Here is a 225,893-nt window from a genome sequence, read left to right as displayed (position 1 = left end):
TCAGGAGTAGAAAGGAGGTGCGCGGGAGGAATAAACAGCGAGATGAGCTTCGTATAAATGAGAGAAGCTGGTATGAATGCTCTGTTGGACCGGCTCAGGCGGTAGCGGAAGATGAATAGGCTCTGGTAGCGTAAATGTTCCTGAATGCGCTACCGTATCACAAACATTACAGCCATCGTTATGACCGCTGATACTATGCTCGACCAAATGGAAAATACCCAGAACCTGTGCAGCTAAAAACAGCAGCACAACAGCCAGTGTTTTAAGGCTGGTATGGCTTTGAGTCTGTTTTAGGAATGTATTCTGCATAGGAAGTCGTAATTTCCAGCACTATGGCACAACTGTCAAGCGGGTCTTGCAAGTAACCGTTAAGCCGAGAAAGCACAGCCCGGCCTATGAACCACATTCCTTAGTAATGGACGATGACATCCATCGCTCCCAGTATAGTATAATTCCTGTCAGGCACAACACCCCTTGTCGGGTTGCCGTTGAAGGCATCCCGATCCAAAGACATGTCATAGTCGATTTCAGGGCGGAATTCGATCTGTGGCGAAAGCCAGTGCTGCCAGCCTAGCCCGAAGTTTAGGTAACGCGTTTTTACGCCTGTACGCTGTCCTTCCATATCATCATAAAATTCCGGACGGAAGGAAATATTATCCAGCGGTGAGAATTGATAATTGAGATAGGCTACGGTTGCTACCACATTGGCTGTGCAGGTCAGGTCTGTGGAGCTGCTGCATTGTGCGGCATTAGGGGCGTTGAAAGGTATATATTGCGGTGAGAACGGCGTGCCGCCATTGGCGATATATCCTTGCACAGCCGGATTACTTATATTAGGCACGTTGCGCTGATAGAGATCGTACAGTTCATAGGATAAATGCCATTTGTCATTGAAATTATGATAGTAAGTAAAGCCGTACCATTGCAGGTTATTATATCCCCACTCGCCATTATTGATGCCATCGATGCAAGGATAAATATTATCATCGCCGTTATTCCAGGTGTAACGTGCGCAGGCAACCAGTGTCGGCTGAACACCGGGATCTTTTTTGAAAGTCGAACCCGGATAGAGTGGATTGGGATCAAGGTTCGGCAAAGTCTTACCGCTGTTCCATATGGCAGAATCCGTTCCGGCTACGATGCCGAGTTGCAGCAGCAGATTTTTCTTCACTGCAAGTGTCCCGACTATACCTTCATTTGTGTAATTGTCGAAACTGTAGGACATCGAGTGGGTATACATATAATTGTTGGGTGCAAGCTGTGCCTCGATATCAGGTATCGAGATGTAGCGCCCGGCCCGCAACAGTAATCCTTCTGCCACGTTTGGGATATACAACTCGCCATATATCATCGGGAAGTCATAGCCATTGATACGGTTCTTTTGCAGGAGCTGATAGCTCGCAATGCCGTAAGAAGTAGTGTAGCGGTAATTCTCGCCATATATGCCGGACAGACGGAAACCCCAGTCTATATGATCAGTCTGTACCGTATCGGGAACGCGTTCGATATAGAGCACGGCCTGATCCAGTTGCGCCGTATTGGGTGTATAGGCATAAGCCATCGGCGCATTGCCGCCGCGTTTCTCGGAGTTGGAGCTGAAATTAACTCCACCATTCAGCCAGCCATACATCTCGATATGATTATTCTGCATCCAATTTCCGGTGGAGGTGTTCGCAATGGCGGCCATGAATGGACTGTCTGCGGAGTTTGGCCGTGAAACACCGAGTGAAGTGGCGGCGCCGTAAGGCCATTCTGTAAAGGGCATCGGCGGTGTGGACTCAGGCGTTGCGGGCCAGCCTTCCCGGTGAGAGGGAGGTGCGTTAGGATCGGCTGGTGCGCTGGCATGTCCTGCTTCAAGATTATAATAATTAAAGAAGCGGCTGGCTACATTATCACCTAAATAGGAGTTCAGGCATGCGTAATTGTTATAAGGATCGCATCTTTTGCCTGTGGTGGTTTCGCTATCCGCGAGTGCTGTTTGTGAAAGAAGGGCGGTGGCTAAGAAACCCCCGATTGTTAATTGTTTTATATCCATTTTTTCTATCCCGGTCAGTCCTGAACAGCACATGACATATCAGCCGGGATGTAACGATAGTGTAAAAATACACTTAAGGAGTGTAAAAATATATTTTATCCGGAAGCTTCTTTATTATAAACTGAATTCCGTATTAAAAGCAGCCGCCTAAACGTGACTCCGCCCTCTCGCGCTCTTACTTGACAGTTCCTTTACTAATTCGCCCATAAATCAATCCTCATTTTCTAATCTTGATAAATGCCAAGAACACATCATGAAGAATATAACGTATGAAGTATATCTGATCACCTCTCCTGAAAATATAATCAATGTCATGTTTGTCACAAGCATCTACCAATATCTCTATGCAACAAAGAGGGCGTATTAGAAAAGCAACCATATTAATAATTAAATCACATATAAAATAAGTTTATATATTGTAACTACAGATAGATAGGCCAATAAAAATATGTGCAACACCAAGCGAAACCGGACTTTTTGGAAAATAAATGGGTTAAAAAAGTTCAGAACCTTGAATTTTTTATGACATGCTGTCGCTAACAGGCAGAATATAATACAAATAACGGCATATTATGCCATTAACCCAAAGTACATCAGGTCAGGCTCCCGCGACTTTGAATGCGGACGACGATTCGACGTCTCGTACGGCCACGCGCGCATCGCAATCTGGCGGCAAAATATGGAACTACGCAAAGTCGCGTTTCGATAAGGAAAACTGGTTTGGCAGTGCCATTCTTATTGAGAGCTGGATTGCCGGTTACAATAAGCTTCGAGGATCGCTTGTCCGTCAGGTGCATGGTCAGGATCAGCCCGATCGTATTCGGGCACTGGGTTACGGAATCCCACTACTTGGTTACACCTGGTCATTCTTCTCAAAGCGTGGAGCAAAATTTCCCGATGGCGACACAGTTCCTGAGCGGATGACAGATGCACTTCATCATCCGCAGGAGTCCTCAAACCAGTTTGAATTTCTTATTTTTCTTCCTGGTAACATAGTGTCTATCATAAATAATGTGCAGAAAGGTCTTAAGGCGTATGGTGTTGGATTAAAAGAAGGAGAAAAAGCTTATGCGCCTGAAAAAGCGAGATTATACATGGGCGTACTGGCGAGCGCCTGGCAAGCTTGCGTGGGATATGGCCATTTTCGCAAGCACAGTGAAGCGCCGCAGGAGGATAATAAGCCCGTAAGGCATGGATTTATAGGTACAATTCAAAAGGTCTGGTGTCATGACCGTGTGTTATTTATCGGCAGCGTAATTAATATGACCTTCCCTTTATATCGCTCGTGGAAGGCAAAGATAAAATCCGTACCAGCCGCAAAGAGGCGGGCTGCATATTAAGAGCTGCATTAATAGGTCTGGCCGGAACCGCAGCCTACAACTATTATATATTTCAGCGCATAGCACGAAGCAATTTCGGGGCTAAAGAAACGAGTGAGGAAATCGGTCCCACCGAGGAAAGTGCTGGAAATATAAATATACCCCCTGCCCACCCGGATGAACGCAATGATTTTAAATTTTCACATAAGATCTTAGAGCAAAAGCAGCAACCGCAGACGAGAACCGTCGCCTGAAGCGGGGCATTGTTAATCCTTGGGAGAGGATACAATCGCCTTGAAAAGCTCTTCTGACGCAGTCTTAAAGACTGGCAGCTTTGTGGGTTTTACATTTACTTCCTGTAGCCTCAGCAATGCCTCATATTCATGAGCAGAAATGAAATACCCCATTACATGACCATGGCTTGTAACGGCCACAGGAGCTCGTTGAGCTTCTTGGCTGATACGCCCGAAATTCTTGACAAATGCTGTAGCGGAAACAGAAAACATAGCCCCCTCATATACGTAAATTACGTAATTTACCCATAATGAGTATTATAAGTAAAATGCGCATTAAGTCAAGATACTGAAATAACTGAGTATAAAAATAAAGGGAATAAAACCAGACTATCTAGAGAAAATGCTTAATCAGAGGTAGAAGTCAGTCGCAACAGATCCGCAAATATTACCTTGAGATGAAAACAAATGACTAATGGCTATTCCTTATTGCAGTCCATATAGACGCCGGTTGCGCAATTATTAATCTTCCCGTTGCTGCTATCGCTGGTTTGGGTACTCCCGGAAGACTCTGTATTACCCAAGCCGGATGGTTGAGGCTGCACCGGTATGGTTTGCGAACTGAAGGATGATGGGATCGATAGTGGTAAAGAAAGCTGAGGTATTTGCGTATTGCTAATGGTCGGTTGCTGAGGCTGGGGCTGCTGCTGGGCCTGGTCCGTAATCACCCCCACAGCGCCCGATATGGTGTTGGACGCCAGTATATAATTGCCTGCGGCAGCACCGGAGATAGAAAGCCCTGCAACGCTGACAACCTTACCCGTGCCGACATCAGGCGTATCGTATGCACCATTGGCCGGGTTATTCAGGCTTACCGTATCGCCACCCACTACACCGCTTAAAGAGTAGTTTCCTGAAGCCAGGGTAGCTGTGGTGGTACCGTCATAGGTCTTGGTCACATTGCCTGTTAAGTAGGCAGTCAGGCTTTTAGCGGTAATTTGGCCTATTGTTCCGCTGATACTGCTTGAAGCCAGCGTATAATTACCTGCGGCGGCGCCCGAAAGGCTTAAGCCGGTAACACTGACGGTTTTACCGGTACCGACATCTTTGGTATCATACGTGCCGGAAGCCGGGTTATTAAGATTCACCGTATCACCGCCAATAATGCCCGTCAGTGAATAATTTCCACTTCCCAATGTTGCTGCGGTGGTACCGTCGTAAGTTTTAGTAACGCTGCCGGTTAAGCTTGCGCTCAGGCTCTTTGCATTGATCTGGCCGACTGCACCGCTGGTGCTGGTGGAAGAAAGCGTATAATTCCCAGCATCCGTACCGGAAATTGAAAGCCCCGTAACACTGACGGTTTTACCGGTTCCGGCGTTCTTTGTATCGTACGTTCCGCTGGTTGGATTATTTAGGTTTACCGTATCGCCCCCCACTACACCACTTAAAGAATAGTTTCCTGAAGCCAGGGTAGCCGCCGTGGTGCTATCGTAAGTCTTCGTAACACTGCCCGTTAAGCTGGCGGTTAAGCTCTTTGCGTTGATTTGTCCTACTGCGCCACTGGTGCTGGTAGAGGAAAGTGTATAATTACCTGCATCCGTGCCGGAAATAGAGAGACCCGTAACCGTAACCGTTTTCCCCGTACCCACATTCTTGGTATCGTAGGTTCCACTAGCCGGATTGTTCAGGTTCACCGTATCTCCGCCTATAATTCCGGCTAAGGAGTAATTCCCCGATGCCAGTGTTGCTGCTGTGGTACCGTCGTAAGTCTTGCTAACACTGCCGGTTAAGCTGGCAGTCAGGCTTTTGGCGTTGATCTGACCGACCGTACCGCTGGTACTGGTGGAAGAGAGCGTATAGTTACCTACGTCTGCACCGGAAATACTCAAGCCCGTAACACTGACAGTCTTGCCCGTCCCTGCATTCTTTGTATCGTAGGTCCCGCTGGCCGGGTTGTTCAGGTTCACGGTGTCGCCACCAACAATCCCAGTCAGGGAATAATTCCCCGATGCTAGTGTTGCTGCGGTGGTGCCATCATAAGTCTTCGTAACACTGCCGGTTAAGCTGGCGGTAAGACTTTTAGCATCGATCTGTCCCACTGCGCCACTGGTGCTGGTAGAAGAGAGTGTATAGTTGCCAGCATCCGTACCGGAAATTGAAAGCCCCGTAACACTGACAGTCTTACCGGTACCGACATTCTTGGTATCATAGGTTCCGGAAGCCGGGTTATTAAGATTGACCGTATCACCGCCTACTACACCGGCTAAAGAGTAGTTTCCTGATGCCAGCGTTGCTGTCGTAGTACCGTCGTAAGTTTTGGTAACGCTGCCTGTCAGGCTTGTGGTCAGGCTCTTTGCATTGATCTGGCCGACCGTACCACTGGTGCTGGTGGAAGAAAGCGTATAGTTGCCAGCATCCGTGCCGGAAATAGAAAGACCCGTAACTGTAATCGTTTTTCCCGTACCCACATTCTTGGTATCGTAGCTTCCAGAAGCCGGATTATTAAGATTTACTGTATCGCCGCCAATAATCCCGGCCAGCGAATAATTCCCTGATGCCAGTGTTGCTGCCGTGGTGCCGTCGTAAGTTTTGACAACGCTGCCGATCAGGCTTGCGGTTAGGCTTTTGGCATCGATTTGCCCCACTGCCCCACTGGCGCTGGTGGAGGAAAGCGTATAGTTGCCTGCATCCGTGCCGGAAATGCTCAACCCCGTAACGCTGACGGTCTTGCCGGTGCCAACGTCCTTTGTATCGTAGGTTCCGCTGGCGGGATTATTCAGGTTCACTGTATCGCCGCCTACAACCCCGGCCAGTGCATAATTTCCCGAAGCTAATGTTGCTGCGGTGGTGCGGTCATAGGTTTTGGTAACGCTGCCGGTTAGGCTCGCGGTCAGGCTTTTGGCGGTAATCTGCCCCACCGATCCGCTGACACTGGTGGAAGCTAGCGTATAGTTGCTTGCGGCAGCGCCCGAAAGGCTTAAGCCGGTAACACTGACGGTTTTACCGGTACCGACATCTTTTGTATCATACGTGCCGGAGGCGGGATTGTTGAGATTCACCACATCAGAACCGTAGATTCCTGTAAGCGAGTAATTACCGGAAGATAAGGTTGCAGTCGTATTGCCATTATACGTTTTGCTCACGCTACCCGTAAGCGAAGCGGTCAGCGTCTTGGCGAGCACGGAGAGTGCTGTGCTGCTATTGGCGTAGCTGAACGCATAACCAAGTGCAGAGGCTAAAGTGCCGCTGCTATAGTTGATATTGTAGGAGCCTACGTTATTGCCTGCCACATAACTGGTCGTGCCGGTCAGTGTTCCTGTGACGTTATCGCTGCTTGCATCCGACCCAAGGTAACCGCTGAGCGTATAACCATAACCGCTTAGGTTGGCGCCGCTGCCATAAGTGACGTTTAAAGTGCCGGGCGTAACGGTAAGCGTCGGCGTAATCGTATAAAGGAAGCCGTTACCGGTGGAGGCGAAACTTGGGCATGTGCCGCCGTAAGTACAGCTGAACCGGCGAAAATCGGAAGCAAGCGAGTTAAGCGTATCGTTAGCGGGATTCGTGCTGTAAACCAGCCAGCGGCCGTTTGTATCGCTGAGCGCGGAAGCATTTGAATTGTTGATAAAATTCCCGGAGGCGATCAGGGTAAGTCCTGTCCCGGTCGAGGTCGAAGTAAGGGCTGCACCGCTATTGAGCGTAATATCGCCGCTCAGCGCATCCAGCAGCAGATTATGGCTGCCGCCCGTAATACTTCCCGTAGTAATGCTGCCACCATAAACGGAAATTGGGAAGTTATAACTTGAGATATTCCAGCCGCTTCCGATATTCACAGCGCCGGAACCGCTGCTGCTGTTGCCGATGATAACATTGCTGGGCGAAACCGTGCTGGTGTCGATAAAGCTGAGGAAACCGCTATCCACATCACCCAGTGCGCCGCTGCCGCCATTGATACCAATGCTGGTGGAAGCCGTATAGGGCTTCAGAAGAATATGGCCAGCTGTGATTATGCTCAGATTATGGAAATTGATGCTGTCGCCAATAAGGGTAAGATCTCCGGTCATGGCGTTACCGCCCAATATATTACTACCATTGCTTGACCACAGGGCATAATTATTGGTTCCTCCGCCAGCAATAGCAGTCAGGCTAATATTTCCTGTATTGAGGATGCTGCTTGATCCGTATAGTAAGAGACCGTAATCGCTGTCCGTACCGGCTCCGCCTTGTCCTGTGACGATAACATCACCCCCGGCGCCTACAATACTGCCGGATTCCAGAATAGTGCCGTAATTATGCCCTCCTGCACCAACACCGCCGCCTATACCATTCACAGTAATACTGCCGGTGCCGGATGTGGCAATATTAGAGGTATCGCCACCTGTTCCGATAACGACACCGTCGTTATATTGGCCCCAGCTGCTAACGGCGCCCTGCCCCGTTACCGATATATCCCCATTTACCGCATGAATAAACGCATTAGAACTCAGAATGACGCCGTATCCGTTATCATTACCGCCCCCTGTACCGGAAACAGTGACGGAAGCGTTGCCGGTCGCATCGATCCCACTGTAATTAAAGAGCTTAATACCCATAGAAAAATTGGCGGTGCCACCGCCGGTGCCCGTAAGGCTGATATGCCCGCCGGACGATGCAATTGAACTGCTATCTTCAAGATCAATCCCTATATTGTCACCGGTGCCCGCGCCACCAGTACCAATTAAGCTAATATTACCTGAGCTTGTGGAAAGTGACGAACCGGTTAGTAATCGGATACCTTTCAATCCGCTGTAACTGGATGAGCCGGCACTGCTCCATCCCGTACCTCTTAAGAGGATATTACCCGCTCCCGCATTGATGCTGGTGGCTTCCAGGGCAATGCCATAGTTATAGGTAAAATTACCGTAACTTGCAGTGGTAAAGGGGTTCGACCCGCCGCCAAGCGTTACATTGCCGCCGTTGGAATTAATCGTTGTATAACCTAGATAAGTGATTCCGCCGGAGGCGCTTAGAAGTGAATCCGCATCAAAAATAACATTGAGCTTACCGCTAGTGCTGGTGATGCTGTCCTGGTTACCGGATATGCCGTTGAAAAAGATGGAGCCGGCACTTGCCAGTGTCAGCGTAATATCGCCACCGGTGGACTTGGAAATTACGGCGCCTGCCGCTTCGGATATGTCACTGACCAATGCATCCAGCAGCAAATCGTGGCCTCCAAGGGTAATGCCCTGTGAAGCAATCGAACCGCCATAGACGGAAATCGGGAAGGTATAACCTGAAATATTCCAGTTATTACCGATAGTAACCGCGCCGCTGCCTGCCGAAGAGTTGCCGATTACCACACTACTCGGGGAAACCGTGCTGGTATCGATAAGCGCAAGGAAGTTGCTATCCAGATCCGAAAGGGTGCCGCTGCCGCCATGAATGCCGATCGAGGTGGAGGCGGTGTAAGGCTTCATCGTGATGATGCCGCCTGAACGGATGGCTAAAGTGCTGAAATCCATGCTGTCGGTGGAAATCGTCAGATTCCCGGTCATGCTGTTGCCGCCCAGGGTATTGTAGCCTGTATTGTCCGTAATCCCGACGCCGCCACTGCCTGACCCATTAATGCCTTCGAGCAGGATATTTGCGCTTCCGGTGCTGGTAATGAGCGAATTGTTTTCAATGCCGATACCATAATCCGCAAAACTGGCAGTGCCACCCTGCCCTAAAATATGAATATTTCCGGTTTGACTGCTGACGCTGCTTCCATAAACTTCAACACCATAACCGTAATATCCACCGGTGCCGCCCGTGCCATTGAAATCGATGGTAGCATTGCCGGTGCTGTTAATGGTCGCTGACGAGAGGACCACGCCGCGGTTATAATCACCGCTTCCGCTTCCGCCCTGCCCGATAAGGCTCATATTGCCGTTAAGGCTGCTTACCGTACTGCCGTTAATATAAACACCATCATTTTCCGAGGCACCGTTACCGCCTGTTCCAGAGAGCGTAATGGTGGCCGTGCCTGTGCTGCTGATGGTGGAACCATTTTCAATGTCCACGCCCTTATTCTGGTCACCGGAACCATTTCCGCCCTGCCCGGTTAAAGTAATATTGCCGGTTGCACTGGTAATGTGGCCGTCATCCAGGCGCACACCGTAATTCTGGGATGTGCCGTCACCGCCGGTACCATTGAGGCTGATGGTTGCGGTGCCCGTGCTTTTGATAAGTGTGCCTGCATCAAGAAGGACGCCGTTATTATAGGTGCCTGTGCCGGCAGCGCCCGTTCCTGAAATGGAAATATTTCCGTTCTGACTGGTGATAGCAGTATCACTTATCCAGTCTCCTATAATACTACCGCCACTGCTGCCTGCACCTGCGGTACCTGAAATCGTAATACCGCCGGAAGTATTGGTAATGGCAGCACCGCTATAAGTGAGGAAACCGATGCTGCTGCCGGAAGTAACCGTGCCGCCCGTACCTGTCAGGGAGATAAGACCGGAATTGCTGGTAATGGATGTACCGGAGTCATGCATGACAATACCCCAGCTGGAGTCGCTGGAAGTCCCTGCGGTGCCGTTAAGTGTGATATTACCGCTTGTGGTATTAAGCGTAGTGCCGCTGGCTAAAAGTATGCCGAAATGGGAGCCAGTGCTCGCATCGTCATAACCATGTCCGTTCAATAGGATATTGCCGCTTCCGGCACTCAGACTGTCGCCGATCATGGAAATCCCGTCAGTATATCCGCTCATGCCAGGGGCAGGAGAAGTAAAGGGATTCGCACCGCCACCAAACGTGATATTACCGTTATTAGTATTGATATTAGTATAATTCATCCAGATTATACCGTTGCCGGTCTGATCGGTATCCGTATGCAGCACAAGATTCAGTTTACCGCTTGTGCTGCCTATGGAAATCGGGCTGCCGCTATTGCCGTCAAAGAAAATACCCTGATGGGAGGCCAGGGTTAATGTGGCATCACCGCCAGATGTTTTGCTAATCGTTGAGCCGGAATTGACAAGGATATAACCATCTTCGCTATTGGAGCCGTTCGTGCCAGTCTGAATGGTGATATCCGTGCCGCTGTTCAGGGCTGCATTGATGGTGCTTGTCGTAACGAACGCGTTATTGTCCGTGGTCGTACAGGTTCCACTGATACAGGAAATATTGTTATCGGATCCACTGTTAGCTATGGTGATGTTGTTCGGGTCCAGAAGCCAGTGACCGGCGCTGCCAAAAGACGCTCCGGCATCCACAAGCCCCGTTGCCTGCAGGATATTTTTACCCGAAGTTTCTACAAAACCGCCATTGCCCGAAAGCGCTCCGCCGCGTGCACTGATAAATCCGGCAAAATTCGTCCAGCCATCGGACCATACGGCAACATTACCGCCATTGCCGCTCGTGACGGCGTCCGCTTTGATAGTTGCATCGGAGGCCATCGTTGTTTGAAGTGCCGTGGGAGTGATTCCCTGCCCATGGAAATCGCCGCCGATGCGAACAGTACCGCCGCCAGTATCGCCGGAAACGTCAATATGCGAGCCGGAAAGGAGGCTGACATGGTCTCCGAGGATCTGAATGGTACCGCCGGTCTGCCCGCTGCCATAACCGGAAGCGTCAACTATACCGGAGTTTTCTACCGTGCTTGAGCCGGAAACCAGCCCCTTTTGGGTCGTATCATTACCCGCGACGGCATTGCTACCCTCCGCATAGAGCGTAATGACACCGTTTTTTTCTCCGACGCTGCGTGCTTCTAAGATACCGGTATTGCTGATTAAACTGTCGATACCACTGCGCGCTGCCGCTGCTGTGATCTGGATAAGGCCGCCATCGGCCTGAATAATCCCGGAATTTCCGGCAAATTGCTGTATCGGTGCAGAAAGAGCAATCTGCGTCAGGCCATCACCTGCGAGATCGAGCGTAAACTCGTCACCGGAAGCCAGGGTCACCCTGCCCAGCCTTGCATTAATGACACCGCTATTTTCCACATGCGGGGCAACAAGCCCCACTAACCCTGCATCATAGACCGTGATGCTACCCTGGTTGACAATCTGTGCTGCGGAAGAGCCGGGTTTATTGAACACCAGCTTGGAGTTCTGCATAAAACTGCCGTTGTCGATATCGGAGCTGGTCGCAATGAGGCTATTGGCATTTACTTGCGAATTCCTGCCGAAAATCACACCGTTAGGGTTGATAATCACAAGATTGCCATTGGCGGTCAGGGTGCCGTTAATCTGGCTGGGCGTCAAGGCGTTCACACGGTTAAGGGTAATGGAACTGCTTCCCGGCTGGCTGAACCGTGTGGTTTCGCCTGCGTTAATATCAAACCCGCGCCAGTCAATAATGGCTTTGTCGCTGCTCTGATTAATGGTCAGCGTGCTTCCGGAAGAAGAAATACTGGCCTGTCCCGCCGTTACCGAACCGCCTGTAGGATTGGCTATAACGGAAAAACCAAACAATGCGCTGACGGCAAATGCCAATAGCCCCGGCAATTTGCAGCCGGTACCGGACATGGAGGTCGATATTTTAAGACGCAACTTATCCACGAGTATAATCCTCTTATGTTTGATTTTAAGAGGAAAAGGTTAAAAAGATGTAAAAAAACCAGTAACTTCATGGATAAAAAACAGGGAAGTTTTCCCCTATTTGGGCCTTAAAAAACACTGGCACCAAAAATAAAGCAATATAATGTAAAAAATACAGAAGCTTATTCTTTGATGGTTATTGAAACAAAAGAGTCACAAAAATAAGCAAATCTGCCATTTATTTGCTCAGACAAAATATATTTTTCTAAAACTGTCCTGTAATGGAGAAAAACAATCTTGGATTGTGTCCCGTGCGTGGGCTATTAGCAGTAACATCACGCGTCAATGGCTGAGCGGCGGTAAAAGTTCCGGAAACATGATAATCCGTTGCAAAACGTAAGCCAACACCAGCGGAAGCGCCGGACATGCTGCCCCCGGCCGTATCGATATTCCATACCTTGCCTACGTCATAAAAAACAAAAGGTTGCGTTACAATGCCTATGGCAGCAGGAATACCGTTATAACGTAACTCCACTGAACCGGCGATACCGTCATCCCCGATAATTTCTGAAGGGTCGTAAGCCCTGCCGAAACTCTGCCCGCCATAGCCGAATTCTTCCGAGCTAAGCAAAGGATTATTTGTTACCTGACCATGGAATGCGATGTATCCCTGAAAGGAATGGGTAAGATCCTGCAGACGGTTCGCCGTAATATCCAGTTTGGTGAATTCAGTCTTCCCTTCCGCGCGCGATATATTGGGCGAGCCAGGATGGGAAGCACCAAGCAGATCAAGCCCTTGTACGATTTCCGTATCCAGCATGTTATTCCCATGCCAGCTGTCAGAACGGTTATAAACGGCTGAAGCCTTTAACTCCCTTATATTATCGTCATAAAATGGACTTCCGAGAATATTGCTACGGACGTTTTTAACCGCAAAGCCACCGCCGAATGTCAGATTTTCCTCGCGCTGACGGATGGGCTTCCAGAATAGCGAAGCACCTGCATCGGTAGAAACGTTATGAATATTAAAGGATTCCAGGCGATAAGCCGGATCAGCCGTGCCATGGCCGCCGGAAAGCGCAAGCGATAATCCTTCTGCTGCGAGTGGCATGATATACTGCCCTGAAATATAACGCAATTCCGAGAAAGGAAGACTGCCGATCCCGGCAATAGTCAGCAGGTCATAGGGCAGTAGCAGATTGCCTTTGCTGAGATTAACAGTGCCTTCCACAGGCCCTAAATAGCGGGAGCCGTAATTATCGATCGTCGCGGAATAACTCCCCGGCTTTTCTTCAAAAACCAGTCTTATGGCTACGGTTCCGGGAGCGGCATCCCCCGTGGAGACAGGTTCGAGCACCGCACGGACATTCACCCCGCCCAGATCGTTAAGTAGCAATACCTCACGTTCCAGCACGCGCGCATTCAGCGGATGCATGGACTGTATACGGCTAATTATGCCTTGCGTAACGTTAGTTGCACTGTAATGCCCTTGGGTATGAACTTCCCCGACACTGCCTTCCACAACCGTGATTGTGATAATACCATTTTTGATCTGCTGGGCGGGAATAATAGCACGTGACAGCACATAACCGTCATGACGGTAACGCTGGGTAATAGCGGCTGCGACCTGATAAATATCGCTCAGGCTTACTTTCTTACCTTCTAAATCTTTGTATAAAGGTTTAAATTCCTCAGACGGATAGGCAGTGATGCCATTGAGTTGAATACCTTCCAGCACAAAGCGGATATTTTCCGCTCCGGCGGGCATCTTCAGGTCAGGTGAGGCCGGAGTAGCAGGCACAGTTGTTGTTCCAAGCTCAGGCACCGGTAGACGATTCATGTTGAAGCGCTCCTGAACCCTTCCAGCATCTGCGGGGCCCGGAATCACCTGGGCTGCGGCTGAATAGCCTGTACACAGGCATAGCGCAAAGGAAGCCACCTGAAGAGGTCTGACCGCGGATATATATTTTCCAGCTATTTTCATAGTCTTATCCGTCAAGAAGTCCCAATACGCTTCAAACGTGCAGGAATGCAACCCGCACTCTCTTAGTATAAGAAAAAGCTTAATAAATGATGAAGATAGCAGTATTAATGCCTCTGAAGGCATATTAGTTGAGTACCCGTGGCAAAATAGCTACAGAAGAGCCTGCCGGATAAGCAGGCAGGCATCGCCATAAGAATAAAAGCGATATTTCCGATCGATTGCATGACGATAAGCAGCCTGCATCGTATCGAGGCCGCAGAAGGCGCTGACCAGCATGAATAAAGTAGAACAGGGAAGGTGGAAATTTGTCATCAGCACATCCACAGCCTTAAACCTGTATCCGGGGGTAATAAATATATCTGTTTCCCCGGCAAAAGCGCCTAGGGTTCCATCTGCCTTAGCGGCTGATTCCAGAACACGCAGGGAAGTGGTTCCCACGGCAATAATACGCCTGCCTTCTTGTCTGGCCTGATTGAGAAGCGAAGCTGTTTCTGCTGAAATCTCAGCATATTCGCTATGCATGATATGGCCTTGCGTGTCGTCACTTTTAACCGGAAGGAATGTGCCCCCGCCGACATGCAACGTCACATAAGCTTTCGCAACGCCCTTTTCTTCCAGTTTCTTGAAGAGCCTGTCCGTGAAATGCAAACCCGCCGTCGGTGCGGCAACGGCTCCCTCTTTCTGTGCATAAATAGTCTGGTAGTCCTGCTTATCGGATGCCTGCCCCGCCCGCTTCATATAAGGCGGGAGCGGCATCGTGCCGTAACGCTCTAGGCTGGTGTAGAGATTTTCGCTCTCAAACAGCATATCCACTTCGCCGCTTTCATATTTTTCCAGAACCCGGGCAGAAAAATCCTCTGCAAACAGGATATTATCCCCTACCCTCAGACGCTTTCCGGGTTTTGCAAACACACGCCAGCTATTACCGCCCATATGTTTATGGAGCGTCACCTCAATATTTGCCTCGCCACGCTTTCCATAAAGCCGTGCAGGAATCACTTTGGTGTTGTTGAAGACCATAATGTTGCCCGGCTGAAGAAAATCCGGCAACTCCAGAACACTGGAATCCTGAAAAGCCTGATGGTTCACCACCAGCATGCGCGCACTATCGCGCGGCGAAACCGGTTCGGTGGCAATACGTTCAGGTGGCAGTTCAAAATCGAATAAGGCAGTCTTCATGGCGGCGCATGGTAATGCCAAATCCCCCATAATCAAATGAAATCATATATTTCAAAATAAGACAAACTGTCATCATCCGGTCACAATAGAATGATATAATAACATGGTCTATTCCCTTGAAATCAGCTGCGCCTCACGGCCATGCCTCATTGGAATTGCGTCTGCCCACTCCTAATTCTGGAGAAAGACCGGACACTACTACCCTTTACAGCCAGGGCAACTGTACAAGTACGGGAAGGACCAAATTTCCCTATGGAGCACACCAACTGGTGGCGACAGCTCCTGGCGGTCTTCGCCAGCGCGCTGCTCGTTGTCGGCGCCATCTTCGGCGGCGTCATCCTCGACAGCAACCTGCACTCCGACAACGGCACCGTCATCGTGTTGCCCGACCCCGGCCCGCAGATCGTCACGGTCGACAACACCCCCTACACGTTCGTGCAGGGTGGCAACGCCTACTTCGACGCGAACGGCCCCGTGGTCGACGTCTACTTCACCACCTACGTGGGGAACGTGGCTTACAACGGCCGTATCTTCGCCAAGTTCGCGCCCAACAAGCACGGACGCGGCTCGCACCCGGAGATCATCGTCACCGGGAACACGTCGAATCTCGTCGAGACCTGGTCCGACAACAACGGCCTGCCCGTGCTGGACATCCACTACGTCCACCCGGGATCGCTGTACGACACGGGGTTCGTGGTCGAGTTCAACGCGCAGTACCGCTACGACTTGGGAGGGCTCTACGCCTACCCCGAGTTCGGAAGCTACGACTGGTCGTCGATGAGCGGCTGCGAGGTCGCCGGCAACACTCACCACTTCTTCGCGGATGGCGGTGACGGGCTGACCTGGTACGGCTTCAACGCGCTCACGCAGATGGCCACCGTCGACGCCTGGTACGGCGCATCCTCGCCGGAGGTTTCGGTGAACGGCGGCATCGTTCGTCTGGCCGACCTCGGCTTCCGCGCCGGTCAGCCGTTCGCGGAGGTCCGCTACGGCGACAGGAAGTGGTTCAACGCCGGGTTCAACAGCCGGGGACCTGTCATGGTGGGAGCTCCCCACAAGGACATCGCCACCTGCTGACCTGACCCGATCCTGACCGTCTGACGGCGGCCCGGCGGCGCTCCAAGCACAGTTCGCGAGAAATCGTGGACATGAGCTTCGGAGCGTCGCCGGCGTCGTGGAACCATCTTCCCCGTAAAATTTCAATCCCTCTGTAATCAAATCGTAATAACGCCGTGCTATAATAGCATGGTCTATTCCCTTGAAATCAGCTGGCCTCACGGTCATGCCTCATTGGAATTGTGTCTGCCCGCTCCTGACGTTGGAGAAAGACCGGACATGTTTTACTTCTTTGCGACTTAGGGCAAGTTGCACTGTGCAGTACGAGAAGGAGCCGTAAGTGTCTCAGCACCGTACTCGGATCGGATGGACCCCGCGACGCGCCGCCCTCACGGCGTTGGCGCTCATCGTGGCCGCCATCCCCACCGCGCTGTCCACCAGCAGCGCCCCCGCGGTCCACAGCGTCAGCGCCGGACTCCCCGCGGTCAGCGTCAACCAGCACGTCCTCACCGGCGGCGACACCATCCTCTCCCTGACCGGCACCACCGTGCAGAAGGAGGACGACACGCCGTCGACGTTCGTGACGTACGGCGACGCCTACTTCGGTAAGAACGGCCCCGAGCTGGTCATCCGCTTCACCACCCGCGTGGGGAAGCAGTTCAGCGACGGTGAGATCGACGCGAAGTTCAACGGTTCGCACCCCGTGATCGAGGTCAGCGGCGACACGAGCAACCTCGTCCTGAACCGGTCGTCCTACAAGGGCCTGCCCTACATGAACGTGAGCTACAAGTCCACGCAGGACTGGAACCTGGGCTTCTCGGTCGAGTTCGCGCCGGACTACGAGTACAAGGGGGGCAAGTACGCCTACCCCGTGTTCTACACGTACGACGGGAACTCGTTGGGCAAGAACTGCGAGATCGCCGGCCACACCACCCACTTCAAGGGGGCGTACGGCGACGTCGCCGACTGGTTCGGCTACAACGCCCTGCCCGAGGAGGCCGACATCAAGGCGTGGTACGGCAAGACCTCCCCGGAGGTCATGGTCGTCAGCGGTCCCACCCGTCTGTCGCAGATCGGTTTCATCGACGGGGAGCCCATGGCCTACGTCGACTTCGGCAAGGACGGCTGGATCGTGACGGGGTTCAACAACATCGACCAGACCCCGTTCATCCTGAACGCCCCGCAGAAGAGCAGCGCAAGTTCAAGCTGCTGAAGCACTGCCCGGTCTGATGCCCGGGTGACCTGAACGGCCCGGCGGCGCTCCAAGCAAACAGTTCGCGAGAAATCGCGGATATGAGCTTCGGAGCGTCGCCGGTGTCGTGGGAAATCTTCTTAGTTTTGAATTAGTAACCACCCCATCACAAAAATGTAATAAAACCATGTTATACTGGTATGGTCTATTCCTGTGCTTTTTGCCGGAATTGCGCCTGCCCGTTTCCTGTCATGATGGAGAAAAGGCCGGACATTTTTACCCCTCTGTGGCTTAGGGCAAGCCGCATTGTAAAGTACGAAGGAGTAGTGAACTGCTAATGTCACGACCCCGTGCTCGACACCGGAAGGAAACCTGGCTGAGCAGTCTGGGAAGGGGTACCGCAACCGCGAGTGCTGCCATCCTGCTGTTACTGCCTGCCATCCTCACCAGCAGTACCCCCGCGGTCTCCAGCGCTAGTTCCGGAGTTCCCGCGGTCGACGTCACCCCGCACACCACCAAACCCGTCCTCACCGGCGGCGACACGATCCTCGGCCTGCCGAACGCCGCGCAGAAGGAGACTCCCGCCACCACAACGTTCGTCGGTGGGGTCCATGTTGACTTCTTGCCCGGACCGATCAGCGACGAAAAGGCTGAGTTCGCCCCTGGCCCCGGGATGATGGTGAGTTTCCAGAACGTCACCGGCACCAAGGTCGACGGTGGCTACGTCTGGGCGCGATTCGTTCCGGGAAAGAACGGTACGGAACACCCCGCGGTCGACATTTTCGGCGACACCGCGAACATCGTTGCCACGCCGTTCAACGGAACCGACGGTCGTCTCCCGGGGCTCAGCGTTACGTACAAGCACGCTGACCCGGACGATTACGGCTTCGATGTCTACTTCGAGAAGCAGGGCCGCTACACCTACCCTGTCTTCACGAATCTGAACCTCTCGGCTCAGGGAAACTGCAAGGTCGCCGGCCACACCAGCACCTTCCGCCACTCGTGGGGCGGTGGAGTACAGTGGAACGGCTTCAACAGGCTCACTTCGGCCGGCAGCGCAACAGCCTGGTACTCAACCACTTCCCCCGAAGTGGAGGTGTATGTCGGGCCGGCGAGCCTGCAATACGCAGGATTCATGAGCGGAAAGCCGTTCGCGTGGTTCGGCGTTCCGCAGAGTAAGAACCCGATCTTCGTCGGGTTCTTCGGACAGCAGCCCGTCATCGTCGGAGCCCCCGAGGGCGGCGGCGCAACCTGCTGACCTGACGTTTGGGTGACCTGAACGGCCCGGCGGCGCTCCAAGCAACAGTTCGCGAGAAATCGCGGATATGAGCTTCGGAGCGTCGCCGGTGTCGTGGAGTACAAAATTCAAAAAATCAATATTAAGCAGAAACGGGAACTATCCGTTCAGCAATTTTTCCACATCTTCAGGAGAGAGATTTTGTTCTGGCGTGACAGGCGGTTCAGCCTGCGGTTCCGCAGCTGCTGTTTCAGGCGCAGCTTGTGTGGTTTGCTCTGTGGGGGCGGGTTTTGCTGCCGGGGAAGCAGCCTTGGCGGCAGGAGCTGCTGGAATAATCTCGTCGAATCCGTCATTATGCACTTCCGTGCCTTTGGAATCCTGCGATGCTTCGACCGGCTCATCGTTCACGGCAACATTGAAGCTGCGCATGATTTTATCCAGATCGTCAGCCGAGATAACCGAATTGCGGAGTTTCTTCATCTGTTCAAGTTCGTCCGCTTCCGCTTTCAGAATATCCGCCAGCGAGTCCGACTGATCCTCAACCTTCTGCTCCGGCTTGAACTTGGTCTGGTCGACGATGATGGAGCGGGCATTGGCAAGCCGCTCGATTTTGAGCGCATGTTTCAGTCCCGAAAGTTTAAAGGCTTCATAAGCCGTGGTGGCTTCCACATATTTATATTCACCGTCAGGCAAAAGGATACGGTATTGATTGTTGCTGACAGGCACCATCTCGCGCCTGCGCATCGGTAACGGCTCTAACTGTGGTTCAATATGAATCATCTGGCGCCTTATACCTTATCCAAAACGCCCCCTTATCAATAAGGGCGAAATTGGAATATAACATAAAACGGCAGGTGGCTTCTCGTCTTTTTTAAGGATTCAAGCCATTTTGCCATAATATGTTACCTGCAAGATACAGGGAACCGCATATAAGTATAGTAAATGGGCCATTTTCTCGCGCAATGATACCCTCTATTCCTTCTTTCGCGCCAGCTACCGAGAAGCTTTCAATCCCGTGACTCCGCCCTATTTCAGCCAATTCCTGCGGGGTAAAACTATCAGGCTTTCCTTCGATCGTCATTGCCGACAGCGACCGTATATATGGCACGCATGGCGCGAGGAACTGTTTTGCATCCTTGGTTTTCAGCATTCCCCAGATCACATGCACCGGCTTTTTCTGCTGTTTCAGCCAGTGCGCCACCGCTTCGCCCGCACTCGCATTATGGCCGCCATCCAGCCAGAGTTCAGCGTCCCGGGGTAGCATTGCAGCCAGCTTTCCCTGTGTAAGCCGTTGAAGTCGAGCCTGCCACAAGGCATGCGTAATGCCTTGTGCAATATGGGCATCCGTTATCGTAAAGCCGGAAAGACAGTCTATACAGGCAATAGCGGTGGCCGCATTGTTGATCTGGTGTTTGCCGGGAAGATTCGGCAGCGGAAAATCCGCGGTGCGACGCGTCGAAATATAACGAAACCCATCTTCGCGAGGCTCCACCCGCCACTCCTTGCCGTAACGATACAGAGCCGCTTCTCGTTTTTCTGCTGCCTTCTCCAGCACTTCCAGCGCCTCCGGCACTTGCGGTCCCACCACGCATAGCACGCTTTGCTTAATAATCCCTGCTTTTTCTCCTGCAATCTCGGCAATCGTATTGCCTAAAAACTCGCTATGATCGATCGAAATGGGAGTAATAGCCGTCAATGCAGGTTTCTTGACGACATTCGTAGCATCCAGTCTCCCGCCAAGCCCCGTTTCCAGAAGCACGATATCGGAAGGCGTCTGTGCGAATGCAAGAAACGCGAGCGCTGTGCTGGCTTCAAAGAACGTCACCGGGTAATCTGCAGTAACCGCAAGCAACTCTTCCAGTAGTGAAAGCAGATATTCGTCGCTAATGTCTTCGTTGCCGAGTGTGATCTGCTCATTGAATTTTACAAGGTAAGGCGAAGTCAAGCGATTCACCTTATAGCCCGCAGCCTCCAGTATGGCCTTCATGTAAGCAAGCAGCGATCCTTTGCCGTTCGTGCCCGCGACATGCACAACGGGCGGCAGCTTATCCTGCGGATTACCGAGTGCGGCAAGCAGCGCCTCAATGCGGTTCAGCGAAAGATCGATCTCGGCAAGTCTTGGAGCGGCAAGCACCGCAAGCAGTTTTTCAATACGCGCGTCCGGATGCTTCATAACGCCTCGTTGATTTTCAGCATGGCATAATGGCTTTTTACATCATGAACACGCAGATAGTCCACCCCCTGCCTGACAAGATACTGCGAAATAATCAGTGTTTCCGGATCGCGCTGCGCGGCAGGCTTATCGGTAAACAGCGACAGGAAGGATTTGCGTGAATGTCCCCCCATGATCTCCACACCCAACGCTTTTAAGTGGCCGATATTTTTAATGAGCGAAAGTGACTGCTCCGCGTTTTTGCCAAAGCCGATGCCGGGGTCGATGATAATGTTTTTGCCGCACTGTCGGATCATATCCTCAGCCCAGTCATACACCACCTGCAACGCATCAGCATCCTGTGGCAGTGTAACCGCCGGATCGGCAGGAACGGAAAGCGAATGCGTGAGGATCAGGCGGATATTATGCTTGAGCGCCGTCTCCACAAGCTTTGCATTCCGCCCGCCGCTGACATCGTTGATGGCCAGCGAAGAAGGAGCCGCATCGCCAAATACGCGGATGCAACGGAGCGCCGTTTCTGCCTGCCGTGTATCCACACTGAAAAACGCTTTACCCGCACGTTCGCATATCGCTTCCATGATGGGCGCAAGCCGGTGCCATTCCTGTTCAGGCGAAAGCAGCACTGCGCCGGGCCTCGTGGATTCCGCGCCAACATCCACTCCCGCCGCGCCACAGGCAATGAGTTCATCTATCCGCTGTATGGCATGTTCGGCAGTATCGTAACGCCCGCCATCCGAGAAAGAATCCGGCGTCACGTTCAATATGCCGACAAGTTTTGTCATATCGTGAAAGAGGTTTTTTTCATGCTGGAAATAAGATTGCCCGCAAGCTGCTTCGCACTCATGCCGTGAAGCTCTCCGCGAACAGGGTAACGCCACTCAGGTGCAATATCCGCCACCGGAATCAGGGCGAAGTCGCGCTCCAGCATATATTGATGCGGAACGACGAGGTGCGGTTCGTGAATCACAGCATCGTCATACGCCAGAATGTCGATATCGATCTCGCGCGGTCCCCAGTGACCGGAAGGTTTGCGCCCAAGTTCCTTCTCAATCTGCTTGGCCCTTTCCAGAAACTCGTGCGCTGTCAGCTTTGTCTCCCCGCACACGGCCATATTCAGAAAGTCGATATCCCATTCCTTCGGCGCTTCATCCGGCAGCAGCGCACGCGATTCATAGATGGGCGAGCAGACAAGATTATCCACGATGCCGCCGAGCACACGCACCGCATCGCGTAAGTGCGCAAGCCGGTCGCCTTTATTCGATCCGAGTCCGAGTATGATCATAACTATTCAGGCACCACCCAGGAAAATGGCGGCAGGTCGGTATGGGAGAAACTTGCGCCGCCCAGCACGAACCCGACCGGTAGGCCGCATTTGGTAACAGTTACGCGAATCTTGATATCCTGTGCAAGCTCGCCGCGCGCGGTGTTATAGATTTCCGTGCAGAGATATTCGATCAGGCGGAATTCCTTGCTTTCACAAAGCTGTTGAATCTTACGGCTGAGCTTATCGTAACAGCTGTAATCGCCGTCATCGCTGCGGCACGCTTCGGTGAGTCCGGGGTAATAAAGCTTGATATCCACATCAACCGATTGCGCCAGCGCTCGCTCTTCTTTCTCATAGCCGAGCCTTACGGAAAGCCGCATTTTATTGATGGAAAGGCAACTCGTGTAGGAATTTGTCATACCCGCCACATGATGTTAAAAATTCCGCCCATTACTGCCACAAAGCCAAGGAAATGCAAGCGAAACAAGTCAATATACTGAAATAGAGACTATTTTCGAACTCTCAGGCCCATATCGGAACTGTCTGCCAGCTCCAGAATGATATGATCCACCTCTCCGTCGCCCATATCGAAGGCGAAAGGTTTGCAAGGCTCCGACTCACCCGTATGGATAGCCTTGCCCGTCTCGATCATATCCGGGCTTTTAAAGACCTGCTTACCGGCAGCATTCATCAGGAACGCATTCAGCTCCGGCAGCGCGCGTTTCTGCTGCGAATTATTGAGCACGCTGCATTCCAGCCGCACGCGCACCGTTCTTTCATCCAGCCTCATCTTGGAGATTTTCACATCCGTGAGCGCGAGCCCATCGGTGTCATACACGCCGAAGAGCTGGAACAGCATGCCGATGACAGGATTACTACGGATGATTTCCTTTCGGTGTGCGAAAGGATAAAGCGCAAGATTCAGCACCAGCAGAAACATGCACAGAGCCTTCAACGCTTTGACGCCAGCGCCGTTTGAATTCGCCGCCTGCTTCGGCACGGATTGCAGCACAGGAGCAGCGGCCCTGGGTCTGGGCATCGGCGGAAGATCGGGTTCCGAAAGCAGCGAAGCAAACATCGGCTGCTCGCGCGGCGGAGGTGTGCGGCGCACAGGCTCAGCTTCAGGCTCGGGCCTGAGCAACTCTTCTATTTCAGCAGCAGATGGCGCAGCGATTTCAGCTTCATCAGCACCGGCAGCTACGGGCGCCTCCGCGTGTTCAGTTTCATGCTTGTCGGGATTCTCCTCGAACCAGCTGTATTTGCAGTTCGCGCAACGGAACATCCTTCCGTTTTCCCCGAATGCGGCATCTGGAACCATATAGCTGGTGTGGCATTCGGGACAGCTTAAGATCATAACATTACCTGTGGATTTTTTCCGCTGGCTACTATAACTATGGTTATAGATTTAAGCGAGAGATTATTGATGTCAATCACCAGTGAACAAATTGTCCGTCTCGAAAAAGTCTCCATGGGCTACCTGAGCGGTCAGGAAGTGCTTCGTGACATTAGCCTCTCCATCAATCGCGGCGGTTTTTATTTTCTTTCCGGCGCATCCGGTGTCGGCAAATCCTCGCTCCTGAATGTCATTTCGCTCTGCGTGCGCCCGAGCCGCGGCAGCGTTCGCCTCTTCGGCACCGAGACTACGCGCCTGATGCGTGAGCAATTGCCCATGTTCCGCCGCCGCATCGGCACCGTGTTTCAGGATTACCGCCTGATCGAGCATCTCAACATCGAAGAAAATGTTGGCCTGCCGCTCAAGATTGCGGGCGAGCCGAAAGAGCAGATTAAAGAAAAGGTAGGTGAGCTGCTGGAATGGGTAGGCCTCGGCGCTTATCACAAAGCAAAGCCGGAAATCCTCTCCGGCGGCCAGAAACAGCGCGCCGCCATCGCCCGTGCGGTTGTCACACGGCCGGATATCCTGCTCGCGGATGAGCCGAGCGGCAATCTGGATTCCGCACTGCGCATGAAGTTCATGTATCTCTTCGAAACCCTCAATAAGAATGGCACGACCATCGTCTTCGCCACGCATGACGATCATCTGATCTCTATGTTCAATTACCCTGTGATGCGGTTGAAGGATGGAAAATTGACGGGTAATCATGAGTAAATACCTCTCAGTAGGCGTGGAGGAGTTCTATACGACGACCCCGCGCAGCGAGGGGGAAGCGTAAGCGGTGGGGGAGCATCCCCCACAGACAAGGAAAATATGGTTTTTCTCGAAGAGAATGAACAAATTCTTTACACAGGGCGCGCCAGCGTTATCGCCTATATAATTTCGCTGCTGACCTGGGTGATCGGCGGGTTCAGTGCCCTTCCCGCCTCGGAAATCACCGTGACGAACAAACGCCTGTACGGCAAACGCGGCCTGCTCTTCCGCCGCCCGTTCGATTTGCCCTTCTCCCAGATCGTCCATGTCTGGTTCAAGCAGGGGATGCTCGGCATGCTCTTTAATTACGGCACATTGATCATTGCCACACAGGACGAGCGTAAAATCCGCCTCAAAGCTATCTCCGACCCGAGCTTCGTAAAGCACACGATCGAGGAAGTCATCGAAGCCAAAACCCTCGGCCACACCCTGTCGGAATATACCAGCGACCGATTTTAGCTTATTGTTAACTGGAAGATATTGATAAGTAATATTTTTAGCGCTTCTTTAAGCGTAACTCTCAAGGCTTTATAAGAAAATTAACCAATTATATGCTAATATGGCAAGGTTCCCTGGAAGTAGAAACAGTGCAGCAATGCATATGTCTGCATTTCCAGTCGAGTACGTTTCGGCGTACTTATACTTGCTAACACAGGAGTATCGCAGCGAACACAACGACGTGTCTGTTGCGGGGAACTGTTATGCCAGCCTAACAAGCTGGTCCGTCTACCCACTGGAGGTAGTGAGATGAGTACGACACGCAGGCGCCACCGCGTTGCCGACAACGCTGACGTGGTGGAGTTCCGGGGCGTCGTCTTCCAGATCGACGTTCACACCTACGCCCCGCCGACGGTCAGCCCGCTGCCCGGCCTCCACATCATGGTGACCGAGCCCATCAGCGGTGAGACCGTCTACGACGAGCGCATCAGGTTCAGCGCGCTGGACCGCGACGAGCTGTTCATCGCGCTCGACGAGGTCGCCGGCCTCTACACGACCGAGCACTCCTCCGTCGTGCGGGCGTACACGAGGTACATCGAACGGGTTCTCAGCAACATCGAGAGCAGCAACCGTGAGTACCTCGACGGCATCCCGGACGACTGGAGCAGCAACCAGGAGTGGCTGGCTGTGCACGACCGGCGGCGTCAGGACTGATCGGGTCGCACATCTCAACCGGCGGCGCCGCGTCACCCCAGATGGGGAGGCACGGCGCCACCGGCGTGCGTTATTACGTTGTTCCCTCAGATTCCACCGCCAGATCATGTGTAACGCCATGCCCCGCAACGGAATTCCTTATTTTCATGATATTGTCGAAATTTGTCTACGGAACCTGTAGACAAACAAAATAGTTTACCCTATAAGGCTCTGCGCGCTCGCGAAATGCCCAGATAGCTCAGTTGGTAGAGCAAGGGACTGAAAATCCCTGTGTCGCTGGTTCGATTCCGGCTCTGGGCACCATTTTAATGCTTCTATGAAATAGCATGTCCTCTCCCGAAGAATACCAAGACCATATTATCCTGTATATAGATTTACTCGGATTCAAAGATGCCATTCGTAGCAATAAAGAGATAATCGATATAATTGAGGAGTTGCTTACAATTATAGCGGGCATAAAAAGAGAGTATCAAATTGAGGAAATTCCGGGAAATATGATAGAAATGAACCCGGCAATTAGCACCTTTTCTGATCATTTGGTCGTCTCTTATCCTATCGCACCTTTAAAGAAGCATAAGGTTCTGGATTGGGTAATTGTGGAATTTAGAAAGATTGTTGGTTCACTAATCATTCGAACTTTGCGTGATGGTTTTCTTCTACGAGGAAGTTTAACTCTTGGAAATATATACCACCATAAAGGCATTATTTTTGGTGAAGGACTTAATAGGGCATACGAAATGGAATCCAAGGTCGCAATCTATCCCCGAATAGTAGTATCAGATGATGTATTACCAATAGCCGCTCCAGCCGAAGCGTATGTAGGGAAAATGATAAAGGAAGACTTTGATGGGATTTTACACTTGGATTATCTAGACGATACACTAATACGATGCCCCTCTTGGTGGCGAGACTGGGTCATTAAGTTAACAACCCACAATATTGATAAATATAAAAAATCTGACGAATTAATTAAGTTAGCCAAATGGGGATGGTTTTCTCGTTATTTTAAAGAATCTACAGCTAGCTTTGATGAGATTGTCGAGCGTTGCAGAAAGGGAGCGATGACTATGGAAGAGGCTTTGGCTCTATCCCCAAAAGATTAGTTTCTACGTTCGGGACGTAGCGCTCTACCCCTTCACCACCGTAAGCATATTCGCATCGCGGGCGAGCTTCCACTTCCCGTCTACGTCTTTCTTAAAGAGTGTCAATGTATGACCGTTGCGGTGGATGGGGTCGCCATTGGGCGGGGTGACGGTCATGTCGATAAAGCTGCGCGCATAGGCCCAGTCGCCCAGCACTTCCAGTTCCAGTATTTCGCTCTTGCCGTCCATCTTCATGGATTTCATGCCCTGCGAAGCAGCGGCAAACGCTTCCTTGCCGAAAGGCTTCGCGCCCGGCACCATGAATACCACATCGTCCGTCATGAGGCTGAGCACGGTCTGAACATCGCCGGATTTGCTGGCTTCCATCCAGGTGGCCACCAGTTGCCGGATTGCAATCTCGTCCTGTTCCATATGCCACACCTAATATTGAAAAGCGGGGAGACCAATAAATGGTCGGAGTGAGAGGATTCGAACCTCCGGCCCCTACGTCCCGAACGTAGTGCTCTACCAGGCTGAGCTACACTCCGATGCCCCGCTGAAAAACCAGCGAGCGGTCTTAATAAGACCTTTGCGTACAAAAAGCAACTGTTTCCAGCAATGCTTCTTTTTCTTCTGAATCCGCGAATCGGGAAATGAGCTTTCTCGCGGTTTCACAATAGTTTTCCGCCACCGCGACCGAGCGCGTAATGGCATCATAACGGGCGATAAGATCGGTCGCATGCTCCAGATCGCCGTCATGGATATCCTGCTCTTCCATCGTGCGCTTCCAGAAGGTCCGCTCCTCAGCACTGCCATCCGTATAGGCGAGAATCACAGGCAGCGTCACTTTGCCGTCGCGAAAATCATCGCCCACGGCTTTGCCGAGCGTCTTTTCGTTCGCAGCGTAATCGAGCGCGTCATCCATGATCTGGAACGCAATGCCAAGGCACAGGCCGATTTCATTGAGCACGCCTTCCATCTGCGTCTGGCCGGAGACGACCGCGCCAAGCTCGCAGGCAGCGGCAAACAAAGCGGCAGTCTTGGAAGTGATGACTTCCAGATACTGCGCCTGCGTGGTTTCCATGTTATTGGCGGTCGTCAGCTGCATAACTTCCCCGCGGGAAATGATCGCCGAAGCGTCGGAAAGAATCTTGAGCGCCTTGAGCGAGCCGTCCGCCACCATGAGCTGGAACGCGCGGCTAAGCAGGAAATCCCCCACCAGAACGCTCGCCTTATTGCCCCAGAGTTCATTGGCGGTGGCTTTGCCGCGGCGCATTTTGCTTTCATCCACCACATCGTCATGCAGCAGGGTGGCCGTGTGAATGAGTTCGATGCTGGCTGCCAGCTGGGAATGGCGTTCTCCGCTGCGATAGCCGCAGAGGCGGGCCGAAAGCAGCGTGAGCGACGGGCGCAGGCGCTTGCCGCCGGAAGCGATAATATGCTGGGCAACCGCCGGAATCAGCGGAACATCTTCCCCCAAATTACTCGTAATGATGGCATTGACGCGTGCAAGGTCTTCGCGCACGAGCGCGTGCAGGCGGTTCAGCGTGGGTTTATGCGTTAGGGCGGTATCCATTGAAAACGGTTTCTAGCAAGTTGCCATCCCGCTGTCTATCTATATTAACGATTCTTATACATATATTCGTCCGCCAGCCTTTTGCCCTCCGGATCGCCCACATTCAGCAGCGCCCCGTTATGGACCAGACCCCTGATGCGCGGCGGCACAGACTGCATTGCCTGATTATAAAGCAGGTTGATGGAAAACTTGCCTTCCGGGCAGCCCACGAACATGCGCGGATGCAGAAGCTGGATGCCGGTGTAAATATAAGGAGCCTCTCCCTCCGGCGTGCGGCGCGTGAGATTACCCTGCCCGTCCGCAAAGAAATCCCCTTTGCCCTCATAGCCGGGCGCGTCTTTCGTCGGATGCAGCAGCAGTAATGCATCCAGCGAATTATCCCACATCTCACTCATGCGCTGGATGGCGGAAGCGCCTTGGTCGATCCAGATCACATCGCTATTGACGGTAAAGAACGGCTTATCATCAAAGAAATGCAGCGCCTTGGCGATGCCTCCACCGGTTTCCAGCGGCGCGTCCTCATAGGAAAACAGCAGTTCCGCCGAGTATCTGCCTTTCAGATACTGCACGATCTTATCCGCCATGTACGAGACATTGACGACGATCTTCTCTATCCCCTCGCGCTCAAGTCCTTCAATCGCATAGTCAATCAAAGGCTTTCCGGCCACTTCCACCAAGGGTTTGGGCAAGCTATCGGTCAGCGGCCGCATACGCGTTCCGAGTCCCGCTGCGAGTATCATAGCCTGTTTTGGAGCAGAATTGGTCATTGCCTGTGCCGTTTTGTAATAATGCTATAAGGATATATGGATTCTGTATAAAAAAATCATTAAGAGATATTAACAAAACAATCGGAAATTGTGCCGAAAGCGCCGTATTGCGCTTGACTTTCTAAGATTTTGCAATATAGAAGTCAACTCTCAGTTACAACTTAGGGTCTATGCGTTTATGATGAAGAACACCATCAGGAAGAGTATTGTCACCTCCGTTGCCGCTTTGTTCGGCGTATCGTTATTTGCTGCCGGTACTGCTCAGGCCGCCGGTGAAGGGGATCTGATCGGCCGCATCCGTTATGTGGAAGTGCTGCCGTCGGACGAAGGGGTAGATGCAAGCAACGAACTTATGCCTATCCTCGAGCATAATGCCGGTGTGGATATCGACGCGGATTACTATCTCTCCCCGAATATTTCTTCGGAATTGTCACTGCTGGTTTCGTCGCATAACGTGAAGTCCAACCAGAACGGCTCCAATATGGGCAAAGTCTGGCTTGCTTCACCGTCTCTGACGCTGAAATACCATTTCTTTTCAGATAAAATCATTCGTCCCTATGTCGGCGCCGGTGTGAACTACACGCGCTTCTTCGGCACCGACAGTGCAAACGGCAACTCGCTGGGCTATAGCTCCAGCATCGCTCCTGTTATTCAGCTCGGTGCGGATTTGCAGTTTAACAAGGCCTGGTCGCTGAACCTGGACTTCAAACGTATCTATATGCGTTCGGAAGTCAGTAATAACAACGGTACGGATCATAAAGATACGATCGACCCTTATACGGTCGGTGTCGGTGTCGGCTATAAGTTCTGATCCGGGACAGCTGAGCCATAACCGCATAAAATTAAACTAAACAGTTGCATATCGTGCGATAATATTCCAGATTACCGCACGATATGGAGCATTGCCACGAGATGTTAATCGAAGCCGGGCCCTACGGGTTGGCCGCCACGTTGTTTATGGCAGCCCTGTTAGGAAGCATTAGCCACTGCGCCGGCATGTGCGGTCCCTTCGTCCTCGCGCAAGTGTCCGGTTTCGCAGTTCCCCCCACGACTACAGCACAGAAATATTACCGCCTTCTTCTGCTCCCCTACCATGCCGGGCGCATGACAACTTATACATTTCTGGGCGTTCTCGCATGCACGCTTACTGCACCGTTGCTGCATGCTCCGGCGCTGAAGATCCTTTCTGCGATACTGTTAGTAGCAGCGGGAATCCTATTTCTCGCTTCTGCATTTTCGCAACTATTCCCAACAAAATATTTTCAGTTCAAATTTAACTTGTGCGGTGCCCCGCATTGGATTATGCAACGAATTAACCTGATACTACCTTCGCATACTCTTGCGGCGGGATATGTATTGGGAGTGTTGCTGGGGTTCTTGCCATGCGGTCTGGTTTACGCCGCGGTACTGGCTGCAGCGGCCACAGGCAATGTAACGCAAGCGGCTGTCGGAATGATGGCATTTGCAGTCGGAACAGTGCCGATGCTTACGGTAATCGCATTAGGCGGAAAAATGTTGGTGAACAGGAATTATGCCTGGATAAAGCCGGTATCGGCGGTTCTGATGGCAGGTAACAGCGTAGCGCTTTTTGCAATGGCAGGAAAAGGATTTGTATGACGACTCAAGCCACTTCAACCCCCCTCCCCCGTTATAATGACGATATTGTAAGAATGTGTACGGTGGCCGCTTTGGCATGGGCCGTCGTGGGCATGGGCATGGGCGTATTTATCGCATTCCAGCTCGCATTCCCGCACCTGAACTTTGAACCGTTCTTCAACTTCGGCCGCCTCCGCCCGGTGCACACCACTGGCGTTATTTTTGCTTTTGGCGGTAACGTGCTGATTGGAACAAGTTTTTATGTTGTGCAGCGTACCTGCCGCGCGCGTCTGTGGGGCGGCGACAAGCTGGCCAAATTTGTCTTCTGGGGCTATCAGCTTTTCATTGTCCTGGCCATAACCGGTTATGTGTTCGGGATCAACCAGAGCAAGGAATATGCTGAGCCGGAATGGTATGCCGACCTTCTGCTTACGGTTGTCTGGGTAACCTATTTCCTTATCTTTATGATGACGCTGAAAAACCGTACGGAACCGCATATCTACGTGGCTAACTGGTTCTATCTCGGCTTCATCGTGACGATTGCCATGCTGCATATCGTCAATAACCTCGCGGTTCCGGTATCGCTTCACTCCACCAAGAGCTACTCTGTGGCTGCCGGTGTGCAGAGCGCGATGATCCAGTGGTGGTACGGCCATAACGCGGTGGGCTTCTTCCTGACGGCGGGCTTCCTTGGTATCATGTATTATTATGTACCCAAGCAGGCAAACCGCCCAATTTATTCCTACCGTCTCTCCATCATCCATTTCTGGTCACTGATCTTTCTTTATATCTGGGTAGGTTCGCACCATCTGCTCTATACGGCCCTGCCGGACTGGGTGCAGACGCTCGGTATGACTTTCTCCATCATGCTCTGGCTACCTTCCTGGGGCGGCATGATCAACGGTATGATGACCCTCAATAACGCATGGCATAAATTGCGTGAGGACCCGATCTTGCAGTTCCTGATCATCTCGCTTGCTTTCTATGGTATGTCGACCTTTGAAGGACCGGTTCTGGCGATTAAGGAAGTCAATGCGTTGGCGCATTACACGGACTGGATTGTCGGTCACGTACATTCCGGCACCCTTGGCTGGGTAGGCTTCATCAGCTTCGGCGCACTCTACCATATGGTGCCGGTGCTGTGGAAAAAGCAGCGCCTCTATTCCATTACTCTCGTGCGCATCCACCTTTGGGTCGGCACGATCGGTATTGTGCTGTACCTGGTGGCGATGTGGTCTGCAGGGATTATGCAGGGCCTCATGGATCGTGAGTATGATGCCAATGGGTTCCTCGTGCATTCCTTTGTGGAAATCGTGCAGGCAAGGTGGCCGTTCTACCTCATGCGTGCAGTCGGCGGCGTACTATATCTGACCGGCGTGGTGATCATGATCTATAACGTATGGAAAACCGTCAATGATAAGAGCGTACCGGCTGTTGCCGTTACCAAGGAGACCGTAGCATGATTAGCCATGGAAAAATCGAACGTAACTCGATGCTGCTGCTGATCCTGGCGATCATCGTAGTATCCATAGGTGGTATGGTCGAGATTCTTCCCTTGTTCAGGGTTGAAGCAACTATCGAACCGGTGAAGGGGATCCGCCCGCTCACACCGTTGGAGCTGGCAGGTGAGAATATCTATATCCGTGAGAATTGCGCAGTCTGCCATAGCCAGCAGATCCGCTCTCTGCGTAGCGACGTAGCGCGCTACGGGCATTATTCACTGGCTGCGGAAAGCATGTACGATCATCCGTTCCTGTGGGGCTCAAAGCGTATCGGTCCGGATATTGCCCGCCTTGGCGGAAAATATTCCGACGCGTGGCATGTGGCGCATCTGATGGATCCGCGTTCCGTTGTGCCGGAATCCATCATGCCGACCTATAGTTTCCTCATGCAGCGCGGTGTGGACCTGACAGATATATCAGATCATCTTAAAACCCTGCGCAGCCTCGGGGTTCCTTATACGCAGGAAATGATCGATAACGCATATAACGATGCTATCACGCAGGCGAATAACGATGCTGATTCCACCGGCCTTAAGAAGCGTTATGGAAATAACGTCAACGTCCGTGACTTTGATGACCAGCCTGCATTCGTATCTGAAATGGACGCGCTTGTAGCCTATCTTCAGCAGCTGGGCACACAGGTCGATTTCAAGGATTACAATCCTGAAATGGACCCGCGCGACAAAGGCGTGCCTGCTAAAGATTTGACAGGAAAACCATGATGATAATCGACTGGCTGACAGAAAACTCGCGCACGGTAATGACCGTAGGTGGCTTCACCGCATTCACGGCTATTTTCCTGCTGACTTACTGGCCGTCCAGAAAACAAGCTATTCAGGAACAAGCGATGATTCCGTTCAAGGAGCATAATGATGAGCAATAAACCGGAAAAAGACGAACTGAGCGGTGCGGAAACCACAGGCCATGAATGGGATGGCATTAAGGAATTGAATAAGCCCGCCCCGCGCTGGTGGCTGGTTTCTTTCATCGCAACCATCATCTGGGCGTTCGGCTACTGGTTCTTTTTCCCTGCCTGGCCGGTTCCGGGTGGAAGCACGCATGGCAGTCTCGGCTGGACGGAGCATCGCGAGCTCGCCAAAGAAGAAAAGGAAATGTCTGTTCTGCATGAAAAGTACATGGCGAAAATCCATGATGCTTCTCTGGAAGACATCCAGAACGATAAGAATATGTATGAGTTCGCCCGTGCAGCCGGTGCTGCGGCTTTTCGCCAGAACTGCACCGCATGCCATGGAGTGGATGCGCAGGGCAGCAAAGGTTTCCCCAATCTGGCGGATGATGACTGGTTGTGGGGCGGTAAATTGAAGGACATCTATACGACTATACGCGTAGGTGTACGTTCGCCCCATCCCGACACCCGCAGCACGCAGATGCCTGCTTTTGGTAAGGATGGCATCCTGACCGCACCGCAGATTGAAGACGTGGCCGAATTCGTGCAGAAACTGCACCAAGGGGAAAAGGCTGAAAAAACGCCTGCTTACGAACGCGGTAAGGCATTGTTTGCGACCAACTGCTCCATCTGCCACGGCGTAAATGGCCAGGGCAGCCAGAAAGTTGGAGCTCCGCGCCTGAGTGATGATATTTGGTTGTATGGGGGCGATAAAGCCACTATTATAGAAACGATTACATATGCCCGCCGCGGCGTGATGCCGACCTGGGAAGAGCGTCTGGGCGATGACACAATCAAAGAACTGGCAATATATGTCCACTCATTAGGTGGCGGCCAGTAATTCCGCTGGAAAAAAGCGTGGCAGGCGGAAGCCTGCCATAGACTGCGCGGTAGGATGCCGCGTTTAACAGGATGCTAAAGTAATGGGCGACATAACGTATTTTGAGAAACCGCCGACGATATACCCCAAGCGAGTCTGGGGACGTTACCGTAAACTCAAATGGATCGTGATGGCCGTACTGCTGGGCATATATTACCTGGCCCCCTTCCTGCGTTATCACCGCGGTCCCCTGGCTCCAAGTCAGGCAATTCTGATCGATCTGCCCAGTCGCCGGGCGTATTTTTTCGGTATCGAGATATGGCCGCATGAGGTCTACTATGTCGCAGGGCTATTGGTGCTTGCGGCAATCGTGCTATTCTTCGTCTCCTCCTTGCTCGGACGTGTCTGGTGCGGCTATGCCTGTCCACAGACTGTATGGACCGATCTTTTTATCTGGGTGGAACGTCTCGTCCAGGGGGATCGCAATGCCCGTATGAAGCTGGATAAATCCCCACTCTCGCTTGAGAAAATATGGAAAAAGGGGCTGACCCATTTTATCTGGATTGCCATCGGTGTGCTAACCGGCGGCGCTTGGGTGCTGTATTTCAATGACGCCCCCACACTTATTCGCGATGCAATGCACCTGCATGTTTCGACAAACGTCGCAATCTGGGTGCTAGGCCTGACGTTCTCCACATACACTATGGCCGGGTTCGCTCGGGAGCAGGTATGCTCGTATATGTGCCCGTACGCACGTTTCCAGTCGGCAATGTTCGACAAAGATACGCTGATCATCTCTTACGATAAGGAGCGCGGCGAGCCGCGTGGCAACTATAAGGCAGGCGCAAGCCGTGAGGGGCTGGGAGATTGTATCGATTGCGGCAATTGCGTAACCGTATGTCCGACCGGTATCGATATTCGTAACGGCCTGCAGATGGAATGTATTGCCTGCGGCATGTGTGTGGATGCCTGCAACAATGTCATGGACAAGGTTAACCTGCCGCGCGGCCTGATACGCTACGACACGGATAATAATCAGGCCAAGCGTTCGGAAGCGAAAGCCTGCGGAACAGGCTGCAAGGAAACGTTAAACATTGTACGTCCGCGCACGATCTATTATACCATCGTTTTATGCGCCGTCGGCGGATTGATGCTTTATAGCCTGCTCACGCGCCTGCCGCTCGATATTCTGGTTATCCATGACCGCAATCCGCTCTTCGTTAAACTGTCGGATGGCAGCGTTCGCAACGATTATGACATCAAGATTATGAACATGACCGATGATACCCATCATTATACACTGACGGTCTCCGGCATTAACGATCCGCATATCCATGTGGAAGGAGCAGGCACTCCAAAGCCCGAAGATCTGACCGCAGCCCCGGACAGTGTGGCCGAATACCGCGTCATGATTGCCGCGCATGATGTAGCCCAGAAGCGCACAGATATACAATTTATCCTCAAAGATAATACAACAGGCAAAACCGCCTCTCACCCCTCCCTTTTTATCAATGGTAAATAATATGGAACACACTGCCGCAAGACCTTCGGATCGTTTTATTCCCTATTATATCGCACTGTTCTTCGTCATGCTGATGGCCCTGATTTTCTGGTTCGTCTGGCTATGCATCCGCAATTATCCGGGCGAAGTCGTAAAACACGCCTATCAGGACGGGCTGTATTATAACCAGGCTATTGCGCATTCCGAAGCTCAGGCAAAGCTTGGCTGGCATACAGACTTAACGTTCAATACGCAGGGAAAGAATGTGCAGACCATTCTCACACTTGCGGATAAGAGCGGTAAACCGATTACGAATGCCGAAGTAAAAGCCTGGTTTATCAGGCCGACCCATGCGGGATTCGATCAGTCTGATCTCGCTATGAATAATGACGGCAATGGACATTACAGCCTGAAAAACACCCTGCCGTTATCCGGCGAATGGAATGTCCATCTCTCTGCGACCTGTCAGGGCCAGAATTACCAGCTGGTAAGGCACCTGGAGCTTAAATAATCCTAAAAGGAGGCAATATGCGCTCAGATTTATCGCTCCGCCGGTTCTTATGGACGGCGGTCGTGGCACTATTATCTGTTCCTGCGGTTGCAACCGCGCAAGAAGGCATATTGGCCGCTCCTCCAGCACATTATGATTATGACCGGGATACCTTCCATCCCGTATATGCTCAGCATGGCATGGTCGCAACCGAACAGGCACTCGCAAGCCAGGTTGGCGCGGATATCTTAAAGCAGGGCGGAAATGCTGTTGATGCGGCAGTTGGCGTAGGCTTTGCGCTGGCAGTAGTGCTGCCCAATGCGGGCAATATCGGCGGTGGCGGCTTTATGCTCGTGCACGACGAAAAGACGGGCAAGGACATCGCTCTGGACTTTCGCGAAGTGGCTCCCGGCAAGGCAACCGAAACCATGTTCCAGGATGAAAATGGCAATGTTATAAAAGATGCCTCCCTCTATACGCATAATGCGGTTGGTGTTCCGGGCACAGTTGCAGGCATGCAGTATGCGCTGGAGCATTGGGGCACTATGAAACTGGCAGATGTAATCGCGCCGTCGATTAGCCTGGCGGAAAAAGGCTTTCCCGTAAGTTACGGGCTTGCCCACATGCTGGAGTTGGAAAAAGCGCATCTTGCTCCATGGGAAAGCACCCGCAAGATTTTCTTCAGGGACGGCCATCCCTTACGCGAGGGGGATATGCTCGTGCAGAAAGACCTGGGCCATTCGCTTAGCCTCATTGCTACACAGGGACCGAAAGCATTTTATAATGGGGAGATTGCCGATCGGATAGTCGCTGAGATGAAACAGCATGGCGGCATCATGACCAGAAAGGATTTTGAAGATTATAAGGTCGCTGTGCGCGAACCGGTCAGCGGGGAATATCGCGGATTCAAAGTTGTCTCCATGCCACCGCCCAGTTCCGGCGGTGTTCATATCATCGAGATACTGAACATGCTGGAACATTATCCGCTGTCGCAATACGGATTCGGTAGCGCGAAGGCAATTCATTATATGGCTGAAGCCATGAAGCTTGCCTATGCGGACCGCTCCAAATATCTGGGCGATCCTGATTTCACTAAAGTTCCCGTTAAAGGGCTAACTTCCAAACATTACGCAGACGAACTCGTCCAAAGAATAGACCCGGTAAAGCCTTTGCCTGCGGAGGCATTCAAGCCCGGCAATCCTCTACCTTATGAAAGCAGCCAGACAACGCATTATTCTATCGTGGATGGCAAAGGCAATGCGGTGGCCGTCACTTACACGCTCAATTTCGATTTCGGCAGCGGCATTGTGGCGGAAGGTACTGGTATTATGCTCAACGATGAAATGGATGATTTTTCTTCCAAGCCAGGTGTGCCTAACGGCTATGGTGTTACTGGCGGCAAGGCAAACGCTATCGAACCGCGAAAACGCCCTCTATCTTCTATGTCACCGACTTTTGTGCTGAAGAACGGCAAGATATGGCTGGTCACCGGCAGCCCCGGCGGTTCCCGCATCATCACCACAACACTGCAAACCATCCTGAACATGATAGATTTCGGCATGAACCCGGCCGAAGCCGCCACCGCACCACGCGTGCATGACCAGTGGCTGCCCGATACATTGCGCATCGAAAAGGGGCTGAGTCCGGACACATTGAAAATCCTACAGGACGAAGGCTATCATGTCTCGCCGGAACCGACGATGGGACGCGTGCAGATCATACAGGTGAGGGATGACGGCGTATACGGCTATTCCGATTCGCGCAATCCGGACGGTGCGGCGATAGGGTATTAAGGTCTGCCTGGGACATCAGTCTGTGCCGGTCTGACAGCAGATGACGTGCCCGGTGCTCCCGGGCCTTCTGCTCCTTCAGCACGGAATGGTGTTTCCTGTGTTCTTGCGAGATTAGCAGCTTCTGCAGCACCAACTCCGCCTTGTGTAGCTCGAATCATCGCAGCCTCTACCGGGAAACGTTCCGACAGCGGACCTGTATGGCCTTCGCTGTCGAGCCTGGTAACGCTGTCAAGATTTACAGTCTGCGCCACTTTGTCGTATATCCCCATTGAATGCACAGGAATGTTGCGATCTCCCACTGCAGCCAGCGAAGTATTCATATCTGAAAGGACCGGGTCGCCCACTTGCGTACCGGCAAAAGAAAGTTCGGAAGACTTATTATAAAAATCTTTAAAATCCTGCGGATTGACTCCGGTTGTTGGCAATGCCTTACCACCCTGTGTTTGCTTCACAAGCATATCGTATTTGACCGGATCGTCTCCTGCTTCGATAGGAGGTTCAACATAATCGACGCCTAATTTACCAAAACCGAGCTTACCGTACACGGAAGCATGTTCAGTAAGCCCAACCCCTATGCCCTTGCTATCGTCTCCGCGGCCAATCGAATCACTAAGATATTCTTGCGGCGTTTTGCTAAGCGGGTTCTCGTGCGGCAGATAAGTAGTAACAACAGGTTCTGCGGCAGTGCCCGCCGTTTGCTTCACATGATCGGCTGTAGCCTGTGCAATCCTGTCAAAGACTTCGCCTTCGATACGTTGCATAGCGGCAGGATCAATACGTCCGTCCGCCGTATCGCGATACTCAGGTACCACGCTAAGTGGATATAATATATTGGCCGCCCCTTTGGCGTTATCGCCTTCCCCTGTCGCATGCATTGAAAAATTTGCAGTGCCAACTATATTGCCAGTGGCATTATCCCTTACAACAGCCCAGGCTTCTTTAGCTCCCGGAACATCTTCGTTAGCCAGATATTCCTTGAAAGCAGGTAAAGATTCATCCCCCAGGCGGCTCGGATTCCCAGCCTGATATGCAGCATGCATTGCTGGAGTCAGCTTTTCGGGGTCTGTAACAATCTCAATACTGTAATCAGAGGGCAACGGCATGGTAATATCCTCTATAAGAAATTCTTTTTGATTCTAATTCAGATGAAATCCAAATGCATCAATTGAAACATGAAGTTTTAATGACAATTATTCATCCAGACTGTAAATATCCACATCCTATAAATCTATTGCATTCCGCAGCGCACAAGTTTATCTGCTAGAAGAAGTATATTATGATTTCTCGGAAAGAGAATAGGCCTGAATAATAAAAAGGAACTATCATGTTAAAGCTGATTGCACCGTTCAGAGCGTATTTCAATCTGGACAGTTCGCAGGTAGCAACCGACCCGGATGGTTTTATGGACTATCTTGCACATTTGCGTACAGAGCTTTCCGCACCTGCCAGTTCCATCAGCAAGAAACTCTCTCCCGCACTGGAGATGGATGTCAATGTGCCGCCCCGATTGGAAAAAGATGAAGTGGAAGCGCGCTATGTAGATGCTAACAAGAATGGCAGCCTCTTTCTGTTTCAACGCATCTTTACCTTACGCTTTAAATCCGCTGCTTTCCCGGAACTGCAGAATATTCTCCGGGATGCCTGCACGGCGGCGGATGACAAGGTTATCAGATATTCCGATTCTTTCTTACCGGATGCGCAGTCACTGCGTATAGACTTTTACGATAATACCGTCGCTATCCTGACGCTGGATCTCCATCTGGATAAAGCCCATATAGGCCAGAGCGACAGCGCATGGGATAAGCTGGATAAATGGACAACGGCATTCACCTATAATCTGCTGGAAAGATTATACCAGAAACATATTTTTCCCTTGTTGCTGGGCTTGAGCAAAATGCCGGACAGGCACGGCCAATATTGGGTGGAAGATATAGAAGCATATAATATCTTCAGGGACCTGGCCAGTCACCGGCGAAACCCTTATTATAATCTCGACCTGTGCTTCAGGCTGATGTGGGTAAACAGAACGCTGTTCTATAGTAACGACTATCCAATGAATGCATGGATCAGACCGCTTCTGCATCCCCATAATAATGAAAGTATCAGGATTGACGGAGCGGAAATTCATCTCAACTCCGGTAATAATGTCATCATGATCTCTAAGGACTTAGAAGATAAGCAACTGGAAAATTTGTGGGATGTCATGCTCTCCGCCCAGTATTATTACGCGGCGATGGATATTGTGAATGTCAATCTGATTAAATATCTCGGCACCGTATTTAACCGCCAGAGCGATGCTTCTCTGCATATGCTGAGCGAGGATATGGAAAATATTATTAATCTCGTGACGATATTGCAGGTGCACTACAACGATATGATGGTTGATCTGCAGGGAGTCTCGCAGAAACTCTTTCACGCCATACAGAAGGAATGGAAATTTGAGAACCTGGTGCGCAACGTGGATCGCAAACTTGGCCTTTGCAAAGCCAACATCACCATGCTCAGCCAGCAGACCAACGAGCGCAATCAATGGCGCACGGAGATTGTGCTTAAAGCGCTGGCAGGCACGAACCTGATTTATCTTTTCCTTGCCGTAAGCGGCTATGCAAGCCAGTGGCCGCGTGACCATATGGACATGGTCGGCAAGTTTCCGGGGTTCCTGGATCTGGGATTTATTTTCTCAGGCAATGCATTGACCTGGGCGGGCATCATCATTACGGGACTTCTGATTCTCTACACGACGAACTGGCGTAATATGCGCCGGACCAGGCAGCGCAGACAGCAGCGGTGGAACTAATAGATCAGGCAGCCACTCTTAACTGACGCCATTCCCGCTTGATATGTGTATCCAGCCATTGTCGCACTTCCGCCATAAGCGGATGCGATACGTCTTTTTCAATAAGACGCCACACGCGCGGCATGAAAGTAAGGTAACGGGGCTTGTGGTCGCGCACATATAAACGCGCGAACGTACCCGCAATGCGGCAATTTCGCTGCGCTCCCATCATGTGATAGGCTGCCATGAATTCCTCTCGCGCGATTCCGGTTTTCTCCAGGTAATAATCCAGCGCATGCTGCACTGTATCTGACGTGATGTCACGGCGCACATCTTCCAGAATGGAAACCAGATCATAAGCGGGGGAGCCAAGCATAGCGTCCTGGAAATCCAGCAATCCTGCTTTTGCAACCCCTTCACGGCCGGGAAGCCATAGCAAGTTTTCTGCGTGGTAATCGTAAATGACCGTGACCTGCTGAAGTGCTGGCAATTTGGCAAGGGTGCGGCGCCAGATATCCAGATATTCCTGCTTGATTTCCTCAGGGCAGGAAGCTCCGGAAACAAACGGCATGAACCATTCCGGCAGCAAAGCAACCTGCTGCAGCATTTTTTCAATGCTGAACGGCTCAAAAGGGTTAACGCCGCCAGCTTTAGCATCCTTATAAAGCGTAACCAGCACCTCGGTTGCCGCAAGATAGAGTTCCCGCTCGGTTTCAGGATGCTTTTCCATGACTCTGGCAAACAGATCGTCTCCAAGGTCTTCCAGCAGCAGGAAACCATGTGCCTCATCAGAGGCAAGAATCTGCGGCGCGCTGAGTCCCGTCTGCGTCAGATATTCCGCAGCTTTCATGAAAGGACGTATATCTTCCTTATCAGGCGGAGCATCCATCAAAACGGCACTTTTTTCGCCAAGAAACACACGCTCATATTTACGGAACGAAGCATCGCCCGCCAGCATTGTGCGCCTGGCACCTCCCCATCCGCTGGCGGCCAGAAATTGATCGATCGCATCCGTCCTGTTCATAGCAAATCCTTTAACCGCTCGCTCCATATTGCATCGCCCGAAAGGGTGAGTTTTCGCGTATCACGTTTGTCCCCAAAATCAAAGGAAATATCAAGCCGCCGCGCCGGAATTCGGTGCTCGGCGATCTTCGGCCATTCGATCAGCGTAAGCAGGGGCCATAACTCCTCCAGCCCCAATTCTTCCAGCTCTTCTTCTGCTTTGAGTCTGTAGAGATCCAGATGCCATAACGTGGCCGTTGCTCCATCCGCGAGTCTTGCGTCATAGGACTGCATAAGCGTGAAAGTAGGGCTGGCAACTTCCATGTCCGGGCGAGTCAGACTTTGGATGAGCGCGCGAGCGAAACTGGTCTTCCCCGCCCCTACTTCTCCGCTCAGCGTCACTATGTCACCTAAATGCAACTTTCCGGCGATATTCTGCGCAAGCAGTTGCATTTCTTCAATAGACAAAGCGTTAAATGTATATAATATCATGCAAAAATACGTTCTTGGTCCTGCAGGCACGGTTAGACTTGCTATGGAGCGAGTATATGAATAAAATGGTGTGAAATGAAAGCATTAAGTAAAAAAACCTCATTGAAAAAAGCTTTCGGTAATTTAGCGCAGGTCGGTGTGCTGATTGCGGACGGTGATCGCCGTATAGCCGCCATCGTGCGGGAAGTAATGGAAAGCCTTGGATTCAGCGCAATCCACATCGTGCATGACGGCACCGAAGCCATCAAAGTTATGAAGACTGAAAAGATTGACATGCTGATCACGGACTGGCGCATGACGCCGATGGACGGGATCAGTCTTGTTAAATACCTGCGTCACGACAAAGACTCACCCAACCGCTTTCTTCCCATCATCATGCTGACAGGCTATGTCGGTAAAGAGCATGTTGAAATTGCGCGCGACGTAGGGGTAACGGAATTTGTCGTCAAACCGTTCAGCGCCAAGACGCTGTGCGACCGTATTATTCTGCTGATCGACAATCCACGCGGATTCGTCATGAATCAGAACTTCGTCGGCCCGGATAGAAGAAGACGCCATATTCTACCGCCCGACAAAACCGAAAAACGGCACAGATAACGGAATGCTGGCATTATGACTGAAAATGAAAACGAAGCAAAAGTGCAAACAGGTGCCACGGAAGACACTAAGTTTTTCCCTCCCGACTATAGCCTTAAGAAAGCTATTGGCGAAGATGTAGACCTGAAAAAGATATTCAGCGAAGAAAACATCACCAAAGCGCAGGCGACTATTGAAAAGCACAAGGAGAGTTTCCTTGAATGGGCGTTAACAGATACTGCCACCATGAACAAGCATTTTGAAGATGCCATGGCCAAAGCCCCGGAATGTGAAGAAGATGTCAGCCATCTGGAACAGATTGCAGCCCGCATCCAGTCTCAGGCCGGAACCTTCGGGTTCGATCTGGCCACGCTGGTTGCCAAGTCTTTAAGCAGCTTCTGCCTGCTGCATGGAAAACCGAATGCGGAGCAGCTCGTCGTGATACGCAAACATATCGACACGCTGTCGGTTATATTTGCAAAGAATATCATGGGAGATGGCGGCGTAGTAGGACAGGAACTGCTGGATAATCTGTTCAAAATGGTCGAAAAATATCAATAGTGAGACGGACATGCTGAAATCACTGAAGGAAAATCCCACCATCGCTTTTGGCATCGCGCTTCCCCTGCTGGTAGTGATCATTCTTTCGATTGCAGCAATGGTGCCGAACCTTCTGGAAGCTCCGCCGAAATACGCCGTGCTTTACGCTACGGATTACTATCCCGGCAAGGATCGCGGCGTAATCGTGAATGTTGAAAACCGGAAAGCCAAAGCGAGCTATATCCCAAGCTGTTATGGCGACCTCACCAAAATATATCTTTTTAATCCCGCTACAGGCAATGCGCACGAACTCAAAACCAATACTCCCCAGCCTCCGCGCGGAGTCCAGACGGCAGACTGCAACAAACCGCAGTCCCCTGTTGATATTTCGATTCCCGAATTAGAAAATCTTGATGTGGATGCATCGGACATCTCACCGGATGGCTATGCTTTTCAAAGCGGGCAATATGGATCAAGCGGCGGTGTAATGACGGAAATTTTCTTCACACGCAGCTACTACAGCGAACCGGTATTACGTAAGGGAAGCCGTACAGTGCGGCTGCCGCAGACCACCGGCAGCTACGGTGCCGTCAAATTAATCGGTTGGGTTATTCCCATAAGCAGTGCGGTATCACATGCAGAATAATGAAGCTCAGCTAAACCAGATTATCAATACCATGCGGGAGCACGGTATTACACTGGGCGATATTGAACGGAAACTCAGCGAAAGCGAAACGCGTCATAAAACCCCTTCCGATATTGCCATGCGTGTATTCACCTCGCTTGGAGCTATTTTTATCCTTTCGGGGCTTTTCGTTTATACCGAAATGTTCTGGAAGGACATGAGCTCCTTCATGCGCATTTTCGTATCATTGGGAACAGGCATCGGCCTCAGCATGCTAGCCGCCATTGCCATGAAGGAGAATAAATATCCAAGGCTCATCGGTCCGCTGATAATCATTGCTGCAGCAATTGAAACAACAGGATGGTTTGTAACAATCTATGAATTGTTTCCCCATACAGGTGAGATCACAAAAGCGGTCTTGGCTGTCTACGGAATCATGGGAGTGCAGCAGGCCCTGATGTTTGCCGCTTTTCGCAAAACCTCCCTGGCCTTTACCGCTCTTTTCTTCGCCTATGGATTTTCTGCAGAATGGCTGGACTGGCTGGGTCTCAAGGATCAGGATATCTTTCTCGCCCTCGGCATATGCATGATATACCAGTCTTATGTCATTGCGCGCACAATACATCGTCCTTTATCAAGCTACGGCTATTTTATCGGCGCATGTATGTTCTATGCGAGCCTGTTCGATCTGGTGTATCACACCAGTGTTGAGTTGCTCTATCCCGCCGTGGCGATTGCCATGCTGTATGTCTGCACGATCGTGGAAAGCCGGGCATTACTGGTGACGAGCGTGCTGGCGCTGATTGGATTTATCGGATATTATACGACAGAATATTTCGTCAATTCCATTGGCTGGCCGCTGGCGCTCGTGATTATGGGCGTCGCTTTCTTGGGAACAGGTGCGGCAGCGGTACAAATCAAGCGCAAATATCTCGTCCGGCGACGAGCATAAGGGTTTCTTTTTATGGTAGCAGATAATACGGTGGGCCCGGTTTCCCAAAGCACCGCGGTTTCCGCTATCACACCGCAGACACATAGCACGCCCGAAACATCGTCGACCATCTCAGGCACGATCGTCGGCAGGGATCCGAACGGTAATTTTCTCCTGAAAACCCAGGGCGGCAATCTGACCCTGCAAAGCAATTTGCCACTTACTTATAACAGCGATCTTATTATTAAGGTCGATCAGAATGCACAAGGAACAAACGCCCGCATTGTTTCTGTCAATGGTCAGCCATTTTCAGAATTCTCACAAAGCCTGCCACCGGAAGCCGACAGCGTCAGCACTGCATTGCTTGCCCAATCCTCCGGCTCTACCAGTGCTGCGCAAGACCCGCAATCGGCATCGCTTCCGGTAGTCGTCAGGGCGGACGTACTGGCTGCAACGCCTGATAACGCAGCCCCTCCGCAACCCCAGACCGCCAATCAGACGCCTCTGCCTGCCCCCGGAACCACGGTCACCATCCATCTGCCGGTCACTCCTGCGCAAGTGCAGGCTCCGATAGTAACAGTGCAACCCGATCAGGTGCCTTTGCAGGAGGAGGGTAATACGCCGCAGCCCCCTGCCCCAGCACCTCAACAGCAGAGTATTCAGCTTCCCGTTTCCGAGACCCCCGTAGCAGCGCCCCAGGCCAGCGCAGCTACAGCACAGTCGCAGGCAGCTGCCGTCACGACAAATGTCGCTGCGGCTGCAACCCCGTCATCTACGGTAGCAAATGCAACAAAGCTTTCCCCCAGTGTGCAGGAAACGACTCCCGCACCGGCCCAGCAGCAGGAAGCAGTTGCCGCGCCGCAACTACCCGAAGGCATTACAAATACACCGCAGACTTCTGCAAGCCCGTTCTATGCAGCCTATGCAAAACAAAATGTGAATGTCGTGAGTGCAGAGCTGCAAAACACTCCCAATGTCACAACTCAGGTGGCCGTTGCGACGCCTTCCATCAAAACTTCCAGCGTGCAGGGGCAGATCGTCTCTTCCGCCGAAGACGGCAGCATCACTGTGCAGACAGAAGCAGGCACGATAACCTTGCAGCCTCAGGCACTTCCTGCATCGGCCACGCTTGCTCCGGGCACTGCAATACTCTTGGATATACCGGAAAACACAACGCAGAACATTCTGACAAGTACTGTACAGAATACGCCTGCCCCACCGGCATCGCTGGGAGAGATTGCAGCCACATGGAATACAATAAAGGAGATCGTAAATGTTATTACGGGTACGACATCCGACATAGGTAATGCACCACAGGCAGGTACAACTCCGGCAGCACAAACGCCTGCAAATAACATTATTTCTAATCTGCCGGTGCTGGGCGAAAACTTTGCAGCCACAAGCCTTGCATTCATGACGGCACTTGCCAGCGGTAACATAGCCAAAATTCTGGGAGACGACACGGTTAACACGCTCAAACAGAATGGCCGGACGGATCTGATACAAAAATTCTCGGCCGAAATGACGAACCTGCTAAGTGTTTTCACCCCCAAACCTGAAAGCCAGCAGCAACCGGCCTGGCAGGCCTCCTTCATGCCTTTTATCTTTCAGGGTGAGGTGCAGCAGGCACGGATTTATGTGAAACGCGACGGGCAGAACAAAAAACAGTCTGACGATGCCAGAGCCGCAGGCAACACGCGCTTCATCGTGGAAGTGGACTTATCAGAATTCGGCGGTATTCAGATGGATGGGCTCGTGCGCATGAAACAGGCGGGAACGGTTTTCGATCTTATGATACGCAGCCGCCACCCGTTCACCGCTCAGGAACAGCAGGAGATGACGGAAATCTATAACAGCGCGGCCGTGCAAACCGGATTCAGCGGCATGCTGGCCTTCCAGACCACGAATGATTTCCCGGTCAAGCCGCTGGACGAAATTCTCGCCCACCATACCAACAATATTACGGCTTAAGCGCGTTCAGCATATCAGGAGCGGCTGCATCCCGTTCCGTCAATGGTTTCAAGCCGTATTTGTCTTCAATCAGCTTTAAAATGGAAATCGTGCTATAGACCGTATGATCGACAAACCCACGTTTGGCAAAGGGCGAAATAATAAGTGTCGGAACACGTTCGCCGGGCCCAAAACGGTCACCTGCAGGTGGCGGTTCGTGGTCGTAATAACCACCGGCATCATCAAAGGTCACAATAATGAGAGAGTTTTTCCATAGCTTGCTGCGCTGTATCCGGCCGATCAGGTCGAAGATATGTTTCTCTCCCGTCTGCAATTCCGCATATCCCGGATGCAGGTTGAATTCTCCTTCCGGCTTGTAAAATGCCACAGGCGGCAGTTTACCGGTATCGATAGCGCGAATAAAATCTGCCTCATCCTTTAAATGCAACCACCGTTCTTTGGTGCCATGTGCATAGTCTGCGAAATAAGTAAATGGCTGGTGGTGATACTCAAAGAGCTTGCTCGGATTCCCAGCCACCGCATCGTTCCAGCCACCGCTATACCATGCCCAATCGATATGCTTAGCGTTGAGCCTCTCGCCGATTGTCGGCATTTTCTGTAATGGGAGGCGTCTGCGCTCATCTTCTACCCTGCGGTCATAAGGCCAGGAAAAGGGCTGGATTGTGTTAATCGCATAACCATCCGGCGTCACCGCACCATCATGTATGAGCTTCCCTTTATCATCCAGTTTTACGCGAATGGAAGCGGGAGCTTTATCGTATTGCGGCACGCACGCGCATATGAGCATTACATGGTTCAGGAAAGAGCCGCCGAACCCTGCGGTAAAGAAATGATCAGCTAATGTGAATTCGCGCGCATATTTCCATAGAGGCGAGTGTTTGTTTTCATAATAACCCATAGCCAGTCCGCCTGCATTGCTGATATTGGCGAACCTGTCCATTCTGCCGCCATTAATCTGCGCTATTAATTGATAGAAGCGATGCACTAGATCGCCGGTTTTCTGATTCTCGGGCACATAGCGGCTGATCAGGAAAGGCTTGTTCTGCAGATCTTTGGGAAAACGTTTGTCAACTTCTTTGCCATTCATTACATGCGGCAGCACAACATACGGCTTGCCGTCCGCATCCGTCTGAAGGGCCTTATCTCCGGCCTGCTCAATCCCATCCGCTCCGGGAAACGTGCCAAAAAGATTGTCGAAACTGTGATTTTCAAGATAAATGACAATAATATGCTTTACCGGCTTCAACTGTTCCGGCTGGGCCAGGGCGTGAAACGGCAGCAATAACGAAATAACAAACGCTGTAAGATAGCGCATAGAGGATTCTTTCAATGAGGGCGGAAAGCGTCGCTCTGTGGCAACGCCGCATAACAGAATGATAGTAACCGCAAGATAACCTGCTTTGGCGCTTGCTTCAACAGGCTAAAACACTATCCTGAATATAGTTATTTTTCTTTCTTAAAGGCGGAATTATCGATTTTATTTACAAAACGTTAACGTAAGCCTGCTATAGTACGTATATTGTTAACCGGATGGAGACTTCAATGACCATTGCGAAAATAGCGGTTCTGGGTTCGGGCGTCATGGGCAGCGGCATCGCCGCGCACATCGCCAACGCAGGCATTCCTGTCATTCTGCTGGATATCGTTCCCGAAGGCGCAACCAGCCGCAATATGCTCACGGAAAAGGCGGTTGAGAAGCAGCTTGCTGCCAGCCCTTCCGGTTTTACGCATAAAAACAAGGCGAAACTGGTTACTCCGGGCAATCTTGAAGATAATCTTGACTTGCTGAAAGATGTCGATTGGATCATCGAAGCCGTGCTTGAAAAGATCGAGGTGAAGCAGGATGTCTACCGCAAGGTGGATGCCGTACGTAAAAAAGGTTCCGTTGTCTCCTCCAATACATCTACTATCCCACTGCATGTACTGCTTTCCGGTATGCCGGAATCCTTCCAGCAGGATTTCATGATCACGCACTTCTTTAACCCGCCGCGCTTCATGCGTCTGCTTGAAATGGTGCCGGGCCCGAAGACGCGTCCTGAGGCTTATGCGGAGATCAAGAAATTCGCCGACATAAAGCTCGGCAAAGGCGTTGTTGACTGCAAGGATACTCCGGGCTTCATCGCTAACCGTATCGGTATTTTCTGGGTGATGGTCGCCGTGCTGGAAGCCATGCGCCTGGGCGTTTCCGTGGAAGAAGCGGATGCTATCATGGGCAGGCCGCTGGGCATTCCTAAAACAGGCATATTCGGCCTGTTCGACCTGATCGGCCTCGACCTCATGCCATTGATGGCCAAGGCGCTGATGGCCACACTGCCGGAAAAAGACATATTCCGCGCGCTCTACCGTGAGCCGGAGCTGATCACGAATATGATCAAGAACGGCTATACTGGTCGTAAGGGCAAGGGCGGCTTTTATCGCATCAATAAGGAGGGCGGTAAGAAGGTCAAGGAAGTGATCGATCTGAAAACCGGCGAATACCATCCTGAAAAGAAACCAGCGCTGGAAAGCATCGCCGCTGCCAAGTCCGGCATCATGGGTCTGATGACGCATAGCGACCTTGGCGGCCAGTATGCACGCGCTGTCATGGGTAAAACGTTGGCTTACGCTGCATCACTCCTGCCGGAAATCGCTGACGACATCCTCGCGGTCGATAACACAATGAAATGGGGCTATAACTGGAAATTCGGTCCGTTCGAGATGATCGACAAGATTGGCGTGGATAATCTTATTAAAGCGCTGGAAGCGGAAAAAGTACCTGTGCCGAAGCTCCTCACGGAAGCAAGCGGTAAAACCTTCTACAGGATTGCAGATAATAAACCGCAATACCTGACGCTGAAGGGCGAATATGCGCCTGTTCCGCAGGTGGAAGGCGTCTGGTCGCTGGCGGATAAGAAACGCGGTGCGAAACCGATTCTCAAAAACGGCTCGGCCTCCTTGTGGGATATAGGGGACGGCATTCTCTGCCTGGAATTCACGTCCAAGATGAACTCGATTGATCCTGATATTTTGACGATGATCGAGAAATCCATCGAAACCGTAAAACAGGGCTATAAAGGCCTGGTCATCGGCGGGGATGGCGATAACTTCTCCGTAGGCGCTAATCTCGGCTTCATTCTCTATGCCGCCAATATGGCAGCGTGGCAGCTGATCTCCGATGTGATCAAACAGGGCCAGCGTACGACTATGGCGCTCAAATACGCTCCCTTCCCGGTCGTTTCAGCACTCGGCGGCATGGCGCTCGGCGGCGGTTGTGAAATCATTCTTCATAGCGCGGCCGTGCAGGCGCATATCGAAAGCTATCCTGGGCTGGTCGAAGTCGGCGTCGGCGTGATTCCGGGCTGGGGCGGCTGTAAGGAAATGCTGGTGCGCCATCTGCAGGGAGCGCAAGGCAATACTATGCCCGCCATCGCCAAGGTATTTGAATATATCGCCACAGCGAAAGTTGGCGGTTCCGCGGACGAAGCCAAGGATATGCAGATCCTGAACCAGAAATGCAGGATTTCCATGAACCGTGCCCGCCTGATTCCGGATGCAAAGCAGCTCTGCCTGCTCATGGCGGATAACTACACCCCGCCGGAAGCACCCACGCTCTCACTGCCCGGTGAAACCGCAAAAGCCGCTCTGCTGATGGGACTGGAACAGTTCGTCGCCACCGGCAAGGCAACCCCGCATGACGTAGTGGTCTGCAAGGCGCTGGCGGGAATTCTCTCCGGTGGCGATACGGATATCACGGACACGATCACGGAGCAGCAATTGCTGGATCTGGAACATACGGCCTTCATGGAACTCATCAAGACCAAAGGCACGCTGGACCGTATCGAGCATATGCTCAACACCGGTAAACCGCTCAGGAACTAATAAGTCATTTGCATACACGGAGTATGAATTATGCCGATCTATAAAGCCCCCATACGTGATTTTCAATTTGTCCTGCGCGATTTCCTGCCGCTTGGAGAGTATAAAGACGTCCCGGGCTTTGCCGAAGCCGCCGAGATGGCGGAGCCGGTATTAGATGCCGCTGCGCAGCTTTGCGAAGAAGTGCTGTTTCCCATCAACCAGAGTGGTGACAAGGAAGGGCTGGTCTATAAAGACGGCACAGTGACCACTCCGAAAGGCTTCAAGGAAGCTTACAAAGCGTACCGCGAAGGCGGTTGGCCAGCTTTCACCTGTGACCCGGCTTACGGTGGCCAGGGGCTACCGGAATACCTGAACATGACCATCATGGAAATGGCCTGCTCATCGAACCTTTCCTTCGGCCTGACCCCCGGCCTTTCGCACGGTGCTTATAATGCGATCATGCTGCATGCAACGGACGAAATCAAAAAGAAGTACCTGCCCAAACTTGTTTCCGGGGAATGGTCCGGCGTCATGTGCCTGACCGAACCGCAGGCAGGCACGGATCTTGGCCTTGTGCGCACCAAGGCGGAACCGGCAGGCGATGGCAGCTATAAGATTACCGGCAACAAGATATTCATTTCATCCGGTGAGCATGATCTCACGGAAAATATCCTGCACCTGATTCTCGCACGCCTGCCAGGCGCCCCCAAAGGCACAAAGGGCATCAGCCTGTTCATCGCACCGAAATTCCTCGTCAATGACGATGGTTCGCTAGGCGAGCGCAACAGCTTGCGCGCTGAGGGTATCGAACATAAAATGGGCCTCTCCGCCTCCCCCACCTGCGCAATGCGTTACGACAATGCGAAAGCATGGCTCGTGGGCGAACCGAACAAAGGCATGAAAGCCATGTTTACCATGATGAATGCCGCACGTATCTATGTCGGTATTCAAGGACTTGGGCTCGCGGAAGTCGCCTACCAGAACGGATTGGCCTACGCCAAGGAACGCTTACAGTCTCGCTCAGTCACGGGTGCTAAACTGCCGGAAAAAGAAGCTGACCCTCTCATTGTTCATCCGGACGTACGCCGCATGTTGCTGACCATGCGCGCTTTCACAGAAGGTGCACGTGCGCTGGCCGTATACACAGCGCTGCAGGTGGATATTTCCCATCGCCATAAAGACGAACAGGTGCGACAGGATGCGGATGATTTCGTCCAGCTGATCACTCCGATCGTGAAAGCCTATATGACGGATATGGGCTCGGAAGTCACGAATCTCGCCGTGCAGATTCACGGCGGTTATGGCTACATCAAGGACTACGGTGTCGAACAATATGTGCGCGATGCCCGTATCGCCCAGATTTACGAAGGCACGAACGGTATCCAGTCGCTGGACCTCGTATTCCGCAAGCTCGGCTTCGGCAATGGACGTTATCTGCGCTCCTTCTTCCACCCGGTAGATGCGTTCATCACCAAGCATAAAGATAACCCAGCGATGGCGGAGTTCATTAAACCGCTTTCCAAACATATCGGTTATCTGCAGCAGGGAACGATTTACCTCGCTACGGCGGGACTGAAAAACCCGGATGACGCAGCAGCCGGAGCCACAGAATACCTACGCCTGTTCTCGCTCGTGGTCTTTGCATGGATTTGGGCACGTATCGCAGCCATCTCGCTGGAGAAATACGATTCCGATAAGGAGTTCTATGAAGCCAAGCTGGCTACAGCACGGTTCTTCTTCACCAAGGTCCTGCCAGGCACCACTTCCCTCCTACAATCTATCACCGCAGGCAGCAAACCGGTAATGCAGGCTCAGCTCTAGGCAGAAGGCTTACGCTTATTTCGTTTGAGCGCCACCATTGCGGTGAAGCGGCCTTTGGGCTGTTGCTCCGCATCCCGTCTGGTAGCCTGAGCGGGCGCTTTTCGTTTCGTGTTTTCCTGATAGGTAATGCGGAAGCTTCCGTCTGTCTGCGCGACAATGGAGAACTTGTATTTCTTGACCGGCTTCTGGCCCGCTTTTTTCTCTTTGCTATAGAGCATAATAAGCAGGTGATTCAGACCGGGAATGGAAATCGCCGGGTATTCTTCATGCAGTGCCATTAGCAGTGCACGTGCACGCTCAACATCGTTAAATACAGGCTGCTCCTTTAGCTGCCGCAGAACCGGATGGCCCCAGTCAGGATGCGAGCGTTTGGGCCGTGTCTTTTGGGGATGAAGGGAAAGCGGAACGTAAAGCTTAGTCAGCTTTAAACCATACTTACCATCTTCATACTGTATAATGCTGATGCCACCAAAATGACCGCGATACCCCTGCCTGATATCAGCATCGCTTAAATCATAATCCTTGATCCAGAGCTGGAGTGGGTAAGCCTTATTATCCGCTACCGGTTTACGGACAGTTTCAAACAGCGTGTGTATTGCTTCTAGGCGTTGCATTGCCTGAGACCGATCAGCGAAACGAAACAAGCCATTAATGATCGCCTCAAATTCCGGCGTATCGGCAGCAGCAAGCCGTTTCCGCGGTTTACTCTCCGTAGATTTCTTATTCGTCCTGCCGTTATCTGCTGACGACATAAGCATGCCCTTATAAAACGCAGCTTATATCATTTATAAAGGAGAAGTATTAAAATAATATTAATAAATAATGGGATATATAGAGGATTTGGAAAGAGACAATGCCACAAGGACACCAATACATTGTCTCTTTACCCTCCTTTCATCAGGACTTGTGATGCATGGCATACACAATGAACCCGACGATGGCCAGTATGGTCACGATTCCGAGGGGCGAGGTGACGAACTTAAAAATCCCCACGAAGCAGTCGCGGATCGCTTTGAAGAAGTTCGACAGCGCAGTAAAGAACCCTGTAATCGCTGCCAAAATCTGTCGCACGACCCATCCGACTCCCCATACAGCGAAACCGATCACTATGAGATATCCAATGGCATGACCCATCAGACATCACCACCTTTCGTACCTAGGATATTGCTTGGAATGGTGTCCTTGTGGCATATCCTGTAACCAAAAGCCTGCGGAACGAGTCCGGTTTGTGGCAAATGGCAGAGTAACAAGGTAATTTTAGCAGATATTTCAATCTGTCACAATTTCGGATTTATGAAGATTCTGTGAAGAAATCAGGCTTTAGCAGGCCCGTATTCCTTGCCGAACATACCATCTTCTATGATCTGGCAGATAATGTGGCCGAACATGATGTGGCATTCCTGAATATTTGGTGTGCGTGAAGACGGCATCTTCAGGATAATATCGCACAGGGCTTCCATCTTGCCGCCGCCCTGCCCCGTCATGCCGATAACTTTAATGCCCTTGGCACGTGCTGATTCAATGGCCGCCAGAACGTTGCCGGAATTACCGGAAGTGGAAATAGCGATAAAGACATCCCCCTCCTGGCCGATTGCCTCCAGCTGGCGCGCGAACACGCGATCGAATCCATAATCATTACCAATAGCAGTCAGGGCCGAAGTATCGGTTGTCAGTGCAATAGAACTAAGCCCCGGACGATCATAATTCAAACGACTTACAAGTTCCGCAGCGATATGCTGGGAGTCCGCTGCGCTGCCACCATTACCGGCAACAAGAATCTTACGGTTCTGCTTCAGCGCTTCAATGCACAATTCGCCCGCTTTTGCCACAGCCGAAATCAGCACATCATCCGCCAGAACAAGATCAAGCACCTTGCGCGTGCCTTCAACAGAATCCAGAATAAGTTTTTGCAGCATAAGAGAACCTATAGATAATAAACGTAATTACGCCTGCATACACGAAAGACGGCAAATGCGAGCGGAACAACGACCGCTATCAACCCCAGAAGATACAGGTTATCACTCCATGACGGAAGCCGGTTTTCATACACCAGCACCTGAATAGGGTGCATCAGGATGAAGAACGGATTGAACTGCATGAAGAACTGTATCTTAGGTGGCAGCATCTGTATCTGATAAATGACAGGCGTAAACCAGAACGACATGGTCAGGCCGATATGAACAATATCACCAATGTCACGCACATACGGCGCGACAAAAGCAACCGCAATCGCGACGGCTCCGAGCACCATCAGCATTGCCAGAATATAAAACGGCACTACCAGTAGCATAAGACTGATATGGGTCAGCCCCATCAGCAATGCAACGATATACATTGTCACAAAGGAGACGGCAAATGTGTAGCAGCTGCGAAGAACATCTGCGATCGGAAATATGCTGGAGGAAACCATGCAACGCTTCAGCACTTCACCATTGGCCAGTATTGACCCGCAGGAGCCTGCAATACATCCGGAAATAAATACCCAAAGTGGCTGTGAAACCAGCAGATATAAAGTATAGTTCTGCGCTGTGGAGCGCATGATCATAGGCATCACAAGTGCATAGACCAAAACCATCGTCAGCGGCTGGAACAGCGTCCACAACATGCCGAGAAAAGAATTACGGTACATGCGTGCAAGCCCGTTCCTGGCAATTAGCACAGCTGTCTGCCAGTAATATTTATCGAACAGCATTCCAGCCTGTTTAGCAATACTTGTCATGCGACCACACGCTCGTCGGAAATATGAAGGATATCCGTGTAATACTGATGCAGTATTTCCTTGCGGCTTCCTTCGTTAACAATACGGCCTTTATGCATCAGGATAAACCGGTTGCATAAATCGGTAAACTCGTTGGGTGAATGATTGACCATGATGGCGATGGATACGTTGTCCACTTTCTTGCGCAGGATGTTTTGCGATTTCTCAATAAACCCGGCATCACCGGTCGCAAAGATTTCATCCAACAGTAAAATATCAGGATCCTGGAAAATAGCGGAGGCAAATGCAAGCCTGGCCATCATGCCCGAGGAATAGGTCTTCAGTGGAAGATCGATCTTCTCTCCCAACTCTGAAAACTCAATAATAGTTTTTTCAATTTCCTTGGAATATTCGCGTAGCTTACCGCGGTAAGCATAGCTGAGCTTGATATTATAACGCCCGCTCATTTCTGCTTCGAACCCGGCTCCCATTTCAATGAGTGGAACAACGGAACCTTCCACGCGGCGTGTGCCTTCATGAATAGGGTAATTACCGGAAATCACTTTCAGCAAAGACGATTTGCCACAACCATTCTGTCCGATAATAGCGATGCGGTCACCCGGCTTTGCAGCGAAATCAACGCCCTGAATAATAGGAATCCTGACACTGGTCATGGCCTTGCGGTGAATAAACCACTGCCGCAGGCTTGCCGCGCGGGCATGTGTATCCACGCCCCATACATAAATATTCTTAAGGTCAATCAGTCCAGACATGGCATCCTATGGCAAATCGGGCTTTTTATCGACGCTATTGCTAGCACTTTCTTTGCTGAAACGAAAGCGGAATAAGCATTTTTTCCTGCGCCAGGCCGATAACATCGTCGAACATGGCCTGGGTCAGCGTCCCCGTATTGATGTTATAACGCGACGAATGATAGCTGTTGATCAGGCAAAGCCCGCTCGGTAGCATATGAACAGCACCATGCCCAAATACGTACTGGCTTTGTTTAAGGCCAAAGGATTGTATAACGGCTTTATGTGAAATCTGACCTAGGCTTACCAGCACTTTCAGTGCCGGCATAGCCGCAACTTCCGCCTTAAGAAACATGTTACACTGCCTGATTTCAGATGTTTCAGGCTTATTCTGCGGCGGCACGCAACGCACGGAATTCGTAATGCGGCAGTTAATAAGGCGGAATCCATCGCCGCTGCCATCTTGAACCTGTTCGGGATTATAATTTCCCTCGGCAAACCCGTGTTTGCGCAGAGCCGAATAAAGCACCAGCCCGGCATAATCCCCTGTAAACGGCCTGCCCGTCCGGTTGGCCCCATTGAGCCCCGGTGCCAGTCCCACAATCAGCAATTCCGCGTTCATATCGCCAAAAGAGGGCACCGGCCCGTTATAGAAACCCGGATATTGTTCGCGATTCTGCGCAAGAAATTGCGCAAGCCTCGGGCATAGGGGGCAATGATAATCCGGCGGAATAAATGACATAATCGATCAGTTCGCTAGCGTAATGAAGAGTCCCAAGCTTAGGCAATAAGCCGCTTTTTTCAACAAAATACTGAACCTTCGTTAATCCATTGGTATCGCCTGATAATCTATGATAACATGCGATATATTCACTGTGTTTGGTTGCGCCAGAGGCATGCGGAGTTGTAAAGGCTTTACACTGATAGAATTGAGCATCGTGCTGGTCATCATTGGCTTGATCATCGGAGGGGTGCTTGCCGGTCGGGATTTAATCAAAGCGGCCGAACTGCGCTACATCATCAGCCAGAAAGACAAATACACGGTCGCCGCCAACGCATTCCGTAATAAATACAATTGCATTCCCGGGGATTGCTCGAATGCCATTACATTTTTCGGTTATCCCGGCGGCAATGCCAGCGATAATTACACCAGCAGTTGTGTCGCCTTTGTAGGGCTTGATAATACCCACACCTGCAATGGTGACGGCAATGGAATGATAGGCTTCGGCGGACCGACGGATCTGGACGTCCTGGACGAAGAAGGGTTGCTGTTCTGGCATCATCTATCCCTCGCGGGAATGATCGAAAGCGGTAACCTGACCCCACGGCCAGCGGTGCTCAATAGCGGCAGTAGCGCATGGGAACTGCCCGGAATCAATATTCCTGCATCAAGGCTGAGCAGCAATGTGGGCTTCTCTCAGTTTTACCTCTGTATTACAAGCGGCGCGGCCTATTACCATAATGGCAACTGCACCCACACTTTCTTTTACGGAGCACAGGACCCTAACCCCGACAGTAATTACCTTGGGTTAGCCATGTATCCGGCTTTATCAGCGCTGGATGGATATAATATTGATAAGAAACTGGATGACGGCCTGCCCGCAATCGGCTCGGTGACCACCGTTCCGCCGGGAGGCAATTATCTGGATAGCTGCTCTTCCAGCACGAATATGGCGACTGCCACCTATACGGTAACCACGGGCGGTATAACCTGCGCCTTGATGTTCAAGGGCGGTTTCTAGGCCCCTCTTTTAATCTTTAAGCTTGTGATTTCCGCCATTTTCCGTTAGCAATCGCGTAACCTTTATTATTAACAGGAGCATATGATTATGGGAACGCAGACCGCTGCAGCCGCCGCACCGGCACAGGATTACAAAGTCGCCGACATTAAACTGGCCGACTGGGGCCGCAAGGAGATCAGCATCGCGGAAACCGAAATGCCCGGTCTTATGGCGCTGCGCACGGAATACGGCAAATCCCAGCCACTGAAAGGCGCCCGTATTGCAGGCTGCCTTCATATGACCATCCAGACTGCTGTTCTCATTGAAACGCTTACGGCTCTTGGCGCTGAAGTACGCTGGTCGAGCTGCAATATTTTCTCCACGCAGGATCAGGCCGCAGCCGCCATCGCAGCGACCGGCGTTCCGGTCTTTGCCTGGAAGGGAGAAACCGAAGAAGAATACGATTGGTGCGTTGAGCAGACTATCAAAGGCCCAAATGGCTGGACACCGAACATGATTCTGGATGATGGCGGCGATCTGACGCGCGTCATGCATGAAAAATATCCTGAACTGATGAAAGATGTGCGCGGCCTCTCTGAAGAAACCACCACCGGTGTGCATCGTCTGTATGAAATGCAGAAGGCAGGCAAACTGGTCGTTCCCGCTATCGACGTAAACAACTCCGTCACCAAATCAAAATTCGACAATCTGTACGGCTGCCGCGAAAGCCTGCCGGACGGCATCAAACGCGCAACCGATGTCATGATCGCGGGCAAAGTTGTTGTTGTTGCAGGTTATGGCGATGTGGGCAAGGGCTGCGCCGCTGCGATGTCCCGCCAGGGCGCACGCGTGCTCGTGACCGAGATTGACCCCATCTGCGCGCTTCAGGCCGCTATGGAAGGCTACCAGGTCGTGACCATGGATGACGCTGCTGCTCAGGGCGATATCTTTGTCACGGCAACAGGCAATGTTGATATCATCACGCTCGACCATATGCGCGCCATGAAAGACCGTGCCATTGTTTGCAACATCGGGCATTTTGACAGCGAAATCCAGGTATCTGCTCTGCAGAACATGGTGTGGTCGGAAATAAAGCCGCAGGTCGATGAAATCACTTTCCCGGACGGCAAGCGCATCATCCTGCTGGCAAAAGGCCGTCTCGTGAATCTGGGCTGCGCCACGGGCCATCCAAGCTTCGTTATGAGCACCTCTTTCTCCAATCAGGTACTGGCCCAGATCGAGCTGTTCAATAACGCAAAGAAGTACGAAAACAAAGTATACGTATTGCCTAAGCAGCTGGACGAAAAAGTGGCGGCACTGCATCTGGAAAAGATCGGCGCAAAACTCACCAAGCTGACACCGACGCAGGCTGAATATATTGGCACGGCCGTCAATGGCCCGTTCAAGCCCGAGGCATACCGCTACTAAGCGATATGCCCGCGCTTGCGCTCTATCAGCCCGATATTCCGCAGAATCTCGGCAGCATCCTGCGTCTGTGCGCCTGCATGGGCGTGGAATGCCATGTCATAGAGCCCTGTGGCTTCGTGCTGGATGACCGGAAAATCGGTCGCGTCGCCATGGATTATATCGACCACGTGAAATGGCAGCGTCATGTTTCCTGGGAACAATTCAAGCTATACGCCGGGGAGAACCGGAGCCGGATCGTACTGTTGACGACCAAAACCCAAGCCCATTACTGCGATTTCACATTCCGCCAAAATGACATCCTCCTGCTAGGCCGTGAAAGCGCAGGCGTGCCACAAGAAGTAGCTGACTATGTAGACGCTGCAGTTACTATTCCCATGGCTCCACAGACACGCTCATTAAATATTGCATTAGCAGCCAGCATGGTGCTGGGTGAAGCATTACGGCAAATACGATGAGCTTCTTTTTTATCAGGTATAATTATGTCAAGGCAGCTTGAATTTGACGACAGTGTATTTCAAAACCTGTTTGGAATTGCCGCACCTGAGGAGTCCATTATAGACATAACGCTGCAGTACGATGAGAATATGCGCGCAACATATGGCAAAATTGCCGAAATGCTCCATGGCGCAGGTATGACCCCCAAGAAAGTACTGGGTGGCGTTGGCCACAACGTAGCTATGAGCATAGAGGAAAATCCCAAAGCCGTCATCCGCATAGGCCGTGATAATCCGACCAAAAGTGAAGCAGCAATCGCTTCGTTAGCCTATATGGATTTAAAACCTCTCAAACTTAATGGGGAAACTTCTCCATTAAGGATCACCCTTACATTACAGGCTCCGGATGTCTCGTTCGATGATGGACCGTATAGTCATCTTGATCCCACTGAGGATATTAACGAGCGTAAAAAAGATCTTCGCAATACCGTCAGATTTCTGGACAGTGAAGGTAAAAGCAGTTTCGCAGACGGAATCGATGCTGGCGATTTTGCTTATCTAAAATATCATGGCGAATATTTGCGTTATCCAACAGAAGGTGTTCTTCCGGAATATGCAGGCAGACCAATTGCATTTTTACGCGACCTGAACAGTGTGCAGCCAGTGGGAGAATCACACAGTACAGGTTCTTATAATGATCCAGAGCGTATTAAACGGCAAATTGCCAATATGACGGGTGTAGCATCACCGCTTGAGCCTATAGCACCTGAAGATATACATGCATTACGTGCAGCCTTTCAGCAGCAGAATGAAATAGCTCGGGAAGTACTGGAGGAATTGGGCATGCATCCGGATGTTCACCTGGAAAAATTTCCAAATGTCTTAGGACGTGCAACACGCACTGTACGCAGTGCTAGAGAAAATGGCCCGACAAACGGCGGGCCATTACCAGGATAAGTTACTTCCCGCTCACATAATACATCAGCGCTCGTGTAATGCGGTGGAAGCCATGCAGCTTATCGACAGATTCTGCGGCCACCAGCGGCACTACTTTTACAGAACCACTCGGGAGGGTTATTTTTAGATCGGCAACATGATCTCCCTTGGTAACCGGTGCCGGGATATTATCATCATAGGTAATAGTAAACTTAACATTATCGCGTCCGGCTTTCGGCAGCGTCAGCTCAAGATCCTGAGCCGTGGTCAGCCCCACCTGCTCCTGTTCGCCAAACCAGACATTCGCCTTTTCAATAACATCACCGGCTTTAAATGCCTTTACATCCGTAAAATCGCGGAAGCCGAAATCGAGCAGGCGCTCGGACTCTTCACCGCGGATGCGGATATTGGATAAGCCGTTTACAACCACGATAACACGGCGTCCGGCACTGTCTTTACCGGAACTGACCATACCGTAGCCACCTTCATCCGTATGGCCGGTTTTCAGGCCGTCCACGTCGAACCCGGTGTTCTTATACAGAAGCAGGTTGCGGTTGCCCTGCTTGATATGATGATACTCGAATTCCTTCTCGGAGAAGTAATGGTAATATTCCGGGAAGTCATGAATGATATGGTGTGCAAGCGTTGCCAAATCACGCGCACTCATAAGATGGTTCGGATCCGAAAGTCCATCCGGATTGGCGAAATGGCTATTGGTCAGGCCAAGTTTCTTTGCCATATCGTTCATCTGTGCAACAAAACCTTCTTCGCTGCCTGCCAGTCCTTCAGCCATCACCATGCAAGCGTCATTGCCGGACTGGACGATAATTCCCTGCAGCAGGTCTTCCACGGAAATACGGTTGCCCAGTTCCACAAACATTTTGGAACCCTGCACGCGCCAGGCCTTCTCGCTGACCGGAAGCATGTCTGTAAGCTTCAGGCTGCCATCTTTCAGGCGCGAGAAAGCAATATACACCGTCATCAGTTTGCTCATGGAGGAAGGATGCATTCTTTCATCGGCATTCTTTTCAAACAGAACCGTATTGGTGCTATCGTCCACCACGATGGCCTGCTTTGCTTCCGTATCCATGGCAAATGCAGCGTGAGACATAAACATAACAGCCAGTGCGGCAACGTACTTCCTCATAACTCTCCCTTTTAATCTCTGATAATTTTTGCGCCTGAAATACCGGCTGTATCCAACCGGCTCAGCATATTCTGCGCTTCTTCGCGTGAATTATACGGCCCTGAAAGCACACGGTAAAGCGTTCTGTTTCCGCCTGCGTTAGAAACGATCTTCGCATTTCCCATGGATTGCAGTTGCTGCAGAAGCCGGTCAGCATTGCCCTTAACGCCAAATGTTCCTGCCTGAACAAAATAGCCCTGTGCCGAGCGCATGCTTGTGCTTTCAGCCAGGGTTACAGGACGAATGGGAGGAACGGTAGGCTCCATGCGCGGATGATACACCGCAGGCTGCACATAAGTGGCAGCGGGGGCGCCAGCGGATGCAGCCGCAACACGGGCCTCCGGGGCAGAGAATGGCAGTGGCTGGCTTTCAATAGCACCGGAACCCGTATCCACCGTATCGGTATTGACGGCAACCGTCTCAGCCTGAGAGCGGCGCTGCGCTTCTCTGTCGAGCCTTGCCAGGCTTGCGGGGCCATTAGGCATATTACTGACATAGGCACGCGTTTCCGCATCAAGATACTGCACGCGTACATTAGCCGTGCCATGCTGATAGATGCCGAGCTTCATAGCTGCCGCACGAGATACGTCGATAATACGGCTGCCGACGAATGGCCCGCGATCGTTAACGCGGACAATGGCACTGCGTCCGTTATCAAGATTGGTAACACGCACGATAGAAGGCAGCGGAAGCGTCTTATGCGCCGCTGTCATCGCTTCCTGGTCGTAACGCTCGCCGTTGGCGGTGGAACCTCCGTGAAACCCGGGGCCGTACCAGGAGGCCGTGCCCACCTGGTCGTAAGTAGGCTGATAACTTGGAACATAGGTGCGGCCAGCCACTTCATAGGGCTTACCGATTTTAATACCCCCGACCGTAGGTCTGTTGGATGAACCGCATGCTGTAACGAACGTAAGAAGAAAAATCGAAAGCAATACGGAATATTTCTTCGTCATTTGTGTCCTATCTTATCGGAAAGCAAGCAAACAGAAGTCGCAAAATAGATCGACCGGTTCCAGTCCATGATTATGTCATAATCCGGGAATACTAGGAAGGCGGAAGTGTCATCATCCGGCACAATAAGACGGGCTTTATCATTGCGACGTGGTAGCTTCCTGCCGTCTTCGCGTTCAAAACCAAGCGCGCGCCATTCTTTCAATGTCTTATAGACCTTATTATTGCGCCATTCATCCACATCACCCGACTCCGGCAGATTGACCGCGATCAGGCAGGGTTTCTTATCGTTCCAGCCTTTGCTGTGCAGGTAATTTGCGATGGAAGCCAGAGCGTCCGCGTTACTGTTCCAGATATCTTTCTTGCCGTCATCGTCGAAATCGACCGCATATTGCAGATAGCTCGACGGCATGAACTGTGTCTGCCCCATGGCGCCAGCCCACGAGCCGGTCAGGTCTTCGGCATCGGCATCTTCATTCTGGATGATCTTAAGCGCCTTCAATAGTTCTGAACGGAAAAGGCTGCTGCGTCGTCCGTCATAAGCAAGCGTTGCCAGAGACTGAATAACGGAATAGTCCCCCTGATTATCGCCGAAATTGCTCTCAATGCTCCACAGCGCCAACAGGACGGAAGGCTGAACATGGTATACACGGGTTATCTTGCGAAGGATCCGGGCATTCTCACGCTGCTTTTCGCGCGCTTTCATAATCCGTTTGCGGGTAAGCATTCCGTCCAGATATTCAGAGAATGTCTTCACATGTTCAGGCTGCGTCTGATCGTGCGTGACGATGGTCGCCAAAGGTTCCTGTATATCCTGAAATGCTTCGTCGATCACATCCTGCGAGATGCCCTGCGCCAGCGCATCCTGCTTGAACTGGGCAAGCCAGTGGCTGAAATCAGGCTTCGGCGCCTCTGCCGCCAGGACAGGAAGAGCGACAAACATAAATATAAGCGGCAATACAAAACGCACAGCAACTCCATTCATCTTTATTTATTCCGCAATAACCTATATAAAAACGTTATGATTAACCGCCTTAAAGAACTATTGCCTGCTAAAATACTAAATGACAATTGCTACATTGCAATTGAATTATCGCTTGCGGACCAAGCTTCCGAATTGATTTCCCATGCGGGGCTTTCAGGAAAGAAGCTGCTGGCAGTATGCGATCCCGCCACGCATGAAGCGCTCGGAAAAGAGATTGTGCGGCAATTGGGCTGCGACATGCTTATGCTGCCTGCAAAACCGCATGCGGATGACACTAACGTCGCCCTGGTTCGCGCACGCAAAGCGGAAGGCCTGCTTGCGATCGGCAGCGGAACGATCAACGATATCTGTAAATATGCTTCCTATCTGGATGGCATTCCCTATGCGGTCTTCCCCACCGCCCCGTCCATGAACGGTTATCTCTCTGCTAATGCTTCCATCACCGTGGACGGCCACAAACAAACGCTGAAAGCGCATTTACCACAAGGTGTATTCTGTGATTTGAGTGTTCTCTTGCATGCACCGCACCGGTTGATACGCAGCGGCCTCGGCGACTCGCTTTGCCGCCCCACCGCACAGGCCGACTGGCTGCTTTCCCATCTACTGTTCGATACTCCCTATAACGCCCTGCCCTTTGAGCTGCTGGCTCCTTATGAACAGGAGTTGTTTACGCATGCGGACAAGCTGACCAAGGCAGACCCTGCCGTGATGGCACTCCTGATCAAAAACCTGCTGGTATCCGGCGCAGGCATGACGCTCGCCGGGGGCAGTTATCCCGCCAGCCAGGGTGAGCATCTGATTGCCCATACGATGGAAATGAAATACGGCGCTGCTTTGCCGGAAACGTATCACGGCGAGCAGATCGGGGTGACAACGCTGATAATGGCAGGTATACAACAGCAGATGCTTGCCAATGGCCTAAAGTTAACTCCGCCCGTCAATCCGGAAAAAGCAATTGAAGAATATTTTGGTCCGGCCTTATCTGTTAATATTGGGGAGGCATATGGGCCTAAAGCCGCACTTTATAAGCAATATGAAGCCATCAATGAGCGACTTAGAACGGAAGGCTCTGCTATCACGGATGCATTGCAGGCCGTAATGGTGCCACAAAGAACATTGCGGGAAGTATTACAAAAAGCAAACGCCCCTACATCGGCATCGGATATCGGATGGAATAAAGCAGCGCTTGAACAAGCCGTTTTACATGCGCGCTTCATCCGCAACAGGTTCACTTTTCTTGATGTTCTCAGTTTGTAACAAAACGATAATATTACCTGTCAGACAAATTATCTAATTATTAACCAATTCTTTATAAAATAATCAATATCAGGACCAAACGGACAACCCTAGGTATTGTACATGGAAAATCTTCAGGGAACACAGGCAGATCGCGATCTCTATCTGGATCAGGATATGCTAACGACGGCAGGAAGCGAACAATACGCGAATCTGTATATGTCGGGAACGGCAGTGGACCCGGATGGTGATGGAAGACCGAACGGTATTCCCGCGGAAGATTTCAATAATTTCGTCACCATAGTCTATGCCGCTAAAGATCATAGGAATGAGTTCGAAGCAAAACGCAGGGCCGGGGAAGTTATCACCCATATTGACTCAGGCTCGGGCCCCAGCATTGATAATATTATTGCCGGCCTTCCTTACATGGATAAAAGCATTTCTGTTGAACTTGCTCCTTCAAATATCCAGACTTTAAATAACTATAAAGATACAAATAGGGAACTGCCGCAATATTGGAATGCGTGGCTTGATTTCGCCGCTTTGCTGCATGATATAGGTAACCCTTACGCTCTTTTGAGCCTGGACAAAGAGGTTGCCGTGCCTGGATTAGATGTGGCAAACGAACCTGATCTATACCCGGATGGACAAGGAAGAATCAATCTATACGATTCATTACGCAAATGGCCGCTTTTAAGTGAAGGCACCAAAGATCTGATACGTCAAAAGATATATGACGAAGTTGGTGTTACTCCTGCCGCAGACAACCCCTATAAGGCTGTGCAGGAAGAAGGGTTGCAGAATGTTCTTGCGCGCAAATGGGAAGTACGCCAGGGCGATCTTTTTAATCCCCTTGGCGATGACAGAGTTCCCTCAGTTGAAGATCTGGCAGGAACCGCGGATTTGAATACCGCAAAATTCGTAACTGAATCCAATACCAGGAAGTTTGCGAATGTTTTGCATGCCGAAGCCAACAAAGTCCAGTTTTCCAAGAAAGATGGTATCTGGATCAGCGCCCATATGGCGGGAACAGAAGGATATGGCGGCTTTCTGACAGCGGATCAGATTGCAGATAACCCGGACCTTGAACATGAAGAATGCCCCATGTCCCGAGGATTACTGACACGAGTGATGGGGGAAATTGTAAAACAGGACCCGCGCTACCTTGGATTGACAGCAGCAGGCCCCGTTCCTGAACACAGAAGAATGGTACGCCCCGGCAAGCAATATTCTGAAGCAGTGATTGTTGCAGGCCGTGTAGACTATCTGAATGAACAGGGGCAATTGAAGTTCAATAATGGGGTTAGTTTTACAAATCATGTCAGGGATTCCCTTCTTCAGGCCCGCCATGTCATGCATTATACCAAGAATGAGGCTGGACAGGCTGTCAGAGACTTTGTAACAAGAGCCCGCCAATTTGCTAAGAAGCTTGGTCCGCTGGGAAATGACAGTGCAAACTGGGATAGACTAAGTAAGCAATTCTGGAATAAATATTCAGAACTGAATTATGACAGGCCAATTCCCGGTGATATTGAAGGCCTATTCGATTTCATAGAGAATATACGCGACAAAAGAAGGGGAAGGTATCTGGATGTAGGCACGGGTTCTGCCACTCAATACGCTGTAGCCGCCGTACTTTTCGGCACCAATGAAATAAAGGATCACTCCGAAAGACCTATTCCATTCGAGATGGAGAAAATAACTCTTTCGGACCACTCCGAAAGCGCCATTAAATGGCTGAACAAAGAACTGCTGGATGAATATCCGATCTCGGAGAGAACCCAGATGTGGGTAGATATTGCAAAACTACTCAGCACTTTTAAGAATAAAGAGGAATTATTAGCTTACTGTCATAAAACCGGGTTTGATAAGGAATTAAGAAACTGGCAATCGCTCAGCCAGGAACGCAAAGACTCCTGGTTTAACGATAGACGCTTCCATTTGAGTATGGGAAGAGGCGCTTATACGGGTGATAGCTTCCTGGATAATAATATCGATATCAAGGCAACTATAAAACAACTTCACGAAGAGGGACGGTTTGAGATCCGAAAATTCGATATTCTAAATCCCCCCCAAGATCTGATTGGCAAGGCAGATATAGTATCAGCTTATTCTGTCGCATCCTGTATGACGGAAAAAGCGTCGGAATACTGCCAGGCGCTACTGAACACATGCCGTCTGGCACTCCCCGGAGGTACAGTTTGTGCCAGCTATACGCCATATGATAACTGGAAGCAATATACCGCGGAAGCAGGCTTTCTTCCCAGTATATCGCGTCACAATTATTATTACTCCGTCTCACATTCCATGCTGTTTAAGGGAGTGGGAGGCCACCACGACGGAGTAAACTATGACATCTCCCCTATCGCAAAGGAAATAGCCAGTGTCAGGGAAGCCAATGCTGCCGGCGTTGCAACATTTGAAGGAGATGAGGGAGCAACATCACTGCGTAAAACCGGTGATAATAGATTCGAACACTTAATCAATATATCGGGAACCCCTAAAGATAGATTGTATAACACCCCTGCAGAAATGCTGGAGGAATTCCATCACCATATGCTGGGCAAAGCCCAATATTTCCTGCTCGAACACCCCAATAGGAACTCTATTATCATTGATAGTGTTTTAATGAGAAACCTGGGAGAACTGGAAGAGCAGATGGGAATGAAACCACAATATGCACCGCTCCCGGAAACCCAGGAAGAGCGACGGGAAAGAGTTGCATTTCGTCTGGAAAATATTATCGAGCATATGGAAAATAATCCTCGCAGCCTGGAAACAATGGATAAGCAGGATGCAGCAATCAGCCAGTTTGTTGACAATATTTATGAACGCATGGTAGGCCGTAACCCAACAAACAGAATGGTAACGCATACTCCCGCTTACGCAGCACAGCGTTAAATAACCCGGTTATTGTTTTACAGGCATGGCATTCCACCCACCGCCAAGCGCCTTAATCAACGTCGCCGCTGCAATCAGCCGCTGTTTACGGATATTCAGCGCGGTGAGTTCATTGCTAAGCTGCGTATTCTGCGCAGTCACCACATTAAGGTAGCTGATCAGTCCGGCCTTATACTGGTTCATAAAAATTCCGGCTGCCGTTGTGGCATCCGTTACAGCAACACCTTGTACCTGAGCTTCTTGTTCCAGCAGGCGCAAAGCAGCAAGATTATCCTCCACCTCCTGAAAACTGCCCAGCACCGTCTGGCGGTAAGCAGCAACTGTGGAGTCATACGCAGCGATAGCTGCCTGTGTCTGTGAACGGCGAAGTCCGGCATCAAAAATAGTCTCGGCAAGGCTCGGACCGATGGACCAGACACGGTTAGGCAAGTTGAACCATTGCGCCAGACTGGAGCTTTGATACCCCCCGGAAGCAGACAAAGTGATATCCGGGAAGAACGCCGCTTTCGTAACACCAATATTCGCATTGGCCGCTGCTACCCTGCGCTCAGATGCTGCAATATCCGGCCTTCGTTCCAGAAGATCGGAAGGAAGCCCCACTGGAATAGCAGGCACTTCCGGAACTTTATCCGCCACTGGAATGGAAAAATCCGCCGGAGCTTTACCAATTAACATGGCAATCGCATGCTCATACTGCGCCCGCGCGACACCGATATCGATCGCCTGTGCCTGTGCAGTTTCCATCTGGGTTTTTGCCTGCAGATAGTCTGAACGCGCATTCACGCCGTAATGGTAAAGATTCTGCGTCATGTCGAGCGCTCGTTTATAATTCTCGACCGTCCTGTCCAGCAGGCGCTTTTGTTCATCTGCAAGCCGCAGGCTCAGATAATCGCTGGCAAGTGCCGCCTGCGCGCTGAGCGTCGCCGCACCAAGATCCGCCCTGCTGGCACTGGCCAGAGCACTGTTTTCCTCGACGGTGCGCCGTATCCGCCCCCAAAGGTCGGGCTCCCAGCTTGCCGTCAGCTCGGCATTGTAACGGTTACCTATATTACCGCTATTGCCGCCCCCCGTAGTACCGGACGTAGCCGCATTATTACTCGAGCCCCCAAAACCACCGCGGCTCATGGATGCTGTCGCCGACACGACCGGAAAGAAAGAAGAACGCGCAGCTTCCGTCAAAGCCTGCGCTTGCCGGTAGGAAGCTTCGGCAGCCTTCACATTCTGGTTGGAAATAACGACCTGCTCTTCGAGCTTATTCAGCTCGGGATCGCCAAATACTTCCCACCATTTCGCCCGTATCTCAGTATCTTTGGGTTCTGCCTGTTTCCAGCTTTGCGCCTCCTTGAAGCTTTTGGGCTGTTCTGTCGCAGGCCGCACATAATCCGGCCCGACCGCGCAGGACGCCAGAAGCAGCGCTGCAGCCCCCCAGGAAAATATATGACCGGCTTTATATTTCATTTCAGTTCCATCCAATCGTTATACGATAGCATAGTTAATTATCTGCGCTCAAATGGTAATGCGAAGGGTAATTCGGCTCGATATTGCCGCGGCCGAATTTCTTCTTCCACCAAAGTGAAAGTGAATCCAGATAAAGATAGACGACCGGTGTTGTATAAAGCGTCAGTACCTGGCTTACCATAAGCCCGCCGACAATGGAGATACCAAGGGGCTGCCGCAACTCTGCCCCTTCTCCGTTGCCGATCGCCAGCGGTAACGCGCCAAGCAGCGCCGCCATGGTCGTCATCATGATAGGGCGAAAACGCAAATCGCAGGCTTTGAAGATTGCCTCCCGGGAAGAAATACCTTCCGTACGTTCCACATCGATGGCGAAGTCGATCATCATAATCGCATTCTTTTTCACGATGCCGATCAGCAATATGACCCCGATAAACGCAATCAGTGTGAAATCAATCCCAAACAGCATCAGCGCAAGAATCGCTCCTACGCCGGCAGAAGGCAAGGTAGAAAGGATTGTAAGCGGATGGATATAGCTTTCATACAACATGCCCAGCACGATATAAATCGTAAGCAGCGCCGCAATAATCAGCATGTTTTGCGTGCTGAAAGACTCCTTGAACACTTTTGCCGTGCCCTGGAAACTGCCATGGATAGAGGAAGGCACATGCAACTGGACGAACAGTTTCTCGATTGCGTCCGAAGCCTGGCTAAGCGAAACGCCAAGGGGCAGGTTAAACGAGAGTGTCACGGCAGCGAACTGCCCCTGATGATTGACCGAAAGCGCTGTCGGAGCCTCCTTCACGGTGCAGAAAGAAGAAAATGGAATTACTGCTCCTGAAGAAGAAACGACATAGAGTTTTTTAAGCGCATCGGCACTCTGGGAGTATTGCGGCGCGACTTCCATCACTACGTGATATTGGTTCAGCGGATTATAGATGGTGGAAACCTGCCGCTGACCGAACGCATCGTTCAGCGTGGAATCGATAATGGCGGGAGTAAGGCCGAGTCGGTAGATCGTATCGCGATCATAGGTAACATAAGTGCGTACGCCCCTCTCCTGCTGGTCCGTATTCACATCCGTCAGAATGGGAATTTCTTGCATCCCCTTATAAATCTTATCCGACCAGTTACGTAAGTCCTCCAGATTGTCCGACTGAAGAGTATACTGGTATTCCGCATTGCTGGCCCTTCCCCCCATTCTTACATCCTGCGAGGAACGTAAATAAAGCTTGGCCCCCGCTACACGGTTCAACTTACCGCGCACGCGAGCGATAAATTGCTCTGCGGAAATCTTGCGCTCGGCAAGGGGTTTTAGCGATATAAACATACGGGCATTATTGCTCTGCTGCCCTCCACCCACAATTCCCACGACATTATCTACCGCCGGATCCTGCATGATGATGGCCATGAGATCCTTGAATTTCTTTTCCATGGCAATGAAGGAGATGCTCTGGTCTGCCTGTATGGAGCCGATAATGCGCCCACTATCCTGCTGCGGCATAAAGCTCTTGGGAACGATAACATAAAGATAGATATTCAATACAATGGTAGCAAACAGCAGCAACAGGATAAAACGGCAGTGGCGCAGCGCCCAATCAAGTGTAGTCTTGTAATGCGAATGCAGATAATCGAACGCATGCTCGCACCAATAATAAAGCCGCCCATGCCTGCGCCCTTCTTCATCTTTTCTGATGATGCGCGCGCACATCATCGGCGTAAGCGTCAGTGAAACCACAAGCGAGACAAGGATGGCAGCCGAAAGCGTGACAGCAAATTCGCGGAACAAACGGCCGATAATTCCTCCCATCAGCAGGATAGGCAGAAACACCGCAATCAGTGAAATGCTCATGGAAAGCACGGTAAAGCTGACTTCTTTCGCCCCTTGTAAGGCCGCCTGCATAGGAGGGACACCTTCCTCCACATGACGGGAGATATTTTCCAGCACTACTATGGCATCGTCCACCACAAAGCCTGTTGAGATGGTAATAGCCATCAGTGAGAGATTATCCAGGCTGTAACCGCACAGATACATGATTCCGAATGTTCCGATCAGGGAAACGGGCACTGCCACGCTGGGAATGGCCGTGGAAGAAAGCTTGCGCAGGAACATCAGCACGACCATGATAACAAGCGCAACGGAGATCAGCAGGTTCAGCTCCACATCATGCAGGGCTGCCTTGATCGTCGCAGTGCGCTCCATGGTTACTTTCATGTCCACCGCGCTGGGAACCGAAGCCTGAAGCCCCGGTAACATGGCTTTCACATTCTCAATCGTTTTGATGATGTTTGCACCCGGCTGCTTGAAGATAATCAGCACAATAGCGGTTTTACCGTTCGAGCGGCCTGCATTGTGAATATCCTGTACGGAATCCGTAACCGTTCCGACATCGGCAATCCGCACCGGAGCGCCATTATGGTAAGAAATGATCACGGGAAGATAATCCTTGGCGCGGCTTGCCTGATCGTTGGTATAAATCTGCCAGCGTTTATCCTGCGATTCCAATGCGCCTTTGGGACGGTTAACATTGGCGGCAGCAATGGCTGTGCGGACCTTCTCAAGAGCGATACCATACTTACTTAACGCATCGGGATTCAGTTCCACACGTACGGCCGGAAGTGCGCTGCCCCCCACAGTCACCTGCCCCACGCCATCGGCCTGCGAGATTTTCTGAGCTAAAACGGTGGATGCCGCATCATAAAGCTCCCCCTGCGTCATCGTCTGGGAGGTGAGCGTGACAATCATGATGGGGGAATCGGCCGGGTTGACCTTGCGATAAACCGGATTCTTCGGCAGACCGCTTGGCAGCATGGCACGCGCCGCATTAATGGCCGCCTGCACGTCACGCGCTGCGCCATCAATATTCCTGTCCAAATCGAATTGGACGATAATATTCGTGGAACCTAATGCGCTGATGGAGGTCATCTCCGTAATGCCGGAGATACGCCCAAGCGTGCGCTCCAGCGGGGTGGCTACGGTGGAGGCCATCGTTTCCGGCCCGGCCCCCGGCAGATTGACCTGAACGCTAATCGTTGGAAAATCCACCTGCGGCAGCGGAGCCACCGGCAATAGCCAGTAAGCCGCTATACCGCTCAACACCACGCCAAGCGCTAGCAGGGTAGTGGCAACCGGCCGGTGAATAAAAAGAGCGGATATGTTCATAAACCTACAGCTCTGCCCTTAAATGCCGGTTAGAATAGCTTAAAAGAAATTACTTCCTCGTTGTTGTACGATATAGCCTATTGATATCTTCGCGCTTAAACACTTCCGTCTTATTACAGAACTGACAATTGACGGACATTTTACCTTCCGTATCCAAAGAATCAATAAGATCCTGTTTAGGAATGGTTTTTAGCACCTCGCGGATACGTTTGCGTGAACAGCGGCAACCGGCCTTGAGCGGCTGCACTTTATAGACCCACACTCCGTCTTCATTGAAAAGACGGTACAGCAGATTCTGCGGCGTAATGCGCCGGTCGAGCATTTCCTTCGGCTTCAGCGTCTGCATGAAGAGCTTTGTGCGCTCCCATATCTCATTCTGCTCGTCGATATCCAGCTCCACCTGCTTGCCGCCGGCAATCGGCATCCGCTCGACAATAACACCGCCGCCTTTCCAGCTTTCTCCCCGCTTTGCCGGGGGCTGCACAGCAATATTAAGGGCAATCTCTCCCTGCTGCGACTGCATAAAATAGCCTTTAAACGCATCGCTCAGCGATTCCCCTACCAGCTCAACAATGCCCTGATAACGCTCCTTGGACTTCCCATCATCCAAAGTCACCGCAAGGTATCCTTTACCCAGCAATACACCAATATCCTGCTTTTTCTTGGATTTGCCGATAATTCGCTTCAGTTCTTCTTCGTCCATCTGTGCATAGCCGCGTATAGTACCGTCCGCCAGGACATCCACCACCATGAAACGAATCGGCCCATCACCTTTGGCCTGTACGGTCAGAATGCCATCCTTCACAAGCGTGGCCGAGAGCATGCAGGCAATCACAATCTGCTCTGCCAGATGCATGGATACGGCCAGCGGGTAATGATGCGCATTTAATATGTCATCCAGAACTGTGCTGAGTCGCACGAAACGCCCGCGGATAGACGAATGGTCGATCAGGAAGGGTTCAATAAAATCGGTATAGGCGTCAACCGCCTTTTCATCGCTCATCAACAATCAGTCCTCAGTCATCCATGAAAAGCCTTACCAGTTCCTTCGCCATGACATCCCCTAATTGGCTGACATCGCTGATGGTAACGGCACGTTTATAATAGCGTGTTACATCATGCCCTATGCCGATGGCAAGTAATTCGACATCCGACCTTTCTTCAATCGTGTTGATCACCTGCCACAAATGCCGGTCAAGGTAGCTGCCATTGTTGGACGAAAGCGTACTGTCATCCACCGGTGCGCCATCGGAAATCACCATGAGAATGCGCCGCTGCTCAGGCCGGGCCATGAGCCGCTGGTGTGCCCAGATAATTGCCTCCCCGTCGATATTTTCCTTTAAAATCCCGTCCTTGAGCATAACGCCCATATTGCGCCGCGCTTTCTGCCAGCGCATATCGGCCGCTTTATAGATAATATGCCGCAGATCGTTGAGCCGCCCCGGGTTAATGGGACGCTCATGTTCCAGCCATGACTTGCGGCTCTGCCCGCCTTTCCAGTCCCGCGTAGTAAAGCCGAGAATCTCAACCTTCACACCGCAGCGTTCCAGCGTACGCGCAAGAATATCGGCGCAAAGCGCCGCTACTGTGATCGGCCTGCCGCGCATGGAGCCGGAATTATCGATCAGCAGCGTCACGATCGTATCACGGAAGTCCGTTTCTTTCTCGCGTCTGTAGATATGTTGGTATTCCGGATTAATAATCAGGTTCGCGAGTCTCTTTCCGTCGATAAGCCCTTCATCCAGGTCATATTCAAAAATACGAGCCTGCTTGGCCAGCAGCAACCGCTGAAGCCTTGCTGCTAACTTGCTCGTAACACTATGAAAAGCAGAGAGCTTCTGGTCAAGCTGCCCGCGCAGGCGGACGATCTCTTCAGGCGTCGCAAGCTTATCCGCATCGACAATTTCATCAAACTGTGTCGTATATTGGTGATACCCTTCGTTAATGAGGGAATAAAAATCCGGGTGCAGCGCATTGCTGGGATAAGACGGAGCGTCATATTCCACCTGCTGGGCGTCATCAGGCGGCATCTCCGCGCTGGCGGAAGCGGTGGTGAAGCTTTCCTGCCCTGCCCCTGCGCTGGAAATACTCTCCGCGCCGGTTGATTCTTCCTCACTTTCCTCCTGCGGGGTTGGCGCCTGAGAGGGCGCAGCATCCTGCTCGGCATTCTGGTCCTGGGTAGGTTCGGATTTTCCTTCCTGCTTTCCGGCAAGCTCCAGCGCTTTCAATATAGTATTAACAGTGGCTGCATATTCTTTCTGATTGCCCGTATGCTGAGCCAGGGCCTCCAGCAATTTACCCACGCGCGCGTCAAGACGCTTGCTCCAACCTGCAACAGCCTCTGCCATCATGCCTGGCGGTTTCAGTCCAAGGACTTTTTCCCGAAGCATAAGTGCCAGCACATCGGAAACATCCGCCATTCGGCAGTGAGTCTCTAACCGGCTTGCCAGATTTGCGCGCACCCCTTGCCAGTGTTGCGACCCCAGAATCTCAATTCTCGTACGCTCCAGCGCATCAAAAATAACGCCTGCATTGGCAAGCGATGGACGCATGCTGGCATGCACTTTCGGGTTGTGATAACGCAGAGAAAGCGCCGCCAGATCGGCCTCCCCACGCAATACGGAAAGGTCTCCACCTCCAGGCAGCGTAATGATTTCACTCTCATTGAGGTCCGCCGGATGATCGTTACCCCGTAACTTGACTGTTATTGCTGGTTTTTTTGCCAGCGCCCGGGCGGCAGATTCAAGACGTTTCGTAAGATTGCTATTCATATCCCGAATATTACTACCAAAAATCGTGAAATATACGAAAGAAAAATGCGTTTGCAGATAAGTATTTTTTCATTTAGCATGGGTTGTATAGATGGTTTCTTTTTGGATTTTTTTAGGAGCATAAGACTATGGCAGGCAGCGTAAACAAGGTGATTTTGGTAGGCAATCTCGGCCGTGACCCCGAAATCCGCAGCACGCAGGATGGCAAGGAAATAGCGAATCTTACACTGGCAACCTCCGAAACTTGGCGCGACCGTAATACGGGAGAACGCCGTGAAAAAACGGAATGGCACCGCATCGTCGTATTCAACGATGGGTTGATCGGGGTAATCAAGAACTACCTCCATAAAGGCTCCAAGATTTACGTTGAAGGCGCCCTGCAGACCCGCAAATGGACGGACCAGTCGGGACAGGAAAAATACTCGACCGAAGTCGTTCTGCAAGGATTCGGCAGCACGCTCACCATGTTGGACAATCGCAACGCAGGGCATGGCGAAGGCGGCAACCATAATGGCGGTTACAATAATAACAATCAGAACGCCGCGCCGCAAAAAGCCATGGCATCCGCCGATCTGGACGACGAAATACCGTTCTAGTTGCCAGAAATCCTTAATTCAGGTATGAGTAGCCGCAATTAACCTATAGCAGCTGCTGGCTTAGTATGAGGATTCCATTTATAAAAATGCAAGGCGCGGGCAATGATTTTGTGATTATTGACGCTCGCTCCGCTACTTTGCCTGCTCTGGACTGGGGACGGATTGCTGACCGCAATTTCGGCATCGGCTGCGATCAGGGCATCATACTGGAGCCTTCCTCCCGGGCAGATATCTTCATGCGCATCATGAATGCCGACGGCAGTGAATCCAGCGCCTGCGGTAACGCTACACGCTGCGTGGCGTGGCTGATTGCCAACGAAAAAAAGGCGCTGTCAGCCACTATAGAGACAAAAGCTGGCCTGCTGGCCGCCGAAGTGGCAAGCCAGTCTGAAATCACTATCGACATGGGAATGCCGCAACTGGAATGGCAGGATATTCCGCTTGCAAGCGCTTGCGACACGCTGCACTTGCCTATCCGACTGGATATCCTCGAAGATCCGGTTGCCGTCAGCATGGGAAATCCCCATATGGTATTCTTTGTAGAACAAGCTATCGCATTCGTTCCGTTGGCCCAACTGGGGAGCAAGCTCGAGCATCATGAACTCTTTCCAGAGCGCACAAATGTGGAAGTTGCAAAAATTCTGGCACCTGATGAAATTGATTTATGCGTCTGGGAACGTGGCTCAGGCTTGACGCTTGCCTGCGGCACAGGAGCCTGCGCCACGCTTGTGGCCGCACGCCGTCGTGGCTTAAGCGCCGATACCGCTAATGTTCATCTTCCCGGAGGAACCTTGCGTATTGAATGGCGCGAATCCGACAACCGGGTCTATATGACCGGCGCCGCGCAAACCTCTTTCGAAGGCGCATTCAATAGCAGTGATTACCTTCTATGAGTGTAGAAATCGTCACCTTCGGCTGCCGCCTGAACACCTATGAAAGCGAGGTCATGCGCGCCAACGCGCAGAAAGCAGGCCTGCAGAATACGATTATCTTCAACACCTGCGCAGTAACGGCGGAAGCCGAACGCCAGGCAAGGCAAGCTATTCGCCGCGCACGCAAGGAAAACCCGGATGCGAAGATCATTGTCACGGGATGTTCCGCTCAGATCAAACCGGAAACTTACGCTGAGATGGGCGAAATCGATCATGTTCTGGGAAACGAGGAAAAACTCTCCGAGAAAAGCTATTTCGATTTCACTCCGCAGAGTGAGAAGATTCGCGTCAATGATATCATGTCCGTCAAGGAAACCGCCTCACACATGGTCACGAGCTTTGACGGCAGAGCGCGCGCCTTCGTGCAAGTGCAAAACGGCTGCAATCACCGCTGCACATTCTGCATTATTCCTTACGGCCGTGGCAACAGTCGTTCGGTTCCCATAGGCGAAATCGTGCAGCAGACGCGCGCACTGGTCGAAAGCGGTTATAAAGAAATCGTACTCACAGGTGTGGATATCAGTGATTACGGCAAAGACCTTCCGGGGGAACCAACACTCGGCCAGATGATGCGCCGCCTGCTCGCGCTCGTACCGGAACTGCCGCGCCTGCGCCTCTCATCCATTGACGCCGTGGAAGTCGATGATGATATTTTCCGCCTGCTGGCCGAAGAGCCGCGCCTGATGCCGCATATCCATGTGAGCCTGCAGGCAGGGGACGATATGATCCTCAAGCGCATGAAACGCCGCCATAGCCGCAAGGATGCCATTGATTTTTGTGCCCGCGTGCGTGATTTACGCCCGGACGTGGTTTTCGGCGCGGATATCATCGCTGGCTTCCCCACAGAGACTGAGGAAATGTTTCTCAATACTCTTAATATCGTCGAGGAAGCAGGCCTCACCTACCTTCATGTATTCCCCTACTCCGCCCGCAGCGGCACTCCCGCCGCCCGCATGCCGCAGGTTGCCAAGGAACTCCGCAAGGAGCGCGCTGCCCGCCTGCGCGGCAAAGGGGAAGAACAGCTGAATAAATTTTACTCCTCCTGGATCGGCCATACGACTCATGCGATTGTGGAAAACAGCACGCTCGCACGCACCGATCATTTTGCCCCCGTAATACTTGACAAACCACTCGCAAGCGGTGATTTGATACAGGTACGCATAACCGCCGCGAATACGGAAGGCATGACAGGAGAGGTAGTAAACTGATGGACAATGATGCTCAGAACCTTGCACACGATCTGGTAACCACAGCTAAAAAAGCAGGCGCAGACGCAGCCGACGCATTGTTTTACCAATCCACTTCACTCTCGGCATCGCGCCGCATGGGCAATCCGGAAGGGCTGGAACGCTCGGAAAGCAGTGGCATCGGCCTGCGCGTTTTTGTCGGCAAGCGCAGCGCAACCGTTTCCTCCTCTGATACCGGACGTCAGGCGCTGCAGGAACTTGTGGAACGCAGCCTTGCCATGGCCAAGCTTTCTCCGGCCGACGAATATGCAGGTCTTGCCCCCGAAGAATTGCTCGCCAAAAATATTCCCGAGCTGGATCTATATGATAAGAACGAACCGACACCGCAATGGCTGCAGGAACAATGTGCTAAAGCCGAAGACAGCGCACTTGCTGTTGAAGGTATCACCAATTCCGAAGGTGCCGACGCCTCCTATGGCTCCGTAACCTTCTGCCTGGCTACCAGCAACGGCTTTGCAGGCAGCTATAAAGCAAGCCATGCCTCCGTATCCGTCTCCGTTCTCGCCGGTAGCGACGGCGCTATTGAACGGGATTATGATTTTTCCTCCGCCTGCTTTGTCACCGATCTGGAAGACGCAGAAGCGCTTGGTAAGAATGCCGCCCATCGGGCGCTTGCAAGGCTTGGAGCCCGCAAGATACCAACCGGTGTTATGCCGGTAGTATTCGACCCGCGCGTTTCCAAGGGCCTGATTGGCGCTTTTGCAGGAGCCATCAACGGAAGCTCAATCGCCCGTGGCACCAGCTTCCTGAAAGAAAGCCTCGGCAAACAGGTATTCGGCCCCTCCATAAACATCATCGACGAACCGCAACGCCTGCGTGGCCTCGCCTCCAAGCCGTTCGACGGCGAAGGCGTTGCCGCTAAAAAGCTCTCGCTGGTGGAAAACGGCGTATTGCAAACCTGGCTGCTGGACATGCGATCGGCTAACAAACTGGGACTGAAAACCACCGGACGCGCGAGCCGCAGCCTGTCTTCGCCTCCCTCGCCCTCCAGCACTAATCTATATCTCGCCCCCGGCACACAGACACCGGAAGCTTTGATAAGCGACATCAAAAGTGGATTTTATGTAACGGAAGTCTTTGGCATGGGCGTCAACCTAGTCACAGGCGATTATAGCCAGGGCGCATCCGGCTTCTTCATCGAAAACGGCCGCAGATCCTATGCGGTAAGCGAGGTGACGATTGCCGGAAAACTGGCGGATATGTTCCGTGAACTGACCCCGGCCAATGATCTGGTCTTCCGCTATGGCACGAATGCACCGACCGTACGTATTGGTGGCATGACAGTCGCAGGTTCATAAAACCGCATTGCGTCCATGCGCTTTAGCCTATACAAAAGCAACGCCGGGATGTATAAACATATCATAATATTCTTAGCTTAGCGTTCGTTTATGGCAGAAGAGAACAAACCCACCGACGACGAAGCCGCAGCAGCCGAATGGGAAAAAATGATGGCTGCCGAAGATGGCACCGCCGCCGGGGATGACAAAGGCTCCTCCGAAGCCCCTCCGCGCGTGCTGAACCAGGATGAAATCGACCTTCTCCTCGGGTTCGACGCAAAAGAAGAAACCGACAAAACTTCCGGCATCTTCGCTATTCTGGACAAGGCGCTTTCCGGCTACGAAAAGATGCCGATGCTCGAAGTGGTGTTCGACCGGCTTGTACGCATGCTCGCCTCCAGCCTGCATAACTTCACCTCGGATTCCGTGGAAGTCACCCTCATTTCTATCACATCCCTGCGCTTTGAGGATTATCTGAATTCCATTCCCCTGCCAGCATTGCTGGTAGTATTCCGTGCCGTGGAATGGGAAAACTTCGGCATTCTTACGATCGACAGCTCGCAGATTTATTCGACGGTGGATGTGCTGCTCGGCGGCCGCCGCGCTGCACGCCCCATTAGGATTGAAGGCCGTCCCTATACGACCATCGAGCAGGATATCCTGAAGCGCATGGCGGATATTATCCTTGCCGATTTAAGCAGCGCCTTCGATCCGATCAGTCCCGTAACCTTCCAGTTCGAAAGGCTTGAAACCACGCCGCGTTTTGCTACCATTACGAGGCCGAATAATCCGGCCTTGCTCGTTCGCCTGCGTGTGGACATGGAAGATCGCGGCGGAAGCATAGAATTGCTATTCCCGCATACGACGCTGGAACCGATCCGGGAACTGCTGCTGCAGATATTCATGGGCGAAAAATTCGGCCAGGACGTCATGTGGGAAAAGCACTTCAGCAAGGAAGTGCGACAGACCGAGGTTGAAATCGAAGTGGTGATGGATGAAAAACAGATATCACTTGGCGATGTACTCCAGTTTCAGGTTGGCAACACATTGCTGCTCGAGCGCTCACCGGATGACGACGTCATGGTGAAATGCAGCGGCGTTACAGTCACGACCGGCAAGGTCGGAAAGATGGGCGATAACATCGCCGTGTCCATTAATGAACCTATACGCAGAAAGATAAAGGAAAAGCTGTGATAGTCTCTCTTCTGTTTGATACATTGCTGGCAGCACTGCTGATCGCCACGATCAGTTACTGCTCAAAACTGAGCCGCAGGATCAAGACGCTTCAGGATGGCCGTAGCGAGCTTGCAGGCATGATCGCACAGTTTGATGCTGCCACGAACCGCGCTGTTTCTTCTGTGAACGACCTCCAGATCGTCAGCAAGAAATTGATCGACTCGATGCAGGTGAAGATCGACAAGGCTAATTTCCTTGCGGATGATCTCGCTTTCCTCATCGAAAAAAGCAACAAGATCATCCTGCAGTTGGAGCAGCAGACTAAGGCAGCTTCCAATGAAGCTAAAAAGCTCGCTGATAAAAACACCTTCAGCCACCACAGCAACCCGCAGCATCTGGATAAAATCGTTTCACAGATCGCAGCGAATGCACAACCTGCCAAGCCTGCACCCGTTGTAATGGCTGCCAGACCACAAACCATTCCCCAGCAGCCGCCTGCAAATGATGGTTTTAATATCAAGCCCCATTCCGGACCTGCTGCTTCCGACCGTCTGGCAGATATTCTTAAGGCCGAGGCTCGTATCGTTCCGCGCACAGGAGCTGAGCGTGAACTGCTTGAAGCTCTGAAATCGCGTCCCTAAAATTTTCCTGCGAACATCAAACTGCATGTAATAGCAGGTGATGACATATCATAAGCGGCAATGGTGTAATCTGTATTCGTAGTGCAATTGGGAATGAAGTCGGACCCGATAGGCTCAGACATGACACTGCCCGTTCCCGGTTTCCCGTCATCAAGCTTTCGATCGATATCATAAGCATCAATCCCGGAAAGAGCAGGAAACATAGGAAGATTCGTCCAGTTATGCGTGGCGTTTCCCTGTCCGCCAAACGTAAAGACATGACCGCAGAAGCTGTTCTTGAAATAACTGAGGCCGGTGCCTGCATTATCCAGACACAGGTAAAATACCATATAGGCTGTATTTTCGCCCGCCCGGGACTGCGGAATATTCTGACCGATAATTTCCAATCCGCCCCATCCCAGATTGGTAAGCGTTCCTGTAAATCCGCCATTGATAAGCCCCGCATTGGAAAGATGCTTCCAGAACAGCATGGGTTCATCGTCGCAGGGAATATCGGAGTAGCTGGCAGGCTTGTCGCATACAAGGCCGTTACCGTTTCCATTATAGGTCAGCGGACTTCCTGCACTACCCTCACCGCCGCCAAGTGCGCCCCAGTAGGTTGTGGCATTGGCCATATCGCCGGGAATAGCATCGTATTTGCCGCGAAACGTATAAACGGCCGTTTTATATTGCTCGATATCAGAGATGATAGCCCGCCGCTTCGCCCCCAGAATGAGATCACGCCCGGCCAGCACGCCGCCTACAATCAACCCAATAATGACCAGCACGATCGAAAGCTCGATCAGAGTGAAACCGTTTATGTAATACTTGCTGCGCAAAGCGTTCCTCATCGAATACCGCAGGTTGTATTAAACAACATCCGGTGGGGCAACGCAACAAGGATAGCTATCGTGCAGCTGCGGCCCTTGCAAGACGGTCGTTGATGGCAACGCCTATTCCCAGATCAGGTAATGGCATCACCGCGATGGCAGAATAAAGCTCGGGATGATCGAGTTCGCGCAATCCAGCAAATAAATGCGCGGCAGCTTCCACCAGGTTTCCATCAGCACTTAAATTAAAAACATATTTGGCACCCGGCGGCACATTACTTCCAAACGCAAGCAATGCCTCATCGGCTCTAGGATCAGTCACATTAAGCCTCACTGGAAGCGATGGCGCATAATGGCTCGCAAGCATACCCGGCGATTTCAATATACCTTGCGTTTCCCCCGGAACCGCAACATCCATACCGGTCACTTCCTGTAACTGATCGCGCGTGACAAATCCCGGCCTGAGTAATGTCACTCCACTGCCGCTGAGATCGATAACAGTAGACTCAATCCCCACACTGCATTCTCCACCATCAAGAATCATTGCCGGAAGTTCGCCCAGCTCTTCATAGACATGTGACGCAGCTGTCGGGCTAATGCGTCCCGAACGGTTGGCGCTCGGAGCAGCCACGGGCACACCGGCTTCAGCAAGCAGCGCATGCGCGACCGAATGCGCTGGCATGCGCACGCCAATTGTATCACCGCCAGCACTCGCTAATAATGAGATAGAACAGTCCGCTGTACGCGGCAGAATAAAAGTAAGCGGTCCCGGCCAGAACGCTGCCGAAATTTTTTCTGCCAGATCATTCCATACGGCAAAACGCTTCGCCATGGAAACATGACACACATGTACGATCAGCGGATTGAACTGCGGTCTTCCCTTGGCGGAGAAGATCTCGGCGACCGCCCTGTCATTAGTAGCATCCGCTCCAAGTCCGTAAACCGTCTCTGTCGGAAATGCAACTAGCCTTCCAAAACGTAAATATTCAGCAGCTTTTTTTATGACAGTGCTATTGACAGGTTGTATGTTCATTGACAATATCTGGTAGTATAATAATACGTTTATTACGATATATAGTTAAACTCGCATCTGGCACAGGAGTATATATGGAATCGAAAGTAATTACCATAGCGCAGCAAAAAGGCGGAGCAGGAAAAACAACCGTAGCAATACATCTGGCAGTCGCATGGAAGCAGCGCGGGTTTAGAGTTGCCGTGATCGATATCGATCCGCAAGGGAGTCTTACTCAGTGGCATAAGATACGCGAGAAATGTTTTGGTGAAGGTTATACGGGTCTCACCTTCAGCACGGTTTCCGGCTGGAGAGTCGGCAGCGAAATCGCACGCCTGAAACGCAATCATGATATCATCCTGATCGACAGCCCTCCGCACACCGAGACGGAAGCACGCACGGCAATACGTAATGCCGATTTTATCATCGTGCCTGTGCAGCCGAGCCCGACCGATTTATGGGCTACCAAAGCAACGCTTGAAATTGCAAAGTCGGAAAATGTTCCTGTGCGCGTTGTGCTGAATCGTATCTCAGCATCGTCCAAACTTGCACAGACCATCGCAGCAGAATTGCCCAATCTCGCTAAGAGCCATTTGGGCAATCGCGTTCTGTTTGCCGCATCCATCATGGAAGGTCGCAGCGCTACCGAAGTCGGACCGTCCACACCTGCGGCACTTGAAGTGAAAGCGCTCGCTGAAGAGATCACCAAACTGGCAAAACTGGGCGTCGACGACCAGGAAGAATACGAAGAAGAAGAGCTCGAAACAACGGCGTAAGCATTGTATAAATGGGGCATAAATTTTCATCCACGAAACCTGTGGATAACTTTGCGGATAACTTTAATGCCCCATTTGTTTTCTTTAAGCCAGTACTAGCTTTGAGACGCCCTGCTTAAAAAGTAGGCACAAAATAACTTACTGAAAAACAATAATTTTATTCATTTCCTGCGGGTTTATTACAATCACTGTCATAAATGGTGAAGTTTTCTGCGGTTTCATTCGAAAACCTGTGCACGATACCCCCAGATAGCCCCGATTTTTTCCAGCTATTTCAACTGCAGAACAAGCCCGTCACCGTCCTGAAATACACGTAAGCCAGCAGCGGCAAGAGTCTTGCCAAGCATATCCGGCGTGCCACGGTAAGAGATAACCATATTGGTTTCAAAGAATGAGATGGTCGTCATCGTGATGCTTACGATGTTGCCATGCTTAAGCAGACGTTTTCTGAGCTCATCCCACTCCGAAATTTCACTCGTATTAACACGCGCTTTAATCTCCTTGATACGCTCATACTCAATCTTATTGGGATCAATCGTCTGCTGCTTATATATACGTTGGGCAATGTCGTTGGCAGCTCTTGCCATGAGAGTATCCAGTGTGTCCGAACTATGAATGATATAGTCGAAATGTGTGATATCATCCTTCTCCGGCAGCAGCTTCTTGACGGTTACTTCCAGCGTTGGCTTGGGATCGGCCTTCTTATCGAAATAGGCGTCAAGCACGTCGATATATTCAACACCGTAACGCTTATACATACGCCGCAGTGATTCCGTAGTCGCGCTCTCAACATTCGTATCATCCACATCCACGCGATCGTTCAGATCTCCGATAGGCACCACCACCATGCCGCCACCGGATTCAAGCGCAGCCTCCAGCCAGATAGTGCGCCACTTATTATCGTCCTGCCAGAGCTTCAATACATTGCGCCCTTCATTATAGACCGGTAGCACGAGCACAGCTTTACTCGGACGCCTCCCGGAAGTAAATTCGGTTTGCATCAGGTTGGGCAAATCCGGCATCAATGTCTGAATCGACTGCGGAATAAAATTATACCGCAGCAGCCCATGGTAATGATTCGGTGTCACCTTCTCTTCCATGACCTCGAATCCGCTAATCATCTGGTTGATCTGAGAAGCAGAAGTATTGGAGATAAGAGAAGGGGCCTTCGCCGCATCCACACGCAGAACAAACTGCTTGAAAGCTGTGACCTCCCCACCCGTCAGCGCCTTTATGCGCGCATCTTTTTCATCCTTGCCGTCAGCATCCACAACGATATTTTCAATACTATATCCCGTAACAATCGGGTCTTCTTCTGCTTTTGCGGGCAATACCCCCCAAAAAACCGACGCCAGCAAGACGCTTGTGAAAAGCATGATTCTATAGTAGATATCAGGGAAAATTTTGCGGGTGCACATGAAAAACATAGTGAATAAACCAGAAGTTACGTACGCAGACTCCGGGGTCAATATAGACGCTGGCAATGCGCTTGTCGAGAGAATCAAGCCGCTGGCAAAGGCCACTACGCGCTCAGGAGTCATGGGCGGAATCGGTGGGTTCGGCGCTCTTTTCGACCTGAAAGCAGCGGGCTTTAAAGACCCCGTGCTCGTCTCGGGAACGGACGGCGTCGGCACGAAAGTAAAGCTCGCGCAGGATCTCAACAAGCACGATACGATCGGGATCGATCTTGTGGCCATGTGCGTTAATGATCTCATTGTGCAGGGAGCAGAGCCGCTCTTCTTCCTGGATTACTTCGCTACTTCCGCACTGGATGTGAACGTTGCCGAAAGCATTATCAAAGGTATCGCAGAAGGCTGCAAACGTTCAGGCTGCGCCCTCATCGGTGGGGAAACTGCCGAGATGCCGGGCATTTATCAGCCGGGTGAATACGACCTCGCAGGTTTTGCGGTCGGCGCTGTAGAACGCGAAGCAATTCTTCCTAAAGGCGTAGCAACTGGCGATGTCATTCTGGGCCTTGCATCGGACGGCGTTCATTCCAACGGTTATTCTCTCGTGCGCCATATCATCAAGCGCGAGCAGATCAATCTGCATGACGTAGCACAACAGCCGCTGGTGGATAAGCTTATGGCTCCTACGCGCCTTTATGTGAAGCCGTGTCTCGCCGCGATTAAAACCGGTGCCGTCAAAGCGCTGGTGCATGTCACAGGCGGCGGCATCACTGAAAACACTCCGCGCGTCTTGCCGGAAAATGTTTCGGCTGAAGTTAATCTGAAAGCATGGGAGTTGCCGGAAGTCTTCCAGTGGCTGAAGGAAGCCGGCAATATCAGCGAATCAGAAATGCTGCGCACATTCAATTGCGGCATCGGCATGATGATCGTTGTAGATGCAGCGAAAAGCAATGAGATTACCGCACTGCTGAAAGAGGCTGGCGAAACTGTCTACACGCTCGGCCGCATCATCCCGCAGCAATCGGAACGCGTGGTATATTTACGTGACTAAAAAACCTGTCGCAGTCCTTATCTCCGGCAGCGGCAGCAATCTGCAGGCACTTATCGATGCCTGTGCCCAACCGGATTTTCCGGCACGCATCGCCATGGTCATCAGCAATAAAAGTGATGCATACGGACTAAAGCGCGCTAAAGACGCGGGCATTCCAACGCAAGTCATATTCCATCAGGATTACCCGGATCGCGATACATTCGACAGTGCCTTACATGATGCCATTATAAAAGCTGGCGCGGAATATGTCTGCCTCGCCGGTTTCATGCGCTTGCTCACTGCCGGTTTCGTTGAAAAATGGCAAGGCAGGATGATCAATATCCATCCCGCTATTCTACCTTCCTTTAAAGGCATCCACACACATGAACGCGTGCTGGAAGCGGGTGTAAAAATTCACGGGGCAACAGTGCATTATGTCGTGCCCGAAATGGATTCCGGGCCGATCATTATTCAGGCCGCCGTTCCTGTTTTGCCGAATGACACAGCACAAACGCTCGGCGAGCGCGTGCTAAAGCTCGAACATAAAATCTATCCTGAAGCATTGCGCAAAGTTATCACAGGTGAAACAGGCACCGTTTCTGACCATACATCCTTTCTAATCGCCTGAGGGAAGCGCACATGGCATCGATCACCAAAGAAATCCTTGTCAATGTAACTGCAGAAAAAACGTGGGATGCCATTCGCGATGTTGGCAATCTGCATACTCGTCTCGTTCGCGGCTTCGTCACGAATACGCGCATGGAAGAAGGCGCAAGAATTGTCACCTTCGCAAACGGGATGGAAGTGCGCGAACTTATCGTGGATATGGACGAACAGCAGCGCAGATTAGTCTGGAGCGCACAGGGCGGACGCTCCACGCATCACAATGCATCGGTGCAGGTATTCGCGGAAGGAAAAACGTGTAGAATCGTCTGGATTGCAGACTTCCTGCCGCACGAAATAAAAGATGCTATCGATGCGATGATGGAAGCGGGTATAAAAGCGATCAAAACCACGCTCGAATCAGACATCGCCTGATTCACATTCCTTTAAGCCACCTGCCCGCATCATATTTTTATCCTGCAGACTGGCTAACGCCATCTCAATCCGGATCGGGGCAGAAGCATCAAATGGCGAGAGCCGGATCTGGGGAATATGCATGCCCAGACACTCAAAAGTCTCCGCCACGGGCAACCGGTCTACCACGCGCCTGTCAACAAGCTGCACGGCCAGGCAAACCGGCACATCGCTTTCCATCGTAAGCCGCATGATACCAAGCCCCCTGATCTCCATCAGCCCGGCAATATTCTCCGGAGCTTTGGCAATCAGATGTTCGCCTTCCTTACGTAAATTTACGCGGTCATCACTGACCAGCACAGCACCGCGGTCGATAAGACGCAGCGCAAGGTCGGACTTGCCGCTTCCGGGTTCGCCGAACAATAATACTCCCTTGGAGTGTATTGCGACACAGGAAGCATGAACTTGTAGTGGTTGTTGCATGGTAGCGCCTCCTTCTTCAGGATAGCCGAGGGTAGAAAAAGAAAGGGGGACGGAAATTCGTCCCCCTCTTGTTCCGTAATATCAAATTACGCGGCTTTACCTTCCGGGTCAACCCAGGAGATATTACCGTCTGCACGTTTATAAACCACGTTGATGCGTCCGTTAGCGGAATTGAAGAACATCAAAGCGGGCAAATCCGCCAGATCCATCTTCATCACCGCTGCGCTCACCGTCAGCGTTTCGATTTCCGTCGGCTTTTCAGCAATCACCACCGGAGCATCGTCATGCACTTCCTCTTCATGATCCTTGATCACGTACTTTTTTGCCACCACGACAGGGGCCGGTTCTTCGGAAACCTTATGATGGTTCGTAATGCGGCGCTTGTAACGGCGTAACTGTTTTTCGATTTTATCGGCTGCCATGTCGAAAGAAGCATATACGTCTTCGGACGTTCCTGTGCTCTTGATCATGACACCGGAAGAAGTTCCGGTATTGCCGTTGATATCACACTTATAACGATAGCCCTCCTTGGTCATCACCACATTGAGATTTACTACCCGGTCCAGATGTTTATGGACCACTTCTGCAAGACGCTTTTCAATATGCGCCTGTAAAGAAGCACCGACTTCAATGTTTTTGCCGGAAATAAGAATTTTCATAATTTGACTACCTTTGTTCTTGATAACTATCACATTATAGCACATACGCCCGTAAAGGCAATTTTGCATATAATTAATTTATTTTTATAATATCATATGATCCATAAGGATTGATTCAAATCAAAAACCCGTTAAAATAGCCGCCATGAACAATACACGCTCTCTCACTTTTCAGGAAATCATCCTGAAACTTCAAAATTACTGGTCCGCCCATCACTGCGTTATTCTGCAGCCATACGACATGGAAGTCGGAGCCGGAACGTTTCACCCGGCAACGGCATTGCGCACGCTCGGCCCCAAGACATGGAACTGTGCTTACGTGCAGCCCTCGCGCCGCCCGAAAGACGGCCGTTACGGTGAGAATCCGAACCGCCTGCAGCATTATTACCAGTTTCAGGTGATCCTGAAGCCTTCGCCGCAGAACATCCAGCAGCTTTATTTGGATAGTTTGCGCGAACTGGGGATCGACCCGATGTTGCATGATATCCGCTTCGTGGAAGATGACTGGGAAAGCCCGACGCTCGGCGCTTGGGGGCTTGGCTGGGAAGTCTGGTGCGACGGAATGGAAGTCACCCAGTTCACCTATTTCCAGCAGGTCGGCGGCATTGAATGCAGCCCCGTGGCCGGGGAACTGACCTACGGACTGGAAAGGCTCGCCATGTATATTCAGGGCGTAGAAAACGTCTATGACCTGAAATACAACGATACCGTAACTTACGGCGAGGTTTTCCTGCAGAACGAGCGCGAATTTTCGGCCTATAACCTTGAACATGCCGATACCAAACAGCTTTTGGAGCAATTTACGCACGCGGAAGAGGAATGCAAAGCGCTGCTGGCGCAGAAACTGCCCCTGCCCGCTTATGATCAGTGTATCAAGGCTTCTCACCGCTTTAACCTGCTGGATGCACGTGGCGTTATCGGTGTTACGGAACGTGCAAGTTATATCGGCCGTGTACGCGCTCTGGCGAAAAGCTGCTGTGAAGCCTGGGTGGAGAAGGAACAAGCCGCCTGATAAACGCCGGAATTCCTTGCTTTTACGCGGGAATATGCTATGGAATCGCCAGAATTGAACCGGCATTTTGAGATTGAAGAGAGTAGTTATGATACTGAACATGTTAAAAGCGAAGATCCACCGCGCAACGGTGACCGAAGCAGACCTGCATTATGAAGGCTCTATCACGGTTGACCCGGTATTGCTGGAAGCTTCCGGTATCCTTCCTTATGAGCAGGTGGATATTCTCAATATCACCAACGGCGAACGCTTTACGACCTATGCGATCGAAGCGGAAAAACGCGGCAAGGGTGACATCAAAATCAATGGCGCCGCAGCAAGGCTCGTGCAGAAAGGCGATCTCGTAATTATCTGCGCTTATGCGACGATGGAGCCGAAGAAGGCCAAAAAGTATCAGCCGGTTGTCGTGCTGGTGGATAGCAAAAACAAAATCAAAAAGTAATCCATGAGCGATTTTCTCCTCGAGCTTTTCTCTGAAGAAATCCCGGCGCGCATGCAGTCCGAAGCCGCACGTCATCTGGCAGCCACCTTTACCGATGCACTGAAACAGGCCGGCATCGAACATGGTAAGGTAAAAACCTTCGTGACCCCGCGCAGGCTTGCTGTGCTGGCAGAAGGCATTCCTACTATTCAGCCGGATATTACCGTCGAGAAAAAAGGCCCGAAGACGAGCGCTCCCCAGGCCGCACTGGACGGGTTCCTGCGCAAGGAAAACCTGGCGGTGGAACAGTTGGAAAAGCGCACAGTAGGCAAGGATGAAATCTACTTTGCCGTGGTGCACCAGAAAGGCCAACCGACTGCAACGCTTCTGAAATCCATTATCGAAAAGATTCTGGCCGCATTCCCCTGGCCGAAATCCATGCGTTGGGGCAGCAATCCTACGCGCTGGGTGCGTCCGCTTCATTCCATTCTCTGCATCCTCGGCAATGAGATCGTACCGGTGGAATTTGCAGGCTTCAAGGCTGGCAACACCACATGCAGCCACCGTTTTCTTGCACCGCAAACCATCACTATTAATTCACCTGCCGATTATGAGTCCGCTCTGGCAAAAGCCTGTGTGATGGCCGATCAGGAGAAACGCAAAGCCGAAATCCAGAAGCAGGCAGAAGCGCTTGCTGCAAGCCATAAACTGAAGCTCAAGCGCGATGACGGATTACTCGCTGAAGTAACCGGACTTGTGGAATTTCCTAATTTGCTGCTGGGCAACATTGACGCGCAGTTCATGGATCTTCCGCCTGAAGTGCTGACTTCCGAAATGCGCACGCACCAGAAATATTTCGCTTTGCTGGATAGCTCAGGCAAGCTCGCCGATAAATTCCTGATCACTTCCAACATGACCACTCAGGACGGCGGAAAGGCTATCGTTGCGGGCAATGAGCGCGTACTGCGCGCCCGCCTTGCGGACGGCCGCTTCTTCTTCGACCAGGACCGCAAGAAAATCCTCGCTCAATGGGCAGAAGGTTTGAAGGACGTCACCTTCCACGCCAAGATTGGTACCATTGCCGACAAGGTAGACCGCATCCGCAAACTGGCCGTCGAACTAATCCGCTTCGTTCCAGGCGCAGATAAAGCCGCTGTTGAGCTGGCTGCCAATCTCTGCAAAGCCGATCTCGTAACCGGAATGGTCGGCGAGTTTCCGGAGCTGCAGGGCGTCATGGGCCGCTATTATGCGCTGCATGAAAAACTGCCAGTGATTATAGCCGACGCCATACGCGAGCATTACCTACCGCTGGGGCCGGATTCTCCTGTTCCGCACAGCCCCGTTTCCATCTGCATCGCATTGGCGGATAAGCTCGATACGCTAATCTCCATGTTTGCTGCGGGGGAAAAGCCGACCGGTTCGAAGGACCCGTTTGCCCTAAGACGCTCGGCACTCGGAATCATTCGTATTATTCTGGAAAACAACCTGCGCCTGCCTTTAAAGTCCCTCTTAAATGAAGAACTGCTGGCCTTTTTCTCTGACCGCTTGATCGTTCAGCTCAAAGAACAGGGCATCCGCGCCGACATCATCAAATCCGTCATGGCGGGGGGAGACGACGATCTCGTACGTGTGGTCGCACGCGCCAAAGCCATACAGGATTTCCTTGCTGCGGAAGACGGCGCCAACCTGCTTGCCGCATACAAACGCGCAGCCAATATATTGAATATTGAAGAGAAAAAAGACAATATTCGCTACAACGGCAGCATAAAAACCGCGCTCTTGCAGCAAGATGAGGAAAAAAAGCTCTCCGAGTCCCTTGCCAGCACGACGCCAGAAACCCTTAAATGGCTGGAAAAAGAAGAATTTTCTCAGGCCATGACCGTACTGTCCAGCTTGCGCTCCCCTGTGGATCGCTTCTTCGATGCTGTAATGGTCAATGCGGAAGATAAGGACCTGCGTGCCAATCGCCTGAGCCTGCTTTCGCAGATTCGCATTACCTTAGACGGAATTGCAGATTTCTCCCTGATTGAAGGCTAACCTATTGGATTGTCATGCCGTGGCTTGACCACGGCATCTCTAACTATATGTAGAAATACCGCAATCAAGTCGCGGTATGACAGCACCTAAAATAATTCTTTTTGCACCGCAGCAAAAATATATTGACAAATTCTGAAAACCTTCCAGCCAATGGTTGACTATTGATGCCTTTGCGTGTACAGGAGGGCTCACTAACTCCAGCAAACGCTTTATTTCAGGGCCTTTATGAGCAACAAATACGTTTACAGTTTTGGCGACGGTTTTGCGGAAGGCAAAGCCGATATGAAAAACCTCTTGGGCGGCAAAGGAGCGAATCTCGCGGAGATGTGCTCGCTGGGTCTGCCGGTTCCTCCGGGGTTCACAATCACCACTGAAGTCTGCACTGCTTATTATAAGAACGGCAAGAAACTGCCTGATACCCTGAAAGATGAAGTAAAGAAAGCGCTGAGTGCCATTGAAAAGGCCGTCGGCGCGACATTCGGCGATGCCAGCAATCCTTTGCTGGTCTCGGTCCGTTCCGGCGCACGCGCTTCAATGCCGGGCATGATGGATACGGTCTTGAATCTCGGCCTCAATGACATCACTGTCGAAGGCCTTGCCGCAAAGACCGGCAATCCGCGTTTCGCGTACGATTCCTATCGTCGCTTTATTCAGATGTACTCCGACGTGGTGTTGGGTATTGATCATTATAATTTCGAAGAATTGTGGGAGGCAAAATTTCATGGTGGTAGCAGCAGCAATAATTCTAATTCCGATAGTGATGATGCTGGCTTACTAAAAGCCCTCGTCGAGGAATATAAGGAAAAAGTACAGCAGGAACTGGGCAAGCCCTTCCCGCAAACCGTAGAAGAACAGCTCTGGGGAGCAATCCAGGCGGTGTTTGATTCCTGGATGAACGCGCGTGCGATCACTTATCGTCGCCTGCACGATATCCCCGAAAGCTGGGGCACGGCAGTCAACGTGCAGTCCATGGTGTTCGGCAACATGGGCAATGACTGCGCAACCGGCGTTGCATTCACACGCAACCCGTCCAACGGCGACAAGGCGTTCTACGGCGAATTCCTGCTCAACGCGCAGGGCGAAGACGTAGTGGCAGGCATCCGCACGCCACAGCCCCTTACCATCAAGGGCAAGGAAACCAGCGGTGGCGATCTTCCGAGCATGGAAGAAGTCATGCCGGATGTGTATGCAGAGCTCGTGAAGATTTACAAAAAGCTCGAACATCATTACCGCGACATGCAGGATATCGAGTTCACGGTACAGAACCGTAAACTCTGGATGCTGCAGACCCGTAACGGCAAACGCACCGCCGCAGCGAGCGTCAAGATCGCCGTGGATATGGTCGCGGAGAAACTGATCACGAAGGAAGAAGCGATCGAGCGTGTCGATCCGCAGGCGCTCGACCAGTTGCTGCATCCGACACTCGATCCGAATGCGAAACGCACTGTACTCGCACGCGGCCTTCCGGCATCGCCCGGCGCTGCTGCGGGCACAGTAGTGTTCTCGGCTGAAGAAGCAGAGCGTCGCGCTCATCACAAGGAAAAAGTTATCCTCGTACGCATTGAAACTTCACCGGAAGATATTCACGGCATGCATGCCGCACAAGGCATTCTGACCGCACGCGGCGGCATGACCTCACACGCAGCTGTCGTGGCTCGCGGCATGGGCAAGCCCTGCGTATCCGGTGCTGGCGACATCAAGATCGACTATGCTGCAAAAACCTTCAAGGCAAGCGGCCAGGTGGTCAAGGAAGGCGACTTCATCACCATCAACGGTCTGACCGGTGAAGTGTTCTTCGGCGAAGTGCCGACGATTCAGCCTCAGCTTTCCGGCGATTTCGCACAGCTGATGAGCTGGGCAGATGAATTCCGCACGCTGAAGATCCGCACGAACGCAGAAACACCGCTGGATGCTTCCAATGCGCGCAAATTCGGCGCGGAAGGTATCGGCCTGTGCCGCACGGAACATATGTTCTTCGATACGGACCGCATCGTAGCTATGCGCGAAATGATCGTCTCTGAAACTGCTGATAAACGCAAAGCCGCATTGGCTAAACTGCTGCCCATGCAGCGCAAGGACTTTGCGGAAATCTTCCGCATCATGACGGGCCTGCCCGTCACCATCCGCCTGCTCGACCCGCCGCTGCATGAATTCCTGCCGCACTCCGAAGCAGAAATCAAGGAAGTCGCAAAAGCATCCGGTGTAACCGTTGAGTTCGTGAAGCACCGTGCCCATGCGCTGCACGAAGCCAACCCGATGCTTGGCCATCGCGGCTGCCGTCTCGGCATCACCTATCCGGAAATTTACGAGATGCAGGCACGCGCTATTTTTGAAGCCGCCAGCGAAGTCGTGAAAGAAAGCAAGAACAAGGTCATTCCGGAAATCATGATCCCGCTGGTCATGACGCCGAAGGAACTTGAAGTGCTGAAAAAACTGGTCGATGAAACCGCTGCTGCCGTTGCCCGTGAAACCGGAGTAAAGGTTGAGTATTTTGTCGGCACGATGATCGAATTGCCGCGCGCCGCGCTGCGTGCAGGTGACATCGCCCAGCATGCGGAGTTCTTCAGCTTCGGCACGAACGATCTGACACAAACCACGCTCGGCCTGTCACGTGACGATGCGGCTTCGTTCATCGAAATCTACAAGCAGAAGAACGTGCTCGAAACCGATCCGTTCGTCACGCTCGATCAGGATGGCGTCGGCGAATTGATACAGCTTGCAGCAGAGCGTGGTCGCAAAACACGTAGCGACATCAAGCTCGGCATCTGCGGCGAACATGGCGGCGATCCCGCTTCGATCGCATTCTGCCAGAAGGCAGGTTTGAACTATGTCTCCTGCTCGCCGTACCGCGTGCCGATCGCACGTCTGGCCGCCGCACAGGCTGCCATTCGCGGCAAGTTCGATAAAGCCGCAGCGGCATAAAGCCTTAAAGTATAAAAGCCAGGAAGCAATTCCTGGCTTTTATTTTATAGGCGAAGCCATTGGGAAACCTTCCGCAAATAATATTATTCACGCTGCACGGGCACTAAAAATTTGACATTTCCGCCTGTATGGGTGATTTACTTTTTACTTAAGTTAACCAAGTAACGTCCTGCTGATGAATCTCGTAATTGTTGAATCGCCTGCGAAAGCAAAAACCATAAACAAATATCTGGGTAAAGATTACCAGGTGCTTGCCTCCTTCGGTCACGTGCGCGACCTGCCATCCAAAGACGGCTCCGTGCAGCCCGACCAGGATTTCGCAATGACCTATGAGGTCGATGCTGATTCAAAGAAACATATCAGCGCCATTGCCAAAGCCGTCAAAGGTTCCGACAAACTGATCCTCGCAACCGACCCTGACCGCGAAGGTGAAGCCATCTCGTGGCACGTGCTGGAAGCACTCAGGGAAAGCAAGGCGCTGCCGAAAAAGATCGAAGTCGAGCGTGTTGTCTTCAACGAGATCACGAAGAAAGCGATTGTCGACGCGATGAAGCATCCGCGCGAGATCGATATGAGCCTCGTGAATGCGCAGCAGGCCCGCCGCGCGCTGGATTATCTTACCGGCTTTACCCTCTCTCCCGTTTTGTGGCGCAAGCTACCGGGCAGCAAATCCGCAGGACGCGTGCAGTCCGTTGCGCTACGCCTGATTTGCGACCGCGATGAAGAAATCGAAAAATTCATCTCCCAGGAATATTGGGATATCCGCGCTGTCATGGCCAACGGTGCCGGCACCGCCTTCAAGGCAAAGCTTTCGGAATGGCACGGCAAGAAGCTCGACAAGTTCGACATCCCGAATGCAAAAACCGCAAAAGAAATCGTCGATGCGTTGCTCAAGAAGCAATACCAGGTTGCAAGCATCGAACCCAAACAGGTGCGCCGCCACCCCTACCCGCCTTTTACCACCTCAACCCTGCAGCAGGACGCCTCGCGCAAGCTCGGATTCAGCGCAAAAAAGACCATGCAACTCGCGCAGAAGCTTTATGAAGGCGTGGATATCGGCGGTGAAACGACCGGTCTTATCACCTATATGCGTACTGACGGTGTCACCGTCTCGCAGGATGCGATTGAAGCAGCGCGCAAGCACATCGCCAAAGAATACGGCGACAAATACATGCCTGCTACCCAGCGCGTTTATAAGGTGAAGCAGAAGAACGCACAGGAAGCGCACGAAGCAATCCGCCCGACCGACGTCACCCGTACACCAGAGCAGGTGGAATCCGTGCTCGACCGCGATATGTTCCGTCTGTATGAACTGGTCTGGAAGCGCATGATGGCGAGCCAGATGGAAAGCGCCGTGTTCGACCAGATGGCTGTCGGTATCGAATCGCAGGATAAGCAGGCACTTTTCCGGGCCGTAGGTTCCGTTATGCGGTTTGATGGCTTCCTGACGCTCTATCAGGAAAGTAAGGATGACGACGAGCAGGACGAAGAATCCCGCGCTCTGCCACCGCTTGAAATGGGCGAATCCGTCAAGACACAGGAAATCGTGCCCGAGCAGCATTTCACCGAACCTCCGCCGCGCTATACGGAAGCAAGCCTGGTGAAGAAGCTGGAAGAGTTAAGCATAGGTCGCCCCTCCACTTACGCCGCAATCATCTCCGTTCTGCAGGAACGCGATTACGTCAAACTCGAAAAGAAACGCTTCATCGCTGAAGCACGCGGCAGAATCGTGAACGCTTTCCTTGTGAGCTTCTTCCGCCGCTATGTGGAATATGATTTCACCGCAAGGCTGGAAGAGCAGTTGGACGAAATCTCCGCAGGCACCATAGATTGGAAAAAAGTACTGCGCGACTGGTGGGAAGCTTTTATAGCGACCGTGGGCGAAACCAAGCAATTGACGAACCCGCAGGTGCTGGAAGCCGTGGACGCGATGCTTGAGCCGTATATTTACCGCAATGTTGCCGCTGGAACCGATCCGCGCGCATGCCCTTCCTGCGGCACCGGAAGACTCGGCCTCAAAACCGGTAAATTCGGTGCGTTCCTGGGATGCTCCAATTACCCTGAATGCAACTATACAAAGCAATTGTCGAACGATGCTCCGGAAAGCGGTGAATCGACCGATAGCAACACCGGGTCCGAACCGCAAATCCTCGGCACCGACCCCGCCAGCGGCCTCGAAGTTTCCTTGCGCAAAGGTCCTTACGGCATGTATGTGCAATTAGGGGCGGATAAGAAGCCCAAGCGCAGCAGCCTGCCCAAAACCCTTGCGCCCGATCAGGTGACATTGGAAGCCGCGCTGGCGTTGCTCTCCCTGCCGCGCGAAATCGGCAAGCATCCTGAGTCAGGCAAAATGATCACAGCAGGCCTTGGCCGCTTTGGCCCTTACCTGCTGCATGACGGCAAGTACACATCTCTCAAGGGCGACGACGATGTGCTGACCGTCGGCATCAACCGCGCCGTAACGCTCATTGCAGAGAAGAAATCCTTTGCCAAGTCCACCGTCACACCGCTGAAGATTCTCGGAAGCCATCCCGAAGGCGGAGAAGTTGCCATTTACGGCGGACGCTATGGCAATTACGTCAAGCATGGTAACATCAACGCTACCCTGCCCAAAGATTCCGAACCGGAAAGCTTCACGCTGGAAGAAGCCATCACGCTTCTGGCCGGTAAAAGCAAAAGCAGCGGTGGAAAGAAAAAGACTTTTGCGGTAAAAAAGAAGAAAGCAGCTAAAGCTAAATAAGGAGTTGTTATGAAAGCGCGTATCTACCAGCCCTCACGTAACGCAATGCAATCCGGCGAAGCCCGTACCCATAAATGGCGTCTGGATTTCCTGCCGGACGCTCCGCTTTTCGTCGAACCGCTCATGGGCTGGACCGGCATGACCGACACCGTACAGGAAGTAAAGCTTTTCTTCCCCACGAAGGAAGAAGCCATCGCTTACGCCCAGAAGAACAATATCGAGTTTGAAGTGGTGGAAAAGAAAAACGAAAAAACCATCAAGCCGAAATCTTACTCTGCAAATTTTGCGTATAACAAGGTTTCGTAACTAGCGCTCACGCGGTTTATCAGCTTGAAGCGCACCTTGAATCGGCGGACGATCAAACGCATTGACAGGTGGCTTATCCTTAGCTCCAAGGGCGGTACTTATTACTCCACGCATCTCTACCACAGCATTATCCGCAACATGTGGTTCATCTGCATAAGGAGCAGCAGGAGGGCCTGCCGGTACTGCTAAACCACTTCCTGTAGCATCTGTTACGCCCCTAGAAGGGCGTATATCAAGAATCACATGGTCGCTAGCAACTGTGTTTGCACTTTGCTCACCTTTTGCCGCATCTGCTGCATAGCCACAAAGCGTACTTGTTAACTCAAGATCATTCATGGCTGAGCGCAGATCATCCAGATTGATAAACAATTTATCACCCTTAACAGCAGCAGTAAAACGCGCAACAGGCCTCCAGCCCTTTTTATCAAATAAATCATTTATTTGAGCCGCAAGCTTCTGAGCAACGCCAATTTGCTCTCGGGGAAAACGAATTTGCGCTACCGGATCACAAATAAATCCACTTCCTCCAACGGTGGGCTCATCGCGTAAGATTTTGGTCTTCAGACAGACATCATCCAAACCTGTAGAGAGCACGACGCTAGCCAAGCACCCCATTTGTAAATGATATTCTAAATAATCTTTTGAATGTCTTGCCATAATATCCCATTTTTTATGAGATATATTATACACGTAATAAGTTAATAGTTCGTAAAACTAATTTCATATTGGCACTCTGTGCGCAGTACGGCTTTTCATTAGTATAACTGGCGATATTATCAAGATAAAAACCACTTCAGCCGAGCAAAAAACCGTAAGCCCGGTCGCTGCGGCGTCTGTAAAGCCATAGCTATGCAACCCAACGCTGAGCAGGTTCACCCCTACCCATGCCAGCGCCACGACAATGTTAATAAGCGCCATGCCGATGGCAAATCCGACCTCGCGTACCTGCCCCGCAACACGCCCATGCAGCAGCCAGATCAGCCACAGCACAATCCACAGCGCCCCGTTTTCCTTCGGGTCCCATCCCCAGAAGCGCCCCCAGGACTGATCGGCCCATATGCCGCCCAACATCGTTCCGACCGTAGTAAATAACAATGCTACCAGCGCCACCATATGCAACCGCCTGTGCAACGCCGCCATTGCACTGGCGGATGTTTTTCCGATAGCTCGCTTGATCAGATATATATGCGCAATCGCTCCCGCCACAATCGCCGAAGCATAACCTGTCGTGATGCAGACCACATGCGTCGCCAGCCAGAAATTGGTGTTCAATACCGCCACCAGCACTTCCAGCGTATCGCTGTCAGCTGCAAAAATATTGGCGGCAAGGATCAGCAGGCTGGAAACAATACCGCTGACCAGCAAACTCTCTCCGTTGCCCTTCTTATGTTCCAGCCAAAGCCCAAAGGCTGATACCAGGAAACTGACGAAAATCATGGATTCATAAAGCGTGCTGACCGGCGGGCGCATCAAAATCCCCATACGCATCAGGATCGCCAGCCCATGAATGCCGGTAGCCGCAGCCATCACCAGATAAGCGGCCACACGCACACGCTCAGCCCCCATTACCAGCGCTAACAATGCTATCATGGCTCCAAGCGGATAAAGCACGACGCTTTTGTTCAATGGTGCAAAAGAATTATAGATTACCTCCAGCGAAAGGGCGAATGGACGCACGGTTTTATACCCAGCACCGAACGCTTCAATCTTTGCCGAATCAGACTTCCATGCTTGAATATCATGCGTATTGTAATCCGCCGCCAGCTTCTGCCATTGCTTGAACAGCATGCCAGTCTCCGGCGATCCCTGCCCTTGCTCGATCACCGCCCAGGGAGCGAGCCATTCATCCGTTCCCTTCCATGCGGGCGGAATAATGCGCAGCAACATATTGCGCTTATCCAGAGCGCTTAACATATCCATGCGATAGGATATTTTAACGTTCAGCAGTTCCTGCGGCGTATATTCCTGCAAGTCTTTCCCTTTAGCTTTCACTGTTGCCTTGACAGCCGCAACGATTTTTTCATGATTCCTCATTGCTTCCAGATAATTCATCTCCGGCGCTTCCGAAAAAGGCAATAGCAGCGAAAAAGTGCCGATAATCTCTGCAAAGTCGTTCGTATTCAGGAAAAGGCGTATCAGTTCCTGCTCGTTCTCCGTGAGGCTACGCTTATCCTTGGCAAGCAACGACTTGATATATTGCTCACGCCCGCCAAACACGGCTGCCATTTCGACAAAGCTATACATCCGGTCGGAACGTTCCGGTAGCGAGAGCGCCTGGACAACTTCCGGGACCTTAACATTGAACAAAGGCTGCTGCATAGCGCCCGCAGGTGCAAACAGAGTACCTGCCAGCCACGCAATCGCAGGTTCACCTTCTACCGTTGCTGCGCCATGAATCTTCTTCAGATAAACGCGGGCAAAGCTATCCAGAGGCTTAATACGTCCTTCATGAAGAATTGGTGTATGGGCAAGATAACCATAATCAAAATCCACATTTTCAGCTGAAAGCAGCGATAACGGGAACAACAGCAGAAATAGTGTCAGCAAATACTTCATGACTTACGCCGCCGTGCAAAAGTGATGGCCAGATGCAGCAGCAGGCCAATGCAGATCGCTGTAATAGCAATATAAGGGAAAATGGCACCTGAATTTTTGACCACCGCCAGAACGGTAAGCAGCTTGTCTTCCGTATCGACAAAAGAAGATTGGTAAAGCGTATAACCACGGTAACGCAGCGGCTGGTTCATTTCGATCACCGTATTCCATTTGAGCGCCCCGTCAATCACCTGCACTTCCGCGCGGTAGCTGCTCGCAATCTCCGTGCCCGGATATTCCGTTTTGGTGAACTTGAGAAGATGGATGTCGAACGGCAAGTCACGTTCTTCCTGCTGCATCACGATTCCGTATTTATCATTGCCCAGCACAAATTCCGGCTGCTGCGCCAACCCCTCGGAAGTAATATAGTTCCCATCCATTGCCGCCGTTCCGCTCACTTCAACCATCGCCCCGGTCTGATTCTTGGCATCTTCGGAATCATATGGGGCAGGCTGCAACTCAAGCCTGGCAGCATCCCCGCGCATGGAATTATCGGGCGTGGCACGCTTCTCGATCCGGCAGTTATAGCAATAGCGTATAATACGCAGCTTGAAGGGGAGTTCTGAACTGGATATTTCCTTGCCATTGTGCAGATCGGCAGCCGGGATATGCAATAAGGCTTTGCCGTCTTTAAGCATCACAAGTTCTCGCTCATGATAATCAGAAATCTTGTGGCTGGTATCTTCCGCACCGAGCACCATATAACCTTCTTCACGCGTCACCGCCGTGAGCAAGCCTCCCAGCAGAAGAATCAACGTGCTCAGGTGAGCGATAATAATCCCGGCATTATGTTTGCGCAGAGGAGACTTCAACAGCAGCTTCGCGCACAAACCCAGCGCAATAACGCCGATAGTGGTATAGGCTCCCGGAAGTGGCAATGGCCCCGCCCACAGGATGAACGAACCGAAAAACAGTTTCTGCGACTGAAAAAGCCCTATGTAACGCTGTGCCACCGTGCCCAGCACAAGCAGCGTCATCAGCCAGGGAAAAAGATAAAAAAGCAACGTAGGCCGGGCCAGGAAATAAGCCGTCGCACGCATGTCTTTCAATATTCTGTTCATCATAGAAATTAACTATTTAACAAGGCGGCACCTTACTATAGAAAACAATGACGTGAAATGATTAAAAGAGAAAAATACATGAGCGGCGTAATATTACTGGAATCCATAAAACAACTCACTGATAAGTATGATATTTTTATTCTTGATCTCTGGGGTGTAATCCATGATGGCCAGCATACTTATCCAAACGCTAAACGCACCTTGGAAGCCCTCAAACAGCATAACAAAAGGATTGTATTACTTTCTAACGCGCCGCGCCGGGCGCAGACCGTGGCGGAGATGATGCTTCACATGGGAATTACATCGGACATGTACGACAAAATCGTGACCTCAGGCGAAGTGTTCTACCAATGCCTCGCCCATCCGGAAAAATCCTTTTTCAAACCGCATGGAAGGCATTACATTTACATTGGTTTGGAAAAAGACCGCCATATCCTTGGAGGACTAAACTACACAGAAGTTAAACAGCCTGAATCCGCGCAATTCGTGCTGCTCTCCCACTCCTTCTACGACAATCAGCCGATTAAGGAACTAGTGCCGTTGATGAAGGAATGCATCAAGGCAAAACTGCCATTGCTCTGCGTCAATCCGGACAAGGAAGTCGTCAGCTTAAGCGGCCACCATGTATATTGCGCCGGTATACTCGCGGAGGAATACCGTATGATGGGCGGTGAAATCACTTATTTCGGTAAACCGCATCGCGCTGTGTATGAAGCCTCGCTGGAAGGGCTAGAACATCATGGCAAGAAGCGCATTATTGCGATTGGCGACAGTCTTGGCACCGATATTGCCGGAGCAGCCCGCACCGGCCTCGCAAACGTACTGGTCACGGGCGGAATCGTCAAAAAAACACTTGGGGAACCCTCCGCACCCGACTACAAAGAGAAGCTGGATAAATTGTTCAGGGATGAAGGAATAAAACCCGATTATGTAATTCCTGAGTTCATCTGGCAGTAACCGAAGTAAAACAAGAGTATGGAATGAGCACAATCATCGAACAAACCATATTTCTTTTAATCGTAGCGATTATCGTGGCGCTTGCAGCGCATAGACTGCGCCTACCCTATACGGTCGGGCTTGTGCTGACAGGTATTGTGCTTGCTCTTTTTCATGTCAGTCCCGGTCTCCGCCTGACGCATGAATTCATATTCGATGTTATCCTGCCGCCACTGTTATTTGAAGCCGCAATCAATTTACACTGGAAGGAATTGCGGCGTGATATGTTCCCTATTTTACTGCTTGCCAATGCCGGTGTCATTATCGCCGCATTATTCGTGACCTGGGGCATGGGGTATTTTCTGCAATGGCCTTTAAGCGCGGCGCTGGCATTTGGCGTGCTGATCTCCGCTACCGACCCGGTCGCCGTCATTGCCATGTTCAAGGACACGGGCGTGACAGGCCGACTGCGCCTGCTGGTGGAAAGCGAGAGTCTGTTTAACGACGGCGTAGCCGCAGTACTCTTTGCAGTCGTGCTGGCCTGGACACAGGCAACTGGAAGCGCAGCTGTATCCCCAGGTTCTGTATTACAGGCAATCGCATTCTCCGCAGGCGGCGGCATACTCGCAGGAGCGATATGCGCCTATGTCACTATGTTCCTTGCCGGCCGTGCCTCCGACCATCTTCTGGAAACCGCTCTGACCACCGTCATAGCGTATGGCTCATTCCTGCTGGCCGAGCACCTGCATGTTTCCGGTGTGCTGGCAACGGTAACAGCAGGCCTGATCATCGGCCATTCGGGAATTCAAAGCGAAGACGACAGTGAGCATAAGAAGAAACCCGTTTCCGAGCGCGGAAAAGCGTTTATTCTGGACTTCTGGGAGTTTGCGGCGTTCCTCGCCAATTCGATTATATTTCTGATGATGGGCTTGCGCGTGGCGGAAATTCCCTTCAACGCCATCACCAATATTGCCCTGCCCGTCGCCATCCTGCTGGTGTTAATTGGCAGGGCACTATCCGTCTATCCTTTATGCCTTCCGCTTAAGAAAACCAGATGGGCCATACCGGAAAAATACCAGCATGTTTTATGGTGGGGAGGCTTGCGCGGCGCATTGGCGCTCGCGCTAGTACTTTCTTTGCCTGAGACGATCCCGCTACATAACGAGATTGTTGTTGTGACCTTTACGACAGTGGCGTTTTCTGTACTGATACAAGGCATCACCATGCCATTGCTGCTCAAATTCCTTAAATACGGAAGCTCAGCGTAAACTATCCACCTTATCTGCAAGCCATGCGGCAAACGCAAAGCTGGAGGTGAACGCAGGCGAAACGGCATTGAGCACATGCAGGGACTTCTGATCGCCTTCCACGGCAAAATCCTGCACAAGCGATAAGGTTTTCTTATTCAGCAATTGCGCGCGGATGCCCGGCCTGCCCCACTGGCTGAATTTGGAAGCATCCAAGTTTCTGACCATCCTGAACGCATGCTCGATCAGGTTACTCTTGCGGTATTTCTGCATTTCCTCCAGTGCGAACGTCCTGAAGCCGAAGGAATTGCGCAGGAACAGATTGGCCTGCCAGTATAGAATCTCTGCCATCTCACGAGCATTGAAGTTAGAAAGCCCGTGGTAATTTTCGCGCCAGAAAGCTGGAATCGCCGTAGGACCGATGCGAATACTACCATCCACGCCAATGGCAAACTGCACGCCAAGGAAAGGCTTACGCATATCCGGCACGCCGTAAATCAGCGTATGCAGCGGTCGATCCTGTCCTGTATAATTCAGATACACACCTTTGAAAGGCAGCACCGTATAATCCGTGGCAAAGCCGAAATCCTGTGCCACATCCACCGCATAAAGCCCTGCACAGTTGATGATAACGCCACCTTCAAACACCTCGCCTCCGGCCATCACACGATTGCCACCGAGATTCTTCTGATACGGTGAGTTCAGAACGATCTTCACCCCCATATCGGTCAGGCGCGAACGCAGATGCCTGCATATTTCTACCGGATCGAACGTCGCTGTGGTCGGCGAGAGCAGCGCATATTCATGCGTACGCACATTCGGCTCAATCTCCACGGCTTCTTTTTCTGTGATCAGCTCCACCGGAACGCCGTTTACATCGCCGCGCCGTTTCAACTCGCGAAGCCCCTCCACTTCCTGTGCATCGACAGCGATAACCAGTTTACGGCATTCATTCAGGTGCAAGCCGTTTTCCTTGCAGTACGCGCGCAGTGCGCGGTTACCATCGCGGCAGAAGCGCGCCTTCAGTGAGTCGGCGGAATAATAAAAGCCCGCATGCAGCACGCCACTATTGCGGCCGCTAGCATGCCGTCCGACATCGGCTTCCTTCTCTAAGATTGTAACGGAAAGATCAGGGTGGCGTGTCTTTAGCGTATGCGCCGTGGTAAGCCCGATAATACCGCCGCCGATAATCAGGAAATCCATACACTTAGCCTTTCAATGGAAAGGGAGGAAACACGTATATATTTTTACATGAGACATTTTAACATATTGTTAAGGAATATAAAATAAAATTGGAACAGTTCCATCATTGCCAACAGCTTCATGCCATCCACACCCACCCTTTCCTTTCTGCCCGGAGAAACTGAACATATCCCTGCCGTTCCGGCTCATATTGAATATGCAGAGGGCGGACAGAGAATAGTGCGTAGCAGAACGTTCAACGAAATATTTAACGGCACACAAATTGCCTTTGATCCCAGCCCCCCTATGGGCCAAAGTGCTTCCATTGTTAACGAATTTCCTATTTTTATCAGACAGGATAAGCATTCACCTGACAATAAAGCAATTTTTAATGCCATTCGCGAAGTATTGCTGTCAGATGAAATCACACAATATTGCGCAGGCATAGAAGCACCGGACTTTGGTTATCCTGTGAGTATTCCCCAGGAGAATTCAAACCTTTACAGCTATAAGCTCACGTGTGGAAAAGGGCAGGCAGAAGTATTAGCAAGCCATATTCAAAATAAACTTATTGCTGCACTGGGAAGATTTCAGCCTATTGGAGAATCCAGTATTTTTGATACAGAAAGGCGAAGCAGGATTTACCCCCCTCCATCTCGCAACCCTCAACCGTATAAAGACATTGGAAATGTAGAGCTCTGGCTGGAAGCCCGTAGCGGTGAGAAGCTCACACTTTGTGAATGTAAACCGGCTGATTTGCAGGAAATCTATGAAATGGCTCTTTCCGGCATTGAGTTTGGCCCCTTCACGGGTAAGCTAAATCAGGAGGAAGACCGGCTTATCGATCTTGATCCTCATAGTTTCGCAGGCCGAAGAGATGAAACTACGCAAATGCATTTGGTAAGAAAATGGCTTTCACAGGAGTACAGACAATACAAGGAAGGCGACGAATCCATAGAACAATACTTTCAGCGCAGATACGATGCGACTTACAGTAATCCTGAAGGTGGGCCGCAGACCCTGCTGCTTAAAAGCGGAAATCAGGAACCACCGGCCATAGCATGTCATGACTACCTTTATACGGAAGCACTTGCTCCAAGAGGAAGGGATAGGAAATCTTATATTCTTAAACTATGCGGAACGAACGGTGAAACGCTTGGTATGATAGAGGGATTCTCTGTTGAGCAGGCATTCGGGAAAGGAACGGATCACACTGCAAAACCCGGACAGAAGGGTATAGGGTATGTACTGCTTGAAGAAGCCCAAGGAAAGGGGCTGGCGATACGAGGCAGTGTAGAAATGGTGCGCTTTCTCTATCAGCATACAGGAGCGACCAGCCTATATTCCGGTGCAGATCCTGATAATGAAGCAAGCTTACGCATATTATTCCTGCTTGGATTTCGCCCCAAAGAAACAGATGACGGAAAAATTAAGTTCCTGAAAGCCGAACAATCAGGCTATACGGATAAGAATGGCATCCCCCGTCCCCGAGTGGAAATGGAAATGAGCGAAGAAGCAATAATGGCATTGCTGACTAACCCTCAAGCCATAGACACAAGAGCCCACAAGGATACTATAGAAAACGATTATAACAGCTTCATCGCTCGCGTTCGTGAAGATAAAAAGGCGGTATTACCGCAAGCAAGCTGGCGCGAACGTACCTCTTCCCCTGTCACTGGAAATCGCCCATTACCGCCTCACTAGCTTTTTTACATCATGAACTTGCCGAAATGCCCCTGAATACCCTGCACTACAGGAGGCTCAATCCTGTGCACAAGTTCCACAGTGATTGCATGATAGGCTTTGTTACGGTCCATGATAGTGGCATTCTCAGGTAGCGTCATGGAGCTTTCGGAAGAGGCCTGAACCATCGCTAGAGGAAGCGCACTGATGCCGTCATATATTTTAATTTCCACCTCAAGCCTTCCGTTCAGTTCCTGCGTCTGCTCGGTTGTGAAATATCCCTCTACGCCGCTCTTCTTTTTGGGCAAGGATTTCTGCACAATATGCGCATCCTTAATGACCACTTCCGCACGACCAGTGTTCCCTTTGGCCACAAGCCGCTCATCCGACCATTGCCTCATCGCCTGCGCGGGCGTAATATCGGAAAGCAGCTCTACATTCGGCAATTCCTTGCTGGACTGATATTCATCCACAACGTTAACGCCTGCCACATTGAGCGTATATTGCTCACCGGCAAAGCTGACTGGCTCTTTATACGGTACGGCCGTGTCATTACAGGCGGACAATCCGGCCAGAAACAACACCATGGGTGCAATGGCTATTTTGCGCATAAAATTCCTCTAATATGATTGCATTTGCGCGAATATATCATGTAAGTTCAGCACTGGCAATTTGCTAAGAACAGGCCCATGAGCGAAAACAGCACGATCATATCCACATTCGGCACAAGTTACCGTGAGGTTGCCGTGGGCAATATCGCTATGGTCGCGGCTGAAAAACCGCTGAAACTTGAATGCGGTATGGAGATTGCCTCTTTTCCCGTCGCCTACCAGACCTACGGCAGGTTGAATGCGGAGAAAAGCAACGCCATTCTGGTCTGCCATGGCCTGACGGGCGATCAATATGCCGCTAGCCCCCATCCCGTCACCGGCAAGCCCGGCTGGTGGGAATCCATTATCGGTCCCGGCAAACCGCTCGATACGGAACGTTTCTTCATCGTCGCTTCTAATGTGATCGGCGGCTGCATGGGATCGTTCGGACCCAAATCCATAAATCCGGTCACTGGAAAGCCTTATGGGCTGGATTTCCCCGTCCTCACAATTAACGACATGGTACGTGCTCAGGCATTGCTACTGGACTACCTCGGCATTGCACAGCTTTTCTGCGTAATCGGCGGCTCCATGGGAGGCATGTTGACGCTTGCCTGGACAGCTCTTTACCCTGAACGTGTTTTTTCCGCGATCCCTATTGCCACCTCCGCAAGGCATTCAGCACAGAATATCGCATTCCATGAGATCGGCCGTCAGGCGATCATGGTGGACCCGGACTGGTGTGAAGGACGCTATTACGACGAAAAGAAGATACCGGAAAAAGGACTCGGCGTTGCACGCATGGCAGCGCATGTAACCTATCTTTCCGACAACGCACTGCACAGAAAATTCGGACGCACTTTACAGGACCGCGAACAGGTATCTTATGGTTTTGAGGCGGATTTCCAGGTGGAGAGTTATCTGCGCCATCAGGGAGCCGCTTTTGTGGAACGGTTCGATGCCAATTCCTATTTCTATATCACCCGTGCGATGGATTATTTCGACCTCACACAAAACGGCGGGCTGACGCAGTGTTTCAAGGGCACCAAAATCCGCTTTCTTGTCATTTCATTCACCTCGGACTGGTTGTTCCCCTCTTCGGAAAGCCGCAATCTTGTACGCGCGCTGAATGCCGTCGCGGCGAATGTAAGCTTTGCTGATATCACCACGGATAAAGGACACGATGCTTTCCTACTCGACGAGCCTGAATTCTTCGCAAGCGTCGGCGGTTTCATCAACGGCTCCGCCAAGGTAAGGGGAATATGATATGACATTACGCCCTGCCCTTAAAGTGATTGCAGATTTCGTGCCCGAAGGCAGCAAGGTGTTGGATATTGGCTGCGGCGATGGTGAGTTATTAAGTCTGCTGGCATCGGAAAAGAAAGTGGACGGGCGCGGGCTGGAATTAAGCCAGTCCGGCGTGAATGCCGCCATTGCGAAAGGCATTTGCGTCGTGCAGGGAGATGCGGATACCGACCTGCAATACTATCCCGACAAGGCCTATGATTACGTAATCCTGAGCCAGACACTGCAGACTATGCGCGCACCTAAAGAGGTACTGGCCAACCTCGTGCGCATCGGCAAACACGCTATCGTTTCCGTGCCCAATTTCGGCTACTGGAAAAACCGTGCTTATCTTGGGTTTCTGGGGCGCATGCCGGTTACCAAAACACTCTCCTATCAGTGGCACGACACACCGAACATCCATTTCTGTACGCTGACCGATTTCGTCGAGCTATGCGACCTGATGCATATCACAATCGACAAGCGCGTTTATATCGATGACCGAGGGATGCCTTCTTACTTCCAGGGCAAAGGCATGTTCGCCAACCTGTTCGGCGAAGAAGGCATCTTTGTCCTGCACGGAAACTGATTTCACCTAATACTTAATGCTGCAGCCGTAAGAAGGAGAAAAATCCGGATTCGGTTTTTGCCCCGCAAGCACGGCGTCAATCGCATTGGCCGCAAACGGAGTGGCTTTGGCAAGCGATGCCGGATCGGTGGAGGGAACGCTGTCAATCGCACCTTCATAAGCCAGTTTGCCTTGGGGATCGATCACGAATATATGCGGTGTCGTCTTTGCGCCGTAGAGGTGTCCTATCTTACCATCTGCATCCATCAACACATGCGTTGCATGATTGTGATTCTCAGTATTCTGCTGCTTGAATTGATCCTGCGTAAAATAACCCTGCTTGCCCGGCGCGGAAGACATTACGCTCAGCCAGACAATACCTTTCTGCGTATATTTTTCCTGCAGCGTTGGAAGGTTGCCGCTGGAATAATGCATATGGTCGAACGGGCAACCGTAATTCGCCCAGTCGAGCACCACAATTTTACCCTTTAAGGAAGAAAGCTTTACCTTCGTGCCGTCTGTAGCCTTCGCAGTAAAATCTGGCGCATCCTGTCCCGGCGTAAGTTCAGCGGCTATAGCAACGGAGGACATGCCCGCAATAATCAAGCTGATGAGAATATTTCTGACGGCACTGCGCATAGGCTTCCCCCGTAGGTTGATTACTGGAGGGCAGATGTTAGCGCCTGCTTGTCCTTCTGTGCAAGTACATTTCTTACCTGTTGCAACCTCGCAATCATCTGTCCCAATAAGGGGGCAATCGTATGATTGGCAGCGGAAACTTTTGAGAGCAGGAGTTGCGGATCGTCCATACGCGCGGCCGTCATATCCGCAAATCCCGTTCCGGCATATCGCACAGGGTTTATTCCGGCTTGCTCCTGTAAGAGCGAAGCCGTGGCAATAAGACATGCGCCGATAAGCGCAGCAAATAACATCGCCGGATTACCCGCCTCTCCTTCTCCCGGCGGGTTGGCCTTGAGTTCGCCATGAATCTGCATGGTAAAGCGCAATAAATCATCGATCGCATGACCGACACAATCAGCATTTTCGATATAAATATCCGCCCACAACGCAGCATCCGAGCGCGTAAGACGAGTAAAGCGCACATATTTATCGTCCGTAACCGCACGGTCAATCAACGGTGCAACGGCGAACGCGACCGCCTGCGGCAGATGGGAAACATAAGCATAAATGAGATCATGCAAAGCGGCGGGCATAAACTCTACCTTCGCGCCAATCCTCTCCCAGAAATCGCGCACTTCATTCACAGGCTCCGAACGCAGGTCTGCTTCTTCCGGAGTCAGGATGACTTTCTTTCCGGAAAAGAGCGAAGCCGCGGAAGCTTCAGCCCCAGTCTTCTCGCTGCCTGCTATCGGATGCGCAGGCACATAATGTGCATGCGGCGGCAGATACGGCATGATTGCAGCAATGGCGCTTTGTTTGACAGACCCTACATCCGTTACGATTGCGCCCGGCTTTAGCTCTATAGCTATTTCCTGCATCAGCCCGGCAAAAGCTTGCGGCGGCGTGGCCAGTACAACAATATCGGCATCCTTGACCGCTTCCCCTGCGGTTTGATGCGCGGAATGTATGAAGCCGGTCTTTAGGGCATAATCAAGCGCACGCTCTGAGTGGTTATAAGCTGCAATATGCGTAGCCAGCCCTTTTTCAGCCAGCGCACGCGCAACAGAGCCGCCGATGAGACCAAGCCCCAATATCGCAACACGTTTATAAACGGCTTGCGTCACGCGTTGCTTTCCACAAAAGCTTTCAGCCCATCCACAAGCGCACGGTTTTCTTCTTCCGTACCGATGGTAATACGCAGACAATCAGGTAAACCGTATTCTCCCACTTCACGCGGTATGATTCCACGCTCCAGCAGAAAAGCATTGGCCGCCTGTGCGCTGAGCTTGCCGCCTGGGAATTGCACGAGGATAAAATTAGCTGCCGAAGGGTGCACTGTCATCACATTAGAGGCCAGCTGTTTGCTCACCCATTCACGCCATTTGGTATTATGCTCCTTTGCCTTTTGAACATACTGCACGTCCTTAATGGCAGCAACACCGGCAGCCTGTGCAACGGCGGAAACGTTAAATGGTCCACGCACGCGGTTTAGCACATCGGCAATACCTTCAGGAAAATAGCCCCATCCCAGACGCAAAGCCGAGAGTCCATATATCTTGGAGAACGTCCTGAGCATGACCACGTTATGCGCTTCATCTACTAATTCGCGCCCGTCAGAATAATCCGGCGAATCCACATATTCCGCATAAGCATCGTCAATCACGAGAATCACATTTTCTGGCAATCCCTTATGCAGACGTTTAAGTTCGCTGGCTGGAAGGCAGGAGCCCGTAGGATTATTCGGGTTGGCAATGAATACCAGCTTCGTGCGCGGCGTCACATGCGCTAATATCGCATCCACATCCGCAATCAGATTTTTCTCAGGTGCCACGACTGGTGTAGCCCCGGCTCCGAGTGTATAAATCTTATACATCAGGAAACCATGCTGGCTGTACAGCACTTCATCACCTGACCCGGCATAGGCATTCACCAGCAGCCCAATCAGTTCGTCGGAACCCGCACCGCAGACAATGCGCGCCGGATTCATTTTATAAACCTGCCCGATCGCTTCACGCAGTTCCGCGCAGCGACTGTCAGGATAGCGGTGAACTTTCGCAGCGCTTTCCGCAATCGCCTGCACGGCTAACGGGCTCGCACCGAGATTATTTTCATTAGAGGAAAGCTTGATGATCTTCTGCGTTCCGGCCTTGGATTTTCCGGCAACGTAAGGCTTGATGGACATAATGCCCGGTTGGGGCTGCGGCAGTGACATAGATTCCTCTGGGTTAGACAGTGATGGGAGCAGCATACGCGCCAAGCAGCGTTACAGCAAACCCGGTTTTATGTTGTATATCCGAAATGACAGCGCTGTCAGCGGCAATAAAACCTTGTGCTTCAACAAGGCAGACGCCATCTTCGCACGTGTCAGCCAACCTGGCTTTGACATCATGACTGAAAAACAGTGCTTGGAGTTTGGATTCGTTGAAAGAAGCATCAGCTTTGATACTCATCAGGCTTATATCGTCACCGGTATTCTCCGGCTCGAGCCTGGCAGCCGCTAGGGCTTGGATAGAAGAGTTCTGGGGTAACAGGAAAGGTATGCAGGCGAATATTTTTATATCGTGAGGCAACTCGCGCCACCATCGCCCTCTCACAGGAAACACGCCAACCTGTGCCTTACCGGAAGCAAGGTCTTGCCATACACTCTCGGTATTATCATGCCCTGAAACCGGTAGGACATTGCCAAAATATTCACGCGCCAGCCAATAGACTGCTTCTTCACCCTGCGGAACATAGGTTGAAACAGACATGGCGGATTCCAGGGAAAGCGACGCGCAGATAATCATGCGCCACATCTGGATCGAGGCTTCCGCTGGAAATATGCCGGATTTCAACTTTGTATAAATACGGCGGACCACTTCCGCCTCACGGCCTGAGCGAATATAGCAAATGCCTTCGCGCTGGCTGTTTTTCTTGGCAATACCGACCCTTTTGACAATCGCTGAACGCTCATTCAGCAAAGCGATGATCTTATCGTCAATCGCATCTATTTCCGCACGGAATTGAGATATGTCAGTGTTGGCCATAAACACACATAAAAAAGTTGCAGGCACCGGCCCATAAGCCAATGCCTGCAACCCGCTAAACGTGAAGCAGCATTAGACGCTGTAGTACATCTGGAATTCAACCGGAGCCGGCGAGTGTTCCCACTTATACACTTCTTCCATCTTCAGTTCGATATACGCATCGATCTGTTCGTCCGTGAACACGTCACCCTTCTTGAGGAAGGCGCGGTCGGCAGAGAGAGCTGCCAGCGAATCACGCAAGGAACCACTGACGGTCGGAACGTTCTTGAGTTCTTCCGGCGGCAGGTCATAGAGATTCTTATCCATTGCATCGCCGGGGTGGATCTTGTTCTCGATACCGTCAAGGCCCGCCATCATCATGGCAGCGAATGCATAATAGGGGTTTGCGGTCGGATCAGGGAAGCGGACTTCGATACGCTTGCCTTTCGGATTTGCCACATACGGAATACGGATGGAAGCCGAACGGTTGCGCGAAGAGTAAGCCAGCAGCACCGGAGCTTCAAAGCCCGGGATCAGGCGCTTGTAGCTGTTGGTGGACGGGTTGGTAAACGCGTTGAGCGCCTTGGCATGCTTAATGATACCGCCGATATAGTACAGGCACATTTCGGACAGGTCTGCATAACCGTTACCGGCGAACAGCGGCTTGCCTGCTTTCCAGATCGACTGGTGAACGTGCATGCCGGAACCGTTATCGCCCGAAATCGGCTTGGGCATGAAGGTTACGCTCTTGCCATAGGAATGTGCTACGTTATGCACAACATATTTATATTTCTGCACGTTATCAGCAGTAGCGGTCAGCGTGCTGAAATCGAAACCGAGTTCGCACTGGCCGGGAGCCACTTCATGGTGGTGCAGTACGCCGGAAAGGCCGACTGCGTCCAGCACGGAGATCATTTCAGCACGCATATCGGACAGGGAGTCAACCGGCTGAACGGGGAAATAACCGCCTTTAACGCCCGGACGGTGACCCATATTACCGGTTTCGTACACTTTGCCGGTGTTATGAGGGGATTCTTCGGAATCCAGCGAGTAGAACGCTTCGTTCATGCTGACTTTATAGCGAACGTCATCAAACACGAAGAATTCGAGTTCAGGGCCGAAATAAGCTTTATCGCCAAGGCCGGTGTAAGCCAGGTACTGCTCAGCGCGCTTAGCGGTCGAACGCGGGTCGCGGCTATAGTTCTGGCCGGTCGAGGGTTCGATAACGTCGCAGAAGATCACGATCGTCGGCTGAGCCGTGAACGGATCGAGGAACGCAGTGGAAGCATCCGGCATCAGGATCATGTCGGATTCATTGATCGACTTCCAGCCAGCGATGGAGGAACCATCGAACATGATGCCGTCTTCAAAAACGCCCTTATCGACTTTCTTAGCCGAATAAGCGGTATGCTGCCATTTCCCCTTCGGGTCGGTAAAGCGGAAATCGACGAACTGTACCTCATGTTCCTTAATCAGGTTCAGAGCGTGGCTAATTGCATTATTTTTGTCAGACATGTCCTTTTCTTTCTTTTGATTGGAATAAAACTCTTAGATGGCGGCGCTTCCCTTTTCGCCCGTGCGGATGCGGATGACTTCCGCCACGTCAGAAACGAAGATTTTGCCGTCCCCGATTTTGCCGGTACGGGAAGCATTGACGATCGCTTCAATCACGCGCTCCGCCATGCCGTCCTCGACTACGATAACGACCATTACTTTTGGAAGGAAGTCAACAACATACTCCGCGCCGCGGTATAATTCGGTATGGCCTTTCTGGCGACCGAACCCCTTAACTTCGGCGACAGTCAACCCCTGGATCCCTATCTCCTGCAGGGCTTCCTTGACTTCGTCCAGCTTGAAAGGCTTGATGATGGCTTCAATTTTTTTCATAAATCCCTCTGGCTGGGGGACATTACTAAATACACTTCAAGAATTTTTCAAGAAAAATAGTTTTTTGTTTGACCTTTGGGAGAATTTTGTTTTTATGCACACTCTTGAAACATGGCGGATGTAGCTCAGTTGGTTAGAGCGCCAGATTGTGATTCTGGATGTCGGGGGTTCGAGTCCCCTCATTCGCCCCATTTTCCCGTTTATTAGTCGAAATCCTTGCGAATTGCCATTAGACATTTGCTGATACCGCGTTATTATCAAGCAAACATAGTAGTTTAATATACGGCCTTACATGAATGCCCCTCTTGAGAAACCGCATATACTCGTGGTAGATGACGATACGCGACTGCGTGAGCTCTTACAGACCTACCTGCGTGACCAGGGGTTCGCCGTAACGGTCGCCGTAAACGCAAAAGATGCCCGGGCAAAATTAGCGCTCTTCCGTTTCGATCTTATGGTGCTGGACGTGATGATGCCTGGAGAAACTGGAGTGGAGCTTGCACACTCCTTAAAAAGAGAGGTCATTATCCCTCCCATCCTGCTACTGACCGCTATGGCGGAAACGGAAGACAGGATCACAGGTCTTGAAACGGGGGCGGATGATTACCTTACCAAACCGTTCGAACCGCGGGAACTGGTGCTGCGCATCCAGGCGATACTGCGCCGCACGAATATCACTTCCGCTAAAACCTTTATCCAATTCGGAGAATTCCGCTTCGACCTGACCAACGGGAACCTGCAGAAAAATACGGAAACTATCTTCCTGACCACCAGCGAATCGCAACTACTCAAAACACTGGCGGAAAATTCTCCGGAAGCAGTCACACGCAGCGATCTCGCGAAAAGTCTCGGTATCGGCGACAACGAACGCAATGTAGACGTACAGATCACCCGTTTGCGTAAAAAGATTGAAGCAGACAGCAGCAGACCTGTATATATAAAGACCGTACGCGGTTCCGGTTACGCGCTTTCCTCTGACTGAGAGATGAAATAATGACCCGCCTTAAACGCCTTCTTCCCACCAGCCTGTTCACACGAGCCCTGCTAATCCTCGTGCTGCCGATGTTGATCATGCAGACAGTCGCGATCTATGTATTCTATATTGCGCATTGGGAACATGTGGAGCGTCATTTTTCAATCACACTGGCCGGAGATATCGCGTTTCTCGTGGAAGAATTCAAGCATTCCGACGATAAAGAACGCCAGAAGCTGGTGCGTATGGCCTACCGCTTTATGGATATCGATATCTCAAAGAAACCTTCCGATCCTTCCGGCTCGCATTACCCCAGCGCCACGGACGACAAGATGTTCAAGACCGTCGCCTCGCAACTGCGCGATACGATTGAAGAGCCGTTCCTGATCCGTCGTTCACGCGGCAATAGCAACGTCATCCTGCTGATCCAGATGAAGGACTATGTGCTCCAGATGCAGTTCTCACTCAAACGGCTTATCAGCGTCAGCGGATGGGTTTTCATTATCTGGATGGTGAGTTCGGCCATGCTGCTGGTGCTGGTGGCAACGATATTCATGCGCAATCAGATCCGCCCGATCGCCAAACTCGCGGAAGTAGCCGAGAAATTCGGTAAGGGCCAAGATGATATTGAGTTTCGCCCGCAAGGAGCAAGCGAGGTGAGGCAGGCAGGTCGTTCATTCCTTGCCATGCGTGAACGCCTGAAGCGAATGATTGGTGCACGCACGGAAATGCTGGCCTCAATCTCGCACGATCTGCGCACACCGCTCACACGTATGAGACTGGCGCTCGCCATGCTGCCCGACCAGAAATACAGCAAGCCTCTGCTGGCTGACGTGCAGGATATGGAAAACATGATTCAGGAGTATCTGGACTTCGCACGCGGCAAAGGCGGGGAAAAGGCAAAACTCGTCGATATTTCAACTCTGCTTGGCGATGTCGTAGGCAAATATGCTTCTCAAGGAAAAGACGTCAAACTCATATCTACCACGCATACGCAGGTGACATTATTCCGCAATGCCATGTGCCGCTGTCTGAACAACGTGATCGATAACGCCCTTCGCTACGGCCAGCGCTGTGAAATCTCTGTACGGGAGACACGCGGCCATGTGGAAATCATGCTGGATGATTACGGTCCCGGTATTCCGCCGGATGAAAGAGAGACCGCCCTGCAGCCTTTCAAGCGCCTTGATATCTCCCGCAATCTCGACACGAGCGGCGCCGGGCTTGGTCTTTCTATCGTACAGGATATCATTCTCCGCCACGGTGGAGAAATGGCACTGGAGGATGCGCCAAGCGGTGGCTTACGCGTGAGACTCAGCCTACCCGCCTAATCCGGAAGGAACCCACCTGCCTGCATTTTCCAGAGCTTAGCATAATGGCCGTTCGCCGCTAGCAACTCGGCATGCGTTCCGTCTTCGGTAATCGAGCCATCTTTGAACACCAGTACGCGATCCAGATGCGCAAGCGTGGAAAGCCGGTGCGCAATGACAATCGTTGTGCGCCCGGCCATGAGTGTATTCAGGCTCTCCTGAATGTATTTTTCCGTAACAGAGTCAAGCGCTGAAGTTGCTTCGTCCAGGATAAGAATAGGGGCGTTTTTGAGCATGGCACGTGCAATAGCAATGCGTTGCCGCTGGCCGCCGGAAAGCTTGATACCGCGTTCGCCCACCAGCGAATCGTAGCCTTCCTCCAGCTTCAGGATAAATTCATGGCAGTGCGCTCGTTTGGATGCTTCGATTACCTCTTCATCCGTCGCCTCCATACGCCCATAACGTATATTCTCCATCAGCGTGCGGTGAAAGAGCGAAGAATCCTGCGGAATCATAGCAATGGATGCACGAAGACTATCCTGCGTCACTTTGGCAATATCCTGCCCATCTATGAGTATGCGCCCGCCTTCCACATCGTAAAGCCGCAGGATAAGGTTAACGAATGTGCTCTTGCCGCTGCCGGAAAATCCCACCAGTCCCACTCGCTGACCGGAAGGAATGGTAATATTTTTATCGCGGAAGATATCCTTGCCCGGCCGGTACTGGAAATGCACATTGTCGAATGCGATCTCTCCCCCGCTCACTTTCAGCGTTCCCGCATCCGGCGCATCCACAACGCCATGCGCGCCGCTGACAATCGTCAGCGCCTGTTTGCACACTCCAATTTCACTGAACAGCATCGGCAGCTCCATGCCGAGCTGCCAGACCGTTTCCAATATGCCGAAACCACTGTAAAGGATGAATACGGCATCCCCCAGCCCTACACTACCGTGACTCCAGCCAAAAACAATGGCCGCCATGAGCCCCGCCCCCATCGCCAGCCCCGGCCACTCAAAGATTAACCGCACCTTCCACATTTCAAACAATACTCTGCGGTTGCTTGTCTGTTCAGTAGCCTGAAACCCTCCGATATAGGATTGCTCCGCCTGTCTGCGGGCAAACAGCCGCACGGCCGAATTATTCGTCAGCGAGTCGATAACGTGACCATGCAGGCGCGTGCGGTCTTCGGCATTGATTGCAGAAAAGCGTGCAACACGGCGCGTAATGAAATAACCGATTCCCACCTGCGTTACGACAAATGCCGCCACGATCAGTGCAAATACCGCATGGATATGCGCCATCATGACGATGCCCGCTAGTGCAACACTAAGCGTGCCGACGATGCGCCAGCGCACAAGGTCGACGAGCGCACTGGCCGCGCGCGGCAGATCGGAAATCTTTCCGGCAATGCTGCCGGCGAAATGATCAGCAAAATACTGGTGCGAATGCTGCTGTACATACTCCACGACACTCATGCGTATCGCTGCCTGAAATTTTGGAATGGTGTGGACATATACAATTTCCTGCGAGCGGAAAAAGACGATCCAGCCGAGCCACACACCGAAATACATCGCAATCGGCTTCCATAAACTGTCGATGACATGGGAATGCTGCTTGTCGAGCAGCATCATGGCATCCACAAGCATCTTCAGCGCATAGGGAAACAGATTAACCGCAAGAATGCGAGCAGCCGGCACTAACAGCAGAATGGCAAACTGCCATTTCCACTTGCATATGAAGTGCCAGAGGAACGAAGGCACATCGGAAGGAAAACGCGGAGTATTCATAGGAAAGCCGTTTCTTGAGCGTATACGCACAATACCACAGGCGCATTAACAAGGGGTTAATACAGTGCGGAAAACTAATTTACGATAGGGACTCTGGACGAGCATAGCGAGGACTAGCGCCATTGAGGCGCGCAGCCTGCGTGGCGCTCTTGAACGCAAATACAAAACTACTGCAGCAGTTCGTAACCCGGCAACGTCAGGAATTCCGTGAACTCTTCCTGCTTCACAAGCTTTTCCAGCAGCTTTGCAGCACGAGCGAACAAGCTGTCATCGAACTGATCTCCCAGCTTCTCACGGATTGTTGCGATTTCCTGCGGCAGCAACTGGCGGAAAAGATCATACGTCACTTGCCTGCCGTCATCGAGTTTGGCTTTATGGTGCACCCATTGCCAGATCTGCGAGCGCGAAATTTCTGCCGTTGCAGCGTCTTCCATCAGGTTGTTGATCGGCACGCAGCCATTGCCGCCGATCCATGCCGCAATATATTGCAGGCCTACACTGATATTGCCACGCAGGCCCGCTTCCGTAATGGTTCCTTCCGGAATCGCGAGCAGGTCCTTGGCAGTCACATTCACATCTTCACGTTTACGGTCAATCTGGTTGGGCTGCGGCATAATGCGGTTAAACACATCCATCGCCACCGGCACCAATCCCGGATGCGCAACCCAGGTGCCATCATGGCCGTCACCGGCTTCACGCTCCTTATCGGCGCGCACGGCGGCAATCGCCTTGTCATTGGCTGCTTCGTCATTCTTAACCGGAATAAAAGCCGCCATACCGCCCATAGCCATTGCGCCGCGCCTGTGCGTGGTCTTGATAAGCAACTGCGAATAAGAACGCAGGAAGTGCGTCGTCATTGTGACCTGCGCGCGTTCCGGAAGCATGAAATCCGGTCTTGCATGGAATTTCTTGATGAAGCTGAAAATATAGTCCCAGCGTCCGCAGTTCAGCGCCACGCAATAATCCTTAAGCGCGTGAATGATCTCATCCATCTGGAATGTGGCATTGATCGTTTCAATCAGCAGCGTTGCCTTGATAGTTCCACGCTTCAGTTCCAACGTCTCTTCAGCAAACTGGAAAATATCGCGCCACAGCTCAGCTTCCTTATAATGCTCGGTTTTAGGCAGGTAGAAATAGGGACCGCTATCGTTTGCAAGCAGCGCTTTTGCATTGTTATAAAAATAGATGCCGAAATCCAGAAACGCACCGGGAATTTCCTTGCCGTCCACCAGCACATGTTTTTCATTCAGATGCCAACCGCGCGGGCGCACGATAAGTACGGCAGTCTTCTCATTCAACTGATACTGTTTGCCTTCGGGGCTGACATAACGGATCGTGCGGCTGACAGCATCACGCATGTTGATCTGCCCCTGCACGACCGCCTCCCATACGGGAGACAGCGAATCTTCAAAATCCGCCATGAATACTTTGGCACCGGAATTTAGTGCGTTGATTACCATCTTACGTTCAACCGGACCCGTGATTTCCACGCGCCTGTCCTGCAGGTCTTTCGGAATGCCCGCAATACCCCAGTCGCTTTCGCGGATATTCTTGGTCTCCGGCAGGAAATCCAGCAACTCACCTTTATCGAGTCTGGATTGTACCTCAGCACGTGCGGCAAGCAGTGCGTCGCGACGCGCCGAGAACTTCCGTGCAATCTCAGCCACGAATGCAAGCGCTTCCGCTGTAAACACAGTCTCTCCGCCCGGAACATAGGCTCCTTTGATCGTCATGCCGGCAGGAACAGGATAGGCATTAGCCAGGTTCTTCGCAGTGGACTGGGACATCGCAACACTCCTTATAAAGCAATATTATCAATCAGCCTTGTATTACCAAGATATGCCGCCGCAAGCAAGCGCGCAGGCTTCTTTACTTCGGAAATCGGCGCTAATGTCTCAGCATCGCGCACCTCGAGATAGTCAATGCTGCGGAATCCGTTTCGAAGTAGCACATCTTTACCGGTCGACACCGCTTCCGCAATATTCTGTCCCGCTTTGATATCTTCTGCAACACGCAGCATGGCCTGGTAAAGCGATGCCGCTTTTTCACGCTCTTCTGGGCTCAGATAGCGGTTACGAGAGGAAAGTGCGAGCCCGTCCGCTTCACGCATCAGCGGCGCACCGATAATACGCACCGGGATATCCAGATCACGTGTAAACTGGCGGATGATATGGAGCTGCTGATAGTCCTTCTCACCAAATATCGCCACGTCCGGCATTGCCTGCATAAAAAGCTTTGTTACAACCGTTGCAACCCCGTCAAAATGGCCGGGACGGAACGCTCCGCATAGCTGGCTGGAAATTCCCGGCACCTGCACGATCGTGATCGCATTTTTGCCATAGACTTCATCCACGCTCGGAATATAGGCGATCGTGCACCCGGCAGCTTCCAGCTTGCGCACATCCTCTTCTTCCGTACGCGGGTATTTTGCAAAATCCTCATTCGGCCCAAATTGGGTCGGATTTACAAATATGCTTGTCACCACCGCATCCGCATGCTGCAACCCAATTCGCACGAGCGAAATATGCCCATCATGCAGCGCCCCCATAGTCGGCACAAGTGCAATGGTCTTGCCGGCTTTACGCAACCGCGCTACCGCTTCCCGTAAATCTGTTTTTGTTCTGACGATTTCCATAAAAAGGCTTTTTATCTTATTTGGGGGATGATATGCAAACGCTAACTGCAAAAAGGAGGAGACGCCATGGAAAACAGCATTACCACGGAAACCCTGCAGATCGCCGTTGGCGGCAGTGCATCGTCTATGGGTATATATGTCGCTCGTCCCGCCCAGGAAGGCAAATATCCTGCCTGTATCGTATGCGGTGAACTGTTCGGCATGACCGAGCATATTATGGATATCACGCGCCGCCTGGCAAAACTCGGCTATGTTGCCGCTACATTCGATTTTTATCACCGCAGCGCTCCCGGCGTTCAGTTACCTTATGACGAAGCAGGACGGGATAAGGGCTTCGAATTGCTGCACCAGCTAAAACGGGAAGACGTGGTGAACGATGTCCAAAGCCTGTTGCAATATTTGCGCGGCCGCAAGGACGTTATTCCTAAAATCGGTATCGTGGGCTTTAGCCTCGGTGGGCATATCGCCTTTCTGGCGGCAACGCAGCTCGACCTGGCCGTATGCGTATCATTCTATGGCGGGTGGCTCACCAATACAGAAATTTCACTGAGCCAGCCAGAACCAACCGTCAATCTTTCTCCCGGTATCGCAAAACACGGAGGCCGCGTTCTGTATATGGTCGGCGATCTGGATCATGCAGTGAGCAAGGAACAGACGAGCGCTCTGGAAGCAGGGCTGAAAGCTGCAGGCGTAAAACATGAAGTAATCCGCTACCCCGGCGTCAAGCACGGCTTCTTCGCGGATGTACGCAATACATACGACGCTGATGCCAGCAAAAACGCCTGGGAACATATGCAGAAAGTGCTCAAGGAAGAACTGGGCAATTAACGCTCTATTCCTCCGGAACCGGAGGGACCTGTGCGACTGCTCCATGAATTTCCGCGATGGCGCTGGCTGAGAATCTCAACCGCTTCTGCCGCAGGAATAAGCGCACCGCCTTCCTCGGGTCCTATTGTCTGCAATGCGTCTATGAGATTCTTCAATCGCCCTCTGCCTCCCATATACTGAGGGAGATTTTCCACACGCCGGGCCAGTCGCTCTAAAAAATTTGTAGTACGAAAATCGGCAAACGATAATCTTTCTATGGAAGCAATAACCACCGTCATATTCTCGTTGGTGATACCTTCCTCACCAATCCTGTGCATTAACGGTTCAAACAGCATCGGCTGAGGTCGCAAAGAAGAGGTTATTTGAGAAGGCACAGGCTGATCCAGCCCTCTCCCTTCCGTTTGCGTATTAAGCCGGATTTGTTCGATAACATTACGCAGGCTGGCAAACTCCGGATCATCGGGTAATTGTTCCACCAAACCCGCAAGACGGTTAATTCCTTCCCAGCTACCGCACTCTAGCACAAAAAAGTCAACCGGAACTGTTTCCCTGAGCAAACCGGCAATCCTATCTGCATTCGCATGAGTAATACCGTCATTATTGACAATCTCCACAGCAGTAATGACATCCCGCATGCGAGGAGAAAGTCCTAGTCTTTCACCTAGGAATTCCTGCTTTAGGGGTCCAAGTCTTACCGGTGTTTGCGCCTGATAAGAACTGATATCATCTATATTGACAACAGGCCGCCCTAAGCTATCCGAAATAGACGAAACCATAATATATTGTAATAACTAAATTATTTAAACCCAATTATATTGTTTATCTATCTGTCCGATTCCATTATACGAGAAATAGATAAATAAAAGATGAACAAAGGTTAGAATCCAAGCACATGCGTCCGGATAAGCTGTTCTCTCTCTTTTCCGATATTACGCGCCTGAACGGGGTCGGTCCCGGGGCAAAAAAGGCGCTTGCCCGGCTTTTCGGCAAAAATGAATTTGGCCGCATACTGATACGCGACCTTGTGTTTCACCTCCCCGTCAGCGTAATCGACCGCAGACATACGCCACCGCTGCACGAGGCTAAAGAAGGGGATATCGTTTCACTGATCGTGACAGTCGAAACGCATCAGCCGTCGGAACGCAGGGGAGGGAAAAAACCTTACAAAGTAATCTGCCACACGGCAGAGGGTTATATCACACTTGTGTTCTTCCATGCCCGCCCCGATTACATCAAATCCATGCTGCCTGTAGGAGCGCAAAAGGCCGTTAGCGGTAAACTGGAGCGTTACGGACAGGCGCCGCAAATTACCCATCCGGATATCATCGCTCCGGCAGGCGATCTGCAAAAAATCATGTCGCTGGAAACGGTCTATGGCCTCACCTACGGCCTTACCAATCGGCATCTGTGCAAAATCATCCAGTCCGCACTGCAATTACTGCCGGATATGCCTGAATGGCTGGATATGCATCACCTGCAGAGCAAGCACTGGAAAGACTGGAAAACTTCTCTGCTGGCTGTGCATAATCCACATGTGCCGGAAGAGTTACTCCCGCTCAGCCCGGCGCGTGAACGTCTGGCTTATGATGAAATACTGGCTAATCAGCTGGCGTTGGCACTGGTGCGCAACCGCCTGCGACGCAAGCTGACTGAGCCGATGCCTGCTCTCTTTACCTTGCGTAATAAAGTTAGCAGTACCCTTCCCTATAGCCTGACCCAAGGACAACAGAAAGTACTCGCGGAAATCGACGAGGATTTGTGCAGCGGCACCCGCATGCTGCGCCTGCTGCAGGGCGATGTTGGCAGCGGTAAGACAGTTGTGGCGCTGATGGCAATGCTACGTGCCGTTGAAGCGGGCGGTCAGGCGGCATTGATGGTGCCGACAGAATTGCTCGGCAGGCAACATTTCGCATTTTTAGAACGTTATGCAAAACCTGCCGGAGTGCGCATTTCACTGCTGACCGGGAGTCTTAAGACAAAAGAACATGAAGCCGTATTGGCTAAGATCGCAGCCGGAGAAACCGATATTGTGATCGGCACGCATGCTTTGTTTCAGGATAAGGTTGTCTTCAAGAATCTTGCTCTCGCCGTCATTGACGAGCAGCACCGTTTCGGCGTTGCGCAAAGGCTGGCACTGACGGGAAAAGCTAAAGACACGCATGTGCTCGTGATGACAGCCACCCCCATTCCGCGCACGCTGACCATGACGGCCTTCGGCGACATGGATTGCTCCATTCTCGCGGAAAAACCGGCAGGCAGGCTGGAAATCACGACCAAGGCCATCCCCATTTCACGCAGCGAGGATGTATTGCAGGGAATAGAACGCACGATCGCCAAAGGTGAAAAAGTGTATTGGATATGCCCGCTTGTTGAAGAAAGCGACGACGAAAACGTGCCAAGCGACCTTGCTGCGGCAGAAGCTAAATACATCGAATTTACGCACCGCTTTAAAGGACGCGCGGGCATGGCGCATGGTCGCATGAAAGCCGAAGAGCGCGATGCCGTCATGAGCGGATTCGCAGGCAGCCAGTACGATATTCTGGTTGCCACGACCGTTGTGGAGGTTGGTGTAGACGTGCCGGATGCAACCGTCATCGTCATCGAACATGCAGAACGTTTTGGCCTGGCACAATTGCATCAGTTGCGCGGGCGCGTCGGCAGAAGCGACAAGCAATCCTCCTGCATCTTGCTCTACACTGACGAATGCAACGATATCGCCAAGTCACGCCTCAGAATCATCCGCGAGACCAATGACGGCTTCCGCATTGCCGAGGAAGACATGCGTCTGCGCGGCAGTGGCGACATTTTAGGCACACGCCAGAGCGGAATGATGGAGTTTCATTTTGCCGATCTTTTACAAAACCAGGAATTACTGTATGCTGCCCACCAGGACGTGAAGCTTATTCTGCATAATGACGCAGAACTGAAGTCTGCACGCGGTGAGGCGCTTAAATGCCTGCTGTATCTATTTGGCTATGACGAAAATATAAGGTTTTTAAACGCCGGGTAAAAAATGCGAAATAAAGTTCCCTTTATAATGCTGCTCAAATCCGCCATTATCGCCACCGCTCCGGCGTTGATGACGCTGATCCTGGCCCTCGTGTTTTCGGCAATCTCCTTCAATGCCGTGCTCTATTGCTACGCGACGATCCTGCTGTGCACTTTTATTATTGTGCGCATGTTCCTGAGCAATATCAGCTCGCTTACCGACTATGTGAATGACCTGGCGGAAGACCGCCAGGGCGAGGAGCCGTCCTTAAAATATTTAAGTGCAATCAGTGACTTGCCAAATAGCATTATTAACCTACACCGTTATTGGGAAAAGAAAAAGAAATATACTGCAGGCCTGATTACGGAATATGAAACGCTGGTGGACTCCCTGCCCGACATTCTGATCATGTGCAATAACGCGCAGAAGATTATCCGCACCAATAAGGCTGCACGTGACGTTTTCGGCCAGAATCTGGCCAATAAATCCTTAAGCAGCATCATCCCGAGCGAAGAATTGCTCAACGCTATCGCCACCGTCATCGAAGAGCGGCAGGGACGCCTTGTGGAATTCCATCTCGATAGCCTCATGCGCGATTTCAGGGCGATGGTGAACCTTTTTTTCCCTGCAGCCTCGGGTGAAAGCATCGCCATCATTATTACACTCAATGACATTACCGAACTGCAGCGCGTGGAAAGGATGCGCGCCGAATTCGTAGCCAATGCAAGCCATGAAATTCGCACACCGCTGGCGAGCCTTAAAGGATTCATCGAAACGTTACGCGGCCCTGCCAAAGACGATAAACAAGCCCATGAAGAGTTTCTGCGCATCATGGACGAACAGGCCAACCGCATGCAAAGCCTGATTGACGACCTGCTGACGCTTTCCAAGATTCAGGCAAATGAGTGGACAATCCCGGACGGCAAAGTGGACCTGTTGCAGCTCATTCGCGGCACAAAAGAAGCCTTCACCTGGGCAATTAAGGAAAAGAATATGACGCTCCGGCTCGATGTGCCGGACAATTTGCCTTACGCGCAGGGCGAAGAAGGCGAATTACGCCAAGTTATGCACAACCTGATCGGCAATGCCATTAAATACGGCAATGCCGGAACCGAAGTCACCGTCAGCGCCCGCGTGACCTCTATTATCCCTGAAGACCCGAATTTCAGCAAACTTCATCGTGCGCTTTGCGTTGCTATTATCGATAACGGTGAAGGCATCCCGCGCGAACATCTGCCGCGCCTGACAGAGCGCTTCTACCGCGTGGATTCCGCGAGGACGCGCTCCATCGGCGGCACGGGGCTGGGGCTGGCCATTGTGAAGCACATTATCAACCGTCATCACGGTATACTTACGATTGATAGTGTGGTAGGAGAAGGCAGTACATTCAGCGTATATCTGCAGATTTATGAAGAAGAGTAACCAAATCTGGACCGGAAAGCTCCTGGAAGCATTGTTCATGCTTTCGGCATTATTCTCCATTGCGGTGACAGTAGCTATTATCTTCACCATTCTCTCCAAGTCACTGGAATTCTTCCATTTTGTTAATCCGCTCGATTTTCTGTTTGGCCTGCACTGGACACCGCAAACCGCCATGCGTGCCGATCAGGCCGGAAGCTCCGGCTCATTTGGCACCGTGCCTCTGTTTGCAGGAACCTGCCTTATCATGCTGATCGCGATGGCCGTAGCCACGCCGATAGGTCTTCTTTCTGCTGTTTACCTGTCGGAATACGCCTCCCGTCAGACCCATGCGCTGATTAAACCGATACTGGAGATCCTCGCGGGCATTCCAACGGTAGTATACGGATATTTTGCGATTATTTCCGTTACTCCCGTACTGAAATCCCTGGGAACAGCATTGCATATCCCGGTTGCTTCGGAAAGCGCGCTTTCCGCTGGGTTCGTGATGGGCATTATGATCATACCGTTCATTTCTTCGCTGTCGGATGATATTATCAGCGCCGTTCCGCGTGCCCTGCGCGACGCTTCGTTGGGTTTAGGCTCCACCAAATCCGAAGCCATTCGCAAAGTCGTGCTGCCCGCCGCCCTGCCCGGCATCATGGGCGCTATGCTGCTGGCCGTTTCACGCGCCATCGGTGAAACGATGATCGTCGTCATGGCGGCTGGCCTTGCGGCCAATCTTACGGCCAATCCGCTGGCTTCAGTCACCACCGTTACAGCTCAGATGGTGTCCCTGCTGGTCGGGGATCAGGAGTTCGACAGCCCCAAAACATTGGCTGCCTTCGCACTGGGGTTCGTATTATTCGCCGTAACGCTCGCCCTTAATTTTATCGCCCTGCGCATCGTCAAGAAATACCGTGAGGCTTATGAATAAGCAAATATCCAATATGGCCGCGCGCCATAAGGCAGAGCGGCGTTTCAAACTTTACGGTCAATTAGCCATAGCCCTGGCGCTTTCCATGCTTGTCCTGCTGCTGGGAAGCATCGTCAAACATGGCTATGACGGTTTCTTCCATGCAGAAATACGCCTCCCTGTCGTAGTGGACGCTACGGCACTTGGTGAGAAGTCCAAATGGCGCCATGCCGACGTCAGCCCGTTCATCAAACAGGCATTGACCTCTCGTTTCCCGGAAGTCAAAAACCCACACGACACGCGTGCTTTAATGGCGCTATTAAGCTCCGGCGCCATACAGGCAGTGCGCGATGCAATATTGAAGGACGAAACAATTCTGCACCGGCCGGTAGAATTATGGCTGCCAGCCTCGGACAAAGTTGATATGGCGCTTAAAGAACACGTCACGCGCAAAACACCACAGGATAACCGCAAAATCAGCGACATGCAGTTAGGATGGCTGGAAAGCCTGCAGCGAGACAACGCGGCGCGGCTGACTTTTTCACCCTACTTCTTCACGCAAGGCGATTCGCTGGAACCTGAACTGGCAGGTTTCCTGGGAAGTATGGTTGGATCGCTCCTCACATTGCTCGCCTGCATGATGATAGCTTTACCCGTCGGGGTAATGGCGGCGATTTACCTTGAAGAATTCGCTGCCAAAGGCTGGATAACCGACCTGATCGAACTGAATATCAATAATCTGGCGGCCGTTCCTTCCATCGTTTACGGCCTGCTGGGCCTGTCGCTATACCTTAATATTATGGGTATGCCACGCTCAGCCTCACTGGCCGGCGGTTTTACGCTTGCCTTTATCATTCTGCCCACAATCATTATCGCCACGCGCGCAAGCTTGAGAGCTATTCCGGATACTATACGCGACGCTGCGCGCGGTCTTGGCGCCTCGCCGCTGCAGGTCGTACTGCACCACACATTCCCGCTTGCCATTCCCGGTATTATGACCGGAACGATACTCGGCATTGCCAGGGCCATGGGCGAAACTGCGCCACTGCTGATGATCGGTATGGTAGCCTTTATCGTGGATATTCCGCATAACCTGCTGGATCCCGCCACCACCATGCCCGTGCAGGTCTATCTCTGGTCCACGAATCCGCAGGAAAGCTTCGTGCAGAAAACCGATGCCGGGATTCTTGTACTGCTCGTTATACTGGCCCTGCTGAACTCACTGGCCATGTATGTGCGTAAACGCTTCGAGCACCGGTGGTAACTCTCAAAGCGAGTGCATGGCGCTGCGCACCGCCTGCTCTACCTGATCCACGCTGATCATCTGCATGTATTTATTGTCGCGCTTCTCTTTCTCGCCCATCGCAAAATCATAGGATTTCACGATTGTCACGTGCGGCCCGCGCGGCGCATAAACCTTGTCGTTAGAAGGCCCATAGAGACCAACGCAACGAATGCCGGAAGCGGCGGCCATATGCAGCAAGCCCGAATCATTGCCGATAAATAGTTGCGAACGCTCCATGATTGCATAGGCGGTGAGCAGATCGGTTACGCCGCTTAAATCCAGCACATTCTCTTTGGGTAACGCCTCTATAATAGGCTGCACAGATTCCTTTTGCACCTGCGCTGCAAGTACTACGAAAACTGTATTCGGCGTGCAGAGCCGCTTTGCAAGTTCCGCAAATCGCTCAATAGGCCAGTCCTTCGCTTCCGAATTGGTTTTAGGAGCCAGCAGGATTATTTGCTTACCCGCAGGCAGTAATTTTTCCGCATTCGCTTTTGCCTCTGCGCTGGACCAAAGTCGCGTGGGCGGCGGTGCGGGAAGCCGCATCATCAGCGCAAGCTGCTGAGCTTTCGACTTGGATTTATCCGGACGGAAAAAAACATAGCGCCTCTTTGCCCTTAGCAGATAACTGAGAGCCGATCCGCGCAGATCCACCACAATATCCCATTTCTGCCCGCGCACTTCCTGCCATAAAGTGAGCCAATGCCGATTACGCGGCTGCTTGATAATTTTAATAATGCGATCCAGTCTCGGAAATGCTTCGAATACACTGACAGCAGCAGGACCGCCCGCAACAGTAAAACGCGCCTGCGGATATTGGTCGGCAAGATAATTAAATATCCCGGAAGAGATAATAGCATCGCCTATGCTGCCGCTGGTAATAAAGAGTATATTCATGCGCCTTTGACCGTTTTTGCAAAAAATATTCAGTTAAGCCCTTGACGTATTTTGAAAAGTTTTTAAACTTCCCAAAAACAAAGGCTCGATATGCAGGACACTATAGCACAAAGCAAATTCGATCACACAGATTATGCCGGTTTCTGGGTACGCTTCTTATCAGTCTGTATTGACCTCGCCATTTTCACGCCCATTTATTACGGCATCATGATGCTCCCGGGGCTGGATTACCCTTGGGTAAAGGAGGCTATCTCCGTGGTGGTGGCATGCGCCTATTACGCTTTCTTTTTTTCCAGCAGAATGAAAGCCACTCCCGGAATGTACCTGCTGCACTTCCATATCTGCAATGCAGACGGCAGTAAAGTTTCTGTCGGACAGGCTATGTACTGGCTGGTTACCAGCACCATTGGCTGGATGTTCTGCTTTGCAGGTATCATGTACATACAGTCCAAATTCGACCTGGTGGCTGTCAGTGAATTAAGGCAGAGCTGCAAGGAACAGAATATCGGGTTGGATGATTGCATTGCTGAAATAGAAACGATTATCCACGTTCCCTTCAGCCAGTTCCAGCAGCTTTGCTTTGCAGCATTGGCTCTCGCGGCTTTCATGGCACTTATCTGGGCCTTGTCCATTGCCCTGCCTAAGGACAAAACCGGGTTTCATAACCTGCTTTGCGGCACACGCTTCGTCAAGGGCAGAGGGGCGTAATCGCCTTGCTATAGGCAGGCTTTTGCTGTATGAAAAACTAAGCTTTTAAGCATACGTATTATAGATTCTATTCATTAAGAAAATCCATGCAAGCCACCATACAGAATTCCGCTTCTTCCAGTTCCGCTACAGACGCTGCCATTTCAGGTGCCGTAACGGCTTTCAATAACGCCGAAAAAAAGACGGTCCCTTACACCTACTGGCTGTTTGAAGGCGCACTTCCAACCGAATTATGTAAACAGGTTATCGCTCTTCCTATTCAGGCCGCCGGTGAATATGACACGCAAGGCAAACGCGACAGTCATAACGAACTGCGCCGCTTTTTCTCGCCACAGATGCAGGCGGAATATGGCACAATGAAACAGGTGGCAGATATTTTCCAGAACCGCGACGTCATCCGGTCAATTGAGCAGTTATGCGGTATATCCTGTGCAGGCAGTTATCTGCGTATAGAATATTGCCAGGATAAAAATGGCTTCTGGCTTGAACCGCATATGGATATCAAAGAGAAACTGGTGACTATCCAGATTTACCTCAATACGGGCGAAGATGCGCAAACGCTCGGCACCGATATTTACAATGCGGACAAGAGCCATTTCGGTCGTGCGCCTTCCTTTATGAATCAGGGCATGATCTTCGTCCCCAAAGAGCCCAACAGCTATCACGGCTTCGAGAAACGCAAAATACTGGATACACGCAGGTCGCTCATCATCAATTACGTAACGGATGACTGGCGCGCGCGTCATGAACTCTCTTTCCCACAGGAGCCGGTTTCTATATGAAAGCACTGACACGCTTATCTCTCGCTAGCCTGGCAATATTGTTGCTGGCAGCATGCTCTCCCAACCAGGCCCCGGTAGAAGACCTTGGCAAGAAATATTATGGCCGCGGCGAAGGTTCCGCCAGCTACGGGGAGGCAGATGATAATAGCTCTTCTTATAGCCCCGGAACTCCGGCTTCCAGACCTGTGAAAGCAGCTGCGGTACCCACCGTGGGAGAATCGGACCTGCCCCCCGTGCAGGCGAATCAGAAACACTCGCCCAACGGCAATGATGTTAATACCTACGGCGGCAGCAACACGGACAACAGCATTACCGTCACCAACGAGGATATCTCCTCCCCGTTTAATACCCCTCCCTCCAAGCCACTGGAACAGCCCGCAGCAGCCCCCGTGGCAGGCGCAGCGGATGCTTCCGCTCCCGGAAAAGTATATGCGCATGACGGTATCGGCCTGATCTGGCCGGTAACCGGAGGCAAGATCACCGCGCATTTCAAGGGTGCCGAGAATGACGGTATCAATATCTCCCTTGAAGAAGGGGAGCCTATCGTTGCGGCTGCCAGCGGTACCGTGGTCTATTCCGGTGACGATCTGAAAGACTACGGCAATATGGTGATCCTGCGCCACGACAATTCATGGCTTACCGCTTATGCCAATGCCAGCAGGCTCGCGGTTAAGAAAGGCCAGCACGTGAAACAGGGCGACATCATCGCCTATGTCGGCGCCAGCGGAAACGCCAAAACACCGCAGCTGCATTTCTCGCTGCGCAAAGGCAGAGCCCCTGTTGATCCCGAACAATACCTGCCGAAGAAATAGCATCCTTGCAGCAAGTACGCCGGTAATTCATGACGTCAAAAACCAAATCCGTAGCCAAGTATGTGCTGGCTCTTCTGCTGCTGGCATTAATACTGTATAAAACCGATATAGAAAAGATCGGCAGCTACATGCGCCATATCTCGACACTGCACTTGCTGGGCGCTTTGTTGTGCATGACAATCGCACAGCTTATTTCCGCTTTGCGTACCCGTTATTTTTTCCAACGCTCCGGTTATCATCTTTCCCACAAATTCGCCGTTATCCTGTTTTACGTGGGAACATTTTATAATTTCCTGTTGCCTGGCGGCATTGGCGGCGATGCATATAAGGTCATGCTATCGCGCAAGCGCTTCGACATGCCGACTGCAAAAGGCATTCAAATTATGGTGGCCGACCGCGCCAGCGGCTTGTGTATTCTATTATTATTTATGTATGCCAGCCTGTGGGGTTACAACTGGACCTCCGCTATCCCCTATCACAAACCCTTGCTAATTGCAGCGGCGGCACTGACACTCATTGGTTACACTGCCCTCTCATGGATTTTGCTGAAACAACCTGCTAAAACCATGCTGGTTTCACTGCATTACTCTTTTTCCGCGCAAGTATTCTGGGTACTGACCGTCTGGATGCTTTGGCGATCGCTTGGTAACGGTCACGGATTTATCGACTACGCCACACTCTATTGCGCTGCCAGCGTTGCCGCCATGATCCCGATCTCCGTCGGCGGCCTGGGCATCAAAGAAAGCGCATATTATTACGGTGCAACGCTTTTGCGCCATTATACGGAAAGCAGTGCCGATGGAGAATTAGGCATTTCCCTATCACTGTGCTTCTTCGCGCTCTCCTTTATAGCCTGCCTGCCCGGCGTACTGTGGCTGCACAAAATCGGCAGACCGGAATTTGCGCATTCAACAGGCTCACCCTCCGCGCGCAGCAGCTAACTCAGCTTCCACATGCACTTTCACTTTGACGGCATCTGCAATGGCGTTCGTATCTGCCCATGAGCCCTGCCCCACGCCGAAATCCAGGCGCTTCAAGACCACGTCACTATCCATTACCGCTGTGTTCCCGCTTATCTTCAGGGAGAATGGCAATTGCACCGGAAGGCTTTTATCACGCAGCGTCAACGTACCATTGGCAAGATAGCGGCCGCCTCCCAGAGACTGGAACTGGGTACAATTGAAGATCGCCAACGGATACTGATTGCTGGCAAACCAATCTCGGCTTGGAAGGTTTTCACGTGCATCCGTATCATCCGTTTTCACTTCCTCCGTTTTGATTTCTACACGCACACTGCTCTTATTAAGCTGTGCAGGATCAAATACGATGTCGGAAGAAAAGGTTGGGAAAAAACCTGTAATAGGCTTACCGGAAGAGACGGTTGCCCATTGAACCCAGCTCTTGCCTGCATTCACTTTCCAATGCGGCATTCCACCTGCATTCGCCGTGAGCGGTAGCAACAATAAAGCAGAGAGTAAAAGACTTTTTATCATGCTGTAAGCTTTCCTAATAATGCTTCTTGTGACAATTCAATCTTTTCGCCGGTGCGGCGGTTTTTCAGTTCAACGACTCCCGCAGCCACCCCCTTGGGGCCTACGACAACCTGCCACGGAAGGCCGATGAGATCCATACCCGAAAACTTCTTGCCGGCGCTCTCCGCAGTATCGTCATACAAAGTCTCTACGCCTGCAGCGATAAGTTTACTATATAATTCTTCTGCCGCTTTATCGCATGCAGCATCGCCAACACGGATATTGATAAGCCCCACACGGTAGGGCGCTACCGGCTCCGGCCAGATAATGCCGTTTTCATCGTGATTAGCTTCTATAATCGCACCAAGCAGACGGGAAACGCCGATACCGTAAGTCCCCATTTCCACGCGAACGGGCTGACTGTCCGGTCCGGTTACATCCACTTTCATCGCATCCGTATATCTGCGTCCCAGCAGGAATATCTGCCCCACTTCGATACCGCGTGCCGTACGCAGACGGTCCGCAGGCACGGGGCATTTCGCAGCATCATGCATTTCATCCGCTGCAGCATAAAGCCCACGAAGTTTTTCACTGTCGAATGCGATCTTGCCACTACGGTAATCATCCACTACGGCATCGTAATAAACCTGGCTCTCACCGGTTTCTGCCAGCACATGAAACTCGTGGCTCTGGCTTCCGCCAATTTCTCCCGTCGCAGCATTCACTGCAATTGTAACGAGTCCCATGCGGTGGAAAATATTATGGTAAACCTCATACATCTTGGAATATTCGCGCTTGGCATCCTCAATATCCACATGGAAGGAATAGGCATCTTTCATCAGGAATTCACGACCGCGCATGACACCGAAACGGGGGCGGATCTCATCGCGGAATTTCCAATTGATCTGGTAGAGATGGAGCGGCAAGGATTTGTAGCTCTTCACATAGCTGCGGAAAATATCGACAATCACTTCCTCGCAGGTCGGGCTGTAGAGCAACTCACGCCCCGAACGGTCGGGAAAACGCAGCATTTCTTCGCCATACGCATCATAACGCCCGGATTCTTTCCATAAATCAGCTGGTTGAAGTGTTGGCATACGCAATTGAATACATCCGGCCTTATTCAACTCATCCGCGACAATATTTTCTACCTTATTCAGGACATTAAGCCCCAGTGGCAGCCAGCTGTAGATACCCGCTGCCTGTAATTTGATCATCCCGGCGCGCAACATCAGGCGATGGGAAACAATCTGGGCTTCCGAGGGGGTTTCTTTAAGCAGGGGCAGGAAAAAACGGGAAACGCGCATCTTTAAACTCTCGTGGTTAAATTATACATTATTAATCAGTGTGTTACTTTACGATGTCACAAAAACTTAACTTTTCTAATCGCCATGTTGTCAATATAATGAATTCTGGAGATAAGTCACCAGCGTTTGAGATAAATTGTAATGGTCGAAACAACGGGAATCGGAATTGCCCAGCCGGAGACATGGCAGACTCGCACGGCAGGCAATAATCCGGAACAATACCAGCGCATCTTCTGGGGTGGGTATAAACACCACGTCCGGGGCATGCTGACTGGTGTTTCGCTCGGTACACTGGTTGGCGGAGCTATCGGCCTTGCAACGATGGCCATCTTTCCTCCTTTAGGACTTTTAGGCGTGGCAGCTTTCGCAGGCGCAGGCGCGCTCACCGGCGCAGAACAACTCAGCAGCATTGGCACAGCATCTGGCTCGCGAGCGGCAAGCCTGGCAGAAAGCCATGCGAGCGCCCTTGATCCTGCCAATGAAGGCGATCAGGAAAAGATCCTCAAAGATCGTTTAATGAATTTTGATGATTACCACTATCAGGGTAACCCCGAAAGGAAACGCTCGTGGTTTCAGTGGAAATCCGGCACAACAGGCGCATTGGTTGGAATGGCGGCTGGTGCATTGATTGGAATTGCCGCAGAAGCAGAAATACCGGTTATCGCGACCCTTATCGGTGGCGGTGTATTGGGATTAAGCGCAGCAGCAGCCCCGATTGTCGCAGGCGCTTTGGTGTTTGGTTTGCTGGGGCTGACTTTTGGTATCGATCGCGGAATTTTCGGCACAGTCTTCAATAAGATCGATAGCTTCGTCAATGGCAGGAAGAAGGGCAAGGAAGGTCACGAACAGTTCATTGAGCAAGAAAAAGATCCGCGCCTGAAAGAGCGCCGCATGGAACGCGAAGAAATGATTCACGACCTGCACATGAAATACGACGAGAAAATTTTCATGGGTGGCATCAAGGGTTATCTTCAGGGTGGCCTGGGGGGCAGCTTGATTGGCGCTGTTACGGGCGCAGTCGTAGGCGGCCTTCTCGCCCTGACTGCCGTGCATCTGGCACTGCCCATTATCGGTGCGACCATCATAGCAGGTGCCATTTTTGGCGCAAAGACATTCGCAGAAGCTGGCTATAACGCCGGCACCGAAGCCATTACGCGCACCATAGATGACGAATTCAAACTGCGTGAACTGCAGAAGCAGAAAGGTATCGACACTACGGTAGAAGAAAATATCGACAAAGGCCGCAAGAGAATACCCGGCATGGTATTTGACGGCGCACTAAATACTATCGGAGCCATCTCCAGCGCCAGCAAGGCCGTCTATAATAATGTATATGATATCAAGCCGGAAAATCCTGTAGGCGCGACCGCCACCGTACCAGGTTTCCCGGAATATAAAATTACGCCGGAAGAAGCGGCAGAGCTCAATAGAAAGCTCGAAAGAAATCCTCAGAGCACACCAGAAACAATCCTGGCGGACAGACGTATGTCGGAGGAACAGCGTAACTTCTCGGACACGATTGCACAGCAGAAAATGAAACCAGTTTCAGCAGCCATACAATAAGGGGGGAACATATGCAAAACACAGGCACCAACACACCGGGCAATACCGCCTCAACACTGACAGAACCAAGAGTCAGTTCGGCCCCACAACTTAAGATCACCATCAGCCAGGAGCGCGATGCGCACCCGGTTCAACATCACAAAGCTGGCTTTCTGCGGCGCATGCTGATGCTATGCACGCGCATATTGCCTTCACGCAGGAAGGATACCCAGCCTGCCGCCGTGACTGCCGCAGCCCCCCTGCAGCAGACCAGCGTCACGCTGCAGGAAAAACATATCAAGCATATTGAGAATAATATTTTACCCCTGAATCCTCAGCCCCACATTCCCGCAACATCCCCTACCGCCGCCAGCGGAGATGCTTATTTGCGCAAACTGGCTGAGCAGCAGTTCTGGGAAATGGATATTACTCAGGTTACCAGGAATTAGGATTTTCTTCATGGCAAAAATAAAAGGAGGATGTGCAGACATCCTCCTTCTTTTTTTATAGCCGTATATTCGCAGCTAATTAACGAACTTCCTGAAGCGCTTCGTCAATTGTATTGACCACACGGTACAGGCTGCGGGTTTCATATTTTGCAAAGCCCGTTTCAATGATATTGTCCATCAGAGAAACCAGCGGATCCCAATAACCCTGGTTATTCAGGATGACGACCGGCTTGTTATGGAACTGGAGCTGTTTCCAGGTAATGATTTCAAACATTTCATCCATCGTGCCGAAACCGCCCGGCAGCACCACGACAGCATCCGAACGCTCAAACATGATGCGCTTACGCTCATGCATGCTTTCCACCATGATAATTTCGCTTAAGGAAGCGTGTTCGGATTCGATATTTTTCAGGCTGCGCGGAAATACGCCTGTTACCTTGCCGTTATTGCGCAGTACAGCATTGGCAACCGTTCCCATTACGCCGCAATCGCCGCCGCCGTAAACCAGACGGATGCCTTCCCTTGCCAGCATCTCGCCAAACTTGGTTCCGATATCGAGATGCTCCTTCGGAGCATTATTGCTTGCACCACAAAATACACAGACGGCTTTGGACACTTTCACAACTCCATAAAAATAACTAAAGGATGTTCTGACTATGCCAAAGTATCGGAAAATGCAACTGATTTCCTATTTAGCACTCGAACAGGTGTCATAAATGCACTCGGATAAAAGGCAGGCGACAGTTAAAACTTTGAATTACACGCCTAGCGCGTGCCGAGCAGCTGCTTTGTAGCCTGCTCCACGTCCGGATGACGCATCAGCGATTCCCCGACCAGGAAACAATGAATACCGGCGCGCTTCATACGCAGAACATCCTCATGCGTGGCAATGCCGCTTTCGCACACGACCGCCCTGTCCTGTGGCACCAGCTTCACAAGCGCTTCGCTTGTCGCAAGATCCACTTCCAGCGTTTTGAGGTTACGGTTATTGATGCCTATCAGCGGAGATTTAAGCTGCAAAGCCCGCTCAAGCTCATCGGCATCATGCACTTCGATCAGTACGTCCATATTCAATTCATGCGCCGCTTGCTCCAGTTCCTGCGCCTGCGCATCGCTGAGCGCCGCCACGATCAGCAGGATGCAATCCGCCCCAAGCACGCGCGATTCCGTGATCTGGTACGTATCCAGCATAAAATCCTTGCGCAGCACAGGCAGGCGTACCGCGTTTCTGGCCGCCACAAGATAATTATCGTGCCCCTTGAAATAAGGCTCGTCCGTCAGCACTGAAAGACATGCCGCACCGCCAGCTTCATAAGCAACGGCCAGACTTGCAGGATCAAAATCATTGCGGATAATTCCCCGGCTCGGAGAGGCTTTTTTAACCTCCGCTATCAATCCCGTTTCCTGACGTTGAAGCGCACGGATAAATCCTCGCGTGGCCGGCAGATACTGGACCGCGGAAGTCAATTCCTGCTGGGGGCGCTCTAATTTACGCGCCGCTACATGATCCAGTTTTACCTGACAGATTTCCGCGAGAACATTTTTCATAAAAACAGGTACTATATAAGTTACGATAGTGATAGAATGCTTAAGTGCTTAATATAGTTGCACAGTAGAATCAAGATTCTAGCGGAATTATTCCTGATCGCTCCATAAGGGCCAATGGCAGGATTAATAAATAATATTGCATTGTAACGAAGCGTCAATATACTGCGTTTCTCTTGCCGGAACGGGAGCATCCGGCAGTGGCAACATCAGGACGCAAGCTTCAGACTAGGTTAGGAAATGGCATTTACAGATAAATTGAAGCCCGTGGTAATTTCGGGAAAAGAAGTGCTACCCATCATCGAAGGCGGAAAAGGGATTGCGGCAACCACCGGCGTAAGCTGCGGAGCGTTTGCTGCAGCGGGTGCCGTGGGCACATTTTCCGGCGTCAACGCAGATACGTATGACGAACAGGGCCACCCCATTCCCCAAATTTACCATGGCAAGACGCGCCGTGAACGTCATGAAGAACTGATTGAATTTGGCATCAAAGGCGGCATTGAACAGGCACGCCGCGCACACGATATTTCCGGCGGCCAGGGCCGAATCCATATGAACGTGCTGTGGGAAATGGGCGGCGCTGAGCGCATCCTCCACGGCGTGCTCGAAGGCAGCAAAGGCATCATCCACGGCATCACCTGCGGCGCGGGCATGCCCTATAAGCTTGCGGAAATCGCAGCGCAATATAATGTCTACTATCATCCTATCGTTTCCTCCATGCGTGCATTCCGCGCATTATGGGCGCGCTCCTACAGCAAGGTTCCCCATCTGCTGGGCAGCGTAGTGTATGAAGATCCGTGGCTTGCAGGTGGGCATAACGGCCTTTCCAACAGCGAAGATCCGCGCAAACCGGAAGATCCGTACCCGCGCGTGGCTGAAATACGCAAATTCATGAATGAAGTCGGCCTGCAGGATACCCCCATCATCATGGCGGGCGGAGCATGGCATCTGAAAGACTGGGAAAGCTGGCTCGAAAATCCCGAGATCGGCAAAATTGCCTTCCAGTTCGGCACGCGTCCGCTGCTGACGAAGGAAAGCCCGGTCCCGGATACCTGGAAACGCAAGTTGCTCACGCTGAAGGAAGGCGATGTCTACCTGAACCGTTTCAGCCCTACCGGTTTTTATTCCTCCGCGGTAAAGAACGAATTCATCCACGAACTGACTGAACGCAGCCACCGGCAGATCGACTACCGCACCGCGCCGGATGAAGATGAGTTCGTGGAAACATTGCTGATCGGCCCGCGCGGCAGGCCGGTTTACGTGCGCACTGCGGACAAAACCAAGGCAGAGGAATATATCGCTCATGGTTTTACGGAAGCGCTGAAAACGGAAGATTCAACCCTGGTCTTCGTCACACCGGAAAAATCAGCGGAAATCCTGGCTGACCAGATTGCCTGCATGGGCTGCCTGAGCCATTGCAAGTTCAGCAACTGGAAAGACCGTGACGATTTCACCACCGGCAAAAAGGCCGACCCGCGCAGTTTCTGCATTCAGAAAACGCTGCAGGCCATTGTCCATACCGGCGATGTGGAAAACCAGTTGATGTTCTCCGGCCATAATGCTTACAAGTTCGGACAGGACCCCTTCTACGCGAATGGGTTTGTTCCTACCGTGAAGCAGCTGGTGGACCGTATCATGACAGGTTACTAACCTTTACCAGAGGCATATATGGCTCATAAAGCATCCCGCATCCTTCTCACTTTCCTGGCTGCGGCCGCATTGCCTTATGCAGCTGCTGCGGAGCCCGATAATGCTTTCTATGAACATAGCATGATGTACATGGATAATTTAAAAACCTGTACTCCTTATACGTTCGCTTATCCCAACCCGATGGATCCATCCTCGACATCGAAGAATATTATCAAGGGCAAGGAAGGCGATCACTGCCTTGTTGAATTTTTGCTGCCCAATAACATGAAGATGGAATGCAGCTTCAGCCCTGCCGCCATCACTGCTTTAACGTCGGAACAGAAATACGACGAAGCGCGTAAGCATGAAATGTCCGGCTCATCCGAAGACAACGCGAGCCAGTTCATGACGCAGGAATGCAAATCCTTTATGAACGGCAATCCGCTCTAAAATTAGCTTACGAACTTTTCCACCATGTGCGGATTCACCATGATGGGTAAGCCTCCAATGGAACTTGTAAAGCCCTGGATGTAGATATTGCCATACCCCCACAGCCGCCCCCAGAAGGTTTGGTAAACCGTAACACCGGCCACACGCCGCCGGTCCATTTCCAGCGTAATGACAGTAAGAATCCCCGTCTTGGCGATAATGCGCAGATTCGTCACGACCAGCTCCGTCGTCTGCATGATGGCCAGCTGGGTGCCTAACTTGGAGAAACCGTACATCGCAATGCCGAGCGCCACGACCTTGATCTCCAGTGCAATATTGGGGGTCGTGGTCTGCCAGTTCCAGAGCATTCGGTAGAGCCCCATAGTAGACGGAAAATTCTGTGCAAGGCGGTAAGAAAAATTGAGCAGGAAAGAATGGCCGCCGCCCGTATTGCTCGCCCCCATCAGGATGAGCGCAGCTAGCCCAAGCAGCAAGAGCCCCGGCACGAGCACACGGGGATGGACATGGCCGTCATAAAGGATTTCTTCATCCGGCAAAAGGATATGCTTTATATACCTCATATACCAATGGCATTTTTTTCGCTGCCATTGGTATATTTATATTGTGCAATCAAGGCGTTCCCCTTTAGAATCGCCGCTCGCACAATCGATAAGAACGTTACTAGTCAACCTATATGATATGAAAAATAAACTCCAAGCAAATTTTGAAATTATACGCCTATATGATGAAGGGGTTCTGCCTCCGCAAGTGATTAAAGTGGGGATTCTGCCGTTCGTCCGGCAGCCGGAAGGCATAAAAATCATGGCGATGAAACCGCTCGCGGAAAATGAAGTGCTGGGTAAGCCCCAGTTCCAGATCGCCAAGGGCACGCGCCGCATCAACATCAGCGGCGAATGGTGCGACATGCGCCTGGACGATCTGCACTATGCCGACGAGTCGTTCCACGAGACATTGCTCGCCACGGCGCTGCGCGAAGGTAATGAAGAGATCGGACTGAAGCAGGAAAACATCCGCTCCATGTTCGATCTCGGCGGGTTCACTTTTATTTCCGCAAGCAAAGGCATCCAGAAACCGATGCACCTGTTTGCCGCGGAGATTATCGACACCGAAAATTTCGGGCATTACGAAGCCACCACGGACGAAGTGCGCTGGTTCACGGAAGAAGAATTCGTCCATCACGGCAGGCCGGATCATGTCGCCATCATCCGGCAGGTCATGCAGAGGCTGGAAAAACTCTAACCGCAAGGCATCTTTATGGCATTGTTGACAGCATTCAGGTCGCACGGGGTCATACCGGGGTTTAAAACCACGCTCGGCTTCACATTGCTGTATCTGCTGCTGATCGTTGTTATTCCGCTTTCCGGCCTGTTCGTCGAAACCGCCGCTATGCCGTGGCGGCAATTCGTGGATGCCGTCACCAGCCCGCGCGTCATGGCGTCCTACCGCGTGAGCTTCGGCATGTCGCTGGTGGCTGCCGCCGTGAACGCCGTCTTCGGCTTTATTGTCGCCTGGGTGCTCGTGCGCTACCGGATACCGGGCAAACGCATTCTCGACGCGATGATCGACCTCCCCTTCGCCCTGCCCACCGCCGTAGCAGGCATTGCCTTATCCACACTTTATTCCTCGCAAGGCTGGCTCGGCAAGCCGCTGGAGCAGATGGGCATCAAGCTCGGCTTTACTCCCGCAGGCATCGCCATTGCGCTTATTTTCGTAGGGCTACCCTTCGTCATCCGCACGATCGAACCGATCCTGAAAGACATGGATTCCGAAGTGGAAGAAGCCGCCGCCATGCTCGGCGCTAACCGCTGGCAGGTCTTCTACAAAATCATCCTGCCGCATCTCGCCCCTGCCCTTGTCACCGGTTTTGCGATGGCGTTCGCCAGGGGGCTCGGGGAATACGGTTCGGTCATCTTCATCGCCGGAAACCTGCCCGGAGTCTCAGAAATCACACCGCTCATCATCATCACGAAACTCGAGCAGTATGATTACGCCGGAGCCACCGCCATCGCCCTAGTGATGCTGATCGCTTCGTTTGTTTTATTGTTCCTAATCAATATATTAAACAAGTGGCTTACCGCCGCCACCTCACGCTAGGTAAAAAAGTCAAAATCGCCCGAGTATTTCATTTACATACCGGGCGATTTATCTTATAAGCGTGGTTCCTCCGGCTGTTGGGCGATTAGCTCAGTTGGTAGAGCAGCTGACTCTTAATCAGCCTGTCCGCAGTTCGATTCTGCGATCGCCCACCACTTCCCCAACTGACTATTACAGCCTTGCATAAGCTTCTTCTGTTGATTTAAAGTCAGGGAAATAATGCTGAAGCGGACGTGTGGGACGAGCTCCATACTCTTCAATAACCTTACTTGCTACGCGCACTGCAAGACGAGCGCATTTATCAACTTCCAAGCCTCTTGCCTGTCCCAATAAAAACGCTGCAGTAAATGCATCTCCTGCCCCAACCGAGCTTACAAACTCTTGAGGAGGAGCGGCCAGTACATGCAGAATTCTATTACCTACCGAAACATCTGCTCCATTTTCGCCTCGTGTGGTAATCACCATTTGACCGGCTTTTTCAGGGCTACTCTTTTTGGCCGCAAAAAATGCAGCCTGCTCTTCCTCATTGCCGATAACAACATCGGCATGTTGTAAAATGTAATGCAGCACATCTTCATGCCCACTCCAGTCCAATATATTCTGCAAATTAACAGCGATACGACACTTGCCTTCAGCCTGCTTCATAGCTTCCATGACTGCCGGTTTTGCTTTGGTATTAACGCCTGTCAGCAGATCTCCCTCTACGAGGCAGAAATGAGTAGAATTAAAGTCAAAACCGGAAAAATCCTGAGCAGAAAAATCCTCGCTTGCTCCTGGAGCGTAAGCGAAGCTGCGATTCTTACCATTGAGCAAAACAAGGCAGGTAGAGGAGATATCAGATTCATTACTATAAGGAGGGCAACATACATCGACACTCCTGCGCCTGAAATCATTTAAGAACACTTTGCCTTTATCATCATCGCACACCTTGCCGAAGAATCCCGCACGCCCCCCAAGTGCGGAAACAACCGCCATTGAATTAGCGGTTGCTCCACCTGCCTGAATCTGGAACGCACCAAGAGATGCTTGAAGAGTCCGCACTTCATCGGCTGAACAATCCTTCTGAGCATTGGGGGGAATACCATTCTCCTGAAGAAAACGCTCAGAAACTTCCGCAATAACATCAGTATCAGCCCTTCCAATCGCAACCACATCGTATTTTTTGGGTTCTACCGCAGGCACAACACCGGCACGCTTGAATTTTGCTGCTATGTTTTCAGGCATTACTAATACTGAAGACTTAATTAACGCATCATCACCAGCGCGGCCACGCCCGCGCCGATCACGATCCAGATGGCGATCATGCTGATGCCACCGTTTTTGATCTTGCTGTAAGAGGAAAACTTGGAATAGGAAAGTCCGCTGCCCGGCAGGCCGACGGTCGTGCGGGCACCTTTGGTGCCGATATTATAGCTAACGCCTTTTTCACCGAGCGAAATGCTCGCGCCGCTCTTGCTCAGGTTCAGGTGAACCCCCGGTAAGATTTTAATGGCTTTATGAAAGCGTAAACCCATAGCACCTCCGGTAATGTGACTTGCAGCTACTTGCGCTGGTGTATCATATCCCTCGGCTTTTGCAATCCGGTTTACATCCGCAACATCTCATTGATATCCTGTAAAACCTGCCGTCATAAAAAATTCATATTATTAAATTAGCAAATTTATTGATAATTCTTAAAATACCCGTGTTCGTCGTTTAGTTGTCGGAAGCTGAAGCGGTTTCCCTAAACGGTTTGCCAGCATGTGCAAAATGATATGTTGGTTTTCTTGGTTGAAAATACCTACAGTCTATGCATGACAATTCGCGTAGACCAGCGAGATAAGGAGTTCTTATTGAATGCCAGAGACGATGCCAGAAAAGCTGTTCAGAAGTCTGCGGCAAAGCCCGATGATCCTGATGCATTGAAAGCAGCTGAGGATGCATTGGCGAAGCTCCCTCCGAAGGAGGCCTTGAATGTGGTAAAGGAAGCGAGCGAGCTCCACCCGAACCCTTACTCGGAGTAGTGCCAGTTATCGAATAAGGCCGATTTTCTTTCGGCAAAATATAAATTGTTAGTGTTAGGCGGTGGCCTCTTTGCATATGATGCGAAGGGCCATTTGCTTTTGAGCGGAAATTGGTGGCTCGGGGGTGATTTGAACACCCGACCAAGGGATTATGATTCCCCTGCTCTACCACTGAGCTACCGAGCCATAATTCAGGTGGGAATAGTCGTATATGGGCAGTGTAACCATCTGTCAAGCGCCTAATAAGCTAAGACGCCTATTTTCCCGGATTTTCCTGCATGGCGGCCACCAGTTCGGCCACATTGTGGCGCTGCATAGCCAGATAATCCGCCGCCGGGCCGTGTGGAGGCGAAAGCGCGTCCGAATAGAGCGTTCCGCCCAGATGTGCCCCTGAATCCTGCTTTATCTGCTCCATCAGGCGCGTATCGGCCATATTTTCCAGAAATACCGCCCTGATATCCTGCTTGCGCACAGCATCGATAATCCGGGCGATATCCGCCGCCGAAGGCTGGCTTTCCGCGCTCATGCCAAGCGGCGCAATGAAAACCACTCCGTAATGCGCGGCAAAATAGCCAAACGCATCATGCGCGCTGATCACTTTGCGCTTCTGGGGTGGTACGCTCGCAATCTGTGCCTTCACCCATGTATCCAGCGCTTCCAGCTGCGCGATATAGGCGTCCGCATTGCGAGTATAATCCGCCGCATGTTCCATATCCGTCTGGGCAAGCGCATCGCGAATATTGGCGGCATAAAGCTTTACATTCGCCACATCCTGCCAAGCATGCGGGTCTTCATGCCCGAGCGTTGTGATCGGCTTCACACCTGCACTGACCGTCACCACCCGCCCCTTATACCCCGCCGAGGCGATAAGCCGCTGCATCCACCCCTCAAACCCGAGCCCGTTGACGAACACTATATCCGCATCCGCAATCATGCGCGCGTCCGCCGTGGTGGGCTCATATTCATGCGCATTACCGTTGGGTCCTACAAGCACCTGCACATCCGCATCGTTCTGTGCCACCTGATGCACAATATCGCCAAGTACGCTAAAACTGGCCACGACCTTTAGCTTATGCTGCGCACTGGCCTGCATCGGCAAAAGCAATACCAGCATGGAGATCAGCAATGCTTTCATAACGAATGCTCTTAATGGAAATGCTTACGCGGAAAGAACCGGATCAATATGCCGCCATCTGCCCCTGCAAAGACGGAAATGATGTACCATGCGCTCGCTGTCAGCACGATCGCCGGGCCGGAAGGCAGGCTGTAATGGTAGGAAAGCAGCAGCCCTATTACGGAAGAGAGGATGCCGAACAGGATACTGAGCCCTACGGCTATATCAATATTGCGCGTCCAGAACCGTGTAGCAATGGCAGGCAGCACCATGATACCCACCGCCATGAGCGTTCCTAAAGCCTGAAACGCCGCCACCAGATTCAGCACCACCAGCACGAGAAACAGGTGATGATACACCGCTCCGCGCCCCTGCTGCACCTTGAGGAAGAACGGGTCGAAACATTCCATAATCAAAGGCCGGTAAATCACGGCCAGCGTCAAAAGGCTCACCGTGGCGATCATCGCGATCAGCCGCAGCGAATCATTATCCACCGCCAGCACATTACCGAATAATATATGCATAAGGTCGATAGCGCTGCCATGCATGGAGATGATCATCACGCCTGCCGCAAGTGAAGTAAGGTACGCCGCCGTAAAACTCGCATCCTCCCTGAGCGCAGTGAGCCGCGTCACTACTCCAGCCGCAAGCGCCATCAGCAACCCGGCGGCAAGCCCGCCAAGCGTCATCGGCCAGAGCGCAACGCCACTGAAGATAAATGCTACTGCCACACCGGGCAGGATCGCATGCGCGGCTGCGTCTCCCATCAGGCTCATGCGGCGCAGCACCAGAAACAGGCCGAGCGGAGCGCTGCTTGCGGCCATCACGATGCACGCCGCAAGTGCCCGGCGCATAAATCCGTAATCGGCAAAAGGCTGGATAATCGCATCGTATAACATCATATCAGTGTTGCCTATGGGGTAAAACTTCGCGGAACAGCCGCGCACTGACAAGGTTCTCCGGCTTCAGCACATCCTGCGATTTTCCCCATGCAATGCACTCACGCGCAATCAGCAGGCAGGTAGGAAAATGCTCCCTGATCTGATCAAAATCATGCAGAACACTGATGACCGTGCGGCCTTCCCCCTGCCACTGGTGGATCACTTTCAGTAATGCGTCCGTCGTGCCTGCATCCATGGCGGTGAACGGCTCATCCAGCATAATCAGCTTTGCATCCTGCACGATGACGCGCGCAAACAGCGCACGCTGGAACTGGCCTGCGGAGAGACTGCCAAGCGTCCTGTCCGCCATCCCTAGCAGCCCCACGACCGCAAGCGCTTCTTCTGCCCGCTCGCGCTGCTGCTTGCTGATACGCTGGAACCCATTGCTCACGCGCCAGAAACCGGAGCATACCATCTGCAATACATTAAGAGGGAAATCCACCTGCAGCTCAGCCGCCTGCGGGAGATAAGCCATATCCTTACGTGTGATCCCACAGAACTCGACAGAACCTTCATGCACGGGCAATATGCCCGCAATCGTCTTGAGCAGCGTGCTCTTGCCTGCGCCGTTCGGCCCGGTAATAGCCGTCAAAGCGCCACCAGCAAACTCGCCTTTTAAATGATGCACCGCCGGATAACGGTTATATGCGACGGTCAAGTCGTGCAGTTTCAGAATCGGGGCCATAATCCCATCGCCCACGCGCAGATGATCCATATACCCGCTATTGCGAGCAACGCCGCTCCCACACGTTGCAGCGCGCTCCAGTAATACATCAGTGCGCACCTTTCTGCTCGCTGCAGTTACCGCAGAGCCCGGTCACTTCCACGATTTCATGCTCAATCCTGAATCCCTTCTCGCGACGCACGCCTTCAAACGCATGATGAAGGTCTTCGCTGGGGATCTCGTCCACATTATCGCAACGGTTACAGACAGCAAAAATAATGGACTCATTCGCATGTTCGCTGCCATGACGGCAGATGATATAGGTATGTTTGGATGCAATACGATGCACCATGCCGAGCTTCATCAGCTTGTCCAACGCACGGTATACGGTGGGCGGGCCGTTGATGCCCTTCACTTTCACGCGCTCAAGTATCTCATAAGCTCCCAGAGGCTTTCCGCTTTCGCTGAGAACGTCCTGCACGAGCTTATTGGGACCTTTTATCGGCTTTTTGGGGATCATAGAAAATGTTATGATATAATATTACACAAATTTTCTATAGAATCCAGAAGACGTTGTAAAGGGCAAAGAGTGCCGCCGCCAATACTTAGGCGGCAGACTCCCCTTGTGCACTCTCTGCAAACGTCAGCGCCAGCGTGAATCGGCGGTCTTCCGTATAGACCCCGTCTTCCGGCAACGTATCAACCCATTCCAGCTTCTGCACGGTACCGGCGCTCTTGAGATCGGTAACGACAGGTGCGATATCCTGCCAATCCGTTTGCAGCGATGCAAGCACAAGCTCCTGTACCGGGAACTTAATGGAAACCTGCCGCTCGGATTTGGCCTTACGGATTGCTTCCAGAATACTGACGCAGTAGATGCCGCTTTGCTCAGCATTATCGTCCGCCGGATAGGCTTCCGCCTTCGGCCAGTTGCCGCAACGGTGGATGGAGCCCTGTCCGTCAAACAGATGGGTATAGAGCTCTTCCGTCACATGCGGTACGAACGGTGCGAACAGACGCAATATCGCATCCAGGCAGTGATAAAGCGTCAGATGGGCGGAAAGACTGCCAGCTTCATCAGAGACCTCGCCGTAAGCGCGGGCCTTGACCAGTTCGAGATAATTATCGCAGAAATCTTTCCAGAAAAATTCCTCAATCGCCACACGTGCATCGCAATATTCGAAATTCTCGAATTCCGAGGTCGCTTTCACGATGGTCTTACGCAGCCGTGCGAGAATCCATTTATCGAGTGTCTCGCTGATCCTGCCGCTCGCAACATCTTCCGCTGCGGTGGAAGGCTTACCGCTGAGCTTGCTCAGATGAATACCTGCGAAGCTAGTAGCATTCCACAGCTTGGTCACAAGCTTCCTGCCGATCTTCAACAGATCTTCCGAAAACGCCGTATCCGCCCCCAGACGTGACGTCGACGCCCAGTAACGCACAACGTCTGCCCCCTTATCGATAATCAGATCGACCGGGGTAACGACATTACCCTTGGACTTGCTCATCTTGGTCTTGTCGGAGGCAAGACACCAGCCTGAGATCATCAGGTTTTTCCAGGGAATACTGTTTTCGTGCAGATGCGCCTTCACAATCGTGTAGAACGCCCAGGTGCGGATGATCTCATGGGCCTGCGGACGCAGATCGGCCGGGAAAAGCTGCTCGTAGCGCGTAGCATCTACGCAACGATTCTTGCTGATCCCCTTGGCGTTAATCTGCGGGCTGATGGAAGAAGTCGCCCAGGTATCCATAACATCCGTGCAGGGGATGACTTCATCACGCGTATAGCCCTCAGGCGCATCCGTAAGCGGGTCGACCGGCAATTGCTTCACGTCCGCAACCAGCACTTTGCCTTCTTCACCCTCGCGTTTGGAATACCACACGGGGAACGGCACACCAAAGAAACGCTGGCGCGAGATACACCAGTCTTCTTTGAGTCCTTCGATCCACTGGTTCAGGCGGATATGCATGAATTCCGGATACCATTTGCACTCATTGCCCTTGGTAATCAGCGCCTCCTTCTTATCCACCACCTTGATGAACCACTGGTAGGTCGGAATGATTTCAATCGGCGTGCCGGAACGTTCGGCGCATTTTACCGTATGCATGATCGGCGTCTGCTTGCGCAGTTTACCCTGCACCTCCAGCATTTCCAATATCTTGGAGTTTGCCTGCTTGGGCTTCAGCCCTTCAATCGCACCGAAAACCGCAAGCGTCTTTTCAAAATCCTGCGTATTGGTTTCGTCGAGCATGGCTTTCTGCTTGCCGTCACGCGCAGCCGTAAAGGTGAGCCCCACGCACAGATCATCCTTCATGACGCGAGTGAACTCGATCTTACCGTTCGTTGCCAGCACAGGACGCATCGGCAGATTATGAGCGCGCCACCATTCCTTGTCCGTATCGTCACCGAAAGTGCAGCACATAACAAGACCCGTGCCTTTATCGCGCTCAACGGCGCTGTCTGCAATCATCGGCACTTTCACGTCAAACAGCGGCGTTACGGCAATCTGCCCTTTATAATTTGACGCATTCGGATCATCCGGATGGTACATGACCGCAACGCAGGCACCGAGCAATTCTGGACGTGTCGTGGCAATCACAATCGGTGTTTCTCCTTCCAGCATGAACTCGATCTCGTTCATTGTGCCAGGCATTTCCTTATTTTCGATCTCAGCCTGCGCAATCGCGGTCTGGTCTACCCAGTCCCAGTAAGTAGGGCGGAAATCGCGGTAAGCTTCGCCTTTGCGCATCAAATCCAGGAATGACATCTGCGACAGCATGCGCACTTCGTCGCTGATCGTCTGGTATTCCTGGCTCCAGTCCACGCTAACGGCCACGCTCTTGAAGAGGTTGCGGAACTCATCTTCCGCGTTCTTCACCACCTCGCGGCACAAGGCCACGAACTCATCACGCGGCATCGCGCTGCCGCGCACCTTCTTTTCCTTTTCAACAAGGCGCTCCGTCGGCAGACCGTTATCGTCAAACCCCATCGGGTAGAATACGGTCTTGCCTTTCATGCGCTGGTAACGCGCCACGAAATCCGCTTGTGTATAGCTGAAGATATGCCCCATATGCAGCACGCCGGATACTGTCGGAGGCGGTGTATCGATGACAAAAGTATTCTCGCGCGGCTGCGTATTATCCCACGCATAAACGCCTTCAGCTTCCCACTGAAGCTGTATCCGCTTTTCAGCTTCTTTATGGTCGTAATTCTTGGGTAGTTGCTTCATATCGTCCGGTCACCATATTCAATAGCCTGGCTGACGAGAATCTCGAGCGTCGGCTTGGGTTGTATCACTGCCGCAATCTGGTAGGAAAACAGCGTCCTGCTGATTTTCATCAGCGATTGATTAAATTTCAATAGCGCACGTGCGAACCCGTTATCGCCGAAAGCAAGCGGGAACGGCGCGGGAATGCCTTCCAGTTTTATCACATTGAAACCGGAATTGCTGAGCAGGCGCGAAAGGGATGCAAACGTAAAGAGGCGTGTATGCTTCCGGTTAAGAATACCGCGCTTGCCGTAATTGAACTGGCCAAGCAGCAGCATGATGCGCTGGATAAAGAAAGCAATGTTCGGCGTCGTCACGACAATACGCGGGTTCATCGCCGCGAACCGCCTATGCAGCCTTTCCATGAACGCTTCCGGGTCGCTGATATGTTCAATCACATCGAGGAGCATAATCACATCGAAATGCTGCTGGCCTAGCACATCGAAATCAGGCTGGTTCAGGTCCATTGCGAATACGCCTTCATAAGCTTCGCGCATACGGTCGTTCACCTGCCAGTCGCAGCCGATTACCTTGCATCCGCGCGTTTTCAGGTTGCCCGTAACATACGCCTCGCAGCCAAGATCAAGCACGGTTTCATTGGCATTGACCTGTTCCAGCGCAAAACTATGGCTGCTGGCAAACTGGCTTTTATCGGGATAGGTGACTGTGCGCTCATAGTCGAACTTGGGATCGTAAAAGATGCCAAACTTCTGGATACGCGAAAGCAGCGTCGAAACCATGACATCCTTAGCATAACGCAGACCGTTCACATGGCAGACTTCATCCCCGTAATGCGTCGGAATAGGGATTTCCTTAATGGTAAGCCCATTATCCACCAACTGGATGATAATATCCGTGTCGAAGTGGAAGACGTTGGAATTATACTGAAACGGAATCTGCCTCAGCGCCGCAATGCTATAAGCCCGGAACCCGGAATGGAATTCGCTGAGATTGCTGCCAAGCATCCAGTTCTGCAACTGCGTCAGAACGATATTGCCCGCAAATTTATAATACGGCATGCCGCCCGCAAGCGCATCTTTTTTATTGATCATACGCGAGCCGTATACGGCAGCTGCTTCACCTCTCATGAGCGGCTCCAGCATCTGCGGAATGAATTCCGGCGGATATTGCCCGTCCCCATGCACCATGACAACAGCCTCATAACCATTCTCGATCGCATAAGTATAGCCGACTTTCTGGTTACCACCGTACCCCTGATTGAGCTGGTTGCGCAGCAGGCGGATCGGGCGGCTGGAGCCGGAGATATACTCGCGCGCCACAGCACTGGTATGATCCTTCGAACAATCGTCGATCACCACGACATCCGCCTGATAATCCGGATTATTCCACAAAGTATCGGGAATGCGGTTCAATACCGAGACGATATGCCGCTCAGCATTGTAGGCGATAATCATAACCAGCGCTTTTTTCATTGTTTGTGTTCTTGCTAAGGTTGCTATAAATTGCCCAAAATGGAAAACCAGACAGATAATTATTGGAATAATCCGCCAATGTCCAAAGTTTTTATAAGAACATGGCTGATAATATTGATAATTATCGCCATTTTCATACGTGTGCACGGTGTCGACCAATATGCTTACGGGGACGACGAATTGCTCCACACCGCCATTGCCGGTGCAGACTCCCTGAAACAGGTACTGCAATTTTCCCTTTATGAGGCCCACCCGCCATTGGGCAATATCCTGCGCCATTACTGGCAGGAAATCTCGGATACGGTATGGTTTTCAAGATTATTTTCATTGCTGTTCGGCATCGCACTCGTTCCACTATACTACCGGATCGGCCGCCGTCTGGGTGGTGAGTTTGCGGGCCTCTGCGCAGCCGCATTGATAACATTCAGCTTCGGCTGCATCATCCAATCCTATATCGCTCGCAATTACACAGTTTTCCTGCTCTTTCTCTCCTTAAGCTTTGACGCATGGCTCTCCTGGCGTGAAAAGCCTTCCTTGCGCTCGTTACTACAATACGGCGGATTCGGCCTGCTCGCCTGCCTCACACATTTCTTTGCGGTACTGAGCCTTACACCGCTCGCGGTGCTTGAAGCGCTCCGCCTCTATCGTACGGGTCAGAAATCCAAGCTGCTGCAATGGCTTGGGATCAATGCCTTGCTGGCAGTTTCAGCTGTGTTGATTACACTGCCCTGGCGGAAAACTCTGGCACTTGCCCAGCCTTATTCCCATTTCCCAACCGATCTTACCCAGACAGTCTATAATGCCCTGTCTTATCCGTTTCACGATCTGGATTATCTCCTGCCCTCGCCCTACGCTCTTTATCTGCTGATTCTATTGTTTGCGCTACGTGCGGGAAAACATTCACAGGCCACGCGCAACTGCCTGGCACTGGCGGCTTGCGGCATCGGCATCAAAATCTTCATGATCGTCACGCTGCATTATTCCTCGTCCGGCACGCGGCACGATTTATGGCTGATTCCGCTTATTATTCCCTGCGCTGCCCTCATCATATCAGATGCTGCCAGTGCATATTCCTCCAAGACTCATACAATGGCAATCATGCTGCTCACAGCCGGGCTGCTAGCTTACAGCCCGCAGCGGCGTTTCACGGACTATAGCGAATATGGCATCAAACAGGCAAATCTTGACGCTGTAAAATATTACCTGGAAACACTGGACGAGCATGACGCCATTATTGCCGAACGCGACGAAGCGTTCCGCATCAAGGATATCTATCCCTATCTAGGCGATGCCGCTTTCACGGGCAAGGATATGGCCCTGAAAATCCCCTACGAGAGCACCTCTTTGATCGTGAATCCGTATTACCGCCGCCTACGCACACGCAATCTTCTTCTCACTACGCTGAAGGCGGCAGAGGAACAGCATATGCTGGACGGCGTGGAAAGGCTTATCTTCATGCATTCTTATCCTCAGGCGGTGCTGATAGGCTGTCCGGAGCTGGACAGGCAGATATTCACTTTCCCTCCCACGGGGAAATCATTTACCGCTGAGGAAGCTTTCGCCAATCCGGCGATGCTGCTCATCGTCCGCAAGAAAGATTTTCTGGAACAGGTTGTATCCGAAAACGGAAAAGCCTATCACTGCCTGAAGGAAAACACCTATCTGGAACAATATGTCGAACCGCCTCCGGGAAACAAAATCCATGCCGAATAACGAACGCATTTTCTCAAAAACTTTCATCTGGGGCTGGCTGACAGTTCTCATCCTGCTGGCTATTTACGTCCGCGTGCATGGCGCTGGCGTCTATTACTATAGCGAAGATGAAATCCTGCATATCTGGCTCGCCAAGGCAAAGTCGCTGAAGCAGCTCATGGTGCTCTCGCTCTATGAAACCCATCCGCCGCTTGGCCATCTGTTACGCTATTACTGGCTTCAGATAGATGATTCCGTCTGGTTCTCGCGCTGCCTGTCACTTGTCTTCGGCATTGCGACAATCCCGGTCTATTACTGCATTGGAAACCGCCTCAAGGGCCAGTTTGCAGGTATGTGCGCCGCAGCACTCGCAGCCTACAGCTACGGCTCGATCATCGAATCCTATGTCACCCGCAACTACTCTATCTTCGTCTTCTTCGCCACGATGTTCCTGTATTACTATGTGCAATGGCGCGATAGCAGACAGAATAAACATCTATGGCTTTACGTATTCTATGCACTGCTTGCAGCCCTCACGCATTTCTCCGCCATACTCGCCATCTTTCCTATTGCAGCTTATGAAACCGTGGATGCTTACGTTACTAAACGCCCGCTTAGGAGCCAACTGCAATGGATTGCGCTTAACTTTACGCTCGCCGCAATCGCCATAGGCATTTACCTGATCTGGTTTTTCAAAGGCATTGTGCTTTCTTCACCTTATTTCCATGTCGATGAGTGGTATAAATATATTCTGATCACCCTGATCAATCCGCTCACCGCTACGTTATACGTGCTGCCATCGGCTTATTTCCTACCGCTGATAATCTTTCTACTGTTCCTGCCGGTCGTTCGCGAAGACAAAAAATTCCGAGATTTCTCGGCGATCTGCGTTATCGCGCTGGAAGTCGGCATGTTCCTAATCGCCATCAATCATTATTATCCCGCAGGCACGCGCCACGGTATATGGGTGATGCCCTTCATCATCGTCACTGCAGGCTGGATGATGGGCAATGGGGCCGAGCTTTTGAGCCCGTATATCGAACAAAAAACCCGCATCAATGGCAATATTGCTGTCGCCACACTGATCTTGCTAGGAAGTCTTATTCTCTGCAACGCCGGACAACGCTTTGAAAAAGAGCCCAGCGAATACCAGATGAAACAGGAAAACTGGCAGGCCATGACGGATTACCTGAAGACACTGGACAACCACTCCGTCATTATCGCCGCGCGTGATGACGCTGTTATGTTGCACGATACTTACCCTTACCTCGGCAAGGATGCTTTCACGGATAAAAATGCTGCCGTGATAATTCCTTATGCTAATACGCATATTATCATTCATCCTTACGAGCGCCGAATCGAAACCACTGGCATCCTGCTTGCAACGTTGAACCAAGCGCAGCAGAAGGGTATGCTGAACGGCGTGGACAAACTTGTTTTTATGAAAACCGTGTGGGACGTCTATGCCAAAGGCTATGAACCTCTGCCATGGCTCTTTACCTGCAAACAGCTTGATAAGCAGATCGTCTCCTTCCCCTCCTTTAATTTCCCTGAGATAACACTCAAGAAATCGGTTTCGGATGAGGAAAAGGCGCTTGCCCCGGCAGCATTCATGACTGTTTCCAAGAAAGAGTTCTTCGAGCAGGTGATCGCACCCAACGGAAAAGCACATGAATGCCTTAAGTAAACGCTCCGCAATGCTATGGCTTGCGCTGCTGGTAGCAGTGGGTACTTGGCTGCGCGTGCATGGGGTGGACGCTTACCATTACCATGCAGACGAACTGATGCATATTGGCATCGCTCAGGGCAAGAATCTCCGACAGGTATGGCAGTTCTCACTGATGGAGACCCATCCTCCGCTCGGCCATATCTTACGCCATTACTGGCAGATGCTGGGCGACTCCGTGCAATTCACGCGCGGCTTTTCTCTGCTGTTCGGCTTAGCACTGATCCCACTTTATTATGTAACCGGTAAAAAGCTGGGCGGCCAGTTCTGCGGCATATGCGCAGCCATATTAATTACCTTCAGCCAGGGCTGCATCGTCGAGTCTTACGTTGTGCGTAATTACACCTTATTCCTATGCCTGCTGACAGCTGCATTTTATGCTTATCTGGCATGGCGCGAAAATCGTAAGACCTCATGGCTTATTGCCTATAGCCTATGCGCTGGACTGGCCTGTTTTACGCATTTCTCAGGCATTTTCACAGCGCTCTGCCTGTTCGCATATGAACTGTCATGTATGTTGCAGTCAAAGATTCCCCGCAGGGAAGCAGCAAACTGGCTGCTGGCCAATTCCATTCCTGCTATGCTTTTCTGGAGTGCCTATCTGCTATGGCAACCGGCGCTCGCGCCCGTAGATGCATTAGCCCGCCAGGAAATGGCCTCGCAGAATATCTGGGAGCAGATTGCGTTGCTTCCGTCTTATATTATCTCCGTCATCAGTTATATATTCCCGGGATGGCCTTTTATCTTCTTATTGGTCCTCGCGTTGATACCCGTAATCAATGGCAAGAATACCGTGCTTAAATCTACGCTGGCACTGGCAGGCACAACATTGTGCTTCGCCGCAGCTTTATGGATAAGCCGCGCTTACCCGTTCGCCGGAGACCGGCATAGTCTTTGGATGCTGCCTTTGCTGGCCATACCCATGGGCTGGCTGCTTGCCGAGGGTTTGCAGTATTACAACAGGCATTTGCGCTTTTTCAATATTATAATCGCGCTTACGCTCTTCACTCTAGGACTGCAATGCGCCAATCCTATCTACCGCTTCGACGATCAGACGGAATACGGTATGACCGAGACAGAATGGCGACAGGTCTCAGCTTATCTGCAATCACTCGGTCCAGATTCACTTATTGTCATGGGCAGAACGGATGCAATTATGCTCGCCCCCTCCAACCTGCAAATGTATGCGGAATTAGGGGATAGCAACCCCCGTAATATTTCCGCTCTCGCAGCTCTGATGCCTTACTATCGTACCACTCTGCTTTGGAATAACCGCCGCGATATGCGTATTTATAAGGATAGCATGCTCCTTGCCATGCTGGAGCAGGCAAAGAATGCAGGTATCCTGAATCGTTTTACTCATCTCGTCTTCGTCAACACCTATCTCAATTCTGCCCCTATGATGCATCTGATCGAGTGCAACGCACTTGATAAACAGATAACCACATTTCCTGCCCTCGCATCCGCAACTCCGCTCGCCGGTGCAGAGATGCACAAATATCCGGTCATTTTTGTTGCTGTAAAGAAAGATGACTTTCTGAATGAAGTCCTCTCACCCATTGGGAAAGCCCATCATTGCCTTGCGCAATAAAAAACCCCCGCGGCAAAGGCCAGCGGGGGTTCCTTTAGACCTATGCTTAAAGAAGTTTATTTCTTCTTATCGGCTGCAGCTTTTTCCGGATGACGGCTGTCAACGATTTCGTCGATCAGGCCGAAATCCTTAGCCGCTTCAGCGGACATGAAATTATCGCGATCCATTGCCTTTTCAACGGTGGAAAGCTTCTGGCTGGTATGCTTCACATAGATCTCATTGAGACGGTGACGCAGCGAGATGATTTCCTTGGCGTGGATTTCGATATCCGAAGCCTGACCCTGGAACCCGCCGGAAGGCTGGTGGATCATGATGCGTGCGTTCGGCGTAGCAAAACGCTTACCGGTAGCACCTGCCGTGAGCAGCAGGGAGCCCATGGAAGCTGCCTGGCCGATGCAGAGCGTGGAAACCTTCGGCTTGATGTACTGCATCGTGTCGTAGATCGACAGACCTGCAGTCACAACGCCACCCGGCGAGTTGATGTACATGGAGATTTCCTTGTCCGGGTTTTCCGATTCAAGGAACAGCAGCTGCGCCACGATCAGCGAAGCCATGCCGTCATGCACCTGTCCGGTCAGGAAGATAATGCGTTCTTTCAGCAGGCGGGAGAAAATGTCATACGCACGTTCGCCGCGGCTGCTCTGTTCCACTACCATCGGGACGAGGTCCATGTGCGGAACATTACCTGCATCCATCATTTTATCAAAAATATTCTTCATATCCTGTGTCATAATACTTCCATATTAAGGTTATGCGTGATGGGCTTAAGAGTTAGCAGCCTTTTTCTTCTTAGGCTTTTCCTCGGCAGCCGGAGCGTCTTCGTCGATTTCCTTCATCAGCTCTTCCTGGGAAACCTTGCGTTCGGTCACCTTGGCTTTGCCGAGAATCAGATCGACTGCTTTTTCTTCCATGATTGGGCCACGCAGCTCCTGCAGATACTGCGGGTTTTTCTGGTAGAAATCAAAGATAGCGCGTTCCTGGCCCGGGAACTGCCTCGCCTGCTGCATCACAGCACGGGAAAGTTCTTCCTGCGTGATCTGGAGCTTATTCTTGGCAGCGATATCCGAAAGCGCAATACCGAGCTTTACACGGCGTTCAGCGATCTTGGTGTATTCGGTGCGCAGCTCTTCGTCGCTCTTGCTGGAAATCGCTTCGTCGCCTTCTTTCTTCGCCTGTTCCAGCTTGTCCCAGATCGCCTTGAATTCAGCGTCGAACATGCTTTGCGGAACGGGGAACGTCAGGCGCTTGTCCAGATCGTCAAACAATTGCTTTTTGATCTTCACGCGCGACATGGATTCATGGTCGCCGCCCAGCTGATCTTTGATTGCTTTCTTGAGGCCTTCGAGGTTCTCGAAGCCGAATTTCTTGGCGAATTCGTCATTCACTTCCGGTTTTTCGCCTTTGAGGATTTCATGCACATGCACGTCGAATTCAGCGGGCTTACCGGAAAGATCGGCCTTATGGTAGTTTTCCGGGAACGTAACTTTTACAACCAAGTCGTCACCTTCCTTGGCGCCGACAATCTGGTCTTCAAACCCCGCGATGAAGCTGCCGCTGCCGAGTTCAAGCGCGAACTTCTTTGCAGCACCGCCTTCAAACGCCACACCATCCACCTTGCCGGTGAAATCGATCACGGCACGGTTGCCCTTTTTAGCTTTCGCGCCTTCTTTTTCACGCACGAAGTTCTGGTTACGCTCTGCAAGACGTTCAATCGCCTCATCGACTTCCTTTTCATCGATATCGCAAGTCAGTTTATCGAGTGCAATCTGGGAGAAATCCAGTTCCGGCACTTCCGGCAGCACTTCCATATCGATCTTGAATTCCAGATCGCCGCCTTCTTCGTAAGCGGTGACTTCCACTTTGGGCTGCATGGCAGGCGTCAGGTTCTTTTCACGCAGAACGTTCTGGGTCGCTTCATTCACCGAACCTTCCATAACTTCGCCGGCGACATGTTTTCCATAGCGCTTCTTCAGCACGTTCATGGGCACATGACCGGGGCGGAATCCGTCGATCTTCATGTTCTTGGACATCGACTCCAGGCGGGCTTCCGTCTTCTCGTTAAGGGTTTTGGCATCCAGCTTTACGGTAAATTCGCGCTTGAGGCCTTCATTTTTAACTTCGGTGACTTGCATAGTGGGTAACGTTCCTTTTTTTATAAAAGTAGAGTTAGGCAAATAATCATAATTAAAGGGAAAGAGCAACTATATCGTTGCAAAAAGTTTAATCAATGCCGGGGCTAAGATCACCACGAACAGGGTCGGCAGAATGAAAACGATCATGGGAACCGTCATGATTGCCGGAAGGCGCGCGGCCTTCTGCTCGGCACGCAGCATGCGCTGGGTTCTGAACTCCGCCGCCAGCACGCGTAGCGCCTGCGCAACAGGTGTCCCATATTTCTCAGTTTGAATCAACACCCCCGCCACACCACGTATTTCGGGAATATCAACACGTTCCACGAGATTACTGAGCGCTTTCTTACGGTCCGGCAGGAAGCCGAGCTCAATCGAAGTCAGAGCAAGCTCTTCAGCCAGTTCGGGATAGGTCATGCCAAGCTCGCGCGACACACGGTCGAGCGAAGCGGCGAGACTCAATCCCGCTTCCGCGCAGATCATCATAAGATCCAGAGTGTCGGAAAGCCCCTGCTGAACCTTGTGATAGCGTTTCTTCAACGCATTGCTGACGATAAGCTGCGGCAGTTTGAACCCCAGCAGCACCATCCCTAGCAATATCATCAAATTCGTCTTGTCAGCAAACGGATCGGAAAATTTAATGTCCAGATCGTAAATTCCCACTACGAAGGCAAAAATCGGTCCCACCAGCTGGAAAAATGCATAGATAAAAATCGCATCTTTCGAGCGGTAACCGGCATTGGAAAGTGTTTTGGTCATCTTTCCGACCTGTGACTTCTGGATCAGGTTCATCTTGTCAACAATCAGACGTATCAGATCCACGCTGGTTGAGCTGGAGCCACTTTTCTTGCCGCGTTTGCGCGGCGCCATTAGCTGCCCCTTCAGAAGCGCTCTGCGCTGGTGAAGTGACCGTACACGGGCTGCTCTGCGCTGGGTCTCAAACATGCTGGTGGCAAGCATATACAGCACCACAAGCCCCATCAGGCCTGTGAGAAACATGTAAACGTCATTGGCTTTAATATCGGGGAGGTACTGAAGAATCGGCATTTTTTGTTTCCCTCCCCTGTTAAATCTCGAACTTCGTCATTTTAATCATGATGCCGATTCCAAGCGCCAGGCTGAAACCACATCCCAGTGCAATCATATTGCCCTTGGCCGTATCTATAAGCGGATCGAGATAGCCCGGCGAAACAAACCGCAACGCCAGAATCACGATAAACGGCAGTGAGCCGACAATCATGGCGGATGCTTTTGCTTCCGATGACATCGCTTTAATTTTAAGCCGCATCATGAGGCGCTTACGCAATACGTCAGAAAGATTATTAAGGATTTCCGAAAGGTTACCACCCGTTTCACGCTGAAGAATAATACTGGTAACAAAGAAGTTAAATTCCGTCGAATTGAGCTTTCGCGCCATATCCTGCAAAGCTTTGTCCAGCGGCACGCCAAGCCTTACCGATTCTCCGATATGGGAAAATATGCTCCTGATCGGCTCCGCCATCTCATTGCCGACGATATTCATGGATTCCGTTACCGGCAGACCGGATCGCAACCCGCGTACGATGAAGTCAATTGCATCCGGAAACAGCACCAGGAATTTTTTGATCCTGCGCCCTCCCAGAAAACCGATAACAAAATGCGGGACAACCACGCCCAGCATCACCCCAACTATGATGCCGCCGAACGCCGACTTGCCAGTCAGCAGAAACAGACCGACACAAAGCGCAACAACACCCGCAGAGCCCATAACGTAACGGTCTGTAGGAATAGCCAGGCCTGCGCGTTCCAGTCTGGCCTTGAGCGCCGCCTGCGTAGGCAATTTACTGATGATGACACCGATAATGGGAACGGAATGTTCCTGTGTCTTGCGGCGCAAGGTAAGCGCATCCACTTGCTTTTGGACCACGACACCGGATTTACGATTCTTCATGCGCTGAATGCGTTGTTCGATACGCCTGCTACGGTCGCTTTTCCATAACAATAGGAAGAGCAGTATGCAGAAAACGGCTGCGAGCGGCGCTATCTGAAGCATTAATTGCTGGTTCATAGCCCTAACGGTTCATGTTTGAAGCACTCCTTGCATATCCCACGCGGAAACTCTTGCCCAAAGATGGAATATATGCCGGAAAGCTAACCACAACACTATAATATATAAATAGAAATCAGTCCACTACCGATTCGGGAATATTCATTTTATGCCGCCGCCACACAACCATGGCGATAAAGGCCGTATTGCCGCAAATAATGAACAGAGGGTAAAAAATATTCACAAGGTAATAATGCTCCATGGCAAACAGGGAAAGTATCACCTGTATAAGGCCGATAATGTATAGCTGCAGCATTTCCTGATGTGGTTTATAATAGGATTTGCGAAAAGTGGGATAATACCCCCCGAAAGCGTCGATAACCGCCACCATAATAACGGCCGTAAGCGGATTCTTAGTCGCATACCAGACTGGCAATATGCACAATGCCCCCACGAACATAATGCAATCGCTGCGTCTTATATCTTTTTCTCCGATAAAGAATGCAAGCAACGCCACAAGAAAACAGAAAGCAGCCACCAGACAGGTTGCCCACGCCCCCGCCCCGGCCTCATTGGTATATTGGGCATAAAATGCTATGGAGGTCAGGATTCCCCAGGTCGTCCAGGAAAAAGCATGCGGCTTCGTTCGCCCCTGAAGCACGGAACGCAGGTAAAACACATAACTGATGGCGGCGGCGACTAACGAACAATAACCAATCAGTGTTTTGATTTGTATCATTTATAAAAGACGGTTCTTGGCAGTATAGACAATAACGGAAACAGCAATAAAAATACCGATCCAGCTTAGTGCATTACCGGACATGATGAAGCCTAAGTCCATAAATCCAGGGATTTTGCCCACCATCCCCATATGCTCCGGCGGCATCTGCGTGGCATAATTTCCCAACTCGACAAACAGATTCAGCACTCCCATGCCGGTGAGGCTTGTCAGCACCACTTCCGTACGCCCCTGGTTACGGTGATTCGTCTCCTGATTCAGCACCTCGATATTGGATTTGCACAGTTCAAGCTTCTTGGAAACGTTTCCAGCCAGCACGGCAAAATCCCATTCCTTCTGCAGAACATGGAACAGTTTGCGCGGCACTCCCTGCAATTCCATCATAAAGTCATTATAACGTACCTGCAGGATGGTAATCTTGTTGATAATGGATTCCATTTCTCCGCTCAGCCGGCGCAGATTACGGCTGCTCTGCCGGTTAAAGGTGGTGCCGATATATTTAACGAGATTCAGATTCACCACGTCCAGCGCCGCATAGTAGTATTGCGCGGTCAGCATGACATCCCACAACTGTCCCAGGTGACGCGTATCCATTCCCGCCGGCATAAGCACCAGACTGTTTCCTGAATTCAGATGCACTTCCGCTCCGCGCACATGCTGGATCTCATGCTGCTTGAACAACGGCTTCATCCATGCGTTCACGGGATAATCGTTATAATAGCAGAGTGTCCGGTTTACCCACATCAGGATAAAACGCTTACGGATATCATTGCGCGGCTCGTCAGCATCACCAACCAGATCGAGGAATATGTTATAATCATTCACCGATTGGATAAAGTGGCTTTCCACCTTCTCACTGAATTCCCGCAAGGCTTCCAACAGAGGAAAGATATAAGTCTCGTAAAGGCCTGCCAACAGAAAATGTACCAATACGGTCGTCCATTCATCCAGCCGGTTCCAAGCACCAGTCTGTTTAGTGTCCACGGCCAGCTCTAACGACAATGTCGCAATGGTGTTATCCTGCAGGTCCACCCGCAAAGATGCGATATCCGGGGTAAAACAATTCGAATGTTGTCCGACCACTTCATCCGCCATAAGGGCGGACTTGGTATAAATTTTCTTGAGCTCTTCCGCTTCGGAAGCTTTGAAATGCACTGTAAAAACGCGCGGTGAGAGGTAAAGGCTGCCATTGGCATTCACGCTGATATAGCGCGACCCGATTTCTGAATCGCTCGCCTCAACCGGTACATTCACGATAACGTCAAGCGCCGGGCTGATGCGACTGCATATGCCGCTTTGCGGATCCTGCAGTTCCTTTTCCACTTGCCTGAGAAAGGCAGTAAACGCTCCGTGATTGGCGGCAACAAGTGAACTGTCGAGACTGAAGAGAACGCGGAAAGGAGCAATAAGCTTCAACATATGTGAGTCTATGAATAATAAGCGTTAAGATACGGCAGGCACACCCGTAAAACCCGCTTGTATTGTAACCATAAAAAACCGTAAAGCACCACTAAAATTCGGTAGTGACTATTTTTCTATTATGATAATCAATGTTTATGCTGACCAGAATTCTATCCGTCCTGACGGCCCTTCTTCTTTGCCTGTGTAATATGCCGGATATGGCATATGCGCAGCAACAGGAGCACCCTGCCGATACGGAAACCATCGAAGTGCCACTGCAGGACGACCCCTTCGCTGTCTTCATTTACGAACAGACGATGTGGCTTGTGGCAGAAAACTCAGCACATATCACGCTGGACGCATTGAAAAAGAATAATCTGCGCTCCGTAACCCATATCGCCCAGATCCCCTCAACACAGGCAGAGATATTCACATTTCAGTTGAGTGGTGACTATTCCGCCACGGTCGAAAAACCTTCTGAGACCGCTATCAACATTCTCCTGCACCAGGGCATTCATAAGCCTTCATCCATCCTGACTCCTTACATCAGCACCGGAACGGATAAACAATCCTCACTGGCTATTATCCTGAAGAATATACGCGCGCCCATCACAGTGAATGAACCGATGACCGGCAGCGACTTCCTGGTAGTGCCCACCAGCGAAATCGGCAGCGGCACCTACCCTACACGCTCCTTTGCAGAATTTAACCTGCTGCAGACCGTTCAGGGTGTAGTAGTACAGAAAAAACTGGATGCGGTAACGGTCGACACAAACAAGGAAGTGGTAAAAGTTTCCGCTCCTTTAGGATTGAAATTCTCGCCCTCTATCGTCGAGCAGCTGAGCGACCTGCCGGAAAAAGAACCCGAAGGCAAAGCAAAAACACTCTTCCCCTACCAGCGCTGGAAACTCAGCGACAATAAGAACTTTGTCGCAACAGAGATGAAGCTGTTCCATGAAATTGCTTACGGCGATATGGATTCCTCCAACAAGGCCCGCCTTAAACTGCTGGAGATTTATCTCGGCCAGGGACTATTCGCGGAAGCGCTGGGCATGTCTAATGACATATTGCGCAGCAGCTATCAATTCTACCGCACAAACAACGTCGCGGCAATGCGCGGTGCAGCGCATTTCTTCTTGCACCATCTGGAGAGGGCTGAACGCGATTTTGCCTCCCCCGAACTGGCGGACGATAAAGAGGCTGCAATGTGGCGGACTCTTTGCCATCAGGAACTGGGCGATTCTTCCTCGGTGTTTGATTTTCCGGGCAATTACGAACGCTATATCAGCAAATACCCCCCTTCTTTCATCCAGAAACTGGCCATCATCTCCGCGAATGCCAGCATTAACCGAAAGGATTTCGATACCGCTCTCAACACATTCAATATTATTGTAAAGAGCAATCTGGACGAACCTATACAGCGTTATATCGAATATTTGCGCGGCAAAATCTATTCCGAAACCGGTAATGAAGATGAGGCGCAGCGTATCTGGGAAAAACAGTCAAGCTACCTGGACGATCCGTTGATACGCGCAAGCGCTTCCTTCTCCCTGACGAACATGCTCGTGCGTGAGGACAGAATTACAACGGACAAGGCCATCACTCAGCTGGAAAAGCTTTTATTCGTCTGGCGTGGCGACAGCCTGGAACTCAATATCCTAACATTGCTAGGCAACCTTTATCTTGAACAGAAACGTTATAGCGATGCACTGCACACATTCCGCGAAATCGTCCGCTACTTCCCGGAATCAGCAGGCACAATTAATGTAGCGGCCAAAATGGAATCCATTTTCGTTTATCTCTATAATAAGAACGGCGCAGACAGCATGCTGGCGCTGGATGCGCTTGCGCTCTTTTATGAGTTCAGGGATCTCGTTCCGAGCGGACGCGACGGCGATATGATGATACGTAATCTGTCGGAGCGCCTGGTGAAGATTGACCTGCTGGAAAGAGCCGCCGAACTTCTGAACCAGCAGGTGCAGAACCGTCTTCAGGGCAGCGAACGCAGCCGTGTGGGCGCAAGGCTCGCCGAGATTTACCTGAAGAATCACCAGCCGGACAAAGCGCTCGATACCCTGAAAAACACTGGTTACGGCGATCTTCCAGCGGATGTCCAGCTACAGCGCATTCGCCTGACGGCAAAAGCACTCGCGGCAGAGGGCCACTCGGATAAGGCTATTGAAGTATTGAACAGCGACAACAGTCCCGAAGGCAGCATGCTGCGCCTGAGCATCTACTGGAACAATAAGGACTGGCCCAACGTAACACTGACGGCCGAGGAAATCCTCAGCAACCGTAACGATCCCGGTGCACCTCTCAATATTGAAGAATCAGGAGTGCTACTGAAACTGGCTACGGCTTACGTCTATGAGCATGATGCCGGACAGATACAATATCTGCGCGATTATTTTACACCCCTGCTGAAAGACAATCCGGACAGGCAAAGCTTCCTCTTTATCACGAGCGAATCAGGCTCGACCGATTACGACAACCTGCCCAATATCGACCAGGATATCAAAACCATCAAAACCTTCCTCGCGGACACCCGCAAGCAAGGCAAGAGCGATAAACTGACTCCATAAAGCGGCACAAAAAAACAGGGGCCGAAGCCCCTGTTAAAACCGTTGTTCGATTCTTATTTATTCATACGCTCAAAGAAATCGTCATTCGTCTTGGCGTCTTTAAGCTTATCCAGCAGGAACTCCATGCCGTCCATAACGCCCATCGGGTTAAGGATACGACGCAGCACCCATACTTTCGTAAGCATGCCCTTATCGTAAAGCAGGTCTTCCTTACGTGTGCCGGACTTGGTGATGTCGATCGCCGGGAATGTACGCTTGTCGGCGAGCTTACGGTCAAGGATAAGTTCGGAGTTACCCGTACCCTTGAATTCTTCAAAGATCACTTCGTCCATGCGCGAACCGGTTTCGATCAGCGCCGTCGCAATAATCGTGAGCGAGCCACCCTGTTCGATGTTACGTGCCGCACCGAAGAAACGCTTCGGGCGCTGCAGCGCATTGGCATCCACACCGCCGGTCAGAACCTTACCGGAAGAAGGAATCACGGTGTTATAAGCACGGGCCAGACGCGTAATGGAGTCGAGCAGAATGACCACGTCTTTCTTATGCTCCACAAGACGCTTCGCCTTCTCGATCACCATTTCAGCCAACTGGACATGGCGTGAAGCCGGTTCATCGAACGTGGAACTGACCACTTCACCTTTTACTGTGCGCTGCATGTCCGTCACTTCTTCAGGACGCTCATCAATCAGCAGCACGATCAGGAAACATTCCGGATGGTTTGCCGTGATAGAGTGTGCGATATTCTGGAGAATAACGGTTTTACCCGTACGCGGCGGCGCCACGATCAATCCGCGCTGGCCTTTGCCGAGCGGGGCAACGATGTCGATCACACGGGTGCTGAGATCATTTTTATTGGAAGCCTTTTCATTCTCCATCTGGAGTTTTTTATCCGGATAGAGCGGGGTAAGGTTGTCGAAGTTAATTTTGTGCTTGATGGAATCCGGCGGATCGAAGTTGATGCTGTTGACTTTCAGCAGGGCAAAATAACGCTCGCCGTCTTTGGGGGCACGGATTTCGCCTTCCACCGTATCGCCTGTGCGCAGGCCGAAGCGGCGCACCTGGCTCGGTGAAACATAAATATCGTCAGGGCCTGCAAGATAATTGGCTTCGGGAGAGCGCAGGAAGCCGAATCCGTCCTGCAGCAGCTCAATCACACCTTCGCCAATGATCGGAGTGTTTTCGGCAACTTTTTTCAGGATCGCGAAAATAATGTCCTGTTTGAGCATCGAGCCGGCATTCTCGATCTGATATTCTTCGGCAAGCGTAAGTAACTCGTCGGGCGATTTACGCTTTAATTCTTGTAAACGCATAGGGAAAATCTCTTAAATATAATACTGAAATACAGGGAGGGGGGAACTAACTGATACTGCTGGGATTTCTTGAAAGCACCACCAGGTGCACCTTAAGTTTCCTGACCGAACGGCCAGACTGCTATTAATGTACCAATTATTTCCCTCCAGTCAACAGGAATGAGGGGCTGGATTATTAATTTTTTGCTGATAATGTGAGAGATACTCTGACCTAAATCATGGATTTATAATGCTTAAAATTATCGCTGGGAAATATCGTGGTAAGAGAATTGAAATCAAGGAAAATGCAAAGATACGCCCGACCGGAAGCAAGGCGCGCGGTGCTATTTTCAACATACTCATGCATGGGCAGTTCGGCGCAAGCGGCCATTCACCGCTGATCGGCAAGCCCGTACTCGACCTTTTCTGCGGAACCGGTGCACTCGGGCTGGAAGCGCTCTCGCGCGGCGCAAGCCACGTAACCTTCGTTGACGAATCCCAGGCTTCGCTTTCGCTTGCCCGCACCAATGTGCAGCATCTCGGTGAGGAAGAAAATGCGCGCTTCGTCCGCAGCGACTCCTCTTCCCTGCCCAAATCCTATAAAACCCACTCGCTCGCTTTTCTCGATCCGCCCTACAACAGCGGTCTGGCACCAAAATCGCTCAAAAGCCTGCATATGCAGGGCTGGCTTGAGCCGGACGCTGTGATTGTTGCAGAGCTTGCGCATAAGGAAACGCTGGAACCGCCCGAGCATTTCACTGTTTTTGACGAACGCCACTACGGAAACACGAAGATTGTTTTCCTGAGATACACGGCTCAACCGAGCGCCTGATTCAGGTTAATCTTACCGCTGCCACGCTTGGCCGCCTGCTGCTGCGACGGGTGCGGCTTCCACCCCGTCATGGTGACCAACTCAAACGTCGCAGTTACACCACCTTCATCCGAAGGGAAATGACGCACATAATAATCGCAGATAGCAGCAATATGCGCGCGCGACATAAACCCGGGATGCTGCTCACATAATACATTGCTCTCCCCCATACCACGCAGGTCCTGCATGAGTTTTAGCGGCGTATCGTAATGCACTTCTATGCTCTCGCTGCCGATAACAGGCAATGAGAATCCTGCTCGCTGCATAAGCGCCCCTGCATCGCGCACTTCCACGAAAGGCGCCACCCTCGGCGAAAGCGGGAATCCGTGTTCGGCAGAAGCACCGGTTACCGAATGCCGCAGCTCAATAAGTGTGTTTGCCCCCGGCACAATGGCAATAAACAACCCGTCCGCTTTGAGAGTATTGCGTATCTGGATCAGGCTGCCGGGAAGATCGTTCACATGATGCAAGGAAAGAACGCTTGTAACCAAGTCGAATATATCGGATGCAAACGGTAATAGTTCTTCATCGCAGACAATATCCGGCTGCATAGCCTGGGCTAAATCCGCACCGATAATATGACTGCTGGCGCCCAGAACCGAAGCCAGTTCACCTTGGTGGCATCCCAGATCCAGCACCAGCGGAAACTCCCTTGCCACATCGGCAACGCAATCCGCAAGCCTGCGAGCCGCTTCCAGTTTCAGAAAGTTGAAACGCTCCCATTCCCCTGCAGCACGATTGCGGCGCTTGCGCAAAAGCGCGCGGTTAAAAATCTTGCTATTATCCATTGCCCACCTAGAATTTACCGATGCGGATAGTAAAACAATATTACGTAAAAGCAAAACCTATCATGGGTGCCGTAGTAGACACACTGTTTCCGGCGCGCTGTCCTGCATGCCGGGAAACGGTCGGCCAGCACGGTTCACTCTGTTCCGCATGCTGGCAAAATATTCACTTCATCACGGACCCGATGTGCTGCAAATGCGGGGTTCCCTTTGAATATCATATTGGTGAACAGGCATTTTGCGGCCCCTGCATGACACGCAAACCCGCCTATACACAGGCCCGCGCAGTATTTCGCTACAACGAAGCCAGCCGCGGCCAGGTTCTGGCAATGAAATACCATGATAAAACCCAGCTAGCCCCCGTATTCGGCGCGTGGCTTGCACGCATTGCCCAGGATTATGCCACGAAAACCCACGCCATTATACCTGTTCCCCTGCATTATACACGCCTCATCTCCCGTCGCTATAATCAGGCCGCGCTGTTGGCGCACGCAATTTCCACTCATACAGGCCTTCCTGTACTGCCTGACACACTGCTTCGGGCACGCAAAACACCACCACAATCGGGGCTTTCCCGCAGGCAGCGCGAAGACAATATGCGCGGTGCCTTTCATATTAAAAAAGGGAAAAACAGCATATTGAAGGGCAAATCTGTCTTGCTGGTGGATGATGTTATGACGACCGGAGCAACGCTGGAAGCCTGTTCCCGCACCCTGCATGACGCTGGCGTCCGCGATGTTTACGTGCTGACCATCGCCCGTACCGTACTGGCGGAATAGGGTTTTTCCCGGAAAACTATTTAAATCAATACCGTAATAAAACGTTAACAATTTTATGCTAATATTAGTTAATTACCCGCCAATAGGGGCTATATATGGCATCCGCAAGAAGAGAATTACTGAACTGCCTTGGGCACTACACCCATGTTCAGAGAGCTTCAGGAGCATCCGAACACGAAGTCGCGCAGGCTTTATTGAGAAAGCATAAAGACAATGCTGCGGAAATCGTCATCGTAAACGAATTTCTGGCAGCTATGAAAGAGGGTAAAACGAATGATATCGGTTTGATTGATCCTGACGGTGTTACCGAAGGGAACAGACACCGAATCCATAGCACATTGAATGCCTTCTTAATCCGTGCAAGCTAGCGACCGTCCAACTGCTTTTCCAATGCGTTGCTTGTTGTATCCGCCGCACCATGAGATTGATGGTGGATAAAATTAAAGCAGCTAAACACCAATAGGCCGAACCAGAACACAATAATCACCGGCGTAACGGTTTTGTTCAAAGAAAACGCGTTGGAATTCTTCAGATCCTCTTCATCGGTCGCACCGTATTTATCGGCAACGAAGAAGCTTTCCAGATCTTGCTTAAGTAAAGGATCCTCTATGGTTTCGAGGCTCTTGAACAAACGCTTTTCCTTATAATGCCATGCAAGGATCATCTTCTCCGCTGCTCTTACTGTCTTGCCGAGCGAAAGTGCGAAATACACCGCGATCGCAAACAGCAGCAGTGAGTTATAAAGCACGAACACCTGATCGGAATTCGTCGCAATAATAAAATAGGAAGTAATGAGCAGAGTCTGCATGTAGATCATCCAGCTCATGCGTGCATTGATGAGCTTGCATTCATGCATGTCTTCCTTGCGGTAGTAATAAAGCCCGGCAAGAAAGTCTTTCTTAAAACTGCTCATACATCCCTATTTTTTAAGGAAGCGGCTTCCCGGCTTGACCGCCGGAACATCTTTCAGATGCGCAGGCAGTGCGTCCGGCTGATATACAGGCACGGAAAGCTTCATTAGCGAAACCAGCGGCACCGGAAGGTTCTTGGCCCCTTCCCCTCTGTCGATCAACGAAGCTTCGGCCACGACCACACCGCCCTGCGCCTGAATGCACTCAATCGTTTCCAGCGAAGATTTAGCGGTTGTCACGACATCTTCCACCACAAGGATTTTGCTGCCCGGCTCAACGGCAAAACCGCGGCGGAACGTAAACGCACCGTTTTCGCGTTCACAGAAAATGGAAGGAATGCCCAACTGCCGTCCCATTTCATATCCGACGACCACACCGCCCATGGCCGGAGCGACTACCATGTCGAATTGGATGCCCGTAAGCTGCTGGCGGATTTTGACCGCAAGTGCAGAGCATAAACGGTCAGCACGCTTGCCGTCCATCAGCACGCGCGCGCACTGGAGATAAGTGTCGCTATGCAGGCCGGAGGAAAGGATGAAATGCCCTTTCAGGATTGCGCCTGCGTCCGTAAATTCTTTAAAAACTTCAGTTTCATTCATAAATAAATTGCACACTAAATTCATATACTAATCAGCCCGGCGCGATTATAATGGCAATATAAATATTTTGAAGCAATAAATAACGGTCCTTCTCATGCTTGAACATATCCTTGCCGAGATAGCGCATCTGCCGACGCATAACCTTGTCGGCAAAGTGTTGTCCGTGAAGGGATTGCTGGTGGAATGCAGTGGGATTGAGAAAATTCTGAGCGTTGGCGCGCGCTGCCAGATTGAAGGCATCATTCCCATCAACGGCAGGCTGCCGAAGGTCATCGCCGAAGTTATCGGCTTCCGTGAAGACCGTGCGCTGCTGATGCCCTATAACAGCCTGGAAGGCATCGGCCTCGGCGCGCAGGTTACATTTCTGGGTTATGAATCCGCCATTTTTCCGGACGACTCCTGGCTCGGCCGCGTCATCAATCCGCTGGGCGAACCGATGGATAGCGGCGGCATACTGCCGATGGGCAAAACTCCCTACAAACTGCGTGGCGAGCCGCCGCCCGCCCACACCCGCCAGCGTGTACGCGGCAAGATCGACCTCGGCGTGCGCGCCATCAACACTTTCCTGAGCTGCTGCCGCGGCCAGCGTATGGGCATCTTCGCAGGTTCGGGGGTGGGGAAATCCATTCTTATGTCCATGCTGGCACGCTATTCGCAAGCCGATGTCAACGTGATCGGTCTCGTCGGCGAGCGCGGCCGCGAAGTACAGGAATTCATCGAGGACGATCTGGGCGAGGAAGGCCTGAAACGCTCGGTCGTGGTCGTGGCCACCTCCAGCGATTCCGCCCTGATGCGGCGTCAGGCTTCTTATTTCACCCTGTCCGTAGCGGAGTATTTTCGCGATCAAGGCAAAAATGTATTGTGCATCATGGACTCCGTCACACGCTTTGCCATGGCGCAACGCGAGATAGGCCTTTCCGCCGGTGAGCCGCCAACCACAAAGGGTTATACGCCAACTGTATTCTCCGAACTGCCGATGATTCTGGAACGTGCAGGCCCGGGCGCCGTAGGTTCAGGCTCCATCACCGCCATGTTCAGCGTGCTGGTGGATGGCGACGATCATAACGAACCGATTGCCGACGCCGTGCGCGGCATTCTGGACGGTCATATCATTCTCGACCGCTCCATCGCCGAACGCGGCCGCTTCCCCGCCATCAATATTTTGCGCAGCGTTTCGCGTACCATGCCGGATTGCAATACGGAGGAAGAAAACAAGCTCGTAACGGCAGCACGTCAGATTCTTTCCACGTACGAGAACATGGCGGAAATGATCCGCCTTGGCGCTTACCGCAAAGGCACGGACCCGGAAGTGGACAGAGCTATTCAAATATATCCTGCCATCGATAACTTCCTACGCCAGCGCAAGGATGAACCAAGCGATCTCGAACGCGGTTATACGGAACTCGCGCGTATCCTGGGCATGAAGTAAAGGACCCTAAATTGCAACCGTCTGTTTCCTCCTCTCCCGCCCTTCCCAAAGCCAACGGCGGATTTACCCTCATAGAACTCAGTATCGTACTGGTCATCATTGGTCTTATTGTCGGTGGAATATTGACCGGGGCGGAACTGATAAACAATGCGTCAATGCGTGCACAGGCGACCCAGCTTGAACGCTACAATACTGCCGTCAATACATTCAGAAGCCAATATGGGGGCATTCCCGGCGATCTAAACGCATCGCTTGCATCGCAATTCGGCTTTACCAGCAGAAGCGGCGCGCAGGGACATGGAGACGGAAATGGCGTTCTGGAAGGAGCCTGCTTCAGCAGCTGTTCGCAGCCCGCATACTCATGGGATGAGGGAGGGGAAACGCTCTTCTTTTGGGAAGACCTGTCTTCAGCCAATTACATTGATGGTAATTTTAACACGGCCATCGACACCGGCAACGGCACGATTAACGCTACCACGAACCCAAGCTTTGATGCTTTTCTACCCAAGGCCAAAATCGGCAATGGCAATTATATCTATACCTACAGTATTAACAGTGGCAATTATTTCGGTCTTTCCGTACCGGTGCAGATCGGCCTGAGTGGAAACTATACTTCCAGTCTCGGCATGTCGGTCTATCAGGCTTATTACGTGGATAAGAAAATTGACGACGGTCTACCCAAATCCGGTAATGTCATAGCACAGTACAGCGCAGGCGGCGCAAGCCCTATTAAGTATGCCACCAATGCAGCTACGGCATCTTCAACCACATGCTTCGATACGACATCGCTACAATATTCGACAAGCCAGAATAACGGCACAGGGATCAATTGCGCGCTAACGCTCAAAATGCAATAAGCCTATTACGCAACACGCACATATTCTCCGTTCATGACAGCTTCCCAGGAAGCGCCGCCATCGAATGAGCTTTCAAGCTGCAGGCTGTATTTACCGTCTTGCTTAAAATTATAAATATGGCGAGTCATGCCGCGTTCGGAGACACGGATAAAAGAGAGCGTATCTGCGTTTTCAAGAATTCCTTCAGCTGGCTGTGCGGGGACGAATCCGAAACTGTCAAACCAGAAAAGCTTATACTGCTTTAATTCAGCACTGCATGTAAACACGGCATGCGCCTGCAGCCAGGACTTCCCATCGCGCACCGCGCTATATTCCTGCGTCAGCATCTTGCCACTCCACTGCTCACGGGCAGTAATATAAGCCTTGGCTATTCCGCCCGCTCCCCACTTGGAAGGGACGATCATTTCTTCACCCTCCCAGATTCCACTGAGTTTGTGCAGCAAATTATATTCCATGGAAAACTAATCTTCGCCGAATTTGTCTTCGACCAGCTTCTTAAGCGCATCTGCGGCGTCGGCAGCCTGAGCCCCACTGATACGAAGACGAATGCTGGAATTGCATTCAGCACCCAGCATCATCAGGCCGAGTATAGAACCGCCGGAAACATCCGTAGCCTGAGCACCATCAGCCACGCCTGCACCGGCGACTTTTGCCACCAGCACTTTGGCGTCATATATTTCAGCGGTTCTTACGAACTTAGCTGCAGCCCGCGCATGCAGGCCTTTCTTGTTGGCAATCCTGACTACGAGCTCCGTGTCACCCATTGCCGACTTTATCCTTCTTGGGTTCCATGGAAAGCAGGTTGCTCGCAACATTGATATATTTGCGGCCAGCTTCCTGCGCCATGCTCACCGCTTCCGTAATCGGGACGGTGGAACGGATGCTTGCGAGCTTCACCAACAGCGGAAGGTTCACCCCTGCTATCACTTCTACGGGAACCTTGCCCATAATTGAGATTGCCAGATTGGAAGGTGTCCCGCCGAACATGTCCGTGAGTACCGCAACCCCTTTGCCGGTATCGACTTCCTTAACGGCAGCGATGATATCTTCGCGCCTTTTTTCTACATCGTCATCCGGTTCAATGCAGATCGCCCGGATATTTTCCTGCTTGCCGACCACATGTTCCGTTGCGGAAATAAAATCCAGGGCCAGCTTGCCGTGCGAAACAACAACAATACCAATCATTCTTTATCCTTTTGTTTTATGATATAAATCTATATCACTCTTTTTCCAGATCGCGATGCCGGATGCCTACGTTATACTCTTTCTGCCTTAAAAATCCAGCAAGCTTTTCAGTCATGAAAACAGAACGGTGCCTCCCCCCCGTGCAGCCGATAGCAATCGTCAGATAGCTCTTGCCTTCTTCCAGGTAACGCGGCAGCAGAGGCTCTAATAATACCGTTAAATTATGAAAGAAAGTGCCCGCATCGGGGTCATTCTCGATAAAACGTACAACCCCCGCATCGAGTCCTGTCTGGTCTCGCAAAGTATCGTCATAAAACGGGTTACGTAAGAAACGGACGTCGAACACGATATCCGCATCGCGCGGCACACCGCGTTTAAAAGAAAATGAAGTAACGAAGACCGAAAGCCGCTTATTGTCATTACCGTAATATTCACGGATTGCCCGGCGCAGATCGCCGTTGCTCCACTGGCTCGTATCGAATGTCACATCCGCCAGATCACGCAGATGTGAGAACATCTCACGCTCATGCGCAATGCCGTCCATGACGGGCCTGTCCAGCGCGAGTGGGTGTTTGCGTCTTGTCTCGGTGAAACGCAACTGCAGGACGCTGTCGTCACAGTCCAGAAAGAGCACTTCTACTTTGTGCCCCTGCTTCTGCAGCGCCGCCACTACATCCTTAAAATGGGAGAGTGAAAAATCACGGCTGCGCACATCCTCACCGATAGCCAGGCTGTGAGACTCACCATAGCCGGAAGCAACAAGCGACGGAATTAACAGCAGCGGGACATTGTCGACAGCCTCACAGCCTATGTCCTCCAGCGTCTTTAACGCGACCGACTTCCCTGCCCCTGATAATCCCGTAACAATTAATATCCGCATATATATTTGTGAATGCCTTTATGGTATGGTAACCCATGAGCGAAAAAATATTCGTTGCACAAAACAGTACAAGCGTTTTATTACAGCATAAACACACAGAAATAAAGTATGAAAAACCCGGTAATCTGCGCCATCGACACCACCGACGTCAACGAATCCGATAGCCTTATCAAAACCTTGCGGGATGATATAGGAGCCATTAAGCTCGGCCTGGAATTCTTTACAGCCAACGGGGCGCGCGGCGTAAGGAAGCTTGCCAACCACAATATACCGGTATTTCTCGACCTGAAATTCCACGATATTCCGAACACGGTTGCCAAAGCCATTAAAGCAACCGCCGGAATCAATACTTTCATGATGACGGTGCACACTGCCGGTGGAAGAGCAATGCTACAGGCTGCCATCGACGCCTCTATGGAAGTAGCATACCTGACCGGCAAGGATCGCCCGCTCATCATCGGTGTCACCGTACTCACCAGCCTGGACCAGGATGATCTCAACATGGTCGGCATTAAGGATAACCTGAACGATCAGGTCGCGCGCCTTGCAGACCTCGCACAGAGCTGCCGCCTCGACGGCGTAGTCTGTTCCGCTTATGAAATCGCAGCACTGCGCAAGCAATGCGGCAATGATTTCACGCTTGTCGTTCCCGGCATCAGACCGGCAGGCAGCGCGGCAGATGATCAGAAACGCACGCTCACCCCAGCAGAGGCCATGAAAAAAGGTGCTGACTATCTCGTCATTGGCCGCCCGATCACGGAAGCGGAAAATCCGCATGAAGCGGCCAAGGCAATATACGAAAGCCTGAAATAACTTCCCCTCTCGCGGAAAAATTTGCCGCAGGCAGGAAAGAATTACCCTCATCCCATTGCATCCGCATTTTTCACAATCGCAGAATTCAGCCGCTCGTGATCATACTAAGCGCAACAAATCGTGTTGGCACAAAAATTGCGTCTTAATTTATGCAGTCAAAGCATTTATGAGGTAGACAGATGGATACTGGCATATATGTAGCATTGTCGAAGGAACTCGGAATCCTGCGCGATGTGGATGTGACCGCCAACAATCTGGCAAACATGGCAACCACAGGTTACCAGGGTGACAGCCTTCTGTTCAGGGATTATCTCGTCAATACGCCATTGCGTGAGAACAACATTGCCTATGCAAATGACATCGGCACCTTCCGCGACAATTCACAGGGTCCGCTGGAATCCACCGGAAATCCACTGGACGCGGCCATCCTCGGTACGGGCTACTTCGTAGTGCAGACACCGCTTGGCACACGTTACACCCGTAGCGGCAACTTCAAAGTCAACGCAACCGGAGTGCTGGTCACGCTGGAAGGTTACCCGGTAATGGACCAGACCAACCAGCCCATCACCTTCGACGAAACCGATCGAAATATTATCTTCCGCGAAGACGGCTCCGTCAGCGTCGACGGCACAAATCGCGCGACACTTAACATCGTGCAGTTCGATAATGATCATCTGCTGGAAAAAGTCGGCAATACCATGTTTAAATCCGCCGCACCGGCAAAACCTGCCCAGAACTTCACCGTCGCTGGCGGCATGCTGGAAGGCTCCAACGTAAAGCCGGTGCTGGCGCTGACCCATATGATCGCCACTTCGCGCAGCCTGGGCGATACGGCGAACTATATCAGCACGATCAACACGCTGGCCCGCAAAGCTTCCGATACCCTGGCAAAAGTATATTAACGTTACGGAGATAATATAAATGTTTCTCTCTCTCGACATAGCCGCCAGCGGATTGCAGGCACAGCAAACCAGCGTAGACGTGGTTTCGAACAACCTCGCGAACGTCAGCACCACAGCATACAAACGGCAGATTCCAGAATTCCGGGATCTGCTTTATGTCAATCTGAAGCGCGTGGGCACCACCTCTTCTGACACCGGCACGGTGAATCCGGTCGGCATCCAGCTGGGCCTCGGTGTGCAGACGGCTGCTATCCACCGCGACCTTGCGCAGGGCACCCCGAACTCCACCTCCGGCCCGCTCGACCTGACCATCAACGGGCTGGGTTATTTTCAGGTAACCATGCCGGACGGCAGCACGTCCTATACGCGTGATGGCACGTTCCAGCTTTCCTCAACCGGTGAAATCGTAACGGCAGATGGCTACCCGGTCGTGCCCAACATTACGATTCCACCCAATGCTACGAGCGTAAGTGTCAATGCCTCCGGTGTAGTGGAAGCGACCATTCCGAACCAGGTGGACCCAAGCAATCTGGGCCAGCTTCAGCTTGCAACATTCATTAACGAAAACGGTCTGCAGGCACTCGGCCATAATCTTTACTCTGAAACGCAGGCTTCAGGTGCACCCGTGGTCGGCACTCCCGCCGTAGATGGCGTAGGCTCAATCGAGCAAGGGTTCCTGGAAACCTCTAACGTCAATCCGGTGACGGAAATCACCACGCTGATCACTGCCCAACGCGCTTATGAAATGAACACAAAAGTCATCACCGCTTCCGATCAGATGCTCCAGACCTTAGGCCAGATCGGGTAATCAGGGAATAAGGCCATTGTATAATCGGTCCCGGTAGGATAGATACATAGTGTGGGACTGCTGAAGATGGTGTTGAGTTATGGAAGGTGTGGTTAGAAAATTCTGGACGATATGCGCAGCCCTGATGCTGGCTTCAGGATATGCCTATGCGGATACCCCCGGCGTATTCACCGGTTATAACGCATCCCAGTTGATCGCCGAAGCGCTTTCCAAGGCTGGCGCCGGCAACGACGTGCATGTGCGCATCAATGAAGTACGCGAGGACGGTATCGTCGCCAATGCCAGCAGCCCTATCACAGGTGAAGTGGATAATCTCAGCTTTGACGATAAAAGCACCGTCTGGAGAGCCGTGCTGCTGTTGAAAACCGGCGATAAGAATCTTGCTCCTGTCGTGCTCACCGGTAATTACGACGTCATAAAGCAGATTCCCGTACTCACCCACACTGTGCGCGCGGATGAGGTCATCAGTGCAGATGACATAAGATATGAAAAACAGTCTGACCGATTCATGCGCAACGACATTATCACGGATACAAAAATGCTGATTGGAAAATCTCCAAGACATGCCATCTCGCAAAACCGCCCTATCCGTCAGGATGAAATTGAAAATGCGGCGCTCATGCATAAAGGCGCGCGCGTAACCATGCTATACCGCTCCGGCAATCTTGAGATTCGCACCATCGGGCAGGCACTCGATAACGGAGCAAAGGGCGATATAGTTCGCGTAAAGAATCTTTCCAGCAAATCGGTAATCGATGCCACTGTGGAAACCAGCGACCTGGTACGCGTAAGCCCGCCAGGCAAAGATACAGCGGGGACAATGTGAAACTATCCCATCACTCTAGCTCCAACACAGCATTGCAGACAGGAAAAGCACTAAGCGCTGCCTGCATACTGCTGCTGTCGCTCAGCTCGTGCCAGAGCCTGTTCGATAGGCTGGATTCAATCGGCAAACCGCCGCCGCTTGCTAAAATAAATGATCCGACAGCAGCCCCGGATTATAAGGGACAGACCTGGCCTCTACCGGAGTCTCCACCTCCGCCAAAGCCTGAAGCTAATTCATTATGGCAACCCGGCGCGCGTGCGTTTTATCGCGACGGCAGGGCTGCCCGCGTCGGCGATATTCTGCGTGTGAAGATCAATATCACCGATCAGGCCGAATTTGATAATAACACCACCAGCACGCGCACCACGGCGGAAAGCGTGAAAGCCCCCGCATTCCTGGGCTTGCAGAAGAAACTCTCCCGTCTGCCAGGCGGCAATCCCAATCCTGCCGATCTGGTGGATTTAACCGGCAGCAATAACCATCAGGGCAACGTGGTAGCCAAACGCAAGGAGACCGTTCAGACACAGGTCGCCGCAATGATTATGCAGGTTCTGCCCAACGGGAACTTCGTCATCAGCGGCAAACAGGAATTCCTGATGAATTACGATATCAGGGAAGTCTCCATTAAGGGAGTGGTGAGACCGCAGGATATTGACTCCACCAATACGATCGATTCCACACAGATCGCCGAAGCACGTATTACCTACGGCGGCCGCGGCCAGAACATGGACACGCAGCAGCGTCGTTGGGGTAGTCAGGTAATCGATGCCGTATCTCCATTCTAATCTTTTCGTAAGGCGAATTTGAGAACAGGTTACTTGTTTTCTAGGTACGGCTTTATATTATTTCTATAAGAAAGATGTTACCAAGAAATATTTATAATTCTTATAGTAATTATAAGTATAAGAAAAACTCATTTTTTACTGTTAGATTTTTCCACCCTAAAAAGCATCAATCAAATAATAATACAACTATTAGAATAACAACCTTAGGGTTGCATGCCTTTTCGTAGGCATAAGAAATATAAGAAAAACAGTATATAAAAACATTTACGAATGAGATGCCTCTCAGCATGATTTAACTTATGCACAGGGAATCATCACCCTATATACACCCCACAGGTGCAGCCCGTACCAACGGTTTCGTCAACTTTTCAATTATGACAGTTTTATGAAATATTGTTTTACATCATTGAATTACATTGAGAGCGGGAAGTATCAGATGGTAAAATAAACATAAGTAATAATTACTCCATCTCTATGGCAGCATTCGATAATATACATGAACGGATGAATAAAGTGTCGAGCGGGTTTCACGCCATTCCCGCCGAAAACTCCAATCCGCTTAAAACACTGCCCGCCATGCACCGCCTGTTTAACGTGCTGGGGATGGTTGCGGGATTTAACGGCGTAAAATATATCGGCGATATCATGTATGGTCACCGCATCAATGGCGGACACCATGAAGAAATCCTGAAAGAAAATGTACCTTCCATTCTGCGCCCTCTGCATGGCATCATAAAATCCAATCCACATTCCGACGAGAAGAGGGATAAGGAACTGACGATCGTGCATAAGATGCTGCCGGCAGTCGGCGGTGCAACAGGCGCCATCATGGGAAGCGCCTATTTCTTCGAACAGAATGGCACAAATCAAAAGTTCAAGGATCTGGTTAAAAAGTCGGCGAGCAAAGGCCTCACCGCAGCCGAACAGGCCGCAGTCGATTCCTATGCAAAAGGCAAGACATGGCGCCTCGCTGCTGGACTTACAGCCTGGCCTTCGAGCGCTTCAGGTCTTACCGGCCTTCTCTACGGGACATCGCTGAATACGGCTTTCTGGCTGGGAAATAACTCCAAGAAAGCACCGCCTGCCCCTACCCGCAGCCGCATCATGTGGGCAGCGGGTGAAATGGGAGCGGTGATTGCCGGACTTGGATTGTTCGCGCATTATATCTCGCGCAAGCGGGAACGCGCAGCTTCCGATGTGGATATCAATGAAGATGTGTCAAAAATATCGGCGCAGCAATATGTCGATGCCGTAGGGAAGAAACGCGACGAGAAAGAAGAAAAAGGACTGTTGAACGGCAAGGTTCTGAAAGTCGCAGACTGGATGGCGGACTCGGCCCTGGCCGTTATTCCCGTTCACCGTTTCTGGTCGGCGATTGGCCTGACCGCTGGCGGCACTCTGGGTCTTGCAGCAGGCAAACTGCTTACCGGCAAAGGCCTTGCCGGTGGCGCTGGCTTTAAAGAAGCAAGCCTTCCAAAGCCGCTGCAATCCCTCAACGGCATTATGGCGCCGAACCCTGAATATTCGGACGCAAAAAACAAATTGCTCACCGCCGCCGGCAAATATGTATTTGCGGCATTCTGCGCCGTGGGTGTCATGATCGGTAGTAAGCACGCCTATAAAAGCACTTACCTTAGAAACAGCAATCCTGATTCTTTGGAAGATTACGTGGCAAGAGTCAGGCAACATCACGGCGACAGAATGATCCCTTTCATCGCGTCGTCCAGTATATTCGGCTCCGCAGCCGGAACTTATCTGGTCCCTATTATTCCCGGCATCAACTATGGCTCATCGCTCGCCTACCGCGTCGTATCCATGCAGGACCGTAATATCACCAGCCCCGGGCTTGACGTACTCACAGGCAATACGACTTATTCCTATTTCGGTGTGCGCGAAGGCCTGCAATATTTGCGCAAATACGCCGAACATAACCCTTCACAGCGCCCTGAACAGTTTGAATATTACGCCTACACCGTCATGGGGCCACTTGCGAAAGCCGCAGGCGTTGAATTGACCGGCGAACATATTAAGAAGTTTGTCGATAAGCTCAATGGTGTTCGTGATAAGTACTGGCAGGAAGGCGGCGTGCCGAAAGACAAGCAGGAAGACCTGGCCAAGGACTTAAAAGAACATTTTACCGGTCGAGGACTGGATAAGACACTCTATGAATGCGGAATCGATACGATGCAGATCGATTTCCAGCAGATCGGCGGTCTGATCGGACGCTTTGCCCGCCTGATGGGAACCGGAAAGAAAGTCGCCCAGGAACAGAAAGATTACCGCGACATGGTACAGATGTGGCGTGAAGACTGGGGCAAGGAAACCGACAAGCCAGCGAATCACCATTCAGACGTCAAGAAACCTGATGACAAAGCACCCTCTGCCAATCCTGCTTTGACAATGTCACAGGATGTTATTGATGCAAATGCAGCAGAACTGGAAAAGCAGTTTGAGCATAAATCCTCACCTGCGGCTGAAAAGAAGCCCAATCAGGAAGGAACTTCTAAGGTGTCGCATGAAAAAGCAAGCTATACGCAGCGCTACGCAAAACAGGAAGCTCCTGAGCATGATGAGACTTCCATCACCTTCGAAGGCCCTGTCAGCGTGCAGGCTGGTGCAAGCAATATGCCGGAAGCAGGCTCACCACTCCATACGGTAACGGAATCCTACGCAAAAACCTCCCGCGCCTGAACCTTAAGAGTAATCCTGTTTGATCTTTTCTGTAATTTCCTGCGGAGGCTCTTTGCCCCAGCCGGAATACAGCACCTTGCCATATTCGGCGACATCAATAGTTGGGGAATTTACCATACGCTTGAACAGCGGGAGCTTAGCCTTATCCACTAGCACATAATGCCATAAATCCCTGCCTGCATCATTGCCGGTGACAAGATAAACCTGTTCGCCGAGTGAGGATTCAAATTTACCCAGAAACGACTTGCTCACTTTTCGCCTCCACGCAGCTGCCGTTTCCTCACCGAAGAAGACGGGATTTTCATCAGCTCGCGATACTTGGCAACCGTACGTCGCGCCAGCTCAATACCATTCTCCCGCAGGCGCTCTGCAATCGTGTCATCGGAAAGTACGCTGTCTGCTCCTTCTTTATCAATGAGCTCCTTGATCATGTATTGAACGGTCTTATTGGAATAAGACTCTCCGCCGTCACTGCCCTGAATCGAAGCATTAAAGAAATATTTGAATTCAAACGTGCCGCGTGCAGTCAGAATAAATTTATTGGTCGTCACGCGGCTGACCGTGCTTTCATGCAGTTCCACTGCATCCGCAACTTCTTTAAGTGTCAGCGGTTTCAGGTATTTGATACCGTAGAGAAAAAAATTTTCCTGCTGTTTCACAATTTCGGTCGCCACTTTTAATATAGTCTGTGCGCGGCTGTCCAGAGCCCGCACGAGCCAGTTTGCTGCCGCAAATTGCTCCGAGAGATATTTCTTTTCCTGCTTATCGGACGCCTTGCCGGACACTTGCGCATAATAACGGCGATTGACCAGCACACGCGGCAGGCTCGCTGCGTTAAGCTCTATATTCCAGTTATCTCCCGCACGCCGCAGGAATACATCCGGTATGATGGCCTGCACTGCCTCATGCTGAAAACCGCTGCCGGGACGGGGATTAAGCGCACGTACTTCTGCGCTCATCTCGCGGATGTCATCTTCATCCACCCCGCAGATCTTGCTGAGCTGTTTGATATCTTTCTTTGCAACCAGGTCCAGATGTGCAAGCAGCTTCTCCATGGCAGGATCAAGCCGGTTCTTATCACGCAGCTGAATGGAAAGGCATTCCGCCAGATTACGCGCGCATACGCCAATAGGCTCAAACCCTTGCAGCACGCGCAATGTTTCCTCGATCAGCTCCGGCGGACAGGAAAGCAACGCCGCAATATTAGCCAGATCGTCTTTGATATACCCCGATTCATCGACCAGATCGATCAGGTGCTGGCCAATCATGCGCATGACTGGATCGGTTGCTTCCAGGTTCAGCTGTTCCAGCAGAAATTCGCGCAGGCTTTTCTCGCTGGCCGTATAAGACTCGAACCCTTCACCCTCTTCATAGTTATGATCCTGCGTTTTGATACGCGGCTCATACTGTTCGCCTTCGTAAGGATTCTCGTAAACGCTGCTTTCATCTTCATAAGCAGCTGCAGGCTCTTCCTCCTGCGCGGCGAGTTGTTCGTTCTCCTGCCCAGCTGTTTCTAAGACTTCAGCCTCTTCCTGCCCCTCCGGCTTTTCGCCTTCTTCATCTTCGCCCGATAGCAGCGGATTTTTTTCGATTTCCTGCTCGACATACTCCGTGATCTCGAGCGAAGACATCTGCAGCAGCTTGATCGACTGCTGCAACTGCTGCGTCATCGTCAGTGTCTGGCCTTGCCTTAGTTCCAAACGAGGGACAATTGCTGACATAATAAAAACGTTTTGCTTGCAATGATGCTAAAGACTGAATCTCTCGCCAAGATAGACGCGACGCACTTCGTCATCGTCCACAATCTCACGGGGTGTGCCCTCCATGAGCACGATCCCGTCATGCATGATATATGCACGGTCGATAATCTCGAGTGTTTCGCGCACGTTGTGATCCGTAATCAACACGCCGATACCGCGATCTTTCAGATGCGAAACCAACATGCGGATTTCCGCTACCGCAATCGGATCGATACCGGCCAACGGTTCGTCCAGCAGCACGAAGGACGGGTTGGATGCAAGGGCGCGTGCGATTTCAACGCGGCGGCGTTCACCGCCGGACAATGCGAGTGCCGGAACATGACGCAGATGCGTGATGGAAAATTCACCCAGCAGCTCGTCCAGCATCGTATGGCATTTCTCGCGCACGGGCTGATTCACCTCGAGCACTGCCATAATATTCTGTTCCACCGTAAGCCCGCGGAAGATGGAGGATTCCTGCGGCAGATAACCGATACCAAGCCGGGCCCGGCGGTACATCGGCAGAGCTGTAATGTCGTTACCGTCAAGGAAGATGGAACCGTAATCCGGCTGGATCAACCCACTTACCATGTAAAAGCAGGTTGTCTTACCGGCACCGTTGGGGCCTAATACCCCAACCGCTTCCCCGCGCTGAACACTGAGCGTGACATCGCGCACGACCGGCTTCTTCGCATAGCTCTTACCTATGTTGCATGCTTTGAGGCCGGAATTCTTCTCGACAAGTTTCGGCGTAAAGGTTGATTCTGCTTCGTTTCTCATACTCTGCTGACTATACAGTAATAGTGCGGTTATAACAGCTAAAAAATAGTGTGAAATGCTTTTCTGAAGGCTGTGTCAAATTCCCCATACCCCACATTTTTTCCCAGCTGTTGCAAGGAGGTCACGCCATGTTCCGTGATGCCGCATGGGACTATCCCCTTATAATGATCCAGATTAGGGCTGATGTTGACCGCTACGCCGTGATACGTTACCCATTGGCGGATACGCACTCCGAGCGCAGCAATCTTGGATTCCTTGCCATTATACGCTATAGCTTCCGCCTTATCTTCGCCGGAGAGACTTCCTGCTTTTTCCCGCACCCAGACTCCGACACGTCCTTCCCTGATCTCTCCCGTCACGTCAAAATCAGCCAGCGTCGCAATCACAAGCTGCTCCAGCTGCTGCACATAAAGCCGCACATCTGGCGTGCGCCGCTTAAGATCGAGCATAATATAAGCAATGCGCTGGCCGGGGCCGTGATAAGTATATTGCCCACCACGCCCGGTTTTGTAGACAGGGAAACCGTTACTGTCGAGCAGGTCGCCATCCTGCGCGCTTGTCCCTGCGGTATAAAGTGGCGGATGCTCAAGCAGCCAGACAAGCTCGTCTGCTTCACCCGCCCGGATGGCACGCACGCGCCCCTCCATTGCCGCCACTGCGGCAAGGTAATCTACAGGCTGTTCGCTGACTTTCCATTCCATATTTTTTACCGTCACACCTCCCGGTATGAGTTACTACATTACATCTTGACGGTTCAAGAATAAATGAATAGCATCCGCTCAAATCAACCTCGGAGTGTTTAACTATGTACAAAAAAATGATAAAATCGCTCGCCACCCTGGCGCTTATTTTCGGCCTTGCGCAGTCGGCTTTCGCCGCTGAATCGCAGGACGTTGTCGTCGGCCCGGGTAAGCAGCCCGTAAAGAGCGAAAAATTCGGCACCTGCGTCCAGACGAAATGGACCGCCGCTTCCAATCCGTGTGAACCGGCTCCGGCACCGCAACCGGTAGTAGCCGCTCCGGCTCCCGCACCCGCACCTGTTGTTCAGCAGCCGGTAAGCAGGCTCGCTCATGAACAGCTGACCATTTACTTCAACTTCAACAAGGCCGACCTGACCGAAAACGCAAAGATCAAACTCGACGCAATCGCGGACGCTGTAAGGCATTCACCGCGCGTGCTTCGTGTGAAGATCGTTGGGTATACGGACGAAATCGGCACCAGCTCCTATAACGATAAACTGTCCGTCAAACGCGCTAATGCTGTACAGGCTTATCTGGCAAGACGTGTGAATATCGACGTGAACGTTATCGGCCTGCGCGGTATGGGCGAAAAGGATCCGGTAGTGGATTGCTCGAAAGTCAAAGCCCGCAAGAAGAAGATCGCTTGCATGGCAAGAGACCGCCGTGTTGAGATCGAGTTCGACTTCCAGAAATAATCTGGGAACTTGACCAAACAAAAGCAGGGGGCCATAGTTCGCGCTATGGCCCCTTCTTTTTTGTCCCCCTACGCCCTGCATATGCCGCACTGGCCCAAGCCGTTGGGCCCTGAGCCGCAAGGTACCCCCTCCGAACGCGCCAGGAAATTGCTCGCAAAAATGGGGTATCCGGAAAAACGGCTCCCCCCGGTCGTGCATGTCGGCGGCACAAAGGGCAAAGGATCTACCATCGCCTTTATGCGCACCATGCTGGAAGCAGCAGGCTACCGCGTACATACTTATACTTCACCGCATATCGAGCGCTTCAACGAGCGTATTGTGCTGAGCGGAAGAGAAATTGGCGACGAAACACTGCAAGAAGTGCTTGAGGCTACGCGAATGGCGGCGGGCGATATGGATGTCGGCTTCTTTGATGCCACAACAGCCGCCGCCACACTGGCCTTTGCAAATCATCCCGCAGATGTATTATTGATGGAAATGGGGCTGGGCGGCACGGTGGACGCGACCAATATTATCGATTCCCCGCTGCTCACCGTACTGACCACCATCTCCTATGACCATATGGAATATATGGGCAATACGCTGGATTCAATTGCCCGGTTTGAAGCAGGCATATTAAAGCCAGACGTTCCCTGCATTGTCAGCTACCAACCGCCCGAAGCGCTGGAGTCATTGGAGCGGGAAGCAACACGTATTAATGCCCCGCTGCATATATATGGCAAACACTGGCTGACCCGCAAAACACCTGAAGGTATGCTGTATGCCGATGCCGATGCGGAAGCAAAATTACCCCTGCCTTCACTGCTCGGCGCACATCAGATCGTCAATGCAGGCAATGCCATTGCCGCCATCAGCGCGCTACAGGATTTCAATGTGGAATCAAGCCATGTTGTACGCGGCCTCATGCAGGCGCAGTGGAAAGGCCGCCTGCAGAAAATGGACTATCACGATCTGCCGTCAGGTTGCGAACTCTGGTTTGATGGCGGCCACAATATGGCAGCTGCCGGAGTCATAGCCTATCATGCGCAGCAATACTGGCAGGAGAAACCATTCTACCTGATTTTCGGCACCACGGAGGGCAAAGACGTTCCCTCCATGCTCGCTCCTTTTACCGCTATCGCAAAGCAGATATACGCCGTGCCCGTGAAATCCGAACCGCGCAGCTATAAGGCCGAAACCATTCGTGACCTTTCTGCCCCGCTCGCAGTCAAGGCTTGCGAGAGTATTCAGGATGCCTTAAACGATATCATGCGCAATGCAAAAGAGCCGTTTCGTGTCTTGGTGTTCGGCTCACTTTACCTCTGGCTTGAGACAAAATATCTATGAACCATATCTATGTCACCGGTCCCAATGAACTGGAATTCCTAGGCCAGAAATACACTTGCGCCATAGGCAAGCACGGCTTCACGGATACACCACAGGAAGGCGCAAAGAAAACGCCGCTCGGCAGCTTTTATTTACGTGAATGCTGGTACCGGCCGGACCGCGTAACTCCACCGGAAACAAAGCTCAAACTCCGCCCCATCGCGGAAGATGACGGCTGGTGCGATGCGCCGGAACACAAAGACTATAACAAGCATGTGAAACTCCCCTTCCCAGCTTCGCACGAGAAGCTCTGGCGTGAAGATCATATGTACGACATCATTGTTCCAATCGGCTTCAACGACACGGAGATCGTGCCCGGCAAAGGCAGTGCGATCTTCTTCCATCTGGCAAAACCGGATTACAGCCCGACGCTCGGCTGTGTTGCCATTTCGCTGGAACATATGCTGGAAATACTGAGGACCGTCGATGAAACCACGCTGATAGTAATTAATCCGGTCCGCCCATAGAGGTGGAAGCAACCCTTTGCTTGGTGCCGACCGTGGGGCTGTTATCAGGCAACTCTGCATCCTGCGCATAGCAGGTCGAACCGAATTTCTTAGCAAATTCATTCCGGATGGAATCGATCTGCGCCTGTTCCTTATCCGTAAAATGCAGTGACGCCTCGAGTGCGTTTTCCGTAGGGGAAAGCACGCGGTTCATACATCTTTCTTCCGCTTCCAGTTCCGCCAGATTATGCGTATTAAACCAGTTACGGTATTGATCCATCTGCCTTGATGTCAAATTGTGAGGATCCAGCCCCTCCAACCGGATAAAAAGCCGCTCATTCGCATTGAACGGACAAGACCTTTCTTCATCTTTTTCTTCCGTTTTTGCAGCTGCCGCAGCAGCCCTTTCCTCTTCCTCAGCTTTAGCTACTGCTTCCTGACCGAATTGCTTCTCCATAACCGCTTTGGCAGCCGCCTCATGCTCAAGCTGCTTTTCCATCGCAGCTGTATTCGCATTAATCACTTCTTGCGACATCGTCGCTGCAGGATTAGCGCCAAGCGCTTTATCCTCGGGTTTTCTGCCACCCGAATAGCGGTTTATGACAACATTGGCATCTTTACCACGCCCCAATCGCCTGGCAGCCATGAGCGCAGCTTTATCGCCTTCAATCTCCGGAAGCCCCATACTATTGGAGGCAAAGACTGCCAGCACCTTCCTGATAGGACTATTGGGGGAAAGTTTCTTGAACCATTTTTCCTGGTCCAGCGAGGGTGACTCGCCTATTTGAGTGTCTTTGCCTTTTTTAAAAAACATAGCGCACGTATCCTAACTTACCCTGAGTTTAACATTTTTCCCAGGCTATGTCCTTTAAGCTTTTATGACAAATGGCTTTTTCGTGTAAATTTAATGATATACAGATTGAAATAAGATTATAATGAAATTATGATATCTCTCATGGCAGCAGCAAGAACCATCAATATTAAACTGACACCGAAAGCCTCCAGTGACCGTATCGGTGAGATGCGTTCTACCGCAGACGGCAAGGAAGTACTGACCGTCTATGTCACTGCCGCACCTGATAAAAACAAGGCGAATGAAGCCTTGCTGAAATTATTGGCAGGGCATTTCAACGTTCCGCTATCCGCCCTTGCTATCCTGCGGGGGCACACATCACGCAACAAAACAGTGAGTATCGGATGAAACAGAAAGCTATCATAAAAGAAAACCGCACCGCCCGCCTGACAATTCTTATCGACCCGGATAAGAAAAAAGCGTTCGAGGATCTCTGCGCGCGGCTGGATAAAACCCCGTCTCAGGCACTGCGCCAGATGATCCGCGATTTCCTGAACGAACATAACGTAAGCTGGTAATCCTATGTTCCCCTTGGCCTGCGCACTGAGAAAATCGCTTCGGGAAGGATATAGCCTGAATACGTTCAGGCACGATCTGATCGCAGCCCTGATCGTCTCACTGGTCGCCCTGCCGCTGGATATGGCATTGGCGATCGCTGTCGGCCTGCCGCCACAATATGGCCTCTATACCGCCATCGTCACCGGTATTATCGTACCCCTGCTCGGCGGAGCACCATTTCAGGTTAGCGGACCGACCGCCGCGTTCGTAGTCATCCTCGCGCCTATTGTCTCGCAACACGGCCTGCACGGACTGATCATTACCACCATCATCTCCGGTATTCTGCTGATTCTTATGGGGATAACCAAGGTCGGACGTTATATCAATTATGTCCCCTATCCCGTCACTACCGGTTTTACCTCTGGCATCGCCATGGTCATTGCGACTATTTCACTAAATGATCTGCTCGGCTTGCGGATTGAAAATCTTCATGGCAGCTATATTGAGAAAGTAAGTGTCATAGCCAGCCATATGCCATCGCTATATTGGCCGGAAGCGCTTGTAGGATTGGTCTCGCTCTTCATCATGTTCACCTCCCGCTTCGCCCTGCCCAAAGTACCGCCCCCGGTCGTAGGCATTGCTATCGGGACACTGCTTACCTGGGTGCTCAATAGTCACGGTTTTGACATTGCAACACTTGGCAGCCGCTTCACGTTTCAGTGGCCGGATGGCAGTACGGGGCACGGCATTCCGCCCTTTGCGCCTTCCTTCCATTGGCCAAACCACATCCCGGGCGATCTATTCGCATGGCCGTCCTACGAGGAATTAAAAATCCTCGCCGTTCCCTCGCTTGTGATTGCCACGCTCGGTGCTCTGGAATCGCTTCTCTCAGCAACAGTGGCAGACGGTATCGCAGGCACGCGACATGCACCGAATGCGGAACTTATCGCCGTGGGCATCGGCAATGTGCTTTCAGGGCTGGCTTCCGGCATCCCCGCCACGGGCGCCATCGCGCGCACGGCCACGAATATCCATAGCGGCGCAAAAACTCCGCTTGCTTCCGCTATGCACGCACTCTTCATCATGATCTATGTTATGCTGCTTGCACGTTATATGTCTTATATTCCCATGTCTGCGCTCGCTGCGCTGCTGGTAACCGTTGCTTACCGCATGTCGCATTACCGCCAGTTCGTACGCACATTGCGTATCGCCCCCGGAAGCGACAGCCTCGTTCTGCTGGTCTGCTTCGGATTCACCGTCTTTATCGATATGGTGGCAGGCGTAACTGCCGGTGTCGTATTGGCTTGTCTGCTCCTGCTCAAACGCCTAGCCGCACTGACCAGTTCCGGCATAAGCACTCCCCCTCCCCACCTGAATCTTCCAAGCAACGTATTGATTTATCATATTAACGGCGCTTTATTCTTCGCAACGGCAGAAAAAGCATTCGACCGCGCCGGATTTATGCTGGATAATGTCAGGACGCTGATTATCGATATGCTGAACGTGCCGCTGATCGACATGACAGGACTGGTCGCAATGAAAACCATGATCCTGGATATCGCCGGCAGGACGGAACGCATCATTCTGTGCGGCAAACCGGAAATTACAGGCAAGATCATACAGAAACTGCCGCCGGAATTGACGAAAGTCAGCGTAGCGGATACTCTGGAAAACGCAGCAATGGCAGCATTACATGGCAATTCTGGAAGAGATTGAAACGGGTCTGGGCAGAATCAGTATACTGGATTCTCAGGAGAAAGGCACGCGCACCTATTACCATAACAACTGCTCGCACAGCGAGGTCAATGGCGATGGTATCAGCACCTGCGCCTATATTCACCTCATGTACCATATCATTCTCGATAGCGGCGCGAAGAAAGTGCTCATGCTCGGCTGCGGCGGCGGTACGCTTGCAACCATGCTCCATAAAGCGGGCTGTAAAGTTACGGTTGTAGATATCAGCTCCGAATCATTCACAGTCGCTAAGCGTTATTTTGCCCTCCCCCAGGAAGTAGAGTGTATCGTGCAGGATGCGTTCTCCTACGTTGCAGACACAACACAAGCCTATGACGCCATTGCAATCGATGTGTTCGACAGCAAAGGCACCATTCCCGAACCGTTCACCACGCCGGTTTTTTTCCGCCATATACGCAGAATCCTGAATTTTGCAGGCGTGATAGTCATGAACGTGATTATCGATCATGATTTCGATATGAAAGCCGACCGCATCGCCTTGAATATGGAACTTCTGACTATGCCGGCAATGCTGCTCGACTGGGATAACGACACAGACCGCAATATGCTGATTGCCGCCGGAGCCATTGACGATCTGCATATCTCCCTAAATGCTTACCCTGAATTCATCCGCAAGGAATTAAAACGCATTACACAGCGCAGAATCCGTAGCCGGGTTTATCAAGAAAAGAATAAGCAATAGAAACAACTGGTTAAGAAAAATCGAATAGAAATCCCGTTTTAAAACAGTTAACGCAACTTTAACCAATAAAAGATAGAATAAACCGTCACTATATTAGGCTCTTAAAAGGAGTAGGCTATCGATGACGGCTTCGTCAACTTTCCAGGAACGCATAAAAAGTGAGCGTAGCGCCGCCAAGGAAGATATAGGACATTATCTGTGTATTCCCACTATGCGCCTGCGCGAAGCAGCGGAAACATTAAAACAATTCGATGCCAATTTCACCCATTATGGTCATCGTATCCCTATCATTATTTTTTCCGATGCCGATCCTTACGCGAGAGTTGATAAAAAGAATCTGCGCTTCCCTAATTACGAAACAGATTTTGCTCACCTGCAAAACATCGCACGAACATGTAATAATGATGTATTTATTGTCACACGGGAGGATAAAGATGCCTTCAAAGCGATGCTACGAGAAAGAACCGGACGCGCAGTCAACCAGCGCTTCAGGACGCTCAAAGTGATCTTCTGACAGAGAAAGGCGATATCTTTAACCAGATGCTGGAAGGTTCCGCAGGCGGAAACAAGAATTATACACTGCTTTATACATTAGGCGGCCGTATCATGCAGATGGATGATGATATTCGCCCCTATGAGATTGCCGCCGCCAATACTCGTGATACATCATACCGTGAAGATACATGTACATGGGAGACAACTGAAATACAGTGCCAGGAAGGTTCAGATGTTTATGAGTCACTAAAAGATTTTGATCCGATGCAAAGCAGGCAGAGAATGATACGCCACCTTGGCAAAGATATTCTGCAGATTAAGCCTGAACAATATCCCTTTCCGCAAGAACGGCGGCTTTCCTATAGCACATATGATACGGCAGGGGCCTTCTTTTCGGCGCTTGGAATGCCTCTGAATGAGTTAGAGAAGCAATCTTCTCAACCGCGATATGGCTCGGCTATATGTCTTGATCAAGGAGATGTGTTTACCACGAATGATGTTGACTGGAGAACGAATAACGGCACAGGTTCTATTACATCGTTCCTGCCGTTTGTGTCGCTTCTGTTTGGAGAAAGGTATAGTATTGACAAACATTCAGAGCAGGAAATCGATCTATTTTCAACAAACAAAACCGCAGAATTGAAATCCCAGAGAATTAACGTACCCGCCCCTGAACCTTCCAGGAATCCGGTAATACGCTTCGTCAATAGCGCTTTAACTGGTTCTTTTGACGATGATGCCACAGCGCATTACGGTGATGCTACAGCGCCACAAAATATTACTATCATGAATAAGCACTCTCAGCACCCCGCTGTGGCGCAGCGTTGCTTGTCTATTCTGAGCGGCGTCTTAGGCATAGATAACCGTGGCAGAGGAATTGGCCCTAATGTAAAAAATCTTCGGATTGACGATTGGGGATATCGTTATGAATCCTTGCGCCCCGATACGATGACCATGCAGTTACCGTGTGGCTTGACGCACATCCGCTCGCCCGAGCGTAATAGTCTGTTGCGTGATACATATAATGAAATGCTCGGCGCCATTGTTAAAGTCCTACTATTGGATGGCAGAGACGACCAAGGTCATTTCTCTAATCTTTCAAAGCGATATACACCGGAAATGGCAAATCAACTGTTGATGGTGGTAGCCGCCTACCATAAACATTTTTCTCCCCACAGTGATATCCAGAAAGATGAGGCATTTGTAACACTCTTCAAGAATGGAAAGCTGAAAGAATTCTATAAAAGCACCGCCGCAGAAATAAATTACGAGATCGAATTATTCAGGGTCATGACAGATGTCTGGCCGAACCTGCAGCGCGCCGTGAAGCAAAATCGTGACCGGATGCCACTGCATAATTTAAAGACCGGGGAACAAGTAACCATGGCTGAAATCAGCAGTCCTGAATACCGGCAGGAAAGAGATTACAGCACAGAATTCAGCTTCAGTTATCCGAATCATACTATTTCAAGCTCGCAGCAAGACCGGACGAAATTTACGGATCGCGCTGCTTCATCGCGCACGGACAATTCACCTTCACCTTCTTAATAGCCTATCCTTACAAACCGGGGCTGATAGATATGCATATTATGGGCATAAGCCTGAAGACCGTCCGTCGTATTGATATTATAAGAAGCTACAATATATCCCTCTCCATCCAGTTCAGGATGCACCGTCGGCAGATAGGCTATTTCATCCTTATAGGCCAAAGGCCCTGCAACCTCTGGTAAACGGTAAACCGCTACCGGCTTGCTCCATGGTCCTTGCGGTGCACAGGCGAAGGAAACATCCAGCTCATTATCGACAAACACTCCGGCAGGAATAGAAACAGCAAGATATCCCTTTCCCATCCAAGTGGGCTGACGCATGACACCGTCAAGCTCATGCCCTGTGTCGATCGTTACAGCTTGCCCCACATCACGCGTCCATTTTTTACCATTCCAATACTCCCATACGCTGAAAATATCAGATTTTCCGAGCGGTACGCGCGCGAGTTTCATTTTGCCGAAAGTAGCATCCATCGCGCGCCCATAAATATAATGATAAGCATCATCCTGCACCGTAGCCATACCCCACATCACCCTTGAAGGCTGTAATGTGAGCTTGCTTAGATGCGGCGCGCTATCCTTGGACACCTGCATGCCCGCAATGCCGCTGATACCTGTAAAATTACCAAACGGATTCTGGTTATCGAATTCATTGATGAATATTAGCTGGCTGCCGTTTTCGTAATAAGTGGCAAATGTCCAAAACCATTTACCTCTATGAGCATTCGGAATAAGCGCCTCCGGTTTCGCATAACTGCCGCCGTAATAGCTAGCAAGTTTTGGAAGCTTGCCTACCAGCTCCGTATTATGCAGCATACCGGCGAGACTCGCTGTCCCATCCGGCTTTGCAGTGCCGATAAAACTATCCGAGAAAGAAAAAGCCACACGCCCATCTGGCAGAAGCGTAGAATAAGTGCTGTCTCCACCAATCCAGCCTGGCCCATATTGATGGGCAAATATAGAATTTAACTCTGTATCCGCTACCGCCTTCAATGCGTGCGAAGGCGCACAATAATCCGCAGCATTGGCTGAAGCCGCCGCTAGCAGACATATTCCAGCCGCCCATTTTGCGTAAGCCATAGCTTCTCCTTCCGTCAGTTAAACCGGAAGCGCATAGCGCAGTTTGGCGTATCGCCGCCGTTATTGATATCCAGATTGTATGTTACCGTGGAATAATCTGTAATAGGCCATGTTCCTCCAACAACACACGCTGGCCCGGAAGCTGTGGCCGTCCAGTAAGGGAAGTTGGTCCCACCATTCAAAACGGCCAGTATGTCACCCGCACCGTATCCACGGGCCTGAACATTGCCAAGCAGCGGTAAGCTATCGTCAATTTTGCGGTCTATGTTACGCCCTTCCGTACCGCTGAAGCTCGGTGTGCGTATGCCAAAATAATTGGCCGTTCCTGCCGCGCCGCCTGTGGCGCCATTGATCAGACCTAAGATACCTAAATAATTGATACCGGCATCCGAGCCGACAATAACATTACTGCCGCGTCCAATCTTGGCCGCAGGAAAATCATTGGCCACAACAATGCTTGCAGGAGCCTGCGCTGTCGCTACGGTAATATCCATATCAAACGCACCGTCTATTAAAGCCGCATCCGACAGATGCCGCCAGAACAGCAATATCTCTTCCACTGGGGTATTGGTCTGGTTGGGGTCCTGGATAAGCCCGTTACCGTCCCCAAGCCCTGTTCCGCCACCGGTCGTCGCAGCCAATCCAAAACCGGAAGCCGATGAATACGGGAGATCACCCGGCAGGCCGTTATATTTATTCCTGAAGGTATTGACGGCAGTATTGTATTTTTCAAGCTGAGCGATGGTGGCCCGTAATTGCGCTGCCTTAATCAAATCCTGCCCGGTAAGAATTCCACCCACAATCAGGCCGATAATCACCAGCACGATGGAAAGCTCGATAAGCGTAAACCCCTTCTCAAGTCGAGACATAAACGCGCCATGCCCAGAAACAATTCGCTTTAGCTTAGCTCAACCGGCCGTAATACACAAAGCTTTTATGCTTTTGTATTCACAGTAAAATACGGGAAAATCATTATCGGGTAATGGAAAGTCCGCCGGGACCACTTAACTGGCCAGTGCCCGAGCCATAGCTGCTCGGACAAGTACCGCTGGTACAGATACAGCTGGAACAGCTAGAAGATGTTCCGCCAATGGAAGCCTGCCAGGTACCGGTATGGGTATATTTCATGATTCTGTTATTGCCCGAATCCACCACCCATGCTGTTGGCGGCGAGACCGTATTATCGAAGGCAATCTGCTGCGGACTGAAGACCGTATTGGTGCCGGAAGTTCCCACCGTAAACTTATAAGTACCGGTGGAATCATAGACCATCACACTGCCATAGGAAGTATTGCTTGCCCAGACATAGCCATTGGAAGGATCGATTGCCACACCATAGGGTCCTCCAAGATCGCCTGTATTATATCCTGCGGAGCTTGGGCAGGCCGTTCCGGCAGTCGTACAACCGCAACTGGTGCAGGATGTAGTCAAACCGCCGATCGATTGCAACCAAGTGCCAGTATTGGTGAACTCCACAATACGGTTATTGCTTGTATCCGCCACCCAGATATTTCCGCTGGCATCAATCGCCAGTGCGCGTGGGCGGTTAAGCTGGCCGTTGCCGCTACCGCTGGAGCTCGGACAGCTGCCGCTGGTGCAGGCGCATGCGCCGGCAGTTCCTGCGCAAGCAGCAGCCGTACCGCCAATATTCATCTTCCATGCCCCTGAGCTATCATAGGCGACCAGTCGATTATTAAGTAAATCAGCTACCCATATATAACCTGTTGTAGGGTCGACTGCGACACCGGCAGGTGAATATAGCTGCCCCGTGCCGCTGCCAAATGATCCCGGACAGGAACCCGAACTTGTGAAACAGCCGCAGGACGTGGTGCAGCTCGATCCTTTACCGCCAACCTGCCCCTTCCATACGCCGCTGGAAGAATATTCCTGCACGCGGTTATTACCTGAATCCACGACCCAGAGATTGCCGCTGGCATCAACGGCAACATCGCGCGGACTGGTCGGAGAACCATAGCTCCCAAAACCTAGCGTATAGGTTCCGCTGGTCGTAAAGGCCTGAATATTGTTATTGGACGGATCCGCAATATAAATCATCGTGCTTCTCTGAATCAGCACTCCGGAAAGATCAGGAGAAGAGAAAAAAGTCAGGCAGGGATTAATCAGGGCAGTGTTGGAGCCGGTATTCATATTGACCGGCGAAGCAAGCGTAATCCCGTTCGGAGCATAATCGGTGGCAAGCACAGGATAGTTAAACGTAAGCTGGGTGGTTCCGCTGCCGCTGGCATAAGTCGCATAGGCAACATTACCGGTACCGATACTGGCAGAAGGTGTTGTGGTGGTAATGGCAGAAAGCGCAAGCCTTGGCTGACCTGTCACTATGGTGGCGGCTCTGGGAAAGGTCAGTACGAACTGGAGCGTATTCCCCAGAGTATACGTTCCATTCGCAGGATAAGAGGAAACGCTTGTCGCTGTCGTAACGGATTGCGGTAAAGTATTAAGCATACCGTAGCCGCTCTGGAAAAGCACTGTATCATCATAGGTATTTCCGGTGGTTTTCTTAACAAAAGAGACACTCGTTCCCAGTGAATTACTGCCCAGAGAGCTTGTCATTGCTGCAAAACCGCTCGTTATATGGGCATTGAGCAACTGATCCGTATCAGATGTTACCCCGGAGTTAAGACGACTGGCGGTGCCGCTGCCTCCAGGCAATGGCAGCCATGCTCCATGCCCATCCGCACCGTGACTGACGAGCGCAGCAACAGAATTAAGGGTTACGTCGCTTGCAGCAAGCGCTGTTCCGGCACTATCCACAATCTTAAGTTTTCCCATCAGTCCCTGAGAGGCCCAGCATCCACTGGCACTCGTATCGACCGCATAAGTAATGTCATGGCCGTAACCATCCAGAGCATCGTTCATGGAAAGTCCCAATGTGCGCACCGGCACCATTCCGATAGCAACGCCATTCGTGCTGTCGACAAGATTGGCCGCTGGCGTACCGCCGCAGTTGGAATAGCTGCCCGGGCTTCCGGCTTCCAAACCATAAGTAGAGCTGCCCTGAGGTTTACTGGCATCGGCAGGACAAGGCAGACGACCGTTAGAGGCTTCAAACTGGCGTAACGCATTCATGATATTGGCTAGTTTAGCCCGGTTAATATCATTTGTAACAGGACGCAGCTTAGCGGAAGGCAGCGTTGCCACCATCGCAAGACTGGCCGCAGCAAGAAGAATGCTGATCTGTATAAGGGAGAAACCGTGATTTCTTTTAAGAAACGGACACGAGCCGCTCATAAGAAAATTACCGTTACCTGATAGAAGCTGCCTTGGTTCGTAGAGCAATAATCTTACTGTATTTGGGCTCAGGAAAAAAGTTGAATATTAAGCCCATCACTCGCTAAACACTCGAATCCATCATAAAATCAAGGAATTCATCATACGGTACAGTATGATATTAACTTTCTTCATATGACTGAAAATTAACAGTTGAAATTGCGAATAAGAGTGATTATTAATTGCAACAATTAATAAAGGAATCTGGAAATGCGCAATCTCACAAAGACATTTGCAGCTCTTGCAGTTGCTGCCACCCTCATTGCCCCACTGCAACAGGCGCATGCGGAAGAAAGCCAGTTCGGTTACGTTTACACGACTGACCTTCTTCCCAAGGGCCAGAAAGAAGCTGTACAGTGGACGACATGGCGTCATGACAAGGCTGACATGAATGACGGTTATTTCGACATGGTAGATGGCAGAACGGAAATCGAATACGGCGTGGCTGATAACTTCCAGCTCGGTGTCTATGCAAGCTACGCGGCGACACGCGCCTATCATAACGGTCCCGATGGCGCGACCACACCGCCGGAAACGTTTGCAGGCAGAACACTCGTCGGTGCCGATGACCACTACGCCGACAGAGAGTTGATCGGCTTCTCAGTTGAAGGTATTTATCGCATCCTGAGCCCGTATAAAGATTCGGTCGGTCTTGCAGTGCTGTTCGAGCCTACCATTGGCCGTAATCTGCACGAGCTGGAAAGCCGTATCATCCTGCAGAAGAATTTCCTCGATGACAGACTCGTCTTTGCGGGCAACATCACTATCGCACAGGAAGATCGCTGGCTTCCTTTCGATCCGGGTGAAGGCGCCGACGGGCACTGGGACCATGAATCTGATATAAACTTTGGTCTGGCAGGCTCCTATCGTTTCGCCCCGAACTGGACCTTCGGTCTGGAGTTCCTGAACGAGCGCGAATATTCCTGCTTCTGCGTCAAGTCTGGAAACCGCACGAACAACGCCTTTTATACCGGCCCCACCGTTGAATATGGAGGAGAAGATTTCTTTGTGGCACTCACAGCGCTTGAACAGCTTCGGCTGGCCAGTGACTACACAGGCGGCGGCGCCGTGATTGACGGGCGCAACTATGCGGACGATTTTGAGAAATACCGCGTGCGCCTTAAATTCGGATTTTACTTCTAGGAGGAACTATGCGGCATTACCAGTGGCTCTGGCTGCCGGTCGCAGCCATAAGCTACCCTGCTTATTGTGAAACATATTTCACAATGGATCAGGCGCAGCAGGCCATTTTTCCGGGAGCCTCTTTCACGCCTTCTCCTGTCACGCTGACGGATGCGCAGGCACAGGCAATCGAGCAGCAAAGCGGCGTGAATGTGCGTCATAAAGATATAAAGCTGTGGAAGGTTTCAAGCGGCGGCTATTTCATCGTGGATGACGTCGTGGGCAAACACGAATTCATTACCTACGCCATCGGCCTCAACCAGGATGGCAGCGTGCACCATCTGGAAATCATGGAGTACAAGGAAACTTACGGCTATCAGGTACGCGATCCAAAATGGCTGGCGCAGTTTACCACCAAGACTTCTGCCTCCACGCTGGAACTGGATAAGGATATCAAGAACATCAGCGGAGCCACGTTGTCCAGCAAGCACATCACGGACGGCGTCAAACGCATTCTTGCGACTTACGCAGTAGCTCTGAAATGAAAGAACAGCCACAGGATAGCACCCGGCGTGCGCGCCCTTGGCTTGGCACAATTGTAACGATCGCCGCCACAGGTCCGCAATCTGCGCGAGCTGTGGAAGTTGCATTTCGTGAAATAGAAATTGTGCATCGCCTCATGAGCTTTTATGAGGCGGGCAGTGACGTGACACGCATCAACATCGCAGCCCTGATGGAACCGGTGCGTGTTGCGCCTGCCACTTATGAAGTGCTGACCTTTGCAAATACACTGAGCCTTCGCTCGCAAAGCAGCTTCGACATCACCATGGCAGACCAGCTTATGAAAGCAGGTTACCTGCCGCAACAGGAACAATCTAAGGCTTTTGCGGAATTTCCTTCTTTCCGGGATATAGTATTGCTGCCAGATTATCAGGTCATGCGACAACGTCACGTATGGATCGATCTGGGGGGCATTGCCAAAGGCTATGCCGTCGACCGTGCAATACGAAGCCTGCGCGCAAGCGGCATGCATAGTGGCATTGTGAATGCAGGTGGAGATCTTGCCATGTTCGGCGAATCCCAACCGGTCTATATTCGCCATCCGGAAAATCAGGGACAATTCTTTCTGCTGGAAGAGCTGGAGAATTGTGCGGTGGCAAGTTCCGGCGGAACCTATAGCGAAAAAGAATATCAGGGCAGCAGGATCGACCCGCTTGTCTCTCCATCCCCCCGCCTGTGCACGCACTGGCAATACGGTGTTACGGTTATTGCACCGGACTGTATGACAGCGGATGCGCTGACAAAAATAGTACGCCTCTCTCCAACCCTTGCCCCTGCCATTCTTGATGATTTTGACGCAGCAGCTTTGATTGCCGATACGGAAGGTCTTCGCGCGTTTGCCTCACCTGCAACCGATACTCTCCCGACACAACATACCCCCAGAAACCTACCGCTATGACGCGCAGGCATCCCCATGAAACCATCAAGCTGCCAAACTGGCTCCGCTGGTCGATCTACGGCGTCACATTACTCCTCACATTGACTGGAATCCTCTGGCTTACCGTGCATTACTGGCCGCATCGAACAACACAGGAATTTGATGCGCCGAACCCGCTGGAACCGTGGCTCATGCGCCTGCACGGGTTTGCCGTCATGCCTGCCCTTTTCCTCTACGGCTCACTCTTACGCTCCCATATGCTTAAAGCATGGCACGCGCGCATGAACCGTAACAGCGGGCTTTGGACGGTGATTATCCTCGCCTGGCTCATTATCACCGGATACTTGCTCTACTACGCGGGCAGTGAGCGGATACGCTTCATGATCAGCTGCGCCCATTGGAGCATAGGCATATTCCTTGCTGCCATTCTCCCCCTGCATATATGGATTGGCAGAAATCCAAGACGCAGGGCAAAGAAAAGAAGGAATGCCATCGCCAGCTAAGGCAGGAACTCTTTCAGAACGGTTGCCTGAGGATGCACATCAGGAGATTGTATACTGTAGGAATATTTGCCAAGCCACGCTCCTGCCGCCCAATAGGTCCAGCCTTTCCATACGTCCGAATTCTTTTGCATGTGTGAAAGCGTATTCCGCATAGCCTCCAGGCAGACTGGCTCTTTGGATCCCCCAAATTCTGCCAGAAATCCGTAATGCTGTGTTTTTCTAAGCCATTCTGTAACACCGGTTAGAGAATTTACTCCTGTATTTGCATCAGGACATGCGGAATCTTTTCCGGAATAATTGGCATCGAAATACTGATGGATTTCTATCGCCAGGTTATTAGCCGGATCGTGAAGCGCAGAAAGCGCATCGGCATTAGAGATACTCTTTCCCTTCTTATTCCAGCTATGCCCTCCGGTCCATCGCGTGCCCGGAGCCAGTATCAATTGCCGGGCGCCTGTATTCCGTATCGCGTTAATAACCTGCTGATCGATATCCGCCCACAATGCTGCCTCTTGTTTGTGAGGCTCATTCATAAGGCCGAAAATAACATCCGGTTCATGGAGATAATATTGGCTGATCTGCTCCCATACATTCACGAAAGAGCGTACGGGAACCTGGGAAGATCCTATATATTCCCCGCGATATTGCCCGTAATTATGCAGATCAATAATGACTTTCATGTGCCGGGCTTTAGCATCCGCTATGACTTTATCAATACGCTGCATCTCTAACGCATTAAGCGGCTGGTCCAGTTCAGGCTGGATTCGTTCCCATAGAACCGGCATGCGAATGGTATTCATGCCGATTTTCTCAAATGCTGAAATCTCTTCTGCAGAAGGGTAAATATAATTCTTGTTATAGACTCCCGGCAAAGCATCAGGCGTAAATTCGCCGCCGGAAAGATTCACCCCCATCATTTCCACACGCATTTCAGCCGCACAGATTGACGGTATTAAACTGATCAGAACAGCTATTATTCTTGCAGACAGCACGCCGCTCCTCACTTACTGGAATCGGATGGAAAGAGAGCAATTAAGACCGTTTCCGCCGTTTATACCGACAGAATAAGTATTGGCAGTTGTATTATAGCAGGAGGTTGCACTGTCACTGGCTTGCGCATTGGCCTTGCTTATCCACCAGCTGCTGAGATACAGATCGCGTATAAAACCGCGATTAGGATACCCGTCATCCACTTTCTTATCGATATTATAGGCCTGAAGCACAGAAATCGCGCCTGCTGAAGCCATGCCACCTATAGTGGTCACAGAGCTCACAGCAGAAATGCCATACCAGTTCGCATTATCTATACCGCCTGTACTCGTATCGCTCTTATAGACATAAATAAAATTACCGCCGCCGATCTTCGCTTCCGGGAAATAGTTTCCAATATAGGTAGTGCCAGGCGTAAGCGTCCAGTCAGAGGCTGTGATCCCACAATTGCTGAAGCTGCCGGCAACACTGGGATAAGAGCCGTTAATCAGCCCTGCCTGGCTCAAATCCTCCCAAAAGACTGTTGCTTCTCCGTATTGCAATACATACGTTCCCCCAGAATAGCCAACTACCAGGCCATCACCGTCTCTTTTGCCCGTACTGCCATCGCAGCCTGCAACATCGAATCCAAATTGCGATGCCTGAGTCTTAGCCAGGTCGCCGGGAATGCCACCATATTTATTCCGGAAAGTATTGATAGCTGTATTGTATTTTTCTATCTGCGATATCTGCGCACGAACGGTGGCAGACTTAATCAGATCCTGCCCTGTAAGAATACCCCCTACAATAAGGCCGATTATCACCAGAACGATACTGATTTCTATCAGCGTAAAACCAGTGTTTTCTTTTTGGAAGCAATGTATCATAAAAAAAATTCCAAGTCCCACCTTACAACCATAGCTATAATACACCAGCTATATTTTTCTAGGAAGTTATACTGGCATAAAACCTGCATATCTGAACCTCCAGTGACCAATCCAACGCATGGAGGCGCTCGCATGGGCAGCATCAACAATATTTTTTCGTCTATTTTTCCCAGCTTTTCAGCACAGCCTTCATCGGGCTCTGGTTGCAGCGCCGCAGCCACCAGTTCCGATGCCCCTAAATTTGCCTATGGCAGCGCATTTGAGCTAAGCCTGACCGAAATACATAATGCAGACGGCAGCGAATCGGATTTTATGTCCTTTGGAGCCTATAGCGCAAGCGCGGACAGCAATAGCTCGGCCTTCGTTGCCAATGGCTCGGGAAGCAGCGCACAGAGCGCCTTCGAGGCAATGCTTGCAAGCCTTCAAGGCATAGGTGTAGCAGACGCTGACGGCATCGTTCATATGCCGGATATCAACAACGGCGATGGCAGCGGAATAACAGCCAGCACCGTTAATCTGCAAGGCATGTTCGACATCATCAATCAGGATATGAACAATCTCGATGAAGCTACCAATTCCAGCATCACCGGCGGAGGACTGCTCACCCGGGCGGACGGTGCGCCTATGGATGCTTCTTCATCCGGTAATGATGCAATATCCAAGTTCATGCAGAGCGCCGTAACGTCACTGGAAAACGCGCTGGATGACATGATGGATGCGAACAGCCAGGCAATGCAAAAGGCGCAAAAAGCAGGAATGCATCACCATCATCATATCGCTGCGCAGCAGGCCGGCAAGGAAAGCGATACGTCCTCCACAGGTAACACCAGTAACAGCACTTCTACATGAAATAGCTGACGTTAGTCTTTTCATAGACAAGCTTTTATGAAACCTATATCAGGGTTTGGTTTCCACCCAAACAGGACTGCCGCATGACCAAAAGCAAAACCGATCCCAAAGTTGATAGATTCCTAGACAGAGCCACACAATGGCAGGAGGAATTTATAAAACTAAGAGCACTCTTGCTTGGTTGCGGACTCACCGAAACCCTGAAATGGGGCCAGCCCTGCTATACGTTTCAGGAAAACAACATTGTCCTGATGCATGGATTCAAGGAATATTGTGCACTTCTATTCTTCAAGGGCGCTCTGATGAAGGACCCGGAAAATATCCTGGTCCAGCAGACACAGAATGTGCAGGCAGGACGTCAGATTCGTTTTACCAGCGCAAAGGAGATCACCAAGATGACCTCCATCTTGAAAGCCTATGTCAAAGAAGCGCTGGAAGTAGAAAAAGCTGGATTAAAAGTAAGCTTTAAGAAGACGACAGAATTCGAAGTACCGGAAGAACTGCAAAACAAATTTGACGAAGATCCCGATCTTAAAGCCGCTTTTGATGCATTGACACCGGGAAGGCAGAGAGGCTATCTGCTGCATTTTTCCTCCGCCAAACAATCCAAAACACGGGAATCGAGAATAGAAAAATCTATCCCGCAGATATTGGAAGGAAAAGGACTGGACGATTAGGTACAAGCTGGCTCAAGCTCACCTGGTTCGATTCTGAGTAGAATCCGGTTCAGCAACCTGTCCAGAGGTTCGGGATTCCGGGCCACTCACATTTCCAATGGCTGTGCTTGCCGTTGTGAATGCATGCATGCTGAGCACCTCCCTTGTCCCACGCAGGGAAGCCGGAGAACGAACAGGATGAATTGCCCCATCGCCATCCCCGCCCACATAGGAGCCCGCAAAAGCACCATTTCTTCTTTCCCCAGACAACTCATCGACAAAGCCACCGGTCATGGCAGCCTCATCAACCACACGCCCTGCAACAGCATTGTCTATATTACTAGAACGGTCTGCAATAGGTGGATGGCTGTCAGTACCATATTTCCGGTCTTCCGGAACGCTTTCATGCATAAAATATTTCGCCGCCGAAGGATCATCAGCAATACGTGCCATAAAACGATCGGCCCGATTCTCCTGCGCATAATTAATAGCTTGTACAGCCGAAAGCATTGCATTCGCCAAGGGCTGCATTGCCTGAATTTGCGCAAGCTGGCTATCCATAAAGCTGCGTATCTCATCGACTGTATGCGGAATTTGTGCCTCCGCCAGAGGGACTGGCACACCGCCAACCATATTTCCCAATGCATTATTATGCATCCTGGATAACAACCCTTTATCTATCCCCGCAAAATACTCTCGCTGCGTATCATCCCCTGTCTCCATGCCATACAGGATGTCTTCCGCAGATACCCCGAAGGAAGGAGAGCGCTGCAAGTAATCATATAACTCTGTGATATATTGCTTATACTGTTCGACAGATCGCTGCACATTTCCAAGAATAGAAGCCTTAGCCACATCTGGAAGGCGCTCCAGTTTATTTACTTCAGCATCGGGGGCTTCACTGTATGTTTTCAGGTAACCGTTAGGTTGGCTCGTCAGGAAGGATTTCACATCATCCAGATTATGCTTTCCATCACCGTAGAGCTGATGTGCATATTCATGCGCCAGTATAGCATCAAGTTCCACATCGGATTGAGGATGGGCAGTCTCACCATAATCCATTCCAAGCAGGGGCCTCGGATCCATCCCATAGCCGCGACCATTTCCTGCAGGCATGCGTTTCACATGAACGACACGATTGAATGGCTGCGATCCAGTTCCTTCTGCACTCGCAATCTTACTTTCGAGCTTCTTCAGCACCTGCGCCATCTGTTCAAATTTTGAAAGGTCAGAAGGCGGCCATTCCTGCGGCTGAGTTCCTGCAGTTCCAGTAAAGTTAAGGAAGGCAAATCCATCCACTATGACTGGCTGACCTTGGGGAAGAACAGTCACTGTGGTAGTAAGTGCAGCAGGATCATTAAGTTGCACAAAAGAATGCGCCTGAGCAACCATCTGCTGCACATTATCCAAGGTCAGATCCTGCCCCAATGAAGTTCCGTTATCGGCCATAATTACGTTGGATTTCGTTGAATAATTAATAGCTGACGCTATTACATTATATCATATATTTAAGAAAATGTAACAAATAGACTTATAAGTCCAATATACAACCGACGCAGCATATCCGCCTGATGATAAATATACTATATCTTCATACCCTCTATAAAAGGTATGGCGTGATTGCCTTCCAGAAACCGAAAAATGTCAGGCAAGTTTTCTGGCAAAAGCTACGCAGCCAACCACAAACACCGTCGCAACAATCATGGTCCATGCAATCGGCTCATGCAGCAGCCATCCGGCCAGAAGCAGCCCCAGAAACGGCTGGAGCAATTGCAGTTGCCCAACTTGTGCAATACCGCCGAGCGCCAGTCCCTTATACCAGAATATGAACCCCAGCAGCATGCTGAACAATGAAACATAGGCAAGGCCGATCCAGGCTGAAACACCGATATTATGCAGCGACGCCGGCAATGTAGCCATCGTCAGTGCCAGCATCAAAGGCGCAGCAAGCACAAGTGCCCATGAAATAACCTGCCATCCTCCGATCCTGCGCGAAAGTGTCGCCCCCTCGGCATAGCCAAGACCGCAAAGAATAATAGCCGCAACCATAAGCGCGTCACCTGTGAGGGATGCCGAACCTCCATTACTGAATGCAAAAGCAACCACGGTCATACTGCCAAGGCAGGAAAAGAGCCAGAACAGCGCATGTGGCCGTTCGCCACCGCGTACCACGCCAAAAAACGCTGTCATCAGCGGCAGCAGGCCGATAAAGACAATAGAATGGGCCGACGTAATATGCTGGAGCGCCAGCGCTGTTAACAGAGGAAAGCCTATGACAACGCCTGCAGCGACAATGGCCAGAGACATAATATCCTGGCGCGCGGGCCGCGCCTGCCGCAACCCCGCCAGAAGCATCGCCCCTAACACAGCCGCGATAGTAGCGCGGGCAGAGGTTAAGAAAAGAGGAGAAAATCCCGCAACAGCAACACGTGTAGCAGGCAGGGAACCACTAAAAATAATCACACCGATAAGGCCACTGCCCCACCCTTGCAAGGATGATTTCGTATTATCCATAGACGTTCATTAGTACAGTTTGCGCTGTACTCTTATAATATAAAATCCATTACAGCAATAATGCTCTCTTTTGCCGCTTATACTTTTTACTAATTTCCATGGCCGAAAGCAGCTAGCGCATAACCGTGGCTGGCATACTAGTTAGAATTTCAAGGAGAAATGAACTATGACAACGATCAAACAACGTATCGAAAACCTTGAATGGCAGCGAATAAGCGAGGAACTGAACACCTTCGGCTGGTCACTGGCTAAACATGTACTGAGTCCGGAAGAGTGCAATTCCATCGCCTCCCTGTATGGACACGAGGAAGGCTTTCGCAGCCGTGTTGTGATGGCTCGGCATGGCTTCGGTAAAGGAGAATATAAATACTTCTCTTATCCATTGCCAAAGCTAGTTGCAGAGCTTCGCACGGCTTTTTATTCCAAACTGGTGCCGGTGGCCAATCGCTGGAATGCGTTAATGGGAATCGACATGCACTACCCAGATCGACATGCTGCCTATATCGAACAGTGCCATACGGCAGGCCAGAACCGTCCGACTCCCCTGCTCTTGCAATACGGACCGGATGATTATAACTGCCTGCATCAGGATTTATACGGCGAGCAGATATTCCCCCTTCAGGCGGCATTCCTTCTTTCCGAGCCGGGCAAGGATTTTGAAGGTGGTGAATTTGTACTGACCGAACAACGCCCACGTATGCAGACACGCGCCGAAGTCATACCGCTCACCAAAGGCGATGCCGTCATCTTCGCCGTGCACAATCGCCCGCAAAAGGGCACAAAGGGCTATTACTGTGTGAATATGCGCCACGGAATAAGCAAGCTTCGCCAAGGCCACCGCTATACGCTGGGCATCATTTTCCATGATGCGCAGTAGCGTTGACGCTAATGTGCTAATCTAAGTCAGAAATTATTCCTTCTTTATAGAAAAAGAATACGAAAGGCCGGTATTACGTATCGTAAAATAATAATGCTTCCTTTAAATCCTGTGAGATAAATTTTCCAACGCGAATAATCGCTTAAGGAATTTTTATATTAAATTTAACAACAGGGAATTATATGAAGAAAACATATATTTTGATGGTATCGGCTGCTCTTATCGCTTTCAGCGCTCCGGCTTTCTCAGCAGACAAAGTCACCAGCGAAACCAAATCAAAAGTTACCAGAGATACCGATGGAAATTACTCTGAAAAAGATTCTTCTGAAAAAACCGACTCCGGCGCTAAAACAAGCAGCGAAACCAAATTTAATGCTGATATAAATGCCGACGGCAGCGGTGAAAAAACACTGGAAACCAAAAAAACCAAGAAAACCGGTCTCTTTAGCAAAGATTCCGTAAAAATCAAAGATAAGCAGAAAATCAAAAGCGACGGCACCGTTGAAAGCAGCCACAAGAAAACCGTCAATGGCTCAACGACGGAAGATACTTCGACTACCACTCATCAATAAATCGGTTAGTGGTTAGCATATGTGAGGCGACAGGCTTAGCCTGTCGCCTCTTTTCTATGATAATCATATTGATATTTTTTCCGTTCCGAATGTAAGAGGTGGTCTATACTACTGCATCAGGAACAGGAGACCATATGGCCGCGCCCATTACGCATGAAAGAAAAGCGACAGAATATCTTGCCAATGAGCGGACCTTTCTCGCATGGGTGAGAACAAGCATTGCCGTTATCAGTCTCGGCTTTGTCATTGCCAAATTCAGCGTCTGGATGCATGAAATTGCTACACGACTGACTCCGGGCAAACCTCTACCGGTCACCGGAATATCCATGTCCATCGGTATAGCCATGATGGGATTCGGAGGCTTTCTAATAGGGGCAGCTGCCTGCCATTACCATTTTACGAACAAAGCGATAGAGCGAGGGGAAGTAAAAGCCAATCATGCACTGGTTATGACCGTCACCGTTGCCATTATTTTATTGTCTATCGCAATGATTATTTACATGCTCTTAACAGCCAAGAATTTTTAAGGAAGAAATGACGGCAGCTTATTCAAGTGTTGCTCATGCAGGGTTTGATAAAGAAACTAGCAAAGCGATGAAAATACTTGCCTCTGCGGTTGAAATCCCGAAACAGTTCCTGTAGGCCCTGATAAAATCGCTACAACGCAACAGCCTTCGCAGCTTGGCCGGAGGACACTATAAAAATTCACATCAATTTTCCGCAATATTCCCTCCAGCAACACCAAATTTATTAAGAAAAAATTAACGCTTCCTAGCGTATTATTATGTTTTATCTATCTACGTGAAATCATACCTATGCCTCTAGACACTGACCAGCCGGACCAGCGCAGATACCTGGACGAAGTAGGCCTCAAAGAGGCACGGCAGTATGCGTCCTATTATAAAACTGGCATGATCCCTGGTCCGGATGGAGCTCCTTTGGGAATCGGCGCAGAAGATTTTGAAATGTTTGTAGCAGTGGTGTTAGGCACCAAGCAACAACGCCATATATACGATCAGATTCATGCACGCGGCGGCCAGGTGACACATGTTGACCTGGGAACAGGCCCTGCCCCGGAAAACCTTATTGCAGCGATTGGATATGCAGATAAATCCATAGCGGTTGATCTTTCGCCGGGTAATCTGGCTTATCTGGAAGATATCAAAAATCCAAAAACACCGCTCGAACCGCACTTGCAGGCATGGCTTGAGATGGCCACTATCATCTATGATCTTGGGAGTGTCCAGAAGCTCATCGAACTGGATCGCAAGATACCGGATATTGGCTGAAATACGGAATAGATGAAAATATCCTGCCCCAGCCGGACGGCACGGTAAATTTATATGATTTGCTGCGTAAATGGCCCGTACTGAGTGAAGACAACAAGAATCTGGTATCAGAAGCTATCTATAATGTTCCGGGGGTTGGTCATGCTCCTGACAATCCATATATTAATATAGATCTGCAACAGGCACTGACCGAAAAAATGATCGTTCGTCAGGGCGATCTTCTCAATCCCCACGGTTATGTGATTAGAAATTCGGGCGGAAAAGAAGTTCCTTCTATCGAGGATCTGTTGGGAACCGCTAATATTGTCACCAGCACCTATGTGATAGAATCCATTACAGACGATCTCTTGCATATGGCGCAGGCCGAAGCAACCAAACAACGGATCGCCACTAAGAACGACCGCGCGACCTTTGCACGCTTCAATCAATATGTCTGCGGCTTTATCGTGGAAGCAGGTGGTTATAACGGTTTTATACCTGCCGAAGAGCGTGCTGAAGACAATATATTCTTGGAATGCCCCTGCAGCAGAGCGCTGCTGAAAGAAATAGTCGAACAGGGTGTCAAACTGTCCAATACATTCGATGCGCTGCCATCCAATAGCGGAGTAATGCCTGATGAAAGAAGAATGGTCAAACATGACCTGCCCCCCGCCGAAGCAGCCATCTTCGAAGGAAAAGTTCGCGACTCTACACAATACGCAAACGGATGGAAAATGCTGGAAGGCATTAGGCATGAAATACGCACGGTACAGGCAAGCATCTTATCGCCGGAGGGTGAAGAGATAAGAGTCTTCACACGCCATTGCACTCCCTCTGAAGTAGAGGAAATGACGCAGAAAGTGACGGACATGGCCACGCAGTATATGGAGAAAACAGGTATTGCATCTACAGCTCACACTATGCACACCACTATTATTCCCTGGGGAAAAATTAAGGATGCTCATTTTCTTGGAGGAAGAAAATTATCCACCGTCCTGCGTAATTTCCGGGAAGCAGAACATGGCATTGCGCCTGCATTGCAGGAAATGATAAATGAAGTTGAAGCGTTTCTTGAAGAGCAAAACAGACAAAGGGTATCGGGTGCCCGTCGGCATGATCGAGATCATGTAATAGCAAGCAACACACAATTTCTAAACAGAACGCCGCAAGCAAGAGAACTTGTGGAGGAAATATCATCAAGAATATCACAAGTTACCCGGAAGACGTTACTACCGCGGTAAGACGATTAGAATTAACCCGCTCGACAAATATTCGCAGCCGTTAAATAGGACTAGGTTCAACCAACCATTCCATCTCATAGAAACATGTATTCAAAGACCGGAAGAAAGCACAAGACGTACTCCTCACCGGGGATTATAATACAATGTTATAAGGTCAGGTTTTGTTGGCAGATACCGTACTTTTTGGAAAATGTAATGACCGGGCCCAAGAGGCTATTCCGGCAATCCCGCATAAAATCAGGGATAAATGGTGCTGCTGAGGTTAATCGAAAACCCGACCCCGTCATTACCAAAGGTCACACCCTAGGTTAGCAACCTAGCTGATTACTTATATAATTCGTGTTTTCACCACAGATTTCCTCGCCGTACTTTTCCGTATTTGCTTGATTATAGTATCGTCAGGTTCAATGCGAATCTAATCTAAACAAGCATAGAGTTGTTTGGATAAGCCCTATCTTATATACTTCTTTAGTATAAGGCAGTTTCATTATCTCTTTAGAGAGAAGCAGCGACTTGAGCATATCATAGAGAGAACAACTAATAATACCGTAGTGTACATTATAAGTTGCCAAGGAATCTTCTACAGCCTTAGGCATAAAGCCCAATCCAAGCATTAGATATGTAACAGGCACAACCACCGGGTGGTATTTTACGGCATCATATGTGATATCATCTATAATCATCGGGGCCGTCACTGGTATCTGCTGATCTGTCAAGACCTGTCGTATTTTTTTACTCAAAACGTTTCTATCCGTCATATAGGATTGGCTAGGCCCCTCATAACCTTTCCTAAATTCAACGGTAAAATCGTGATATGCCAGCCATGCACCCAATATAGCAGCAACTATCATATAAATAGGCATTGAGATGCTTAAGAGAGTACTAAATTTTGCATATCGACCTTTCAATATCTCCGCTTGGACATAAAAGGGCCAGAGCAATACAGCTACAATCATCAGTGAGCAGGTGAAAAAAGCAACTTCATAAAAATGTTTAACAATACTTAGAAAGAAGGGAGCAAATAAAGAAATCATCACTGAGATGACCAAATAAAGTTGCTTCCGATCTGCCGGAAACTTTAAATAAAACAGGCAAGCACATAACTTTATTATAATATAGGAAACAAGTGCTAGAAGAGCTCCAACTATCAATACATTTTCAAGACTATCAAAATATCCGTTAAGCGGGGGCAGATATCCCACCTGATAAGGTGGGTGGAACATCATACGCTGTAGGCTTTGTTCTAACAGGCTCCATCGCATTGCTGTGTATAAATTAGAGAAAAATACATCAGGTTTTTTAAGCAAATCGAGAGGGTTTGCCGCCTGTGCTTCCATACTTCCCTTTATATTAGGAATAGAAGCACATGATAGAAAGCCTGCTTCATGTAACTGTATTGTAGCATGAATAAGTCCGAACAAGAGTCCAAGAAACAACATTATGTACAAAATGCGGGTGGAAAGCCGTCTAATATTTGCTGATGCTAGTATGATTGCTGCTATTACCAGCACCGAAAGGTATAGAGCCTTCGGATGGACAAAAGCAATGAAGCTAAAAATGATTAATTGTGTACCCGCATATATGTAAAGCCGTACACCCTGCTGAGAAAGCATATGAACAGCCATTGCGTATAATGCCATACATGACGCAAGTATTAAAATTTCTGGGCGCAGCATGGTAATGCCATACAGCATAGGTCCCAGAACAGAAAATAATAATAAGGGCCAAAAAGTTTGGTTTCCCCTTATCAGATTATGCCAGATCAACACACCATATAAAAATGCCAACCCTATATAGGGTAAGAAACGATAAGATATCCATGTATCTCCCAGATGGCTTATAACTGCCCAAAACATAGCTGCCGGGACAAGTAATGCACCGGGCCTTACCAGAAATCCACTAGGACAGAAAGGCAATACTGATTGTTTAAAGCCGCCGTTAATAAAGTAACGCTCAAGGAATATTTTGTAAGCAAACTCGTCGGGATAAAGGGGCGAGAAACACGTAAGTCCGATAGCAACGGCTAGAATACCAATGGTAGTCCAGGCAACGGTGGTTTTAACAGCATGCATGCGGTCAATTCCTGAATGTTCGGCATGCAGAAACGACTCTTTGCACATGCTCCTGCGGCATATTCGGGGTAAGAGGAAGGCTTAGAATTTCCTGGCTGAGCGCCTGTGCAGCAGGGTAAGATCGCTGCAAATGGTAAGCAGGTTGTGAATGGGGGGGTATGGGATAATGTATTAGGGTACCGATTCCGGTATTATGCAGATGTGCTTGCAACGAATCTCTTTCAGGGCTTCGAATAACGAACAAATGCCATGCCGGCTCTGCCCATGGCGGCACACAAGGTAAGGTTAAGCCAAGATCTTTCAGCCCCTCAAGATAGACAGCCGCAATATTGCGGCGAGTAGCGTTATCCTGATCCAGAGTTTTAAGTTTCACACGCAGGAAAGCAGCCTGCAATTCATCTAACCGCGAATTGAAACCTTTTACTTCATTATGATACTTAATATTTGAACCGTAGTTGCGCAATAGGCGTATTTGTTTTGCCAGTTCCGGATCATCGGTCGTGACTGCGCCACCATCTCCTAGCGCTCCAAGATTCTTGCCAGGATAAAAACTAAAGCCAGCTGCGTGCCCAAGTGCTCCAGTCTTTTTCCCACGATAACTAGCACCATGCGCTTGTGCGGCATCCTCCAGTACTTTAAGATTGTATTTTTCTGCTATTGCCAGAATAGGGTCCATATCGGCAGGCTGACCATAAAGATGTACGGGAATAATTGCCTTTGTACGAGGAGTTATAACCGCCTCAATCTGAGCAGGGTCAATATTATATGTGACAGTATCAGGCTCGACGGGAACGGGAATAGCACCAGCATAACTAACAGCGAGCCATGTAGCAATATAAGTGTTAGATGGCACGATAACTTCATCCCCTGCACCGATATTCCATGCATGTAGAACGAGATGTAACGCCTCCAACCCATTACCAACACCGATACAATGGTTGACACCGCAATAATCCGCAAACTCTTGCTCAAAAGCATCTACTTCCTTACCCAGGACAAGCCAGCCAGAATCCAGTACATGATCAAGCGCTGTATGAAATTCTTCACGCAACCGCGCATTAATGGATTTCAGGTCAAGAAACGGAATCATGCTACAGCTTCTCGTAGGAAACTACGCGCTTTAATAAAGTTCTCATACTCTCTAAAATAATCGGCCTCGTCATAATATTCAGATGCCAGCACCAGGCAAACGGCCCCAGAGGAAAAATTATTCACTTCCCGCCATATATAGGGGCAGATGGTCAGGCCCGCATAACTTCGGTTAAGCTGAATAGTCTTTTTCCGGTGACCATCGTCCAACACAACATCGAATGAGCCAGACATAGCAATTAGAAACTGATGCAACGCCTTATGTGCATGTCCGCCACGTTCTGCACCGCCCGGAACATCATACAGATAGTATACGCGCTTTATAGGAAAATGAATATGCCGCTCGGCTTCAATGAACGTTAAATTCCCTCTTGGATCGGATATCTTAGGCAATTGTATGAGCTTACAATCATCTATGGATGTAGCAATCATTTCATCCCCCGGGTAAGAAAGTGCTTATTCAGTAAAAATGTGAATGGTAGCAGCAAAACTATGTTTATAAGAGGAGCAAATCGCTGGTCAAGCCCCAACAACCTCACTTCAAGGCTTAACAAAGCAAGGGAAGCCAAATATTGAGCACAATACACAATAGGATAACTAGTCAGCCTATAAAGCGTCAAAGGTACATTAAATACAAAGAGGCTATTGAGCAGATAAGCAATGATGATTCCTGCTGCAAAGGAAAAGGAAAATGCCAGATAATAGCTTACATAATGCAACATCAGCAGGTAAATTAAATAACTCGCCACAGTGGTAGCACCACCAGTGCATATAAAGCGGATGAAACGATTCCTAATAAATTTCTTCAATGACAACCTCTGGGCGTTTATTGAGTTCATCGAAGACACGCCAGAGATATTCCCCCATCATTCCAAGCATCAAAATAATAAGGCCTAACAGAAACGTAATCAATGCAGCGATGGACGCGAAGCCTGGAACGTAAATATCCCCCAATAGAGCGTGTATAACAATATTAATACCATATGCAAAACTGCATGCCGATATAATTGCCCCAATGCAGGAGATTAGCCGTATAGGAGTAACGGAGAAGCCAAGCATTACATCCAGGAATGCTTTAAACTTCTTCGTAAAAGTCCAGCGAGACTTGCCATGTTCACGCTTAGCCCGACGATAATAAATAACTTCCGGCTTATAGCCCAGCCAGTAGGCAAGCAATGGCGTATAAAGATTTTTAGAGCTGTTCTGCAAATGCGGAATGAGCCGCTTATCAATTAAAGCCATATCATATCCACCGCTGGGATAATCGGATATGACAAGTTTATGCAGCAACCAATAATAAATGACCGCAAATAATTTACTGGCTGCAGGATCTTCACGGCTGTTACGTACACAGATCGTGAACTTTGAACCTGCCTGCCATTTCTGCACCATTTCCATGATCAATTCTGGCGGATCCTGCAAATCTGCAGCCAGAATCATAAAGCAATCACCTGTTGCGTGTTGCAGACCGCATTTTGAGGCATGTACTGCTCCAAAATTGCGTGTTAACTTGATAACTTTGGTTGCTGGCCTGCTCTGTTTGATATCTAGTAGCACAGCAAGCGAATTATCGCCTGAACCGTCATCGACGAAGATCAGTTCTAGTGCCATTTCCAAAGTGGTAATACGTAGCTCGATATCCTTCAATCGCTCGAAAAGCACTGGCAAGGATTCTGCATTAAAATAGACAGGTATAACAATAGAGAGTGTCTTCATTCGATGGACATTTCATAATGATCGTAGGTTGCGGCGCGCCCCCCAAGCATTTCTTTTTGGGCAATAAGCCCTTGATTTAAAAACTTTCCCCCATCTTCTGTGGAAATACCAAAATCAAAGTATAGATATGTTTTATATTCTACATCCAGCAGATAGGCAATAATTGCATCTAATGCCCCATATTGTAGCCCATCCGCATTCGCTCCCATATATTGGGCATGGGCTGTTTTCCTGGATTGATATACGACAATGCCAGCAACCATTTTATCGTCGATAAAAGCGCCGAATAATTGTATATTGTTCGGAAATGCGTAAGCAAGAGACGTTATTTCCTTTAAAGAGTGCACCGGCACAGCATTATGCTCTTTGAGCACCTGCGTTTCAATTTCCCAGAAGGTTGCATAGTCTTGTGTTTTGCGTACGGTAATATGTGCTTTACGCGCCTTTGAAAGGTTATATTTCTTACCCTTGGCAAATGGAAGGCGTTCCGGTATGAATATTGTACTGGTGATATCACGACGGATCAAAGTGGCATTATGAATAAAAAGAGCATACAAATCTTCACCGGTTGGAACCGTTGCATAAAACGACGGAATCGCTTTATATAGCATACGCGAAATGCCAAGCTTTGCATAATGCTGCTTAACTGCTGTGAATATAAGTAGCATCCTACCTGCCGTCATGCGATTGCAGGACAAAATACCACCATAGGTAAGACCTGCATGAGAAGTGACCGTGGTATCCTTAATACTGGCAGGGAATAAAGCAACCAGTCTTTCATTCTCATCATAAATCAGCAACGAACTATCCTGAAATCGGTCCGCATGATAGTCCATGTAATCACGATAAAAAAGAAAGGTCGCGTTCTTTGAATCAGTGACAAATGCATCCCAAGCTGGTTTGTATGCTGATGTGTAAGGTTCAATCCGCACTGACGAGCCTTGCATAACCAAACCCCTCATAGCCGTAATTGTTCCCATTATAAAATAGATAGGCGTTTTCTTCCGTTTCGATATAGGCAGGGTATGCCATCATCTCACTATCCCAACTGCCGGAAGTTTTCTCTAATCCCAATAAAGCATCATTGCGAATCCAGTTTATGCCATCTTTGGAGTATGCATACCCCAAACTGTAAGGATCTGTTTCACTACCATGACATAAGAACATATGGTAGCCATCCGCCTTTTTAATAACATTCGGTCTTGCAATCCTGTATTCGTCACCTGAAGTCGGCAGTACTACCCTACCCTCTTGGGGAATGTGAATACCATCAGCAGATTCTGTGTAACGAATATCATAAACGGGAAGTGTTTTATATTTACCCTGCTGGAATTGCGAACCGCCACCATACCAGATGCGCCAGCGCCCGCCATCCTGCATAGCCGTATGAATAACTCTAAAAAGAGTTTCTGTTGGGGTTCTATCAACGACTGGCACAACCTGAACACGCTCAAATTTGCTACCATCACGACTGAAAGCCAGACCTCCAAATACCAGAAATCGTACCTTACCGACCAACTGGTATCCCGCATAATATAGATAAATGCCCTCTTGTGTCTGCACTGCACAGCAGGGTACAACCCCATTATCATCAAAACATCCAGCGATGCCAATATCCAGACAAGGAGCCTCTGATATCCCAATAACTTCTGACGGATTATCCGCTTTGACATCGACATATCCGATGCGGGAAATATCATCGGCATCTCTCATACCGGCATAAATACGGATAACCTCTTTACTAAAGCGTAATGGACTGGGCTGCAATGCGGAATGCGCTGCCCAAGAAACACGTCCGGCAGGACCGAATACAAGTCCTTCCTTAATCCATTTCATAATGACTCGGCAATTTTAAAGAACCGCCTAGTAGGCACTTTGAGTGCTACCGCTGGGTTTCCATCGTACATTGTATTTTCCTCTGTGTTCTTTGTAATAACGGTAGCTGGACGTGTAAAGTTATCTTTTGCGATTGTAATGTGATCGGAAATCGTTGTATTGACACCCAGAAAACTATTTTCCCCTATAGTGCAATATCCGGAAACTACAACATATGATGATATAAAGCAGTTATCCTGCACAACAGACTGATGCCCAATATGATTACCTGACCATAACACCACGTTATTGCCTATGGTTACGAACGGCTGGATTACATTATTTTCAAAAACAAATATATTCTCTCCTAAAATAACATTACGCCATACGAAAGCCCTACTGCTGATGTAATTGGCAAGCTTATACCCTTTTTCTTTCATCATACGGTATAAACGAGTACGTACACGATTTAATTGGGTAAATGTCACCGCCACAAATGCCGCGTGTGCTTCTGGAGAGAAGATGTTTTCCATTTCCTCCACAGGAATCACTGGCAACCCAACTAGGGTTGGGTTTGTAATAAATGTTTTCTCTACTGCAAATCCAACTACTTTATAATCCGAATCATGAGTGAAATACTCGTAAGCGATATGTGCAAATTCTCCGGCTCCAACAATTACTAATTTCTTCATATAAATATTTGATTATTCAAATTGCCTATTGCACTTATAATGCTCCGGACCGTAAGAGTAAATAGCCTAGTAGCTGGCCTCCTCAAGGGCAATAAACGAAAAGATAATTACAAATATTCTATATGCTAGATAAAATGCCGCGATATCTCTGCTAAGCTGTAACTCACCAGCCTTCGTCATGTAGGACGGCAGTTTATGCTATACCCCGGCAACGAATGCCTGCCATAAATCGTGAAACCTTATTTCATCCTCAGGGCCTTATTAAGGGAATATATCCAAGATAAATTGGCAAGTTTCATAAGATAATTATCAATTCCAGCATGAATTCGCAGATTATGTGAAATTCTTTATAGAAGGCATTTGATTATTCAAAGGTGCATATTTGAGACTGGCTTTGAGAAGCGATTGATAGGTTTATAAGCATTGAATCTGTCTTCCACAAGAACGAATGTGATAAAGGAAAAGACAAGAACAACACTGGCGACGATGAGAGCCTCCAACAAATAGGATGAGTGCGTGCTGAATCCATGAGGAAAGAGTTGCGAATGAACATACCCTATACCTGAGTGCCAAAGATAAAAGCCATAAGAAAGCACACCAAATATCTGAAGAATCCTAAACATGCTAAATCGATGCAGATCCTTATATGCAGAAGTGTGCCTTATGCCATCTAACAATATTATTGTTATTCCCGTTCCAATGGAAATGAATGTAAAATTAATCGCTAATACGAAGCTGCAAAGATAAAAAGCCAGTGCAAACTCTAAAGGGATTATCCAACAGTTGACAATATATTTTGCAATTCTTTCAGGCACGCGAAAGCTAAGATAGTTACATAGAAATCCTATCAAAAAGAACGGTAAATTCCCAAACAGTGAAAATAGAAGGGGATTACGAACGGGAGTATCTAAAATCATATATTGATTGGCAACCCAGCCTTTTAACAAGGTGAGAGTGGTAATAACAGCAATAAGCAGCAGTATTCCCTTCTTAGGAGAAGTAGTCATGATTCTATTAAACAGCAGAAAAATAAAAGGAGCTATAACATAATACTGCATTTCGACAGAGAGGCTCCACATGGCTCCTATACCATTAAACGGTAGCGTATTCCCGTAGTAATTGAAGGTAAAAAGCCGAAAGGCTGATAATGGAGTAAATCTTAGAATACTAGGATATTGCAGAACACACAAAAACAGAAACACAAAACACATTAGGGGAAATATTCTTATCCATCTGCTTTCATAGAAAATTAGAATTCCTTTGCGTGAGGCATGGTATCGGCCTGATAAGAAGGCTTTTCCCATTAGGAATCCCGATAAGGTAAAAAAGATTGCCATGCCGGCATGTGCGCCCCCACTGAGAAATTGCCATTTTCCTGCAAGAACTTCTGGGGTCGGATGCAACAGAATCATAATGTGGGTTGTAAATACAATAAATGCAGCAAAGAACCTTATGACAAGCAGCGGATCTGCAGTGTTTAATAATGACTTAAACGGATCTAGTACAAAAGAATTAGTCTCGGCTTGAGGAGAAGGAATAGGCGCAGGTAAAAGTCGCGAAGTTGCCTTCTGAAAAAGATATATCCCCAATATAGCTGTCAGTGCGCATCCAAGATTAAGTAAAGAAACATGTTTATGAATTATCAATCTAACAAAATAATCCATTCCTGTTCCTGCCAGAATTACACATATAAATGCTATTTCTAAAGCTGTCTGCATTACACTCTCTGTATGTATATTGAATTTAATATCAACAATTCATGTAACCTGTTGCTCCTTAAAAGTACAAGTCCTTATTTGTGAGTGGAATATACAGATTCACTAATAAACAAACTTTCTCTTTGCTTGACATAATAGTTTCGCGCAAAAGGTTGATACACATACAGAGGTATTTAAAACGAGTTTCATATCATATCTCTCCTATGCGATAGGCCAGGGATAGGAAATCATTTCAATCCCTATTCAAATGAATATATATATATTCAATTCACTTAAAAGCTTCTGGTATAGTAGGAGTTATAACAGTTATTTACAGACTTCACTCTGATACTACCGGTGTATCTGCTGGACCTATTACAAATAACAGTACACACTTCAATCGTTGAACATAAAATCGCTCTAATTTATAATAAGATATCGCCTCCATTATATAAAACATATGTCAAAGTCCGGCTTTACATTAATCGAAATCAGCATTGTGCTGGTTATTATAGGGCTTATTGTAGGAGGTATCCTGACCGGACAGGAGCTGATCAAAGCATCGCAGCGACGCGCTATTCTCTCCGAAGTAGAGAAGCTTAAAACCGCCGTCATGACGTTCCAGAGTAAATACAACGCCATTCCAGGTGACATGGCTAATGCAACGACTTTTTGGGGCGACTGCGCCTGTGGAGGCGGTTGGTCCGGTTCGCTCAGCAGCACCGCAACTAATAATGGCAACGGCAACGGATTGATAGACGGTTCTTTCAATGGCGGCGTAGATGGCTATTGCGACGGCAAGAATTACATGTCCGTACTGTGCGATGATGAACCTTATTATTTCTGGAAGCATCTCGCCAATGCTGGCCTCATCAACAATTCCTATACCGGCACCCTGCTGAGTCTGGACGGCAGCACACGAATACAGACTATCGGTCAGAATATAGCACCCTCCACTGTTAACCCCAAGTGGGGCTACTCCGTCCAGTATATGTGCCTCAATACGGGAGGCCCTATGTACTTTTCTAATAACAACTTCTGCGGCAATGCCATCTCTCTGGGCACAGCCGAACCCAGCCCATCGCATGACTACGAAAACCTGAGTGCCTATTCAGCGTTTTCACCATTAGATGCGATGCTGATTGATTCCAAGATTGATGACGGCAAACCGGGCTCAGGCTCGGTTAATTCCCCTCCTAAAGGCAGCTATTTCAGCACCGCCGGAACTTCAAACTGCACGACTTCCGCTACCGCTTCTGCGTCCGCTTATAATACTTCCGTGAATACCCCTGAATGCAGCCTGTTTTTCTTAGGCGGATTTTAACGGATCGAAAAGCTACTCCGGCAATCCCGCACAAAATCTGAGAGAAATGGTGCTGCTGAGAAGAATTGAACTTCCGACCCCAATTATCCCTATCTATTATTCTCGGGAAGGCGCACCTCACTCAGTCGCATATCTTCCATATCACCTCGTCCTTCCAATACGCCAAGCTAACAAGCTTTTTTATTCTGGCAAATACAAGCCTCAGATAGTTTTAAACGATTAATAGAATTATTATATATAACAATATATTAACCTAGCAATCCACTCTAATCTGGCGAAGCCGAACATAAAAACACAACTCCAACAATAATGTGCTAAAATAGTAAAGGTGTTGGCAATGTTGGATAACAGATGACACAATACATTCATCCGCAAGAGCTGGAAAATATGCTCATGCATATCGCCTATATGTCGGTCGATATCGATGCTGATTATACTTCCACTTGGAAAGACATGCCTGAATGGGGGCAACAGATAGTAGGTGAAGTATTTGCAACAAGAAAATACAGAAATGATAAGCGCCCATCTTTAAGATCTGACATGATGCCTGATAATTACTGGGCGGATGTGCATAAATTATACCGTTCGGCAAGTGCAGGATTGCTGGAGCGTGTTCAACAGGCCTCGGCAGCATCTCCGGATAATCAGCATATCGCCCTTCTATCAGCAATTTCTCAGGACATCTACGACGCGGCTGAGGATGCACTAAAAACAAGTCAGTCTGAAAAAAGAAGTAAGCGGCAAAACGCTCAGAATAAAGATGGTACGGCAGGTGCAGACAGGCCTACGGAAGTTCCGCAAAAGTTGGGTATTCTGAAAGCAAAACTACTGAGTGAATATGATCAGTATAAGAGCAGAGCACAAAATATTGCACCGGATTTAACAGACGCCGAAATAGAAGCCGCGACGAATCTGGCACGCAGAGTGGCGCTCTATAGCTTTGTCGGCAAATACGGCTTCTTTAGATTGCCCGAAAAATCATTGAAAGAGGTTTTACAGCAAGGAGGAGTATCCGCTCTAAATGGCGCAGGCCAGGATCTGGGACAGATATGCACTGATCTGGCCGCTCCCCCTTATGAAATTGAATATGGCCTGCCAAAAGAAAAAATCGTTAAGGTAATTAAACATAATATCGGAAAATTGCAGGCTTGGGGTTTAGCAGAAAGCCTTCGTGCTGACGGTAATAGGAGTAATGCTAAGACAATTCTGTGTATGCAAACCGAACTCGGTAAAATATGCGGTCCGGAAGAATATACAGATGCAAGAAATCTGGCTTTGATAATGGCCGCTTTGGCAACCAGAGTTAACGATGGCGCAGAAAAAGCACGTATATCTGCATTGGCAACACAAGTGGCCGGAGCCAGGAATAAAAGCGATTTACAGGCATTACTGACAGGTCAGGCTTATGGGGATGCTACCGATACATTAAAAATGTCTATGACTAACCCAAGCGTTGCTTATGCGGACTTGACTGAAGAAGCCGGTAAGGCAATGAGAATACTTGTCTCCGCGATTGAAGTTCCCGAAGTGGTCAAATCCGGGAAAATGAAGGTGGCAAAACAACCATCACAGTCCGGTAAAGGCCGTGCCTGATACGCTTCTCCGGCAATCCCCACAAAATCAGGAAGAAATGGTGCTGCTGAGGTTAATCGAAAACCCGACCCCGTCATTACCAAGACACTTAGGCGCAGAACAGATAAGCTATTAGACTACAGCAGGTTATCGAAGAATACGCAATTTCTGTACGTTATTGCGGACTCGCTTATCGCTACTCTACGTAGCCTAGCGTAGCTCTGCCTCGATTTAATTCCGTACTTTTTCGTTCTTTTATTCGCCGTTCGTTTTTAGAATCTTTATAGATTGGATAGATGGCGACTCCTTAAGATTTATTCAATTCGATTCCCATTTTCTGAATTTCTTCTTCATATATCTTAATCGCCTTTGGATCATAGTCGAAATACCTTTCCCAAAAGCCAGGTTCCAACCAAGGTTTTGGAGCAAGTGAAATAGTGCCAGGAGGATACATTTGTATAATCCAGTTAGATGGTATAGAACCGTCTACCAACTCTACTTGTTCTAAAGAATATATAGCGGGTATTGGATTTTCCGTAATAAGACGGAGATATGTTCTGTATTCCGGTGTCTGACTTATACTGATTTCAATGACGTCGTATATTGTATTTAATGTAATCCAAGGAGATTCTTTCACCTCCTCTCCTACCCCATTCAATACTTTTATACAGCGGACTTTCATGCGTTATCTCCCCAAAGGATTATTAAATATTACTTTATAATCCTGACCATAATACGTCTGACCAGTAGCTGGGTTCTGATAATAATGAACCTGAGCTGGTCCATGAGGGGTGTTGATATTTACAACATTTTTATCCACCCCCGCCGGAAATGCTGCCTTATTACCTAAGGAACTGTTAGGAATAATAGTTTGACCTTGGCTTAGTGTTTGCTGTGTCAACGTTCCCTCATTCGTAAAGTTTGAAGCTGCTTCTTGATATGTCAAGTCATCTTTAAGTAGCTTATATTGTAGCGAGCTTCCTGCACACATTCCACCTTCTTCTGCTGCTGCGCCAGCACCTCCGCTGGGTACTCCTCCATTAAAGGCAAAAGAAGCATTTGCAGCAGCATCAGCCCAATTTACACTACCATTCTCATAATACTGATATGCGGCATTTCCTGTAAAAATCAAAGCAGCAGCGGATAGCTCCATACAGGCGGGACTAGCTGCACAAAGGGCGATGAACTGCACAAACTGGCCTGAAGGATCGACTCCCTTCATAGGATTATTACCAACGTACGCAAAGCTGTTGATGCCGCCATTAAGCCCAATTGGATCATCCTGATCGTAGCGCCCAAGTGTCGGATCATAAGTACGGAAACCGTTATTAACGAGCGATGGGAATTCCGTATCGACATACTGCCCCGGGAAGCGCATATTGTTGGTGACCGAAGCGGTCAATGAGAAGTCCTCCCCGAATGGCATACGCACGCGGTCCCATACAATGGCCTTGCTCGCATTCGTCATCTTCACCGGCGTATTTAGGTGATCCCTATGGATAGGATAGAACGTAAGAATAATGCAAGGAAACAGGTAAGAAGATTATTAAAAAACTTTTTTTGTACCACTATTGGAACAACTGCATAGTGGACAATGCTATGATTATGCCTCATCTACTAACAACTTTAACACTAACTCGGGATTAGCTTTGATGCAGGTGAGATAGGAGACAACCGCAGAGTCCAGTGGAGTATCTTTTCGCTCCCACTGACGGAGAGTATATAAATTAATCCCATAATTGCGTGAAAACTCTGCTTGGCTTAAGCCTACCTCCTTACGGATTGTAGCGACAGTTTTTCCGTTCATATTCATCTCCATTAAAAATTGCTTTATTATTCAATAGAGATTACACATATGACAACATGGTATTAGGTTTAACGTATGCCCCGTAAGAAATCAGCATTACTAGAAAAAGTTCAATGCCCCAAATGCGATAGCAATATTACGGTTAAAGCAGGTATTGTTAATGGCGTTCAACGTTATCTATGTCGAAACTGCCAAAAATATTTTCTAAAAGAAATAAAAAGGCCTAGAAAAACTGTTACTCAGAAACATGCCGCAATTTTGATGCATCTCTGTGGCGTTTCGAGAAGAGAAATCTGTAATATACTGGAAATACACGATGACACAGCCAAGCGCTGGCTAAGTAAATTGGATGATGATTATCTTAAAGATATGCCGGATATAGAAAATCTCCGCACACAAAATAAACGAGTTGTACGAGATAGAGATATTTCCGCTCACCTTACCAAAGGCAAAACCTGGTTAATGATCGAACTTGATCTGGAAGGCGATGCTTCTGGAAGCAGGCCAATTATTATTAAGAATCGCTCGAATTCATAGAACAGCATATAAATATCTTGATGCAAACAGCTCAGGATATCCCCTACTCTTCCATTAGGCTTCGCGGAGCCTTAACAGACTGGCTCGCCAGCCTGCCGTCAGACTATTACGTCACATTCAATTTTAACACCCATACAACATTGGCATCTGGCAGGACGACACTGAAGCGGTTCCATGCGATGCTGGATCGAAAATTATACGGCAGACACTTTAACAGAATGAAACCGGACGAACGGACACTGTTTATTGCGTTTCCCGAACATGTAGAAAGCAATTTGCATTATCATGCACTGCTTTGCAGCAAACATCCGGACTTCACTTCTACGGCAGAAAAAATATGGGAGTCGATCCTGCCATCCGGCAGCCTGCATATTATTGACCTGAACGCAAAAGGAGCGAGCAAGTTCGATCTCCTCAACATCGCACAATACAATACGAAAGAACTTCACCGGGATAGTCGGTATGAGGATTTCATCATATCGAGTCAGTTTTCAGCCATATAACGGCTGCTAAATACCAGCTGTATATCAAGACACCTGTGCACCACGGAAACCAGTTACGATATGCCTACGAATATGTCATCCCAAATACGGGATGCATTTTAAAGGCTATGGCAATAAGTTGATCCTGATTATTCGGTAGCTTTGGTTAAAGCAGACAAATCAGGCTTATACAGCACCCTATTGACGGAGCGTTTTAATAATACGCACCCGCTCCTCATTTGTAAGCATCTTGTTCAATGCCATATAGTACTGAAAGTCTTTTCCCACACTATTTTTAGTTTTAGTGTCGGCTCCTGATTTTATCAATAACTCAATCAACGGTGCTGATGCATTTTCTGCCGCATACAATAAGGCAGTACGTCCTGTTATTGCAGGGTTCTCACAATTACCTGGATCCGCTACAGGAGTTACAGCATTAACTTCAGCACGGTTTTTAAGTAATAATGCAGCTGCATCCATAAGATTCCACTGTGCAGTATACATCAAAGCTGTTTTCCCAAACCAATTTCTTCCATTAACCTCAACTCCTTTTTTGATTAGCAACTGCATCATTGAGGGGTTATCAAGTGCATAAAATATAAAAGGCTCATAACCATAACTTTCATTACTTGCTTGATCATCCTTAAACTGCGTATCAGGCGTGTTTGCGATCAAGTCTTCCATATTCAATAAGATAGCCTTATGAATAAATGCTTCCGGTATTGCTTCTTTTGCCAATAAAGCTTTTTGATAAGCCTGCCGGAAATGAGTTGCATCAGTCGCATTGTCATAAACTTCATCCCACTTCACTTGTCCGTCGAAATGCATGGAACCGGTGATAATATTAGCCAC

At 50.7% G+C, this 225,893-nt stretch carries 213 protein-coding genes and 5 tRNA genes; 112 read left to right on the top strand and 106 right to left on the bottom strand.

Annotated elements, in window-relative coordinates:
- On the bottom strand, window positions 1-309 hold the full coding sequence (locus tag VFT64_08600) for a hypothetical protein (GenBank protein HEU5047886.1): 309 nt from the start codon (window positions 307-309) through the stop codon (window positions 1-3).
- Between the two features lie 100 nt (window positions 310-409).
- The gene (locus tag VFT64_08595; protein ID HEU5047885.1) at window positions 410-2,035 is read right to left on the bottom strand and encodes an outer membrane beta-barrel protein; all 1,626 of its coding nucleotides are present in this window, start codon (window positions 2,033-2,035) and stop codon (window positions 410-412) included.
- Between the two features lie 572 nt (window positions 2,036-2,607).
- On the opposite strand from VFT64_08595, the gene VFT64_08590 reads away from it, so the two are divergent.
- Window positions 2,608-3,375, top strand: coding sequence for a hypothetical protein (locus VFT64_08590; protein ID HEU5047884.1), 768 nt, complete (start codon window positions 2,608-2,610; stop codon window positions 3,373-3,375).
- A gap of 245 nt (window positions 3,376-3,620) precedes the next feature.
- On the opposite strand, the gene VFT64_08585 is transcribed toward VFT64_08590, so the two are convergent.
- The 4 genes from VFT64_08585 to queA form a co-directional block, all read right to left on the bottom strand.
- On the bottom strand, window positions 3,621-3,860 hold the full coding sequence (locus VFT64_08585) for a hypothetical protein (protein HEU5047883.1): 240 nt from the start codon (window positions 3,858-3,860) through the stop codon (window positions 3,621-3,623).
- A 206-nt stretch (window positions 3,861-4,066) separates the two neighbouring features.
- Complete coding sequence (locus VFT64_08580) at window positions 4,067-12,106, bottom strand: YDG domain-containing protein (GenBank protein ID HEU5047882.1); 8,040 nt, start codon at window positions 12,104-12,106, stop codon at window positions 4,067-4,069.
- A gap of 244 nt (window positions 12,107-12,350) precedes the next feature.
- On the bottom strand, window positions 12,351-13,925 hold the full coding sequence (locus VFT64_08575) for a ShlB/FhaC/HecB family hemolysin secretion/activation protein (GenBank protein ID HEU5047881.1): 1,575 nt from the start codon (window positions 13,923-13,925) through the stop codon (window positions 12,351-12,353).
- A 294-nt stretch (window positions 13,926-14,219) separates the two neighbouring features.
- On the bottom strand, window positions 14,220-15,248 hold the full coding sequence (queA, locus tag VFT64_08570) for a tRNA preQ1(34) S-adenosylmethionine ribosyltransferase-isomerase QueA (GenBank protein ID HEU5047880.1): 1,029 nt from the start codon (window positions 15,246-15,248) through the stop codon (window positions 14,220-14,222).
- A 252-nt stretch (window positions 15,249-15,500) separates the two neighbouring features.
- Between queA and VFT64_08565 the strand changes: the two genes are divergently transcribed.
- The 3 genes from VFT64_08565 (at window position 15,501) to VFT64_08555 (ending at window position 18,754) form a co-directional block, all read left to right on the top strand.
- Complete coding sequence (locus VFT64_08565) at window positions 15,501-16,325, top strand: hypothetical protein (protein HEU5047879.1); 825 nt, start codon at window positions 15,501-15,503, stop codon at window positions 16,323-16,325.
- Window positions 16,326-16,644: 319 nt separating this feature from the next.
- Window positions 16,645-17,517 carry a hypothetical protein gene (locus VFT64_08560; GenBank protein HEU5047878.1) on the top strand — a complete coding sequence of 291 codons (873 nt, stop codon included), beginning with the start codon at window positions 16,645-16,647 and terminating at the stop codon, window positions 17,515-17,517.
- A gap of 316 nt (window positions 17,518-17,833) precedes the next feature.
- Window positions 17,834-18,754, top strand: a complete 921-nt coding sequence (locus VFT64_08555; protein ID HEU5047877.1) for a hypothetical protein — start codon at window positions 17,834-17,836, stop codon at window positions 18,752-18,754.
- A gap of 138 nt (window positions 18,755-18,892) precedes the next feature.
- On the opposite strand, the gene VFT64_08550 is transcribed toward VFT64_08555, so the two are convergent.
- The 6 genes from VFT64_08550 to VFT64_08525 form a co-directional block, all read right to left on the bottom strand.
- Window positions 18,893-19,513, bottom strand: a complete 621-nt coding sequence (locus VFT64_08550) for a hypothetical protein (protein HEU5047876.1) — start codon at window positions 19,511-19,513, stop codon at window positions 18,893-18,895.
- Window positions 19,514-19,604: 91 nt separating this feature from the next.
- Window positions 19,605-20,906, bottom strand: a complete 1,302-nt coding sequence (locus VFT64_08545; protein HEU5047875.1) for a folylpolyglutamate synthase/dihydrofolate synthase family protein — start codon at window positions 20,904-20,906, stop codon at window positions 19,605-19,607.
- Complete coding sequence (gene folP / locus VFT64_08540; protein ID HEU5047874.1) at window positions 20,903-21,688, bottom strand: dihydropteroate synthase; 786 nt, start codon at window positions 21,686-21,688, stop codon at window positions 20,903-20,905. The genes VFT64_08545 and folP overlap by 4 nt, the downstream gene beginning before the upstream one ends.
- Complete coding sequence (gene folK, locus VFT64_08535) at window positions 21,685-22,188, bottom strand: 2-amino-4-hydroxy-6-hydroxymethyldihydropteridine diphosphokinase (protein HEU5047873.1); 504 nt, start codon at window positions 22,186-22,188, stop codon at window positions 21,685-21,687. Before folK ends, folP begins: the two co-directional genes overlap by 4 nt.
- 2 nt (window positions 22,189-22,190) lie before the next feature.
- Window positions 22,191-22,589, bottom strand: coding sequence for a dihydroneopterin aldolase (locus VFT64_08530; GenBank protein HEU5047872.1), 399 nt, complete (start codon window positions 22,587-22,589; stop codon window positions 22,191-22,193).
- An 89-nt stretch (window positions 22,590-22,678) separates the two neighbouring features.
- A complete protein-coding gene (locus tag VFT64_08525) occupies window positions 22,679-23,524 on the bottom strand; it encodes a zinc-ribbon domain-containing protein (GenBank protein ID HEU5047871.1) in 846 nt (281 codons plus the stop codon).
- 69 nt (window positions 23,525-23,593) lie between these two features.
- Between VFT64_08525 and VFT64_08520 the strand changes: the two genes are divergently transcribed.
- The 5 genes from VFT64_08520 (at window position 23,594) to VFT64_08500 (ending at window position 26,571) form a co-directional block, all read left to right on the top strand.
- Window positions 23,594-24,277 carry an ATP-binding cassette domain-containing protein gene (locus VFT64_08520; GenBank protein ID HEU5047870.1) on the top strand — a complete coding sequence of 228 codons (684 nt, stop codon included), beginning with the start codon at window positions 23,594-23,596 and terminating at the stop codon, window positions 24,275-24,277.
- Between the two features lie 99 nt (window positions 24,278-24,376).
- Entirely contained in the window at window positions 24,377-24,775 is a 399-nt protein-coding gene (locus VFT64_08515) for a PH domain-containing protein (protein HEU5047869.1), read from the top strand.
- Between the two features lie 288 nt (window positions 24,776-25,063).
- On the top strand, window positions 25,064-25,468 hold the full coding sequence (locus VFT64_08510) for a hypothetical protein (protein ID HEU5047868.1): 405 nt from the start codon (window positions 25,064-25,066) through the stop codon (window positions 25,466-25,468).
- Window positions 25,469-25,695: 227 nt separating this feature from the next.
- Window positions 25,696-25,771 (top strand) — tRNA-Phe (locus tag VFT64_08505).
- Between the two features lie 23 nt (window positions 25,772-25,794).
- On the top strand, window positions 25,795-26,571 hold the full coding sequence (locus VFT64_08500; GenBank protein ID HEU5047867.1) for a hypothetical protein: 777 nt from the start codon (window positions 25,795-25,797) through the stop codon (window positions 26,569-26,571).
- 24 nt (window positions 26,572-26,595) lie between these two features.
- Here VFT64_08500 and VFT64_08495 read toward each other — a convergent pair whose 3' ends face one another.
- From VFT64_08495 to VFT64_08480, 4 genes are all read right to left on the bottom strand, one after another.
- Entirely contained in the window at window positions 26,596-26,982 is a 387-nt protein-coding gene (locus VFT64_08495; GenBank protein ID HEU5047866.1) for an SgcJ/EcaC family oxidoreductase, read from the bottom strand.
- Between the two features lie 39 nt (window positions 26,983-27,021).
- Window positions 27,022-27,098, bottom strand: a tRNA-Pro gene (locus VFT64_08490).
- A gap of 29 nt (window positions 27,099-27,127) precedes the next feature.
- Window positions 27,128-28,126, bottom strand: a complete 999-nt coding sequence (locus VFT64_08485; protein HEU5047865.1) for a polyprenyl synthetase family protein — start codon at window positions 28,124-28,126, stop codon at window positions 27,128-27,130.
- A 44-nt stretch (window positions 28,127-28,170) separates the two neighbouring features.
- Window positions 28,171-28,893, bottom strand: coding sequence for a nucleotidyltransferase family protein (locus VFT64_08480; GenBank protein ID HEU5047864.1), 723 nt, complete (start codon window positions 28,891-28,893; stop codon window positions 28,171-28,173).
- 178 nt (window positions 28,894-29,071) lie between these two features.
- Here VFT64_08480 and VFT64_08475 point away from each other — a divergent pair, with 178 nt between their 5' ends.
- The 9 genes from VFT64_08475 (at window position 29,072) to ggt (ending at window position 37,502) form a co-directional block, all read left to right on the top strand.
- Window positions 29,072-29,704, top strand: coding sequence for an OmpW family outer membrane protein (locus VFT64_08475; GenBank protein HEU5047863.1), 633 nt, complete (start codon window positions 29,072-29,074; stop codon window positions 29,702-29,704).
- An 83-nt stretch (window positions 29,705-29,787) separates the two neighbouring features.
- Complete coding sequence (locus tag VFT64_08470; protein ID HEU5047862.1) at window positions 29,788-30,510, top strand: sulfite exporter TauE/SafE family protein; 723 nt, start codon at window positions 29,788-29,790, stop codon at window positions 30,508-30,510.
- Complete coding sequence (gene ccoN / locus VFT64_08465) at window positions 30,507-31,952, top strand: cytochrome-c oxidase, cbb3-type subunit I (GenBank protein HEU5047861.1); 1,446 nt, start codon at window positions 30,507-30,509, stop codon at window positions 31,950-31,952. Before VFT64_08470 ends, ccoN begins: the two co-directional genes overlap by 4 nt.
- A complete protein-coding gene (gene ccoO, locus VFT64_08460) occupies window positions 31,949-32,713 on the top strand; it encodes a cytochrome-c oxidase, cbb3-type subunit II (protein HEU5047860.1) in 765 nt (254 codons plus the stop codon). Before ccoN ends, ccoO begins: the two co-directional genes overlap by 4 nt.
- Entirely contained in the window at window positions 32,710-32,874 is a 165-nt protein-coding gene (locus VFT64_08455) for a hypothetical protein (GenBank protein HEU5047859.1), read from the top strand. Before ccoO ends, VFT64_08455 begins: the two co-directional genes overlap by 4 nt.
- Entirely contained in the window at window positions 32,864-33,739 is an 876-nt protein-coding gene (ccoP, locus tag VFT64_08450; protein HEU5047858.1) for a cytochrome-c oxidase, cbb3-type subunit III, read from the top strand. Before VFT64_08455 ends, ccoP begins: the two co-directional genes overlap by 11 nt.
- An 82-nt stretch (window positions 33,740-33,821) precedes the next feature.
- A complete protein-coding gene (gene ccoG, locus VFT64_08445; GenBank protein ID HEU5047857.1) occupies window positions 33,822-35,240 on the top strand; it encodes a cytochrome c oxidase accessory protein CcoG in 1,419 nt (472 codons plus the stop codon).
- 1 nt (window position 35,241) lies between these two features.
- The gene (locus tag VFT64_08440) at window positions 35,242-35,730 is read left to right on the top strand and encodes a FixH family protein (GenBank protein HEU5047856.1); all 489 of its coding nucleotides are present in this window, start codon (window positions 35,242-35,244) and stop codon (window positions 35,728-35,730) included.
- Between the two features lie 17 nt (window positions 35,731-35,747).
- Window positions 35,748-37,502 (top strand): gamma-glutamyltransferase, encoded by a 1,755-nt coding sequence (gene ggt / locus VFT64_08435; protein ID HEU5047855.1) that lies wholly within the window; start codon window positions 35,748-35,750, stop codon window positions 37,500-37,502.
- Here ggt and VFT64_08430 read toward each other — a convergent pair.
- A complete protein-coding gene (locus VFT64_08430; GenBank protein ID HEU5047854.1) occupies window positions 37,499-38,605 on the bottom strand; it encodes a hypothetical protein in 1,107 nt (368 codons plus the stop codon). The genes ggt and VFT64_08430 overlap by 4 nt on opposite strands.
- A 221-nt stretch (window positions 38,606-38,826) precedes the next feature.
- On the opposite strand from VFT64_08430, the gene VFT64_08425 reads away from it, so the two are divergent.
- A complete protein-coding gene (locus VFT64_08425; protein HEU5047853.1) occupies window positions 38,827-40,299 on the top strand; it encodes a hypothetical protein in 1,473 nt (490 codons plus the stop codon).
- Window positions 40,300-40,303: 4 nt separating this feature from the next.
- On the opposite strand, the gene VFT64_08420 is transcribed toward VFT64_08425, so the two are convergent.
- Together VFT64_08420 and tsaE are read right to left on the bottom strand one after the other, a co-directional pair.
- Window positions 40,304-41,302 carry a phosphotransferase gene (locus tag VFT64_08420; GenBank protein ID HEU5047852.1) on the bottom strand — a complete coding sequence of 333 codons (999 nt, stop codon included), beginning with the start codon at window positions 41,300-41,302 and terminating at the stop codon, window positions 40,304-40,306.
- A complete protein-coding gene (tsaE, locus tag VFT64_08415; GenBank protein ID HEU5047851.1) occupies window positions 41,299-41,772 on the bottom strand; it encodes a tRNA (adenosine(37)-N6)-threonylcarbamoyltransferase complex ATPase subunit type 1 TsaE in 474 nt (157 codons plus the stop codon). The genes VFT64_08420 and tsaE overlap by 4 nt, the downstream gene beginning before the upstream one ends.
- A 75-nt stretch (window positions 41,773-41,847) precedes the next feature.
- Between tsaE and VFT64_08410 the strand changes: the two genes are divergently transcribed.
- Genes VFT64_08410 through VFT64_08390 form a run of 5 tightly spaced genes read left to right on the top strand, consistent with a single transcriptional unit; the run spans window position 41,848 to window position 46,415 of the window.
- Window positions 41,848-42,369 (top strand): response regulator, encoded by a 522-nt coding sequence (locus VFT64_08410; protein ID HEU5047850.1) that lies wholly within the window; start codon window positions 41,848-41,850, stop codon window positions 42,367-42,369.
- 15 nt (window positions 42,370-42,384) lie between these two features.
- The gene (locus tag VFT64_08405; GenBank protein HEU5047849.1) at window positions 42,385-42,909 is read left to right on the top strand and encodes a hypothetical protein; all 525 of its coding nucleotides are present in this window, start codon (window positions 42,385-42,387) and stop codon (window positions 42,907-42,909) included.
- A 10-nt stretch (window positions 42,910-42,919) separates the two neighbouring features.
- On the top strand, window positions 42,920-43,534 hold the full coding sequence (locus VFT64_08400) for a hypothetical protein (GenBank protein HEU5047848.1): 615 nt from the start codon (window positions 42,920-42,922) through the stop codon (window positions 43,532-43,534).
- Window positions 43,524-44,465 carry a hypothetical protein gene (locus tag VFT64_08395; GenBank protein ID HEU5047847.1) on the top strand — a complete coding sequence of 314 codons (942 nt, stop codon included), beginning with the start codon at window positions 43,524-43,526 and terminating at the stop codon, window positions 44,463-44,465. The genes VFT64_08400 and VFT64_08395 overlap by 11 nt, the downstream gene beginning before the upstream one ends.
- Before the next feature lie 12 nt (window positions 44,466-44,477).
- Complete coding sequence (locus VFT64_08390) at window positions 44,478-46,415, top strand: hypothetical protein (protein HEU5047846.1); 1,938 nt, start codon at window positions 44,478-44,480, stop codon at window positions 46,413-46,415.
- Here VFT64_08390 and VFT64_08385 read toward each other — a convergent pair.
- Window positions 46,405-47,730, bottom strand: coding sequence for an alkaline phosphatase family protein (locus tag VFT64_08385; protein HEU5047845.1), 1,326 nt, complete (start codon window positions 47,728-47,730; stop codon window positions 46,405-46,407). The two genes, VFT64_08390 and VFT64_08385, sit on opposite strands and share 11 nt — an antisense overlap.
- 227 nt (window positions 47,731-47,957) lie before the next feature.
- Between VFT64_08385 and VFT64_08380 the strand changes: the two genes are divergently transcribed.
- Together VFT64_08380 and VFT64_08375 are read left to right on the top strand one after the other, a co-directional pair.
- Window positions 47,958-50,273: a 3-hydroxyacyl-CoA dehydrogenase NAD-binding domain-containing protein gene (locus VFT64_08380; protein HEU5047844.1), complete on the top strand. Its 2,316-nt coding sequence runs from the start codon at window positions 47,958-47,960 to the stop codon at window positions 50,271-50,273.
- Window positions 50,274-50,303: 30 nt separating this feature from the next.
- Window positions 50,304-52,073, top strand: coding sequence for an acyl-CoA dehydrogenase C-terminal domain-containing protein (locus VFT64_08375; protein ID HEU5047843.1), 1,770 nt, complete (start codon window positions 50,304-50,306; stop codon window positions 52,071-52,073).
- On the opposite strand, the gene VFT64_08370 is transcribed toward VFT64_08375, so the two are convergent.
- The 6 genes from VFT64_08370 to VFT64_08345 all read right to left on the bottom strand — a co-directional run bounded on the left by VFT64_08370 (window position 52,070) and on the right by VFT64_08345 (window position 56,265).
- Window positions 52,070-52,825, bottom strand: coding sequence for a hypothetical protein (locus VFT64_08370; GenBank protein ID HEU5047842.1), 756 nt, complete (start codon window positions 52,823-52,825; stop codon window positions 52,070-52,072). The genes VFT64_08375 and VFT64_08370 overlap by 4 nt on opposite strands.
- 145 nt (window positions 52,826-52,970) lie before the next feature.
- Window positions 52,971-53,144 carry a hypothetical protein gene (locus VFT64_08365; protein HEU5047841.1) on the bottom strand — a complete coding sequence of 58 codons (174 nt, stop codon included), beginning with the start codon at window positions 53,142-53,144 and terminating at the stop codon, window positions 52,971-52,973.
- 242 nt (window positions 53,145-53,386) lie between these two features.
- Complete coding sequence (locus tag VFT64_08360) at window positions 53,387-53,989, bottom strand: D-sedoheptulose 7-phosphate isomerase (protein HEU5047840.1); 603 nt, start codon at window positions 53,987-53,989, stop codon at window positions 53,387-53,389.
- Between the two features lie 8 nt (window positions 53,990-53,997).
- On the bottom strand, window positions 53,998-54,792 hold the full coding sequence (locus VFT64_08355) for an ABC transporter permease (protein HEU5047839.1): 795 nt from the start codon (window positions 54,790-54,792) through the stop codon (window positions 53,998-54,000).
- Window positions 54,789-55,544 carry an ABC transporter ATP-binding protein gene (locus VFT64_08350; protein HEU5047838.1) on the bottom strand — a complete coding sequence of 252 codons (756 nt, stop codon included), beginning with the start codon at window positions 55,542-55,544 and terminating at the stop codon, window positions 54,789-54,791. Before VFT64_08350 ends, VFT64_08355 begins: the two co-directional genes overlap by 4 nt.
- Before the next feature lie 40 nt (window positions 55,545-55,584).
- Window positions 55,585-56,265, bottom strand: a complete 681-nt coding sequence (locus VFT64_08345) for a uracil-DNA glycosylase (protein ID HEU5047837.1) — start codon at window positions 56,263-56,265, stop codon at window positions 55,585-55,587.
- A gap of 154 nt (window positions 56,266-56,419) precedes the next feature.
- On the opposite strand from VFT64_08345, the gene VFT64_08340 reads away from it, so the two are divergent.
- The 4 genes from VFT64_08340 to VFT64_08325 all read left to right on the top strand — a co-directional run bounded on the left by VFT64_08340 (window position 56,420) and on the right by VFT64_08325 (window position 60,063).
- Window positions 56,420-57,265, top strand: a complete 846-nt coding sequence (locus VFT64_08340) for a prepilin-type N-terminal cleavage/methylation domain-containing protein (GenBank protein HEU5047836.1) — start codon at window positions 56,420-56,422, stop codon at window positions 57,263-57,265.
- Window positions 57,266-57,352: 87 nt separating this feature from the next.
- Window positions 57,353-58,672, top strand: a complete 1,320-nt coding sequence (ahcY, locus tag VFT64_08335; protein HEU5047835.1) for an adenosylhomocysteinase — start codon at window positions 57,353-57,355, stop codon at window positions 58,670-58,672.
- 5 nt (window positions 58,673-58,677) lie between these two features.
- Entirely contained in the window at window positions 58,678-59,127 is a 450-nt protein-coding gene (locus VFT64_08330; protein ID HEU5047834.1) for a tRNA (cytidine(34)-2'-O)-methyltransferase, read from the top strand.
- A gap of 24 nt (window positions 59,128-59,151) precedes the next feature.
- A complete protein-coding gene (locus VFT64_08325; GenBank protein ID HEU5047833.1) occupies window positions 59,152-60,063 on the top strand; it encodes a hypothetical protein in 912 nt (303 codons plus the stop codon).
- A 1-nt stretch (window position 60,064) separates the two neighbouring features.
- Here the strand turns inward: VFT64_08325 and VFT64_08320 are convergent, their stop codons facing one another.
- The 3 genes from VFT64_08320 to VFT64_08310 are packed head-to-tail and all read right to left on the bottom strand — an operon-like array spanning window position 60,065 to window position 63,149.
- Entirely contained in the window at window positions 60,065-61,189 is a 1,125-nt protein-coding gene (locus VFT64_08320; protein HEU5047832.1) for a D-alanyl-D-alanine carboxypeptidase family protein, read from the bottom strand.
- A gap of 11 nt (window positions 61,190-61,200) precedes the next feature.
- Window positions 61,201-62,181 (bottom strand): septal ring lytic transglycosylase RlpA family protein, encoded by a 981-nt coding sequence (locus VFT64_08315; GenBank protein HEU5047831.1) that lies wholly within the window; start codon window positions 62,179-62,181, stop codon window positions 61,201-61,203.
- Window positions 62,178-63,149 carry a lytic murein transglycosylase gene (locus VFT64_08310; protein HEU5047830.1) on the bottom strand — a complete coding sequence of 324 codons (972 nt, stop codon included), beginning with the start codon at window positions 63,147-63,149 and terminating at the stop codon, window positions 62,178-62,180. The genes VFT64_08315 and VFT64_08310 overlap by 4 nt, the downstream gene beginning before the upstream one ends.
- Window positions 63,150-63,200: 51 nt before the next feature.
- On the opposite strand from VFT64_08310, the gene VFT64_08305 reads away from it, so the two are divergent.
- Both VFT64_08305 and VFT64_08300 read left to right on the top strand, forming a co-directional pair.
- Entirely contained in the window at window positions 63,201-64,421 is a 1,221-nt protein-coding gene (locus VFT64_08305) for an iron-containing alcohol dehydrogenase (protein HEU5047829.1), read from the top strand.
- Between the two features lie 405 nt (window positions 64,422-64,826).
- Window positions 64,827-67,301, top strand: a complete 2,475-nt coding sequence (locus VFT64_08300) for a hypothetical protein (protein HEU5047828.1) — start codon at window positions 64,827-64,829, stop codon at window positions 67,299-67,301.
- A gap of 9 nt (window positions 67,302-67,310) precedes the next feature.
- On the opposite strand, the gene VFT64_08295 is transcribed toward VFT64_08300, so the two are convergent.
- From VFT64_08295 to VFT64_08280, 4 genes are read right to left on the bottom strand one after another with little or no spacing between them, the layout of a single operon-like run.
- Window positions 67,311-68,759 carry an efflux transporter outer membrane subunit gene (locus VFT64_08295; GenBank protein HEU5047827.1) on the bottom strand — a complete coding sequence of 483 codons (1,449 nt, stop codon included), beginning with the start codon at window positions 68,757-68,759 and terminating at the stop codon, window positions 67,311-67,313.
- A gap of 34 nt (window positions 68,760-68,793) precedes the next feature.
- Window positions 68,794-71,919 (bottom strand): multidrug efflux RND transporter permease subunit, encoded by a 3,126-nt coding sequence (locus VFT64_08290; protein HEU5047826.1) that lies wholly within the window; start codon window positions 71,917-71,919, stop codon window positions 68,794-68,796.
- Between the two features lie 49 nt (window positions 71,920-71,968).
- Window positions 71,969-72,922, bottom strand: a complete 954-nt coding sequence (locus VFT64_08285; GenBank protein ID HEU5047825.1) for an Hsp33 family molecular chaperone HslO — start codon at window positions 72,920-72,922, stop codon at window positions 71,969-71,971.
- 13 nt (window positions 72,923-72,935) lie between these two features.
- Window positions 72,936-74,690 carry a hypothetical protein gene (locus tag VFT64_08280; protein ID HEU5047824.1) on the bottom strand — a complete coding sequence of 585 codons (1,755 nt, stop codon included), beginning with the start codon at window positions 74,688-74,690 and terminating at the stop codon, window positions 72,936-72,938.
- Window positions 74,691-74,818: 128 nt separating this feature from the next.
- Between VFT64_08280 and ssb the strand changes: the two genes are divergently transcribed.
- The 6 genes from ssb to VFT64_08250 all read left to right on the top strand — a co-directional run bounded on the left by ssb (window position 74,819) and on the right by VFT64_08250 (window position 80,559).
- Complete coding sequence (gene ssb, locus VFT64_08275; protein ID HEU5047823.1) at window positions 74,819-75,286, top strand: single-stranded DNA-binding protein; 468 nt, start codon at window positions 74,819-74,821, stop codon at window positions 75,284-75,286.
- 65 nt (window positions 75,287-75,351) lie between these two features.
- Window positions 75,352-76,179 (top strand): diaminopimelate epimerase, encoded by an 828-nt coding sequence (gene dapF / locus VFT64_08270; GenBank protein HEU5047822.1) that lies wholly within the window; start codon window positions 75,352-75,354, stop codon window positions 76,177-76,179.
- The gene (mtaB, locus tag VFT64_08265; protein ID HEU5047821.1) at window positions 76,176-77,426 is read left to right on the top strand and encodes a tRNA (N(6)-L-threonylcarbamoyladenosine(37)-C(2))-methylthiotransferase MtaB; all 1,251 of its coding nucleotides are present in this window, start codon (window positions 76,176-76,178) and stop codon (window positions 77,424-77,426) included. The genes dapF and mtaB overlap by 4 nt, the downstream gene beginning before the upstream one ends.
- Window positions 77,426-78,763: a metallopeptidase TldD-related protein gene (locus VFT64_08260; protein HEU5047820.1), complete on the top strand. Its 1,338-nt coding sequence runs from the start codon at window positions 77,426-77,428 to the stop codon at window positions 78,761-78,763. Before mtaB ends, VFT64_08260 begins: the two co-directional genes overlap by 1 nt.
- A 90-nt stretch (window positions 78,764-78,853) precedes the next feature.
- Complete coding sequence (gene fliM, locus VFT64_08255; GenBank protein HEU5047819.1) at window positions 78,854-79,936, top strand: flagellar motor switch protein FliM; 1,083 nt, start codon at window positions 78,854-78,856, stop codon at window positions 79,934-79,936.
- The gene (locus VFT64_08250) at window positions 79,933-80,559 is read left to right on the top strand and encodes a DUF6468 domain-containing protein (protein ID HEU5047818.1); all 627 of its coding nucleotides are present in this window, start codon (window positions 79,933-79,935) and stop codon (window positions 80,557-80,559) included. Before fliM ends, VFT64_08250 begins: the two co-directional genes overlap by 4 nt.
- Here the strand turns inward: VFT64_08250 and VFT64_08245 are convergent.
- A complete protein-coding gene (locus VFT64_08245; protein ID HEU5047817.1) occupies window positions 80,556-81,389 on the bottom strand; it encodes a prepilin-type N-terminal cleavage/methylation domain-containing protein in 834 nt (277 codons plus the stop codon). The two genes, VFT64_08250 and VFT64_08245, sit on opposite strands and share 4 nt — an antisense overlap.
- Window positions 81,390-81,444: 55 nt before the next feature.
- Window positions 81,445-82,401, bottom strand: coding sequence for an L-threonylcarbamoyladenylate synthase (locus VFT64_08240; GenBank protein ID HEU5047816.1), 957 nt, complete (start codon window positions 82,399-82,401; stop codon window positions 81,445-81,447).
- A gap of 74 nt (window positions 82,402-82,475) precedes the next feature.
- On the opposite strand from VFT64_08240, the gene parA reads away from it, so the two are divergent.
- Window positions 82,476-83,156 (top strand): ParA family partition ATPase, encoded by a 681-nt coding sequence (gene parA, locus VFT64_08235; protein HEU5047815.1) that lies wholly within the window; start codon window positions 82,476-82,478, stop codon window positions 83,154-83,156.
- Between the two features lie 269 nt (window positions 83,157-83,425).
- On the opposite strand, the gene VFT64_08230 is transcribed toward parA, so the two are convergent.
- Complete coding sequence (locus VFT64_08230) at window positions 83,426-84,487, bottom strand: DUF2066 domain-containing protein (GenBank protein HEU5047814.1); 1,062 nt, start codon at window positions 84,485-84,487, stop codon at window positions 83,426-83,428.
- 85 nt (window positions 84,488-84,572) lie between these two features.
- On the opposite strand from VFT64_08230, the gene purM reads away from it, so the two are divergent.
- From purM to VFT64_08215, 3 genes are read left to right on the top strand one after another with little or no spacing between them, the layout of a single operon-like run.
- Complete coding sequence (gene purM / locus VFT64_08225; protein ID HEU5047813.1) at window positions 84,573-85,616, top strand: phosphoribosylformylglycinamidine cyclo-ligase; 1,044 nt, start codon at window positions 84,573-84,575, stop codon at window positions 85,614-85,616.
- A complete protein-coding gene (gene purN, locus VFT64_08220; GenBank protein ID HEU5047812.1) occupies window positions 85,609-86,223 on the top strand; it encodes a phosphoribosylglycinamide formyltransferase in 615 nt (204 codons plus the stop codon). The genes purM and purN overlap by 8 nt, the downstream gene beginning before the upstream one ends.
- An 11-nt stretch (window positions 86,224-86,234) precedes the next feature.
- A complete protein-coding gene (locus VFT64_08215) occupies window positions 86,235-86,633 on the top strand; it encodes an SRPBCC family protein (GenBank protein ID HEU5047811.1) in 399 nt (132 codons plus the stop codon).
- Here the strand turns inward: VFT64_08215 and VFT64_08210 are convergent.
- Complete coding sequence (locus VFT64_08210) at window positions 86,619-87,095, bottom strand: HPr kinase/phosphatase C-terminal domain-containing protein (GenBank protein ID HEU5047810.1); 477 nt, start codon at window positions 87,093-87,095, stop codon at window positions 86,619-86,621. The two genes, VFT64_08215 and VFT64_08210, sit on opposite strands and share 15 nt — an antisense overlap.
- 86 nt (window positions 87,096-87,181) lie before the next feature.
- Entirely contained in the window at window positions 87,182-87,754 is a 573-nt protein-coding gene (raiA, locus tag VFT64_08205; GenBank protein HEU5047809.1) for a ribosome-associated translation inhibitor RaiA, read from the bottom strand.
- Between the two features lie 145 nt (window positions 87,755-87,899).
- Here raiA and VFT64_08200 point away from each other — a divergent pair, with 145 nt between their 5' ends.
- The 6 genes from VFT64_08200 (at window position 87,900) to VFT64_08175 (ending at window position 97,192) form a co-directional block, all read left to right on the top strand.
- Complete coding sequence (locus tag VFT64_08200; protein ID HEU5047808.1) at window positions 87,900-88,766, top strand: glycine--tRNA ligase subunit alpha; 867 nt, start codon at window positions 87,900-87,902, stop codon at window positions 88,764-88,766.
- A gap of 88 nt (window positions 88,767-88,854) precedes the next feature.
- Complete coding sequence (gene panD / locus VFT64_08195; protein HEU5047807.1) at window positions 88,855-89,208, top strand: aspartate 1-decarboxylase; 354 nt, start codon at window positions 88,855-88,857, stop codon at window positions 89,206-89,208.
- A 3-nt stretch (window positions 89,209-89,211) separates the two neighbouring features.
- Window positions 89,212-91,224, top strand: a complete 2,013-nt coding sequence (glyS, locus tag VFT64_08190; protein HEU5047806.1) for a glycine--tRNA ligase subunit beta — start codon at window positions 89,212-89,214, stop codon at window positions 91,222-91,224.
- A gap of 225 nt (window positions 91,225-91,449) precedes the next feature.
- Complete coding sequence (gene ppdK, locus VFT64_08185) at window positions 91,450-94,146, top strand: pyruvate, phosphate dikinase (protein ID HEU5047805.1); 2,697 nt, start codon at window positions 91,450-91,452, stop codon at window positions 94,144-94,146.
- Window positions 94,147-94,321: 175 nt separating this feature from the next.
- Window positions 94,322-96,886, top strand: a complete 2,565-nt coding sequence (gene topA / locus VFT64_08180) for a type I DNA topoisomerase (protein ID HEU5047804.1) — start codon at window positions 94,322-94,324, stop codon at window positions 96,884-96,886.
- Window positions 96,887-96,895: 9 nt separating this feature from the next.
- Window positions 96,896-97,192: an ETC complex I subunit gene (locus VFT64_08175; GenBank protein HEU5047803.1), complete on the top strand. Its 297-nt coding sequence runs from the start codon at window positions 96,896-96,898 to the stop codon at window positions 97,190-97,192.
- On the opposite strand, the gene VFT64_08170 is transcribed toward VFT64_08175, so the two are convergent.
- The 3 genes from VFT64_08170 to VFT64_08160 all read right to left on the bottom strand — a co-directional run bounded on the left by VFT64_08170 (window position 97,193) and on the right by VFT64_08160 (window position 100,851).
- Window positions 97,193-97,849 carry a hypothetical protein gene (locus VFT64_08170; GenBank protein HEU5047802.1) on the bottom strand — a complete coding sequence of 219 codons (657 nt, stop codon included), beginning with the start codon at window positions 97,847-97,849 and terminating at the stop codon, window positions 97,193-97,195.
- Window positions 97,850-97,912: 63 nt separating this feature from the next.
- Window positions 97,913-99,748, bottom strand: coding sequence for a cytochrome c biogenesis protein CcsA (ccsA, locus tag VFT64_08165; GenBank protein HEU5047801.1), 1,836 nt, complete (start codon window positions 99,746-99,748; stop codon window positions 97,913-97,915).
- Window positions 99,745-100,851: a cytochrome c biogenesis protein ResB gene (locus VFT64_08160; protein HEU5047800.1), complete on the bottom strand. Its 1,107-nt coding sequence runs from the start codon at window positions 100,849-100,851 to the stop codon at window positions 99,745-99,747. The genes ccsA and VFT64_08160 overlap by 4 nt, the downstream gene beginning before the upstream one ends.
- Before the next feature lie 75 nt (window positions 100,852-100,926).
- Here VFT64_08160 and VFT64_08155 point away from each other — a divergent pair, with 75 nt between their 5' ends.
- Together VFT64_08155 and VFT64_08150 are read left to right on the top strand one after the other, a co-directional pair.
- Window positions 100,927-101,805 carry a TIGR01459 family HAD-type hydrolase gene (locus tag VFT64_08155; GenBank protein ID HEU5047799.1) on the top strand — a complete coding sequence of 293 codons (879 nt, stop codon included), beginning with the start codon at window positions 100,927-100,929 and terminating at the stop codon, window positions 101,803-101,805.
- A 23-nt stretch (window positions 101,806-101,828) separates the two neighbouring features.
- Window positions 101,829-103,052, top strand: a complete 1,224-nt coding sequence (locus VFT64_08150; GenBank protein HEU5047798.1) for a sodium:proton antiporter — start codon at window positions 101,829-101,831, stop codon at window positions 103,050-103,052.
- Here the strand turns inward: VFT64_08150 and lhgO are convergent.
- Window positions 103,044-104,234: an L-2-hydroxyglutarate oxidase gene (gene lhgO, locus VFT64_08145; protein HEU5047797.1), complete on the bottom strand. Its 1,191-nt coding sequence runs from the start codon at window positions 104,232-104,234 to the stop codon at window positions 103,044-103,046. The genes VFT64_08150 and lhgO overlap by 9 nt on opposite strands.
- A gap of 120 nt (window positions 104,235-104,354) precedes the next feature.
- Here lhgO and VFT64_08140 point away from each other — a divergent pair, with 120 nt between their 5' ends.
- The gene (locus tag VFT64_08140; GenBank protein HEU5047796.1) at window positions 104,355-105,917 is read left to right on the top strand and encodes a GNAT family N-acetyltransferase; all 1,563 of its coding nucleotides are present in this window, start codon (window positions 104,355-104,357) and stop codon (window positions 105,915-105,917) included.
- 5 nt (window positions 105,918-105,922) lie between these two features.
- Here VFT64_08140 and VFT64_08135 read toward each other — a convergent pair whose 3' ends face one another.
- A complete protein-coding gene (locus VFT64_08135) occupies window positions 105,923-106,507 on the bottom strand; it encodes a hypothetical protein (GenBank protein ID HEU5047795.1) in 585 nt (194 codons plus the stop codon).
- Between the two features lie 78 nt (window positions 106,508-106,585).
- Between VFT64_08135 and VFT64_08130 the strand changes: the two genes are divergently transcribed.
- Both VFT64_08130 and metW read left to right on the top strand, forming a co-directional pair.
- Window positions 106,586-107,752, top strand: coding sequence for a homoserine O-acetyltransferase (locus VFT64_08130; protein HEU5047794.1), 1,167 nt, complete (start codon window positions 106,586-106,588; stop codon window positions 107,750-107,752).
- Window position 107,753: 1 nt separating this feature from the next.
- Entirely contained in the window at window positions 107,754-108,359 is a 606-nt protein-coding gene (gene metW / locus VFT64_08125) for a methionine biosynthesis protein MetW (GenBank protein HEU5047793.1), read from the top strand.
- Window positions 108,360-108,365: 6 nt separating this feature from the next.
- Here the strand turns inward: metW and VFT64_08120 are convergent, their stop codons facing one another.
- From VFT64_08120 to VFT64_08095, 6 genes are all read right to left on the bottom strand, one after another.
- Window positions 108,366-108,977: a redoxin domain-containing protein gene (locus VFT64_08120; GenBank protein HEU5047792.1), complete on the bottom strand. Its 612-nt coding sequence runs from the start codon at window positions 108,975-108,977 to the stop codon at window positions 108,366-108,368.
- Between the two features lie 20 nt (window positions 108,978-108,997).
- On the bottom strand, window positions 108,998-110,083 hold the full coding sequence (locus tag VFT64_08115) for a prephenate dehydrogenase/arogenate dehydrogenase family protein (GenBank protein ID HEU5047791.1): 1,086 nt from the start codon (window positions 110,081-110,083) through the stop codon (window positions 108,998-109,000).
- A complete protein-coding gene (gene hisC, locus VFT64_08110; GenBank protein ID HEU5047790.1) occupies window positions 110,080-111,171 on the bottom strand; it encodes a histidinol-phosphate transaminase in 1,092 nt (363 codons plus the stop codon). Before hisC ends, VFT64_08115 begins: the two co-directional genes overlap by 4 nt.
- Before the next feature lie 13 nt (window positions 111,172-111,184).
- The gene (locus VFT64_08105) at window positions 111,185-111,985 is read right to left on the bottom strand and encodes a chorismate mutase (GenBank protein ID HEU5047789.1); all 801 of its coding nucleotides are present in this window, start codon (window positions 111,983-111,985) and stop codon (window positions 111,185-111,187) included.
- 72 nt (window positions 111,986-112,057) lie between these two features.
- Window positions 112,058-113,479 carry a type I glutamate--ammonia ligase gene (glnA, locus tag VFT64_08100; protein HEU5047788.1) on the bottom strand — a complete coding sequence of 474 codons (1,422 nt, stop codon included), beginning with the start codon at window positions 113,477-113,479 and terminating at the stop codon, window positions 112,058-112,060.
- A 33-nt stretch (window positions 113,480-113,512) separates the two neighbouring features.
- Window positions 113,513-113,851, bottom strand: a complete 339-nt coding sequence (locus VFT64_08095) for a P-II family nitrogen regulator (GenBank protein HEU5047787.1) — start codon at window positions 113,849-113,851, stop codon at window positions 113,513-113,515.
- 114 nt (window positions 113,852-113,965) lie between these two features.
- Between VFT64_08095 and VFT64_08090 the strand changes: the two genes are divergently transcribed.
- The 3 genes from VFT64_08090 to VFT64_08080 all read left to right on the top strand — a co-directional run bounded on the left by VFT64_08090 (window position 113,966) and on the right by VFT64_08080 (window position 116,155).
- Window positions 113,966-114,042 (top strand) — tRNA-His (locus tag VFT64_08090).
- 101 nt (window positions 114,043-114,143) lie between these two features.
- Window positions 114,144-114,833: a response regulator gene (locus tag VFT64_08085; GenBank protein HEU5047786.1), complete on the top strand. Its 690-nt coding sequence runs from the start codon at window positions 114,144-114,146 to the stop codon at window positions 114,831-114,833.
- An 11-nt stretch (window positions 114,834-114,844) separates the two neighbouring features.
- On the top strand, window positions 114,845-116,155 hold the full coding sequence (locus VFT64_08080) for an ATP-binding protein (protein ID HEU5047785.1): 1,311 nt from the start codon (window positions 114,845-114,847) through the stop codon (window positions 116,153-116,155).
- Here the strand turns inward: VFT64_08080 and VFT64_08075 are convergent.
- From VFT64_08075 to panC, 3 genes are all read right to left on the bottom strand, one after another.
- Window positions 116,152-117,921 carry an ABC transporter ATP-binding protein gene (locus VFT64_08075; protein HEU5047784.1) on the bottom strand — a complete coding sequence of 590 codons (1,770 nt, stop codon included), beginning with the start codon at window positions 117,919-117,921 and terminating at the stop codon, window positions 116,152-116,154. The two genes, VFT64_08080 and VFT64_08075, sit on opposite strands and share 4 nt — an antisense overlap.
- Window positions 117,922-118,088: 167 nt before the next feature.
- The gene (aceB, locus tag VFT64_08070; GenBank protein ID HEU5047783.1) at window positions 118,089-119,708 is read right to left on the bottom strand and encodes a malate synthase A; all 1,620 of its coding nucleotides are present in this window, start codon (window positions 119,706-119,708) and stop codon (window positions 118,089-118,091) included.
- Window positions 119,709-119,719: 11 nt separating this feature from the next.
- On the bottom strand, window positions 119,720-120,556 hold the full coding sequence (gene panC / locus VFT64_08065) for a pantoate--beta-alanine ligase (GenBank protein ID HEU5047782.1): 837 nt from the start codon (window positions 120,554-120,556) through the stop codon (window positions 119,720-119,722).
- Window positions 120,557-120,622: 66 nt separating this feature from the next.
- On the opposite strand from panC, the gene VFT64_08060 reads away from it, so the two are divergent.
- Complete coding sequence (locus VFT64_08060; GenBank protein ID HEU5047781.1) at window positions 120,623-121,384, top strand: dienelactone hydrolase family protein; 762 nt, start codon at window positions 120,623-120,625, stop codon at window positions 121,382-121,384.
- On the opposite strand, the gene VFT64_08055 is transcribed toward VFT64_08060, so the two are convergent.
- Entirely contained in the window at window positions 121,381-122,160 is a 780-nt protein-coding gene (locus VFT64_08055; protein HEU5047780.1) for a hypothetical protein, read from the bottom strand. The genes VFT64_08060 and VFT64_08055 overlap by 4 nt on opposite strands.
- 116 nt (window positions 122,161-122,276) lie before the next feature.
- On the opposite strand from VFT64_08055, the gene recG reads away from it, so the two are divergent.
- Genes recG through pstA form a run of 4 tightly spaced genes read left to right on the top strand, consistent with a single transcriptional unit; the run spans window position 122,277 to window position 127,951 of the window.
- Window positions 122,277-124,394: an ATP-dependent DNA helicase RecG gene (recG, locus tag VFT64_08050; GenBank protein HEU5047779.1), complete on the top strand. Its 2,118-nt coding sequence runs from the start codon at window positions 122,277-122,279 to the stop codon at window positions 124,392-124,394.
- Between the two features lie 3 nt (window positions 124,395-124,397).
- Window positions 124,398-125,795 carry an ATP-binding protein gene (locus tag VFT64_08045; GenBank protein HEU5047778.1) on the top strand — a complete coding sequence of 466 codons (1,398 nt, stop codon included), beginning with the start codon at window positions 124,398-124,400 and terminating at the stop codon, window positions 125,793-125,795.
- Window positions 125,782-126,708: a phosphate ABC transporter permease subunit PstC gene (gene pstC, locus VFT64_08040; GenBank protein HEU5047777.1), complete on the top strand. Its 927-nt coding sequence runs from the start codon at window positions 125,782-125,784 to the stop codon at window positions 126,706-126,708. Before VFT64_08045 ends, pstC begins: the two co-directional genes overlap by 14 nt.
- Window positions 126,701-127,951, top strand: a complete 1,251-nt coding sequence (gene pstA, locus VFT64_08035) for a phosphate ABC transporter permease PstA (GenBank protein ID HEU5047776.1) — start codon at window positions 126,701-126,703, stop codon at window positions 127,949-127,951. Before pstC ends, pstA begins: the two co-directional genes overlap by 8 nt.
- 3 nt (window positions 127,952-127,954) lie before the next feature.
- Here pstA and VFT64_08030 read toward each other — a convergent pair whose 3' ends face one another.
- Window positions 127,955-128,869 carry a glycosyltransferase family 9 protein gene (locus VFT64_08030; protein HEU5047775.1) on the bottom strand — a complete coding sequence of 305 codons (915 nt, stop codon included), beginning with the start codon at window positions 128,867-128,869 and terminating at the stop codon, window positions 127,955-127,957.
- A gap of 90 nt (window positions 128,870-128,959) precedes the next feature.
- Here VFT64_08030 and VFT64_08025 point away from each other — a divergent pair, with 90 nt between their 5' ends.
- The 4 genes from VFT64_08025 to VFT64_08010 all read left to right on the top strand — a co-directional run bounded on the left by VFT64_08025 (window position 128,960) and on the right by VFT64_08010 (window position 132,112).
- Entirely contained in the window at window positions 128,960-129,577 is a 618-nt protein-coding gene (locus tag VFT64_08025) for an RDD family protein (protein HEU5047774.1), read from the top strand.
- 86 nt (window positions 129,578-129,663) lie between these two features.
- Window positions 129,664-130,359 (top strand): hypothetical protein, encoded by a 696-nt coding sequence (locus VFT64_08020; GenBank protein ID HEU5047773.1) that lies wholly within the window; start codon window positions 129,664-129,666, stop codon window positions 130,357-130,359.
- Window positions 130,356-131,171, top strand: a complete 816-nt coding sequence (locus VFT64_08015; GenBank protein HEU5047772.1) for a M23 family metallopeptidase — start codon at window positions 130,356-130,358, stop codon at window positions 131,169-131,171. The genes VFT64_08020 and VFT64_08015 overlap by 4 nt, the downstream gene beginning before the upstream one ends.
- A gap of 29 nt (window positions 131,172-131,200) precedes the next feature.
- Entirely contained in the window at window positions 131,201-132,112 is a 912-nt protein-coding gene (locus VFT64_08010) for a lysylphosphatidylglycerol synthase transmembrane domain-containing protein (GenBank protein HEU5047771.1), read from the top strand.
- On the opposite strand, the gene VFT64_08005 is transcribed toward VFT64_08010, so the two are convergent.
- Together VFT64_08005 and VFT64_08000 are read right to left on the bottom strand one after the other, a co-directional pair.
- On the bottom strand, window positions 132,089-132,664 hold the full coding sequence (locus VFT64_08005; GenBank protein ID HEU5047770.1) for a YceI family protein: 576 nt from the start codon (window positions 132,662-132,664) through the stop codon (window positions 132,089-132,091). The genes VFT64_08010 and VFT64_08005 overlap by 24 nt on opposite strands.
- A complete protein-coding gene (locus VFT64_08000) occupies window positions 132,661-133,950 on the bottom strand; it encodes a proline--tRNA ligase (protein HEU5047769.1) in 1,290 nt (429 codons plus the stop codon). Before VFT64_08000 ends, VFT64_08005 begins: the two co-directional genes overlap by 4 nt.
- Before the next feature lie 141 nt (window positions 133,951-134,091).
- On the opposite strand from VFT64_08000, the gene VFT64_07995 reads away from it, so the two are divergent.
- The gene (locus VFT64_07995) at window positions 134,092-135,513 is read left to right on the top strand and encodes a hypothetical protein (GenBank protein ID HEU5047768.1); all 1,422 of its coding nucleotides are present in this window, start codon (window positions 134,092-134,094) and stop codon (window positions 135,511-135,513) included.
- A gap of 11 nt (window positions 135,514-135,524) precedes the next feature.
- Entirely contained in the window at window positions 135,525-135,941 is a 417-nt protein-coding gene (locus tag VFT64_07990; protein ID HEU5047767.1) for a hypothetical protein, read from the top strand.
- 79 nt (window positions 135,942-136,020) lie between these two features.
- Here the strand turns inward: VFT64_07990 and VFT64_07985 are convergent, their stop codons facing one another.
- Window positions 136,021-136,557 (bottom strand): TIGR00730 family Rossman fold protein, encoded by a 537-nt coding sequence (locus VFT64_07985; protein ID HEU5047766.1) that lies wholly within the window; start codon window positions 136,555-136,557, stop codon window positions 136,021-136,023.
- 149 nt (window positions 136,558-136,706) lie between these two features.
- Window positions 136,707-137,489 carry an indole-3-glycerol phosphate synthase TrpC gene (trpC, locus tag VFT64_07980; GenBank protein ID HEU5047765.1) on the bottom strand — a complete coding sequence of 261 codons (783 nt, stop codon included), beginning with the start codon at window positions 137,487-137,489 and terminating at the stop codon, window positions 136,707-136,709.
- Between the two features lie 237 nt (window positions 137,490-137,726).
- Between trpC and VFT64_07975 the strand changes: the two genes are divergently transcribed.
- Both VFT64_07975 and VFT64_07970 read left to right on the top strand, forming a co-directional pair.
- Window positions 137,727-139,136, top strand: coding sequence for a nitronate monooxygenase (locus VFT64_07975; protein ID HEU5047764.1), 1,410 nt, complete (start codon window positions 137,727-137,729; stop codon window positions 139,134-139,136).
- An 18-nt stretch (window positions 139,137-139,154) separates the two neighbouring features.
- Complete coding sequence (locus tag VFT64_07970) at window positions 139,155-139,565, top strand: hypothetical protein (GenBank protein HEU5047763.1); 411 nt, start codon at window positions 139,155-139,157, stop codon at window positions 139,563-139,565.
- Between the two features lie 2 nt (window positions 139,566-139,567).
- On the opposite strand, the gene VFT64_07965 is transcribed toward VFT64_07970, so the two are convergent.
- A complete protein-coding gene (locus tag VFT64_07965) occupies window positions 139,568-140,125 on the bottom strand; it encodes a PH domain-containing protein (GenBank protein ID HEU5047762.1) in 558 nt (185 codons plus the stop codon).
- 118 nt (window positions 140,126-140,243) lie between these two features.
- Between VFT64_07965 and VFT64_07960 the strand changes: the two genes are divergently transcribed.
- From VFT64_07960 to VFT64_07950, 3 genes are all read left to right on the top strand, one after another.
- A complete protein-coding gene (locus tag VFT64_07960; GenBank protein ID HEU5047761.1) occupies window positions 140,244-140,804 on the top strand; it encodes an NUDIX hydrolase in 561 nt (186 codons plus the stop codon).
- A 15-nt stretch (window positions 140,805-140,819) separates the two neighbouring features.
- Window positions 140,820-141,659, top strand: coding sequence for a sulfate ABC transporter permease subunit CysT (gene cysT, locus VFT64_07955; protein ID HEU5047760.1), 840 nt, complete (start codon window positions 140,820-140,822; stop codon window positions 141,657-141,659).
- Between the two features lie 79 nt (window positions 141,660-141,738).
- Window positions 141,739-141,814: transfer RNA gene (locus VFT64_07950), tRNA-Lys, on the top strand.
- Between the two features lie 16 nt (window positions 141,815-141,830).
- Here the strand turns inward: VFT64_07950 and VFT64_07945 are convergent.
- Entirely contained in the window at window positions 141,831-142,883 is a 1,053-nt protein-coding gene (locus VFT64_07945) for an adenosine kinase (GenBank protein ID HEU5047759.1), read from the bottom strand.
- A gap of 20 nt (window positions 142,884-142,903) precedes the next feature.
- Window positions 142,904-143,173: a DUF4236 domain-containing protein gene (locus VFT64_07940; protein ID HEU5047758.1), complete on the bottom strand. Its 270-nt coding sequence runs from the start codon at window positions 143,171-143,173 to the stop codon at window positions 142,904-142,906.
- Between the two features lie 318 nt (window positions 143,174-143,491).
- On the opposite strand from VFT64_07940, the gene VFT64_07935 reads away from it, so the two are divergent.
- The gene (locus VFT64_07935; protein HEU5047757.1) at window positions 143,492-143,662 is read left to right on the top strand and encodes a hypothetical protein; all 171 of its coding nucleotides are present in this window, start codon (window positions 143,492-143,494) and stop codon (window positions 143,660-143,662) included.
- A 111-nt stretch (window positions 143,663-143,773) separates the two neighbouring features.
- Here VFT64_07935 and VFT64_07930 read toward each other — a convergent pair.
- The 7 genes from VFT64_07930 to VFT64_07900 all read right to left on the bottom strand — a co-directional run bounded on the left by VFT64_07930 (window position 143,774) and on the right by VFT64_07900 (window position 151,083).
- Window positions 143,774-143,848 (bottom strand) — tRNA-Met (locus VFT64_07930).
- A gap of 70 nt (window positions 143,849-143,918) precedes the next feature.
- The gene (locus VFT64_07925) at window positions 143,919-144,797 is read right to left on the bottom strand and encodes a metal ABC transporter substrate-binding protein (GenBank protein HEU5047756.1); all 879 of its coding nucleotides are present in this window, start codon (window positions 144,795-144,797) and stop codon (window positions 143,919-143,921) included.
- An 11-nt stretch (window positions 144,798-144,808) separates the two neighbouring features.
- A complete protein-coding gene (locus VFT64_07920; GenBank protein ID HEU5047755.1) occupies window positions 144,809-145,678 on the bottom strand; it encodes a metal ABC transporter permease in 870 nt (289 codons plus the stop codon).
- Window position 145,679: 1 nt separating this feature from the next.
- Window positions 145,680-146,432: an ABC transporter ATP-binding protein gene (locus VFT64_07915; GenBank protein ID HEU5047754.1), complete on the bottom strand. Its 753-nt coding sequence runs from the start codon at window positions 146,430-146,432 to the stop codon at window positions 145,680-145,682.
- 58 nt (window positions 146,433-146,490) lie between these two features.
- Window positions 146,491-146,901, bottom strand: coding sequence for a transcriptional repressor (locus VFT64_07910; protein ID HEU5047753.1), 411 nt, complete (start codon window positions 146,899-146,901; stop codon window positions 146,491-146,493).
- Between the two features lie 85 nt (window positions 146,902-146,986).
- Window positions 146,987-149,611 carry a valine--tRNA ligase gene (locus VFT64_07905; GenBank protein HEU5047752.1) on the bottom strand — a complete coding sequence of 875 codons (2,625 nt, stop codon included), beginning with the start codon at window positions 149,609-149,611 and terminating at the stop codon, window positions 146,987-146,989.
- The gene (locus tag VFT64_07900) at window positions 149,608-151,083 is read right to left on the bottom strand and encodes a bifunctional glycosyltransferase/class I SAM-dependent methyltransferase (protein ID HEU5047751.1); all 1,476 of its coding nucleotides are present in this window, start codon (window positions 151,081-151,083) and stop codon (window positions 149,608-149,610) included. Before VFT64_07900 ends, VFT64_07905 begins: the two co-directional genes overlap by 4 nt.
- Window positions 151,084-151,161: 78 nt before the next feature.
- Here VFT64_07900 and VFT64_07895 point away from each other — a divergent pair, with 78 nt between their 5' ends.
- From VFT64_07895 to VFT64_07885, 3 genes are read left to right on the top strand one after another with little or no spacing between them, the layout of a single operon-like run.
- The gene (locus VFT64_07895) at window positions 151,162-152,796 is read left to right on the top strand and encodes a glycosyltransferase family 39 protein (GenBank protein HEU5047750.1); all 1,635 of its coding nucleotides are present in this window, start codon (window positions 151,162-151,164) and stop codon (window positions 152,794-152,796) included.
- Window positions 152,756-154,462: a glycosyltransferase family 39 protein gene (locus VFT64_07890; GenBank protein HEU5047749.1), complete on the top strand. Its 1,707-nt coding sequence runs from the start codon at window positions 152,756-152,758 to the stop codon at window positions 154,460-154,462. The genes VFT64_07895 and VFT64_07890 overlap by 41 nt, the downstream gene beginning before the upstream one ends.
- Window positions 154,446-156,092, top strand: a complete 1,647-nt coding sequence (locus tag VFT64_07885; protein ID HEU5047748.1) for a glycosyltransferase family 39 protein — start codon at window positions 154,446-154,448, stop codon at window positions 156,090-156,092. The genes VFT64_07890 and VFT64_07885 overlap by 17 nt, the downstream gene beginning before the upstream one ends.
- A 56-nt stretch (window positions 156,093-156,148) precedes the next feature.
- Here VFT64_07885 and clpP read toward each other — a convergent pair whose 3' ends face one another.
- The 6 genes from clpP to VFT64_07855 all read right to left on the bottom strand — a co-directional run bounded on the left by clpP (window position 156,149) and on the right by VFT64_07855 (window position 162,405).
- The gene (gene clpP, locus VFT64_07880; protein HEU5047747.1) at window positions 156,149-156,763 is read right to left on the bottom strand and encodes an ATP-dependent Clp endopeptidase proteolytic subunit ClpP; all 615 of its coding nucleotides are present in this window, start codon (window positions 156,761-156,763) and stop codon (window positions 156,149-156,151) included.
- A gap of 93 nt (window positions 156,764-156,856) precedes the next feature.
- Entirely contained in the window at window positions 156,857-158,224 is a 1,368-nt protein-coding gene (tig, locus tag VFT64_07875) for a trigger factor (GenBank protein HEU5047746.1), read from the bottom strand.
- 69 nt (window positions 158,225-158,293) lie between these two features.
- The gene (locus tag VFT64_07870; GenBank protein HEU5047745.1) at window positions 158,294-159,268 is read right to left on the bottom strand and encodes a type II secretion system F family protein; all 975 of its coding nucleotides are present in this window, start codon (window positions 159,266-159,268) and stop codon (window positions 158,294-158,296) included.
- Between the two features lie 19 nt (window positions 159,269-159,287).
- The gene (locus VFT64_07865; protein ID HEU5047744.1) at window positions 159,288-160,268 is read right to left on the bottom strand and encodes a type II secretion system F family protein; all 981 of its coding nucleotides are present in this window, start codon (window positions 160,266-160,268) and stop codon (window positions 159,288-159,290) included.
- 115 nt (window positions 160,269-160,383) lie between these two features.
- Window positions 160,384-160,986, bottom strand: coding sequence for a hypothetical protein (locus tag VFT64_07860; protein ID HEU5047743.1), 603 nt, complete (start codon window positions 160,984-160,986; stop codon window positions 160,384-160,386).
- Window positions 160,987-162,405 (bottom strand): hypothetical protein, encoded by a 1,419-nt coding sequence (locus VFT64_07855; GenBank protein ID HEU5047742.1) that lies wholly within the window; start codon window positions 162,403-162,405, stop codon window positions 160,987-160,989.
- A 137-nt stretch (window positions 162,406-162,542) separates the two neighbouring features.
- Here VFT64_07855 and VFT64_07850 point away from each other — a divergent pair, with 137 nt between their 5' ends.
- Window positions 162,543-164,969 carry a tetratricopeptide repeat protein gene (locus VFT64_07850; GenBank protein HEU5047741.1) on the top strand — a complete coding sequence of 809 codons (2,427 nt, stop codon included), beginning with the start codon at window positions 162,543-162,545 and terminating at the stop codon, window positions 164,967-164,969.
- Window positions 164,970-165,022: 53 nt separating this feature from the next.
- Here VFT64_07850 and rho read toward each other — a convergent pair whose 3' ends face one another.
- The gene (gene rho, locus VFT64_07845; GenBank protein HEU5047740.1) at window positions 165,023-166,279 is read right to left on the bottom strand and encodes a transcription termination factor Rho; all 1,257 of its coding nucleotides are present in this window, start codon (window positions 166,277-166,279) and stop codon (window positions 165,023-165,025) included.
- A gap of 229 nt (window positions 166,280-166,508) precedes the next feature.
- On the opposite strand from rho, the gene rsmD reads away from it, so the two are divergent.
- Window positions 166,509-167,090, top strand: coding sequence for a 16S rRNA (guanine(966)-N(2))-methyltransferase RsmD (gene rsmD / locus VFT64_07840; GenBank protein HEU5047739.1), 582 nt, complete (start codon window positions 166,509-166,511; stop codon window positions 167,088-167,090).
- On the opposite strand, the gene VFT64_07835 is transcribed toward rsmD, so the two are convergent.
- On the bottom strand, window positions 167,075-167,917 hold the full coding sequence (locus VFT64_07835) for a methyltransferase domain-containing protein (protein HEU5047738.1): 843 nt from the start codon (window positions 167,915-167,917) through the stop codon (window positions 167,075-167,077). The genes rsmD and VFT64_07835 overlap by 16 nt on opposite strands.
- Before the next feature lie 62 nt (window positions 167,918-167,979).
- On the opposite strand from VFT64_07835, the gene VFT64_07830 reads away from it, so the two are divergent.
- The gene (locus VFT64_07830; protein ID HEU5047737.1) at window positions 167,980-168,693 is read left to right on the top strand and encodes a ComF family protein; all 714 of its coding nucleotides are present in this window, start codon (window positions 167,980-167,982) and stop codon (window positions 168,691-168,693) included.
- Window positions 168,694-168,788: 95 nt separating this feature from the next.
- Window positions 168,789-169,061 carry a hypothetical protein gene (locus VFT64_07825; protein ID HEU5047736.1) on the top strand — a complete coding sequence of 91 codons (273 nt, stop codon included), beginning with the start codon at window positions 168,789-168,791 and terminating at the stop codon, window positions 169,059-169,061.
- Here VFT64_07825 and VFT64_07820 read toward each other — a convergent pair.
- Window positions 169,058-169,606: a hypothetical protein gene (locus VFT64_07820; protein ID HEU5047735.1), complete on the bottom strand. Its 549-nt coding sequence runs from the start codon at window positions 169,604-169,606 to the stop codon at window positions 169,058-169,060. The two genes, VFT64_07825 and VFT64_07820, sit on opposite strands and share 4 nt — an antisense overlap.
- A 6-nt stretch (window positions 169,607-169,612) precedes the next feature.
- Window positions 169,613-170,203 carry an orotate phosphoribosyltransferase gene (gene pyrE / locus VFT64_07815; protein ID HEU5047734.1) on the bottom strand — a complete coding sequence of 197 codons (591 nt, stop codon included), beginning with the start codon at window positions 170,201-170,203 and terminating at the stop codon, window positions 169,613-169,615.
- Between the two features lie 94 nt (window positions 170,204-170,297).
- Between pyrE and fliI the strand changes: the two genes are divergently transcribed.
- Window positions 170,298-171,632 carry a flagellar protein export ATPase FliI gene (gene fliI / locus VFT64_07810; protein ID HEU5047733.1) on the top strand — a complete coding sequence of 445 codons (1,335 nt, stop codon included), beginning with the start codon at window positions 170,298-170,300 and terminating at the stop codon, window positions 171,630-171,632.
- Window positions 171,633-171,643: 11 nt separating this feature from the next.
- Window positions 171,644-172,489 carry a prepilin-type N-terminal cleavage/methylation domain-containing protein gene (locus VFT64_07805; GenBank protein HEU5047732.1) on the top strand — a complete coding sequence of 282 codons (846 nt, stop codon included), beginning with the start codon at window positions 171,644-171,646 and terminating at the stop codon, window positions 172,487-172,489.
- 5 nt (window positions 172,490-172,494) lie between these two features.
- Here VFT64_07805 and VFT64_07800 read toward each other — a convergent pair whose 3' ends face one another.
- From VFT64_07800 to rapZ, 4 genes are read right to left on the bottom strand one after another with little or no spacing between them, the layout of a single operon-like run.
- Window positions 172,495-172,944, bottom strand: a complete 450-nt coding sequence (locus VFT64_07800; GenBank protein HEU5047731.1) for a hypothetical protein — start codon at window positions 172,942-172,944, stop codon at window positions 172,495-172,497.
- Between the two features lie 6 nt (window positions 172,945-172,950).
- Window positions 172,951-173,253, bottom strand: a complete 303-nt coding sequence (locus VFT64_07795; protein HEU5047730.1) for an HPr family phosphocarrier protein — start codon at window positions 173,251-173,253, stop codon at window positions 172,951-172,953.
- On the bottom strand, window positions 173,246-173,674 hold the full coding sequence (locus tag VFT64_07790; GenBank protein ID HEU5047729.1) for a PTS sugar transporter subunit IIA: 429 nt from the start codon (window positions 173,672-173,674) through the stop codon (window positions 173,246-173,248). Before VFT64_07790 ends, VFT64_07795 begins: the two co-directional genes overlap by 8 nt.
- Before the next feature lie 34 nt (window positions 173,675-173,708).
- Entirely contained in the window at window positions 173,709-174,554 is an 846-nt protein-coding gene (gene rapZ, locus VFT64_07785) for an RNase adapter RapZ (protein ID HEU5047728.1), read from the bottom strand.
- Between the two features lie 108 nt (window positions 174,555-174,662).
- Between rapZ and pyrF the strand changes: the two genes are divergently transcribed.
- From pyrF to VFT64_07755, 6 genes are all read left to right on the top strand, one after another.
- Complete coding sequence (gene pyrF / locus VFT64_07780; GenBank protein ID HEU5047727.1) at window positions 174,663-175,367, top strand: orotidine-5'-phosphate decarboxylase; 705 nt, start codon at window positions 174,663-174,665, stop codon at window positions 175,365-175,367.
- Between the two features lie 179 nt (window positions 175,368-175,546).
- Window positions 175,547-176,269, top strand: a complete 723-nt coding sequence (flgF, locus tag VFT64_07775; protein HEU5047726.1) for a flagellar basal-body rod protein FlgF — start codon at window positions 175,547-175,549, stop codon at window positions 176,267-176,269.
- Window positions 176,270-176,288: 19 nt separating this feature from the next.
- Entirely contained in the window at window positions 176,289-177,077 is a 789-nt protein-coding gene (flgG, locus tag VFT64_07770) for a flagellar basal-body rod protein FlgG (protein HEU5047725.1), read from the top strand.
- Between the two features lie 79 nt (window positions 177,078-177,156).
- Window positions 177,157-177,903: a flagellar basal body P-ring formation chaperone FlgA gene (flgA, locus tag VFT64_07765; GenBank protein ID HEU5047724.1), complete on the top strand. Its 747-nt coding sequence runs from the start codon at window positions 177,157-177,159 to the stop codon at window positions 177,901-177,903.
- On the top strand, window positions 177,900-178,688 hold the full coding sequence (gene flgH / locus VFT64_07760; GenBank protein HEU5047723.1) for a flagellar basal body L-ring protein FlgH: 789 nt from the start codon (window positions 177,900-177,902) through the stop codon (window positions 178,686-178,688). The genes flgA and flgH overlap by 4 nt, the downstream gene beginning before the upstream one ends.
- Window positions 178,689-179,192: 504 nt before the next feature.
- Complete coding sequence (locus VFT64_07755) at window positions 179,193-181,379, top strand: hypothetical protein (GenBank protein ID HEU5047722.1); 2,187 nt, start codon at window positions 179,193-179,195, stop codon at window positions 181,377-181,379.
- Window positions 181,380-181,382: 3 nt separating this feature from the next.
- On the opposite strand, the gene VFT64_07750 is transcribed toward VFT64_07755, so the two are convergent.
- Genes VFT64_07750 through lipB form a run of 4 tightly spaced genes read right to left on the bottom strand, consistent with a single transcriptional unit; the run spans window position 181,383 to window position 184,599 of the window.
- Window positions 181,383-181,631, bottom strand: a complete 249-nt coding sequence (locus VFT64_07750) for a hypothetical protein (GenBank protein HEU5047721.1) — start codon at window positions 181,629-181,631, stop codon at window positions 181,383-181,385.
- Window positions 181,628-183,100: an RNA polymerase factor sigma-54 gene (rpoN, locus tag VFT64_07745; protein HEU5047720.1), complete on the bottom strand. Its 1,473-nt coding sequence runs from the start codon at window positions 183,098-183,100 to the stop codon at window positions 181,628-181,630. The genes VFT64_07750 and rpoN overlap by 4 nt, the downstream gene beginning before the upstream one ends.
- Before the next feature lie 27 nt (window positions 183,101-183,127).
- Entirely contained in the window at window positions 183,128-183,898 is a 771-nt protein-coding gene (gene lptB / locus VFT64_07740) for an LPS export ABC transporter ATP-binding protein (GenBank protein ID HEU5047719.1), read from the bottom strand.
- Window positions 183,899-183,936: 38 nt separating this feature from the next.
- Window positions 183,937-184,599: a lipoyl(octanoyl) transferase LipB gene (gene lipB / locus VFT64_07735; GenBank protein HEU5047718.1), complete on the bottom strand. Its 663-nt coding sequence runs from the start codon at window positions 184,597-184,599 to the stop codon at window positions 183,937-183,939.
- A 104-nt stretch (window positions 184,600-184,703) separates the two neighbouring features.
- On the opposite strand from lipB, the gene VFT64_07730 reads away from it, so the two are divergent.
- The 3 genes from VFT64_07730 to VFT64_07720 are packed head-to-tail and all read left to right on the top strand — an operon-like array spanning window position 184,704 to window position 187,165.
- Window positions 184,704-185,333: an OmpA family protein gene (locus tag VFT64_07730; protein ID HEU5047717.1), complete on the top strand. Its 630-nt coding sequence runs from the start codon at window positions 184,704-184,706 to the stop codon at window positions 185,331-185,333.
- A gap of 45 nt (window positions 185,334-185,378) precedes the next feature.
- Window positions 185,379-186,659, top strand: coding sequence for a folylpolyglutamate synthase/dihydrofolate synthase family protein (locus VFT64_07725; protein ID HEU5047716.1), 1,281 nt, complete (start codon window positions 185,379-185,381; stop codon window positions 186,657-186,659).
- Window positions 186,656-187,165: a L,D-transpeptidase family protein gene (locus VFT64_07720; GenBank protein ID HEU5047715.1), complete on the top strand. Its 510-nt coding sequence runs from the start codon at window positions 186,656-186,658 to the stop codon at window positions 187,163-187,165. The genes VFT64_07725 and VFT64_07720 overlap by 4 nt, the downstream gene beginning before the upstream one ends.
- Here VFT64_07720 and VFT64_07715 read toward each other — a convergent pair.
- A complete protein-coding gene (locus VFT64_07715) occupies window positions 187,146-187,958 on the bottom strand; it encodes a hypothetical protein (protein ID HEU5047714.1) in 813 nt (270 codons plus the stop codon). The two genes, VFT64_07720 and VFT64_07715, sit on opposite strands and share 20 nt — an antisense overlap.
- Before the next feature lie 141 nt (window positions 187,959-188,099).
- Between VFT64_07715 and VFT64_07710 the strand changes: the two genes are divergently transcribed.
- The 6 genes from VFT64_07710 to VFT64_07685 all read left to right on the top strand — a co-directional run bounded on the left by VFT64_07710 (window position 188,100) and on the right by VFT64_07685 (window position 192,975).
- Entirely contained in the window at window positions 188,100-188,345 is a 246-nt protein-coding gene (locus VFT64_07710; protein ID HEU5047713.1) for a DUF167 domain-containing protein, read from the top strand.
- Window positions 188,342-188,515, top strand: coding sequence for a ribbon-helix-helix protein, CopG family (locus VFT64_07705; GenBank protein HEU5047712.1), 174 nt, complete (start codon window positions 188,342-188,344; stop codon window positions 188,513-188,515). Before VFT64_07710 ends, VFT64_07705 begins: the two co-directional genes overlap by 4 nt.
- Before the next feature lie 4 nt (window positions 188,516-188,519).
- Window positions 188,520-190,211, top strand: a complete 1,692-nt coding sequence (locus tag VFT64_07700) for a SulP family inorganic anion transporter (protein ID HEU5047711.1) — start codon at window positions 188,520-188,522, stop codon at window positions 190,209-190,211.
- Window positions 190,189-190,932 carry a methyltransferase domain-containing protein gene (locus VFT64_07695; GenBank protein HEU5047710.1) on the top strand — a complete coding sequence of 248 codons (744 nt, stop codon included), beginning with the start codon at window positions 190,189-190,191 and terminating at the stop codon, window positions 190,930-190,932. The genes VFT64_07700 and VFT64_07695 overlap by 23 nt, the downstream gene beginning before the upstream one ends.
- A 121-nt stretch (window positions 190,933-191,053) precedes the next feature.
- Window positions 191,054-191,446: a hypothetical protein gene (locus tag VFT64_07690; GenBank protein ID HEU5047709.1), complete on the top strand. Its 393-nt coding sequence runs from the start codon at window positions 191,054-191,056 to the stop codon at window positions 191,444-191,446.
- A gap of 26 nt (window positions 191,447-191,472) precedes the next feature.
- On the top strand, window positions 191,473-192,975 hold the full coding sequence (locus VFT64_07685) for a hypothetical protein (GenBank protein ID HEU5047708.1): 1,503 nt from the start codon (window positions 191,473-191,475) through the stop codon (window positions 192,973-192,975).
- Here the strand turns inward: VFT64_07685 and VFT64_07680 are convergent.
- The 3 genes from VFT64_07680 to VFT64_07670 form a co-directional block, all read right to left on the bottom strand.
- Window positions 192,972-194,054: a hypothetical protein gene (locus VFT64_07680; GenBank protein HEU5047707.1), complete on the bottom strand. Its 1,083-nt coding sequence runs from the start codon at window positions 194,052-194,054 to the stop codon at window positions 192,972-192,974. The two genes, VFT64_07685 and VFT64_07680, sit on opposite strands and share 4 nt — an antisense overlap.
- Before the next feature lie 14 nt (window positions 194,055-194,068).
- The gene (locus VFT64_07675) at window positions 194,069-194,923 is read right to left on the bottom strand and encodes a prepilin-type N-terminal cleavage/methylation domain-containing protein (GenBank protein ID HEU5047706.1); all 855 of its coding nucleotides are present in this window, start codon (window positions 194,921-194,923) and stop codon (window positions 194,069-194,071) included.
- A gap of 103 nt (window positions 194,924-195,026) precedes the next feature.
- On the bottom strand, window positions 195,027-197,303 hold the full coding sequence (locus VFT64_07670) for an NHL repeat-containing protein (GenBank protein HEU5047705.1): 2,277 nt from the start codon (window positions 197,301-197,303) through the stop codon (window positions 195,027-195,029).
- A gap of 249 nt (window positions 197,304-197,552) precedes the next feature.
- On the opposite strand from VFT64_07670, the gene VFT64_07665 reads away from it, so the two are divergent.
- From VFT64_07665 to VFT64_07650, 4 genes are read left to right on the top strand one after another with little or no spacing between them, the layout of a single operon-like run.
- The gene (locus tag VFT64_07665) at window positions 197,553-198,485 is read left to right on the top strand and encodes a DUF6662 family protein (protein HEU5047704.1); all 933 of its coding nucleotides are present in this window, start codon (window positions 197,553-197,555) and stop codon (window positions 198,483-198,485) included.
- An 8-nt stretch (window positions 198,486-198,493) separates the two neighbouring features.
- The gene (locus VFT64_07660) at window positions 198,494-199,009 is read left to right on the top strand and encodes an FMN-binding protein (protein ID HEU5047703.1); all 516 of its coding nucleotides are present in this window, start codon (window positions 198,494-198,496) and stop codon (window positions 199,007-199,009) included.
- Window positions 199,006-199,923, top strand: a complete 918-nt coding sequence (locus VFT64_07655) for an FAD:protein FMN transferase (protein HEU5047702.1) — start codon at window positions 199,006-199,008, stop codon at window positions 199,921-199,923. Before VFT64_07660 ends, VFT64_07655 begins: the two co-directional genes overlap by 4 nt.
- Window positions 199,920-200,405, top strand: coding sequence for a hypothetical protein (locus VFT64_07650; GenBank protein HEU5047701.1), 486 nt, complete (start codon window positions 199,920-199,922; stop codon window positions 200,403-200,405). The genes VFT64_07655 and VFT64_07650 overlap by 4 nt, the downstream gene beginning before the upstream one ends.
- Here the strand turns inward: VFT64_07650 and VFT64_07645 are convergent.
- Together VFT64_07645 and VFT64_07640 are read right to left on the bottom strand one after the other, a co-directional pair.
- The gene (locus tag VFT64_07645; protein HEU5047700.1) at window positions 200,402-201,334 is read right to left on the bottom strand and encodes a glycoside hydrolase family 5 protein; all 933 of its coding nucleotides are present in this window, start codon (window positions 201,332-201,334) and stop codon (window positions 200,402-200,404) included. The two genes, VFT64_07650 and VFT64_07645, sit on opposite strands and share 4 nt — an antisense overlap.
- A gap of 75 nt (window positions 201,335-201,409) precedes the next feature.
- Entirely contained in the window at window positions 201,410-202,261 is an 852-nt protein-coding gene (locus VFT64_07640; protein ID HEU5047699.1) for a prepilin-type N-terminal cleavage/methylation domain-containing protein, read from the bottom strand.
- 132 nt (window positions 202,262-202,393) lie between these two features.
- Here VFT64_07640 and VFT64_07635 point away from each other — a divergent pair, with 132 nt between their 5' ends.
- Complete coding sequence (locus VFT64_07635) at window positions 202,394-203,110, top strand: hypothetical protein (protein ID HEU5047698.1); 717 nt, start codon at window positions 202,394-202,396, stop codon at window positions 203,108-203,110.
- 83 nt (window positions 203,111-203,193) lie between these two features.
- The gene (locus VFT64_07630; GenBank protein ID HEU5047697.1) at window positions 203,194-203,787 is read left to right on the top strand and encodes a YdeI family protein; all 594 of its coding nucleotides are present in this window, start codon (window positions 203,194-203,196) and stop codon (window positions 203,785-203,787) included.
- A gap of 18 nt (window positions 203,788-203,805) precedes the next feature.
- On the opposite strand, the gene VFT64_07625 is transcribed toward VFT64_07630, so the two are convergent.
- Entirely contained in the window at window positions 203,806-205,215 is a 1,410-nt protein-coding gene (locus tag VFT64_07625; protein ID HEU5047696.1) for a hypothetical protein, read from the bottom strand.
- Window positions 205,216-205,410: 195 nt separating this feature from the next.
- Window positions 205,411-206,280, bottom strand: a complete 870-nt coding sequence (locus VFT64_07620) for a DMT family transporter (protein ID HEU5047695.1) — start codon at window positions 206,278-206,280, stop codon at window positions 205,411-205,413.
- Window positions 206,281-206,446: 166 nt separating this feature from the next.
- Between VFT64_07620 and VFT64_07615 the strand changes: the two genes are divergently transcribed.
- The 5 genes from VFT64_07615 to VFT64_07595 all read left to right on the top strand — a co-directional run bounded on the left by VFT64_07615 (window position 206,447) and on the right by VFT64_07595 (window position 210,238).
- The gene (locus tag VFT64_07615; GenBank protein HEU5047694.1) at window positions 206,447-207,157 is read left to right on the top strand and encodes a 2OG-Fe(II) oxygenase; all 711 of its coding nucleotides are present in this window, start codon (window positions 206,447-206,449) and stop codon (window positions 207,155-207,157) included.
- A gap of 182 nt (window positions 207,158-207,339) precedes the next feature.
- Entirely contained in the window at window positions 207,340-207,729 is a 390-nt protein-coding gene (locus tag VFT64_07610) for a hypothetical protein (protein HEU5047693.1), read from the top strand.
- 134 nt (window positions 207,730-207,863) lie between these two features.
- Window positions 207,864-208,256 (top strand): DUF202 domain-containing protein, encoded by a 393-nt coding sequence (locus tag VFT64_07605; protein ID HEU5047692.1) that lies wholly within the window; start codon window positions 207,864-207,866, stop codon window positions 208,254-208,256.
- Between the two features lie 288 nt (window positions 208,257-208,544).
- The gene (locus tag VFT64_07600; GenBank protein HEU5047691.1) at window positions 208,545-209,018 is read left to right on the top strand and encodes a hypothetical protein; all 474 of its coding nucleotides are present in this window, start codon (window positions 208,545-208,547) and stop codon (window positions 209,016-209,018) included.
- A 59-nt stretch (window positions 209,019-209,077) separates the two neighbouring features.
- Complete coding sequence (locus tag VFT64_07595; protein ID HEU5047690.1) at window positions 209,078-210,238, top strand: hypothetical protein; 1,161 nt, start codon at window positions 209,078-209,080, stop codon at window positions 210,236-210,238.
- Window positions 210,239-210,642: 404 nt separating this feature from the next.
- On the opposite strand, the gene VFT64_07590 is transcribed toward VFT64_07595, so the two are convergent.
- From VFT64_07590 to VFT64_07555, 8 genes are all read right to left on the bottom strand, one after another.
- Window positions 210,643-212,310, bottom strand: coding sequence for a hypothetical protein (locus VFT64_07590; protein HEU5047689.1), 1,668 nt, complete (start codon window positions 212,308-212,310; stop codon window positions 210,643-210,645).
- A gap of 4 nt (window positions 212,311-212,314) precedes the next feature.
- A complete protein-coding gene (locus VFT64_07585) occupies window positions 212,315-213,400 on the bottom strand; it encodes a DegT/DnrJ/EryC1/StrS family aminotransferase (protein ID HEU5047688.1) in 1,086 nt (361 codons plus the stop codon).
- Complete coding sequence (locus tag VFT64_07580; GenBank protein HEU5047687.1) at window positions 213,397-213,831, bottom strand: FdtA/QdtA family cupin domain-containing protein; 435 nt, start codon at window positions 213,829-213,831, stop codon at window positions 213,397-213,399. The genes VFT64_07585 and VFT64_07580 overlap by 4 nt, the downstream gene beginning before the upstream one ends.
- Before the next feature lie 360 nt (window positions 213,832-214,191).
- Window positions 214,192-215,115, bottom strand: coding sequence for a glycosyltransferase family 2 protein (locus VFT64_07575; GenBank protein ID HEU5047686.1), 924 nt, complete (start codon window positions 215,113-215,115; stop codon window positions 214,192-214,194).
- Window positions 215,112-216,062, bottom strand: a complete 951-nt coding sequence (locus VFT64_07570) for a GNAT family N-acetyltransferase (protein ID HEU5047685.1) — start codon at window positions 216,060-216,062, stop codon at window positions 215,112-215,114. The genes VFT64_07575 and VFT64_07570 overlap by 4 nt, the downstream gene beginning before the upstream one ends.
- A complete protein-coding gene (locus VFT64_07565; GenBank protein HEU5047684.1) occupies window positions 216,037-216,951 on the bottom strand; it encodes a hypothetical protein in 915 nt (304 codons plus the stop codon). The genes VFT64_07570 and VFT64_07565 overlap by 26 nt, the downstream gene beginning before the upstream one ends.
- On the bottom strand, window positions 216,948-217,622 hold the full coding sequence (locus tag VFT64_07560) for an acetyltransferase (protein ID HEU5047683.1): 675 nt from the start codon (window positions 217,620-217,622) through the stop codon (window positions 216,948-216,950). Before VFT64_07560 ends, VFT64_07565 begins: the two co-directional genes overlap by 4 nt.
- Before the next feature lie 368 nt (window positions 217,623-217,990).
- Window positions 217,991-219,340 (bottom strand): acyltransferase, encoded by a 1,350-nt coding sequence (locus VFT64_07555; GenBank protein ID HEU5047682.1) that lies wholly within the window; start codon window positions 219,338-219,340, stop codon window positions 217,991-217,993.
- A 439-nt stretch (window positions 219,341-219,779) separates the two neighbouring features.
- On the opposite strand from VFT64_07555, the gene VFT64_07550 reads away from it, so the two are divergent.
- Both VFT64_07550 and VFT64_07545 read left to right on the top strand, forming a co-directional pair.
- Window positions 219,780-220,643, top strand: coding sequence for a prepilin-type N-terminal cleavage/methylation domain-containing protein (locus VFT64_07550; GenBank protein ID HEU5047681.1), 864 nt, complete (start codon window positions 219,780-219,782; stop codon window positions 220,641-220,643).
- A gap of 351 nt (window positions 220,644-220,994) precedes the next feature.
- A complete protein-coding gene (locus VFT64_07545) occupies window positions 220,995-222,236 on the top strand; it encodes a hypothetical protein (GenBank protein ID HEU5047680.1) in 1,242 nt (413 codons plus the stop codon).
- Between the two features lie 286 nt (window positions 222,237-222,522).
- Here the strand turns inward: VFT64_07545 and VFT64_07540 are convergent, their stop codons facing one another.
- The 3 genes from VFT64_07540 to VFT64_07530 form a co-directional block, all read right to left on the bottom strand.
- Window positions 222,523-222,897: a hypothetical protein gene (locus VFT64_07540; GenBank protein ID HEU5047679.1), complete on the bottom strand. Its 375-nt coding sequence runs from the start codon at window positions 222,895-222,897 to the stop codon at window positions 222,523-222,525.
- Between the two features lie 3 nt (window positions 222,898-222,900).
- Complete coding sequence (locus VFT64_07535) at window positions 222,901-223,641, bottom strand: RHS repeat-associated core domain-containing protein (protein ID HEU5047678.1); 741 nt, start codon at window positions 223,639-223,641, stop codon at window positions 222,901-222,903.
- A gap of 177 nt (window positions 223,642-223,818) precedes the next feature.
- Entirely contained in the window at window positions 223,819-224,022 is a 204-nt protein-coding gene (locus VFT64_07530) for a hypothetical protein (GenBank protein ID HEU5047677.1), read from the bottom strand.
- Window positions 224,023-224,097: 75 nt separating this feature from the next.
- Between VFT64_07530 and VFT64_07525 the strand changes: the two genes are divergently transcribed.
- Together VFT64_07525 and VFT64_07520 are read left to right on the top strand one after the other, a co-directional pair.
- A complete protein-coding gene (locus VFT64_07525; GenBank protein ID HEU5047676.1) occupies window positions 224,098-224,559 on the top strand; it encodes a hypothetical protein in 462 nt (153 codons plus the stop codon).
- A gap of 20 nt (window positions 224,560-224,579) precedes the next feature.
- Window positions 224,580-225,062, top strand: coding sequence for a hypothetical protein (locus VFT64_07520; GenBank protein HEU5047675.1), 483 nt, complete (start codon window positions 224,580-224,582; stop codon window positions 225,060-225,062).
- A gap of 177 nt (window positions 225,063-225,239) precedes the next feature.
- Here the strand turns inward: VFT64_07520 and VFT64_07515 are convergent.
- Window positions 225,240-225,893, bottom strand: a 654-nt coding sequence (locus tag VFT64_07515; GenBank protein HEU5047674.1) for an ankyrin repeat domain-containing protein, incomplete at its 5' end; no start/stop codon positions are given.

Source organism: Rickettsiales bacterium (genome assembly GCA_035765535.1).
Classification (GTDB): Bacteria; Pseudomonadota; Alphaproteobacteria; order Rickettsiales; family JABCZZ01; genus JABCZZ01.
Note: the sequence above shows the minus strand (reverse complement) of the source record. Positions and strands in the feature narration are given on the sequence as shown.

Coding starts and splice junctions, on each gene's coding strand:
- VFT64_08600 (HEU5047886.1), bottom strand. CDS start 309: ATGCAGAATACATTCCTAAAACAGACTCAAAGCCATACCAGCCTTAAA.
- VFT64_08595 (HEU5047885.1), bottom strand. CDS start 2,035: ATGGATATAAAACAATTAACAATCGGGGGTTTCTTAGCCACCGCCCTT.
- VFT64_08590 (HEU5047884.1), top strand. CDS start 2,608: ATGCCATTAACCCAAAGTACATCAGGTCAGGCTCCCGCGACTTTGAAT.
- VFT64_08585 (HEU5047883.1), bottom strand. CDS start 3,860: ATGTTTTCTGTTTCCGCTACAGCATTTGTCAAGAATTTCGGGCGTATC.
- VFT64_08575 (HEU5047881.1), bottom strand. CDS start 13,925: ATGAATCGTCTACCGGTGCCTGAGCTTGGAACAACAACTGTGCCTGCT.
- queA (HEU5047880.1), bottom strand. CDS start 15,248: ATGAAGACTGCCTTATTCGATTTTGAACTGCCACCTGAACGTATTGCC.
- VFT64_08565 (HEU5047879.1), top strand. CDS start 15,501: ATGGAGCACACCAACTGGTGGCGACAGCTCCTGGCGGTCTTCGCCAGC.
- VFT64_08555 (HEU5047877.1), top strand. CDS start 17,834: ATGTCACGACCCCGTGCTCGACACCGGAAGGAAACCTGGCTGAGCAGT.
- VFT64_08550 (HEU5047876.1), bottom strand. CDS start 19,513: ATGATTCATATTGAACCACAGTTAGAGCCGTTACCGATGCGCAGGCGC.
- VFT64_08545 (HEU5047875.1), bottom strand. CDS start 20,906: ATGAAGCATCCGGACGCGCGTATTGAAAAACTGCTTGCGGTGCTTGCC.
- folP (HEU5047874.1), bottom strand. CDS start 21,688: ATGACAAAACTTGTCGGCATATTGAACGTGACGCCGGATTCTTTCTCG.
- folK (HEU5047873.1), bottom strand. CDS start 22,188: ATGATCATACTCGGACTCGGATCGAATAAAGGCGACCGGCTTGCGCAC.
- VFT64_08530 (HEU5047872.1), bottom strand. CDS start 22,589: ATGACAAATTCCTACACGAGTTGCCTTTCCATCAATAAAATGCGGCTT.
- VFT64_08525 (HEU5047871.1), bottom strand. CDS start 23,524: ATGATCTTAAGCTGTCCCGAATGCCACACCAGCTATATGGTTCCAGAT.
- VFT64_08520 (HEU5047870.1), top strand. CDS start 23,594: ATGTCAATCACCAGTGAACAAATTGTCCGTCTCGAAAAAGTCTCCATG.
- VFT64_08515 (HEU5047869.1), top strand. CDS start 24,377: ATGGTTTTTCTCGAAGAGAATGAACAAATTCTTTACACAGGGCGCGCC.
- VFT64_08510 (HEU5047868.1), top strand. CDS start 25,064: ATGAGTACGACACGCAGGCGCCACCGCGTTGCCGACAACGCTGACGTG.
- VFT64_08500 (HEU5047867.1), top strand. CDS start 25,795: ATGTCCTCTCCCGAAGAATACCAAGACCATATTATCCTGTATATAGAT.
- VFT64_08495 (HEU5047866.1), bottom strand. CDS start 26,982: ATGGAACAGGACGAGATTGCAATCCGGCAACTGGTGGCCACCTGGATG.
- VFT64_08485 (HEU5047865.1), bottom strand. CDS start 28,126: ATGGATACCGCCCTAACGCATAAACCCACGCTGAACCGCCTGCACGCG.
- VFT64_08480 (HEU5047864.1), bottom strand. CDS start 28,893: ATGACCAATTCTGCTCCAAAACAGGCTATGATACTCGCAGCGGGACTC.
- VFT64_08475 (HEU5047863.1), top strand. CDS start 29,072: ATGATGAAGAACACCATCAGGAAGAGTATTGTCACCTCCGTTGCCGCT.
- VFT64_08470 (HEU5047862.1), top strand. CDS start 29,788: ATGGAGCATTGCCACGAGATGTTAATCGAAGCCGGGCCCTACGGGTTG.
- ccoN (HEU5047861.1), top strand. CDS start 30,507: ATGACGACTCAAGCCACTTCAACCCCCCTCCCCCGTTATAATGACGAT.
- ccoO (HEU5047860.1), top strand. CDS start 31,949: ATGATTAGCCATGGAAAAATCGAACGTAACTCGATGCTGCTGCTGATC.
- VFT64_08455 (HEU5047859.1), top strand. CDS start 32,710: ATGATGATAATCGACTGGCTGACAGAAAACTCGCGCACGGTAATGACC.
- ccoP (HEU5047858.1), top strand. CDS start 32,864: ATGAGCAATAAACCGGAAAAAGACGAACTGAGCGGTGCGGAAACCACA.
- ccoG (HEU5047857.1), top strand. CDS start 33,822: ATGGGCGACATAACGTATTTTGAGAAACCGCCGACGATATACCCCAAG.
- VFT64_08440 (HEU5047856.1), top strand. CDS start 35,242: ATGGAACACACTGCCGCAAGACCTTCGGATCGTTTTATTCCCTATTAT.
- ggt (HEU5047855.1), top strand. CDS start 35,748: ATGCGCTCAGATTTATCGCTCCGCCGGTTCTTATGGACGGCGGTCGTG.
- VFT64_08430 (HEU5047854.1), bottom strand. CDS start 38,605: ATGCCGTTGCCCTCTGATTACAGTATTGAGATTGTTACAGACCCCGAA.
- VFT64_08425 (HEU5047853.1), top strand. CDS start 38,827: ATGTTAAAGCTGATTGCACCGTTCAGAGCGTATTTCAATCTGGACAGT.
- VFT64_08420 (HEU5047852.1), bottom strand. CDS start 41,302: ATGAACAGGACGGATGCGATCGATCAATTTCTGGCCGCCAGCGGATGG.
- tsaE (HEU5047851.1), bottom strand. CDS start 41,772: ATGATATTATATACATTTAACGCTTTGTCTATTGAAGAAATGCAACTG.
- VFT64_08410 (HEU5047850.1), top strand. CDS start 41,848: ATGAAAGCATTAAGTAAAAAAACCTCATTGAAAAAAGCTTTCGGTAAT.
- VFT64_08405 (HEU5047849.1), top strand. CDS start 42,385: ATGACTGAAAATGAAAACGAAGCAAAAGTGCAAACAGGTGCCACGGAA.
- VFT64_08400 (HEU5047848.1), top strand. CDS start 42,920: ATGCTGAAATCACTGAAGGAAAATCCCACCATCGCTTTTGGCATCGCG.
- VFT64_08395 (HEU5047847.1), top strand. CDS start 43,524: ATGCAGAATAATGAAGCTCAGCTAAACCAGATTATCAATACCATGCGG.
- VFT64_08390 (HEU5047846.1), top strand. CDS start 44,478: ATGGTAGCAGATAATACGGTGGGCCCGGTTTCCCAAAGCACCGCGGTT.
- VFT64_08385 (HEU5047845.1), bottom strand. CDS start 47,730: ATGCGCTATCTTACAGCGTTTGTTATTTCGTTATTGCTGCCGTTTCAC.
- VFT64_08380 (HEU5047844.1), top strand. CDS start 47,958: ATGACCATTGCGAAAATAGCGGTTCTGGGTTCGGGCGTCATGGGCAGC.
- VFT64_08375 (HEU5047843.1), top strand. CDS start 50,304: ATGCCGATCTATAAAGCCCCCATACGTGATTTTCAATTTGTCCTGCGC.
- VFT64_08370 (HEU5047842.1), bottom strand. CDS start 52,825: ATGTCGTCAGCAGATAACGGCAGGACGAATAAGAAATCTACGGAGAGT.
- VFT64_08360 (HEU5047840.1), bottom strand. CDS start 53,989: ATGCTGCAAAAACTTATTCTGGATTCTGTTGAAGGCACGCGCAAGGTG.
- VFT64_08355 (HEU5047839.1), bottom strand. CDS start 54,792: ATGACAAGTATTGCTAAACAGGCTGGAATGCTGTTCGATAAATATTAC.
- VFT64_08350 (HEU5047838.1), bottom strand. CDS start 55,544: ATGTCTGGACTGATTGACCTTAAGAATATTTATGTATGGGGCGTGGAT.
- VFT64_08345 (HEU5047837.1), bottom strand. CDS start 56,265: ATGTCATTTATTCCGCCGGATTATCATTGCCCCCTATGCCCGAGGCTT.
- VFT64_08340 (HEU5047836.1), top strand. CDS start 56,420: ATGCGGAGTTGTAAAGGCTTTACACTGATAGAATTGAGCATCGTGCTG.
- ahcY (HEU5047835.1), top strand. CDS start 57,353: ATGGGAACGCAGACCGCTGCAGCCGCCGCACCGGCACAGGATTACAAA.
- VFT64_08330 (HEU5047834.1), top strand. CDS start 58,678: ATGCCCGCGCTTGCGCTCTATCAGCCCGATATTCCGCAGAATCTCGGC.
- VFT64_08325 (HEU5047833.1), top strand. CDS start 59,152: ATGTCAAGGCAGCTTGAATTTGACGACAGTGTATTTCAAAACCTGTTT.
- VFT64_08320 (HEU5047832.1), bottom strand. CDS start 61,189: ATGAGGAAGTACGTTGCCGCACTGGCTGTTATGTTTATGTCTCACGCT.
- VFT64_08315 (HEU5047831.1), bottom strand. CDS start 62,181: ATGACGAAGAAATATTCCGTATTGCTTTCGATTTTTCTTCTTACGTTC.
- VFT64_08305 (HEU5047829.1), top strand. CDS start 63,201: ATGATTAACCGCCTTAAAGAACTATTGCCTGCTAAAATACTAAATGAC.
- VFT64_08300 (HEU5047828.1), top strand. CDS start 64,827: ATGGATAAAAGCATTTCTGTTGAACTTGCTCCTTCAAATATCCAGACT.
- VFT64_08295 (HEU5047827.1), bottom strand. CDS start 68,759: ATGAAATATAAAGCCGGTCATATATTTTCCTGGGGGGCTGCAGCGCTG.
- VFT64_08290 (HEU5047826.1), bottom strand. CDS start 71,919: ATGAACATATCCGCTCTTTTTATTCACCGGCCGGTTGCCACTACCCTG.
- VFT64_08285 (HEU5047825.1), bottom strand. CDS start 72,922: ATGAGCGATGAAAAGGCGGTTGACGCCTATACCGATTTTATTGAACCC.
- VFT64_08280 (HEU5047824.1), bottom strand. CDS start 74,690: ATGAATAGCAATCTTACGAAACGTCTTGAATCTGCCGCCCGGGCGCTG.
- ssb (HEU5047823.1), top strand. CDS start 74,819: ATGGCAGGCAGCGTAAACAAGGTGATTTTGGTAGGCAATCTCGGCCGT.
- dapF (HEU5047822.1), top strand. CDS start 75,352: ATGAGGATTCCATTTATAAAAATGCAAGGCGCGGGCAATGATTTTGTG.
- mtaB (HEU5047821.1), top strand. CDS start 76,176: ATGAGTGTAGAAATCGTCACCTTCGGCTGCCGCCTGAACACCTATGAA.
- VFT64_08260 (HEU5047820.1), top strand. CDS start 77,426: ATGGACAATGATGCTCAGAACCTTGCACACGATCTGGTAACCACAGCT.
- fliM (HEU5047819.1), top strand. CDS start 78,854: ATGGCAGAAGAGAACAAACCCACCGACGACGAAGCCGCAGCAGCCGAA.
- VFT64_08245 (HEU5047817.1), bottom strand. CDS start 81,389: ATGAGGAACGCTTTGCGCAGCAAGTATTACATAAACGGTTTCACTCTG.
- VFT64_08240 (HEU5047816.1), bottom strand. CDS start 82,401: ATGAACATACAACCTGTCAATAGCACTGTCATAAAAAAAGCTGCTGAA.
- parA (HEU5047815.1), top strand. CDS start 82,476: ATGGAATCGAAAGTAATTACCATAGCGCAGCAAAAAGGCGGAGCAGGA.
- purM (HEU5047813.1), top strand. CDS start 84,573: ATGAAAAACATAGTGAATAAACCAGAAGTTACGTACGCAGACTCCGGG.
- VFT64_08215 (HEU5047811.1), top strand. CDS start 86,235: ATGGCATCGATCACCAAAGAAATCCTTGTCAATGTAACTGCAGAAAAA.
- VFT64_08210 (HEU5047810.1), bottom strand. CDS start 87,095: ATGCAACAACCACTACAAGTTCATGCTTCCTGTGTCGCAATACACTCC.
- raiA (HEU5047809.1), bottom strand. CDS start 87,754: ATGAAAATTCTTATTTCCGGCAAAAACATTGAAGTCGGTGCTTCTTTA.
- VFT64_08200 (HEU5047808.1), top strand. CDS start 87,900: ATGAACAATACACGCTCTCTCACTTTTCAGGAAATCATCCTGAAACTT.
- panD (HEU5047807.1), top strand. CDS start 88,855: ATGATACTGAACATGTTAAAAGCGAAGATCCACCGCGCAACGGTGACC.
- glyS (HEU5047806.1), top strand. CDS start 89,212: ATGAGCGATTTTCTCCTCGAGCTTTTCTCTGAAGAAATCCCGGCGCGC.
- ppdK (HEU5047805.1), top strand. CDS start 91,450: ATGAGCAACAAATACGTTTACAGTTTTGGCGACGGTTTTGCGGAAGGC.
- topA (HEU5047804.1), top strand. CDS start 94,322: ATGAATCTCGTAATTGTTGAATCGCCTGCGAAAGCAAAAACCATAAAC.
- VFT64_08175 (HEU5047803.1), top strand. CDS start 96,896: ATGAAAGCGCGTATCTACCAGCCCTCACGTAACGCAATGCAATCCGGC.
- VFT64_08170 (HEU5047802.1), bottom strand. CDS start 97,849: ATGGCAAGACATTCAAAAGATTATTTAGAATATCATTTACAAATGGGG.
- ccsA (HEU5047801.1), bottom strand. CDS start 99,748: ATGAAGTATTTGCTGACACTATTTCTGCTGTTGTTCCCGTTATCGCTG.
- VFT64_08160 (HEU5047800.1), bottom strand. CDS start 100,851: ATGATGAACAGAATATTGAAAGACATGCGTGCGACGGCTTATTTCCTG.
- VFT64_08155 (HEU5047799.1), top strand. CDS start 100,927: ATGAGCGGCGTAATATTACTGGAATCCATAAAACAACTCACTGATAAG.
- VFT64_08150 (HEU5047798.1), top strand. CDS start 101,829: ATGAGCACAATCATCGAACAAACCATATTTCTTTTAATCGTAGCGATT.
- lhgO (HEU5047797.1), bottom strand. CDS start 104,234: ATGGATTTCCTGATTATCGGCGGCGGTATTATCGGGCTTACCACGGCG.
- VFT64_08140 (HEU5047796.1), top strand. CDS start 104,355: ATGCCATCCACACCCACCCTTTCCTTTCTGCCCGGAGAAACTGAACAT.
- VFT64_08135 (HEU5047795.1), bottom strand. CDS start 106,507: ATGCGCAAAATAGCCATTGCACCCATGGTGTTGTTTCTGGCCGGATTG.
- VFT64_08130 (HEU5047794.1), top strand. CDS start 106,586: ATGAGCGAAAACAGCACGATCATATCCACATTCGGCACAAGTTACCGT.
- metW (HEU5047793.1), top strand. CDS start 107,754: ATGACATTACGCCCTGCCCTTAAAGTGATTGCAGATTTCGTGCCCGAA.
- VFT64_08120 (HEU5047792.1), bottom strand. CDS start 108,977: ATGCGCAGTGCCGTCAGAAATATTCTCATCAGCTTGATTATTGCGGGC.
- hisC (HEU5047790.1), bottom strand. CDS start 111,171: ATGTCACTGCCGCAGCCCCAACCGGGCATTATGTCCATCAAGCCTTAC.
- VFT64_08105 (HEU5047789.1), bottom strand. CDS start 111,985: ATGGCCAACACTGACATATCTCAATTCCGTGCGGAAATAGATGCGATT.
- glnA (HEU5047788.1), bottom strand. CDS start 113,479: ATGTCTGACAAAAATAATGCAATTAGCCACGCTCTGAACCTGATTAAG.
- VFT64_08095 (HEU5047787.1), bottom strand. CDS start 113,851: ATGAAAAAAATTGAAGCCATCATCAAGCCTTTCAAGCTGGACGAAGTC.
- VFT64_08085 (HEU5047786.1), top strand. CDS start 114,144: ATGAATGCCCCTCTTGAGAAACCGCATATACTCGTGGTAGATGACGAT.
- VFT64_08080 (HEU5047785.1), top strand. CDS start 114,845: ATGACCCGCCTTAAACGCCTTCTTCCCACCAGCCTGTTCACACGAGCC.
- VFT64_08075 (HEU5047784.1), bottom strand. CDS start 117,921: ATGAATACTCCGCGTTTTCCTTCCGATGTGCCTTCGTTCCTCTGGCAC.
- aceB (HEU5047783.1), bottom strand. CDS start 119,708: ATGTCCCAGTCCACTGCGAAGAACCTGGCTAATGCCTATCCTGTTCCT.
- panC (HEU5047782.1), bottom strand. CDS start 120,556: ATGGAAATCGTCAGAACAAAAACAGATTTACGGGAAGCGGTAGCGCGG.
- VFT64_08060 (HEU5047781.1), top strand. CDS start 120,623: ATGGAAAACAGCATTACCACGGAAACCCTGCAGATCGCCGTTGGCGGC.
- VFT64_08055 (HEU5047780.1), bottom strand. CDS start 122,160: ATGGTTTCGTCTATTTCGGATAGCTTAGGGCGGCCTGTTGTCAATATA.
- recG (HEU5047779.1), top strand. CDS start 122,277: ATGCGTCCGGATAAGCTGTTCTCTCTCTTTTCCGATATTACGCGCCTG.
- VFT64_08045 (HEU5047778.1), top strand. CDS start 124,398: ATGCGAAATAAAGTTCCCTTTATAATGCTGCTCAAATCCGCCATTATC.
- pstC (HEU5047777.1), top strand. CDS start 125,782: ATGAAGAAGAGTAACCAAATCTGGACCGGAAAGCTCCTGGAAGCATTG.
- pstA (HEU5047776.1), top strand. CDS start 126,701: ATGAATAAGCAAATATCCAATATGGCCGCGCGCCATAAGGCAGAGCGG.
- VFT64_08030 (HEU5047775.1), bottom strand. CDS start 128,869: ATGAATATACTCTTTATTACCAGCGGCAGCATAGGCGATGCTATTATC.
- VFT64_08025 (HEU5047774.1), top strand. CDS start 128,960: ATGCAGGACACTATAGCACAAAGCAAATTCGATCACACAGATTATGCC.
- VFT64_08020 (HEU5047773.1), top strand. CDS start 129,664: ATGCAAGCCACCATACAGAATTCCGCTTCTTCCAGTTCCGCTACAGAC.
- VFT64_08015 (HEU5047772.1), top strand. CDS start 130,356: ATGAAAGCACTGACACGCTTATCTCTCGCTAGCCTGGCAATATTGTTG.
- VFT64_08010 (HEU5047771.1), top strand. CDS start 131,201: ATGACGTCAAAAACCAAATCCGTAGCCAAGTATGTGCTGGCTCTTCTG.
- VFT64_08005 (HEU5047770.1), bottom strand. CDS start 132,664: ATGATAAAAAGTCTTTTACTCTCTGCTTTATTGTTGCTACCGCTCACG.
- VFT64_08000 (HEU5047769.1), bottom strand. CDS start 133,950: ATGCGCGTTTCCCGTTTTTTCCTGCCCCTGCTTAAAGAAACCCCCTCG.
- VFT64_07995 (HEU5047768.1), top strand. CDS start 134,092: ATGGTCGAAACAACGGGAATCGGAATTGCCCAGCCGGAGACATGGCAG.
- VFT64_07990 (HEU5047767.1), top strand. CDS start 135,525: ATGCAAAACACAGGCACCAACACACCGGGCAATACCGCCTCAACACTG.
- trpC (HEU5047765.1), bottom strand. CDS start 137,489: ATGAAAAATGTTCTCGCGGAAATCTGTCAGGTAAAACTGGATCATGTA.
- VFT64_07975 (HEU5047764.1), top strand. CDS start 137,727: ATGGCATTTACAGATAAATTGAAGCCCGTGGTAATTTCGGGAAAAGAA.
- VFT64_07970 (HEU5047763.1), top strand. CDS start 139,155: ATGGCTCATAAAGCATCCCGCATCCTTCTCACTTTCCTGGCTGCGGCC.
- VFT64_07965 (HEU5047762.1), bottom strand. CDS start 140,125: ATGAGGTATATAAAGCATATCCTTTTGCCGGATGAAGAAATCCTTTAT.
- VFT64_07960 (HEU5047761.1), top strand. CDS start 140,244: ATGAAAAATAAACTCCAAGCAAATTTTGAAATTATACGCCTATATGAT.
- cysT (HEU5047760.1), top strand. CDS start 140,820: ATGGCATTGTTGACAGCATTCAGGTCGCACGGGGTCATACCGGGGTTT.
- VFT64_07945 (HEU5047759.1), bottom strand. CDS start 142,883: ATGCCTGAAAACATAGCAGCAAAATTCAAGCGTGCCGGTGTTGTGCCT.
- VFT64_07940 (HEU5047758.1), bottom strand. CDS start 143,173: ATGGGTTTACGCTTTCATAAAGCCATTAAAATCTTACCGGGGGTTCAC.
- VFT64_07925 (HEU5047756.1), bottom strand. CDS start 144,797: ATGAAAGCATTGCTGATCTCCATGCTGGTATTGCTTTTGCCGATGCAG.
- VFT64_07920 (HEU5047755.1), bottom strand. CDS start 145,678: ATGATGTTATACGATGCGATTATCCAGCCTTTTGCCGATTACGGATTT.
- VFT64_07915 (HEU5047754.1), bottom strand. CDS start 146,432: ATGGATCATCTGCGCGTGGGCGATGGGATTATGGCCCCGATTCTGAAA.
- VFT64_07910 (HEU5047753.1), bottom strand. CDS start 146,901: ATGATCCCCAAAAAGCCGATAAAAGGTCCCAATAAGCTCGTGCAGGAC.
- VFT64_07905 (HEU5047752.1), bottom strand. CDS start 149,611: ATGAAGCAACTACCCAAGAATTACGACCATAAAGAAGCTGAAAAGCGG.
- VFT64_07900 (HEU5047751.1), bottom strand. CDS start 151,083: ATGAAAAAAGCGCTGGTTATGATTATCGCCTACAATGCTGAGCGGCAT.
- VFT64_07895 (HEU5047750.1), top strand. CDS start 151,162: ATGTCCAAAGTTTTTATAAGAACATGGCTGATAATATTGATAATTATC.
- VFT64_07890 (HEU5047749.1), top strand. CDS start 152,756: ATGTCGAACCGCCTCCGGGAAACAAAATCCATGCCGAATAACGAACGC.
- VFT64_07885 (HEU5047748.1), top strand. CDS start 154,446: ATGAATGCCTTAAGTAAACGCTCCGCAATGCTATGGCTTGCGCTGCTG.
- clpP (HEU5047747.1), bottom strand. CDS start 156,763: ATGGACCTCGTCCCGATGGTAGTGGAACAGAGCAGCCGCGGCGAACGT.
- tig (HEU5047746.1), bottom strand. CDS start 158,224: ATGCAAGTCACCGAAGTTAAAAATGAAGGCCTCAAGCGCGAATTTACC.
- VFT64_07870 (HEU5047745.1), bottom strand. CDS start 159,268: ATGCCGATTCTTCAGTACCTCCCCGATATTAAAGCCAATGACGTTTAC.
- VFT64_07865 (HEU5047744.1), bottom strand. CDS start 160,268: ATGAACCAGCAATTAATGCTTCAGATAGCGCCGCTCGCAGCCGTTTTC.
- VFT64_07860 (HEU5047743.1), bottom strand. CDS start 160,986: ATGATACAAATCAAAACACTGATTGGTTATTGTTCGTTAGTCGCCGCC.
- VFT64_07855 (HEU5047742.1), bottom strand. CDS start 162,405: ATGTTGAAGCTTATTGCTCCTTTCCGCGTTCTCTTCAGTCTCGACAGT.
- VFT64_07850 (HEU5047741.1), top strand. CDS start 162,543: ATGCTGACCAGAATTCTATCCGTCCTGACGGCCCTTCTTCTTTGCCTG.
- rho (HEU5047740.1), bottom strand. CDS start 166,279: ATGCGTTTACAAGAATTAAAGCGTAAATCGCCCGACGAGTTACTTACG.
- rsmD (HEU5047739.1), top strand. CDS start 166,509: ATGCTTAAAATTATCGCTGGGAAATATCGTGGTAAGAGAATTGAAATC.
- VFT64_07835 (HEU5047738.1), bottom strand. CDS start 167,917: ATGGATAATAGCAAGATTTTTAACCGCGCGCTTTTGCGCAAGCGCCGC.
- VFT64_07830 (HEU5047737.1), top strand. CDS start 167,980: ATGGGTGCCGTAGTAGACACACTGTTTCCGGCGCGCTGTCCTGCATGC.
- VFT64_07825 (HEU5047736.1), top strand. CDS start 168,789: ATGGCATCCGCAAGAAGAGAATTACTGAACTGCCTTGGGCACTACACC.
- VFT64_07820 (HEU5047735.1), bottom strand. CDS start 169,606: ATGAGCAGTTTTAAGAAAGACTTTCTTGCCGGGCTTTATTACTACCGC.
- pyrE (HEU5047734.1), bottom strand. CDS start 170,203: ATGAATGAAACTGAAGTTTTTAAAGAATTTACGGACGCAGGCGCAATC.
- fliI (HEU5047733.1), top strand. CDS start 170,298: ATGCTTGAACATATCCTTGCCGAGATAGCGCATCTGCCGACGCATAAC.
- VFT64_07800 (HEU5047731.1), bottom strand. CDS start 172,944: ATGGAATATAATTTGCTGCACAAACTCAGTGGAATCTGGGAGGGTGAA.
- VFT64_07795 (HEU5047730.1), bottom strand. CDS start 173,253: ATGGGTGACACGGAGCTCGTAGTCAGGATTGCCAACAAGAAAGGCCTG.
- VFT64_07790 (HEU5047729.1), bottom strand. CDS start 173,674: ATGATTGGTATTGTTGTTGTTTCGCACGGCAAGCTGGCCCTGGATTTT.
- rapZ (HEU5047728.1), bottom strand. CDS start 174,554: ATGCGGATATTAATTGTTACGGGATTATCAGGGGCAGGGAAGTCGGTC.
- pyrF (HEU5047727.1), top strand. CDS start 174,663: ATGAAAAACCCGGTAATCTGCGCCATCGACACCACCGACGTCAACGAA.
- flgF (HEU5047726.1), top strand. CDS start 175,547: ATGGATACTGGCATATATGTAGCATTGTCGAAGGAACTCGGAATCCTG.
- flgG (HEU5047725.1), top strand. CDS start 176,289: ATGTTTCTCTCTCTCGACATAGCCGCCAGCGGATTGCAGGCACAGCAA.
- flgA (HEU5047724.1), top strand. CDS start 177,157: ATGGAAGGTGTGGTTAGAAAATTCTGGACGATATGCGCAGCCCTGATG.
- VFT64_07755 (HEU5047722.1), top strand. CDS start 179,193: ATGAATAAAGTGTCGAGCGGGTTTCACGCCATTCCCGCCGAAAACTCC.
- rpoN (HEU5047720.1), bottom strand. CDS start 183,100: ATGTCAGCAATTGTCCCTCGTTTGGAACTAAGGCAAGGCCAGACACTG.
- lptB (HEU5047719.1), bottom strand. CDS start 183,898: ATGAGAAACGAAGCAGAATCAACCTTTACGCCGAAACTTGTCGAGAAG.
- lipB (HEU5047718.1), bottom strand. CDS start 184,599: ATGGAATGGAAAGTCAGCGAACAGCCTGTAGATTACCTTGCCGCAGTG.
- VFT64_07730 (HEU5047717.1), top strand. CDS start 184,704: ATGTACAAAAAAATGATAAAATCGCTCGCCACCCTGGCGCTTATTTTC.
- VFT64_07725 (HEU5047716.1), top strand. CDS start 185,379: ATGGCCCCTTCTTTTTTGTCCCCCTACGCCCTGCATATGCCGCACTGG.
- VFT64_07720 (HEU5047715.1), top strand. CDS start 186,656: ATGAACCATATCTATGTCACCGGTCCCAATGAACTGGAATTCCTAGGC.
- VFT64_07715 (HEU5047714.1), bottom strand. CDS start 187,958: ATGTTTTTTAAAAAAGGCAAAGACACTCAAATAGGCGAGTCACCCTCG.
- VFT64_07710 (HEU5047713.1), top strand. CDS start 188,100: ATGGCAGCAGCAAGAACCATCAATATTAAACTGACACCGAAAGCCTCC.
- VFT64_07705 (HEU5047712.1), top strand. CDS start 188,342: ATGAAACAGAAAGCTATCATAAAAGAAAACCGCACCGCCCGCCTGACA.
- VFT64_07700 (HEU5047711.1), top strand. CDS start 188,520: ATGTTCCCCTTGGCCTGCGCACTGAGAAAATCGCTTCGGGAAGGATAT.
- VFT64_07695 (HEU5047710.1), top strand. CDS start 190,189: ATGGCAATTCTGGAAGAGATTGAAACGGGTCTGGGCAGAATCAGTATA.
- VFT64_07690 (HEU5047709.1), top strand. CDS start 191,054: ATGACGGCTTCGTCAACTTTCCAGGAACGCATAAAAAGTGAGCGTAGC.
- VFT64_07685 (HEU5047708.1), top strand. CDS start 191,473: ATGCTGGAAGGTTCCGCAGGCGGAAACAAGAATTATACACTGCTTTAT.
- VFT64_07680 (HEU5047707.1), bottom strand. CDS start 194,054: ATGGCTTACGCAAAATGGGCGGCTGGAATATGTCTGCTAGCGGCGGCT.
- VFT64_07675 (HEU5047706.1), bottom strand. CDS start 194,923: ATGTCTCGACTTGAGAAGGGGTTTACGCTTATCGAGCTTTCCATCGTG.
- VFT64_07670 (HEU5047705.1), bottom strand. CDS start 197,303: ATGAGCGGCTCGTGTCCGTTTCTTAAAAGAAATCACGGTTTCTCCCTT.
- VFT64_07665 (HEU5047704.1), top strand. CDS start 197,553: ATGCGCAATCTCACAAAGACATTTGCAGCTCTTGCAGTTGCTGCCACC.
- VFT64_07660 (HEU5047703.1), top strand. CDS start 198,494: ATGCGGCATTACCAGTGGCTCTGGCTGCCGGTCGCAGCCATAAGCTAC.
- VFT64_07655 (HEU5047702.1), top strand. CDS start 199,006: ATGAAAGAACAGCCACAGGATAGCACCCGGCGTGCGCGCCCTTGGCTT.
- VFT64_07650 (HEU5047701.1), top strand. CDS start 199,920: ATGACGCGCAGGCATCCCCATGAAACCATCAAGCTGCCAAACTGGCTC.
- VFT64_07645 (HEU5047700.1), bottom strand. CDS start 201,334: ATGCGTGTGGAAATGATGGGGGTGAATCTTTCCGGCGGCGAATTTACG.
- VFT64_07640 (HEU5047699.1), bottom strand. CDS start 202,261: ATGATACATTGCTTCCAAAAAGAAAACACTGGTTTTACGCTGATAGAA.
- VFT64_07635 (HEU5047698.1), top strand. CDS start 202,394: ATGGGCAGCATCAACAATATTTTTTCGTCTATTTTTCCCAGCTTTTCA.
- VFT64_07630 (HEU5047697.1), top strand. CDS start 203,194: ATGACCAAAAGCAAAACCGATCCCAAAGTTGATAGATTCCTAGACAGA.
- VFT64_07625 (HEU5047696.1), bottom strand. CDS start 205,215: ATGGCCGATAACGGAACTTCATTGGGGCAGGATCTGACCTTGGATAAT.
- VFT64_07620 (HEU5047695.1), bottom strand. CDS start 206,280: ATGGATAATACGAAATCATCCTTGCAAGGGTGGGGCAGTGGCCTTATC.
- VFT64_07615 (HEU5047694.1), top strand. CDS start 206,447: ATGACAACGATCAAACAACGTATCGAAAACCTTGAATGGCAGCGAATA.
- VFT64_07610 (HEU5047693.1), top strand. CDS start 207,340: ATGAAGAAAACATATATTTTGATGGTATCGGCTGCTCTTATCGCTTTC.
- VFT64_07605 (HEU5047692.1), top strand. CDS start 207,864: ATGGCCGCGCCCATTACGCATGAAAGAAAAGCGACAGAATATCTTGCC.
- VFT64_07600 (HEU5047691.1), top strand. CDS start 208,545: ATGCCTCTAGACACTGACCAGCCGGACCAGCGCAGATACCTGGACGAA.
- VFT64_07590 (HEU5047689.1), bottom strand. CDS start 212,310: ATGCATGCTGTTAAAACCACCGTTGCCTGGACTACCATTGGTATTCTA.
- VFT64_07585 (HEU5047688.1), bottom strand. CDS start 213,400: ATGATTCCGTTTCTTGACCTGAAATCCATTAATGCGCGGTTGCGTGAA.
- VFT64_07580 (HEU5047687.1), bottom strand. CDS start 213,831: ATGATTGCTACATCCATAGATGATTGTAAGCTCATACAATTGCCTAAG.
- VFT64_07575 (HEU5047686.1), bottom strand. CDS start 215,115: ATGAAGACACTCTCTATTGTTATACCTGTCTATTTTAATGCAGAATCC.
- VFT64_07570 (HEU5047685.1), bottom strand. CDS start 216,062: ATGCAAGGCTCGTCAGTGCGGATTGAACCTTACACATCAGCATACAAA.
- VFT64_07565 (HEU5047684.1), bottom strand. CDS start 216,951: ATGAAATGGATTAAGGAAGGACTTGTATTCGGTCCTGCCGGACGTGTT.
- VFT64_07560 (HEU5047683.1), bottom strand. CDS start 217,622: ATGAAGAAATTAGTAATTGTTGGAGCCGGAGAATTTGCACATATCGCT.
- VFT64_07555 (HEU5047682.1), bottom strand. CDS start 219,340: ATGCAGACAGCTTTAGAAATAGCATTTATATGTGTAATTCTGGCAGGA.
- VFT64_07550 (HEU5047681.1), top strand. CDS start 219,780: ATGTCAAAGTCCGGCTTTACATTAATCGAAATCAGCATTGTGCTGGTT.
- VFT64_07545 (HEU5047680.1), top strand. CDS start 220,995: ATGACACAATACATTCATCCGCAAGAGCTGGAAAATATGCTCATGCAT.
- VFT64_07540 (HEU5047679.1), bottom strand. CDS start 222,897: ATGAAAGTCCGCTGTATAAAAGTATTGAATGGGGTAGGAGAGGAGGTG.
- VFT64_07535 (HEU5047678.1), bottom strand. CDS start 223,641: ATGCCATTCGGGGAGGACTTCTCATTGACCGCTTCGGTCACCAACAAT.
- VFT64_07530 (HEU5047677.1), bottom strand. CDS start 224,022: ATGAACGGAAAAACTGTCGCTACAATCCGTAAGGAGGTAGGCTTAAGC.
- VFT64_07525 (HEU5047676.1), top strand. CDS start 224,098: ATGCCCCGTAAGAAATCAGCATTACTAGAAAAAGTTCAATGCCCCAAA.
- VFT64_07520 (HEU5047675.1), top strand. CDS start 224,580: ATGCAAACAGCTCAGGATATCCCCTACTCTTCCATTAGGCTTCGCGGA.